Consider the following 230,686-nt stretch of genomic DNA (forward strand, 5'->3'; position numbering starts at 1 on the left):
GTTTACGCCTTGGTTCGCAAACAATGTGTTATATTATAGCTATGACTATTCGATCTTTACGAACGGTAGCGGTGACACCTCCTATGATTGGATAACGTTACTTATCCTTTTCCTATGGGCTGTCATCGGGACTATAATTTGGTCTATTGCAGACAGAAACCGAAAAAGTTACCATACTAGCTATTATTGGTTATCAACATTTATTCGGTATTACATCGCATTCATGTTGATAAACTATGGTGTCATTAAACTGGGTCATACGCAGATGCTTCCTCCCGGTCTAGATCGATTGATGCAACCTTTAGGCGAATTTTCTCCCATGGGATTAGCTTGGACTTACTTTGGATACTCGAAAGGATACAATATTTTTGTCGGAATTATGGAAATACTAGCGGGACTTCTCTTGTTCAGGAAAACTGTCGTATTGGGCGCTTTGATAACAATGGCGATTAGTATCAATATTATGACAGCCAATTATTTTTTTGATGTGCCCGTTAAAATGATTTCTACTGCGTTGTTTCTATTATCATTATTTTTACTACTGCCACATATCAAACCATTATTTAATTTCCTCATACTCGGAAAATCTGTTCAGCTAAAAGCCCTCGGAAAACCAAAGTTCACCAAGCCCTGGCAAAACAAAATGCTTTTTGTTCTCAAGATAGCTGTGGTTACTATTTTCTTGGTACAACAAATCTCCGGTCTTCTTAATAGACAGAAACTTATCGAACTTTACTCCAAAAAATCACCATTATATGGAATATACTTGATCGAGCGTAGTAATGATATACGCACAACCATACCGAAGGACTGGGCATCTATCGTTTTCGAATATGAAGGACATGCCACCATCAGAGATATGTATTACAAAAAGAAGCGGGTAAGTCCGGCAATCGATTCTACAAAGAACAAAATATCGTTAAATAACTATACGTTTGATTATTCTGTACTGGAAAATGGGGATGTACTTTTAACGAAAACGTTTAGCGATCGAACGGAGGAAGTCAAATTAATCAAACAGAACCCGGATGAGTTTGAATTGATGAAACGGGAGTTTAATTGGATACAGGAGTATCCGCACAACCGATAAGAGACTGAATTGACTTAATAATGCAAATGACCATAAAACCGATTCGCGGCGTCAATTTGCTATGTACTTACATTAGCGACTGTTCTTTTGACTTTCATAGGCCTTATCAATTTAAAAGCACCGTGCGGTGTCCAATATTATCTAAGGTGTTTGTTGGTCATCAATATACGATATTGCCTTTGTGAATAAGGGACTTCACTGGAGAAATACGGGATACGGCTTCTGCCGAACAGCTTGCATCGATAAGGACTACGTTTGCAGCATCACCTACTTTTGGCCATTGTTGGTTTCCTTTGTCATCTAGCGGCAAAATATTTCCGGTTGCCAATTTCAAACTTCTGGACAACAGGAATTCTGTCCCATAGCCGTAAAGTTGAGCCATTACGTTAGTTTTTTGTAATACACTACCACTTCCCCAGGTATTCCAATGATCAATGATACTGTCGTTACCTGTCATTACCGTCACATTGTGTTTGTACAATGTAGGAATTGGCATAATCAATCTGCCAAATGGGATCGTTGATACGACACCAATACCTGCATCGCCTAATTTCTCCGCGATTTCTTCTTCTTTCGATGAATCCAATCTTCCCAATACGAAGGCGTGACTCAAGTAGGTTTTGTTTTTTAAAACCGGATTTTCATTTACTTTTTTGATTAGGTACTCTATTGTTTTCAGTCCGGATTCACCCGATTCATGCAGATGAATATCGATACCCTTATTGTTATCTAAAGCAAGCTGCACGGTAAAGTCCATTGTTTTTTCAATAGCGCCATCTATCGAATAAGGATCAACACCACCAATAAAATCAATATCCATTTTTGCAGCTTCTTTTAGATATGGAACTGAGTCAGTGTAGAAAACGCCATGTTGTGGAAATGCAACCAACTCCGCACCAAAACCTTTCTTCTTGTTCTCTAATGCTTTTTGAAGATTTTTAAGCGACTGCAATTTTGATGTGGGATCGATATTGACATGACTTCTTGCATAAGAAGTACCTTTTGATTGCAGCAATTCAATCAACTTTTCTGCACGATAGGTAGAAGTCTTTAACATTTCCGGCAAGATCTGTTTCTCTAATTCAATCATTCCTTTAACCCCACCTGTTCTGCTTCGGACGGCTTGCCAATCGCCACCATAAAAAGTTTTGTCTAAATGGATGTGCATATCTTTAAATGCCGGCAACATCAATAATCCTTTTGCGTCAATAGCATTCGGATCGTTTGGCTTATTAGGTGTTATACTTTTGATTTTTCCTTCATGAATGACAATATAAAACAACCCTGTTTTAGTACGGACGATTTCGTCACCGTCATATTCAAACCCTGTTTCTAATAAAACGTTCTTTAAAATGCAATCACTCATTGTTGATATTTTTTTCTCATTAACCATCTCCTGCGCTAAAATACGCTCTACTCCTAATAGCTCTGGAATCAAGATTGTTCCCACAAGCCCTAACCCTGATTTTTTAAAAAAATCTTTACGTGATATCGCTGACCTTTTCATAGCCCAAAATTACATAATACAAAATTATTCTACACCTAGCTTTATGGAGTGCCTTCTCCTTGATGGCCTATCTGTAATTGACTAATGCGAAATTCGACAGTTACGCAAGGCACTTTTATGTTTTCCTCAAAACTGTTTTGGCTTCTTTTTCTCTCCTGCGAGTTCGGCAATTTCGTCTATACGTTTTTGCCGGGTTTCGGATTTTTTCGCAAGAACGAGTGATGTCAACATCATTTTCCGAACCGTTTTGCTCAAGCTTAAAAAATAGTCTTTTGAACCTTTGTGTTTTTTGAACGCTTTCTCTAAATCGTTCGGGATGATCAGCTCTTCTACTTCGTCCAAAATCGTCCATGAACCATTTTGTTTGGCGGCTTCAATAACGTCCAAACCCGCTTGTGTCATTAACCCTTCGTCAATGAGTTTCCTTATTTTTTCTTTGTTAATTTTACTCCAGGTGCTTTGCAGTTTTCGTTTGCTGAAAAACTGATGCGCTGTTTCATTGTCTATTCTAATTTTTTTGCTGTCTATCCAACCAAAGCAAAGCGCCACATCAACGGATTCGCTCCACGTGATAGACGGTTTGCCTGATGACTTAGCATAAAAAACAAGCCAAACAGATTGTTTCGACAAATGGTTTTTTTCTAACCATTGCCGCCAAGCTGCTTGGCTTGCGGGATAAAATATCTCTGTTTCGTTCATGGTTACATTATCATCGTAGCTTAATTTTTACCCAACTCCCAACATCTTTTTAGCACCTTGGATATGAAGATCACTCTTAGTTTCCACCGCAAAAAATCCATAGGCTAAGGCAGCGGCAGCTGCTCTTTCTACAGTTTGTTCGAAAATTCTTTCCCAAATCTGTCCGCCTCGCTTCTCATATTCTTCAATCAATTGTTTCAGGCTTTCTTCTCCAAATACATTGAGATGGCCAGCAAAATCCATTGCTGGATCACCAATGTGCGCAGTGGTCCAGTCAATAATTCCTGAAACTTCATTGTTGTTATCGGTCAAAATATGACCAGCATAGAGATCAGCATGGATAAACTTTGTAAACTTAGGCCAAAGGGAATCATTATCCAACCAAGTTTTATACCTAGCTTCCAATTCTTTCGAAATACCAATTTCTGATTTCACCAATCTTAGTTGATTTTCTATTTCTTTTTTCAAATCCATGGTGGTCTTTATTTTTAGATTCTTTGCGCTGACCTCAGACGCTGAGATATGATGAAGTTCCACCAGTACTTTTGCCAAGGAAGGAACATAATTGGGACTATCCTTATCCATATTCCAGGTGACTTCATAGGTGATGCCGTCGTAGGTTAACGCCGGCTTATCCTTAAGTAGCGGATATGCTATTAAGCTATGGCTTGCAATTTTCCAGTCTGGAACCTCAACCGAAAGGTGCTTCTTGACTAAATTCAATATCTGTTTTTCTTCTTCGATTTGATCTATCATATTATCTCGTCTGGGAATTCGAAGTACCCATTGCTGTCCGTTGATATCTAATACGATACCGACCCTAAAATCAATACCCATATCATTGAATTTTATATCGTCAGTTATCGTAAGCCCGTGGGCCTCAGTAAGATTTTGAATGTCTTTGGTAGTCATCTTAATAGATTTAATCGTTCGTAAATAGCTTTTTGAGGAAATTTAATATAAACAATAGCTGAATACTTTCCCAGAAAGATTGATAAAAAAATTCTTTAAAAGGCGGATATGCTACAATTGCATGGGATTAAATAGTCCAAGGTTTTGCAATTGTATGGTCTTTAGTGTATAACATATGGCAAAAATAAAAATTCGATTTAATTCAACAAAAAAATCATGCGTGTGCCAAAGTAAAGTATCTTCCTATCAGCTAGGGCAATGAGACCGATTTGTTTTATCATTTCCAAAGATTGTGACCGCTAAATATTCTCTCTATATTAATATTCAGTTAACACTACATACCTAGATTTGTCATGTTTTAACGCTGTCACTCCAAAGAGGGCATACGAGTTTAGAGATCAATAACAGAAAAAATGCATCACTCCGATCCTAAAATTGACTGCTTCAACCATATATACAAGCTGTACTGGAAAGAGCTCTACTATTTTGCCTTGAAAAAAGTAAAGGATCATGCGCTTGCTGAGGATCTACTTCACGATGTATTTCTTAAATTGCTAAAATCCCAAGACTTAGACAATCGCCTGGACACACTCAAAGGTTATCTTTACACGGCTCTACGCAATCGGATTACGGACCACTACCGCAAGAACAAACTTCAGCTAGACCTAGAACAAAATATCCCTACTTGGTACAGTCAGCATGACAACAGAATACCGGAGGTCACCATCAAGCGGGAACTCGACGATTTTTTGGAATTGCAAGTCAATAGGCTACCTGATCAAATGCGTCGTGTAGTGCAGCTCAATACCAAGGAAGGTTTCAGTACACCAGAGATTGCACAAAAGTTACTCATCTCGGACAAGACCGTTCGCAACCAGCTTTCTTTGGCCAATCAGAAATTACGATCTGCTATTGAAAAATTCCTTCGTTAGCAGGAAAGAGAGCACTTCTGTTAAGTCTGTGTAAACGTCATATAATTTTATAATTAAATCGAAAAAACGATCGGGATTTGCTAAGCGGGTGTGCGTATACCTCACATGAAAGCACCAAAGCGGGAGTCATCAGATCCGAAAGCAGCAGAAAGCACTTTGGAGGGAGTTCGCTCTCTCGACAGTCAAGCCGAACGTCTACTGGAACAACGTTTATATGAGCGCGTACTTAACAGTTACAGCAACCATCTTGAAAAACGTAAACGACGTGTCCGGATGTGGCGGGTGGCAGCTATATGGATAGGCACCCTGATGTTAATCGGCGGCGGTATCTGGAGTACGGTGTCAATGCACAACAAAGCGAGCAATGAAAAGCCCGTGTTACAAGTATTTAGCAGCACGAATAATACCAAGAGAATATGTTTGGCAGATAGCACAGTAATCATACTCCGTCCACACAGCACCTTACAGATTGGTGCCGACTACAACCTTATAGAACGCAATGTCATGTTGGAGGGGAATGCTTTCTTCGAGGTCAAAAAAAATAAAGAAAAGCCTTTCATCGTGCGCAGCAAGCACTTGGAGACAACGGTATTAGGCACCCGATTTTCGGTTAACAGTCCGATAGACGGCGGAGAGCACAGTGTCTTTCTCGAAGAGGGAAAGGTCCGTATCCGGATCGACGACGAGCAGCACCTCCTTGCTCCCCACGAAAGGATCGTGTACCACGAAGCTATTAAAAAATGGGAAATTAACAAATTGAGCGATGTCAATCTCGATATGCAGACCGGAGCTTTGACTTTAGACGGCGTAGACTTCGCTACCTTACGTCAATGTCTCGATGACTACTATGGTATTTCCTTAACACATCTAAGTGGCAGAGCAACCAGGGTACGATATAAGATTACACTGAAACCACAGATGTCAATCAAGGATGTCGCGGCGTTGATTAGTACGATCAGCGCTCGAGGTACCATTATTAACCAAAAAACAATTACCATAAAATAAAAGAGTGCCAGCCTCTCGCCAAAGTCGCCGACACTCAAAATCCAAATTACAGTTTTAATTTAAAATCAAAAGTATGAAAAAAAAGGTAAAGACGGTTCGCAAGTTAGTACTTGCTGCGACTGTCTTCAATGTCAGTATGCTACCGCTTACTCCTGCCCTAGCGCAGACATCTGAAATGCTACTCGAAAAACAAATTTACTGGGCTGGAAGTCATGGGAGTCTAGAGAAAGGATTGAATCAGCTTGAAAAACAATTACATTTCCCCATTTCCTACGATAAAAACCTTGTCCAGGGTAAAAATGCCAATACCCCCAAGCAATCTAGCACAACGGCAAGTGGTGTGTTGAATCAACTTTTGGCGGACAACGAACTTAGCTACCGTATCGTTCAAAACAATATTGTAGTGGTAGCTGCGCCAAAACCTGCTACTGAAAATCCGGCACAAAAGAATATCATCGCCGGGTACGTCAAAGATGCTACATCAGGCCGTGTATTGCCACACTCCACGCTTGTCAGGCTTTCGGACAATCGTAAGACCATGACAGATGCCAATGGCTACTTTATCCTACAGGGTCTGAAACCAGGGAAAATCGAGATACTTGTCTCTTACATTGGTTATCAAAACCAGATTGTAGAACTCACTTATCCTAACGAAGGGATCCCAATCAATATTCTGTTGGAACCAAAGGACAATAATCTAGAAGGTATCACCATCAATGGAATTCGTCGCGGCGAGGCATTGGCATTGAGCAACATGAAAAATGCAGACAATGTACGCTATGTACTATCGCAGGAACAGATCGAACGCTTTCCAGATGCAACCGTAGCCGAGGCACTACAGCGCGTACCCGGCATAGCGATGGATTATAGCTATGGTTTACCGCGCAATGTTGTTATGCGCGGTCTCAGCCAAAACATGGGGTCGGTAACCTTAAACGGGACTCGGTTACCCTCCACGCAGACCAATAGCCGCGAGATCGATCTAAATGGTATCCTTTCGTCAACAGTCGAAGCCATTGAAGTCAACAAGACTTTTACGCCGGATATGGATGCTGATGCGACAGCTGGTTCGGTAAACATCGTTTCCAAAACACCAAAAGCAGGCGAGGAACTCTTCCGCGTAAACGTCGGTGGAGGTTACAATCAGTTGCTGTCTAGAGCAAATTACAATATAGGCGCCGTTTTAGGAAAGCGTTACGAAAAATGGGGCTTTCTCGCCGATGTCAATTACAGCCAGACCTATCGCGGCGAGGATCGCATACAGGTGGACTATGACACCTACGAGATCGACGGTGTCGAGCGTATATTGATGTCTAATCTCGAGCTGGAAGGCAGCGATCTGGAACGTAAAAACACAGGCTTACAGTTCGAGCTGAACTACTACCCGACCAATGCGACCAAGCTTTATGCACGTAGCTCATACAATAAATATTTCGAGCTACAGACCCGAGGAACTAAATCCTACAATATCGGCGAATACAGCAGTTTCGGTCAAGCTACCGACATCAGTATCGGCTCTTCGGGAACACCTCGCGATTACAACAGGGATATCATCACATTCTCGCTAGGTGGAAAGACAGCCTTCAATCATTATGAGTTGGACGCCGATGCAACGTACGCGAAAGGACGCTATGACCAACCACTCTACTATGATGGATACTTCCAACAAGGGGGACTTAGCGCAGCGATCGAAAATTCCGACCCCAGTGCACCTCAGTTTTTATTTTCCGGAACAGACCACAACGATCCCGCAAAATACACGGCAAACAGCTACAACCGCCGTCATCAGTTTGCACACGACCAGGATATACAATTGTCTGGAAATATTAAGCGATCGCTTTCTTTTGGTAGTGGACATACATTAGATCTTAAAGCAGGTGCACGTTTTCGTTACAAAGAGGATGCACACACGCGTAACTACTTCCAATACCGATTAAAAACAGGCTCATTGACCATGAATGATTTTACGTCAAACTATAGCCGTACTTCATATTTTGGCGGCAAATACAACCTCTCTGGGGCCATCGCCAATGGATACCTTATGGAACAATATTATCAGCAAAACATGGATCTCTTTCAACCCAACGATAACTATATCCGTCAAAATACCGACCCTGATTCTTATGAAGGGAGTGAAAATCTAGCTGCTGGTTATTTTATGGGGAAACTAACTACGGGTAAACTCGAGACCGTACTGGGTATGCGTTATGAACGCACAGGATTTCAGTACACGGGTAATATCGTATCCTTCGATGATCAGGGTAATTACCAATCTACACAGCCTGTAGACACCAAAGCTGCCTTCGCTGGATTCTTCCCGAGTTTGAATCTAAAGTACAAACTGACTGAGCAGACCAATATTCGGGGTGCACTTACACGTACGTTATCACGTCCGTCCTACTACGACCTTGTCCCTTGGGAAGAGATTGAAGTACGCCGCAAACGGATGAAGAAAGGAAATCCGCAGCTTGATCAGAGTACATCGACCAACGTCGACTTATTGTTCGAGCATTACTTAAACCCTATCGGTCTACTTTCTGGTGGTGTATTCTACAAAAAAATCAACGATTATATCTATGAATCCATTTATACCCAATCCGGCGGTCCTTACGACGGTTATGCGATTACGCAGACTGTTAATGGAGCTGCAGCAGATGTATACGGTTTAGAAATCGCTTGGCAACAGCAATTCACGTTCCTGCCGGGTTTTGCCAATGGGTTCGGCGTATTCGCCAACTACACATATGTTAAATCATCTTTTGAGGTTCCAGGAGTAGAGTCCGTACGTAGAGTAGCGCTACCCGAGATGCGCCCAAGTGTGGGTAACTTTGCTCTTTCGTACGAGAAATATGGTTTCTCGGGGCGTCTCGCACTCAATTTTTATGAGACTTTCATCAGCGAACTGGCAGAGGATGAAGCCAATGACCTGATGGAAAAAGGTCGTACACAACTTGATTTTTCTGCTTCACAAAAGATCAACAAGAATTTTACCGTATTCGTCGGTTTGAGCAATATTACGAATTCGCAGGTACGATTTGACTTCGGAGACGGACGTCCAAACGATTACAAATACTATGCACGTTGGGGTAATATCGGTATCAAATACACGATTAAATAATAATTTACAAGTATTTAAAGGCGTGTCTCCGGACACTCCTTACTTTTTTTTCTCACCCAAATTTAAAATAGCTATAATAACATACATATTATGAAAAAATTGATCAGCAGACTTACGTTAGGCCTAACTTTAATTTCGGTAGCCCAGGGTCAGAGCTATCTCGCGGAGAACCAGCCAGACCGCGTGATCTTAAATCTGACCAACGACGCTCCGCATACGCAAGCAGTCAATTGGCGCACGAATGTCATCCAAGGAAGTGGACAGGTTGCCCAGTTACGTTTAGAGAATAATAGTCCTGAATTCGCTGACAGTACCGTTCGGGTATATCAGGCCGAAAGCAAACTATTCACCGACCGGGAGAATAACGGCTCAATGTATCATAGTGTACAATTTAACGAATTACAACCCGACCGTATCTACAACTACCGCGTAGGCAAAGACGGTGCATGGAGCGAATGGTTTCAATTTCGAACAGCAGGGCAAACCGATAATGTATCTTTCATCTACTTGGGTGACGCGCAGAATGACCTACGCTCACGCTGGACACGTGTGTACCGCAAAGCCATACAGACTTGCCCTGAGGCCGACTTTATACTGCATGCCGGCGATCTAATCAACCGCAGCAATTCGGACAACGAATGGGGTGAATGGTTTTACGCCGGTACAGGCATAAACAGCAGCTATCCACAGCTAATGGTACCTGGCAACCACGAGTACTTTCGTGATGAACAAAAAGTACTCACACTCGATCCGCACTGGCAGCAGCAGTTCAGGTTACCTGAAAACGGTGTCGCAGGATTGGAAGAATCCAACTACTATGTAGACTATGGACCTCTTCGCATCATCGCACTCAACACACAGATGATCATGTTGGACAGTACCTACCGTACTGCACAGGCGCAATGGCTAGAGCAAATATTGAAGAGCAACACCGCGAAATGGACAGTGGTCATATGCCACCATCCCGTTTATTCAACGGCCAAGTCGCGGGACAACTATCAGTTCGCCGATTTGTTTAGACCTCTATTTGAGAAATATGGCGTTCATTTGTTATTGCAAGGACATGATCATACCTATGCCCGAAGTGCGCTGCCATCAAATAAGGAAAAGAAACCCGTCTACATCGTATCTGTAGCTGGACCAAAGATGTATCAGATCGATCCACAAAAAGAATGGATAGAAAAGTCTGCGGAACGGACGCAATTGTATCAGGTGATCGATATTAAAGGAAATACATTGCAGTATAAGGCCTATACTGCGGATGGTGCACTCTACGACCAGTTTGAGTTGAAGAAATGACACCGACTAGAAACACCGAGATCGTAACACAACGGACTATGCGGGCGTTAGCGCCCGTCTATACCCCTTCAAACTCGCTCCTTTATGTCTTTTGAAAAATTTATTGATATGGCTCTCGTCGGCAAACCCAAATTCATCGGCTATTTCATGAATCCTTTTGTCACTGAAACGCAGTCGGTGTTCAATTAATCGAATCCTATAGGAGGATATATAGTGTTGTATCGATTCATTGCATTGCTTGCGGAAATAACTACCAAGGTAGGTTGGAGCTAACCCAAATTTTTCGGCTATCACGGCAACTCTCAAAAGTTCGGGCTGGCGTATATGTTCCTGTATATAATCCAATATTTGCAATAAACGATTGTCTTCATGGGGAGTAATGTTCTGGGGTTTAATTATGGCTAAATTTCTAGCTGCAATAACGATTATGGCATTTACCAAATGCCGAACGAGGTCTTCCGAATACACCGATTCATGTTTAATAGCCTGTCGTAAACTCGCCATCAATGAACCTGCCATACGTTTGTCGTCGTTATTTACGAGTACAGAACCTGACAAATCGGAAGCATAATATAATAGACATTCTATATGGTCTATGCTTTGCCATTGATATTCCCGCACATATCCTTCACCGAAACGTATTACCATAAATTCACATATACCCTCCAAGTCAAATTCGTGGCAGTCTTTTGGCGTTATAAGGAACAAATCTCCTGCAAAATAAGCAAACTTATTTCCATTGACAGCATGGTGACCAGTACCGGAAATCACGTAAACCAATTCAAAAAAATTGAACTGTCTGTCACGTAGAGGGCATTCGTTTACCTTTTCGTAGAACACTTCAAGTGATTGATGGATGTTTTCCCTTGCCATGCGGCAAAGATACCTAAACATGCTTTAAATGTACCTGTTTTTAATCTTGTTTTCGGTCTATTTTTGTCAAATCAAATGAACAAAATGAAAGCAATCGTATTGAAAAATTTTGGAGGTGTTGAAAATCTTCTTTACACAGAAATCGAAAAACCTGTAATAAAGGCAAATGAGGTACTGGTCAAACTGAAAGCAATTAGTATTAATCCCATCGACGTCAAAGTTCGCAATCGACAGGCTCCATTGGCTGAAGACTTGGCGAAATACAGTCCGCTAGTCTTAGGATGGGATATTTCCGGCGAAGTAACGGAAATCGGTGATGAAGTTACGCAATTCAACATGGGAGACGAAGTGTTTGGAATGATCAATTTCGTCGGACATGGTAAGGCCTATGCCGAGTACGTAGCTGCTCCCGCTGAACAGCTCGCCCTGAAACCCAAAAACATCAGTCATGTGGAAGCTGCCGCTAGCACATTAGCAGCATTGACTGCATGGCAAGCGTTCGATAGTTACGGCAAACTGCGACCTACAGACAAGGTGTTAATCCACGCGGCTTCGGGTGGCGTAGGGCATTTTGCTGTACAGATAGCCAAAAATATAGGAGCATACGTCGTAGCTACTTCCTCAGCGTCTAACAGAGATTTCGTATTGGGATTAGGAGCAGACGAATTTATTGATTACAGAAGTGTCCGTTTTGAAGATGTCGTACAACCTGTCGACTTTGTACTGGAAGCTATTGGAGGCGCCAATTTTCAGAAATCGATACAGGCGCTAAAACCTTTCGGAACCATCGTTGCACTGCCTTCTGGACATACGAAGGAAGATGAGTTCAAAGCACAACAGAAACAACTTCATGCCTGTTATTTCATGTCTGTTTATTTTAGCGGACAGGATATGCGGCATATTGCATCTCTATTGGAAAAGGAAGTGTTAAAACCTCACGTATCCTATGTATTTGGGTTTGACGAAATGGCAAAAGCTCATCTGCAAATCGAAACTGGACGTACGGTGGGAAAAATCGTGGTTAAATTGTGAAACAAGCAATTATGCAAAATATCATTGAAAAGATAGATATGGAACTGTGGAGAGCTATCTCGAGCAGTCCGTTCAGTGCCATTGATTACGAAAATTTGTTAGCAAATAACCCTGTAAAAATCAGAGAGGAAGAAACGGCTTTATCCTTAAATGAAAAATCCTTGGATATTCCGAAACAGCTTGATGTTGAAAATATTGATATCCCGTCTTTTGATAAGTCAAGAGAAATCAGGTTAAGAATATACAGGCCTAAAGGAAAACAGGGCTTGCCTATATTACTATATTTCCACGGAGGGGCGTTTATATTTGGTACGCCTGAGCAATACGATTTTATATTCTTCCGATTAGCCTTAGACGTAGATATACTGATTGTTTCCGTCGGTTATCGATTGGCACCCGAAAATCCATTTCCGGCGGGGATGGAAGATGGTTATGATGCGCTACGATGGTTATCCGAATATGGCAATCATATAGGTGGAAATAAATGCAACATACTTATAGGAGGAAGCAGTGCCGGAGCGACCATTGCTGCATCTATTACGCATATGGCGAGGGATAGAATGGAAGTAGATATCCAGCACCAGTACTTAATGTATCCTCCGACGAGCCATCTTTTGACGTCTGTGTCTATGAATGAATTAGCGAATGCTCCTATGCAGACCCGAACTTCGGCAAAATGGATGTGGAAGCACTATTTAGGAGATAAAATAGCGCAGCCACCGCAATATGCCGTTCCGCTGCTAGAAGACAATTTCAAAGACTTGCCAAATACGACCATTATCGTGTGTGAACTTGATCCGCTCAAAGATGAGGGGAAATTGTATGCTAAAAGATTAAAGGGAGCAAATGTATCGGTCAGTTTATTGGAAATACCAGGAGCTGTACACGCTTTTGATTTTTTCGAATGTCCAATATCAGACAATTTTTATAATCAACAAATGGCAATATTTAAACAGATATTAAAGCAAGAGAAATGAAGAAAATAGTTGTTATCAATGGGCATCCCAATAAAGAAAGTTTTAACAGTGCGATTGCACATTCTTATATAGCCTCCGCTTTGGCTGCTGGTGCAGAAGTACGATACATTGCCATTGGAGAGTTAGATTTCAACCCAAACTTAAAGTATGGTTATCGGCAACGAATGGAGCTTGAACCAGATCTGGAAAAATCATTGGAAGATATACAATGGAGCGAGCACCAGGTTTGGATACATCCATTATGGTGGCTTGGTATGCCTGCCATTATGAAAGGTTTTTTTGATAGGGCTTTTCTTCCAGGAATCACTTTCAAAAGTAATGAAGGAGGAATTAGTGAGGGTTTATTGAAAGGAAGAACAGCCAGGATAATCACAACGGCAGGAGATTTGTCAATTAAGACTTATGGAGAAGTCTATCAGTCGAGCGGACTGGTCCAGTTACAAAAAGGTATTTTGGAATATTGTGGAGTATCTTCTGTTCGGAGTGATTTTATTGGACCACTTTATGAGTTGAATGAAAAAGATAGAAAAGAATGGATTCTGCAAATAAAGCGCCTAGCCGCATTGGACTCCATGCGGGAAAACACGTGAACCTCAAAATAGCAGTAAAACGCAACGAGATTGTTGCTTTTGATCTAACTTTTTTTACTTTTATACAGTTAACGGGCTACGAAGTATCGTGTATTGCATCATTATCTAGCTAGGAAGACGAGTTTCTTCTTCGCATCAAACTGGAACATAATAGAACTATGGAATTCGATATTCAACCTATATTAGAAAACGAAAAAATTGTACTTTACCCTTTACAGGAAGAAGATTTTGAAGCGTTGTACACCACCGCTTCCGACCCCAAAATATGGGAACAACATCCCAATAAAAACCGCTGGAGGAAGGATGTATTCAGCATGTTCTTTGACGGAGCAATCCAAAGTAAAGGGGCATTCAAAATTGTAGACAAAGCTACGGGAAACATCATTGGAAGCACGCGGTTTTATGATTACAACAAACAACAAGACAGCCTGTTTATTGGCTACACATTCTATGCTATAGACTATTGGGGCAAGGGAATCAACCAATCGGTAAAAACTATGATGTTGGAGTACATTTTTCAGTTTGTCTCCAAAGTGAAGTTTCATATAGGGGCAGAAAATATCCGTTCACAAATTGCCATTAGCCGCATCGGTGCACAGAAAATCGCAGAACAGGAAGTAACGTATTTCGGTGAGGCACCGCGGTTTAATTTCGTTTATGAAATTGCTAAAGAAGAATTTTATGGGTGATGAATAAAAGCTAATCTAAATCCTTTATCAAAAATTTATGAAACATCAGTTTACATTACCCCACTTCCAGAGTTCAACTTTCGAAATCGAAACTTCTATCTGGACAGGGCGTCCCACGCTTTTCAAAGACGGAATAGCGATTTCCCGTTCCGATGAAAAGGGCAAACCTTTTTTGATTCCTGACGATTCGGGCGAAATCGTAAGGGCGTATCCTAAACCGAGATATACCGACATAGCCCCTGCTTTAGAAATCGATGGGATACGATACGACACCGTAGATAAACTGGCTTGGCATCAATATACACTATGTCTAATACCACTGCTATTGCTATTTATCGGCGGTGGAATAGGCGGAATCATTGGGGGAGTTGCATCAGCCTTCAATCTGCAAACCATCAGAGCAACAAAATCCGTAACGACGAATTATCTTAAAGTGATAGGTATAACGCTTCTGGCTTTTGCACTGTACTTCTTTGTAGTTTACTTAATTTTGAGTTGATAATACACGATGATCACTTCTGCTGTCCAACGACTGAGCAACATTATCTGAAATTCCTTCTTGCCTGAGGCTTTTGGATGAAGCGGATTTAGTGTTTAAATGTACAGTTCGGAACTGTATACAAAAAATTTTATCCAATGGAAAAAATCAAAGAATTTTTCAGTGAGTTTGTTACAATAGGTACTCCTGACTGGGATATCTTTTCTTCAAAGCTTGAACAGGCTGCCTTTCCTAAAAAATCTGTTATACTCGAGCAAGGCAAAAAAGAGCGGTTTCTATCCTTTCTAGAAAAGGGTATTATTCGTTTTAATATACCGAAGGTCGATTACGATTTCACGTTTGCCTTTGCTTTTGAGAATACTTTTTTTAGCGCTTACGATTCCTTCCTCACCCAGACGGGTTCACTGTATAACATCGAATGCATTACCGATTGCGTATTGCATCGGATTTCCTACGAAGATTTGGAATTTGTATATGCCAACACATCAGTTGGTGACCGCATTGGAAGAAAAGTGGCGGAAAATCTATACGTCAAAAAGATGAAACGGGAACGCTCCTTGCTAGAAGATACAGCCAAGAAAAGATATATGGACCTTCTATCAGAACAGCCTCACCTCATCAAACATATACCTCAAAAATATCTGGCATCTTATATCGGAATACGACCACAATCTCTGAGTAGGATAAGAAAGATTATTAGTTAACATATGTTCATTGATTGGGCCGAGATTAGGATTTACATTTGCAAGAAAAAATGAAACCCTTATTTGTATTGATCGGTGTCTGGCTAATTTCCATATTGGTGATCAAGCTATGGAAATCAGAGCTCGACTATAAATTATCTGGAAAAATTGCGTTATCGGTTATGCTCTTGTTTACCGCTTTGGGACATTTTATATATGCGGAGGGCATGTCAAAGATGTTACCGCATTTTATACCGTTTAGCATGCAAATAATTTATGCTACGGCATTTATAGAAATTATAGCTGCTATCTGCATATTCATACCACCGTTACGGTATATCACGGGCGTGCTTCTCGTTTTCTTCTTTCTTGCCGTTCTACCTGCCAATATCTTTGCAGCGGTTACACATCTTAACTATGAAACAGGAAAGTACGACGGTCCAGGTGTAGACTACTTGTGGTTTCGGATTCCGTTCCAGCTCTTGCTGATATGCTGGACGTATCTATCGGTGATCAAATAGTGTTTAATCGGTCTTGCCATGCAATCTATTTCTATAGAAGACACCCCAATTTGCGATTTCATCTATGATCGGTTCCATTGTTTTTCCATATTCCGTGACTTCGTATTCGACGGTTATTGGCTTTGTGTCGACGACTGTCCTCGTTATAAGCTGGTTCATTTCTAAATCTTGCAGTTCTTTGGAAAGCATTTTTGCAGCGATACCATCAATCTCTCGTAAAAGATCCATAAACCGCATTTTCCCACCTTGCAAAAGCGCTCCGAGGATATGAATTTTCCATTTACCGGACAGAACTTGCATGGTGTCCGTAATCGCCGTTATTCTAACTTTACATGCCAAAGATTTGGTAGCTGTTTTCCGCGTTCTCATATTGGAATTTGATTTCGCCAAAAATACACAAACGGGCATTAGTTACCAATTGGAAACTAGTTTCCAATTGGTAACTAATGCATTTTTTAAACCGAGCTTATATTACCTTTGCAGCTATTTAAACATCAATAACAGTTAAATACAAAATGAGAAAACTATCAGCTTTAACAGTCGTTGCCGCCTTGGCATTGGCGGCTTGTGGAGGTAATTCCAACGCAGACAAAGTACAGACATCAACTGCTCAAGAGGTTGCAACGGAAACAGGCACCGTACTTCAGCTTGATCCTGCGAGCAGTTCCATAAAATGGAAAGCCTACCATAAGGGTGGTTTCGATCCACGATTTGGAACACTCGAGAGCGAAGGGAATCTTACGCTGGAAAATGATGCAATTTCGAGCGGTAAATTCACCATCGATATGACCTCTTTGCGTACGGATGACAATGCTGTAGATATAGCGAAGACAGGCGGAAAGACGGCTGCGGATTTAGATGGGCATTTGAAAAACGAAGATTTTTTCGATGTTGAAAAATACCCTACATCTAAATTGGAAATCACATCTGTAAGATCTTTTGATCCTGCAAAAGATAAAAGTGTGTTAGCGGATGCGACACACGTTATCAGTGGTAACCTAACGATCAAGGAAAAAACGGTGAATATAGCCTTCCCGGCTAAGGTATCCATCCAAGAAAACGAAGTGAACGTACAATCAAAATTCAGCATCAATAGACAGGATTGGGGTCTTACTTACGGAACGGACGGTGATCCAAAAGACTGGATGATTTCACAAGAGGTTGACTTGGAATTTGATATAACCGCTAAAAAGTAAACATCGCCCCCGCTAGGGGTTCGAAGTAAAATTCATATAAGGGAAAGCAGAGGCAGGCATTTTAGAATGTCTACCTCTTTGTTATTCTATATACTAACCGACGACAGCAGCCAAAAATCCTAATTACCGATATCCTCTGTGCTTTATTGACGACTGAAAAAAAAGACAATACGCCTGTCACATATTTAACGCGAAATGTGTCTTCCATAAAAACAATAGAAATCCAAAAGATGCGACGGGAAAATCAAAGACAATAATGCCGTTGATTTTTGTTTATTTTATCTAAGAATCTAATACTAAAACTTAATAGCAGGTAATCATTACCGAATTCAAAATAATATGCAGGAAAATTATAAAAAACTCTTGACCTATGCCTACAACATCGTTGGTTCTTATGAAGACGCCAGAGATTTAGTACAGGATGTATTGGAAAAGTATATCGCACTTGACAAGACGAGCATCCGTCACGAATCGAACTTTTTGATTAAAAGTACGATTAACCATGCTATCAATTTTAAAACTCGTCAAAGTAAAAAAGAAGTCTTTGGTGAGTGGCTGCCCGAACCTGTCTCCTTTGAAAATGCAGACACCAGGCTTATTAAAGACGAAACTGCCAGTTATACGATGCTTGTATTGTTCGAGCATCTGAATCCCAAAGAAAGAGCAACATTCATCTTAAAGGAGGGATTTAATTATTCACATGCAGAAATAGCCGAATTGCTTGAAATAAGTACAGAAAACTCCCGACAGTTATTAAGCAGGGCGAATAAACAATTAAAGGGTGGTAAATTCTTACCGCAAAAACAACATTCCAGCATTCATACAGAAACATTAGGCAAATATCAAGCGGCATTAGCTCAGGGCAATATCCGGGAGTTAGAGCATCTACTGGTCAGCGACATCAAACTGAATGCAGACGGTGGAACCAAAGTGCAGGTAGTTAAGGGGACAGAAATGGGAAAAACCGCTACCGCTACATTATTGGTTTACGTACAACAGCAATTTTTACTTGATAAAGAATTTACTTTTCAATTCTTTAATCATCAGCCCGCAATCTGTTTCTGGGAAAACAACAAGTTACATAATTGTCATATCCTTCAATTAGATAACGACGGCTTAATCCAAGAAATTTATTCTGTTGTAGATCCTGAAAAACTAAAAAATATCACCAAGCTGTCACGTATGTAGGACGGAAAGTGTCTTATATAAAAAATTATCAACTAAATGAAGACACTATTGAGAATTGACAGCAGCTTGCGGATAGAAAACTCCTATTCTCGAAGAGCGGGAGACACTTTTGTACAGGAATGGAAAATACGGAACCCGAGTGGGAAAGTCAAAAACCGGGAAGTAGGTACGCGCTTCATTCCGCATCTCGATCAAGCATTATTTGAGGAATTTCATACTGTGCGAAATCCGTCGAAGAAATTAAGACTATCCGATGAATTAATAGCAGAACTATTTGCATGTGATGAAATTCTTATTACGGTTCCTATGTATAACTTTGGCATACCCTCATCACTGAAAGCATATTTTGACCTGGTGGTGCGAAACGGCAAAACTTTTCGGTACGAAGAAAAATCCGTCGGCTTACTCCAGAACAAAAAGGCGTACATCCTATCATCAATGGGCGGTATCAAATCCGATGCTCCAAGCCTTGTGGAAATGCATCTACAACAAATTTTAAACTATATAGGTATCAGGGATATTGTTTATTACGCATTAGATGGTACCGCTGATGAAGGCTATGCTAGGCAACAATTTAACAATCAAAATACGTCATTTAGTAACATTTTAAATAAATAACATGGAACAAATAAAGAAAGCCATCGAGGCATTTGTACAGGCCGGTGATAACCGTGATATAGCAGTATTGGAGAATATTTTGCATTCCGATTTCCAAAACATCCAAGACGGTTTTTTTGACGAGAAGGGAATTTTTGTATTCTCAAAATCAGACTATATCGAACTAATCAGAACGAAGAAATTTGGAGGAAGCCCCAGAAGTATTACTTACCATTCTATCGAACAAACCGGTAATATTGCTACTGTACAGGTAAAATTGGAAAGCCCATATTTAATCTTTCAGTCTTTGATAGTTTGTGTTCAGGATCATGGGGATTGGAAGATAATAAACAATCTTCCAACGATAGAGGTAAAATAAGGTTTTGTGTTTTTTAACTTAAAACAGAAAGATATCAAAAGAGAGATCATCCACTTTCCTGAAAATATGACCTTATTTGCAGCTGGGATGGATCCTCCCAAAAAACGATACAGGATGGCGCATGTTGCCCACTGAAATTTAATATGTTATTTTAGACACCAGTAAACCTTCAGTAAATCTAATTGCATGCGTACATTGGTCAAAACTTTATTTATCTCGGTCCTATTATCGCTTATACTCAAAATGGGTAAAAGCCAAACCGATACTGCTTCTAAAGGATATCTGCCTATTACAAACGATGTATTTTGGGATACCAAAGATGGACAGCCTATCTACAGCCAAGGTGGCGGTATATTCAGGTTTGAAGATCCTGAAAGCGGAATCGAGAAATACTACTGGTATGGGGCGCAATATAAAGAATCTGCTCAATACAGAAATGATCCATCTGTTACACCGCCTCGCGATAATTTTGTTTCCGTAACCTGTTATACCTCCACCGACTTAGTAAACTGGGAATCAAATGGAGATGTCCTTACGCGCGACGAAATGGACAAGCACCAACATACTCGATGGGCGGGGCGGTTGGGTGTAGCATACATCAAAGAGATTAATAAATATGCGCTGTTTATACAGCACAATGCTGAGGTATTGGTGACAGTTGCAGATAGCCCTAACGGCCCCTTTACATGGCACCAACGCATCAATATGGAAAGTATGATCGGAACATCCAATACGGGAGATCAGACGGTGTTTACCGATGAAGATACCGGTATCTCTTATCTCGTTTATTCTTATGGGAAAGGGCGCCATAAAATTTACATATCGGAAATAGGTGTGAAAGACGGAAAAGTTGGCTTGCTCGACTGCACGCAAGTTTATAAGGGCGCCGGTCGTGAAGGGAACTGTATGTTTAAGTATAATGGCAAATATTATCTGTTTGCGTCCAATCTGTACGGCTGGGATTCCTCCTATGCCTATTATCTCGTGGCGGATAATATTAGGGGGCCTTATACGCCAACGGATGAGATGTTGATCGTACGCGGCTCGGAAGCGGATTACGCTCATGTGACGCAGACTGGATTCTTTGTCAAGGTCAAAGGCAGTAAACAGGAGACGGTCATTTATTGCGGTGACCGATGGGCTAATTTTGCCGGCAATGGGCTCGGTTACAACCAGTGGTGCCCTTTATCGTTCGATGGCGATACCCCGCATTTTAATTCGCTCAGCGCCTGGAATCTGAATCCGATCACCGGCGAATGGCAGGTAGGGAAAGGAAATAATTATATAAAAAATGGAAGTTTCGAGGCCGACCGTCGCCGGATCCCGAGCCCGGTCAAACCCGTACAGGAACAACTACTGGGATGGGCGACTACGATCATCGAGGGCACGGAGCTATCAGTCAGCGACTCCACCTCCCCCAGCCTAAACTATTTTAACACACAGCAGGATCGACAAACCGTCATCGGTGAGAAAAGCCTCCAAATTAGTGATATCGTCAACTTTAAACGCAAAATTGTGCAAACCGTTGAATCCAGTCCATACGTTGCCTTGGAAGACGGATACTACAGTTTAACTGCAAAAATTAGAAACAGCGACGGATTCCCGAGGCTTGAAATGTATGCCGAAAGTGACGGTAATATCGTGAAGAAATCAATATCTAAGTCGAATGAGGTATGGATTACGGTTGAAATCGAAAAGATACCCGTTAGAAACGGACGTGTTGAAATTGGATTTGTGGCCGAAGGAAATGCCGGGGCATTTTGCTACGTAGATGATATATCGCTGGTTAAAAATTAAGTTCTTGCACGGAACGGAACATCTTTACTTAGCATCCTCTTCTATCGCAACGACAGCATAAACTAAATTCAGCTTCAGCGTTGGTGGCAAGAAAAGCAAATCAGATTTTCTTAAACTAAAATTACCATCATTATGTTATGTTAGTGAGCCGCAGCGAGGCGTGGTAATAAAAATTTTGTTAATCGTTGCGCTGTTCGAGCTGCATGGTTAGTGTATAATTTTTAGAGAACACATGGAAAACATATTTTTTAGCAACTGGGAAAGTGTCCTACGAACCTTTTTAGTGGGGCTGCTCGCGTACGTTGCATTAATAATCATGCTCCGGATATCTGGGAAAAGAACACTGTCCCAAATGAAGGAGTTCGATTTTATTGTAACGGTAGCTTTAGGCTCTACGCTGGCCTCAGTTTTGTTAAGCAAGGATGTTTCCTTGGCGGACGGAGTTGTTGCCCTTGGCATTCTAATTTCATTACAGTACATTCTGGCATACGTTTCGGCAAGATCAAATAAATTTTCAAAGTTAATTAGTTCTGAGCCAACGCTGATATTTTATAGGGGAGATTTTCTGCGGACTGCATTAAAAAAGGAACGTGTTACGGAAGCAGAGGTGAGATCTGTTCTCAGGAGCAATGGAGTAGCCTCAATAGAAGAGGTTGAAGCCGTAGTAATGGAATCGAACGGACAATTTACCGTGGTGAAAGAAGGAAATTTATCAAATGAGGATTCACCTTTATCCAACGTAAAAAGAATCGATAACTGAGGACTATTTACAAGGCGTAAACGAACGTTAGATACACTGTAAAACAAAACAACAATACCGGTTTAAGTGTTACACGTTAAAACGTAATTAGCATGAAAGATAACGAAATAACAGCAGGTCAGCCCAAGCGATTTTCAAACCGGAACATCATGATGCCCCTTATTTGGAGCAATATCGTCGTTTCGGCGTTAATGTTGTTGTACCACCTTATCCATATCTTTTTTCCGGGGAGCATATTGGCAAATGTGTTGGGAGGTATAGGGGAAGTTTTCTCTTTTTTCGTGTTCATCTTTGTTGCAGTATCGTTGTTAATCCTCGTTTCCAAATTGCTAACCAAGAGTGGGGAATATCTCTATCCATATATGTTCGCGGTGCTAGTGACCGTAGTTATGGTTTTTGTGCTACCGTATTTGATTGATTAACACCATTTAGTCTTTCCATACAGCGTATTTCTGCGAATAGGCGGCGCACTTAAGATCAACTGGATGATAGACTCGCTAATTCGGGTATTGATAGCACCACCCGTATATTGGGCAGTTACTACTTTAGTACATCCCTGATGTCATCCAATTTTTCGAACATCTTTGCCGCAAACGGACACAGAGGAATGATCTTGATACTTTTCTCCCGAGCCATTTCTACAATTTTGTAGAGCATCTGCTTACCTATGCCTCTACCATTATATGCCGGCTCAACCTCGGTGTGGTCTATGATAATCAAATTCGGTCCTGCGATGGAATAGGACATCGTCCCGGCGCGTCTATCATTTTCCTGCGCGACGGCAGATCCTTTAGCGCCGCTAACTTTTAATAATACTTCCATAATCTTTTGCTTTAAAATTTCGTTATTTCTCCGTAAGCCTTTGCGTTATTGACTCTTGGAATAACCTTTGTACCAATTATTTCTATGGAACGCAACAACTGTTCATGACTCAGCCCTGCATTATCCATTTGGAAAGTAAAGCGATCAACACCTCCTAATGCTTCGCTGTGTCGCAGTAATTTTGCTGCTACCTGCGCAGGGCCTCCAACGACCAACACTCCCTTAGGACCCGCCGCCGCGTCGAAACTAGCTCTGGTTACCGGTGGCCATCCTCGTTCCCTACCCGCCTTAGTCCACAATTCGGCATAGCCGGGATAGTAGTCTGCAACGGCTTCTTCATCAGTAGCAGCGACATAGCCGGGTGAATGGAGTCCTACGGAAAGCTGCTCCGGGGAGAAACCAGCCTGCTGTCCTGCCTCTCTGTATAAATCAATCAGTGGTCGAAAGCGGGCAGTTTCTCCGCCAATAACCGCAACCATTAACGGTAGCCCCAGTGTTCCGGCTCTCACGAAAGACGCTGGCGTACCGCCCACCCCTAGCCAAACTGGGAGTTTCTCCTGACTCGATCTCGGATAAATAGGTTGATTTTGTAATGCCGGACGAAACTTTCCGGACCACGTAATAAATTCCTGTTCACGAATTTTTAAAAGGAGTTCCAATTTCTCTTTGAATAACTCGTCATAGTGATGCAGGTTATATCCAAACAACGGAAAGGCTTCTGTCGCGGAGCCTCGTCCGACGACCAGCTCCGCTCGCCCCTTGGATATCAAATCTAAAGTCGCAAAGCTCTGGTAAACCCTGACTGGATCCGATGTACTAAGCACGGAAACAGCACTGGTCAAGCGTATATTTTTCGTTCTTGCCGCAGCTGCAGCCAGGATTACCGCTGGTGCGGAGTCCAAAAACTCTTTCTTATGGTGTTCACCGATACCGTAGATAGCAAGTCCTGCTTGATCTGCCTGCACAATCCTGTCAAGCAGCTGCTCCATCGCATCAACACTGCTAAGGGTTTTACTCCCGTACATGGCGGACGCGAAACTATCAATTCCTATTTCCATTATTATGCTGATTAATAAATATTGTTTTCTGTACTTTATATGCCTCAAGAAAGAGCATTGGGCGGAGGGCCGCCGGCGGGCTTGGTTTTGTCATCAGGCAAGGGTACATACTCTTTATTATCCATCGGAGGCAGGTTAATTCGGCCTTGTTTCCAATCTTCTTTCGCTTGTTCAATCCTGTCTTTTCGGCTAGAAACAAAATTCCACCAAATGTACCGCTCTCCGAGATGTTCTCCACCCAACATCATTAGGGTAGTCTGTTCTTTTGCAATAATCAGCGGATCCACTCCTTTGGTAAACACCAATAACTGTCCTTCGTGGTAGGTAACGCCATTGACTTCAACACGACCTCTGACAATGTAGGCGCCTCTTTCGCTATGTCCACTCGGTAAACCAAATCGAGCGTCTTGCTGCAATACGACATGCACATAGAATAGGGGCGAATGTGTCTTGACATTACTTTTCAAGCCATAAGCATCTCCCGCAATTAATCGCATCCAAACACCAGTATCCGTAAAAGCGGGCAATTCTTCTGGCTTATAATTCTCGAAGGATGGATCACTTTCTTCGTCCTTTTCGGGAAGTGCCACCCATGTTTGCAGCATTTCGAGTTCGCCTCCCGCAAGCATCGCCGGATCTTCAAATCGCTCACTGTGTGTTATACCTTTGCCGGCTGTCATCCAATTTACCTCTCCCGGTGTTATCAACTGTTCTACCCCCAAACTATCTCTGTGGGTCACGTTTCCGCTAAATAAATAGCTTACGGTAGATAAACCAATATGGGGGTGGGGCAAAACATCAAAATTATTTATGGATCCGGTCGGTGCATTTAATGGTCCGCCATGATCGACAAAAATAAACGGTCCAACCATTCTGCGAAGTCGAAACGGGAGTATACGTTTAACGGTAAAACCGGGGGAAAGTTCAGCCTGTCGGGCTTCTATAACTATATCAAGCATAATAAATATTTAAATTACCATTTGCCTATAATTGGAAAGCTTTTACTTGACTATGCTTTCATTTTTAATTAATTCTGTTGAAATGTTGATATTTCCTTTTAGTAACTTCGATATAGGACAGTTTTCCGCTACCCTCAATAATCGTTCTTCTATACCTTGATCGAGTAGTTCTCGAAATATGATCTTTCGCTCCATGTATGCAACTGATGCTTTATTTTCTATTTTATAGAACATATTCGCCTGGACTTCTATCTCCGAAACGGCTAATTCTTTGTGGTCGATATACATTCTAAGAGTGGCTAATGTACACCCCACTAAAGAAGACAGCAACAATGTATAAGGATCTGGCCCTAAATCTTTTCCTCCTAATTTTTCAGGTTCATCTGTGATGAACACCCCGTTCCTCCAATGGATCTTTGTTTCGTATTTTTCGAGTCCAATCGTACCCTTTAACGGAGTTTCTAGTAGATATTTCATTTACGCTGTATTGTTTACGTCTCTTTTGTTGACCTAACATCTGCATATTCCTCTGGGTAGCGCTTGAACTGCGCAAAAACATACGGGCAAAGTGGTATAATTCTCAAATTACTCTCTCGGGCATAACTTACCAGCTGATTAAGTAACAGTTTTGCGAAACCTTTGCCTTCGTGTTCCACGTTTACTTCGGTATGATATACCCGCAGCTTTCCGTCGGCAACAGAAATATCCATCTTTCCTACTTTTTCATCATCTGAAAACAGTTGAACTTCACCGTAGATACCATCTTCTTTAAAAATTACCTGTGTATTTTCCATTATTCAATTTTCTTTTTGATACTTAAAGCTCCTGATGGGCATTTGGCAACCTGATCAATGAGTTCCTGTGATGTCGCATTCTCGACTTTTATCCACGGCCGTGCTTTCGGATTATAAACTTGTGGCAATGTCTTTACACAGGCTCCCGCGTGGGCGCATTTTGTCGGTTCCCAGAGAATAGTGATTTCCCCGTTTGGATATTCATGTACGTTCATAATAGCCTCTTTCAAATGGGTTATTTATTTAATATTTAGATGCCTAAACTGGAGACCAGTTCTGAGTTTTTCCATTATTACTTTTTTGATTTAAAAGTTTACAACTCAAAAGTAGCTCAAATAGAAAGAAAAAAAGTAGAGAAATGACGAAAAAAAACATCGACTAATGTCTACAATATATACAATGTAATGTATTCCCTTAGACTAACTTATTTTTTTACTGCTTTTTTTCGTACACGGCTCAGCGTGTCTTTTGTAACGCCAAGATAGGAAGCAATGATATGCTGAGGAAAACGGTAAACAAAATAGGGATGGCGTTCCATGAAGTCTTCATAGCGTTTTTGCGAAGTAAGGCTAATAGCAGAGGTTATTCGTTTTTGGGTAGCAATATTATTACGCTCGTCAAGTTTCAGTACAAACTCATTAAACGCAGGACATTCGCTACATAATTTTATTACATCTGCTCGCGAGATGAGAAATACTTCACAATCTTCCCAGGCATCTATATTATATGTACTGGGCGTATACATAACAAAGCTTTCGCGGTCACCTGCCCACCAATTCTCTACATATAAATCGACGACGTGTTCAACACCCTTTGCATCTAGGAAATACTTACGCATAGCTCCCTTTGCAATAAAGGCCATATGCTTGCATAATTCCCCTTCCTGTAGCAGATATTGCTTTTTCCTTATCTTCTTCGGAATGAAATGGCTTAACACAAATTCAAAATCGTCGTGAGAAATTGCCGTTGAAATATAATTGTTAATGTAATTAAATAGTGGATGCATATTATGCGACTCAATAGTCAAATATAACACGTTTACCTCGTTTGGGCAAGTTTCTCTTTAGCGGAATTACCAGATCTTTTCTGAATTTGGGACGGCGACAGGCCTATTGAAAATACTTTATATTTCGGAAAAAGGAAACAGTCACTGTTTATGGAGGAGATAGAATGGATAGAAAAAGTTTTGGTAGATGAGTTTCAAAAGTTTGCAAGCGAGTACGTCATGTAAGTTGTCATTACTCATGGACTGTGTTGAATACACTAAGCTCTCGGTGATTTGATCTTTGTTTTCTCGACAATAAACCGCTGTCTTTCTAAAACCGAAACTTTCGGCACTTCAATGACATGATAACCGTATTCTAAATAAGTTTCTTTCATCTTATCAAAGGTGGATAAAGCCTCTTTCCAAGATTGCTTCCGTTCACTATCGGTTTCGTAAATCTCTCTCCAGGGAGGAAGAATAAAGACATTCCTGTTATACGCGCATTTATGAACCATCTCCACAGTTTCCTTGGATACAGGAATATTTTCCATATGCATATAACAAACCGCATCTAAAATGCCCCGGTCGAAATATACGGGCTCCTGGGAATCCACACTTTTGATTTCTTCATACGTCTTTACAGACGCATCGAACATCAATTGCGCATATAAGGCTTTGTTTTTCCAGGGCACACCGTCGCCACCGATAGACAACTGGTCCTTGATAATTCTTCTGGCTTCTTCTTCAACCGTAACAAAGCCTATTCGTCCAAGCTCATTTATAAGGGTGGTCTTCCCTACCCCGGGTCCACCGCTAACTATATAAAAATCGTTTTTTATCATTTTCTTTTTTGTTTATTACTGGAAATTATTACTTCAACTTAACAAGACCTGGTCAAGTTTGACTGGATACGGGAGTATCCGCACATTCGATAGGAGATGTAAACGAAAATATCCTCAATTCTTCCCGCGGTCAGGACAACCGACGACGAAGTTCAAAATTGCAAATTTGGACTACTGTTTAGCAGCCCAAATTTCAATTTCAATTTTTATGTCCGGTAGTCCCAGTGCGTTTATATATCCGATAGTCATTGAAGGATAGCTTTCTCCAAACAACTTATCCCACTCAGCATATAAAAAGTTCCAATCAATCTCTTCCGTAGCCCAAATATTGACTTTTATGATGTTTTCAGACGTCAAATTCTGAGAGGTTAAAAGCTGTCTAATATTTTTAAACGTATATCGTACTTGGTCATTCAGGTTTAGCGGAATATTTCCACTATCGTCAACGCCGATTTGCCCCGAAAAAGTATATAAATCTGAGTTTTTGGGGATTATTGTTACATGAGCGTATTTTCCGACGGGCGTGGGGAGATTTTCGGGATTTTGTCTTACTATTGTTTTTATATTCATATTTTAACTTTTTCTGTGCTGATAAACGTCTGTGCTAACCATATTCGACATATGGAGTATGGTCGCTAGCATCTAAGTCAAAAAGCCATCATAACTAGGGTTCCGATAGAATCAATTTTAGTATTTTGCAACCGTTCGGTTCAAATATATACAATTATTTAGCTCCATAAATAGGAATCTCAAAAAAGTGATTCCCTTTATGATTTCTCCTCCATTTTTTCTGAAACAAATACATGGTCTACAAAGAATGTATAATTATCAAACGTCCGAACATCGCCAGAGCCGCTTCTGAATAAGATAAATTCGGTTATTTGAGCAAGATTAATATTTGGGTCTTTTTGTTTAATATGACCCACCGGAATGGATACAAGGTGCCAGTTCCCATCCCGCTTAAATCCATATTCTTCGCCCGCAGCCGTGAACTCAAATATCGCATTTCCACCTCCAGAACTGCGGATACGAATTAATATCGGTGCTAACGATGTCGATTTTAGGCCAATATGATAATAACCATTTTCGAATGCAGAAATATCGATATACTGGCCTCGGCCATCTTCTAAAGCTCCCATTGCCCAATCAGATTCCCCTGTTGCTTCAAATTTATAGGCTTCGACACCTTCAAATGCGTCGGAAACCCTTATTCCCGGAAAATGGTTCATATTTACCGGTCTGACGAGTGGGATCCGAGACGTGATATCGGGATGTTCTGTATAGATACCGTATGTCGTACCATAGTCGTAGTCTGGAATTTGATTATCGGGATCTGGCTCAACTTCGATGTCGAAAGCATGCTGCCCGCGTTGGTTGTCAATAAAAACAACATTGAGAATCGCTTTAAAAGAGCCTCCTAAAGGATACTGGACAGTGACAACCGAATCTGTTGAGGTGCCGGGCGTTCCGCCTGGAAAAACCCAATTGCGGTTTTGTACTTTGGTGGATAAATCAGTGTATGTAATGTAATCTCCAAATTTGATATCGACACTGCTGGCTTCAGCTGCTACTTTGCCAGGTTCGAATAAGGTTACGGGGAACGTTTCCTCTTCTCCACATCCCGCTAAAAACAGTACAGTCAAACAGCCGAGGATATATCTTATTTTCAATCGAATAAGTTGCATATGTTTTGTATTTTAAACGCGTGCATACACGCTTTGTTATTCATATTTCTAGTTCAGTCCGGACAAAAATCCCTTGTACGCTTCTTTATGCTGGTAGCTTTGATCAAAAAGAAGGGGATATTCTTTAGGGTGCCATGACCCCGTAAGCCAAGTATGTTTATCGGTTACGCCCCACAACGAGATAGCAAACCTCTGCTGAGCCGGCAAGGCAGAATAACTTTCTGCGATATGTTTGTACATGTCGGATTGCTTTTTTGCCTCTGCTTCCGTGAAGACATAATTATCGGATTTATTCACATTCATCACGATATCGAGCTCGGAAATATGAACCAACAATCCGGTACTCGCCATATCATTCAGACCATTGCGCAACGTGCTTTTGTCGTTATTAATGCGATAGTGAAACTGATCGCCAATACCATGTATGGGAATACCTTCACTTTTAAATCGCTGCACCATATTTTTAATAGCGTTCCGCTTTCCGGGGGCAATCACAACACTATAATCATTATAGAACAACTTAGCGTCCGGGTCAGCTTCGTGTGCATATTGGAAACACCTACCATAAAACGCTATCGGGTCCTTGAATGTAGCATGCACAGGGCAGTCTGTTATGCGCAACGAACCATTATCATTAAAAATTTCGTTCGCAACATCCCAACTGATTACTTTACCTTTATATCGTTCTACAACGGTCTTAATATAGGTCTTCACATGGTCTTCAAAAGCAGTGGAGTCATATCCTGCATTTTTAAACCAACTGGGAAAGGACTTATACCATACGAGTGTATGACCATGCACATCTAAATCATTATCAATTGCAAAATCGACTAATTTGTCTGCTCCAGCCCATTGGTAATGGGTTGACGACGTCCATATGGCGTCCATTTTCATTTCCCATTCGGCCGTAATTTGGCTAAAATGCGTCGTCACGGTCTGCATATAACCGCTTTCGCCCATCAAAGACGTTTTTATCGCCGCACCGATACCAAACGATGCTTTTTCCTTCAGAACTCTCGTTTCGGGTTCGGGTTGTTCTATTGGCTCCTCGCGATCAGGAGTTAGATCTTCCTTGCTACTACAAGAAATATTGCTCATTCCAATCAGGAGCAATAGTGTACAACATAGGTATTGTTTGATTATAAGTTTCATCGTCTATTTCTTTATCTTTATTATCATTCTTATTAATAACCGTCGTTTTGTGGAAATGTACCCATTAGGTCAATTTGAGACTGTGGAATAGGTAATCTCACCATATGTGGCGCCATTGGATAGATGGCTTTGTTGCCAGAGTTCGATCCCATTTCATAGTACAGGTTAACGCGTTCTACCAAAATGCCAAGTCGCTTTAACAAAAACCATCTTTCGTTCTCTAAGGCTAGTTCGCGGGCAGATTCTTCCAAATAGCTCTCTAGGTCGAAAGAAGCGAAGCCATGGAGACCTGCCCTGTTTCTTACCTGATTTATATACCCTAGAGCTTTAGTTGTATTACCTGTCCGCCACGCTGCCTCGGCACCTAAAAGCAAGGTTTCGGCATACCGATAAAAGAGATGATCTTTGTAGCTGTTGAGTGTACCAACGCGCTTTTCTTCGTCGTGATACTTTTTTAGACTCCAATGATATCGCCTATAGTCATCATCGTAACGTTCTGGAGCCAATGGTTGTCCGAAATTTGGCGACTCGGGATTATTGACAATGAGCTGCAATGGATAATAGTAGGTGCGAAATCGTAAATCGTTTTCTTCGTCGTAGAGTGACCGGAGATAATCGTTTGGAAAAGACCAACCTAGCGACTCACCACCGTATTCGGTCGACCGGATCATTTCTCCTCCTGACAGTTCGTACACTCTCGAATTAAACACACTGCTGATCCAGGTTGGCCCGCCGCCCGCTAAATTGTCATTACCACCGGTAATCTCATCCCTGACGTATACTAACAAAGCTTCTTTATGGTTCAAATTCTGCCCAAAGACTTGCGCAAGTTGTTCACGTGGTAGTAAATCATGGGTCGGATCTAGGATTACTGCATCAAAATGTGTAGATGCTTCCTCCCATTTTTGTTGCCATAAAGCACTTTTGCCTCGGATATGATGCGCCACTCCTCTACCATACCTGCCGTAGTCAACGTTCCAAGCTAGGTGCTGTACAGCGAAATCGAGGTCTGCATCGATAAGTTTAAAAACTTCCTCGGGATCTGCAGGCGTATACTCTTTCGGATCAAAAGCATTTTCAGGCGTGGTCGCTATAGTGTCCAAGAGAATATTGTCGTACATGCGAATGAGATCTAGGTATAGTTCACCACGTACCATCCTTGCTTGCGCAATAATCTGATTGCGTCTTGTGTCGAGCATATCTACCTTGGGTGCATTCGTTATAATCGCGTTAGCCCGATCGATGATCTGGTAACCTCTTGTCCATTTGCGGGCAGGAAAAGCTACTGGCGTGTGATTGGGCCCGTAAGGTGTGTGCCAGGTGCGGTTGAGCCCTAAATCGGTTCCTACCAAAAAGAAGAGGCTAGAACGCAGCGCATCTCCCTCACCTTCGGGTATGTTATAATTCCGCATAAGGTTATACAACGCATTCACACCGCTTTCCAATCCTTCTGGAGTTGTGTATATAAAATCAATGGAGACTTCGGTAACAGGTTCCTCTGCCAGAAATTTTTCGCATGACAGGAGAGATAGCAATGTTACGCCGAATAGTAACTGCAGAAATATCCTTTTCATATATATATCGTTATTCATCATTGTTCTTTATCTATAATTTAATCCATACGCTTTTTAGAAACCTACTTGGATTCCGCCTACAATTGAAATTGCTTCAGGGTACTCGTTAGGGTTCTTTTCCGGGCTGTACGACTTGTATTTTGTCCACGTGGCCAGGTTGTGGGCTGTCGAATAAACCCGTAGGCTACCGATTTTCAGCTTTGAAGCAAGCCGAGACGATAATGTATATCCTAGCGTTAGCGTGTGTAAACGTACATAAGATGCATCCTGCAGTCCAAGTGTCCATATATAAGGACGATCGTTGGACTCCAATGGCCGCGGCCAGTTCCCCTCTGGATTCTCCGGCGTCCAATAATCTACTTTGACGCCGTTAAAAACGCCACGTAACGAGCCTCCTGAGGCATAATCGTATAAAAAGGCATTGTTGCGCATCACGCCTTGTACCGTTATAAAATCGGCTGCGAAATCTATACTTTTGTAATTCACCGCGAGATTGAATGATCCAAACCATTTTGGATCGCGAGGTACAATGACGCGGTCGGCATCGGTGAGCCTACCGTCACCATTATAATCTAGTAACTTGACATCACCGGGTTGTGCAGTTGGCATGTGGCTATTGACGATATCCTCTCCTTGTTGCCATATACCTGCCGGACGGAATTGATAGTATACATCTTTTGAATGCCCAATAAACCATTGGTTCGCGATATCATCCACTTCATTTCCGTACTCATCTAAATCGCCATACAAGCTGATAATTTTATTCCGGTTTCTGGATAGCGAAAATCCTAGGTTTACTTGCCAGTCTTTTTTGTCCATAACCAAGCCGTTCACATTTAGTTCGAATCCTTGGTTCTCCACTTCTCCGATATTCCGGAGCATTCTAGAATATCCGATATCCGCCTGTAACGACAATTCGGCTAAAAGATCCGTAGTCCGGGTGTTGTAGAATTCAAATGTACCCGTCAAACGGTTATTCCAAAAACCGAAATCAAGTGCGGTGTTTAGCGTGGTGGAGGTCTCCCATCTCAAATTGGGGTTGGGCAGAAAGTCTCCTGGAACATAACCTATTCGTTTCACGTTGTTAAAAAGATAATCCCGCTGCACGGCTGTGCTGAGACTACGATACGGGTTAATAGCTTCGTTTCCTACACTACCATAGCTTGCTCTTAGCTTCAGGTTGTTTACAACGGATTCAGCCATAAACGCTTCCCGGTGTATATTCCATCCCAAGGCTACTGCGGGAAAATAGGCCCACTTATTATTTGCGCCGAACACGGTGGAACCGTCTGCACGGGCAGACGCGGTTAGATAGTATTTCCCATCATAGTCGTACTGAACACGGCCAACAAACGAAACCAATCCTCTTTTATTGGCGCCAACTGCCGGTATGTTGCTTTCGGCACTCGGTAATCCCCAAATCCCCAAAAGATCATTTGGAATATTGCTGGCATTATTTCGAAAGTTACTATAACTCCGCTGGCTTATACTATGTACCAAGGTACCTGCAAGATTGTGCTTATCAAAGTTGGTGTTATAGTTTAAAATATTTTCTAGCTGCCACTCTACTTCGTCTTCAAATTGCATGGCTCCGTTACCTAATCCTCCCCTACGGAATCCTTGTAACGATTCGGCGGTTGCATAATGTGAGGTCTTTCGGTTCCAAGAGCGCCTGCTTGCGTTCACACGGTAATGGAGACCTTGGAATGGTGTAAAGTCGGCGAAAATATTCATGATGTCGTTGCGATCATTCCGCGTGTTTGAAACTTCCGCTAAATCCAGTAATGGATTGACGCTTTCTTGTACGCCTGAAGGATAAATCCGATAGGTTCCGTCGTCGTTATAAATTTTGCCCAAGGGGGAAGTGGTGACAGTGCGCAACAGGGTCTCGCCCGTACCGGGATTGTTGTTCTTGGAAAGCTGCCAAGATGTATTAGCACCCAGTTTTAACCAGTCTGTAATCGTTTGGTCAACGTTGATCCGAATCGTTCCACGTTGAAAATCAGTACCGGGAATTACCCCTTGTCTCTTAGAATAATTAAAGCCCGAATATATGCGCGTTTTTGCTGTTCCGGTTGAAACGCTTAGGTTATGATTCTGTGTGCTTGCAATGCGTAGCAATTCTTTTTCCCAATCGATAAATTCGCCCGTAGCCAGTATTTCGCGCTCGATATCTGTAAAGATAGCTTCATCGGGAAGGTATTGGTTGTTATTATCGGCCCGATAGGCCTCCCGTTTTAATTGCGCGAACTCCTCTGCACTGTACACATCGAAATTGCGTTTCACTGTCTGTCCGCCATAAAAGGTATTGAAATCGACAATCGTCCGGTCTTCTTTAGCGCGCTTGGTCGTAATCAGGATAACGCCATTTGATGCTCTAGCGCCGTAAATAGCCTGTGCAGCCGCGTCTTTCAGAATCTCGATGGACGCTATGTCGTTCGGATTGACATCATTGATTCCTCCTACTGGTACGCCGTCCGCGATGACAATGGGTGCATTTCCTGCCGTTAATGAACGGCTTCCACGAATGAGAATATTGGATGAACTTCCTGGCGCGGCATCGTTTACTGTAACGTATACACCGGCAGCTTTCCCTCTTAACATCTCACCTAAATCGTTAGATGGCACTCTATTCACATCGGCTGTATTTACAGAAACAACAGAACTGATTACATCGCTTTTCTTTTGAGTGCCATATCCTACCACTACAACTTCATCCAGATCGTCCATGTAGGTCGTCAGCACAGCATCCACTATTGTCTTTTCGCCTATCGTCTGTTCTCTAGGAACATAACCGATCATTGAAAAAATTATAACAGACTGTCCATCAGGCGCTGTAATTCGATATTGTCCGTCGGCATTTGTATGCGTTCCAAGCGATGTGCCTTTGATCAATACGGATACTCCCGACAGCGGTGCTCCAAGCGAATCTCGTACGGTTCCGCTTATGGCCCGCTGCAGCGATCTTACATTCGCGGCGTTAACAGCATTTCTGTTCGCACTCGGGGCTTCTTTGCTTGGGAACTGCTCCTTTTGGTTTACGACGACTACTTGACCCTGTATGTCATAGCCATAAGGTAGATTTTTAAAAAGCAATGCCAACACCCGGTTTAAAGGTTCTTCTCGTAAAACAATAGTAACGAGATCCTGCTGAATATCTCTTTTATTGTAAAAGAAAGTGACGCCAGATTGTTTTTCTATCTTTTTAAGCACTTCCCATAAAGAGACATCTCGTTCATTCAGCGAAATCTTCTGGCCAAATACATTAGCCGAAAGCTGAAGGCAAAAGACGGTCATGATAATGATAGTTAACTTCACACGCATAATGATTTTTTGGGTATACGCCGGTAAAGGATACATTAATAGCTTTAATTGCATACTTTTGTATGATTTGGGTTTATAATACAGTGTTAATTCCAGATTACTTGTTATTCATGGACCCGATCAATAGCCGGGAATGCTCGCAACATTTCCGGTTTTTTATTCGAAGTCTACTTATCACCGAGGTTATGGAACCCCTGACGCTGCCCATCTACTTATCATCGCTTTATTTATTTTTTTTTATGGTTAATTGCCGTCCATTCTTTAATTCGAAATGTACGCCAGCTGTTTTTAGAATATGTAGCGCTTTGTCTAATGTCACGTTTTTCGGCAGCTTACCGTAAAACAGATCATCTGAACGCACTTTTTCATAATTTACATCAATATCGTACCACCGCTCGAACGCTTGGAGAACCGTATAGATATTTGCATCATTAAAATAAAAATAGCCATCTTTCCATGCTACAAATTGCTCTGGATCGACCTGATATTTTGTAATTCCTTTTTCATTGACAATTGTTTGCATGCCAATGGCAAGGACGATGCGTTCGTGGTTGTTAGGCTTATTGTTAGATTTGACGGCGACAGATCCTTCGGTAACGGTAGTAACAATTCCTAGCTTTTTGTCATACGCGTTAATGTTGAACTGCGTTCCCAATACCTCTACCAATTGTTCATTATTCTTTACAAAAAATGGAATTTTCTTACCACCCATCGAATTTGTAGCTACATCGAAGAAGGCTTCTCCTGCCAATAGCTCTACCTCTCTCCTATTTTCACTAAACTTTCTTGGAAAACGAATGGATGATGACGCATTCAGCCAAACTTGTGTACCATCGGGTAGTTTCAGCTGGTATTCTCCTCCTCTAGGAGTGGACAAAGTCACTAGACTGCTTTCGCTATCTATCTTTTTAAATAAAGCGGATTCAAGTACGCTACCGTCCATATAGTGCAGTTGCTCGCCTACGATTAACCCTTGTCCATCTTCCTGTAAGTCAATGACTGAACCGTCGTCTAATGATAGAAGTGCTTTGTTCTTTCCGGGATTCACATCCTCCAGGCCTATATGCATGACCTCTTCTCCCCGACCGGTGAAATAATAGTATCCCAAACCTAATACAGCTAACGCAATGATGGATGCGGCTACCGCACGCGTTTTCGTTGTTAGTGAGCGTACTTTACTGGCTTGTGGTCTATCTGGCTGTCGTATAGCCGATTTCACGTTGGACAAAATCCGTTGCTTTAGCTCCATCTCGTCTTTTGCAAAATAAGCAGGGATCTCTACCTCCTCATCTACATGTGCTTTATACCAAGCAAGAAACTCTTCTTTTTCGACTTCGGTAATACTTCCATTTAGCCATTTCGACGCCAATTCACGGTATTTGTTTATATCATTCATAACTGGAGCTTTAATATATGTCCTTGTTCTAGAACAAATCCCTTACATTATTTTTATTTTTTTTTTGTACTCTTTACCGATGCTACTGGTATAAGGGTGTTGTACAACTAATAGAATAAAATCTCTATATTTGACACGTCGCAGTGCGGCCAACCAAAATAAATCGCTTTTAGTTATGATTATTTATAGGGATTTAACGGATAACGAGTTGTATTTACATCTTCATCAAGACGATGAAAGTGCATTTACAGAAATTTATAATCGCTTTTGGAAAAAACTATTTACGATAGCTGCCAATCGCATAGGGAATTTGGAGGAAGCAGAAGAAATTGTCCAGGATATTTTTACCTCGTTATGGAATAAGCGATCTGATATGGTACTTCGGTCCGATTTAGCGAGTTATCTAGCTGTGTCCGTAAAATATCGGGTGATCAAATCAATGGACAGACAGTATAATGAAAAGCGATATGTAGATAGCTTATTGGGTACCGGGCTGGTTGACGACTCTACGCAGCAGAAACTGGCCTTTGAAGAACTTCAAAACGAATTAGAAAAACATATTCAAATGCTACCCGAGAAATGTCAATTGGTTTTTAGATTAAGTCGTCAGGACGGTTATTCTCAAAAAAAGATAGCGGATGAGTTAGGTATTTCCGAAAAAACGGTAGAAGCTCATTTGGGAAAAGCTTTCAAAAGATTAAGAGCGCGGTTAGCCGGTTTCTTGACGACGCTACTTTAACCACTCTACAGTATGCAAAACGCCGCTTCAGTTTCGAAACATTTCGAGATATGCCTCATATGGGGGGCACGCCTCATATTGGGATGCTACATACGCGCCCTTCTTGATTCCCTCCAGCAAGCACTCTTCTATCGTCGAGGATTTGTCTAGCCGCTTACTTAAAAAACCGGCAAGAAAAGCATCGCCGCTACCCACTGTATTCGCGACCTGTATTTCCATTGCCGGTCTATGTAATTCATTTTCATCACTATAATAGCTGGCGCCTTCCTCACCTTTTGTTACAATCACTTCGTCAATATTAAACCGCTGCCTGATGGTTTCCACCTGTATCTTTTCCTCCTCCTCTTTATAATCATACCATTGACTTAGCAAAGCAAGTTCGGTATCATTCAGTTTTAAGATATGCGTTTTTTGGAGTAGTTCTTCCAATACGAGTTGATCAAAATAAGGAGGTCTGATATTAATATCAAAAACATTCAATGATGAATACTCCAAGCACGCTTTGAGCGTGTCATACGATCGGGTATTCCTTGAAGACAGCGATCCAAAAACAAAAGCGTTACTATTGGCAATAACGGATGTATATACCTCTTTCCAAGGGATATAATCCCACGCAGCGGGATATACGAGATCATATTCTGGCAGTCCATTTTCTCCCTTTTCTACAATCGCCTCACCGGTTTTATGGGAATCGCTTATCGCGATACCAGTTGTGTCCAATCCCCATCTCTTTACAATATCCAACAATTCTTTTCCATATGGGTCATTGCCCACGCAACTGATCAAAAAACTCGCTGTCCCGGCCTGCTTTAAATGGTAGGCAACATTGAAAGGGGCGCCACCAGGCTTCGAGCTATCATCGATAATATCAAACAGAATTTCTCCAAAACAAACGACTTGACTACTCATATGCTTATGTTTTTTACGAAGTCCCAACTGCCTTTGCAACCAACTGAATAAACTTTTATATTTTCTTTAACAATGACATACCAAAACCTGGCGTCGACGGGGGAATTAACTTACCGTCTTTGATGGTGTAACCGGAAAGATCGACTTCATCTGACGAACTGGTAACGCCTTCGATAGTAATAGTATTACCTAATCCTCCAGCCAAATGCGCAGTATAATTGGTCTTGAGGAGTGAGCCCCAAGCATGTGGCGAAGCTTGTGCACCCAATGCTTGGAGTTCTGGCATCAATCTTCGCCAATTGGTAAAACCAAGGCCTTCTATATCTGTTAGATGTACATCTAATAGATCCTGTTGAATAAGTTCTCTTAAAAAGAGCTGATCGGGATCGGCCTCGCCATCAGCCAATAAGGTTTGGATACCTTCACGTTTTATAAAATTGCGCAACTTTTGATAGTCGGCAACGGTTTCATGAAAAGGTTCTTCTATCCAAAACAACTTAACACCGGTAATACCTTTCAGATAATCAATAAACTGATCGGACGTAAACCCGTTATTACCGTCCACTAGAATCTCACAATCAGGAAAAGCCTGTTCCACCGCTTTGGTGACTTCAATATCGCGCTGCAATCCTTCTTTATAAGGCATCCATTTATGCCCACGACCTATTTTTAGCTTAAACTGCCTGTACCCTAAATTATAGTCGTAACGACACTCCTCCAATATACGATCGATCCCTGCTGGCTTGCTGGCGGGCTCTAGATCATCGAAATAAATCATACCACTGTAGTAGTCTGTGATAAATGGTTTGTCGTTCCCTAGTAAAGCGTAGACTGGCTTTTGTAGAATCACGCCTGCTAGGTCATGCAGAGCCATATCAAACGGTATATGCCGATCCTGCAATGTACCAACCTTAACAGCAAACAGTTCCGACACCTTTTGGCCCACGAGTTCCCCCATAACATTTTCAGCATCACGCTTCGACCCGCGTAGAGAAGCCCAACCTATGGCTCCCTTATCAGTCATCAAACAAACTATTTCTACGTTTGGCCCGTTACCATGTAGATCGAGACGGGCATTTTTCCCTACTAGACGCGGATAGTTTAGCTGGACGGTTGAAAACTTGATTTCCTGTATCCGGTGGTAGGCCAGCTCTTTGTCATCGGCTGTCCTGTCTAGGAGTGATGTTAAATACGTTGCATGGCTTTTGCCATTAAAAAGGGCGGCTGAGGCAATGCCTACATGGAGCGCGTTTAAAAATGTTCTTCTTCTCATATTGGGTTTATTTTGTTCATACGGTACTACGGACCTAATGTAAGCCATTGATGCTTGTGATCGTGTTGGCTTCTACAGCTTTTAACATTTAAAGATACAATAAAATTGAATATCACATATAACAAGATTGACGCAACTACACTTCAGAAGAAAAAAATAGTGGCCGGTTTGCTTAAACGATAGAAAATCAATACTTGAAGTTTGTTGTTTGTGAAACATAAAACTTATATTTACGGTATACCAAAAGTCAGACTGATGCAAGATCATAAACTCGCAGTTTTAATTGACGCGGATAATGTACCTTACGCTAATGTGAAAGAAATGTTGGAAGAGGTATCCAAAAGCGGAACACCTACTGTAAAGCGAATATATGGAGACTGGACAAAGCCCCACCTTTCTGGCTGGAAACATGTTTTGCTGGAGAATGCGATTACGCCAGTTCAACAATATAGTTATACTACCGGTAAAAACTCATCAGACAGCGCATTGATTATCGATGCAATGGATATTCTGTATTCAGACAAAGTTACCGGTTTCTGTATCGTGTCCAGCGACAGCGATTTTACGCGGTTAGCAACAAGACTACGCGAAGCGGGGATGGTAGTCATTGGTATCGGAGAAAAGAAAACACCGCAGCCATTTATTGCGGCATGCAACAAGTTTATTTATATTGAGATATTGCAGCCGGTTGAAAAGGAAGAAAGCACAAAGGTACTAGTGAAATCAATAACGAAAGAAAAGCCGAAACCTACTCAGAAAGCTATCGATAAAGTAGATAAGCAGACCATAAATCTCATTGTAAATAGTGTTGACGATCTGGCGGATGAAACAGGATGGACATTCCTAGCTTCTTTAGGAAACTTCATTTCTAAAAAGAAGCCTGATTTCGATCCTCGGAACTATGGATTCAATAAGCTGTATGATCTGATCAAGTACATCAATAAGTTCGAAATTGATGAAAGAGATTCGGGCGGGCATAAGCACGTGAAACACATTTATCTGAGGTTAAAATAGTTGCTGAAATATCGCTCACCCAACACGTTGTTTGGCGTGGTAATTTGTTGAAATAATTACTTAACTTGCTTCAGTTATAAACCTAAAGCATCGCATTGCTGGGTTAAATTGAAAATTATGTGGACATTTGCGATTAAACAAAAAATGACAGCAGCGATACTGTTGTTCACCGTGATTGGCTTGGTAATGCTAACCAATATGCGTGAACAACGAATCGCGACACGGATAAGTACCGCAGTCACCTCCATTTATGAAGATCGATTGGTAGTAGCACAATATATCCTCCGATTGTCAAAGCAGATGGATGGTATCATCGCCATCTTGGAAAAGGAGGAAACTGAAGTTACCGCACGGATAAACAGCCATCTAGCCGAAGTCGCCACGTTAACTGCATTGTACGGAAAGACGATACTCACAGAAATGGAAAGAGCTAATTTTGAAACTTTCAAACAGCTGTGTCAGACCATATCCGTAAACAACAAAAACGGCGATCATACGGCAGCGCTTTCAGCTGCGCGGAACGCCGGAGACACATTGCAAACTTTATCTTCGATACAGGTAGAAGAAGGAAAAAATCTACTAGATGAGGTACTCGATATGACTCGTTTCTCAAACATGATTTCCTACTTGGAATTAGCGATTCTGATCGTCATCGCCGTAATTATACAAGTGCTCGTATTTGCTTCGAAGACATTGATAGGCATTAAAAAGCCTACAAATGAAAATCTGAACTAAGTGGAGGTTTCATCGCTAGATAATGTACTTTTATATATAAACACCTCATCGTATTCTATAATGAAAAAAATCTTATTCTTGGCAGTCTGTTTAGTATTATGTGGCAACCGCTATGGAAAGAGCGCTCCAGCAAATAGCGAACCAATCCAACTAAAATGCGAGCATCTAATCAATCCGATAGGAATAGATATACAGAACCCCAGGCTAATGTGGATGTTAAAGGATGATAGACAGGGGGCGGTTCAGACGGCATACCAAGTGCTTGTAGATACAGACTCCATGGAAATAGTTCAGAATCAGGGCCGGGTCTGGGACAGTGGGAAGCAGTCTAAAACAGACATACTCGTTACCTATGCAGGGCAAAAGCTGGATCCGCAGACGCGTTACTTTTGGAAGGTAGTAGCTTGGGATAAAGATGGAAAACCAACTTCGTCGGCGGTGGCAGCTTTTGAAACCGGCATGATGGGAAGTAACAATTGGAGGGGAGCTTGGATTAGCGATCATCGAGACATCCACCATAAAGAAGCACCGTATTTCAGAAAGCAATTTGATATAAAAAAGACCGTCAAATCTGCTCGGGCATATATAGCAGTAGCGGGCCTGTATGAACTATCCCTGAATGGTGAACGCGTGAGTAACCATCGACTAGACCCAATGTACACACGGTTTGACCGACGCACGCTTTACGTAGCACATGATGTGACCTCCCTTCTTCAATCTGGAGCAAATGCGATTGGTGTGATTCTGGGCAATGGCTGGTACAACCACCAACCGATTGCTGTCTGGGATTTTCACAATGCACCGTGGAGAGCAAGACCAACATTTTGTTTAGATCTTCGCATAGTCTATACCGATGGAACTGAAGAAACTATTGTGTCAGGACTTAACTGGAAAACTTCGTCCGGACCGATTGTATCCAACAACATTTATACCGGTGAACATTATGATGCCCGTTTGGAACAGCCTGGCTGGGACACGCCTCATTTTGATGATGCTAAATGGAATAGCGTTCGATATCGAAGTGCTCCTTCCAATCATATCGTGTCACAATTGATTGCTCCTATACGGTTAACGAAAACGTACAATCCGATAGCTGTTAAGAAATTTGATGAGAAGACCTATGTTTTCGACATGGGACAGAATATGGCTGGCGTTACACGCATTAAAGTTAAAGGAACCGAAGGTACCATACTACGCATAGCGCATGGCGAACGTCTCGATGAAAATGGCCGTTTGGATATGTCTAATATCGATGTGTATTACCGAGGAGATAAAGAGAACGATCCCTTCCAAACGGATATTATTACACTTAGTGGTAAAAAGGAAGATGAATTTATGCCTAAATTCAACTATAAGGGGTTTCGTTATGTAGAGGTTACCAGCAGCGATCCCATAGTACTAGGTGAATCGAACTTAACAGCTTATTTCCTACATAGTGATGTTGTCCCAATGGGCAAGGTGAAGACTTCCTCAAAATTGATAAACGACTTATGGAAAATAACAAACAACGCTTATCTGTCTAACCTGATGGGTTATCCGACGGATTGTCCACAACGCGAAAAAAATGGTTGGACAGGTGACGGGCACCTAGCTATCGAGACGGCGTTATATAATTTCGACGGTGTCACTGTTTATGAAAAGTGGTTGGCAGATCACCGCGATGAACAACAGCCCAATGGCGTGTTGCCAGATATTATTCCGACGGGTGGATGGGGATATGGTACAGCAAATGGATTAGACTGGACGAGTACGATTGCAATTATCCCTTGGCAGATATATTTGTTCTATGGCGATAGCAGGCTTTTAGCAGATTGTTATGAGAATATAAAACGCTACGTCGATTATGTTGATCGCATCAGTCCGAATGGGCTGACTAGTTTTGGCCGCGGCGATTGGGTGCCGGTAAAATCGCGCTCGAACCTCGAACTTACTTCATCTGTTTACTTTTATGTCGATGCAAATATTTTGGCTTCCGCAGCTAAATTGTTTGGTAAAGAAGTAGACTATAAAAAATATGATGCACTACGCAAAAAAATCAAACAATCCATTAACGATAAATTCTTAAATCGCGAATCCGGAATATATGCGGATGGAACGCAGACCGAATTGAGCGTCCCGTTACATTGGGGTATCGTTCCAGAGGATATAAAAGCTAAGGTAGCTGCGAACCTGAATAATAAAGTAGCGGAAACTAATTTTCATCTTGACGTGGGCGTACTAGGTGCGAAAGCGCTATTGAATGCGCTTACCAATAATGGATATGGGGAGACCGCCTATAAGGTGGCCGTTCAGGATACGTATCCATCATGGGGATGGTGGGCTGTAAACGGAGCAACTACATTGCTCGAAAATTGGGATTTGAAAGCGGAAAGAGATATCTCCGATAATCATATGATGTTTGGGGAAATCGGAGGTTGGTTCTTTAAATCTATTGGCGGTATCATACCCGATCCAAATCAGCCCGGGTTTAAAAACATTTTACTTCGACCGATTTTTCCAACGGGCCTGAACCAATCAGAAGTCAGGCATCGATCACCGTACGGCGAAATTGTGTCAAGCTGGCAAAAGAAAAAAAATACAATTATTTATGATGTGCAGATTCCAACGAATTCTACGGCTACGTTTTATCCTCCTGACAATGTAGAAGGCGACGGGAAAGCAATGCATCTCGTGGCCGGTACGCACCAGTTAAAGCTAAAACTAAAACAATAGTCGGAAACGAATCAATCTAGTTCTGCCGATCTTGCCCAGATATTTATGTCACTGTCTGTTGCATACCGGTCGATTTCGGAAAGCTCCGTTGCTGTGAAGTCAAAATTCTTTATAGCACCGACGCAGTCCGTAACCTGCTGTGGCCTACTTGCCCCGATAAGGGCAGATGTAATTCGCCCTTTTTTTAGAACCCAAGCGATGGCCATTTGCGCAAGGGTTTGTTCACGACCTTCGGCAATAACGTTCAGTGCTTTTATCTTTTCAAGATTCTCATTACTAAGAAAATTTGGGTTTAATGACTTCCGTTGATCGGCCCGGCTACCTTCGGGGATATCGGCAAGATATTTTGTAGTGAGCATTCCTTGGGCAAGCGGAGAAAAGACGATAGACCCCACACCAAGTTCATCAAGTGTATCGATCAAGCCATCTTCTTCAACCCAACGATTAAGCATCGAATAGCTTGGTTGATGTATCAGGCATGGTGTTCCGAGATCATTCAAGATCGCCACAGCTTCTTTTGTCCGTTTACTATTATAAGAAGAAAGTCCCACATACAGTGCTTTACCAGATCGAACAATCTGGTCTAAGGCCTGCATCGTTTCTTCTAACGGCGTATTGGGGTCAAAACGGTGGGAATAGAATATATCAACATATTCGAGCCCCATACGTTTAAGGCTTTGATCGCAACTTGCTATAAGATATTTTTTGCTACCCCACTCTCCATACGGGCCTGGCCACATATCATAACCTGCCTTTGAAGAAATGATAAGTTCATCTCGCAAACCGGCAAAATCTTCCTTTAATATCCTGCCAAAAGCCAATTCTGCCGTTCCGGGGGGCGGACCATAATTATTGGCAAGGTCAAAGTGGGTAATACCATGATCAAATGCTGTCCGACATATCTGTTGTTTAATATGATGTGGTTTGTCGTCGCCGAAATTATGCCATAATCCCAACGATATTGCTGGTAATTTCAGGCCACTGTTACCGCATTTGTTATATACCATCTGTTGGTACCTATCTGGATTTGGAGTATAATGCATATCTTCGGTTCGTTCTTTTGTTTATCCGTTAATGTACGCTAATATACTATAATAGACGTTAATTTATATACACCATAATGAGAATTAAATATTTTATTAAAGCATTTAAAGAACTAGATACCACTGAACTTTATCATATATTGAAACTTCGAAATGAGGTGTTTGTTGTAGAACAGCGTTGTGTTTATCAGGACACCGACGATAAAGATCTAGTTAGTTATCATCTTATGTGTTTTGTAGATGATAATCTGGCAGGATATACAAGGCTCCTTCCAGCTGGGATATCTTATGACGAGGTTTCTATAGGGCGAGTCGTTGTCGGACCTAAGTTCAGAGGTTTAAAATTAGGATGGCAGCTTATGGAAAAATCAATAGCGTCTTGCAAAGAACTTTTTGGCAGTTCAACGATACGTATTGGAGCGCAAGTATATTTGATTAAATTCTATAACGGATTAGGTTTTGCAGAAATCGGAGAACCTTACGATGAAGACGGAATACCTCATATAGAAATGATTAGGGAGTAAATCTCCAATATACATTGCCTAACGACTAGACATAGCGTAGCTAGATTGATGATCCAACGACTTAGCAGCATTAAAAAAATGAGTAAAATCTTATTTCAACATATCAACGAATTCGTCTCTATGGAAGGTCAGGAGTTCGAAGAAATCATTTCATATTTTACGCGCAGAGACGTCGATAAAAAAGAGCTTTTAATGCATCCAGGGGACACTGTTCTTCACGATCATTTTGTATTATCTGGGTGTCTGCAAATGTACTTTATCGATATGGAAGGAGTGAAGCACACCGTTCAATTTGCCTTACAGGGCTGGTGGCTGGCTGACTACTTAGCCCTTCAAACGAAAAAGCCTACCGAATTTTTTATACAAGCTGTAAAAAAGACAGCGATATTGAGTATTTCCTCAACGAAGCGTGATGAGCTCTTTAAGGCTTTTCCGAAACTAGAATCTTATTTCAGAACGGTGTATCAGATTGCTTATGGTAGTTATCAAACAAGAATGAAGTATATCCTAAGTTATTCCAAAGAAGAAATCTACTTCAAATTCAGAGACGCATTTCCAGACTTTGTAAATAGTATCCCTCAATATCTTATTGCAAATTACTTGGGACTTTCACCAGAATATATCAGTAAATTGAGACGTAAGCGCATTTCTTGAACCCGTTCAATTTTTTCTTGCAGGACACACCGTATTTTTGCCATACGTTAAATAATTAAATATGGCACAGCGATTAAAATACAGTAAACATTTTCCCGAAGGGTATAATAAACTCCTGGAACTGGACACATTAGCAGGTAACTCCGGGTTAGAAAACCTGCTGGTCCATCTTGTAAGGTTGCGAGCATCGCAAATCAACGGCTGCTTGTTTTGCATAGATATCCATGCTAAACAAGCTATTCAGGACGGGGAGCGTCCTCTGCGATTACTTCATTTATCGAGTTGGCAAGAATCGTCGCTATTTTCGGCACGAGAAAAAGCGGCCTTGCTATGGACAGAGGCTTTAACGCAGTTGAGCCCGGAAAAAACAAAAAATGAAATTTATCAGTCCGTAAAATTGCAATTCGATGACGCCGAACTTACCAAACTTACGATGCTTATAGCCCTTATCAATGCGCTCAATCGTTTCGGCGTGGGTTTCCGTGCAGAACCTGGGTCGCTTGACAAATTTTTGGGATTAGACGAAAACACGATAGCTGGAACATAGCGTCCTGCCCTACTGGTTAGAACGTTAATGTCGGCTGCTTATAATCTCATATTGAATAGGCTTAAAAACGTAATTATTTGATTGTTCGGCCGAGCATGCAGTAAGACCGACAATCAAATCCATTTTAGCCTCAAAAACGACATAATCTCCCGCTTTACTTTTAGGCGGATCGACCGAAAGTTCTCCGTCTGCACTAAATTGCACATTCATAAAAATATTGAAAGCAGTTGGGATGTCATCCGGTTCTATTCCAAACGCTGAAAGATTGGTATAAAGGTTTTCAAAACAGCTCGGATGGTATTCAGGATTATTGTAGAGGATTTGAAATGTTTCCGGGCTGCAAGGCGCTAAAAGAAAATCATTACGCCCATTGGTATCCTCCAATATCTCCATCATCTTATGACTTCTATTACTCCATAAATGATGGCCTTTGGAGATTAAAATCGTATTCTCAAAATCTAGTGTTTTTCCTGACGAAATTCGCTCACGTTTATCATCAGCGTTAAACAGAACCATATCACTTACTTGTTCACCCTGAGGGTCAATCACTTTTAGTGTATCACCTTTTTTAAGCTGAAAGGCTGTACCCGTTTGTTTTTCTATTGTGTTAACCATATGGTATATGATTGATTTGTAAATATAATACAATTAACTTATTTAGCATGAAATGGACATTTCCAACTTTTATCTACTTTGCGTCCACTATATTGGGGCGCTTCAAGCCCTTCGCCGTGATCGCTGAGCATGGGGTTAATATCGCCGTCATAGTTTATTTCCCTGTCCCGAATAGTACTTTTCATTTTCTCGTATAGGTCGAGATCGCGTAACCGTTCAAACTGACTATGAAGATTAAATGCCATCGCGGGATACCTGAATCTTCTCGATTTTCTACTTGCATGCGGGTGTATACCTACCACGAAAAAAGCCTTGCCATGAAAACTAAAGCTGAAATCACGCTCATCAGGATTACTGCCCACGGTTGGATCCCATGGGTGTTCGTCCTTTTCGCTGTCGTGCAGTTTTTGTAATTGCAACCAAAGTTTTTCTTCGAAATCGAGCTCGGACTGTATTTGGTCTGTGAATACCGCAATCATGGACATATACTGACTATCGGCGGCAACTGTTTCTTCTATATATGTCTTTAAGTCGTTATTTAAAGCTCTCGTACTCTCTTCAGCACCCATTTTTTCGTATATTCCAACCCGATATTGATTGGTATGAATCGCCGATTTTGCTCCGACACACGGGTAATCCACGGCATTGATTTTCTGTATAAAGTCTTGGCTTATTTCTTGAATCCGCTGATTCGATGCTGCTGCTATATCGTCTGGTGTAAAATAGGTTTTTATTTCTGTTGCTCCCATAATGAATTGATGTGGAATATTAGTCCGTCATTTATGGTATAACGACACCGGGAAGCTTTTGTTTCGTAAAAACCGTATTGTTTCCCCTATCCTCCGAAGGGGAAACAAATAATATTAATATGTGATAGTACTGTTCTAAAGATTATTTCTTAGGTAGCCCTGAAAATTATCTTGAAACTGTAACCCTTTATCTACCCTGTATTTACTCAGTTTGTTGTGTAAGGTCAACCCCCAAAGCACAAATTCGCTAAGAAAATAAATATCTTCCTGCTTTGTCTCTGGTTGATACTGCTGTATTAGCGCGCCGATAGGCTCTATTTGTTCCAGCGTCCGCTGATAATCCATACTGGTCAGTTCGTCCAGCAACTCAATACCGTCTGAACTCAAGAACCAACGCATAATATCATCGTACGGATATTGTTCGTTTTCCTTTTCTAATTTTTCTATTTTGGGGAATAAGGTGGGGAATATAGTCTTCACCGCATTTTCGATCAACTGTATAGCAACTGCAGCGGCCCCCTCCTGCTCGCCCTCGTAAAGCAATTCTACCTTTCCGGTTATAGCAGGCACAATACCCATAAAATCACTTAGCCGTACCGCAGTCGAAGTTTCGCCGTTTCTCAGCATGCGCAGTTCCGCTGTACTCAGCAGGTTTTGGAATGCGGTAATGCTCATCCGCGCGCTGACACCGCTTTTCACGTCGATGTACTCACTTTCCCGAGCTTCAAAGCTGATTTGCTCCAGTATTTCGCGCGCCAGCTCAGGGACATAGATTTGTTCCTTCTGTCCAGTTTCTAAGCCGACTTCTTGTGCTGTAATTGTCTTGGCAACAGCCACGGACGTTGGGTAGTGTGTCAAAATCTGTGACCCTATACGGTCTTTCAACGGCGTCACGATGCTTCCTCTATTGGTGTAGTCTTCGGGATTGGCGGTAAATACAAATTGGACATCCAACGGTAGGCGTAACTTGAATCCCCGGATCTGTATATCTCCTTCCTGCAAAATATTGAAGAGCGCCACCTGAATTCTAGCCTGCAGGTCTGGCAATTCGTTAATGACGAATATAGAACGATTCGCCCGTGGAATCATCCCAAAATGGATCACGCGATCGTCGGCATAGCTTAGCCTTAAATTTGCTGCTTTTATTGGGTCTACATCACCGATCAAATCCGCTACGGTCACATCTGGCGTCGCCAGTTTCTCCGCAAAACGCTCGCTTCTATGAAGCCAACTAATAGGTGTTTCGTCCGCTTTCTCACGCAGCAATTCTACGGCATATCGGGAGATGGGACTAAATGGATCGTCATTGATTTCAGAACCTTCGACCATAGGTACGTATTCATCTAACAGATTAACCATCAACCTTGCCAATCGGGTCTTTGCTTGACCACGAAGTCCGAGTAGATTGATATTATGTTTAGAGAGAATAGCTCTTTCCAATTCTGGAATAACCGTTTCCTCATAACCATGTACCCCTTCAAAAACGGTTTGACCCTTCTGTATTTTTGTTATCAGATTATGACGCAGCTCTTCCTTTATCGTTTTGGGTGTGTATCCTGCATTTTTTAGTTCACCAAATGTCTTTATCTTCGTATAGTCCATATAATCTTATTCTTAATTAAAGACGCAAATGAATGCGTGTAAAATCGTTATGCTGTTGTTCCTAAATCAATGTTTAGCGGATTCTCTTTTTACGGTTTTCTTCGTAATCTTCAAAAATCATTTCGCCTAGGTCTCCCAGTCCTGTGTAGTAGGCTTTACCCTGATTTGATGCCGTAAATTCATCGACAAACTCCTGCAGATAGGGGTCAGCAGTAATCATAAATGTTGTGATCGTTATGCCCAATTTTCGTGCTTGTGCCGCTACACTGTAGCATTTGCTGGTGATAAAAGGATCCAAACCCATTGGGTTTTTATAGTATGTACCATCCGGCATATTCAAACAGCTCGGCTTCCCATCAGTAATCATGAATATTTGCTTATTCGCATGGCGTTTTCGCCTGAGTATGTCCATGGCTAGCTGTACGCCGGCAACGGTATTGGTGTGGAACGGCCCGACTTGTAGGTATGGGAGGTCTCTGATGGCTATAGGCCAAGCATCATTGCCAAAGACGATGATATCCAACGAATCTTTAGGATAGCGTGTGAGGATGAGCTCCGATAAGGCCATGGCCACTTTCTTCGCTGGTGTAATTCGGTCTTCCCCATACAGAATCATGCTGTGGCTGATATCAATCATCAGCACCGTACTCATCTGCGATTTAAATTGCGTGTCCTCGACAACCAGATCATTTTCCGACAAACTAAAATCTCCTATTCCGTGATTGATCTGCGCATTTTTTAAGCTCTCTGTCACCGATATTTTCTCCAGACTATCCCCATACTGGTAGTCTCTAAAATCCCCAGTATTCTCGTCGCTACGCCCTTGATAATTGGTTTTGTGATTTCCGGATTTGCCCTTGCGCATCTTACCAAAAATCTGATCCAAGGCATTTTGTCGGAGGGCTTTTTCCATCTTCGAGGTGATGTCCACCCCATCTCCACCACCAAAACCTAAACGTTCTACAATGTATCCCTTATTTTTCAGATCTTCTATAAAATCGTCTACGGTATATTCGGGCGTCGTCAGTTTGAACTCTTTGTCCAGTTCCCGCAACCAATCGATGGCTTCATCAAAATCACCAGAAGTATGGATGATGAGTTCCTTGAAAATTTCAAACAGCTTATCAAAAGGCGTCTGGAAGGGCTCCTGGTATTGCTTAAAGACAAACCCCTTATTTCTTTCCGCTTTCTTCATAGCATAAATTTACGATATAATAACCTTTATCGCGTCTGAAAAATGCAAGAATCGCAAGAAAGATTTCAGTGGCCCTAAATAAACTTCATTTCTGCCTTATGGATCAAAGGGAAGCGCAGACTACTCGGGAAGGAACGACATCCTCCGGAATTCATCTATAAAAAAGAAAAATAGGGATCCTCTTCCTTTTTCACTTTCGACGTGAATATCCGATCCATGATGTTGAAGTATTTCTGATACGAGAAAGAGTCCGATTCCGAATCCGGAAATATTATTACAAGCTTCATCATTAGCCCTATAAAAGCGTTGGAATAAATTTCTTTGCTCGGCCTTACTTATACCGATTCCCTGATCGCTAACAAAAATCTTTAATTTCCCGTTTTTTCGTTCACAGCCTATCGTTACTTCGCCCCCAGCAGGTGAGTACTTTAACGCGTTGCTGACCAAATTGGTCAATACCTGTCCGATTTTGTCTCGATCCGCGTATATTTTTACAGGGTTATCGCCTACAACTTTTATCCGGCGGCTTACGTTGAGCAAAGCAGCGTCCTCCACAATCTCGTTTATCAACGTAAAAAGTTGAAATGTATCAAAGCGGAGATGGATCTTTCCTTCTTCCAATCGTGTTAAACTCAAAAAGTCGCCTATCATAGTGATCATCTTCTTTGCTTGTATCTCAATTTTTTTCACCATTTCCGGCGCCACGATGTGTTGATTCTTTACAGATTTTTTATTTAGCACCTGGGCATATAAAAGAATGGAGGTTAACGGCGTCTTAAGCTCGTGGCTAACCATAGATATAAAATCGTTTTTACGACGCTCTTCCTGCTTTTTGTCAGTTATATCTCGGATAATTTTCGATATACCTATGATTTCTCCTCTGTTGTTTTTGATCGGGGAGATGGTTAACGATACATCTAAAAGATTACCGTTGCTCATGCGGCGTTTCGTTTCAAAATGTTCTACGGTTTCACCCTTTCGTAATCTGCTCAAGATATAGTTTTCCTCATCCGTTCTATCTTGGGGAATTATTTTCAATATCGAATGTCCGATCATTTCTGCTGCACTGTAACCAAACATCCGTTCTGCTGCAGCATTCCAGGTCATCACCTCACCGTCCAACGACTTACTGACGATCGCATCATAAGAGGTCCTGACGATTGCTGCTAATTCTGCTCCTTTCTTTTCCTCCGCTTTCGCATCGGTAATGTCTAGGATTGTGCCGACTGCTCGATCGGGTATGTTATCTTCATTGAGATAAATCGCTACCTGGAGTTTTATACATTTAAACTGATTACCTTCTACGTTGCGGATGGACCCAGTAAACTCGAAGCTGTGACCACGCGCGTTTTTGTAACACTGCTGTGTAAGCTGTCCAATATGCTTGATGTCTTGGGGACAACAACGCTCTAAAATATCTTCTATTTGAAAGCACTCTTCCTTAATTTCTAAGATCTTTCTAGCTTCCTCGGAAAGGTGGATATATTCTTCATCGAATCTCCAGTCCCATATACCAAGTTTTGTTGCGTTTATCGCCAACCTTAATCGCTCTTCACTTCTTTCTAAAAGCGACAACAAATCGTTCCGTTTCTTTTCCTGTTGGATAATTTCGGTAACATCTTTTGTGAAACATCTGGTATGGATGAACTTTCCTTCTTTTATCAGGACATTAGAGCTAATAAGCACATGCTTAATCGTTCCATCCTTACATCTAAGAGTAGCCGGATAATTATATAAGGTTTCATTATTAGTTAGCCGTGCTAGAATATCTTCTATCGTCTTCGTATCCGCATGGAAGTCGCGAATAGAAGCACCTATATATTCCTGCGGAGTGTACCCTAAAGCATCAAATTCACCTTGATTTGCCCAAATAATAATTCCTTCGGCATTGACCCAATGTAGTGGTATGGCCGCATTCTCGATAAAATCCGTCAATTCCGCTACTCTATTCCGAAGTGCTCGGTTCTCGTCTTCCACTTGTTGGATTCGTTGAAATGATCTATCTCCTTCCATGGATTTAAAACAAGGTTCCCACGCAAAAGTTCAAAATAATGCTCGGCTAGTTCGACATATATTTTAGGACTGATACATGTGATTTGAACGCTTGTCCGAACGATTTGAATTCGAAATACTTTATTTGGAATTCATGACATGTTTGTTGTACAATTTTGTTAATTTCGGGATAGTGTACATGACTTACCCTCGGAAATAAATGGTGCTCGATCTGAAAATTCAATCCACCGAGCAACCAGGTCAACACTTTGTTCTTCGTGGCAAAATTCGCTGTCGATTGAAGTTGATGGATCATCCATTCTTCTTCCACTTTATCGGCCTCTATAGTTTTAAATTCCGTTTCAGAAACGACGTGAGCAAGCTGGAATACCGTCGCCAAACAGATCCCACATACCATCCCTGCAATCATCAACCCTACCAAGGTAGGCAGCCACCCCACTAAAATGACCGGTACAACGACAAATATACCGAGGTGACCTATCTTACTTATCCAAAAGATAAATTTCTCTCTTAGCGGAAAAGGAAATCTATCGGATTTTCTACCAAGTCGCTGGCGGAAATACTTTTCATAGTCCTGAAAAAAGATCCATGCTAAATAAGACGCTCCGTAGAGGAACATAAAATAGAAACGTTGATACTTATGATGTTTCCTCAAGTTTTGGTCGTGGTGTACGCGCATAAACTTAATCTCAATATCGTGGTCCTCACCCTCGATATTGGTGTAGGTATGATGTGCGATATTATGCTTCAGTTTCCAGAAATAAATATTACCCCCCACCAAGTTCAAGCTATAGGAAAGAAATGTATTGACCCTTGTATTACGGGAAAACGAATTATGTCCCGCATCGTGCATGATGTTAAATCCTATCGCCGCAAAATTGACTCCCAAGACTATACACAGGAGGACACCAATCGCTACAGGTAGCTGCATGAACACCAATAATATATAGAGAGAGGCTAGCGAAGCCAAAAGAATAACCGCTTTGAGGATGATTCTCCAATCGCCCGTCCGCGGTTTTCCACTGGTATTAAAATAATTGTTTATTCTTGTTTTTAATGACTTTGAAAATAATGTATTTACATTGTTAAATTTAATTGTTGATTTCATGGTATTGTAACGATATTAAAAATGCTGAACGGCAATTCCGGTCAACTGATTATTTCTTCTTTTTGCTGAACACATTGACTATCGTATCCTTCGATGTCGTGTACTTGTCTTGTTGGTAAGAGGATTGTGTTTTTACGTGCTTTAAAGAGAAAGGATTACCGGTAAGCAACCGAAAATTTCAGGATAAAACAGTATGTTTTATTTTATTCAATCTGCTGCGTGGGTTAAGTAAAATTGCAGACCTTTTTTTAAAGATAAGAATAATAATTGGTATTCAGCATATTATATCGTTAAAATTGTAAAGCTTCGGCTTCCTAGAGTCACGGGATCAGGTTCGAAAAATCCACAAATTGGAACGCTTATAAAAAAAGCCGTCTCAATGAGAACGGCTTTTACAATATATGCAAGAATAACTTAGATTAACTTCACATTTACTGCACTTGGGCCTTTCTGCCCGTCTTGTACCTCGAACGATACATGATCACTCTCGCGGATATCTTCTGTAAGTCCCGACGAATGAACGAAGATCTCGCGACCTCCTTCACTTGGAGTGATAAATCCGAAACCCTTAGTTTCGTTAAAAAATTTTACTATGCCTTCTTTCATGGCGATTAAATAAATAAAAAAAATAATTAATTGATGTAAATGTACAATAAATTTTTTAACAAAAAATTATAAAAAAGATTATTACATCGAACTGACATTCATTCCACGTCAATCCATTATTTAGCTCATGCTATCCGTACTATACCAGTGACAAGATCGCGTTCATATCAAATGGTTTTGCAAGAAATACGTCAGCTCCAGCGTCCGTGGCTATTTTCTCACCCTCATAACTAGCAGATATGCATATAATATATGTTTCTTGCAGTTCAACGTGACTACGCACTTTATGTATCAGCTGTTCTCCACTCACTTCGGGCATCCACAGGTCAACAATCAAAACATCCGGTTTCTCTTTTATCAACCTTTCAAATGCGCGGGCGCTACGGGATTCAGCTATTATTTCCGCGTCAGTAGACTCGAGTATCAATTTTAATACATCTATAATTCCCGCATCATCATCACAAATAAAGATTTTTTTCCCATCCATTGTTCCTTCGTTACTAGCAAATATTTAATCCAATATTCTCCTTAAATCAACAATCGACAGATCAATAGATGTCGACTATAAACTTCATCAAGTGAACGGATGAAAAAACGAATAGTTGTATTGAACATTAAAGAAGCGTATTTAGCGCATAGAACAGGTATCTTTTCGTTCTCCTATCGCGCTATGACACCAAGCATTTCGGCACTACTATTGTAGAGGACATTGAACATGATTTTAAATAAAGAATGAAAAACTATTTCTTACTATGTGCTATCGCGCTAGGCTCGTGCGTAGGCGATGGCAGTCGAAACGACGAAGATATAAAAAGGATTGATGAAGATACCATCCGTACGGTGGCAAGTAGACCGCAACAGAACAAATCTTATTGTTTTATCCGAACAGAAGGTACTGACCAACAAGATACGACAAATGTTACGTTTACTATAAATGGTGATAAGGTGGAAGGCGAGATGAACTGGATACCAAAAGAAAAAGACAGTCGTAAAGGGATCTTACTGGGAACTATTTCTGACAATGAGATTACGGCCATGTGGAATTACATGCAGGAAGGCACGAGGGATTCGATGAGAGTGGCTTTTAAACTGGTTTCCAACCAACTAACTCAAAAGCCATTGACGATAAACGCCACGACTGGCATACAGGAGACTGATGAGGCAGCAGACTATACGGTGATATATATATCGGAAAATTGTAAGGATTAAGCAAATTTGGCAAGCTCCTAAACGGGAAACCTGGTCACGTATCCTTTTTTTCAAAAGTAAAGTCTTTTGCATGCTCGTCTTCAATCACTTGATCATCTTTATCTAATTGAAAAAGTTTATCCTCCCCTATTTTTAACTTCAAATCCGTGTCCGTACCTTTAAGATGAATAATGGACGCATTTTCAATTAATTTAAATGGACCATTGTCTTCTATTTTCTTGTTTTTCCCTAAGTATTCACTGCTGATTCGGAATGTATGATTGTTGTTAATAACGATTATCGTGTGTACCCCATCACAATCTCCACAAGGAAGTGTAGCTTCATAAGTGCCTTCGAACTCGGAAGGATTAACAGACACATCTGTTGTCGATTCATCGTCCTGCGCTGCGGAATTTCCCGAGTGTCCCTGACGCTCAGCAGGAGTGTCTGTAGCTGCTCCGTCTTCATCTCGGGGTTTTGATAAATCGACACATGCCGAGAACAAGAAAGATAAGAAAAGAAAAAATGTTAACCTATGCTTGATAATCGTCAGTGTTTTTGCTGTTATAATCATAATGGTAGTCTATTTACATGTATAAAAAAGAAATTTTCAATTACTTAGTGGCTTTTAGGCAAATCCTCTACTTGGCTTTCTTTTAGACAGCATAGCCGACAGAACGACTTGTGAAATAGAAGATAATAATGTTTGCACGGAGCAATACTTAGAAATCAAAAATTGCCGTAATTTAACACCTCGCTCCTCCTTACTTAGATTTTTTTCGCAATCGTCGCAAATAAGTAGGAAGGCACTTTCTGGGAAAAGGTTTTTCAGGTCTTCTAAACTAAAGGACGCTTGATTGCACCACCCCTCATAATCTATAAGAAGGACATCTGGCTGTTCGTAACGCGTTTGGCAGAGCCCCAAGTCTTCCCCTAATAGGGAGTCCCATAAAACTTCCATCTCGCCATCACCCTCCTCTTCGAGCAATAATCTATAGGCGATGCGCAATCGCTTATTATTGCTAACAATTCCTACTGTTATCCTTTTCATGTCAAATGTATAATCGTATCCTTATTTTTCCATTCGTATGCTTTTTTCCTCAGTATTTCGTCATCATCGGAATCGGATATTTCTGAACTATGCTGAATGCTAGTTAATCGTTTTAACTAGCTGCGCTTTCGTCAATTCCTTCTCTGTCACTACCTTTCGCAACCTATCACTTGTAAAACGGTGTTTGTGCTTTGTGTAATGAATCTCGATTCCTTCCTTTAAACAATAATCTTTTCCAGGAAAATGAGAAATGCTTCCTTCTACAAACCGAATATCGATGGGTAAGGACTGTAACATATCCAACAGCTCTTCGTCCGATCCGTAGGGAATAATTTCGTCTACGTATCGACAACCTTCCAGTTTTATGAAGCGCTCAACAATGGTTTGTGCTGGATGCAGCCTACTTTGATCCCTTTCTGCGGTATCCGTTTTTAATCCGATAATTAAATGGTCACAGTATCGCTTGGCCTCTTCCAACATAACGAGATGGCCTAGATGTAACAGATCAAATTCACCAAAAATAATTCCTACTTTCATTTTTTTCTATTAAGTCTTGTTATTCTTTTGCAAAATCCGCTAAGCATTCAGCCGTTGTAATGGTAACGTTACATTCTCTTTTAGATGTACGATGGAAACCGGTCCCTCGTGCTGTTTTTCTGCGATAATTTTACGTAATGATGAACTGGAAAATCGGTTCTCCCTACGATTGAAATAAAGCTCAATACCTTTTTCTTCACAGTACTTCCGTCCAGTAAAATTTTTGTCCTTATACTCATCTCCTAGAATTCTTACATGAATTTTATAGGAACGGAGTATATCTTCCAAGTCTTGCTCTGTCGCATATGGGATAACTTTGTCGACATGTTTACAGCCCCTTAACTGCATATAGCGTTCAAACACCGTTTGCGTGGGCTTATTTTTCTCCGGGCGGTCCAAAGTAGGGTCGGTCTGCACCCCGCAGATAAGGAAGTCGCACTGTTCCTTAGCGTCTTCAAGCATTTTAATATGTCCTGCGTGTAATAGATCAAAAGCAGAAAAAGTTATTCCTATTTTCATTGTAAAATTATTTTAGTTTCAATTTCATCTGTTCAATTATCGATGCTTTAAAGTTTGTCATAGGTATATATAGAACACGCTTAGTGGAATCTCGTTTTGAAAATTTTCTTTTTTGTTGCTTTTTATGACAGAAAGCTTACTTTTTTAGAAAATTCTATCAGAAGCAAAAAAAAGAGAACTAATTCGACCACTAGACGTTAATTCATGTGGGGGAAATGAATAATATCTCCCCCATCTCTAGATAACTTATTTTTAGCGAAACGGCAATGAACATATCGAGCGGCACGTACCGTATCCAATTTAATGAGAATTTCAATTTTCAGCATTTGGAGCGGGTTATAGACTATCTGAGTAGTCTTGGCATTGACACCATTTATGCGTCCCCTATTCTACACGCTGTCTCTGGCAGTCTACACGGCTATGACAGCACCGACGTTAACTCCATTAATCCCGAATTAGGCACATTAGACCAGTTAGAAAAACTTAAAACACGTCTTACTCAACTTAACATAAAATGGTTACAGGATATCGTTCCGAACCACATGGCCTACCATCATGAAAATAGTTGGCTAATGCATACGCTGGAATATGGCGAAATCTCTCACTACAGCAGCTACTTCGATACAACGTACAGCAGCGCGTTATTCAAAAAAGGTAAGCTCATGGTTCCCGTTCTTGACAAGGAAATTAACGAGGCCATCCTATCAGGCGAAATTGCAGTTGCTTTTGAAAATCACGCGTTATATATTACTTATTTCAATCATCGGCTTCCTGTCAATCCGGCCGCCTACGGTGATATACTGGGTGATTTATTATTATTAGTCCAGCCTGATTTCAATGAAATTGTTCATTATCTTGATACAAAACCAAATTATAACCACTCCGAGGAATGGTATCGGCATCGGGAAAAGATATTTGCTTCTATGCATTCATTGCCTCACCGAGAGCGCTTTGACCGGCACTTGTCCCATATTAATAACAATAAGGAAAAAATACGGAAGATACTGTCCAAGCAACATTATCGGCTCTGCCATTGGAAAGAAACAGATCAACGCATAAATTATCGACGTTTCTTTACCGTCAATGGATTGATTTGTATGAATGTACATCATGATGACGTATTCAAAGACATGCACCACTTTCTTGGAGAACTGCGCTCTAAACAGATCGTTGAGGGATTCCGTATCGATCATATTGATGGCCTCCACAACCCCGCAAAATACACTAGGGACTTACGGAAACTGTGTGGCCCGGACACCTATATCGTCGTGGAAAAAATATTAGAAAAGGAGGAGGAACTTCCCCGTGATTGGCCAGTCCAGGGCACAACGGGCTATGACTTTTTAGCTTTATGCAATAACCTACTCACCAATTCCAAAAGCGAGAACCTTCTTTCCAATTTATACGAAAAACAAGTTGGAAATAGTGGTTCAATAATGGAGCAACAAATAACAAAGAAACGATATATTCTATCACAACATATGCTGGGTGAAGTCGAAAACTTATGTGCGTTTTTTGTGACTCTGGATCTGAATTGCGATGATAATATGTTTGATATGGAAGAACTCGGGGAGGCCATCCGAGAATTTCTAGTCTACTTTCCGGTATATCGTGTTTACGAGGAGACCTTTCCATTTAGTCCAGACGTTTATGCAACGGTAATGAACGTTTTTGACATGATGCGGCAAAAAGGCGTCCGAGAAGCTGACAGACTGCGACATAGTATCGAACGGGCACAGCATGAGCCGAATCAGTCCTATCGAAAAAAAGCCATGGCTTTTTTCCATCGTTGCATGCAATTCACTGGTCCTGTCATGGCAAAGGGCGTTGAAGATACACTCATGTACACCTATAATCGATTCATTGTCCATAATGAGGTGGGTGATCACCCAGAAAATTTTGGTATATCTATTCCGACTTTCCATGAAGCCATGCGAAAACGACAAGCAAACTGGCCCTCTTCGCTCAATGCCACGGCTACCCACGACACTAAGCGCGGCGAAGATGTAAGAGCTCGTCTTCAGGTGCTGTCAGCCTGGCCAGAAGCATGGGAAGAACAAGTTAATGTCTGGCATAAAATTGTAACGGCACAATATAAGGCAGATCCCCCACACCCTAACGACGTTTATTTTATTTATCAAACGATGTTCGGATCGTATCCCATGCCGAATTCTCCCGACGATGATTTCGAGAATCGGTTTTTAAATTATCTAACAAAGTACTTACGGGAAGGGAAAGAACGTTCCGATTGGGCGGCACCAAATAAGACATACGAACAGAGCATACATCATTTCGTCCAATTTTTACTAGATAAGAAAGGATCTTTCTTTTCGGTCTTTCATGCCTATTTAAAACGCATGGTGGATTTTGGAATAATGAATTCGTTGATTCAGGTCTTACTAAAATACACATGCCCGGGCGTTCCAGACACTTATCAAGGAACGGAGCTCTGGGACTTAAGTTTTGTGGATCCCGATAACAGACGTCAGGTTGACTACATTACCAGAAACAACTATCTGCAGGAAATCGACGAGGTGGACACAAATCATATTCTTCCGGTGCTCTGGGAAGAACGATATACGGGCAAGATCAAACTTTGGCTGCTGAAAACTTTACTAGCACTTCGTAAACAATATAAACTATTATTCACCGAGGGAGAATATGTGCCTTTAGAGGTCACAGGAAAATACCGTCAGCATATACTGGCCTATGCCCGTAAGCATCAAAAAGACTGGCTAGTTGTTATCGTTCCTCTCCATCTTGCTGCTATCGACGAGCTAAGAAATGATACCGAAAACCATCTCGACTGGGAAGATACCTCGGTCGTGTTACCCAACCGACAACCTGTGCGCTGGCGCCATATACTATGTCCCATCACGGGAGAGGGCACGGCGTTAAAGTTATCTACCGTTTTTAGCGATATCCCTCTTGCCGTGGTTTGCTACAGCGAACAACCGAATCCCAGAAGCGCCGGTGTGTTGTTGCATATTACTTCCTTGCCTTCTCGTTTAGGTATCGGCGACCTCGGTCCAGCGGCATATGACTTCGTACAATTTCTCAAATCCAGCGGACAACGCTGGTGGCAAATATTGCCATTGGGACCTACTTCCAATCAACAAAATCATTCACCATATAGCACCCGCAGCGCTATGGCCGGAAATCCCCTATTAATCAGCTTAGAAGCATTAGCGGAAGACGACTTCCTAACACCGGAAGAATTAGAAAAGGCAATGATTGATAAGTGCGTACACGTTGATTTCGCAAGCGTTGAATCCATAAAAAGAGCATTGCTACATGCAGCCTTCGAACGGACAGATCTTGCTAACGATTCTTCTTTTATTTGTTTTTGTGAGAAAGAAGCTTACTGGTTAGATGATTACGCATTATTTGTCGTTTTGCAGAGCGCCTATTCGCAGGCTCCTTGGTATCTATGGCCAGAGTCGTATAAGTCTCGTAATCCAGAAGCGCTCGCTAATTTCGAAGCCCAATATCAAACGCAACTTCTGGAAGTAAAATGGACGCAATATGTTTTCTTCAGTCAATGGAAAAAATTAAAAAGATATTGTCGGGAACTTGGCGTTCGCATTTTAGGAGATGTGTCTATGTACGTGAGCCATGACTCCGCCGACGTTTGGGCACACCCTCATTTATTTTCGTTGAAATCAGATGGAAGCCTTCGGTCTGTAGCTGGGGTACCTCCAGATTATTTCAACGCGGATGGGCAACTTTGGGGTATGCCTTTATACGACTGGGAAGCACTTAAACAAGATGGTTACAAATGGTGGATGCGTCGATTATCACATAATTGCAAGCTTTTTGATAAGATTCGGCTTGATCATTTTAGAGCGTTTTCAGCATATTGGGAGGTTTCTGCCGGAAGCAAAACCGCCAAAAATGGTCAGTGGAAACCGGGTCCGGGAAAAGACTTTTTCACCAAGATAAAATCGAAATTGGGTAAGCTGCCCTTCGTTGTGGAAGATCTGGGCGATATTGACGACGCGGTGTACGAGTTACGAGATGCTTTTCAATTACCAGGAACTAAGGTTATTCAATTTGCATTCGGCGACGACATGGCATTGTCGCCTCATATTCCACACCATTACGACCGAAATTTCTTTGTGTATACCGGTACACACGATAATAATACCGTAATGGGTTGGTTCAATGAAGAGTTGGATGATGCGGCCAAGGAACGGATTTCGATGTATACATCCATTACTACCAACGAAACAAATATCGTTGATATGATGTTGAAAATGATATATGCTTCGGTAGCGGATACGGCAATCGTGCCTATGCAGGACCTTCTATCCCTTCCCGGAACACATCGCATGAATAATCCGGCAAGGGCTATAGGTAATTGGAACTGGATAGCACCGCACGATGCTTTTCATGACCGTGTCAAAACAAAACTACGTGACCTCATGAAATTATATGACCGGATATGAAGAACGATAGGTGAATAAGCTTGATAGCATCCCCATTGAAAGAGAAATTATACAAATGAAAAATATAAAAAAATGAATGTAAAAATACTTGTGGGGTCACCTTATCCCCTCGGAGCCAACTATGACGGTAACGGCGTAAACTTTGCTATTTATGCGGAAAATGCAGCGTCTGTAGAACTTTGTCTCTTTGAACAAGCAACGGATGAAAGAGAATCTTTGGTGATCGAAATCAAAGAACGGACGCATCAGGTATGGCACGTCTATATCCCGGATATCGGTCCTGGACAGTTATATGGTTATAGAGTACACGGACCTTACGAACCTGCACAGGGGCATCGCTTTAATCCCAACAAGCTCCTTATAGACCCCTATGCCAAAGCGATAGCGGGCACATTACGCTGGGATGATGCGTTATTCGGTTATGAGGTAGGCCATTCGGACGCGGATGTAAGCTTTAGCGAAAAAGACAGTGCAGCGTTTATTCCAAAGGGGGTCGTGATAGATAACACGTTTGATTGGGAAGGAGACACACCGCTTCGGATCCCTATGCATCGCAGTATCATTTATGAAACACACGTCAAGGGGTTTACTGCACAGCATCCTGAAATTCCAGAAGAAATAAGGGGCACTTATTCTGCATTGGCCCATCCTGTAACTATTTCTTATCTCCAATCGCTGGGGATAACGGCGATAGAACTCTTACCCATACATCATTTTATTACTGACCGGCATCTCCACGAAAAGGGTTTGACAAATTATTGGGGTTATAATACGATCGGATTTTTTGCACCGGACATTCGTTATGGATCAATCGGTAGTCAAGGAGAGCAAGTTATCGAATTCAAAAATATGGTGAAGGAGCTCCATCGCGCCGGAATAGAAGTGATATTAGATGTAGTGTATAATCATACAGGTGAAGGCAACGAGATGGGACCAACTCTTTCTTTCCGAGGCATTGACAATGCTTCATATTATCGTCTCACCGAAGATCCTCGCTACTATATGGATTTTACCGGCACAGGAAATACGCTCAATGCGCGTTTACCCAATGTACTACGCCTGATTATGGATAGTCTACGCTATTGGATTCTAGAGATGCATATCGACGGTTTTAGATTTGACCTTGCGTCCGCTCTTGCCCGCGAGCTGTATGATGTAGATAAACTAAGTTCGTTCTTTGACGTCATCTATCAAGATCCCGTTATTTCTCAGGTAAAACTCATCGCCGAACCATGGGATATCGGAGAAGGTGGCTATCAAGTAGGTGAATTTCCTCCGGGCTGGGCGGAATGGAATGGGAAGTACCGTGATTGTATGCGTGATTATTGGATCGGAGCAGACAGCATGCTGGGGGAGTTTGCAGATAGATTGACAGGTTCATCCGATCTTTATCAAGGGGATTACCGCAGGCCGACAGCAAGCATTAATTTCATAACGGCACATGATGGGTTTACTTTGCACGATCTTGTCTCCTATAACGAGAAGCATAATGAGGCGAATGGAGAAGATAATCTGGATGGAGACAATCACAACCGCTCTTGGAATTGTGGCGTCGAAGGTCCGACAGAAGACGAAGAAGTCAATAAGCTCCGTGTAAAACAGAAACGAAACCTGCTGACGACATTGTTCTTGTCACAAGGTGTTCCGATGATTGTGGCGGGCGATGAGTTTGGACGCACCCAACATGGCAATAATAACGCGTACTGCCAAGACAATGATATATCGTGGCTCGACTGGAACGGGCAGGATGAAAAATTGCTGCAGTTTACCCGCCAATTAATTGCATTTCGAAAAGAACATCCCACATTCTGTCGAAGAAAATGGTTTCAAGGTATCCCTATAAAAGGTATTGGCCTAGAAGATATAGCCTGGTTTAATCCCGAAGGACAGGAAATGCAAGAATCACATTGGCAAAATGATTTCGCTAGATCCTTAGCCGTTTTTCTAAATGGCAATGGTATACGGACCTCAGACGATGATGGAACTAAAATCGTAGACAATAGTTTCTATATCATGTTCAACGCTTATTGGGAAGACATCAGCTATAAATTACCAAATGCTAAATACTGCAAAGAATGGATAATGGTTTTAGACACCAATATAGAGACTATCGGCGCCCATAACACATATGCCGCTGATAATAACATTACCGTGCCTGCACGTTCCATTATTGTTTTAATGTCGACCGAAATATAAACATGATACGCTCTTAAAAATAGCATACATTAAATTGCTCATGAATACAGGGAGAATAACACCACTAGGCGTTACGCTTACGAAAAATAAAGTCCAAATTACAGTATGGGCTCCCAAAGCAAAAAGCGTAATATGCCGAACCTATCAGCCTAATAAAGATATCGTCCTGTCACCGCAGGCCTATGGTTACTGGTATGGGGAAAGCAAGGAGATAGCAGCCGGACAGCGGTATCATTTCGTCGTGAACGGCGAAGCGTTACCTGATCCAGTATCACGATCCCAACCGGAAGGCGTGCATGGGCCATCGGCTGTTGTAGATCTTCATTTCGATTGGACTGATCAGGACTATCAATGTCAACCTTTGGCTGATTTCATTATCTACGAGCTACATGTCGGAACATTTTCTCCTACACACGATTTCGAGGGTGTTATCGAACGCCTACCTTATCTCAAAGATCTAGGGATAACCGCAATAGAAATCATGCCTGTAGCACAGTTTCCGGGAGAGCGAAATTGGGGATACGATGGCACATTTTTATTTGCTGCGCAGCATTCCTACGGTGGCGCCCGGGGACTGCAGCGGCTGGTAGATGCTTGTCATCGAGACGGTATTGCCGTCATTCTCGATGTAGTATATAACCACTTCGGTCCAGAAGGCAATCACCTAGAGAAATACGGTCCATATCTGACGGAAAAATACCATACACCTTGGGGAAAAGCCGTCAATTATGATGACTCATGGAGTCATGGTGTGCGCGACTTCGTTTGTGAAAATGTATTGATGTGGTTCCGTGATTTTCATGTAGACGCTCTTCGTCTTGACGCCGTCCACGCTATAAAGGATTTTAGTCCATCGCATATACTTCAAGATATTAGACGTACAACAGATGGTTTAATGCGTGAAACGGGACAAAGACATTATGTAATGGCGGAATGTGACCTGAATGACAAACGTTTTTTAGAACCCTTGGAACAAAACGGTTTTGCCATCGACGCCCAGTGGCTAGATGAATTCCATCATGCATTACGTGTTGCCGCTGGCGAAGAAAAAAAAGGATATTATAAGGAGTTTAATGGCGTCGAACATCTAGCGAAAGCTTACGAACAGGCTTATGTATTTACTGGTCAGTATTCTACACATCGGCACAAGTTTTTCGGCAGCAGTGCTAACGGGATTCCAGGAGAGAAATTTATTGTTTTTTCACAGAACCATGATCAGGTCGGCAACCGTATGCTCGGTGAACGAAGCAGTATGCTGTTTACGCCTGATTTACAGCGTTTGATGGCATTGGCTATCATGGTTTCGCCGTTCATCCCTTTATTGTTTATGGGCGAAGAATGGGCCTCACAAAAGCCTTTCTATTATTTTGTAAGCCATAGCGATCCCAAACTAATAACTGCCGTCCGCAGAGGCCGTCGTGAAGAGTTTTCTGATTTTCACGGCGAAGGAGAGATGCCTGATCCACAGGATGTAAAAACCTTTCATAACAGCGTGTTAGATTGGACGGAAACGGCTCTAGCAGAGCATCAACGCATGCTTCGATATTATCAAGGCATGATTGCTTTAAGGAAGTCGAATGTTGTACTTCGGAGTTTCAAAAGAGAAAATCTGCACGTGGGTCATGATCTGCAGAAAGATTCGCTGGTACTACGTTTTGAATGCACAAAAGAAATGTTGATATGCATTCTCAATTTTTCGTCGTCCACGCAGCGCTTTGCTATTCCGGAAGGTCAATCGTGGGAAAAAGTGTGGGATACCGCCGATAGCAAATGGGGCGGCCTTTCTTCAGCCATAATGACCGATGGCTTCGCACATCTCGCTGCTCGAACTGGCATTATAATACAAACGCGAATTTAGGAATTAATACACCATACTCCTGAGCTTACTCCTTCTGATGATCGTCAACCTTTCCGGAATCCATGTCACTCAACTCAAGCTCCAGGGCTTTATTGCTCAGCTGAATTTCCACGAAAGAAATAACTAACGATATAGTAAAAAACAAAAGGCTCATTGCAAAAGTGATTTCGGCTACCAATACATTGTCTAAGTAGATGCCATACATACACACGATGCAGCTTATAAAGCTCACTACGCCCGCACCTTGCATATGTCGCAATAATTTAAGTCGGTAGCGAAGATTTCCGATTTGACCTTGCAGTACACCTTTTTTATTGTGTTCGAGATATTTGGCATGTAAGCTCCGCACCAGAGCAGCCAAGGCCAAAAACCGATTGGTATATGCTAACATGATTAAACTGATAGCCGGAAAAAGCAAAGCTGCTGTGCTGTACGTTATCATAAACTAACCGATGTTTTTTTGTTATAAAGCCACAAAACAATTATCGAAGATAATCAATATTATGTGTACATGAAAACAACGCCGTATGCTTTTAATTTCAATAAACCGGCTTCACAACTATAACCATTAACACGAATCCTTTTTCCCCAACTCCATAACAAAGCGATTAAAGAAAGAAAACACGCCAACAAGGGCAATAATGCATCCTAAAGCAATAAAAATATTGTTTACACCAAAGAAATCTGCTACCCATCCTGTTCCAAGCAGTCCGATGACAGTGGGGATAATGGCCATACTGAAATAGAGGGAGAAGACACGCCCCATTACTTCCGCACGCACCTCCTCTTGCAGTACGGTCATAAAACTCGCGTTATAAATCGTTGCTACTATGCCGCCTATAGCTGTTAATCCTACCAAAATCCAGAACGTATGTGGTGGGATAACGCCTGATAACGCTAAGCTTATCCCTAAAATAATGGTAGTCATATTGATCATCACCACTTTCCGAATCGTGGGTTTAAAAATTCCCAACACACTCCCCCCAACCAACATGCCAATTCCCCAAGCCATTTCGACTATGCTCATTTCCCATTTGCCTCCGCCGAAATATTGCAAGGTTAGCAACGGAAACAACACGGCCACAGGCATAATACAAAAGGTGGCGATGGTAGAATAAGCAAAAAGCCAGGTCAGCCCTTTGTTGTCCAAAATTGCTTTAAATCCTAATTTTAGGTCATTCCAAGCCTGTTCGAAACTAGCTTTTGCCTTTTCAGGGATCTCCGGATTCGGGATATGTACAAACAGTAATGCCGTGATAGCGACAGTAGCACCAACGATATCCAATAGCAACACATTGCCTATCGACATCAAAGTGATCGCTAAAGTTCCTAATGCTGGACCTGCAATTGCGGATATTGACTGTATCATCTGGTTTACGCCCGCAATTCGTAACAGTTCACTCGCGGGTGCAATCATCGGGACAGATGCCTGCATAGCGGGCATATGGAAAGCCGATCCTACCGAACGTAGTGCCAGCATAGCGTATATTAGTATGAGGCTTTCATACCCAATGTAAAAACTAACCGACATTACTAATGTACATAATGCGACGAAGCCATCGGCAAACATCATCGTTTTCTTCCGGTTCCAACGATCAATGTAAATCCCTGCAAATGGACCGATAACCGCTGCAGGCAACATTCCTGCAATAGCACCATACGCAAGTATCTCAGCTGAGCCATGTTCGATGCTCAACCATATAATAATAGCAAAATTCACCGCTGAGCTGGTAATCAATGATATGAATTGCCCAATCCATATAATGAGGAATTTCCTTTTCCAGTTTTCTTTCTCTTGCATAAACTTTTCTGTATAAAACGTAACCTTTTGACGTTTTGTAATCAAAACTAAAAAAATGAGAATCTGAATAAAACAAGCGCTGAACGGCTTATTTTAACGGGTATCGAGGCATAGTGGATGCCTGGTGTTTACGCTATTCTGTCGCGCGCACTTAATACCCGATATAGAGAAGTAATTTTCATAATTCAGCAAAGATAAATGAAAATACAGAAAAGTCAGCACGATGACATAAAAAAAATACCAAAAAGAAAGCCCCTGCAAAAATCTGCAGAGGCTCTCCCTCACCTTAAACCACTACACTACTACAATTATTATTTCACTTCGATGAGCCTTTTTGCAACGATTGCATCTTCTTTCTTACCAACGGTCACTTGTAAAACACCGTGTATATATTCGGCTTCGATTTCATTGTAATTTACAGAATCGGGCAGTGAAAATGAGCGTGTAAAGGAAGTATAACTGAACTCCTTTTTACTGTAGAGTTTATCGCCTTCGCTCGTTTCTTCTTTTTTCTCTGCGGAAATGGTAATCATATTTTTATCCACATTGATTTTAAAATCTGATTTCTGTAGTCCCGGAGCCGCTAATTCTATTTTGAAGGACTTGTCAGTTTCCGCAATATTGACTGCTGGTACACGTGTAATAAGTCGATCACTAATAAATGAATCGCTCAAAAAGTTATCAAAAAAGCTGTTAACATAAGGGTTAACTGCGTCTGAATTAATAGTTCTGTTGGGAAATTTAATTAATGCCATTTTTATATCCTCCTATTTTTTAATTTCTTTTAATGTACTTATCCAAATCAAATCTTATACCGAATGAGAAAAAAATAGCAACAAAGACATTTTGTCGTTTAAAAAAGATGTTAGATGCCACATTGTCACCTAATGTAACACAGGGAAACCATAGCTTGCACGTGATCATGTCCGAACGGAGGAGTCGTTTTATGGACGGACACCCGCGCTTCGTCAACAAAGGAATAACGGTCTTGTATTTTAGAAAGAATCTCTTCGGCGGCAGACTCAAGAAGTGTACGTTCTTTTTTCATGACCTCATATAGCAGATCGTAAAGCTCTCCGTAGTTAATCGTATTCGATAAGTCTTCCGTGTTGGCATTGTCGAAAGGAAAGCGAACGACGACATCCACGAAAAACTCGTTACCCAAAATACGTTCTTCTTTGTAATAACCGATTGGAGAAAAAAAGCGTACCTTCTGAAGTGCTACTTCCTGTATGATAGAACCCATATACAAACATATGAAAAAATGAAAAATGTAAGAATTAATACATAATATTGCTTTATTAAACGTAAAAACAACATCTGATGAAGACTCAACTAGGAAGCACGCTGTTATTTCTAACATTATCTATTAGTAGTATGGCACAAACAAAATTTAAACCGGAAGATACCGAATTTTACTCACCTAAACCTCCTGTCGTAACAGTTTACAACCAAGTACCTAGCGATGCTATCGTTCTATTCGACGGAACAACGCTTGATCACTGGGTAAGTCGCCAAAACCCCACACAACCGGCTGAATGGACGCTAGAGAATAACACCTTGACTGTTAAACCCAAAACGGGCGACATCCAGACCAAACAAACGTTTGAGGATTTTCAGCTCCATCTAGAATGGAAAAGTCCAGCTGTTATCAAAGGTGAGGGCCAGGGACGTGGAAATAGCGGCATATTCCTTCAGGGACGTTACGAAATTCAAATATTAGACAACGATAATAACCCCACGTACGTAAATGGTCAGGCCGGAAGCCTATACAAGCAAAGACCTCCACTAGTGGAGGTACGGGCATCAGAAGACAGATGGCACCGCTATGACATCATTTACAAAGCCCCGAGATTCAATAAAGATGGTATGCTGATTAGTAAAGGCACATTTACGCTACTACATAATGGTGTTGTTGTGCAAAACAACACCGTTATCGAAGGAACAACAGAATATATAGGTTTACCCAAGATGCAAGCTCATGGTGCGGGGCCTATTATCTTGCAGGATCATGGCGATTTGGTCCATTTCCGAAACATCTGGATTAGACCATTATAGCGTAGACGAGAAGGTAGAGATGTGCTACCCCACATCTCTACAAAAACAAATTAAAAGAGCTTTAATAGTCTTTAGATTAGCGACTGGGACGTCTTTTCATAACTATCATTGTGCACATGGGCTACCGCTCTTCCTGAGGGATCGTTCATATTCTGAAAAGACGCATCCCACGCTAACGCCTCTGGCGTGCTACACGCCACCGATTTCACAGACGGCACCGTTTTGGCCGCAGCTTCCGACGGGAAATGCGACTCAAAAATGGAACGATACAGAAACTCTTCTTTATTTTTAGGTGGATTAACGGGAAAGCGTGCTGCCGCTATCTCGAATTCAACATCTGACACCTTGCTTTCTGCCAATTCCTTTAATGTATCAATCCAGCTATATCCCACGCCATCAGAGAATTGTTCCTTTTGTCGCCATGCTATGCTTTCTGGCAGATAATCCTCAAATGCTTTCCGCACCACCCATTTTTCCATTCGTCCATCTTTGATCATCTTATCCGCTGGATTAAGCGTCATGGCAACATCCATAAACTCTTTGTCCAAAAACGGCACACGGCCCTCCACACCCCACGCTGCCAACGATTTATTCGCACGCAAACAATCGTATAAGTACAATTTATTCAACTTTCGGACGGTTTCTTCATGAAATTCTTGAGCGTTAGGTGCTTTATGAAAATATAGATACCCCCCAAAGAGTTCATCTGAACCTTCGCCAGATAACACCATTTTAATTCCCATGGACTTGATAACCCGTGATAGAAGATACATCGGCGTTGAGGCACGAATAGTCGTTACATCGTAGGTCTCTAGGTGATAAATAACGTCTCGAATCGCATCTAAGCCCTCTTGAATCGTAAAGTTAATCTCATGATGGATTGTACCAATGTGATCAGCTGCTTTTTTTGCAGCAACTAAATCGGGCGCACCTTTTAGACCAACCGCAAAAGAATGCAGTTGTGGATACCAAGCTTCTTCCTTCCCTTCTGTTTCAATGCGCTTGGACGCAAATTTCTTCGTAACAGCTGCGATAACAGAAGAATCAAGCCCACCAGATAATAGAACGCCGTAGGGAACGTCCGACATCAGCTGTCGTTGTACCGCATCTTCAAGCGCTTGACGTAATTTAGCTATATCTGTCTCGTTATTTTTTACTACATCATAAGACTCCCAGTCGCGTATATACCACTTCTTGGGTTCATTGCCCTCTTTGCTCGACAGATAGTGCCCTGGAGGAAATTGTGCTATCTCCACACAAAACCCTTCCAATGATTTCAGTTCTGACGCCACGAAGAGCTGTCCCTGTTCATCTTTACCATAATACAAAGGAATGATACCCATATGATCACGCGCCACCAACCAAGAGTTGTCGCGCGAATCATATAGCGCAAAGCCAAATATGCCGTTCAAGTCTTCTATAAACGAAGGACCTTTAGCCAGATACAGCGCCAAAATAACTTCCGAATCCGATTGTGTGGTAAATTCGTAATTAGGCAATGTATTTCGGAGTTGTTGATGATTGTATATTTCGCCGTTCACAGCAAGGACAACGCTCTTATCTGGACTAAACAACGGCTGACTTCCCGATTTAGGATCAACAATAGCTAAGCGCTCATGCGCTAAAATAGCTTTTTCGCTGGTAAAGATACCTGACCAGTCGGGTCCACGGTGACGAATGCGCTTCGACATTTCCAACACCTGCGGCCTCAACTTCTCCGAGGAGAAAGGCTTTAATTCAAAAGCACCAACAATTCCACACATAAATTTTAATTTTAATACTGTTCACTAATATGTATTAGAGTAATAACACAAAGAAACATATAAAAAATCAAATCAACAATTTTTTTTATATTTTATTGAAAAAAAAATAAAAAAACAATTATTTGGTTAGCAAAATGACATCAAAACAAGCATTTGATTAACACACAACTTATCCATAAAAGTCTAAACTTCCAAAATACGTCGTTCTATATGATTCCATACAAAGACCCACCTTTTGCCCCTAAACGATCTACCTTTCGCTCCACCGTCTCATCTTTGATCAAATCCGGCGCATGATGAGGCTTACTTCGTGCGTCGATGATCACGGGCCCTTTACATCCCCAATGTTTAAAGGAGGTAAAACTATCAATACCATAAATATCATAAGCGGGATTACTACGTGTGAAAGTTACCCACACAAAGTTATTAACGGTATCCGCCGTAAAGCCAGCATCGTCTGCCAGCACAATTAGCTGAATACCGGCCCAATCCTTCGATTGTACTTCCTTGCACCACGCATCGATAACATTCCCTTCATCAGTATATGTTGTAAACGGCCTTCCGTCGACCACGACAACACCCGGTAGAGGCATTTTAGCCTGGTTAAACGGTCTAGGAAAATCTAGAGCGGTCGGAATTTCTTTCAGCAGTTCCCGTTTTTTGTTTCCTACAGCTGCAAATGTGACTTTCGAGCCGGCATTCAGCCCATCGCCGGAATAATCCAACGTATCAATGGTCGTATTCGTTAAAAAATGTAAATCACGAGATAGATCTATGCGCTCGAAGACATGTATAAAAAACCGGGAGATATCGTGAATATCCAACTGCGGATTATCGTTACGCGCCGTGATAAACAGATATTTTGCTAAACTAAGCTGATTTGTTCCCAGTATCTGATTGGCAATCGTCAAGACTTCTTGTGGACGATTCACTTCTTGATACGGTGTATAACGCTCACTTCCTATTGCAAATAATAACGGGTGTACCCCCGCAGCATCAACCGCATGAACAGCATGCAGACCGCTTATCTGTTGAGGAATTGCATTCCCTGTGATTTCATGAATCAGCGCACCAAAACTTGTATCTTCTTGTGGCGGCCTGCCTACAACCGTAAATGACCAGATGGGGTTCCGGCGGTGGTAAACCTTATGCACTTTCATAAGTGGAAAGGGATGCGTCAAACTGTAATAACCTATATGATCCCCAAAGGGACCTTCGGGCTTTGTTTCATCAGGATACACCGTGCCGGTTATGACAAAATCAGCGTCAGCTGAAATACAGAACCCTTCTTCGTCATAGAAATAGCGAAAACGTCGGTTACCTAATGCTCCGGCAAAAATCATTTCGGAAAGTCCTTCGGGCAATGGCATCACTGCTGAAAGTGCGTGCGACGGTGGGCCGCCGACAAAAATACTGACCTTTAAGGGCACACCAAGTTGGTTTGCCTTTGTCTGATGTACGCCAATACCGCGGTGCAATTGATAGTGGAGACCAACCTCTTTATCTTCAACATACTCGTTACCAGACAATTGTATTCTATACATTCCCAGATTAGCCCGCATAATGCCAGGACGCGAAATATCTTCTGTATACACTTGCGGCATTGTCACAAATGCACCACCATCCATTGGCCAGTTGACGATTTGGGGTAAAGCAGATATTTGCGTTTGTCCGTACAATATAGAAGCCCCTCTTTTTTTCTTCCACGGAAGTGCGCCAAATGCCACCATGGACGAACCGACATAATTAAAAGGACTTTTCAGCACTGACGAGGGATCCATCTTTACATCAACCAATTTTTTTATGTGATCTAATGTATCACGGAACATGAATTTTGAACGCTCTAACGTCCCGAAGAGGTTGGAAACCGCAGGAAATGTTGATCCTTTTATATTCTCAAAGAAAAGCGCGGGTCCAGCAACATCAAATACCCGCATATGGATGGCTGCCATTTCCAGGTGGGGATCTACCTCTTCTCTGATGCGTACCAAATGTCCGTGTTGTTCCAAATCAGCGACACACGCTGCCAAACTGTTATATCCCATGCCTTTCGAAATATAGTAAACAACAAAAATAGTAGAATAACCGGAAAACGGGCAATGAACAAGGAAATTACTCTGCTAGAAGGATTTCTTCGATGGAAGAGAAGGTAAAGGAAAGATGCTTTTTCCAAGTATTAGTCACTACACTTTCCTCCTGGATACCGCGGAGAAAATCAGCCATTTCGGTATCGCTCTCCAAGCTTTTTTTGGATATTAGGTTAAGCAGCCAATGCGGTAAATAAACAACGGTTTGGGAAACTAACTTCAATTTTAGGTCACGAAACACGCCATATAAATCTACTGCTGTTATCGTTTCTGCCCCACCAACTTCCAATACAGTATAACGAAAAGCAGGAACATCCAAAACGGCTTTTAGCCAGCGTACAAAGTCATATACACCTATCGGTTGTAACAAATTCCCACCATATTGCTTCGAATAAAAAATAAATCTTTTTTTCGCAATACTACGATATACGTTATAAAGTAGACAATCCTTTCCTAAAACAACAGTTTTTAAGATTACCGTGTAATCTAATGCAAATTCCTTTAGCAAATTCAAAATGGGCTCTAACGCGCGCTTATCCATTAAACGTGCTACGTAAACCATGCGATTACAGCCCATACGCTTAACCAGATGGATAAAATTGCGCAGAGATAACAATTCCACCCGTAAGTTAACTATATCATCGAGCGTATGAACCTGCGTAAAGTAAAACGATGCTTCTAAATTTGGCACGTTTATTTGGCTATCTACCTCTCCTTTGAGTAAATCATACTCAAACACTTCAGCATGCAGGGGCTCCGATAAACGCTTTTCGAACAGCGCTCTGTTTCTCGTGATAGCGAACACGTGAAAGTTTTCATCAGCCATTAGGTTTGTACATCGCCGTCCCACGTAATTATTGAGTCCGCTGATCAATATATTCATAAAAATTTAGTTATATAATCATTTGACTTCATAACACAATAAAACGGTGAATGTTCACAGCAAAATCCATTTGTTACAAAAAAGTATGCCACGGACCTTTCTTCTTCATTTGTCTCTTCTTTGTAAAAAGACCTCGTACAACTAAATAGCACCGTATTTTTACGCTATCTTTGTGTCAATCGTTAACATTTCCGCTTGGCATTTTCTTGTATGACAAAAAAGGTAATTTTAGTATGGTTTAGGAATGATCTGCGTGTCCACGATAATGAAATTTTGTATGAAGCAGTGCAGAAGGGTGACATTGTCATACCGGTTTATTTTTTTGACCCTCGCTATTTCAAAACAAACGAGCTAGGATTTCAAAATACAGGTGTTATTCGTGCCAAATTTCTTTTAGACTCGGTTGCTCATCTTAAATCTACACTACAGGGAATAGGCGCCGATTTGTTGGTTTTTAATGGGAAACCAGAAGATGAAATAGGTATACTTTGTGCCAAATACGAAGTAACCGAAGTGTATCACCACAGGGAGGTTGCCCAACGGGAAACAAACATTTCAGAACGCGTCGAGGAAGTGCTTTGGAAAGAAAAGATTAATCTAAAGCATTTTATAGGGCATACGTTATATCATAAAGAGGACCTACCTATCCCTATTAGAGACATTCCGGATTCTTTCAACTCTTTCAAGAAAAAAGTAGAAAAAGAGAGCTTCGTGCGACCTGCCTTGCCCCCCGTCCCCCATATAACTACGCATCCCCATTTGGAGACGACCCTCATCCCGACATTAGACGAGCTAGGCTTTTCGCAGGAAGTCATAGCTTCATTAAACAATATAGAAGCACCGTTACATGGGGGGGAAGGAAAAGCATTGGAAATGATCGAAATGACGCTTTCGGCAGATTATGATGATGTAGATGATTATAATCTTATATCTCCGTATATAGCAAATGGCGCCGTTTCATCAGCTTTTTACTATCATAAAATCAAAACCTATTACCATCCGTCGAAAAAAAAGAAGTATGATAGATTACTGACACGACTGTTGTGGCGGGATTATTTTCGATTTATGTTAAAAAAATATCCTAATATATTTTTCAAGCTAAACAGTTCGAACACGAGCGCTCCGGTTACCTCTGGAGATGTTTTAAAAGCATGCATACGTGACAGTAGCCCTCCCCCGCTTATTAGTGAATTTATCCATAGGCTGCAAACAACAGGCAATCTGCCTTATGAATATAGAGAAATCTTGGCCGCTTATATGCTCCAAGAATGGAACGTCAATCATTTGATTGGAGCAAGCTTTTTTGAAGAATACTTATTGGATTACGCGCCTGCAACAACATACGGCTACTGGCTTCACTTTGCTGGACACGGCACTAGTTCTAAAGATAATTTAAAAGCATCTTGGGAAGAGCTCCTAAAGAAAAACTACCACCCCAAAAAGACAATAAAATAGCGCAATATAACACACGTTCTCCCCGCAGGCACAGTGTATTGTCATATTATTTCTATGTATAACGCTATTCGTGGTTTAAACTTGTGTTTTATTGCATTTATCCATGACATAATACCTAATATTTGTTAACTTTGGGCAATATTTTTATACGTAAGATTTCCTCATGGATAAATTAACATATTTGAGTAACGCAGATTCCGGATATATTGACTCGTTATATCAAGCATACAAGGAAGACCCAAATTCAGTAGACGCCAGTTGGCAAAAGTTTTTTGAAGGATTCGATTTCGGACAAACTTACGGGGGAGAAACCATTGCCGAACAAACTCCCGACCACACCATTAAAGAAATCAAAGTATTAAACATGATTCATGGCTATCGTGACCGTGGACACTTGTTTACAGAAACCAATCCTGTACGTGAGCGCCGTAAGTACTTTCCCGGAAAAGAACTGGAAACGTTCGGCTTATCCGAAGCGGATATGGAAACGGTTTTCAACGCTGGTGTGGAAATAGGCCTCGGCCCTGCTAAACTCAAAGACATCCGTCAATTTATCGAGGACACTTATTGTCGTTCTATCGGCGCAGAATTTCGCTATATCCGCCATCCGGAAAAAATTAAGTTTCTACAAGATCGGATGGAAGCGGATAGAAACACGCCAAACTTCCCGATAGAAAGCAAAAAACGTATTTTAAAGAAACTAAACGAAGCTGTTATTTTTGAGAGCTTTTTGGGTACAAAATTTTTAGGACAAAAACGATTTTCGCTAGAAGGTGCCGAATCCTTGATACCGGCATTAGATTCTGTTATTCAGAAGGGATCATCGCTTGGTATTGAAGAATTTGTTGTTGGAATGGCACATCGTGGTCGTTTGAATGTATTGTCCAATATTATGGGCAAACCTTATAAAACCATATTCTCTGAATTTGAAGGGAAAATGTACGAAGCGGATCCAGAGACACAGTTTGGTGGCGACGTGAAATATCACCTAGGTTTTTCTTCGGATATCACAAGCCAAGATGGCAAAAATATTCATCTTAGCCTTGCGCCGAATCCTTCCCATCTAGAAACCGTGGATGGTGTTGCAGAAGGTATGGTACGTTCCAAAATCGACATGAAATATGGTGGCGATTCTTCAAAAATAGCACCGATTCTTATCCACGGCGACGCTGCTGTGGCTGCTCAAGGCATCGTTTACGAAACCATACAGATGTCAAAACTAGATGGTTACAAAACAGGCGGCACCATCCATATCGTGATCAACAACCAGGTAGGTTTTACCACCAACTATAAAGATGGCAGGTCATCAACTTATTGTACAGACATCGCGAAAGTTACGTTATCTCCTGTTTTCCACGTTAATGGAGACGACGTAGAGGCGTTGGTGTATGCTATTAACCTGGCGGTAGAATATCGTCAGAAATACAAAACTGATGTGTTCATCGACCTTTTGGGCTACAGGCGTTTTGGTCATAACGAAGCAGATGAACCGAAATTTACACAACCTTCGTTATATAAGCTTATCGAAAAGCACCCCAATACGCTGGCTATTTATGTAGATAAACTTATTAAGCAAGGCTCTATCGATGCTGAATACGCTAAAACTCTAGAAAAAGATTTTCGCGCCATTTTACAAGACCGATTGGATGCGGCGAAAGCAGTAGAGGAGATTAGTGACGAACGTCCTATGTTTGCCGGGGCATGGAAAGGTCTACGGCCAGCAAGACAATCTGATATTGGCAAACCTGTAATCACTAAAGTTACCGAAACGTTATTTTTGGAATTGGCAAAGGAAATGAACACCTTGCCAAAAGATAAAAAATTTTTCCGCAAGATCACCAAAGTCTATGAGGACCGGTTAAAGATGATCGGAACAGACAAATATGACTGGGCAATGGGTGAGCTGATGGCTTATGCTACGTTATTAAACGAAGATTATCGCGTGCGAATCTCTGGACAAGATGTACAACGCGGGACCTTTTCTCATCGTCATGCTGTCGTAACGTTAGAAGATTCAGACGAAACATACACACCGTTAGGTAAACTCAAAGGGGGCGATAAATTCAATATTTATAATTCTCTTCTTTCCGAATATGCCGTACTCGCTTTTGAATATGGTTATGCATCGGTTAATCCAAACGCCCTGACGATATGGGAAGCTCAATTTGGTGACTTCGCTAATGGTGCACAGATTGTATTTGACCAATACATCTCTTCGGGAGAAACAAAATGGAAACGCTCCAATGGACTTGTTATGCTCCTTCCGCACGGAATGGAGGGGCAAGGACCTGAACACTCATCTTGCCGCATCGAACGTTATTTGGAATTAAGTGCCAACGACAATATTATTGTGGCAAATTGTACAACACCTGCAAACTATTTCCATCTATTACGTCGTCAGCTTCATCGTGACTTCCGCAAACCATTGGTTGTAGCAACACCGAAAAGCCTTTTACGACATCCGAAGGCTGTTTCTTCCATTGCCGATTTTACACAGAAAGCTTTTCAAGAAATAATAGACGACGAAAATGTAACAGCTAGATCAGTAAAGCGTGTCGTATTATGTTCGGGCAAGATTTATTATGACTTGCTAGAAAAACAAGAAGCTGATAACCGTAAGGATATTGCATTGGTACGTGTAGAACAATTATTCCCTATTGCATACGATCAACTGGAGGCACTTCGCAAAAAGTATGCGAAAGCGGAGTTCGTGTGGGCACAAGAAGAGAATGAAAACATGGGGGCGTGGCCTTTCTACTGCCGCAAACTCAGGGATTCATCGCTAAATCTGCGCGTTATTGCCCGTCCGGAAAGCGGATCACCTGCCACAGGATATATGAAACGTCATTTGGCACAACAAACGGAGATAATTAATAAAGTATTTCTTTTATAAGATAGCCTTTGATGGCTGAAGAGAGCAAAATAAAATTTTATATGGTGAGTGATTATATTGCATATAAAAATGAATTTATTTAGGTTTGAAATATAAAACATATCAATAAGTATCCTTGTTGTTGATATAATAGAAAACAAAAATATGAGCTTAGAAATAAAAGTACCTGCCGTAGGAGAATCAATCACAGAGGTGACCTTGGCACAATGGCTAAAACAAGATGGCGATTACGTGGAAATGGACGAAAACATCGCTGAATTGGAATCCGACAAAGCAACTTTTGAATTACCAGCAGAAAAAGCAGGTATTCTCAAGATTATTGCACAAGAGGGTGATACTTTAGAAATTGGTGCGGTAGTATGTAGCATCGAAGATGGGGATGCTCCGGCGGGAGATGCAGATAAAAAAGAAGAGGCTCCTACTGCAAAAGAAGAGACAACTGTGCCGGCAAAAGAGGAAGCTGAAAGCTCGGATTCTTATGCTGCGGGAACAGCATCTCCGGCTGCAGCAAAAATATTAAGAGAAAAAGGAATCGATCCGTCTACAATCAAAGGCACCGGCAAAGAAGGTCGTATTACCAAAGAAGATGCAGAGAAAGCGCAAGCAAAACCCACAGCGTCTAAGGCTGAAAGCAAACCTGCTGCTACACCAGCAACACCTGCTCCTGCTGCCGGCGCACGCAATGAACGTCGCGAGAAGATGACCTCGCTTCGTAAAACAATTGCGAAGCGTTTGGTAAGCGTGAAAAATGAAACTGCCATGTTAACGACTTTTAATGAAGTAAACATGCAGCCGATTATGGACCTCCGTGGAAAATATAAAGATGCTTTTAAAGAAAAATATGGTGTCGGTTTAGGTTTCATGTCATTCTTCACGAAAGCCGTGACCATGGCATTAAAAGAATGGCCGGCGGTTAACGCACGTATCGAAGAAAACGAAATTGTATATTCGGACTTCTGTGACATTTCTATTGCAGTTTCTGCTCCTAAAGGCTTGGTGGTTCCAGTTATCCGAAACGCTGAATCCATGAGCTTGTACCAGATTGAAAAAGAAGTTATTAACCTGGCAACAAAAGCACGTGATAACAAATTAACTATCGAGGAAATGACTGGCGGAACTTTTACGATTACCAACGGCGGTGTATTTGGTTCTATGATGTCGACGCCGATCATCAATGCACCTCAATCCGCTATCCTAGGTATGCACAACATCGTGCAACGTCCGGTAGCCGAAAATGGTCAAGTGGTTATCCGTCCGATGATGTATATCGCATTATCTTATGATCACCGCACCATTGATGGTCGCGAATCCGTGAGTTTTCTTGTTCGTGTAAAGCAATTACTGGAAGACCCCGCACGGCTACTATTAGAAGTGTAATATATACCCGATATTCTCTAAAAGGTCGTCTTCTCCCGTAGAGACGACCTTTTTTCTGAGACAAGTTTTCTTAGTCATACACCCCGTTCATGAAACAATTTCTACGCATCATAGCTTTTCTTACGTTCTTATGTTGTAAGAGCGCTTCTATATCCAATGCACAAGAAATCGGATTAGAAGTCGATTTTTTTGGCTACGCGGACAACAGGGAATACAAATCCATCTACACGGAGGACAAAACTTTCTTTGGCGTCATCTTATCCCCTAAACTTTATTTTGAATTGGACAGCAACCATCGTGTTTACGGCGGGCTTCATTACAACCAGGATTTCGGTATGCATAGCGAAAACAAAGAACGTGTGTCCCCTATTGCCTATTATAATTTCAAGAACAAAAATATTGATTTTGCTCTAGGTCTCATGCCGCGCCACGAACGGCTGGCTGACGTCCCCAGAATGATATTAGCGGATACGTTTATGTATGACCGTCCGAATATGGAAGGCATGTATTTTGCATTTCAGAACCAACATATCAAGCAAGCTATCTATATCGATTGGCTGAGCAAACAAAGCCCGCAACATCGTGAACGTTTTATTGTTGGACTTTCCGGGAAATATACTTTTGGGAATTTCTATGTGGCGGATGATGCACTCCTCTATCACAATGCATTGACTAGCAATGACGAAATAGAAGAGCATATTCAAGATAATGGAATAGTACTTTTAAGGGTGGGCGCCGACTTAAGTCATAAGACTTTTTTGGACTCCTTGACCATAGATGCCGGCGCCGCCGTTGGTTTTGACCGCGTACGCACAGAATACGACCTCCGCGTAGCCAAAGGCTTTATTTCAAATGTTCATCTGGGCTACAAACAATTTTTCTTAAGTAACACCGTATATCTGGGGGATCCACAGCATCTCCCCAATGGCGATTCGTTCTATCACCGAGACACCTACAATCGCCTTGATTTAGGCTGGACACCTTTCAGAAAGCGAAATCTGGAAGGAAAATTTACAGCTTCTTTCCATTTCGCTCCTGATCAAGTCAGTAACCAGCAAGCTTTTACCCTGCGATATAGGTTCGGCAAAATATTGCTTTAATATACAGGTTCTCTTAAGGTGCAACCAAATCATCATGGATCATACGGTTATTGTATTGCTGGATAAAACCCCTCAGGCGCCGTTCCAAGCGATCGACAGCTTGGGGGTTGGCTTGCAATAAATCGTGCTGCTCAAAACGGTCTTCTTTTAAATTGAACAGGGAAAGAGGCTTCTCTCCATCGTGCGTCATAAAATAATCGTCTTGAAAGAAGCAATAGGTACCATTAATGTTATTGACGAGAAAATTATTCCTATCATCGGAAAAAGCATCAAAACCGAAAGAAAAATACGGCTTATCATAACCGAGATAGTTCATGACAGTCGGCATAATATCAATCTGTTGTACCAATTTATCCGAGACTCCCCGCAAGTTTTTATCATCGGGATGATAGAAGATAATCGGAATAGCCACACTATTGGCTGATGTTTTGTATTCGGGCAAATGGCTTACCGTAGCATGGTCTGCACAGATTACAAACAATGTATTTTTAAACCACGACGTTCGCGAAGCGGTTTTAAAGAACTGCCGTAAAGCGTAGTCCGTATAACCCACGGGCTCTTGTACTGGAAGCGGCCCTTTCGGAAATTTACCTTCATATGGAGTGGGTACCTTAAAAGGATGGTGAGACGACAGAGAAAAAAAACCAGTAAAAAAGGGCTGCTGAAGGTTATTCAATTCTTTCGCCATAAATTGCATAAAAGGTTCATCCCAAATTCCCCACATCCCATCAAAATCCTTGTCATTATTGTATTCGCTCTTACCAAAATAGCGCTGAACCCCGGCTAGTTGCATATATGCCGAAAAGCCCATACTACCATTCGGTGCGCCATGGAAAAAAGCCGTTTCATATCCTTCATCGCCCAATAACTTAGCCATACTTGTTGTCTTATTTCCGGAATAGATGGACAATACGAAAGGCTCGCCTATCGATGGAATCCCGGTAATAATCGACGGTAGCGCATCAATGGACTTCCGTCCATTCGCAAAGGATCTGGAAAACGTATAGGATTCCGCAATCAGCGAATCCAAAAATGGTGTATACCCCTTGTAATTGCCGTTTTGTATATCTTTATTCAGCGCTCCGATATGCTCTTTCGCAAAGCTTTCCAAAATCAAGATCACCACATTCATTCTCTTAAAATCAGCGGTATCATTTGGTTGATGAATAACGGGGTAAATCTCCTTTAGTTCTTCTTCCGTATAATAATGAACTTCCTCAAACTGGACAGCTTTCAACGTTTTCAATATACTAAAAGGCGTATTCAGTACAATATTCATCTCTTCGGGGTTACGTACATAATCGCCGGCATTGCTCAATGTAATTGGACGTGTGCTATGTGCCCATCCCCCACGCACCCCTCCTACAAACAGAAAAGCCACCAACAGAAATAACGCGGCATGGGCAGTATAAAAACGAAAAGAAAGCTTCTCCGGGCGATACACAATAACAATACGTGCAATGGCCCGTACCACAAACACCAAGGCAATAAATAACAGCACCAGCCCCCAGTACCCCCACACGAAATCAAAAGCCAACTTGCCAAGATTCTCTTCGTTAGCAAATTGACTGAACACTGTCCCTGTTGTTCTTTTTAAGGTAAACGGATAATACGCATAATCAATTAGGTTTAATGCCACTCCGAAACTATTCGTAATGATAAATAGCCATTGGGCGATTTTTTGATAACCGCGCGCATACTTAAACGAGAATGGTATTGCCTGCATCAAAATATAGAGAACATTTAGATATAATAAAGCTACCACATCAAATTTAATCCCCCCCCATAGCATAAGAAAGAAATCGTCCGTCTTTACGTTGGAGAACAACGAACCGTTGTAGATATAGAATCCGACTCGCAACAACGCATATAAAAGTAACAACAGCAGAAATTGAATCGTCAATAACCAGAAGGTATTGACCAAGTTACGAGATAACCTATACTTCATATCAATAGCTTAAAAAGTCATTAAAAACAGTGTGGTAATACCCCTTGGCAATCTGCATCAAACTATCACGTAATCTTATGCTATCTTTAGGAAAAGTACTATAACCGATATCACGTCGCAGCATGTCGTAACTGACAGTTCCATCATTATTGATGATACCGAAGTTTCCATTTGCATTATAAAAAGCCATATGTTCTCGATTTTTCGAGAACAGGTCTTGCGAATATTTAAAACGTGTCGATGACACCCCCACAAAATGAGCCAACGTACCGGCTATATCCAACTGGCTTACCACATCTTCTACTTTCTTACCGCACCACTCCTTTCGTAAAGCTCCCCCAAAAAGAAAAAGTGGAATATGATAGCGTTCCGGTCTTTCTAAGCCATATTTCTCCAATGGATAAACATGCCCGTGATCGGAAGTCACGACGACGATCGTATTCTCATACCAAGGTTCAATTTTTATCTTTTCGATAAACGAACATAGCATGGTATCTGTATAATACGCCGTACTCCTATAGGCATTAGCCTTTGTGTTGTTTCCAAAATGATAAGCCGACGACAAATGAAAAGGCTCATGGTTCACCAACGTATAAAATATACTAAAAAAAGGTTTCCCGTCTTCTTTCAAATCTTCTAACATCCTCTCAGCTACCACATGGTCGTATGCACCCCATGAATTTCGTTGTACTGTTATCGGGAAATCTGTATTGTCCACTACCCGCTGGGTTCCGTGTGCGAACATATAGGATTTAAAGTTGTAGAACTCACTGTGCCCACCGTGATAAAAAGAGGTCGCATATCCCAATGAGTCAAAAATTTGCCCTATACCTGGCAATTTTTCATGTTTGGGTATATGTTGAATGATACTTTCTGGACCTTGGGCAGGAAAACCACTTAAAACCGCGATCATTCCCTTATCAGAACGATCGGCCGCGGCATACGCCCTACGAAAGGAGACACCTTCGTCCATAAGCCTTTTCAAGCCCTTAGTCACATCTTTTTCTCCTCCCAGATCTTCAAAAATTTGCGCAACCATACTTTCCAGTATAATCAGAATTACGTTCGGTCTGTTGGTGGTCAAAACCTGTTCTATACTATCAACATTGGGTCTTTGGGTAGATGGACATAGACGATATGCTTCTTCTGCATCCATAAACTGATAGGGGTTTTTCTTCGTGCTCTTCGTTAAGTCCTTAAAAAAAGACCAATATGTATTAACAGCCAAATGATTAGCCTTATTATCATCTGAAAAATAAACAGAGCTTTGGTTTAGTGTTTGACCAACATACCCTCCTCGTATAAATAAAAACAAAACCGCAGCTCCTGCCCAAAATAACAGAACTGTTCGTTTTAATGGTTGCTGGCTGTATTTCTGTCGCGGCAATACAACGGAACGATAAAAACAATAGGCACAGGCCAGAAAAATAAATGCTACAAATGCAGCTTGTCCTATCATCTCCAGATCCACTGAACTGGAAACGCCTCCAATAGTATCCAGTCCCAATAACAGTGCCCGCTTGCTAATTTTCTCTCCCCAAGCTTCGTATAACGGTAAATTTGCTACGGTAACGGCTACAAATAAAAAAGTAAGCAATATAACATATACACGCAAAATCCAAGGAGAAACAGGGTTTCGTAGCCATAAATGCTGCACGGTGAAGACCAAAAAAGGTAATACTGTTAAATAAGCTGCCAGCGAAAAGTCGAGCTTTAAACCATATAAAAAAGCATAACCTATATCCTTAATATCTTCTATCTTATAAAGAACGGCTACAGCAAATGCTATTCTGTCCAAGAACGAAAGCAATAGCCAATAACAAAACAAAGCAAGAAAAAAAGATGATGCAGACTGTTGAGCCAGCTTTTTTTGCATAGTGTTAAATATAAGCTAACAATAAATTAATATAAAATTAATCGCAAATTTACATTATTATTCGGAATACGCGTCGTCCGATATTCGCAATCTGCCCTTAATTCCGTATTTTTGCGTTTCGATTTTTGAACGATCTACAATCATGAGCATAGCAAAAACTTATAACCCAAAAGAAGCGGAAGAAAAGTGGTACTCCTATTGGATGGAGAATGGCTTTTTCCGTTCTACACCTGATGAACGTGAACCGTACACTATTGTGATGCCGCCACCGAATGTCACCGGTGTTTTGCATATGGGCCATATGTTGAATAATACCATCCAAGATGTATTGATTCGTCGTGCGCGCATGCAGGGTAAGAACGCTTGTTGGGTACCCGGTACGGACCATGCCTCTATCGCTACCGAAGCCAAAGTGGTTGCTATGCTTAAAGAGCGAGGCATCGATAAAAAATCGTTGAGCCGCGAGGACTTTCTGAGACACGCTTGGGAATGGACAGAAAAATATGGCGGTATTATCTTAAAACAATTAGAAAAATTAGGTGCATCTTGTGATTGGGAGCGTACTAAGTTTACCATGGATCCCGATTTATCCGAAGCGGTTATCGACACGTTTATTAAGTTTTACAAAGACGGTTATATTTACCGCGGTGTCCGAATGGTGAATTGGGATCCACAAGGAAAAACTGCGCTTTCAGATGAAGAGGTTATCCGTAAAGAAATCAACCAGAAATTATATTACATCCGCTATAAAATCAAAGATAGTGGAGATTATATTATCATCGCCACCACGCGTCCAGAAACAATTATGGCAGACACAGCCGTTTGTATCAATCCTCATGATGAACGCTATCAGCATCTCAAAGAAAAAACAATTCTTGTTCCTTTAGTGAATCGCGAAATCCCTATTATCCAAGACGAATACGTGGAGATGGAATTCGGTACTGGTTGTTTAAAAGTAACTCCTGCGCATGACCTTAACGATTACGAGTTAGGGCAGAAACATAACCTCCCTGTTATTGATATTTTGAACGATGACGGGACATTGAATGAAAAGGCACAAATCCTCGTTGGTGAAGACCGCTTTATAGCACGTAAGAAAATCGTAAAGTTGTTGGAAGAGGCTGGTCAGATTGAGAAAATCGAAGACTATAAATCGCAAGTAGGCTTCTCCGAACGTACCGATGCAGCTATAGAACCCAAGCTCTCTATGCAATGGTTCTGCAAAATGAATGAATTGGCAAAACCTGCATTAGAATATGTAGAGAACGGCACTATTAAATTAATCCCTGAAAAGTTCTTTGCTTCCTACAAGCACTGGATGGAAAACGTAAAAGACTGGTGTATTTCCCGTCAATTGTGGTGGGGGCAACGTATCCCAGCATGGTACAATGACAGTAATGAGTGGGTGGTAGCTAAGACAGAAGCGGAAGCTCAGGAAGCTTTTGAGGCAGACGGCAAGTCTACAAATGGTATCCGACAAGAAGACGACGTTTTGGATACATGGTTTTCATCGGGCTTGTGGCCGATGTCTGTATTCGACGGTGTACGTCATCCGGAAAATGAAGATTTCAAATATTACTACCCTACCAATGATTTGGTAACCGCGCCGGAAATTCTATTCTTTTGGGTAGCACGTATGATTATTATGGGGCACGACTACACGCAGACACCTCCATTCCGCAATGTATATCTTACCGGAATTGTTCGGGACAAATTAGGTCGGAAAATGTCCAAATCATTAGGTAATTCACCCGACCCCATTGAGCTGATGGAACAATATGGTACTGATGGGGTACGCGTAGGTATGCTTCTCTCCTCTCCTGCGGGCAATGATCTCATGTTTGACGTTGCTTATTGCGAACAAGGGCGGAACTTTGCTAATAAAATTTGGAACGCCTTCCGTTTGGTAAAAGGTTGGGAAAGTATAGATGCACCGGCTACTTCGGCACAAAAAACGGCTGCACTATGGTTTGAAAACCGTTTCAACCAAGCGATAGCCGAAATTGATGAACATTTTGCGAATTATCGTCTTTCCGATGCTTTAATGGCGACTTATAAATTGATTTGGGATGATTTCTGTGCTTGGTATCTTGAATTGGTGAAACCAGCGTATCAAACGCCGATTGAGAAAGAAACGCTGGAAAAGGTTAAAGTTCTTTTTCAAAATGTCTTGACACTCGCACACCCATTTATGCCCTTCCTGACAGAAGAATTGTGGCATGATGAATTATTTGGCTCACGTGATGCTCAAGATTGCGTTATCGTGGCACAATATCCTACCGTACAAGCTTACGATGAGCAAATAATCAAAGAATTTATCATTGTACAACAAATCATTTCGGAGGTACGCAATGTGCGAAACTCCAAGGGGATGTCACCGAAAACGTCTCTGCCCTTAGCCATTAACGGAACAGAGATTGATTTCAAGAAGTATCAAGATAGTATTATCAAATTAGCGAATATTTCGGAGCTGAATTTTGTACAAGAGAAGATAACGGGGGCTATAAGCTTCCTAGCCGGAAAGAATGAATGCTACGTAAAATTGGATACCGGAAATATAGACGTGGAAGCGGAACGTGAACGCATTACAAAAGAGATAGCTTATCTTCAAGGGTTCTTGGTTTCTGTAGATAAAAAGTTGTTGAATGAGCGTTTTGTACAGAATGCCAAACCCGAAATTGTGGAGAACGAACGTAACAAAAAAGCCGACGCCGAAGCAAAGATTACGATTTTAGAGGAAAGTTTGGCTGGGTTACGGTGATATTAACATTAAAGCATGTCAAAGCAATGAAATCAAGTAAATAGAAAACCAAATGGCCTCTCTGCTGTTCTTATAATAAAACACATTATTATGTCGCAGACTATTTTTAAACAGCTTCATCAGGAGAAATCGATATTAATATTAGGAAACGTATGGGATGCCCAAAGCGCGAAAGTAGCGCAAGACGCCGGCTTTACAGCGTTGGGAAGTTCTAGCCACGCCATTGCTAATCTTTTAGGATATGAAGACGGAGAACAGATATCGATAGACGAGATACTGTTTATGGTCGAACGTATCGTTAAGGCTGTCGATATTCCCGTGTCGGTAGATTTTGAAGCCGGTTACGCTGATGATCCGGATACCGTTGCAGAACATGTCCAACAGCTGGCAGACATAGGAGTCGTGGGAATCAACCTCGAAGACGGAAAAGTCATAAGTGGTAAACGAAAGCTATTAGATGCACCATTGTTGGCCGATAAGATACGTGCAATCAAAGCCGCTACCCCCGACATATTTATCAACGCCAGGGCTGACACATATACAACAGAACATCCCCAAGCTCTGGAAGAATCTATTAGGCGGGCTGCGTTATATCAAGAAGCGGGTGCGGACGGACTTTTTATTCCGCTTGTAGAAACAAAAGAAGATATCGAAAAATTAGTTGCGTCTACGCAACTCCCACTCAATGTTTTCTTAAGCGATAAATTACCTGATTTAGAAACGCTACATCAATGGGGAGTGAAACGACTAAGTCACGGAGCAAAAATCTATGAATGGTTGGTAGCAAAGAACGCAGAGGTATTTCGGTATTTTGTGAATGAGCCGAGGCTTCCCTCATCGTAAACAGCACTAATACAAATCAATAAATAGGGATTTTAGTTCCCTATTTTGATTTTTTCATCCTTTCTAATCTCCTGATGGTATATCAAGGTTTACAAAGTTTAAAGACAAACAATATAAAACCGACTATAAACATCAGGAACGATTCATTTGGTATCATCCCCTGTTGTATGCTTTCTTGGCTTCCCTGAGGTACGTCAAAATTCTCTTCCATAACCTAATTCATTTGATGTTTCTACATCTCGCTTTTCTAATAGGGAGACGAAGCTACCCCGCTTTTTGTAGCACTCATGTCCTCCTTAGAACAATCATCCCCGAAAAATGTTTTAAATTAAAATATTTTCGCCGAGTGGTAGACTACTTTTACCGAGAAATGCTGTTAGTATACCTATTCTATATCGTGTATCTCTACCAGGCAACTTATCTTTGGAGTACAAACAGAGATAAAAATAACAACATTAAAAAAACAGAATCATGGAAACAAAAAAAACATACACATTAAACAGCGGGAGCATCTCCGACGCATTTCAAAAAATTATTGACTGGTTTCAGGAAAACAAGGTCAGTGTTACTTCAAAAACTGGTAAAGAATATATTAAACTTCCATTCATCATCGCTTTTATTGTAGCTATACTTGTTCCATTCGCCCTCGTTATCGGTATTATTTTAGCTTTGGCTTTTGATATAAACATTACTTTCGAACGGATCAGCAAAAAAGAAAAATCTGTTCACGACCACAAGCGTTGTTAAATAATTAAAATACAAAACATTAAACAATACGTTATGATATTAATCGCAGTCTTGTTCCCTTGGTTATCCTTTTTTTTAAGAGGGAAAATATTAATTGGTTTTATCTGCCTTATTTTGCAGTTTACGTTAATCGGGTGGCTTCCAGCAGCGATTTGGGCGGTGGCTTCCCGTATTGACGGAAAAAATAAGAACCGCATCCGCCGGTTAGAAAGACAGATGCAGCGTCCGGGAGCATAACTTAGTCATCTATCCTTATAAATTTGCCTTCGTTTGTAAATTCCAAATCAAGTCCGTTTGAAATCTCAATTTCATACCCATTCCTATTCTTCACTATTCCTTTCACGAACGTATTCGGAAAGCTCTTATGGATATATTGAGTAATTGTCGCCGGTATAAGTATCGCTGGCACAGGACTTCCTTTCATTTCCACCTTTTTCCACGCTCCGTCGGCATCAAACTCGATGTTCGAGCCACTTCTTAAGGTGACTTCATATTCCTTCTTAAAAAGATATTCGGTGTCCATCGAAACCTTAACGACCTCTTTCTCTGAAAAATGCTTTTTCACAAACGCTTGCGCTTTAGCAGGCAACCTCGTAAACGATACGGCTTTGTCCTGAGCAGGAGCGGTTGTTATCGTAAACAACAATAATACAGATAAGGTTATTTTTAATAGCGATTTCATGCCAAATACGTTTTTAATAAAACAAAGATTTCAATTGATTTAGGAAACTTTTGGGAATGAGGCCATTTCACCTGTTCATCATGATTTTTCTAAAGAGAAAATGTGCCAATTTTCCTCAAAGCGATAATCAATTGACAACTCAGGATAGGTATCTACGATAGATTTCACAATGGCAAGCCCCAGACCAGTTGATTGACTGTCTTGCGTGCCTTTATGAAAGCGGCTGAAAATCTTCTTTTGTTCCAGCGGAATTTGATCCCCCGTATTAGCTAACGAAAGTTGATTCTTCCTTATGCGTATGGATATGATTCCACCTCTTATATTATATCGTAAAGCGTTCCGGAATAAGTTTGAGATTAATACAAGCGCCAAATCTTTGTTCATCGACACATCAAAAACTGCATGCTCTTCCACTTGCAACGTTATATCTTTAAAAGATAAAAAATCCTTATAGTCTTCGCTGATCTCCTTTACGAGCTGATTTAGCCCAATCCGATCAACATCCTTATACTGTTTATTCTCAATCCTCGATAACATCAACAATGCTTTATTCAAGTTTACAAGTCGCGTCAACGACGATTTCGAAGCCGCTAGCTGCGTCAGTTGGCTTTCAGACAGTAATTCATCCTCCATCAACATTTCCAATTTATTAATCGTAATAGCCAAGGGCGTTTGTAACTCATGGGCTGCATTCTCAATAAACCGCTTTTGTTCATCAAATACCTCTTCATTTCGACGCCACATCCGGTGTATTTCTTTATTTAATTGATTAAATTCCACAATATTCGTGGATAAAGCTTTCAAATCATCTTTTTTTCCAAAGCGGTAGAGATTTAGGTTTTCTAAAATGATATTAAATGGGCGCCAAGCTCGTCGAAGAACTAATTCATTTATTAAATATACTCCCAAAACAAGCACAAGATATAATACGATGAGCGCTGTGGTCAGATTAAGTATCAAATCATCTTCCTCTACCGTAGAGGTACGGATTTCCAGATGATATGGTTTTTGGTCTGGTGCATAAAATCCCGTTCGCAAGACCCTATAGGGCTCCATCTCGTCATCATAGGGCATATAGAAAAACTCATTGTTCAGTTGATTCTCTTCCGAAAAATTATCCTCCTCGCTAACTGGCGTAATTCGGAATTGGTTGATACCATAATTATCTGTTTCCAGCAATTGGGGATCCTCATAAACCGCTCTTAAAATTAATATCTTTTGGTTTTTCAGTCCATCGTCTACATTGTCGTATACCTCTTCCAAAATAAAAGCGTAGAACAAAGCTGCCCAAATGGTAATGATCATCAAGAAAGCAATACTCAAATAACGTAACGTATAATTCTTAAGAGAGACTTGCATCGTATTATACCATTTTATAGCCCACGCCGTAGACGGCTTGAAAATCGACTTCTGCTTGGTAGTTTTTTAGTTTTCTTCGTAAGTTCTTTATTTGGGAATAGATAAAATCAAGATTATCCGATTGATCGGCATCATCACCCCAAACGGCTTCAGCAAGCGATGTTTTCGTAATGAGTTTTTCCGGACGAATCATAAAATAATATAATAAGTCGTATTCTTTTCGGTTTAATTGTAATTCATCCGTTCGCACAAGAACTTTACGTTCTTCTGGGAATAATTTAATATCTTTAAACTGAATGGCCTGTTCACCGTGATGGTTTTTCCTTCGGATTATTGTTTTTATACGGGCCAGTAGTTCCGCCAGATGAAAAGGTTTTGCTAAATAGTCGTCTGCTCCCAATTCCAATCCCTCTACTTTGTCCTCAACGGAATCTCTAGCCGAAATGATGATGACCGAGCCATCTTTTCCTAATGCTCTCAGTTCAGTTAGCAGCTGCATTCCGGTGCCACCAGGCAGCATTATATCTAATAACACGCAGTCGTAGTCGTAGTTAACCAATTTAGCTAACCCGTTAGCGTAATCATTAGCGATTTCCACCATATATTTTTCGCCCTCGAGAAATGATTTTATCACGTCGCAGAGGTCGGCTTCATCTTCTATAATTAGTACTTTCATCGTTAAACTAATCTACGATATTACGGACATAATTAGGAAAGATTTTGGAAATTCATTCCATGACACCCTAAAAACAAATTTTTAACTTTATTTCTTGACGTTTTTTTTAACTCTTTTATCGTCAATAGTTCGCAAACCTTATCTTTGTTTGTAACTTATTATTAGCAATAATTATAAGCAGTAATAAACATTTCAACTCTTTTGGCGTTTGTTGATAAAGAGGAATACAGGATAGAGTCATAGAAAACTTAATAGAAAATCACTTTGAATCGGTTCGGACGAATAGCTTTAAAAACAATATTATGGGTTATTGGCAGTATTATTGCCCTTCTGCTATTGATTATTTTTCTTATACGAATGCCAGCTGTTCAAAATTATGTAGTTGGAAAAGTTACGAACTATCTGGAAAACAAGATTGGCACTCGGGTCGATATTGGCTATGTTAATATCACGTTTCCAAAGAAAATCGTATTGGAAAACGTCTATTTTGAAGACCAATCTAAGGACACGTTGATTGCTGGAGAAAAATTGTTGGTGGATATCAATATGTTTAAATTGTTGAAAAACACGGTGGAGGTCCAGCAGCTAGAATTAAAGGGTATCACAGCAAAAATTAATAGAACACTACCGGATAGTAGCTTTAACTTTGACTATATTATTGAAGCATTCATGTCAGAAGACGAAAGCACTGCCGACGTCGATACCACCTCGGCCCTCGTTTTCGATATCAATGACGTACTTTTTGAGCATATCCATTTCGTTTATCACGATGACATCATCGGAACGAGTGCAGACGTCCGGTTGCAGCATTTCGATACGAAAGTAAAAAGGTTTGACTTGACTAACAATATGGCATTTTCGATGCCAACAATCAGATTGGACGGGTTGACAGCGTTGGTTAAACAATGGGCCCCTATAGGTGAAGGGGAAGCTCCTTCAGCAGACGATTTCGGTATTACAGATGCCTCCGTCGCAGAATCTTCGCTACTTCCGGACCTCGAAATAAAGAACCTAAACCTGAGCAACATTCTCGTAGAATACCAAGATTCATCGACCGCCATGGATACCCGCTTTGACATCCGGCAGCTAACTGCGGACATCAAAGAAATAGATCTCAACAACGAAATTGTACGTTTAGGGGAAATTAATTTAGACGGGTCTGATTCCCAGGTATTATTTGGGAATTCAACGTCGAAACCCATCGTAGCGGCAGAAACAGATACCACATCTAACAACGATTCCATGAACTGGGTTGTTTCTGCCGACAGGTTGACTATCGATAAAACTAATGTTTGGTTTAAAGACGATAACGAACCACGCATGAACGGGTTCGATTATTTCAACATTAAAATCAGTGATCTTCTGGCGGAGCTTGATGACCTCTATTACTCCAGCGATTCTATTTCCGGTTCATTAAAAAACCTTTCGATGGCGGATCACTCTGGCTTTTCCATTAAACAGTTGCAGGGGGACTTTGTGTATCATAATTCGGGCGTAGAAATCCAAAATTTCATTGCCCAAACACCTAAGACTACTATCCGAGATTATATCAAACTGACCTATCCGTCACTTGATGCCGCAACAGAAGATCCGAGCCAAGTATTTGTGGAAGCTAACATCAAAAATTCCACACTCGATATGGGCGATATTCGCTATTTTGTACCGGATTTGGATACTATGGAGGCTATGAAGCCGCTTTTGACTCGTTCTTTTTATATCAACGGCAGTGTAAGAGGCCAGATGGATAATCTCACCATACCCAATATTGAAGTTAGAACATTAGACCGGACCCACCTCGTAGCCAGTGCACACATTAGAGGGTTACCTGATACTGAGAAACTCTATATCGACCTGAACCTTAAAAAATTTACAACCGGTAGAGCGGATATAGAACGCTTAGTTGCGAAATCTTTGATGCCCGACAGCTTACAGCTTCCAAATGCCATCAGCCTATCGGGAACACTCAAAGGAGGTATGTCTGGCTTCGATGCGAACATGAGTCTCGTAACGGAAAAAGGAAACGCCACCGTGAACGGTAACATGCAAATGGATGCAGATACGACATACAACGCATATGTATCCATTGACAATTTAAACATCGGAAATATCTTAGGCCAAGATTCTGTTTTGGGAATTATATCTGCAGAAGCAAATGTAGTGGGAACTGGACTGGATCCCAAAAACATGAACGCGGCCGTAGATGGTCGTTTGAATCACTTGGATGCTATGGGTTATACTTATCGTAATATACAATTGCAAGTAGATGCTAAAGACGGTGATATCATGGGTACGTTAAATAGTCCTGATCCAAATATACAGTTCAACATGGATTTTGTAGCAGATATGCGCAATAGGTACCCAAAAGTACAGGCAACACTCATGATCGATAGTGTGAACTTTCAAAACCTTAAATTGATGGAAGACGATTTTCGATATCATGGAAAAATTGTTGCTGATTTTGAAACAGCCGACCCAGATTTCCTAAACGGCTCGATTGTTATCTCCAATTCTTCTCTAGCATATAATGATGCTCGCTATACACTAGATAGTATATCTTTAGTCGCATCAGCGGACACCAGTAGAAATACATTGATTCTAAAATCTGAGTTTCTTCAGGCACATATGGTTGGGAAATATCAACTGACCGCGTTGAGTAGCGCAGTACAAGACGTCATACAAATATACTATAATCCAAATAGCACACCAAAAGACACCATTTCGTATGCCCCACAGCATTTTGAGTTTAGTGGTACGATTAATAATTCCCGCTTCATCCGGGATTTCTTTCCGGACTTAGAAGAGATGCGTGATATTACCTTAGATGGTACATTCAATAGTGCTACACAAAATTTTATGGCAAAATTGATCGCACCGAAAATTGTATACGGCGGCACAACTATAGAAGATGTTGGTGTCGATTTGACGACATTCGATAGCACGCTATATTATTCAGCACTCATCCACCTAATTAAGATGGGTGATATCGAATTGAATAATACTGTAGCAAGTGGTAGTGTCGTGGAAAACAATGTTGACCTTGGGTTGTGGATAAAAGATAAGGAAGATAAAGAGCAGTATCATTTAGGCGCCGGCTTACGCGCTGAAGAAAATAACTTTATTTTCAGTTTACATGAAGATGGATTAAAATTAAACTATGAAGATTGGCATATAGACACCACGAATACAATTAGTTTTGGTGAAAGCGGCGTACATGCACGCAATTTCCGTTTAATGAATAATGGACAGGAACTTCTTGTGCAATCACGAGATTCTATACCAAACGCACCTATCGATGTGACGTTTAACAATTTTAGAATCGAAACATTTACACAAATGTTGGAATCCGAAATACTCGATTTGGGAGGAGGCATTAACGGTACAGCTACGATATCTAGACTAGAGAGCAATCCCGTATTTGTCTCCGATCTGACCATTGACAGGTTTTTCTTCGGAAAAGACACCGTTGGTAATATACTAATCAAAGTAGATAATATTAAGGAAAACACGTTTTCTGCTGACGTGAAAATTGAAGGAAATGGTAACGACGTACAACTCATAGGTGATTTTATAAGTCCGCCAGATGGAAACGCTTCTCTCAACGCGACTTTATCGCTAAAACCGATGAAAATGACGACTATACAGGCATTTAGTCTAGGTTATTTAGAAGATTGTGCAGGCGATTTGGTAGGCGAATTAAAAATTACGGGTACCATCGATGCGCCGAAAATTAACGGTGGGCTCACGTTCCAAAACGGTAAATTGAATGTAGCGATGTTGAACGCAGATTTCCTAATGGACAACCAAACCGTCCACTTCAACAATCAAGGGATTCAGTTTAAAAAATTTGAAATCAAAGATTTACGTGGTAATTCCACATTATTAAATGGCTCTATTGCTACCACCACCTATACGGACTTTAGCTTCAATCTGAATTTGACCATGAACGACTTTGCCGCGGTTAATTCAACGAGGGAAGACAACGATTTATTTTTCGGCAAACTATATTTGACCTCGAATCTGCGTATACGTGGTAACTTGGACCAACCGCGTGTGGATGGCGACATTAAGGTTAATGAAAACACCGATTTTGTATTCATCGTACCAAATGACGACCCTGGTATTGCGCAGCGGGACGGCGTTGTCAAATTTGTCAATCGTTCTGATACGGCCCGTGCAAATGTATTTGCCCAATTAGACTCCATCACAACGGCTACACAATTGTCTGGCATGGACATCGCCCTCAATCTTTCTACCGACGCCGAAGCTAAATTTAAGGTTATATTAGACGAAGGCACACAAGATGCACTCAACATACAAGGTGTGGCAGAGTTGAACGCGACCATTGACGCAAGTGACAAAATCACGATGTCAGGCACCTATACCGTAGAAAAGGGAGATTATACATTCTCATTGGGACCGATTTCGAAACCATTTCTCTTCCAAAAAGGGAGCACTATTACTTGGAATGGCGATCCACTGGATGCCCGTATGGATATTACCGCCATATACCGAAACCGTTTTCCAACCTTGGAACTCGTACAATCTCAACTTGGTGGCGAAAGCCCAAATCTGTATAAACAACGAATTCCTTTCGACGTAAAGCTTATTCTCACCGGCGAGCTGTTCAAACCGGAAATTAACTTTGATATTGATCTGGACGAGAATAACGCTATCGTTTCACAAGATGTTGTAAGTAAAGTCAACATTGCTCTGGCCAATATACGGGACGATCCTGCGGAGTTGAATAAGCAAGTGTTCTCACTAATCGCGTTAGGGCGCTTCATGTCTGCCAATCCATTTGAGAGCCTTTCGGGTGGAGGCGGAGCTGAGGCAATGGCACGGAACACCGTCAGTTCGTTCCTGAGTAGCCAGTTGAATAATTTAGCGTCCGATCTTATTAAAGGGGTTGAACTTGATTTCAATCTGCAATCGGAAGAGGATTATCTAACTGGGAATGCGCAAACACGGACAGACTTAAACGTAGGCGTGTCCAAGATGTTATTTGATGATCGCTTAAAAATTACGATAGGTTCCAACTTCGAAGTCGAAGGAAATACACGCCCAGGAGAAAAAGCATCTAACATCGCGGGCGATATTTCACTGGATTACCAACTATCGAAAGATGGGCGATACTTCGCTCGTGTATACCGGAAAAATCAATATCAAGCAACGCTACAGGGACAGTTCGTCGAAACCGGCATCGGTTTTATCATTACGATGAGTTACGACAAATTCAAAGAACTTTTCATGAGTTCCAGCGCTTTAGACCAATACTACAACACAGATAGCCGGAGTTTTCGTCGTCGCTTTGATATAGAGCGGATGGAAACCGATTCCGCTTACCGAGATAGCGTACGCTTAGTGATTCGTGATAGCTTAATGAAGAATAGTCCAGAGTTCCGTAAACGCATCGAGGAACGTCAGAAAAACGAACGTTTGCAACGTCAAGAAAATAGGACCGACAGCTCTAGAACAGATAAACCGGTTGGTGCCGTCACGCCACCAACCGCCATCCGGGACGATGAGGAAGAAAGGAGATCATATGATGATTAATTCGCGCCAAGTCGCAATGGGCATAACGGCAATGATCTTCGTGATTAGCTGTAATCCCACCAAATACCTTACCGAGGATGAAAAGCTTTACAATAAAGGACACGTAGTCATCCATCCACAAGATAGTATTCCGAAAGAACGCAAAGAAGCGTTTGAAGCACATTTGGAAGAAATGCTTAGGCCCAAACCCAACAAAAAGTTCTTGGGTGTTCGATTCAAGTTAGGTCTATACAATATGGGAGGAGGGCCAGATTCGTCATCGGGCGCCATCAATAGATGGCTGAGAAACCAGGGAGAAGAGCCAGTGCTACTCAGTGACGTAAACCGAGAGTACAACGAAAATCTCTTGCGCAATCGGATGGAGAACTTCGGTTTCTTTAACGCCTACGTCACATCAGATACTACAATCGATGGCAAACTGGCAGAGGTCACGTATAATGCCTTTCCTGGAAAGATTTATCGTATCGCCAAAGTCGATTTCGAAGTCGATTCAACCAAGCAATTGGGGAAAGACATTTTGAGCACAAAACCTCATTCCTTGCTAAATGTAGGAAGCAACTACAATTTAGATGTTATTCTCAACGAGCGAGACCGCATTGACAATGACTTAAAAAACAAAGGATACTATTATTTTTCGCCGGACCATCTATTGGCAGAGGTGGATAGTAGCAAGGGAAACTTCCAAGTGGACATGTATTTGAAAGTTAAACCTGAAACACCGCAGAGAGCGAAAGAACCCCAAAAGATAGGAAATATTTTCATTTACCCAAATTATCGGCAGACAACGCAAGGCCTCCAAACAACCCGACCAAGGCCACAATATTTATATGATAACCAATATTATATTATAGATCCGCAAAATACCTATCGTAAAAAGGTATTAGCAAATCATATCTTCTTTAACAAAGGAGATACCTATACACGCTGGGAACACAACCGGACGATCAGTCATCTTGTTAATCTCAACGCGTTTAAATTTGTGAAAAACTCATTTGTTGACAGTCCTGATTCAGCCAACACGATGGATGTTTATTACCATTTAACTCCGATGCAGAGAAAGTCGATCCGTTTTGAGGTAATTGCGAAAACGGCTTCCGTGTATAATGGTACGGAAGCTAATGCCCATTGGACGCTTCGAAATGCATTCAAAGGATTCGAGACACTTACTGTAAGTGTGTTCGGCGGTTACGAAACCCAGACCGGGGGAAATGTAAATCTGAATTCCGCGTATATACGTTACGGAACTGAAGTGGGGATTGTATGGCCGCGTTTGTTATCACCCTACAAGTGGGCGCCATCGAGACGTTACATCCCCAAAACGTATGCGAAGGTTGGTTATGAGTTTTTGAATCGGCGAAACGCATATACCCTGAATTCGCTGACCATGAATTACGGCTATAATTGGAAGGAAAATGACCAAAAGCAACACGATTTGGCAGTTGCTGAAATTATCTATGTACAACCCCGTAATATTACGGATGAATATAGAGCACAAATGGACACCGTTCCTACCCTACGCCATATCGTCGATCCACAGTTTTCGTTCGGCCCGAACTATTCCTATACCTTTACCAATTCTATGGACGCTACACGTAAACATACTTTCTATGTAAAAACGGGTTTAAATACATCGGGGAATGTACTGGGATTAATTCAGGGAGCGAATTATGACGAAGGTGCCAAAGAAATCTTCGGAACGCCGTACGCCCAGTTTATCAAAGCCGAAGCAGATTTTCGTCATTATATGAAGTTGTCGTCTACGTCCCAACTCGCTTCTAGAGTTATGGTGGGCACCAGTCATTCTTATGGAAATTCACGCTCACTTCCCTATTTAAAGCAGTATTTCTCCGGTGGACCTAACGGATTACGTGCTTACCGCGCTCGGGCTGTAGGACCTGGAACCGCCTACCCTGAAAACTTGGGTGAAAATAATTTCTTCGCCGATCAGACTGGCGATTTCAAACTAGAGCTTAATACGGAATATCGGGCACAGTTGGCAGGTATGCTGCATTGGGCCGCTTTTATAGATGCGGGGAATATATGGTTGCAACGAGCGGATGAAAACAAACCTGGCGGAAAATTGACAAAAGACTTTTATAAAGAGCTGGCGGTGGGTGCAGGTTTAGGCTTACGTCTTGATCTAGATTTCTTGATTATCCGTACAGATTTTGCAATACCGGTTCGTGTGCCTTATCGAGATCCGGGAGACCGTTGGGTATTCAAATATATTGATTTTAGAGATCGCGAATGGCGTCGTAATAACTTGGTATTTAACTTAGCTATTGGGTATCCTTTTTAGTAGCGAACGTCTCTCGTATTTTTTTGTTCTCTCTTTTTTGGGGTAAAAAAGGTACTTCAAAGAATATTTCGTATATTTATCTAAACATCAATTCTTTACCAACAACAAAAAGATAGAAAAATATGCAGACAAAAGTAACGGTAATTGGAGCAGGAGCTGTAGGCTCAACTACAGCAGACAATCTTGTACGAAGAAATATCGCAGAAGAAATTGTGCTATTGGATATCAAAGAAGGGGTTGCGGAAGGCAAAGCACAGGATATGATGCAAACAGCAGCGCTTTTAGGCTTTGATTCTACCATAAAAGGGGTAACCAATGACTACGTTCAAACGGCGGGTTCTGCAGTTGCGGTGATCACTTCTGGTATGCCTAGAAAACCAGGAATGACACGCGAGGAACTTATAGGAACTAACGCTGGCATCGTCAAATCTGTTGTAGAGAATTTAGTAAAGTATTCTCCTGACATAGTTATCCTTATCGTGTCTAACCCAATGGATACCATGACGTATCTCGCGTTAAAATCGAGTGGTCTTCCTAAAAACAGAATAATAGGTATGGGCGGGGCGCTAGATTCCGCTCGTTTTAAATACCAAATTTCCCAAAAATTACAAGCTTCGGCGAATGACCTGAATGCAATTGTAATAGGCGGACATGGTGACACGACTATGATTCCCCTCATACAGCACGCCACGTGGAACAGTATCCCTGTCAGCAGTTTCTTAACACAGGAAGAACAAGACGACGTCGTTAAAAAAACAATGGTGGGTGGAGCTACACTAACGGCATTGATTGGTACTTCCGCTTGGTATGCGCCAGGAGCAGCAGCTGCAGCGATGGTAGAAAGTATTGTACGCAATCAAAACAGATTATTTACAGCATCCGTGTTCCTAGAAGGTGAATATGGCGAAGAAGATATCAATATTGGCGTACCTGTTATCATTAATAAAAAGGGTTGGGACCGTATCGTTCCTTTGGAGTTGTCAGAAGAAGAAGAAGCACTTTTTAAAAATAGTGCAAATGCTGTTAGGAATATGAACCAAGTGTTGAAAGATAGTAATATCATTTAAGGCTCTTTTTTGCATGGGTTTATTTTTATATTTAGCCCATGCAAAAAATTCCGTTTGAAATATTGGAACTACAAGGCGAAGGTTACCATATATTGATTGATGTTTGTTTATTTGATCAATCTTTTAAAATGGTACTAGATACCGGGGCATCAAAAACTGTTCTTGACAAAACCACACTTCTTCAGTCAGGTATTCCGGAGGAAAAAATTGAAAATACCAATATCGTTTCGACGGGATTAGGTACAAATTCCATGGAAAGTTTTATCTTAGAACTACCAACTTTCGAAATAGGTAGCTGGAAAGTAAGGAAATTCATAACAGCGGTACTAGATTTAAGTGCTGTTAATTATGCCTACCAACAGATGGACCTCCCCCCCGTGATCGGCGTGCTGGGAGGAGATATCCTAGTTACTTATGCTGCTCGAATTGATTATCAGAAACAGCTTTTAACCTTACGAGATCGTAAAGTAAGTTGAAATTAGCTTATGTTTTGGGGTGTAAAATCGTTATTTATTTATATATTATTCTCCAGCTGTTTTCTCATTATTTTCCCACGAAGCGTATTCTCGCGGGACACACTTTCGATTGATACGGCGCACAAGCTAAACGGTGCCGGACGATTTGTACACCATCTAGGCGTAGAACTTCGCCCCGGTTATGTATTGCCGACGGTCCCTTTTTACGCTGGATTTAACAATCAGCAAAAACCTATTCGAAACGCGTTATCCGGGCATATGAAATACGCCTTCCGGTTTCCGAATGGCTCACTGGGAGATCAAATTTATCCCCATACTTACCAGGGGATAGGTATGTCTTTTTACAGCTTCGGCAATCAACGGGAATTAGGTTCTCCTAAAACGATGTACCTTTTCCAACGTTCCAATATCACACAACTTAGTCCGAATGTAGCATTAGATTATGAATGGAATTTTGGTTTGTCCACCGGCTGGAAGCCACACGATTTTGAGTACAACACCTACAATGTCGCGATTGGCTCTAAGACCAATGCTTATTTAAATGCTGGACTATATTTGAGATGGAAGTTAACGCGGAATACAGATCTGGCAACGGGTATAGATTTCACCCATTTTTCAAATGGCAATACAAATTTCCCTAATGCGGGCCTTAACATGATCGGACTGAAGATAGGTGTTTTATATGATTTTCGAAAACGATATCCAGTCGCAGGGAAGCATCCCGAAATACCCGATTCGTTGTTTAGGCAATACCCAAAGCATATCCACTATGATTTGGTCTTTTTCGGTTCGTGGCGTCGAAAAGGAGTCGAAGTCACCGGACAACCGGTTCCTTCGCCACATCAATACCCTGTTTTGGGAATGTATTTTGGTCCGATGTATAATTTAAGCTATAGATTTCGAGCAGGCCTGTCGATAGATGCTGTATACGACGGAAGCGCGAATATTTACACAAAAAACTATTTTTCGGCGGTCCTTGAAGAAAAGTTTTTTAAACCATCCATAGACAAACAACTAGCCTTAGGCCTATCGGCGAGAGCTGAATATATCATGCCGATTTTCACTATCGGTATTGGCCTAGGAGGCAACGTGCTACATAAAGGCGTGGATCTCCGAGGTTCCTATCAAACATTCGCGCTTAAGATTGCAACCACCAAGAATTCGTTCTTGCATATTGGTTATAATTTAAAAGATTTTCACGAACCAAATTATTTGATGCTAGGTCTTGGCTACCGATTTAAAGATAAAGCACCGTCGCTGCTGTTTTAATAAGATCGATTATCTTTTCTTAAACAGTCTTCGATGAATGTGTAGTCGCAGATAGGTATAAAAGCTTAGCGCAACGATAACACCTACTGTTCCCATAAAGTATAGCGTATTCTTGATTCCGATATATTCAGCCATTGCACCCACTAATAGCGTTCCAATAGGAGCGACACCTTGAAAGGCCATTACATAATAACCTATCACCCTAGCACGATAACCTGGAACCACATGCGTCTGGATATATGTATTTATGGAAGAATTCTGCATCATCATGGCAAAAGCAACCATCATGGTAAACACCAACGCCAACGGTAGAAAGCGAGCAAATGCTAATAAACAAAGCGCTATACCCATTAAAAAGGCAGAAAACAATACACGGTACCGAAGATTTTCACCTGTTTTTAATCTTGCCATATTGATGGCACCGATCATCGCGCCAAAACCAGCAGCACTTTCAAACCAAGAGAAAGTGGATTCATCTCCCGAAAAAAGATCTTTAGCCACCGCCGGCAACAAAGACGTATAGGGGATGACGAATAAGCTCGAAAACACCAGTATAATAATCAATGATGCGATATGTGGAGAACGCCGTACATAGCTGAATCCTTCAATAAGCGCTCGCGAATGGCTTTCCTTTGTAAGTTTCGAGCGATCTTCCTTTACACGCATCAGCAGAAGGCATACGATGACTGGTAAAAAACTGATGAAGTTAATACCAAAGCAGACTAGCTCACCGTACCTGGTCAATAAAATCCCACCAATGGCAGGCCCTACCATTCTCGCAGCATTGAAAATAGACGAATTTAATGCGATGGCATTAGGCAAATCGCGCTTATTATCTACCAGCGATATCATTAATGACTGACGGCTAAGTACATCAAACGCATTGATGATTCCCTGTATAAAACCTAACACAGATAACAGAAGGACAGTTTGTAATTGTAATCCGACCACCAGTGTTAAAATACCGGCCTGTAGCATCAGTCCAATCTGCGTAAGAAACACCAGCTTATACTTCCTGTGCTTATCGACAAACGGGCCGACAAATGGGGAAAGGATCAGCGAAGGAAGCAAAGCAATAAATTGAACAAAACCTAGCCAAAATACGGAATTTGTCATTTCATAAACCATCCAACTGATGGCTATCCGCTGCATCCAAGTGCCCAAAAGTGATATCGCCTGACCTATGACATGTAACCGAAAATTGGGATAAGAAAGCGATCTAAATATGTCCATGAACGGCCAAAAAAATGTTTTGATTAAACTTAACCAGATTGAGAATAATATAATTACTTTTGTAACATACTTATGTATACTATGTTTTAAAATATTTTAAATCACTATAAAACAATCTAATAAACATGAAATTTTTTATCGATACCGCAAACTTAGCACAGATCAAAGAAGCACAGGATCTTGGCGTGTTGGATGGCGTAACGACTAACCCCAGCTTAATGGCAAAAGAAGGCATCAGCGGGGAAGAAAATGTAATTAATCATTATAAAGCTATCTGCGACATTGTAGATGGCGATGTAAGTGCCGAAGTTATCGCTACAGATTTTGACAATATCATCAAAGAAGGTGAAGCATTGGCTGCCTTAAATCCAAAAATTGTTGTGAAGGTTCCTATGATTAAAGATGGCGTTAAAGCTATCAAGTATTTTAGTCAGAAAGGCATCAAAACAAATTGTACGCTTGTATTTTCTGCTGGTCAAGCATTATTGGCCGCCAAGGCGGGAGCAACGTACGTATCTCCATTTATCGGTAGATTGGACGACATTTCTGTAGATGGTCTAGGCTTAATCGAAGAAATTCGTCATATATATGACAACTACGGTTTTAAAACAGAAATTTTAGCAGCTTCCGTACGTCATAGTGCACACTTATTAGGCTGTGCGAAGATTGGAGCTGATGTAATGACAGGACCATTATCCGTTATCCTGTCCTTGTTAAAGCATCCGTTAACCGATAGCGGTTTAGCGCAGTTCTTAGCTGACCACGCGAAGGCAGCGGGAAAGTAAAATAATATATTTCATGATGAAAGCCTCTCCCGTTTTATCTGGAGAGGCTTTTTTAATCAGTCTCCAATCCGGTTGATCTGCACTCTTTTTGAGGTAAAAAAGACTATAAAATTCGTAACTTTACGGCTATCATGACGAATGAAAAAAAAGAAAGAAACAAGGAATTTATGGAGCTTCTTCGGGAAAACGGCCTGAAAGTGACCTCCCAAAGATTGCGTGTTTTAGAAGAGATAACGCACAAAGACGCAGCTATATCACAGCCTGACCTAGAAAAAATCGTGGGAAAAGATATTGATAGAGTAACACTATATCGCATCTTATCAAGCTTTGAAGAGAAAGGAATTGTCCATAAAATATTCGATTTGAATGGTACAGCAACTTATGCTATGTGCACTTCTAACTGCACCGAAAATCATCATCACGATCAACATATCCACTTCATTTGTTCGGTATGTAATAGCGTATTTTGCTTGGACGAGGTGTCACTTCCAAAGATTACTTTACCTTCTCATTTCGCCCTCCATTCCCTCGCTATAAACGCTGTGGGATTATGTGCAAACTGCCAAAAAGAAGATTAAACACGAACATATATACACGCATACAAAAAAAGCTTTCTGAATTCAGGAAGCTTTTTTTATGTAAATTACCCGCTTGATAAAACAAAAAAATAAATACATAAAAAACAAAATAATAACACCATAATACACTTATAATAAATATATTATAAAAGATAAAATAAACACATACATAATTTAATAAGTTTATCAATTATATATTTGTTATCGCGTTTTTTCAGAAAAGTCGTTCTAATCATATCAAAAACAAGCTAAAGACAATATAATTTTTAGCATAAAGTAAATTTAAGTGATACATTATCAATAAATTATAACTGGTAAATTAAATAACAGAATAAGAAAAGGAAATTAGACAGGAAATGCTTTGATCCTAAATAAATATAAAGAACATTTTTTACGTATCTTAGTTTATATAAAGAGCATATCGCTATAATACGCTTGCGCATTTTCATACCATCCCTCTCCTATCGGTGGATGCTATATAAAGAGCGAAGCATCAAGTAATAATTTTAAACACATGAAACAGAAAAAAGAGAACGCCTACAGAGAAGTACTGACTCATCTTATCGTTGACATATTCGAAAAATCAAATAATACACCACTCAATTACAAACAGGTAGCTGCCAAACTTAACCTTAGCGAAAGCGACTCAAAAAATGCGATCGCCGAAATTCTTTCTGACGAATCGAAATCCGGCAAATTCCTGCAAGTGGAGCGCGGCAAATTTAAGTTGCGCCAGTTAAATGTCTACATCCAAGGAAAGGTCGACATGACAGCCGATGGTTCGGCTTATGTCGTCCCGGAGGATGAACTTGAAAATGACATTCATATCGCGCCTCGCAAACTGAGGCAGGCATTACACAATGATATCGTAAAGGTGCACGTCTACGAACGACGAAAAGGCCGGAAGCGAGAGGGCGAAGTAGTGGAGATTATCCAACGGGCAAAAACAGATTTTACTGGAACGATAGACATCTCCAAATCGTATGCATTTTTTCTACCAGACGACCGAAAGATGATCCACGATATATTCATTCCGCTGGACAATCTAAACGGCGCGCAACACGGAGAAAAAGTTGTTGTCTCGATTGTAGAATGGCCGAAGAATGCCAAAAATCCAATCGGAAAGGTAAAAAATATCCTAGGTAAAAAAGGCGAGAACGACACAGAGATGAATGCGATTCTCGCGGACTTTGGCTTTCCGCTGTCCTTTCCGCCTCAAGTTGAAGCCGAAGCAAACGCTATCTCAGAGCAATTACCTGCCGACGAAATAAAGAAAAGACGTGATTTTCGCGATATCCTCACGTTCACGATAGATCCTTTCGATGCAAAAGACTTTGACGACGCGATCTCTTTCCAAACACTGGATAATGGAAATTACGAAGTCGGCGTCCATATCGCTGACGTTTCTCACTACGTGCAACCAGATTCCCTTTTAGATAAAGAAGCTTTTGAACGGGGCACATCCGTATACCTGGTTGATCGGGTAATCCCGATGCTTCCCGAACGTCTGTCAAACGGTGTATGTTCGTTGCGCCCACATGAAGACAAATTATGTTTCTCCGCTGTATTCGAAATGGACGACAAAGCGAACGTATTAAACCAGTGGTTTGGACGCACCGTTATTAACTCTAATCGTCGTTTTAGCTACGAGGAAGCACAAGAGGTTATTGAGACCCAAAGCGGAGATCATGCAGCCGAAATCTTAAAACTAAATCAAATCGCCTATATTCTGCGAGAACGCAAATTTAAGAGCGGTGCAATCAGCTTCGAAAGTGAGGAGGTTAAATTCCACCTTGATGAAAAAGGAAAACCCTTGGGCGTCTATACAAAAGTGCGGAAAGACGCACATAAGCTTATCGAGGATTTCATGCTTCTAGCCAATCGAAAAGTTGCCGAATACATCGGTAAGCAAGGTAGAGGCAAAAATAAGCTAACGTTCGTCTATCGATTCCATGATACGCCCAACCTGGAAACATTGACCACTTTTTCCCAGTTTGCTTTACGGTTTGGACACAAGCTCACGATTAAAACGGATAAAGAGGCTGCGCGGTCGCTAAATGCACTTCTGACAAAGATCGAAGGCACAAAGGAGCAAAATATGTTAACGACACTCGCCATCCGATCGATGGCAAAAGCTATTTATACGACCAAAAGCACCAGCCACTATGGACTCGCTTTCGATTATTACACGCATTTCACCTCCCCTATCCGTCGTTATCCGGACGTGATGGTACATCGTTTGTTACAATTTTATCTGGATGGTGGAAAAAAAATCAACGCGGAGCATTACGAAAAGATGGCGGAGCATTCCTCCCAAATGGAAAAAAAGGCTGCTGAAGCAGAACGCGCATCTATTAAATACAAACAGGCCGAGTATCTGGAAGACCAAATCGGTGTAGAATATACGGGCATCGTATCGGGTGTCACCGAGTGGGGCATGTATGTGGAGATTCAAGAAAACAAATGTGAAGGCATGGTACGCTTACGCGATATCACAGACGATTTCTATACACTTGATGAGAAAAACTATGCCATCATCGGTCAACGGAAGAAAAAGAAATATCAGCTTGGTGACGAAGTACGCATCAAAGTTAAGAAAGTAGACTTGGAAAAGAGACAAATTGATTTTACGCTCATGTCGTAGTAAGCACTAGCAACGACATTTTACTATATATAGAGGGCGCACATTAAGTGGTGCGCCCTAAGAATTATTCGCTTAGCTTTTTGTTACAGCGGTAAATCAGCCATGAATTGTACATTTAACCGACCAAGATTGACCCCAACCATAACCCCCGGCATCGTGTGATCAAATATCCAAGCATTATTCCTACGATAAATATAGCCCCTACGGTAGGGATCGTAATAAGTGCGGTACTTCGGAAAATACACGTAGTCCGGGCGATGATGAAAACGCTCACCGTAATACCAACTATCATGATCGCGATATTGCTTGCGCTGATTCTTGACATATTTACGGTATTCCTTCTCCCGTTTCTCGTAATACTTATGATAAGCCTTATCTTGCTTCTTCGCATATTTACGAGCATCTTTCTGTCGTTTCTCGATGTACTTCACATACTCTTTCCGTTCCTTTCGCGAGTTTTTTCCGTTCCCGCGCCCCTGAGCAAAGATATCGGTCAAGGTTACTGTACTAAAAAATAGTACAAAGGCAATTATTGTAAACTTTTTCATGGTTTCTCCTTTCTTTTTGTTCAACCTGCTGTCACATATATCTATCTTTAGGACAGTCCAGAAGCGATCAGGGTTTAATTACCGGTCACTTTTTTGACTTGCTCCAAGTGTAGCGCTTGAAAATACCCAGAAGACCAATTTTATAGGGATCATGGCCATGGCCTAAAGACTATCTACGGAGGATAAGCTTTTCTGTAGAGACTCCGTCTTCTTCACCGATAAAATAACTTTCGAATCCAAATTTTTCTAAAAGTCGTCTTGACGCAATATTATCAGGATCTATAATCCCAATCACATCTTTACAGGGGGCTATCTCCCCAGCCTGTTCCAAAAGCGTTTCACAAATTTTCGTACCAAAACCCCTTTTCCAAAATATTTGCTGAAGCAGATATCCAATTTCTAATACAGCACGGTCATATTTATAACTTACCAGTTTGCAGTCTCCGATAAATCCAGCGGCGTCATCAAGAACCTTAAAATATCCCAGCAAATCATCTTCTTCATTAATCTGCATGATGGATGTAAATTTTTCTCTTGCTTGCTCTTCTGACATCCCCTTTCCGGTAATGTATTTCATGACATGATCGTCCGCGACTAGAGCGCAATAGTCGTGGAAATCTTCCCATTTATATTTCACAAGCTGAAGCATTAAGCAAAGTTATATAGAAATTACATTATTTGAACATAAAGTATCTGCATCCAAAAGACGAAATAATTAGTTTTGCTAAAAATAACAATTAATAACATTCCAAAGTATGCATTTTTTAGACATCGCTAAAAATAGGTATAGCACAAAGCAATACAACCCGAATGAGAAACTATCAGAAGACGCCGTTCAACAGCTAAAAGAAATCCTACGATTAAGCCCTTCCTCCATCAACAGCCAACCCTGGAAATTCACCATTATTGCCGACACGAAAGTCAAAAGCGAATTAGCGACAGTATCCTATCATAATCTGGAAAAAATCAATCAAGCAAGCCATTTAGTTGTATTCAATGTGATTGATTGCGTAGAAAAATTTGAGAATGAAAACCTATGTAAATTACCCGAAGGCGCCGTAAATTATTATAATCAACATGTAAGACCACTGGGCGAAGCGGGTATAAAAAACTGGATGCAGCATCAAGTTTATCTTTCATTAGGCTTTTTCCTCGCCGCGTGCGCCAGCATGGGTATTGATTCGACACCCATGGAGGGCATCCAACCGGACGAATACGACAAGGTGTTACGACACAATGGGTATACAGCACTATTTGCTGTGGCTATCGGCCGTAGAGACACCGCTGATTTCAACCAGCCTACTGTTAAACCCAAACTCCGTCGCCCGTTAGAAGATGTGGTAGATGCTATTTAATATATTTCTGAAATTTACATACGTAACTGTTTATTATTCAAAAGGGAATCACTATCTTTGCAGACTTAAAAATTAATTTTAAACGAATTAAAAAACAAAAACAGGTAAATGCCTACTATTCAACAATTAGTTAGAAAAGGTAGAGTAGCTCTGGTAGACAAGAGTAAGTCTCCAGCGTTGGACTCATGTCCACAGCGAAGAGGTGTGTGTACACGTGTATACACTACTACCCCTAAAAAACCAAACTCAGCAATGCGTAAAGTAGCTCGTGTACGTCTTACCAATGGTAAAGAGGTGAATGCCTATATCCCTGGTGAAGGACACAACTTACAAGAGCACTCTATCGTGTTAATCCGTGGAGGTCGTGTAAAAGACTTACCAGGTGTTCGTTACCACATCATTCGTGGTGCATTGGACACTTCTGGTGTTAATGGTCGTAACCAACGTCGTTCTAAATACGGAACTAAGCGTCCTAAACCAGGACAAGCTGCAGCTCCGGCAAAAGGTAAGAAATAATTAAACGGAGGGAAAGAAAATGAGAAAATCAAAACCAAAAAAGAGAATCATTTTACCTGATCCAAAGTTTAACGACGTTCAGGTAACACGTTTCGTAAACAACATGATGGTAGACGGTAAAAAATCTATCGCTTATTCCATCTTTTACGATGCAGTAGAAATAGTAGAACAAAAAACACAAGAGAACGGTCTAGAGACCTGGAAAAAAGCGTTGAATAACGTAATGCCTGCTGTAGAGGTTAAATCTCGCCGTGTTGGTGGCGCTAACTTCCAGGTTCCGATGGAAGTACGTCCAGAGCGTAAAATCGCTTTGGGTATGAAATGGTTAATCTCCTACTCTCGTAAACGCGGTGAAAAAACCATGCGCGAAAAACTAGCGGGAGAAATCATCTCTGCTTCTAAAGGTGAAGGTGCTGCTGTGAAGAAGAAAGAAGATACGCATAAAATGGCGGAAGCAAACAAAGCGTTCTCACACTTCAGATTTTAATATCATGAAATTGATTATACAGCTATAAAGGATTACACAGATGGATATGATTGAAATCTGTGTAATCCTTTTTTGATCTGTGTAATTTCATTTAAAAACAAAATGGCAAAAGATTTAAGTTTAGTAAGAAACATCGGTATCGCTGCTCACATTGATGCCGGTAAAACAACAACAACAGAGCGTATTCTATTCTACTCTGGTGTTAACCACAAAATCGGAGAAGTGCACGAAGGTGCCTCTACGATGGACTGGATGGCGCAAGAAGCTGAGCGTGGTATCACGATTACTTCTGCTGCAACTACGGTCTTCTGGAACTACCGCGACAAGAAGTACCAAGTAAACGTTATTGACACTCCTGGTCACGTAGACTTTACGGTCGAGGTAAACAGGTCATTACGTGTATTGGACGGGTTAGTATTTTTGTTTTCTGCAGTTGATGGCGTCGAGCCTCAGTCAGAAACAAACTGGCGTCTGGCTGATGGATACAAAGTACCTCGTATCGGCTTCGTTAATAAAATGGACCGTTCAGGCGCTGATTTCTTGAAAGTGGTAAAACAAGTAAAAGAAATGTTGGGTTCTGAAGCTGTTGCATTGCAATTGCCAATCGGTGCCGAAGACGATTTCAAAGGTGTCGTTGACTTGATTAACAACCGCGGTATTGTTTGGAACACAGAAGATAAAGGTATGACCTTTACCGAAGTACCTATTCCAGACGATATGGCAGACGAAGTAGCGGAGTATCGTGAAAAATTATTGGAAGCTGTTGCTTCTTATGACGAGTCGTTGATGGAGAAGTTCTTTGATGATCCGAATTCATTGACGGAGCGCGAAATCCTTAACGCTTTACGTAGTGCTGTACTAGACAATGCTATTGTACCAATGGTATGTGGCTCATCTTTCAAAAACAAGGGCGTACAGACAATGCTCAATTTGGTAATGGAATTATTGCCTTCGCCATTGGATGTGGAAGCCGTTAAAGGTACTGACCCACGTAACGGAGAGGAAATTTCCCGCAAACCTTCTGAAGCAGAACCTTTCGCCGCATTAGGATTTAAAATTGCTACCGATCCATTCGTAGGTCGCCTATGTTTTGTTCGTGCTTACTCCGGTACATTAGATGCTGGTTCTTATGTTTTGAACACCCGTTCTGGAAACAAAGAGCGTATCTCCCGTATCTTCCAAATGCACGCGAACAAACAAAATCCAATCGAGAAAATCGGCGCTGGTGATATCGGTGCAGTAGTTGGTTTTAAAGATATCAAAACAGGTGATACCCTTTGTGACGAAAAGAACCCTATCGTTTTAGAGTCTATGGTATTCCCTGAACCTGTTATCGGTTTGGCGATCGAACCTAAAACACAGGCTGATGTCGATAAATTAGGTATTGCATTGGGAAAACTAGCAGAAGAAGATCCTACATTCGTTGTTAAATCGGATGATGAGACAGGTCAAACCGTTATCTCTGGTATGGGTGAGCTTCACTTGGACATTTTGATCGACCGTTTAAAACGCGAATTCAAGGTTGAAGTTAACCAAGGTGCTCCACAAGTAGCTTACAAAGAGTCTATCAACGGAACGACAGAGCACCGCGAAGTGTACAAAAAACAATCTGGTGGTCGCGGTAAATTTGCAGACATAAAAGTGGTGGTTTCGCCCGCTGATGAAGATTTTGACCCGACTAAATCACCGCTTCAGTTCGTCAATGAAATCGTAGGCGGTTCTATTCCTAAAGAATACATCCCTTCGGTACAGAAAGGATTTGAAGTCTCCATGAACAATGGTGTATTAGCTGGTTACCCCCTTTCGGGCATGAAGGTTCGGTTGATCGATGGTTCGTTCCACGCGGTCGACTCTGATTCTTTATCATTCGAATTGGCTGCTAAGATGGCATACCGTAATGCACTACCTAAATGTTCTCCTGTATTGATGGAGCCTATCATGAAGGTAGAGGTATTGACTCCAGAAGAGAACATGGGTGACGTAATGGGTGATTTAAACCGTCGCCGTGGTCAAATGCAAGGTTTGGACTCACGTGGTAGCGCACAAGTTATTAAAGCACACGTTCCGCTTTCGGAGATGTTCGGTTATGTAACGCAATTGCGTACGATTACTTCTGGTCGTGCAACTTCTACTATGGAGTTTGATCACTATGCAGAAGCACCTCGTAACGTACAAGACGATGTAATCGCTAAGTCTAAAGGCAAAGTCAAAAGCATCGAAGACTAAAAATAATTTAATCCCGTCTCTGGTTGTTAATAGCTCTAACCAGAGACAATTCAAAACAATAAATTGAGTATGAGCCAAAGAATCAGAATTAAATTGAAATCTTACGATTACAACTTGGTAGACAAGTCGGCTGAGAAAATCGTAAAAACGGTAAAACCTACAGGTGCAGTAGTGAGTGGTCCTATTCCATTGCCTACAGAGAAAAAGATCTATACGGTTTTGCGTTCACCGCACGTTAACAAGAAAGCACGCGAGCAATTCCAATTGTGTGCCTATAAAAGACTATTGGACATCTACTCGTCCAACTCTAAAACTGTTGATGCGTTGATGAAACTTGAATTACCTTCGGGTGTTGAAGTGGAAATCAAAGTGTGATGCGATAGAGATTTCAAAGCAAAAAATAGGCTGCTCCCTTGGACAGCCTATTTTTATTTTCTGATCTCTTTTCTCTTAAAACTGAAAACCGACACCGAAGGACCAAACTCGATTCGACACATTATTATCTGCATTTGGCACTAATTGCGTCAGACCAAGGTTGTATCCAGCGTTAATAAGCAAGCCATTATAGAGCTTATACCCTAGCATAAAATTTGCACCCGCATCGATAACATTCATATCTTTATTATCACCGGAGAAATTCAAATCCCACTCCGTCTCGCCATTGTAATCGCCTAGGTTCCCTTTTAATTTTTCTTTTCCGCTAACATTGAATCCTATATACGGTCCAGCTCCCAAAAACACACTCCCTGTTCCAGCTGGAATCCAGTATACGGCATTTACAGGAACTTCTATTGACATAACATTTCGAGAGAACTCAGCGCCCGCAATACCATCATAATCTTCGTAAAACCTAGTTCCCTTACCTTGCAAGGATACTCCCGGTTGGATAGAAAAATTAGGTGCTACCGGTAGATCTGCAAAACCGGTAACATGAAATGACGTGTTGTTCTTTTGATCATCACCAAAGTTACTATATTTACCCAAGTTAACGCCGGCTTTCAAACCCCAAGATGTTTGGGCTTGTGCGCCTGCAGCCAATAAAAATGCTGCTCCTAATGATAGTAAAATCTTTTTCATACTCTTTTAAATTTATTATTACAGTGTAGCGTATACAATATTCAGACCAAAACATCGATTTCTTATTAAAATACAATTAAATAACACTTAATGGTATAAATGCATTAGGTACCATACAATCTATAAGAATAAATAGCTTTTATCACTTTTACTTTTTCAATTAGTTGGATATATCAAAAGTAAATTTTATTTTTGCATTCCCTTGAACGGGAAAAGGGTCGGATGGCCGAGTGGCTAGGCTGAGGTCTGCAAAACCTCCTACAGCGGTTCGAATCCGCTTCCGACCTCGCTTTTAAAGATAAAAAAAATTGAACCATGGGAGTTACACGTTTAAAAAGAAAAGATAGAAGAAATAAAACTACTTCACGTATGGAAGTACAGTTTTTGAAATTAGGTCGCAATGTGGAATTAGGCTCAAGAAGCCAAATGCCGAAAGATAGCCAAATCAAAAAGAACAACGCTGTTTTGGATAAATTAGCTGCAGAAGCGAAATAATAATCGTTTTGATTTATAACAAGAAAAGAAGGAAAATGCTACTGCGTTTTCCTTCTTTTCTTGTTATATAAGCCCTTCTTCTCGCATAACGCGCCAGAAATCAGCAGGAATTTCTTTTGTCGCCATTGCTGCATTGACACGAACTTTTTCTGCTTTCGTAGTATTCAGCGCGACACTGTGGACACCTGCGATATTAAAACCAAAGTTAAAACATGCTTCCGCAGGCAGTATATTAAATTTACTACACAACGCCCAAAACTTATCCCGCCAAGTATATAGCGCTTTCCCATCTTCGGTATCTTTATCAATAAGTTTATAGTTGTAATAATCACTTCCCACTAAAAAGCCCCCATTAAATACCGCAGAGTTAATGACAGCGATACCATTTCTTCCTAATTCTTCTATGAAATCAACAAGCTCTTTCGGATGATCACGTACCGTTAGGCTATTTGCTATCATCACCCAGTCTAACATAACATCCTTAGCGATACGTTGGATAACTTTCCAATTTTTAGCGCCTACCCCGATGCCGACAACTTTCCCTTCCGCTTTCAGATCCGCAAGCGCACGATAAGCCTCTAGAACGTCTCGATAAAGTTCCTCTTCTTCCTCGGGACACTGCGCTTTAGCTAAATATTCGTCCGGATCATGCACCGAAACCAACTGCGTTGTGTAGTCGCCCAGCAATGTATTGCCTTGATGAAAACAGGCTAAGATGCCGTCATAACTAATCTTCTGGACTGCATCATTTTTTATCCCTTTCCATACTCCGGGCTCGAATGTAGGTTCTTCCGTAGTCAGCGGCACTTGATACCAACCCAACTTATTACTAATCAGCACATCAGAAGGTGCTACGCCCAACCGGCTTAAACTCTTCCCTATTGATTCCAAGGAAAGGCCAGCACCGTATTTACCCGCTGTGTCAAAAATCACTCTCCCTGGAGCATATTTTATGCACTCTCTAACAATAGCTACCTTTTCTTCAAATGGCAGTTCTACGTATAAATTTCCTAATCCACTTGTTCCGAATATAACAGGAGGTAACCGATTACTTAAATTTAGACTTTTATTGCTATTTTCCATTTAATGCTCTTTCTTGATTGAATGGATGCAATAATATATATAATTGCTGTAAAATCAATTATTTTTTCGCCCTATGTTAAAAAGGAGATTTCTCTTTGAGTTTTCTTTCATCTGTTAAGTCCAAACGTAATGGCGTGATCGAAACCATATTATTTTCTATCGCCCAACGATCGGTGCCTTTTTCTGCCGGATCTAATGGAGTCACCGTAAACCAATAATGTTTTCTACCTAGGGGATCCGTTCCTGGAATGATCGTACCATCATATAGCCGGACGGATTGTCTGGTCCATACAATATCCGTGGGATCCGGAGGAAAATTAACATTATATAAAGCAAGCTCATTATTTGCCAATAAAAGTTCTAGTGTTTTGGCTACATAAGTTTCCAGGTGTTCAAAATTTGGCTCGTCCCGTCCGACCGGGGTGCTGAGAGCAATTCCCTTTACACCAAATAAGACAGCCTGTTTCGCCGCGGCCAGTGTCCCGGAATGCCACATGGAATTTCCCAGATTAGGTCCCATATTAATCCCAGATAGAACTACGTCCACGTTTTTCCAAAGATGCATTCCCATCGCTACGCAGTCGGCAGGCGTTCCATTTACACGATGGGCTTCTATATCCGGGAACTCAATAGGCGATTTTTTATAACCTAACGGTCTGGAATGTGTGACCGCATGCCCCATAGAAGACTGCTCTACATCCGGCGCAACGACCCGCACCTCTCCGAAGTTCTTTGCTACTTTCGCCAGGGCAGCAATTCCCGGGCTATATATACCATCATCATTCGTCACTAAAATTCTCATCATATTTCGCTGTTTATTTTCTTAGGTTAACAACAATTGAGTACCTCAAAATGTTCTCCTATTAAAATAGCATATATGACGCAAGTAATCTTATTACATAATCCTAAGGCCGGAGACGAAGATCACTTTAAGTCCGATCTTATGAGAGCCATCGAGAAGGAGGGCTATCGTTGCACCTATTATTTGATCAAAAAAGATGAGCGGTGGAAGGACCAAATTGACGAGGCAGATATTGTCGTCGTAGCTGGCGGCGACGGTACGGTGCGCAAAGTTGTTAAAGAGCTCTTCCAAAAGGGAATTGCGAGAAAGAAGGCGACCTTGGCGTTGCTACCAATGGGGACTGCAAACAATTTATCTAAAACGTTATTACTTAACAAAGAAACCAGTTTCGAGAATCATGTGAACGCTTGGAAGAACGGCAAGTATCAACGGTTTGATATGGGCACCATCGCATATGACGGAAATGCTGATTTTTTTCTTGAAGGTGCCGGGTACGGCATATTTCCGTCCCTCATCCAAACAATGGATAAAATCGACCTCAGTCACTTAGAAACGACGGACGATCAGTTAGCGTTAGCCTTGGAGAACTTGTATAAAATTATACAAACAACAGAGGCACATCTTTACACTATTCGCGCAGATGACAAAACTTATGAGGATAGGTACTTGCTATTGGAGGTGATGAATATCCCCTCCATCGGCCCCAACCTTACGCTGGCCCCTGCAGCGCAAATAGACGATGGCTATCTGGATCTGGTTACAATTTCCGAGAAAGAACGGGACACGTTCGCACTACATGTCAAAAAAATCACTAAGGGGGAAGCAACGTCTTTTGATTTTCAGACAATCCGGGCGAAAACCTTCGAGATTCGGTCGCCTAATAAAACTATCCATATCGACGACAAATGTATATCCACATCCAATGGTTCCCTCACTATAGAGGTGCGAGAGCATATACTTGATTTTCTTAGTTAAATTCGCGCACCTAATAAAAGAGATATGGAAACTATAATTGGAGTTGCGGCCGGAATACTAACCTCTATTTCCATGTTGCCCCAATTGATTAAAGTTATAAAGGAAAAAGACGTCGAAAACCTCTCCCCTTATATGATCGCTATTTTACTCACAGGCGTATCTTTATGGGTCGTTTACGGTGTTATGCTTCTTGAATGGCCTATTATTTTATCTAACGCCTTTTCTGTCCTCGTTAATGCTACTTTATTGACCTGCTATGTTCTATTTAGAGAAAGTAGATGAGACCTCTTGGGAGCGTCGGGTGCAATCTCCCTAAACATAAAGGCAAGTTGACTGTTCATTTGTAAATAAACAACGCGTGCGGGACATAGATAAAAATAAATAGATGAATAATCCGAAAGACACAGATGATGAGTTTGGCGACGCAGCAGGCCAAGAAATTAATAAAGACCCTATTATTGGGGGTGCGGACGATGTGTACCGCGAGAAACCCACGGATGACCTCCGGGATTCCGACCTAGTCGACGCAGAACCTATCCAAGAGGAAGTCGATCGTGTAGCGAATGACGGTGAAGAAGCAGACGGGAATTACGAAATAGAAGGATCGCGTTCGCCCGCTGATTCCGAAGAGGAAAACATAGATATCAGCAATCTGGAGGATAACGACGATATTACTACTGACAAGTAATAGCCAATGTTTTAAGACAGTATTTAAAATATAAGCCTATGGAAAAGAGTATTCCTAAACAAGTCGAGGGTAAATCCCTAGACTGTTTCAAAACCGTTGAGCTCCCTTCCCGAGAGGAAGCCACTAAATTTTTTGAGCGTATACGATCCAGGTTACTGGACGTGAATCGTTGGAACGAGATCACAAAGGCACCTTCGGCCACTTTTACGATTATGGATGAATCCGGTAATACGATCGAGCGCCCCGTCCAAAAAGCCGACTACATTCGAATAGACATTCCGGGTCCGGGGCTCCCTTCGGCAAAAGGCTATGACTGGGTACGCGTAGAAGATATTACGGAAACTGCAGATGTCGAAGGAGCTCGTATTCTTTTGACGTTAAGGCCCTGCCCCGACCCAACACAGGATAATACCGATACCGCACACTTCTTTACATTGTTGGCTACTTCCTCTTTTCTTGTGGAACAAAAAGGCGGTCATATTTCTTTACACTACGCCGGACGCAATGAAATAGTCAATACGGACAATACCTCTATACTGGACAACCTACGTAATTTTATGGTAGGCCTAGGAGCAAAAATGGGTGCGTCATTTCCTCAATGGAAAGCACTAACCGAGGGACTCGGCGACATTGACAATTACTAAACAATAGATCGGTCGAAGCATGGGGAAATCAATTTCTAGCGTATTACAATCGACGTTCACCTTAGTGTTAATCGTTATAATCTTGTATTATGGCAAGGGCATATTGGCTCCACTAGCCATCGCCTGCATCTTCGCTATGTTATTCGTTGGTCCTTCCACCAAAATGGAGAAGAAAGGTTTGCCGCGATGGGCAAGTGCACTGACCATGGTAAGTATCCTTGTACTATGTCTTGTGGGACTCGGTTTCCTTTTGAGTTGGCAATTCCAAAATTTCGCAGAGCAAATTAGTTCGCTGAAACAAAACCTGACACAAGTGCTTACAAACTTACAACACTGGATACAGGAAAGATTAGACATCGATCCGGCTAAACAGCAAGCCATCGCAGAAGAGCAGATGAAAGGAGAATCTACAAACGGTTCGACGGTCCAGCAGCTTGCATCTGGCATTTTCAGTCTGCTGGTTGACGTCATCCTGGTATTGGTTTATACCTACCTATTACTCTTTTACCGTACCCGACTGAAAAATTTTCTACTCCAAATAATCCCATCCAAAGATCGGGAGAAAGGCGTTGAAATTGTTGATTCGGTAAGCCAAGTGGCTGCTAATTACATGACAGGACTTGCGAAAATGATCGTGATATTATGGATCCTTTACGGAGTGGGATTCACGGTTGTCGGCGTAGAGAATGCATTGTTTTTTGCTGTGATATGCGGCATACTAGAGTTAGTTCCTTTCATAGGGAATTTAACTGGCACGGCGGTAACGGTATTGGGGGTGACTGCTCAAGGGGGCGAGACAGATATGATCTTAGGTGTTGTACTGATATATGGTTTCGTTCAATTTGTTCAAACGTATTTCTTGGAAACCCTTATCGTGGGAAATGAGGTTAATATCAATCCGCTGTTTACCATCTTGAGTTTGGTAGCAGCAGAAGCGGTATGGGGTATACCAGGTATGATCCTAGCAATCCCCATTACCGGTATGATAAGGATTATATGCGACCGGATCCCCCGTCTACAACCTTACGGCTACTTAATAGGTAGCGATAAAAAAGCTAAAAGATCACTTTGGAGGCGTAAGAAGTAGCTGGCTCAGCGGCGCTACTGAGGGACCGTTTAGCAAGCGTCCGTCTGGGGCATATCGTGCTCCGTGGCACGGACAGTCCCAGCTCCGTTCTGTGTTATTCCATTTTACGATACATGCCGCATGACGACATACCGGATCTACGGCAAACAGTTCACCCCGCTCATCTTTGAACAATCCAATTCTTTTCCCTTTATAATTCAAAATCTTTCCTTCACCGCGGCTTAACGTTGCCAGTTCGTCTATTTCTTCCAGAAAAAAGCGGTCTTTCACAAAATGCTTTGCTACATCGAGGTTCTCTACAAGCAGGTCACCAATCGCTGAAAACGGCCCCAGACGACCCGGCGAATAAATATCCTGAAAATCCGTTTTCCCGTGTACGACGAGCTCTGCCATCATGAAACCACCTAACGTCCCGAAAATAATTCCATTTCCGCCATAGCCCGTAGATAACAACTCTCTGTGGTGGCGCTTTCCCGGGTAATAGCCAATAAATGGTAGCTTATCCTGACTTTCGTAATATTGAGACGACCATTCATATGTCTTCTTATTTACGACATAAAGACTCCTGATATATGCCTCCAGCTGGCGAAAGTTGTTTGTCTCGTTATCGTGGTGTGCTGTTTTATGATCCTGTCCCCCAACTAGAAGGTAAGACTTGCTCTCCTGCTTCACGGTTCTGGAATAATGGAAAGGTTCCTGCATATCATAAACTAACGCTTCCGGGCAATCTATCTCGCGCTCCAACTCCCACACCTGTAGATAACTTCGATAAGGTGCCAGACGGAAGTTCATTACCTGTACACCAGGCGGCGTATGCGTAGCGTACAAAACAAAATCCGCAGAAAGAACATGGCCATTATCGGTTTTCACCTGAAGCACATCATTTTTCTTTTCTACATGCTGTACGACGGTTCTTTCTCTGATTATCCCGCCTATACCGGTGTATGCACTTACAAGTCCAGCAAGATATTTTGTGGGGTGGAACCTAGCCTGTTCCTCGAATTCGATAGCATACACGAACGAAGCCGGAACCGGGATGCTGTCCACTTCAGAACAGGGAATTCCAACCTTAGCCAATGCGTCTTTTATTGCTATGAGCATTTGTTTCTCTTCTTCATTCTGTGCATACATCACGCCCGAACAAGGAGCAAAATCACATTCAATCTTATAGCATTCTTTATTTTCCTTGATGACTGATATGGCCTTTCGTGTAGATTCAACAACAGTGCGTGCTGCTTCTAAACCATGTTGTTCAATAATAGCAGTATAGGGCGTATCAAGTACCGTATTAATGTGTGCGGATGTACCGCCCGTGGTACCGAATCCTACTGTATTTGCTTCCATGACTACACAACTCTTACCGGCTTCTCTGAGTTTTAATGCGGCGGTAAGTCCCGTAATCCCTGCGCCTACAACAATTACTTCAACGTGCTCCCTATCCGGCGATTTGGGCAGTTCAGGAAAGGTCGTCTCCTGCCAAATACTCTTGTTTATTCCATCTCTTTGCATATCATCTTATTCGTTTATTTTATGTACAAGGTGAGTTTATCCTTTTTGATAGAATGCGCAAAAGGGCTTCCTTGTTTCCAATGAGGCAGAAAACAGGTAGAATTACGTCTTCTTACGTAGTTTTCGTCTTTTAGAATGATGACGAGGTGTTGAGCGATAAAAGAGTCGAGTATTTTTAATTTTTTAGAACCAGATAATGCTTTGGTTGTTATCTGATTGAACAATGTCTTATTAAAATTAAAAGGGTAAATGCTATGGGAAAACTAAATGGAAAAAGAATCGCTATATTGACAGAAGATGGTTTTGAACAAATCGAGTTAACGAGTCCGAAAGACGCTTTGAAAAATGAGGGTGCACAAGTGGATATTGTATCTCCACGAGAAAAGGCTGTACGCTCGAAAAAAGGCGATGACTGGGCAGACGAATATCCGGTTGACATGCCACTAAACCAGGCAAGAGTCGATGACTATGATGGATTGCTGATTCCTGGAGGCGTAATCAATCCAGATAAATTGCGGACCAATAAAAGAGCGCTCTCTTTTGTCCGTGATTTCTTCCAAGCGGGAAAGCCCGTTGCTGCCATCTGCCACGGACCTCAGGTGCTAATCGACGCGGAGGTAGTAGAGGGTCGCAAACTCACTTCAGTTGCCGCAATAAAGAGGGATTTAATCAATGCAAAGGCACACTGGGAAGACAGCCAAGTAGTGACTGATCAAGGACTGGTAACCAGCCGTACACCGGATGACCTTCCTGCTTTTAACCAAAAGATTGTCGAAGAATACGCGGAGGGAAAACATGATGGACAGCAGGTTTAAAGCTAGTAAGTAACTATTTTTTAACTAAAATACAACAAAAAGGAGAACGTCAAATGTTCTCCTTTTTGCTTTTAATATTTAGCTTTGTCAAAAATTTGAACTGTATGAATCGTTCGCTATTATGGTGTGTTTTTTTATCTGTCGCGATATTGCTGTCTTCCTGCAAAACACAACTTTACCATCAAGTAAATAACGGTCGATATTATCAGATAGACACAACGATTGTTGCCGATAGCAGCATTTTGGCTTATTACGCGCCCTATAAAGAACAGCTAGAAATAGAGATGAATCGCGTCATCGGTTTCGCTGCAAAAGAACTCCCACGCGGAGGTGGCGCACAGAGTCTACTCGGCAACTTTTTCGCAGATGCATTATTGTGGAAAGGGCAACAACTCGATCCGGAGGTACAGGCAAGCTTCGCCACCAAAGGTGGTATCCGGGCAGATCTCCGTGCTGGCGATATCACGGTAGGCAACATCTTCGAGATTATGCCTTTTGAAAATGCGGTGACCATTCTCACTTTAAGTGGCGGCGATATGCTCCGCTGGGCGGAATATATGGCAACGACCGGAGGCCAGCCCGTGAGCGGCATCCAACTGGTCATAGAAGATAAAAAGGTGAAAGAGTTTTTGATCCAAGGGAAACCGGTCGACCTCGCGGCGACCTACAAACTGGCAACCTACGATTATCTGGCCAATGGCGGAGACTATGTCTCCTGCTTCGACAACCCGATCGCCCGGTCAGACCATCCACAACGCATTCGCGAAACGTTGATGGAATACGTTATATCTCGCACAACACAAGGAAAAAACATTCAAGCACAACTCGATGGAAGAGTCCAAATTATTAGATAGAAGACGTTTTATTAAGCATTCGCTGGCACTTAGCGCGCTAGCGACATTCGGTGCTTATCCCTTTGACACATTTGCTGATCTGAAAACGAAACGTTTGACGATTCTCCATACAAATGACGTACACAGCCGCATCGAGCCCTTTCCTATGGACGGCTCACGTAATCAAGGATTGGGTGGTGTGGCACGGCGAAGTGCACTCATTAATCAGATACGTCAGGAAGAAAGGAATGTGCTCTTATTGGATGCGGGCGATATGTTTCAGGGCACACCTTATTTCAATATGTTCGGGGGAAAGTTGGAACTGGAATTGATGTCCAAATTAGGCTATGATGCAGGCACTGTCGGGAATCATGAGTTTGACAACGGGATAGAAGGACTCGCCAAACATCTCGATAAAGCTAATTTCCCTCTTTTAGCAGCGAACTATGACTTTACCGGAACAGCGATGGAAGGCCGGACAAAAGACTACATCATCGTAAAAAAAGACGGTATTCGCATCGGACTTACCGGCGTAGGAATTAATGTAGCAGGCCTGGTAGATCCAAGCGCACATGCCGGCATGACATACTTAGATCCTATTTCGGTAGTGAATCATATTGCTAAAATGCTCAAAAAAGACAAAAAATGTGATTTGGTTATTTGTTTGTCCCACTTAGGCTATAAATATGAGGATGACAAAGTGGATGATATAAAACTTGCAGCTGCTTGTCGGAATGTGGATATTATCTTAGGTGGGCATACACACACATTTCTGAATGAACCTACCCGTGTGCGGGATCTGGATGGCAAAGAGGTTTGGATAAACCAAGTCGGTTTTGCAGGTATACGCCTAGGACGGCTCGATGTTATTTTCAATAAAGCCACCGGAGAAAAAAAGGTAGTCGCGCAACACTATCCAATCGATCAGAGACTGGATCTTCTTACTTCGTTTTCAGACCTTACTGCTTCAGATCGGATTTCGTAACGAAATAATTATCGCACGCGCAAACTCACGATAGTAGTCCAGTCCCCAACGCCGTGACGGTTTATCGCACGAACTTTTGCAAAGACTGTCGATCGGGATGGTACGCCTTTAATCAAGTTTTTCCGGGAACGGGTTTACTTTCACGTTTGAGTTCCCTATCCACACGTCCACGAGTCTAGTTTGCAGGAGCCAAGTTTGCTACATATTCATTGTAGGCATTTTCGACCTCTGCAAGCGGAGGCATGGGGTTAGGGAACTTAGGATTCCATTCATAAAAGTAGAGAGCCGCAACTAAAAAGTCGCGACTCTCTATATTTTATTGTTAGTGATGAAAATGAATTCGATACTATATTTATATTACCTAAAAGGCATAACGTAGTCCAAGCATAGCACTCCAAGTCGTACCTATGGTACTAGCTGGTCTGAATGGTGTGTTAACTAACGTCGGCTGGTTCTCGTTAACTTTAGCATCTTGTGTATACAACATTCTAAAAGTAGGAACGCCGTTTTCTACCCTGCGAGTCGTTAATACATTTCTTCCTGCGGACAAGATAGAAGATTGTACACCCCATGAGGAGTTTAACAAATTTGCAAAGTTAACTATATCAACCGTTAACTGTAATCTATCATTTTTCTTTGCTATATTGTTAAATAAGTTTTGTGTCCAACGAATATCAAAACGATTTAACCAAGGCATCAAGAACTTATTACGAGGAAGATACTGACCTCTGTATGATTCCAAACCATTTTCAGTAATAAACGCTTCAAGTCCCGCCTGTTGCTCAGCGACGGTAAATACTTTCTGACGCTCTTGGTCATTGTTATCTGTATAGTCCACGGTAAATTCTTCAAATGTTAACTCAGAGACCTCTTTAGGCAAATATATCAGATCCATAGCTTGTCCATCTCCGTTCAGGTCATTGGCATAAAAATAAGAGAATCGTCCTTGGTGTGCTCCATTATAATAAACACCAAACGTTGAATTTTTGATGGTATAACTAATGTTCGCCACCACACGATGAGGAATAGCATAATCAGAGATATTCAAAACATCGTCGTTCGGGGAACTAATTACTGGCGAACCACCCCAAGCAGAGGAAGCGTTAGATCCAGCATTCGCCGACACTTCCTTTGCGTCTGAATAAGTATAAAATACAGATCCTGACAAACCATGCCATGGCGCAACAGACGCACCAAACGTGGCAGAGAATGCATGACCTTTAGTTTTCGTATTCGTTAATACCGTTACGGCATTCGCTCCCATATCAGGATTATAACGATAAGCATCCTCGTTAGGGTAATATTCACGGTCGTCTCCCGAGTAGTTCATCCTGCTGTTAGATATTTTTCTATTAGCACCAAACTGATAAGCAGCATTAACATCCTTTGTATATAGAATATCCGTTGTTAGGGTGACTGGTGTATTCGGAATCCTATAATCGCCACCTATACTAGTTCTCCATACTGACGGCATCTTAAAGTTATCATCCACCAAAGAAAAAGAACTTGGTGCGCCTTCTTCTGGAGTATTGATAAATGGTGTAACACGGTTTCCATCAGCGTCCGTATAATAGACTGGATTTTTAACATAGTAATACATATCATCTGGATGGAAGCGAATTTGATCAATCCAAGGTCTAACTTGATCATAGTTACCTGGTTCCATATTATTTTGAAGTACACCGGAACCCGTCGGCATATTGGTCAACCATACGAATGGAACCCGTCCTGTAAAGATACCTGTTCCCCCGCGCAATGTCAACGAACGGTCGCCGTAAACATCATAGTTAAATCCCAGGCGCGGAGATAACATGACACGTGATTTTGGCCACTTTCCTGAAGAATAATGACGAGGGTTGCCATCAGTATCCAACAACTCTAACGCATCTATTGACGGATTTGCCGTCAACTTGTTCATATAAATGGGCATTTCCGCTCTCAAACCAACAGTGAAATTGAAACGGTCTGTTAGCGTGATACGATCTTGCGCATATAATGAAGCTAAACCAAAGTTAACCCGCGCGTAGGTATCTTGCCCTTCATAAGGATACGTTATACCGTACATGATAGGCGCAACTTCATTAGGAGTGCCTGTCTTAAGAAAATCTTCAACAGATGCATATCGATAATAACCGGTTCCCAAACGCACGTAGGAATTACCAAATTTCTGAACCTCAAAAGCAGCACCTCCGGTAATACTATGTTTCCCTACATTATAGGTTAGGTTATTCGTAAAAGAGAAATTATCATTGACAACATCGTTATTATAGGAGAAGAGCTCTGTACCAAAACTCATGTAGTTGTTTGTTCCAGTTGGTCCATTCGCACCTATATTTCCATCCCATATATCGACGAACGGAAACAAACTACTACTAGGTGTTCCTCTTTTATCCTGAATCTTTGAATACGTAAACAGAAACTTATTAGATAATTCTGCGCTAAAATTGGAATTTAATTCAGCGGTGAACGATCTTACAATATTTTCAATTGAATAATTGCCATTTTCAAAAGTCATTGAATTTTCACTAACTCTATTAAAATTCGATCGCGGTCGTGGACCAGAATTGCCGTTGGCTACCTGCATAGATTCGCCACGAAGCACATTATACCGAAACGCCGCTTTGTGTTTATCGTTAATGTTCCAGTCAATCCGTGCGAGAAACTTATTTCCTGATTGTTCAGCTTCGTTAGCGTAGCCTTCATACCGACCTGGTTCATATCCCCATACGTTTCTAAGGTGATCTCCTACTCGCTCTAAATCATCTCTACTTACCCGACTAATATTCTGGGAAGGAACAGCAACACCATTTTCAGAAGCACGCCACAAATTCGCTCCGGATGCGTTAGCTCCGGTACCAACCTCCCTTTCTCCACTCACAAAGAAGAACAATCTGTCCTTAATAATAGGCCCGCCAAGAGTAAATCCATAATTCTGTTTGGTTCCTCTATTGAAGTCTATGCTTTCTTTGTTGATCCTAACCCCATTAAGGTATTCATTGTTCAAATATCCATAAACGGATCCGTGGAATTCATTAGTTCCTGATTTGGTTACAGCGTTAATACCCGCTCCGGTAAAGCCAGATTGGGTAACATCAAACGGAGCGATATTAACGGAAATTTCTTCTATAGCATCCAATGAGATAGGCTGCGAGTTCCCTCCGGGGAGCGGGTTGCTGCTTAATCCGAAGCCATTATTAAAGTTAGCACCATCAATTTGCAAGTTGTTGTAACGTGCATCACGACCTGCAAAAGAGTTGCCATTGGCTTGAGGAGTCAATCGGGTAAATTCCGTGATACTCCGACTAGTTTGCGGTAGTTCTTGAATCTGCTTAAGACCTATATTTGTTGCAGCACCCGTTTTATTTACGCTTTGGCTTCGGATACCAGTGACAGTAACCGCGTCTAAAGCTGTAGACAAACTTTCAAACGTAGGATTTAAGACAAAAGGTTGTCCTAACTGCAAGTAAATATCCTCATAAACCACAGGATCTTGACCTACATAGGTCACTTCTACGCGGTAAGGACCACCAACACGCATATTGGCCAAATTAAATCGGCCCGCTTCATTAGCAGAACCCGTGTAAGCAGTTCCAGAAGGTACGTGGGTTGCCTTAATCGTTGCTCCCACGGTAGCGTTGCCTGTAGCTTGCGTCACTACTCCCTGCATACTACTCGTGGTAACTTGAGCATGGATTACCCCATAGCTTGACAGCGCCAAGGCGAAGATTAGTAAAGATTTCTTCATAGTCAACTTTTAGTTTGTTGTTTGTTTCAAAATTTAACACGACAAAGTTATATATATAATATGAGTACTTTTGCCACTTAACACAAACTTAATATTGAATTAAAGAAAAACAACCATTAATTATTCGCTTAACGATAAAAAAATATACGTTTTATTCTGTTTTAATATAGAGTTTTATTACGCGGGTTAGAGACACGAAAAGTCTACTTTATCTTTCAAGCAACTCCTTCGCGTGCTGTAAAGCCGACACTCCCGGGTTTGTGCCGCTGAGCATTTGCGCAACTTCTAGAACACGGTCTTCCTTATTCAACAGCGTGATATCGGTCTTGGTTTTCTCTCCCTGATCTTCTTTAAACACTTTAAAGTGGGCTTGTCCTCTTGACGCGATTTGGGGTAAGTGCGTGATGGCCAAGACTTGCATATCACTTGCTAAATGCTCCATAATCTCTCCTACTCGTAATGCAACTTCTCCTGAAATACCTGTATCGATTTCATCAAATATAATCGTCGGTAATGCAGATGTCTGTGCCACGAGCGATTTAACAGCAAGCATTACACGGGAAAGCTCTCCTCCTGACGCTACACGGTGTATCAGCTGCAAAGGTTGTCCCTTATTGGCAGAAAACAGAAATTGGACATCATCACTACCTGTAGTTTTGTATTTATCGACTTCTAATAAGGAAAGTTCTATCTTGAGCTGGGCATTGGGCATCCCTACTTCCGCCAAGACCTCCTGCACATATTGCTCCACACGTGTCACTGCTTGTTGCCTACTATCATGCAGCTGCTTCCCGGCTTTTTCCAGCACGTCCAAACACCTAGCAACCTCGTGCTCTAAAGCAACTAATTGTTCGCCTTGATTAGCCACGGCCACAATTTTTTGTTCCAATTCATTTCGTAGTGTAATGAGTTCCTCCACGGTGTCCACCCGGTGCTTCTTTTGCAAGCTATATAATAGGCTTAGTCGCTCATTGACTTCTACCAGTCGGCCTTCGTCCATCAATACATTCTGTTCCTTGGCACTGATCTCCTCCGCTATATCTTTCACTTCGATCCATACACTTTGCAAACGCATCGCTAGTTCTTCCGCCGGCGGCATGAAACGCTCGACGGATTGGAGCTGTTGTAACGATTCTTTTAAAGAAAAACTAGCCGAATGTTCACTTTGGCTCAGCAAATGACTAACACGCAACAGTGCTCTTTTTATTTCCTCTGCATTTTCCAATTGGCTCAACTCCGCTTCCAACTTTTCCTGTTCACCTTCTTCCAAATTGGCTTGATCTAATTCATCAAACTGAAACTGGTTAAAGTCCAGTGCGGCGTTTGCATCGGCGATATCTACACGTAGGCGGACTAAGGATTCCTGTTGTTGCCTATATTGCGATAAGTTTTGTTTATAGTCGTGCAGAATCTTTTGATTCTTTGCTACGTTATCCAATATCATCAGCTGAAAACGCTCGGTATTCAACTGTAAAGTAGCGTGCTGCGAATGAATATCGATCAACTGCTCACCCAATAACTTGAGGATATTTAGGGTCACAGGTGAATCGTTTACAAAAGCGCGGGACTTGCCGTCGACTGAAATTTCGCGACGGATAATGGTTTCGGCATCGTAGTCCAATTCATTGTCCTGGAAAAAATCTTGCAATCCATAAGCATCTATCTTGAAAAAACCTTCTATCACACATTTTTGATCTTCTCGAAAGAAATGCTTTCCCTCCGCACGATTACCCAATATGAGCCCCAGCGCCCCCATCATAATGGATTTACCTGCCCCCGTTTCTCCAGTAATTATGTTCAACCCAGCATCAAATTGGATATCCAAGTTTTCAATCAATGCGTAGTTCTTAATAAAAAGTCTATTTAGCATGGCTTCTGATTCGTACGATCAAAGATAACGATTTTGTTTTCTGTTTCTAAAAATGAAATTTTGTGATGTAAAATGAAGGTTTTCTTTATGCAACTTTTTTTAGAAAAAAGTTGCGCAAAAAAGCGTCGCTGCGGATGTTTTACATCTGGGATAGTACTAAGGATGAATTTGTACAGTTGTAAAACATCCGAAGGCGACCTTGAAGGGTAAGGAAGGGATTATGCAATAGCGTGATCAAAAACGGTCATAAATGACAACGATTAGGCGGCGTAAAACGGCCTTGTGCTTTTCTGCGCCCATTTTTATGAAGGCTATTCCGTATAGAACAGAATGTTGTCTGAATGAAGTGAGTTTCATTCTGTTCAGGAATAGACAAGTAAAAATAGCAGAAACACACTCAGCCTTGATTTTTTTGCTTCGTTTTTTCATCAAAGAAAAAATGAAGAAGAAAACCTTTAATTTTTTCCACAATCATAACCGCATCAACCTGACAAGGAAAAAGAAGAAAAATAATATTTTATAAAAAAATCAATATGTTTGCAACACATGCCAGATTTTTCTAAACAACTCAGTCAATATATGCCGGAGGTCGCTGCTCCAATTATCTCCGCATGGATTAATGATACGGGGTGCCAGTTTAGGATTTCGCGTAGCCGCAGAACAAAACTCGGCGACTACACCGCACCTTTCCGCGGCGCTCCGCATAAGATATCGGTCAATCACGACCTCAATCCCTATGCTTTTCTTATCACAACCATACATGAGTTTGCACACCTACAAACGTGGCAACAGCACAAACATCAGGTAAAACCACATGGTACTGAATGGAAAGGTCACTACAAACAGCTTATGGCTCCTTTTCTCCAATTGGATGTTTTCCCCTCGGACATTCGACAGGCTATCGTCCAATACATGGAAAATCCCGCAGCTTCCAGCTGTACCGATATATACCTCTATCGTACGCTAAGAAAATACGACCACAATACAGCTGAACAGTGGACCATAGAATCCATTCCTACAAACAGTATATTTGCATTAGAAAACGGACGTGTCTTCCAAAAGCGAGAAAAACTTAGAAAGCGGTACAAGTGTGTCGAACTTAGTACAGACCGCACATACCTGATTCACCCTATTGCTGTGGTCAGTTTAATTAAGGATGCAGACGTTATTAAAAAATAATCTCGTATTTTAGACACGCATAATCTTTCGATATATATGATGAAACAAAAATTACTATTGATTCCTGCCCTTGCAAGTGCATTGTTCTCTTGTCAAGAAACCTCAACAGATAGCCATAACACGGATGGACTTGATTCTGCAGCTTTGAACGCCATTACGGAAGACACCTACAAAGCACATGTAGTCAAACTTTCTTCTGATGAGTTTCTTGGTAGGAAGCCTTTTACGAAGGGCGATACGCTCACCGTTCAATATATCGAACAACAGTTTAAAGATATAGGGTTGCAACCAGGCAATGGTGAATCGTATTTCCAAGAAGTACCTTTAGTGGAAATTGCTTCAGAACCGAAGAATAAAGTGCTCACGTTCAAAGGTGAATCTGGCAGTCTTTTAGCAAACCATCTCGATGACTATGTTATCGGAAGCCGGCGTTTGCAAGACGATATTGATATAGCTGAATCTGAACTGGTTTTTGTAGGTTTCGGCATCGTCGCTCCGGAATTCGACTGGAACGATTACGAAGGGCTGGATGTCAAAGGTAAAACAGTCGTAGCCATGGTAAGTGACCCGGGTAGATACGACAAAAGCTTATTTAAAGCCGATACCATGACCTATTATGGCCGTTGGAAATATAAATATGAGGAAGCTGCCCGGCAGGGTGCGACTGGTATTCTATTGATTCACGAAACGGAGGCGGCGAGTTACGGTTGGAACGTTGTGCGATCAGGATGGTCTGGGCCTCAACTCGAATTAATATCAGAGGACGACGGTGCTTCATTTGCCGCGTTTGAAGGATGGATTTCCAATGAAACATCAAAAAAGCTTTTCCAGCTAGCTGGGGTTTCACCGAATATTATGGAAGAAGCTAAGAAACCAGGGTTTAAGGCTGTACCATTAAATGTCACGACGTCGGTGGGCATTCATAATACATTTAGAAAGTCAACTTCCAATAATGTTATTGCAAAGTTGGAAGGGTCAAAGAGACCCGACGAAGTCATTATATATACAGCACATTGGGACCATTTGGGTGTAGGTGAAACAATAGACGGTGATTCTATTTATAACGGTGCCATTGATAACGCAGCCGGTGTAGCAGCATTGTTTGAAATAGCAAAAGCCTTCCAAGCAGCGCAAGTGAAATCCGAACGTTCGATTGTTTTTCTAGCGGTAACAGCAGAAGAGGAAGGATTATTGGGATCAGCGTATTACGCACAACACCCTATTTTTCCTTTGAATAAAACTGTCGCGAACCTTAATATGGATGCTTTCAGTGCGTTAGGAGCAACCAAAGATGTTTCCGTGGTCGGCATCGGACAGACAGAAATTGAGGACTACGTAGAAAAATCTGCCGCCAAATTTGGCCGTGTGATGAAAGGTGAAAGTGATCCAACTTCTGGAGGCTTCTACCGCTCCGACCATTTTAACTTTGTCAAAGCGGGCGTTCCGGGACTTTTCATGGGCGCCGGAAGCGAACTTGTCTCGACTGATACCGCTGATATTGAACGTAAAAGAGAAGCGCTCGCAGGCAGGTACCATACGGTGTCGGATGAAGTGGACGAAAACTGGGATTTTAGCGGTATTATAGAAGATATACGTTTATTTTTCGATATCGGCTATACAATGAGTATGGAAAACACATTCCCTAACTTTAAGACAAAATCTGAATTTAAGGAAATAGGAGACAACCGCTTAGGATTATAAATTTATTAGAGAGAGAGAACAATTAAATATAAACAAACATGTTAACAGGAATGAAACATCTACATTCGACTTTAGCCGTTATCTTATTATTGGCTTTAGTTATTTCAATTGTAATTACAGCAGTCAATTATTTCAAGGCAAACCCGTACAACCGCAAAATAGCATTGATTGGACTAATCAGTGCACACCTTCAGCTTATTGTTGGGTTAGTTATCTATTTCGTTTCCCCTCTCGGGATACAGAGTTTCTCCGGAGAAAACATGAGCAACAGCTTATCCAGATTATATTTTTTAGAGCATCCGCTGATGATGCTTATTGGGATTGTACTGGTTACCATCGGTTATTCAAAAGCGAAAAGAGCAACGGAGGATTATGCCGCCAATAGGACGGTGTTCATTATGTACACTATTAGCTTAATTATATTTTTATCCCGTATCCCTTGGGGTACCTGGTCGATTTTAGTATAATAAAACAAAAGCCTGGACGAAAATGTCCAGGCTTTTGTTTTATTAATTGTTGAAATGGAAAATTAGTTTTTGTTTTTCCCAAATCCCAAAATCTCGAATACTACTTTAAATGCTATGATCGACGCTACCACCATCAATAAATTTGCTATTAGCGAAAATATAAAAGTCATCTGATCCAACGAAGGCAAAACATCAGGAACAAACCGGATGAATACACCTACCAAACCAATGACAATCGCAACCGTTAACTGTACATAATATTCCGTGCGATTAGCGTTATTGTCTGTCTTTTTTGCGGGTCTTTGAGACACAGTATTTTCCATATCAGTCTATATCTTTTTTATTTTCACAAAGGTAGGGAAGAAAGTTGATAATTGAAAATGGAGAATGGAGAGTTTTTCTTATTATTGCAAAAGATATTTTTATTTTCCAACGTGAAACATGTCACTCAAATTGTTGTATTCATTTTAGCATCTATATCGCTGATACAGGCGCAACCACAACGTATCGACGATTTTATCGTAAAGGAAAACCTCACCCAAAATAGCAAGCTTGCCATTATTGCCCTTGATAGTGCCGAACAGCCCTTGGAAAGCATCAATGGTACATTCGTTTTCAACCTCAATGGCTTTCAGCAAGATCTCCAATTTCACGATGGGATCGCTGTTGTGCAACACCCAATAGAATCTTCGACATTGGTTTTTTTTAAACACAAAAACCAGGATAAGACGGTTAACAAATTATACTATATCCACAAGAAAGACAGCGAGCTGAAGCCATTTCAAATAAACGGCTTACTCCTGCTATTCATTCCATTAGCTATATTATTAATAGCTTATTTATTTAAAAGATTTCTGGTAACTTTTGTTATTCTAGCGCTTGTCTACGCCTACTTTCATTTTTCCAAAGGACTCGATGTTTCCAATATTGCAGAAAGCATATTAGATGCGTTAAAGAATTTAATCTAAAACGGGAGTCCGACACTAAAATTGTATTGGATAAAATTATACCGGTCGGGGCGATGTGTTTCGTAATAATTTTGTTTGAATTCCCGACTGTTAAAGAACTCTTTTATCACCCACTGCTCGCCCTCAGCAAATTGCGGGTCTTTCAGTTTTAACCCCGCATCCAACCGGATAATAAAATAGTCCATATCTAGTCGTACGCCAAAACCTGTACCAAGAGCAATCTGCGAAAGAAACTCATTCGCTTTAAACGTACCGTTAGTCGTTATTTCGTTATCTCTTAGCAACCAGATATTTCCAGCATCAAGAAACGTGGCTCCATTCAACTTCGCGCCCAAAAAATTATTCAGCATCCGAAAGCGATATTCCGCGTTTGCTTCCAATTTGAGCTCACCCAACTGATCCAGATTTCGTAAATTCAGCCGTAAGCGTTCCGGTAAATCTGCCCGGTTATAATTACCAGGTCCTAATGTACGTGCTTGCCATGCCCGAATACCGTTCATCCCACCTCCAAAGAAACTCTTCTCAAATATCAATAAGCGGGAATTGTTGCCATATGGAACAGCGACACCACCGTTGAATCGCAACACAAATTGTTTGTTGCCTCCCAAATGGCGGTACCACCGGTAATCAATCTCTGTTTTAGCAAACTGCAAGTAAGGCACACCAAACAACAGGCGTTCGCCTTCGGTCGATGTTTTCAACTTCAACACATCACTTAACATTCCCAACACATTTCCGCTGCTTTCCAATCCCACACGGAAATAATTAAAATTTTCTTTCGTTAGAAGCTTGGCGGCGTTATAAGTGTAATTATACTGTGCACTTAAACCAAAATACTCTCGATTATTACTTCTAACGTATAGCAAATAACCTTCGTCCTCTAATTGCCGTTGAAATGCCTCATCTAGCCTCCCTACCCGGTACTCAACGGAAACCGGCGTTAAACTATGCTGTGAACGCGGACTGGTATACCATATATAATTTAGCGAATTGGTAAAGTACCTATTGGAATACGTTTGGTCTTGTTGAAAAAATTGCAGTGTACTGGAAAAGGTGGTTCGTGGCAAACCATAGGTCCCGGTACTGGAATTCTCAAACGGCGTCATCAAACGCGGAATAATAAGATTGACCCCTACTTGAAAATCATTGTTAAAAATCTTATTGGCCAGACTCCCTTCCAAACGGGGATCAAACAGCACACCATACCGCATCTTTACTTCTAGTTGTTCCGCACCACCAAATACATTGCGATGTGAAAAGGTATTCCCGACATTGAAACCACTCATACCCGAACTAAACGTAAACTCACCTTCCACTTGGTTCGCCATAACCGGACGGGGGGTCAGTTCGTAAAATGTATTCAAACGATTATTTCCGGTTTTTTGATGGTTAATCTTCACGTTCCTGAAACCGTTCATTTCGTAAAGGCGGTCATAAGATTGATTTTCTTTCTTGAGATCATAGCGCATGCCTGGCTGCAAATACATATATCTGGATAGAGGCTTTAGCCGAAAGCGTCCAGTTTCGTCATTATAAGTGATTCGTAGGTTTGTATCTACAACAGAATGAGGGTCTCTTGTACTGGTCTGTCCATAAGGCAATATTACTTTCACAAAGACGCTATCAATTTGGTAAATAGCATGTTGTGTGCTATCCGTTGGATCTTGTATTTCTACCTGGAGGTCCGCTTGTTTCGTAACCGTATTCGTGTCAATCCCTACCCGCATGTATTGCCGCACATAATCATAATACCCGCGTTCTTTCAATTTTTCATAAAGCTTCTCGCGCTCATCAAGTAAATCTGCGCTGTCGAACTGCTTTCCTGTTTTAGCCAGCGATTTCGGTCTTACTTCTCGTACGTATATCTCTTCAATCGCGGGATCGTCGGCACGATAGCGGATATGGCCAAACAGGAATGGCTTTCCCAATGAAACAAGAAAATCAATATGGGCTTTCTTTTTTTTAACGTCGATCTGAGGCGTTACAAATGCATTGAAATATCCCTTGGTCTGGAGATATCTATTAATTTGTTGTGCAGACAGTTCCACCAAGGATGAATCGAGTACATGCGGGGGTTCTCCAACATTCCGTCTGTTTTCCTGTTTGTACTTTCCCTTCCGTGTATTGAAAAAATTATATATCGTGAGATTTAGTCTCGAATTCGGCTTTATTTCATTCGATATATAAGCCGCCGCCCTTTCTTTGATATCCGGTGGAACGCCCGTGATATCCACATCCGTCACCAACGCTTGCCCCTCTTCTAAGTATCTCGCCGAACGACAGGATGCAAAAAATAGCAACAAAAGCATTATACTTGCACAAACAAAAAAACAGTATGTCTTAATCATTAAGCAATGTTATCAAAAGCGCAAATTAGTTTAATTACGTCATTGCAACATAAAAAGTTTCGCAAACAGCATGGACTTTTTATCGTCGAAGGTGTGAAATCGGTACTCGAATTCCTATCCTCTGAGTACCAAATCCACAGCTTATATACCACGGCGGAAGCTCGAACAAAAATGGGCAATTTACCGCAAAAATTAAAATGTATAACGATTACCACGAGCGAATTTCAAAAAATTTCCGGTTTGAGCAATCCGCAGGGGGTATTGGCACTCGTTCATTTACCAACCTCCGAAAACTTTGATTGGGCCAGCTTAAAGCAGCAGCACAACCTTCTTCTGGATGATATACAAGATCCGGGAAACCTAGGAACTATCATCCGAACAGCTGAATGGTTCGGCATACCCCACATTATCTGCTCTATGGGCACCGTCGACGCGTACAATCCCAAAGTTGTGCAAGCAACAATGGGCTCGTTAGCGCGCATTAAAATATACTATACGCCGTTAGCGGATTTCATAAATCGGGCCGAAATGCCTACTTATGGAGCCCTTCTAGATGGGAAATCCATATATGAAACAAATTTCGGAAATGCCGGACTCATCGTTATGGGTAACGAGGGAAACGGTATCAGCAAGGAAATCGAAGAAACAGTGGATCATGCAGTGACCATTCCTCGCGTTGGAAACGCCGAATCGCTCAATGTAGCTGTCGCTACTACCGTCTTCTGTTCTGAGATTGCAAGACAAAAAATGAAACCATCATAGTTTATGCAAACCGAACGTAGTGAGCTGATGAATGCCGCTTAAAACATATGCGCTATGCATAAACTTGATAGCTTCATTACCATTAAAAAGCAAATTATTCGAATGAAAAATGGATAATCAAGTAGTCGATACAAAGTCGATATACACTTTTCCTTTTATTTTATTGTGTCTGAGTTCGCTGCTGTTTTGTGCGAGCTTCAATATGATTATCCCCGAATTACCGAACCACCTTAGTCAAATGGGAGGTGCCGAACATAAGGGGCTAATTATTGCGCTTTTTACATTGACAGCGGGTATATCCCGCCCTTTCAGCGGCAAACTTACAGATCGTTGGGGCCGCGTCCCGGTAATGGCTATCGGCTCTATCGTATGTTTTGTCTGCGGCTTTCTCTATCCGATCCTCAGTTCTGTAGCCGGCTTTTTCTTCCTTCGGCTCGTCCATGGATTTTCGACAGGCTTTAAACCCACGGCGACAGCAGCCTATATTGCAGACATTATTCCACAAAACCGTTGGGGTGAAGCCCTAGGGATGCATGGCCTTGCGTTTGCAGTCGGTAGTGCCATCGGCCCCGCTATTGGTAGCTACATTGCTAAAGATTACGGTATCGATTTTATGTTCTACTGTTCATCGGCATTTGCATTGCTTTCTATACTCATCGTGATACGCATGGGAGAAACATTGGCTGACAAGCAAAAATTCTCCCTAAGCATGCTTCGGATTAATAAAGGTGAAATCATCGAATGGCGCGCCGTTCCGGCGGGTATCGTGACATTGCTCTCCTATTCGGGATACGGCGTAATTCTCACCTTAATCCCAGATTGGAGCGACTACTTAGGTATTAGCAATAAGGGGTTGTTTTTTACCGCCTATACGCTTGCTTCGATCAGCATTCGTTTTATCTCCGGAAAAGTATCGGATCGCTATGGTCGGATACGCGTCATGTATGTGGGGATTGTCATTATTTCCATTTCGTTACTGCTTTTAGGACTAGGCAACTCTATAGAAGGCTTAATTTTAGGTGCCGTCGTATACGGTATAGGTAGTGGTATTCTATCACCGGCCGTCAATGCCTGGACGATAGATCTCAGCTTACCACAGCATCGGGGGAAAGCGATGGCGACAATGTATATTGCTTTAGAAATAGGTATCGGTGGAGGTGCACTGCTGGCAGGATATATTTATCGTGATGAGATTAGCAAAATTCCTACTATATTTATCCTCAATAGCGTGATTATATTTTTAGCATTTTTTTATGTGCTCCGTTGGGACGTAAAAAACAAAAGAAGCCGTTAATCGTTTTGTATACAATTAAAAAACCGTAAGATGGATAACAATTCTAAAAAATACCCCTATTCGCTCGATCTAGCGTCAAGCCTCATCGCTATGGCACTTTTGCTAACGTTCATGTATGTTACACAAAGCGTTCTTGTCCCACTGCTGTTCTCGATTCTTATATCGATTTCTTTGTTTCCTCTTGCTCGCTTTCTGGAACGCATGCGTTTAGGCAAAGCGTTTGCAGCAATACTATCGGTCCTTATTGCCATTGCAATCATCTGGACACTTGGTTGGTTTATCGTCCACCAAAGCATCATCATCAGCAAAGATGCTTCTGCTATAACAGCCAAGGTAATGTCTTCGTTAGAACGGGCACAGGCCTGGGTTGAACAAAGTTTTGGTATCGAACGCACGGAGATAATGGACCAGCTACAGGACCAAGGCAATAAATTAGCATCTAACGCGGGTAGCGTTATAACGGCAACATTTGGTTCTATTGGTAATATGGTGGCGGGGGTTATTTTAGTACCACTCTTTAGTTTTTTCTTATTATACTATCGTGATTTCTTTCGGGAATTCTTTTTTAGAACGTTTAAAAGTGTTCCGCACACGAAAGTTGACGCGACCTTGAATAAAATATATGACGTGGTACAAAGTTATTTATTAGGATTGATCACGGTAATGGGAATTGTCGCGGTGCTGAATACCGTCGGTTTGATGGCTTTGGGCATCGACTATGCGTGGTTTTTTGGAACACTAGCTTCCTTATTGATGCTCCTTCCCTATATTGGGATTGCTATCGGTTCTATCTTACCAGCATTATTTGCACTAGCGGTAAAAGATAGCGCCTGGTACGCCATTGGTGTCGTCGCGTGGTTTCAGGTCGTACAATTTTTGGAAGGGAATATTATAACGCCAAATATCGTAGGCAGTAAAGTTAGTATTAATCCGCTGATGGCAATCATCGCCATACTATTAGGAGGTATGTTATTCGGACTTTCCGGTTTGATCCTAGCCTTGCCATTAACGGCGACTATTAAGGTTCTCTTTGACGCAATTCCTTCTATGGAAGCTTTTGGATTCTTAATCGGCGAGCCAGAAAAAGAACATCTAAAAAGAAATTCAACGCAAGTTCTGCTCATGAAATGGGGTGTTGTTAGAAAACCTAAAAGTTCAAAAAAGATTGAGGTCGAGATGGAAGTCGACACCGAGACCGTCCCCGAAACTGTCACGATGAAATATAAAGAAATTCACGAATCGGAAGAGCTACCGAAGGACGATGATGACGTTGATGCTAATTCAAAATCTTAAACACGAGCTCCCGGATCATTTCTCCACCTTCGGTAAATGGTCCTACGTTCAGTCCTTTGGTTTTTAAATCATAAGTACTCAAATGGTGGATGATTTCAAATGTCTTTTTCCGATTGAAATTTCGTGCAGCCATTTCGTATTCCTTTAAAAAAAAGGTATGCACACCGAGTTGTTTTGCGGCGACCTGCGGTGATTTGTCGGGCAGATAATGGTACTTTAATATCTTTGTAAAATAATTCCCCAAGTTTCCGATAACGACCGGCATTGGATTTGATTTAGGGTTTGCGGTAAAATAATTGACAATTTGCATTGCTTTTACCGTGTTTCTTTTGGCGAGCGCAGATTGAAGCTCGAAAACATTAAAATCCTTGCTAATGCCAATATTCTGTTCGATATGCAGTGGTTGAATTTCCTGCTCTTTAGGAACATTTAAAATCAGCTTACCGATTTCATTCGCGATTTTCGAGAGATCTGTCCCTAGATATTCCGCCATCATAGCGGCTGCTTGTGGGTGAATTTGCCGCTGTGCAACTCGAAACTGCTCTGCAACCCACTCCCCCACCTTATTTTCATAAAGCTTGGCGGACTCCAGAACAGTCCCAGCTTTTTCGATAGCTTTATAAACTTTCTTGCGTTTATCGAATTTACCGTGCTTATAGGCAAACACCAGTATCGTGGTGGGCGTTAGATTTTCCAGATACTTCAATAATAGATCTTCTTCCGTCTTCCATTTCAAGTCCTGCGCTTCCTTAATAATAATTAGCTGGTAGTCGCTCATCATCGGGTACCGTTTTGCCGCATTCACTACATTGACAACGCTCGTATCTTTTCCATACAATATGGTTTGGTCAAAACCTTTTTGTGCATCATTCAATACTTCCTCTTCCAATGCGTCACTTACCAAATCGATATAATAGGATTCGTCCCCATGAAGAAGATACACCGGGCTGAATTTTCTTTTCTTGATATCCGATACAACTGTATTTGCGTTCATACGTTACGAAAATACGTTTTTTTTAACTGGTTTGTTAATGTTCACACTGACGGTGGTAGAAGATTTTTCATTTTTCCCTTTTTATTTTTTATTTTTGTTTATGTTTGAGCCGATTCCGTTGAATTTACCCCCATATCTTTCTAGAATAACGCAAAAGCTTGACAAGCTGTTTATTTTTGATGAACTGCGGAAAAAGGATTTGGTGCTCACACCAGAGGAATGGGTAAGGCAGCATTGGGTCCATTACCTCCATAAACATAAGGGTTATCCGAAATCGTTGATGCATATTGAAGGAGGCCTCAAACTGAACGCGGTGCAAAAGCGAAGCGATTTAATAGTTTTTAACAATAACGGAGAAAAAATACTTTTGGCAGAATTCAAATCACCTACTGTCAAAATTACCGATAAGGCATTCCGTCAGATTGCTAACTACAACAGCATCTATAAAATACCGTTACTCGTTGTCAGCAACGGTATAGCGCATTTTTATTGCAGGATACATTTCGAGGAAAACAGATTTGAGTTTCTACCCGAACTGCCAAATTACAGTTCGGTGTTAAATTTGTAGAGCATATTGAAATTATAGTTTTATATTAGTCGTTGTAAAATAGAAAAACAGAACACCATGAATATAGATAAAAGCGAATTTAGAAAATATGCTATTAAGCATCATCGTATTGGAAGCCAACATGTAGATGGTTATATTTCGCGTGTGCAGAACATGCCGACAAACCTCACTCCTTACATTATTGAGGAACGTCAGTTAAATGTCGCACAGATGGATGTGTTTTCACGCTTAATGATGGATCGTATTATTTTTCTAGGCGACCCCATTAACGACCAAGTAGCCAATATCGTACAGGCACAGTTGTTATTTTTGCAGTCTACCGACGCCCAACGCGATATTCAGATCTATATTAACTCACCAGGAGGCAGTGTATACGCCGGATTGGGCATTTACGACACAATGCAGTACATAGCGCCTGACGTTGCTACTATCTGTACTGGAATGGCAGCTTCCATGGGAGCGGTATTGTTAGTGGCAGGTGCAAAAGGTAAACGTGCAGCCTTAAGGCATGCTCGTGTAATGATTCATCAACCATCTGGTGGAGCGCAGGGCGTGGCCGCGGATATGGAAATCAATCTGCGCGAAATGCTGAAGTTAAAAGAAGAATTGTACACCATCATTTCCGAACATTCGGGTCAACCATACGAGTGGGTTGAAAAGTCCTCTGATCGCGACTATTGGATGAAAGCGGCAGAAGCGAAAGAGTTTGGTATGATTGATGAGGTATTATTACCCAAAAAAGAAGTTAAATAACAATTAATCAATGAGTAAGATTAATAACAGGGACGTCCGTTGCTCCTTTTGTGGTGTCAGTAAGAACGACGCGCAGATGCTTATCGCGGGGGACGGAGCTCATATTTGTGATCGCTGTGTGACGCAGGCGGGTGAGATTTTAGCAGAAGAGCTGAAACAACGAAAAAGCAAATCTCTGCAGACCACCTTGAAGTTGGTTCGTCCCACAGAGATAAAACAACATCTTGACCAGTATGTAATCGGCCAAGACGACGCAAAAAAAGTAATTTCCGTTGCTGTATACAACCATTACAAGCGGTTGAACCAAAAGGTGGATAAAGATGAGATTGAAATCGAAAAATCAAATCTCATAATAGTAGGAGAAACTGGAACCGGAAAAACTTTATTGGCCAAAACAGTCGCGAAAATACTGAATGTTCCGTTCTGTATCGTTGACGCTACAGTTTTGACGGAAGCAGGCTACGTTGGCGAAGATGTAGAGAGCATCTTAACTCGCTTATTGCAAGCTGCAGACTATGACGTTGCCGCTGCCGAAAGGGGAATCATTTATATCGATGAAATTGACAAAATAGCACGTAAGAGCGACAATCCATCGATTACGCGAGATGTATCGGGAGAAGGTGTTCAGCAAGCATTATTGAAAATTCTAGAGGGCACGAATGTCAACGTCCCGCCTCAAGGAGGACGTAAACATCCCGACCAGAAAATGATTTCGGTTAATACCAGTAATATCCTCTTTCTTTGTGGGGGAGCATTTGACGGAATTCAGAAAAAAATAGCAAATCGTTTGCGGACGCAAACTGTGGGGTATAAAATGAAAGAGGAAGAGCAAGATGTAGATCTCAACAACCTATATAAATATATCACACCATTGGACTTAAAAAATTTCGGACTTATTCCCGAGTTAATTGGTCGCTTGCCTGTATTAACGTATTTGAATCCGTTAGATAAAGAGACTTTGTTAAGTATTTTGACAGAACCTAGAAATTCCTTAATAAAACAATATGTTAAACTGTTTCAGTATGAAGATATTGAATTGGTTTTCGATAAGGATGTGTATGATTTCATCGTAGATAAAGCATGGGATTTCAAATTAGGCGCCCGCGGGTTACGCAGTATTTGCGAAGCCATTATGCTTGACGCCATGTTTGAGTTGCCAACAAGTAAGGAGGAGGAAGATGCAAAAGTCCTACACATCACACTCGATTACGCGAAGCAGAAGTTTGCAAAATCAGATATCAAAAAATTACACGTCGCTTAAAACGCTGGCCTGCATGAGCTATTAAAAATCAGAAATTAGCTCACGCAAGCTTCATTGCCTTTGAAGGATAATTTATTTTAATGAAAATCCCTCCAACAATTTTGAGGGATTTTTTGTATATTATATAACGCACTAAACGTCTAGCATTTTGCGGTCGTTCACTAATCGAGAAACGCTTATGACAAAAAAGAAAAAAACAGTTGAAACGCCAGTCACCCCGGGACTAAAATCGAAAGAAGACATCGTTACAAACTGGTTACCTCGTTATACGGGGTGTCCGCTAGCGGAATTTGAGCCATATATATTGTTGACAAACTTTTCGAAATATGTCAAGATGTTTTCCGAGATGCACGACAATGCGCCTATTTATGGCGAAGACAAAGCGATGCAAGCTTGTACAGCTAGCGGTATCACCATGATCAATTTCGGAATGGGAAGTCCTATGGCCGCTACGGTGATGGATCTTTTATCTGCTATTGCTCCGAAAGCTGCGTTGTTCTTGGGAAAAACAGGCGGATTAAAAAAGAAAATTCCAGTTGGGGAACTTATATTACCTATCGCTGCCGTAAGAGGTGAAGGCACATCAAACGATTATTTCCCTCCTGAGGTTCCATCGCTGCCCGCATTCGCTTTGCAAAAAGCCATTTCTACAACAATCCGGGATTATTCGCTCGATTATTGGACAGGTACAGTTTATACGACCAATAGGCGTGTGTGGGAACACGACAAAGCATTTAAAAAATATTTAAAGAGTATACGCGCTATGGCCGTCGACATGGAAACAGCGACGATATTTAGTGTTGGTTTCGCCAATAAAATTCCAACGGGAGCTCTGCTATTAGTATCAGATCAGCCTATGGTACCAGATGGTGTTAAAACGGTGGAAAGCGATCTTTCGGTAACAGAAAAATACGTAGAAACTCATTTAAAAATTGGTATCGATGCGTTAAAGCAACTGATCAATAATGGGTTGACCGTTAAACACCTGAAGTTTTAAGATAGATCTAGATTCTTATTGTTTTGGTTCAACGTATTGGATGACGTAAACATCTTCGTTATCCTTTTTCATTTTGTAACGCTCTCTTGCTATGCGTTGAATTTCACCGGGATTGTATTGGGCATCTTTTATCGCCTTCTCTATCCGCGTAATTTCAGATTCGTAGAATTGCTTTTCATGTTCTAATGTATTCCTTTCTTGCTGATAGGAGAATTGGGTGCTGAAATCGTATCGATCGAAAAAGCACATCCAAATAAAAAAAGCAACACCCGCGATAAGGTATTTATTCTGAATCAATGCAAGGAACCGTTCCATAAAAATGCAAATTTAAAATTCAGTATAAAGGTAATATAAATTAAAATAAGCGGAGGCGTACCTCCGCTTATTTTAATTATTTAATCGCGTATTTGAAATTTTTGCCGATAAAGCGTGCATTATCGCCCAATTCTTCCTCAATGCGCAATAACTGATTATATTTCGCCATACGATCGGATCGCGAGGCTGATCCTGTTTTGATTTGCCCACAGTTTAATGCGACAGCCAAATCAGCAATCGTTGAATCTTCTGTCTCTCCTGAACGATGAGACATCACGGAAGTATAATCAGAATTTTGTGCCAACGAAACAGCATTAATTGTTTCTGTTAATGAGCCAATTTGATTTACCTTAACCAAAATAGAGTTTGCAGTATGGCTGTCAATACCTTGTTGTAAGCGTTTGGTATTTGTTACAAATAAATCGTCACCTACTAATTGTACGCGGTCACCGATTTTATCCGTCAAGATTTTCCAACCAGCCCAATCGTCTTCCTGCATACCATCTTCGATAGAAATAATCGGATATTTTTGTGTCAATTCTTCCAGATATGCTGCTTGCTCCGCAGACGTACGAACGGCACCATTCGAACCTTCAAACTTCGTATAATCGTATTTTCCGTCTACATAAAATTCCGAGGAAGCACAATCTAGTGCCAAACAAATATCAGTGCCTGGTTTATAACCTGCTGTTTCAATTGCCTTCAAAATCGTCTCTACAGCATCCTCCGTACCATCAAATGCTGGTGCAAAACCACCTTCATCTCCTACTGCGGTAGATAGATTACGATCGTGTAAAATTTTCTTCAAGTTATGGAAAACTTCTGTTCCCCACCGTAAAGCTTCTGAAAATGAAGGGGCGCCAACGGGCATAACCATAAATTCTTGAAAGGCAATCGGCGCATCGGAGTGTGAACCACCATTAACTATATTCATCATCGGAATAGGCAAAGTATTGGCGTTTACGCCTCCAATATAACGATAAAGTGGTTGATGAGACTCTTGAGCAGCGGCTTTGGCTACAGCCAATGAAACACCGAGTATAGCATTCGCACCTAAGCTTCCTTTGTTTTCCAGACCATCTAAATCAATCATGATCTTGTCAATTGTATTCTGTTCAAACACATCGACACCTTTAAGTGCTTCGGCAATTTTTGTATTTACGTTTTCTACTGCTTTCAAAACGCCTTTACCCAAGTATCTAGTTTTATCGCCATCACGTAATTCCACCGCTTCGTGTACACCGGTAGAAGCACCGGACGGTACAGCTGCACGACCAACAAAACCATTTTGCGTAGTTACATCTACTTCAACTGTCGGGTTTCCGCGCGAATCAAGAATCTGACGCGCATGAACATCAATTATTAAACTCATTTTTTTATTGTCTTATATTCTTTTTTTCAATCTTAGTGTATAACCGACACCAAGATAGCTTTTATAATTAGCATGACCAAATGTATGCATTTCTATAATCCTGCACAACATTACTTTTGCGTAATCCCCTATTTTTCCTACTACCCTTTAACCATGGCTATGAAATCGTCAAACAGGTAACGTGAGTCGTGAGGTCCTGGCGAAGATTCAGGGTGATATTGTACGGAGAAGGCTTTCTTTCCTTTTAACCGAATTCCCTCAATCGACTTATCGTTCAAATTGATATGGGTCACCTCTATTTTATCAGATTTCTCGAAGTCTTCCGCCACCACACCAAAACCGTGATTTTGTGAGGTAATCTCACAACGGTTAGCGATTATATTTTTTACCGGGTGATTTATACCTCGGTGTCCGTTATGCATTTTTTCCGTACGGATTCCGTGTGCTAATGCAAGCATCTGATGGCCTAAACATATACCAAACATCGGTTTATCCGCGGCCACTATTTCTTTGATGGTTTGTATCGCATAGTCTGTTGCTGCCGGATCGCCAGGACCGTTAGATATAAAATATCCATCAGGATTCCACTCTTCCATTTCTTTAAATGTCGTCTTTGCTGGAAATACTTTTGCATAGACTTGGCGCGCATCGAAGTTGCGTAAAATATTCTTTTTGATACCTAAATCCAAAACGGCAATACGCGTAGGTGCACCCTCTTCTCCGTAAAAATAAGGTTCTGTGGTCGATACGACAGAAGAAAGCTCTAATCCTTCCATAGACGGGACCTGCGCCAGCTGAGCCTTTAATTCCGCAACGTCAAGCGTTTCTGAAGATACGATGGCATTCATCGCGCCTTTGTCGCGTATGTGACGTACCAATGAACGCGTGTCAATATCTGAAATACCAACTAAGTTCTCTTCTTCGAAATAGGTTTGAATAGATTTATCAGCCATCTGACGGCTGTAATTGATATTATAATTTTTACAGACCAAACCGGCAATCTGAATTTTATTAGACTCTGTATCCTCCTCGTCTATTCCGTAGTTACCAATATGGGCGTTAGTCGTTACCATAATTTGCCCGTAATAAGATGGATCTGTAAAGATTTCCTGATAACCGGTCGTCCCTGTATTAAAACAGATCTCACCTGTTGTTGTACCGATTTTTCCGGCTGCCTTACCGTGATAAACCGTTCCATCTTCAAGCACCAAAATGGCTGGTAGTTTGCTGTAGTTGGTCATTCTTTATTTCTCTATTAAATGTTATGCTGTACTATTTCTCTCCCTTACGGATATAAAAAAAGCCCAAACGGGCTAAATAAAATTCAAATATGATAGGTTTCCATGTTACCACCGAAGCCTTGCGATATTATGACGAGATATGTTACCTCATTTTTCACGGGAGACAAAGGTAAAAAATAAAACGTAAAAATTCAAACTATTCCTCTTCTAAAATTTCCTGTACTCTACCAATCTGACCGTCTGCTAATCTGACTTTGATACCTCTATGATGAAAAGGCGCCGAAGTAAGTAAATCCTTTACAATACCCTCCGTCAATATACCTGTACGTTGATCTTTTTTCAACACAATATTCACCAGCATCCCCGGTTTTATATTTACTCTTGTTTTTCCGTCCATCGTTTATAGCTTACACCAGCCAATTACCATTTAATAATATCATTTCCAAGTGTAAATAGCATGAGGGCAATCAGAATAAAGAAACCCACCATTTGCGCTTTCTCAAGGAAATTGTCACTTAAAGGTTTACCTTGAATCATTTCCACCAGCAGGAATAGCACGTGTCCGCCATCCAAGGCAGGTATGGGTAGCAGATTCATAAAAGCTAGTGCCATTGAAAGCATTCCCACTAGTCCCCAAAACTTAAGCCAATTCACTTCTGTTCCGAACATTTTAGCAATCCCTACAGGTCCGGAAAGGGCTTTATCCGCACGTACATCACCTTTGAAAATCTTACCGAATCCTTTGATATTAACGGTAATAACTTCAAAAGCTCGTTTCGTACCAATAGGCAAGGATTCTAAGAAGCCGTATGTATGTGCAATGATAGGTAAATCTTCCGTGATCAGTGAAACACCTACTGTCGCCGTAGAGTCCACCCGACCTGCTAAGCTCAATTCTTGACCATCTCTCATAACACTAACGTTTATAGGTTTATGAACATTCTTTTTAATCTCCTCAGAAAATTGATCAAAAAATACTGTTGGCGTACCATTTACAGCGAGAATACTATCACCGACCTGAAACTGCATGCGTTCAGCCTCCGATCCTTTCTCTATTTTGCCGACGCTTTTCATTTTGCGACGAGGTTCCGCAAATTCCAATACTTTATGTTCTGCCACCTTGTTTAAAATATCGGAAGGTACGTTGATTTCTTTCCGATCGCCCTGTCTTTCTATTGTCAAAACCGCATCGCCCATCATAACGTCTGCTCCCAATACATCTGTACGGAAGGCTACCGCAGGTTTACCATTGACCATTAAAATTTTGTCGCCGGGTTGAATACCGATCTCCTTACCAATAATACCCGGAACCACGCCATAAGCCAATTTGCTATTATCGATATCGCTCTCTCCATAGCTAAACGCCAACATCCAGAAAACAACAATCCCAACAACAACGTTAACAATAATGCCTCCTAACATCACAATAAGGCGTTGCCATGCTGGTTTGGAGCGAAATTCCCATGGCTGGGGTTCCTGCTTTAGCTGCGCGGTATCCATTGACTCGTCGATCATACCAGCGATCTTTACGTACCCTCCTAACGGCAGCCAACCTATCCCATACTCACAACCTTTATAAGTAAACTTAAAAAGTTTGACACCCCATGCATCAAAGAAAAGATAGAATTTTTCTACTTTAATACCGAATGCTCTTGCTGCTAGAAAATGTCCCAGCTCGTGCAATATTATCAAAATAGACAGACCTAAAACAACCTGTCCAATCATTACCAATGTTCCCATTTATTAAACTAACGCTATCGGCCTTAAGCAGCATTACTGTCGGCCATATTTAAAATATTCGTTTTCTTATTTCACTAAACTTCGTGCCACAATCCGTGTCTCGTTATCTATTGCTAACAAATCCTCCAAAGAGGGCTTTCTGACTATCTTTTGCTGACACATTGTCGCTTCAATCAAATCGCTCATACCTAAAAAGGAAATCTCATCTGCCAAGAACGCTGCGACAGCAATCTCATTTGCAGCATTCAATACACAAGGCCGGTCCCCTCCGTCCTTAAGGGATTGATATGCGAGCTCCAAGTTACGAAAAGTATCTTTATCCACCTCTTCGAAAGTCAAAGAAGCATAATTCCTAAAATTAAAACGTTCAAATGCGTTAGGCTGGCGACGTGGATAGGTCAATGCATGCTGAATCGGAAGTTTCATATCTGGTAATCCCATCTGCGCTTTCATAGAACCGTCCTGAAACTGTACTACTGAATGGATAATAGATTGAGGGTGGACAATCACATCGATCTGTTCCACCTCCAAACCAAAAAGCCATTTTGCTTCGATAACCTCTAGCCCTTTATTCATTAACGACGCAGAATCGATCGTTATCTTTGCTCCCATCACCCAATTAGGATGCTTTAATGCTTGCTGCTTAGTAACAGCAGTCAAGAAATCACGATCTTTCCCTCGAAACGGCCCGCCGGAGGCAGTTAGATATATTTTCTCTATTGGATTATCTTGCTCTCCTACCAAACACTGAAATATAGCAGAATGTTCGGAATCTACTGGTAACATTGCGACGTCATATTGACGAACCAGATCCATGATCAATGCACCCGCCACCACCAATGTTTCTTTGTTCGCCAACGCAATATCTTTTTTCCGTTCTATTGCTTTAACCGTCGGTCGTAAACCTGCTGATCCTACAATGGCATTGAGAACCATATCTATTTCTTCGAGCTGCACTACTTCCTCCAGACCTTTGTCTCCGGCATATACAGCTATCCCTAGGTCTTCCAAGGCACTTTTAACCCGCGCGCACTTCGTCTCGCAACCAATTACCACGGCTTTAGGTTTAAACGCTCGTGCTTGGGCAATCAATAGATCAGCATTTACACTCGCAGTTAACACAGAAACTTCAAGCATCTCCGGAAATGCCCTTATTACGTCAAGCGCTTGCGTACCTATGCTTCCCGTAGAACCTAATATGGCGATATTCTTCTTCTTCAAAATGCGTGTTTAAATTATATTTTTTAATAATTGTGGATCATCTCCTCCCTTATAATCCTTCATCATATTATGATAGGCCACCGCCATAACCAAGCTGACGGATGGTATGATCACAAAAGTGTTGACCGCACTAAAGATTTTGGCTATAATAAAGTAACCCAGATATTCAAATGAGACTTGAAGTATGTAAGCGGTACCTACAACTAGCATTAATAACAATAAATTAATAACGTTTCCTTTGGTCAACGCGATACTTAAACGACAGGCCCGGAAAAGACCATGTTTTTTATCTACGATAAAATAAGGAAAAAAAGTGATTCGAAGCAATACGAACATCATAATCAAACCCGTGAGAAACGGGTTAACTTCCATACTTAATGTTTCCATATCCGCTCCTAAATACAGCAGAGGAAAGCTTAGCGTAGAGGAAAGCAAATAAACTATTCCCAATAGAAAAGAATATAGAATGAACCCCATCAAAAAGTTCACAAACTGTTTTGCCGATGGAATATAATCTTTAAAATCTGTATGTTCAACTCCTTGCGCAAGCAATAAGGCCCTTTTTATCAGGACCAGTTGCGTACCGAAAAACAACGTCACAAAGACGAAGCACAACACTCCTTTCACCACGCTCCCACTCGAGTCCCCCAATGTAAATGCTAAATAGGATGACAAACTGGATGTTATAAATAATAAAAAGCAAAGCCCCGCAATTGAAAAATAATGGCTTTTCAAGATACCTATTGCTTTCATAAGAACATCGTTTGCCTTAAACGTGCTTTGCTTCAAATGCTGTAACATGGTGAAAAATAATTATGCAAACCTAAATAAAATGCCATGCATTCACGAATACCGAAAAGAAAAAAAACGATGATGAGTAATATACTATTTAAATTCTTCTGGCACCGGTTTCTCCAACAAGTAATGATAATAAAAGCGTACCCGTTCTTTAAAATCATATGCTGATTTCGAACGTGCAAATCCATGACGACTACCAGGATAAATCATTAGCTCAAAGGGAACATCCCTGTCTGTCAATGCGTCCACCAATTGCATCGTATTTTGCATATGTACATTATCATCAATATCTCCGTGCATAATGCGCAGCCCTCCTTTGTATTTATCTACATACGTCAGTATCGAACCCGCTTGATATCCTAGTGAATTATCTTGAGGAGTGTCCATCCATCTCTCCGTATAATGCGTATCATACAGCTCCCAACTAGTCACGGGCGCGCCCGCAATCCCATAGTCAAAATAGTCGGCACCTTTTGTCAGCGCCAAACAGGTCATATAGCCACCATAACTATGCCCAGTAATCAACAGTTTATTATTGGCTACCCATGGCTTTGCTTTTAACCATTTTGCAATGGTAATGTAGTCTATCATTTCCCATTTGCCCAGGTTTCTGTGCATCAAAGCCACACCTTGTTTGCCGAAATGACCGGAGGCCCGGTGATCACAGACAATTTGGATGATTCCTTCTTTCGCCCAATACTGATTAGATGTGCCTTTCCAGGTGTTTCGCACGGTTCCAGCATCAGGTCCGCCGTAAATGCTCATAATTACTGGATAAACTTTACTTTCGTCAAAATCTACAGGATACGTTATGATAATCGGTAAATCAAATTTTCCGTCTTCTGAGGGAATAGTAAAATATTCCGTTTTCCCGATATTATAATCGCCAAAATGACTTCCTTTACTATCCGCCAATTCTTTTATGAGTTTACCTTTATTATCGACTAATACTACTTTATTTGGAGTGGAGACATTAGAATAGTTAGTTATAAAGTGTTTTCCATCTGGTGAAACTTTCACTTGATGCGTATAGTCTCCGAATGTCAGGCGTTTTAATCGCTTTCCGGTATAATCTACACGATATAGATCTACAGTAGCAGAGTTTTCCTTACGTGCTGTAAAATACACGACTTTATTTTTTTCGTCTATCAACTCCAACGACATTACTTGCCAATTACCAAACGTCAATGGATTAACTAACTTGCCTTCCAATGTATATAGATAATAATGAGCCCATCCCGTACGATCAGACTTTAAAATATAATGCTTGTTGTCCGCCAAGTAGGTTATGCGTTCGCTGTGATCAAGATTAATCCAGGTGGGTTGTTTTTCATCATATATCTCGATTTTACTGCCATCCGTAGGTTTGACGGAATAGAATTTCAGGTTCGTTTGGTCGCGATTCATCCACTGTACCATGATGGATTGACTATCAAAGCTCCAATAAGGCTCTCCAAAATATTGGTCATCTTTCTCGTTAAAATCTGCCCAAACAATTGGAGACCCTTCCACCTTGACAAAACCTACTTTTACTTCAGGATTAGGATCCCCCGCTTTTGGATAGCGTGTTTCCTCCAAATATCCGTGCTGCCCTTTCGAAACATAAATAGGGAACATTGGCACCTGCGTATCATCAAAGCGCATAAAAGCCAATTGTTTACTATCTGGTGACCACCAAAATGCTTTATAATTTGTTGGACGACCCAAAATTTCTTCATAATACACCCAAGAGGACCAACCGTTATAGATAACATCTGTACCGTCTGACGTGTAGCGAATTTCACTTCCATCGTCTACTTTCACACTATATAAATCGTTATCCCGCGTAAATGCTACATATTTCCCATCTGGCGACAACGTTGGATTCTTTTCTTCTATGTCGGAGGATTGTGTTAAGCGTCTATCCGGATCATTTCCGTAACGGATATAGATATCTTTATCTTTAACAAACACCTCTGTATCCGACTTAACCGGCGGCGTATAAGATATGCGTTCACCTGTTTTTACATGCACTTGATAAAGTTTGCCGTCCGTAACATCACGTTCAATATAATGATCATTATCCGCCCAACCAGTATATTGGTTGATCGGTTTCGTGATCGAAGTTTCCTGCCCCCATGCTTGGGCAAAGCTCAATGTTTTCTTCTGAGCCTGTAACTGGGTAACAAATAGAAGCCCTATAAGTGATTTTACTAAAATCTTATTCATAATGGATGTTGATAACGCCACGAAATTAACAATAATATAATAAAAAAAGCCACTTAATAGTGGCTTCATATGTTTTACGTTCAAATGCGTTAGAAAGAATAATCGTCTTTCTGTGCATATTCGGCCGGGTCTTCTTGATTCGGTTCGTAACGCTTTTCGACAACTTCTTGGTTAGCCTTGATATAGTCCACAACCTCTGTCAACCCTTCAGCAAATTTTTCAAAATCTTCTTTGTACAAGAAAATCTTGTGCTTAATAAATTGTCCATCTTCAAAACGCTTTTTGCTTTCCGTGATGGTTACATAGTAATCGTTCGAACGAGTTGCTTTTACATCAAAAAAATAAGTACGTTTTCCCGCTCTCACCTTTTTTGAAAATACTTCTTCACGCTCTTTGTTTTCAAAATCTCCCATTAGTAGTGTATTGTAAGTATTTAAGTTTAAATCCTTTTTCGCTATAAATATATAATAATTAATTTCATGTTTCCAAATTTAATTAAAAAAACCTTTATAATCTGCTGTACGAATACCAACATGGATGAAAGCACCAAGAATTTTCTCGAGACTTTATTTACGTAATTGAAAGATTTCACCGAAAAAAAAAAGGCGTTTACCGAAAAAGTGCATTGTATTACCTATTTTGGTTAACGTATTATTAAGGATTGCATTACTTTTGACTTAAATATAAAAATACAAGTAGTGATGGAAAGAGAAAGAGATCATAAAACACCACCCCCTATTCCGCCCCGCGGCAATAACAAAAGTGCAAATATTGTCGGATTTGCCATCGTATTCTTGGGTATGGCTCTCTTGATGCGTAATCTGGACCTGGGTTTTCCGTTTCCGAGGAACATCTTTGGTTGGGAAATGATTTTGATCATCATTGGGATAGTGATTGGTATAAATTCAAAATTTGAAAAGAAATCTTCGATCATTTTGATTGCGATTGGTGGACTTTTCTTTCTCAAAAGGTTTTTAGATGTTCCTTTCTGGGGCACCATATTTCCTATGATGGCTATCATCCTCGGCATCTATTTTATTGTACGGAACCGTAATCAATCAACCCCGCCTATTCCTCCATACACGCCGTCGGACAAAGACAAAGATGAATTCGACTGGGACAAGCGCGTGGATGTTGCTAATGAACCTGCTGATGCGTATAAATCTTCATTTGAACGACCACGTGATGGATCCCTTGATGATCAACAACAAACAAAAAAGGCATACACATATGAAGGGGAAAACTACATCAAAGTAGAATCTATATTTGGTTACGCAAAAAAAATTATTTTCTCGAAAAATTTTCGCGGAGGCACTATGACGAATCTCTTTGGTAGTACCGAAATCAACTTACTGCAGGCTGATATACAGCAGCCGGTAGCGCTGGATGTATTTCAACTATTCGGAAGCACGAAGATTATTGTCCCTCCACACTGGATCGTTGCGACAACGGCTTCAAGCATATTGAGCGAGAACGACGACAGACGTGTAATATTGGCTAACGTAACAGATCAGAACAAATGCCTGTATATCACTGGTACATCTATCTTCGGAAACATCACCATAAAAAACAGTTAATGTATAATGACGTTTAAGTTAACGACAAAAAACCGTCTAATCCATGTTAGTGCATGGACGATCTGCATTTTATATTTTGCTGTTTCTTATTTCCTATTGTGGTGGGATTTGAGTCCGAAAGCGGTTGCACCTTATGAACCGATAGTGGGTTCGCTTTCTATAACCATCTGTTGTTATCTAATTTACACCACATTGCAATTTTATTTGCCGCGCAAGAATCAATATGTGAAAATTATATTAATTTGTTTAGTCCTGACCGTTATGAGTATCGGACTGTCTATATTTTTCCTAAATCAGTTTTTTGACGATTTCTCATTGTCGCGTTTTTACCAAGTCTTACCCTATCGCTTTATCATTAACTTTCTATTGTTATTGTGTGTAACGATTATCAATGTTTTCTGGAATATCCAGGAAGAGTATGAGGAAAATAAAAAAAGAAAAGAGGAATCAGAGCGCATACTACGAGATGCAGAATTGTATAATTTGCGCCAACAACTTCAACCCCACTTCCTATTTAATAGCCTTAACTCAATCATCGCTCTTATTGGTATTAAGCCTGATGAAGCGCGTAATATGACATTCCAGCTCTCTGATTTCTTACGTGGCACGATGCGGAAAGATGATAAGCAACTAATCCCGCTCACGGATGAAATCGCCCATTTACGACTATATCTTGATATTGAGAAAGTACGCTTCGGACATCGGTTAACGACAAAATTCCATTTACAGAAAGAAACAGATCACGCGAAAGTTCCCTCAATGATTATCCAGCCTCTATTAGAAAATGCTATTAAATTTGGCTTATATAACATGATTGGTGAGGTCGAAATCACGATTGATATCCGTATAGAAAACTACATGTTGTATATTAAGATTACAAATCCATTTGATTCCGATCAATTTGAAGGCAGAAAAGGCACCGGATTTGGGCTTTCCAGTATCCAACGTCGACTGTTCTTGCTGTATAGTCGTACAGATTTATTGGAAACCTCTATTCAAGACCATATATTTACATCAACCCTAAAAATTCCACAATATGATTAAGATTATCGTTATAGACGATGAGCCTTTAGCACGCATGGTTATCTCCGAATATTTACAACAACACCATGATGTCAAAATCGTTGCCGAATGCGGAGATGGCTTTGAAGGTGCAAAAATGATTCAACAGTTACATCCTGATCTTATCTTTTTGGATATTCAAATGCCAAAATTGACCGGATTCGAAATGTTAGAGATTCTAGACGAGATGCCCAACGTCATCTTTACGACAGCTTTTGACGAGTTTGCCATCAAAGCTTTTGAGAAAAACGCAATTGATTATCTGCTAAAGCCAATCAACAGAGATCGATTCGAACAGGCATTAACAAAATTCAAAAATAGGCATCTTAACCAAACTCCAAAGGAAACTTCTGCAAAAATAGACGCTGTTAGAGAGGAAGAAACATTGGAGCGTATCGTTGTAAAAAACGGTTCACAGATTAAGATAATCCCTGTGCAACAGGTCGTGTATTTGGAAGCATACGACGATTACGTCAAAATACACACGAAAGACGGTATGTTTTTAAAAAATAAGACAATGAGCTCTTTTGAGAAACAGTTAGACCCTAAGCAATTCGTACGGGTACATCGTTCGTTTATCGCGAAAGTAGATCAACTTGCGAAAATTGAGCCGATGGAGAAAGAAAGTTACATCGCCACATTGTTAACTGGGGAAAAAATCAATATCAGTAAGTCGGGATACGCACGTTTAAAACAAATAATTGGCTTATAAACGTTCGTTTCACATCTAAATATTTGTCTTTTAATGACCATCTAGAATATCCCTTTTATCATTACACGGATTAGTGTTTTATAAGAAGGGGATATTTCTGTAATTTTGCGGTATGATTCGCTATTTATTTTTCTTACTGTTGATGTGCTCTGCGCTGACGGGATTGGGACAAACGAGGACAGAAGATGCCAATCGAGCTGTTTTCAATAAAATAGAATTTTTCATCAACATGCAGATGACAGATTCTATTTACAATTTAGCCTCGGATGGTTTTAAAGAACAAGTTAGCAAGGACCAGCTCACCTTTATGCTACAGAATCTTTACCAATTAGGCAGAATAATCGATGTGGAAGTGGAAGATTTTAAAAGTCAGACAGCCACTTATCGGGTATATTTTACAGATGAGCGTCAACTGCTGGCCAAACTGGCTGTAGACAGTACATATCATTATACTGCTTTAGCTTTTACCCCAGCAGACAATAGTACGCAGAAAGTTGAAAAACCGGAAAAAGAAGAAGTGATTAGTCAGGTAGAAAAGGAAACCCCCTTAGATTTCTACATTGATTCAGTAGCCCATACGTATATCAAAAAAACGAACACACAGTCTTTGGCGGTGGCGGTTTTTCACAAAAATAAATACAAAACATTTCTGTACGGTGAAACCGAAAAAGGCAACAATACACTTCCCACAGAAAATACATTGTATGAAATAGGTTCGCTAACCAAGGTATTCACAGCGACATTGCTTGCTGATCTCGTCACAAAAGACATCGTCCAGTTGGATGACTCCATAGCACGTTTCCTCCCCGATTCAGTTTCTTCCAATTCGTCATTGAAAGGAATTACTTTTAAAACTTTAGCGAACCATACATCTGGGCTTCCGCGCATGGCAGATAACTGGAACCGGATTGCTGGATATAATGAAAAAGACCCCTATACAGCTTATGATCAGAAAGCGCTTTTTAGCTTTCTAAAACATTACCAACCGCTGCGTGAGCCGGGCGTGGAATATGAATATAGTAACGTTGGCTATGGGGTGTTGGGCGAGCTAATCGCTATTATCAGCAAAAAATCTTATATGGAATGCCTACAAGAGACTATTTTGGCACCTTTACTACTTAACAACACGACCGACAGGCCAGATACGAAAAAACAGCAAACGATTCTCCTTGGATTAGATAAAGACGGAAATACAACACCACTATGGAATTGGAAAACGATGGTAGGTGCTGGTGGCTTAAAATCTAACATAAGAGATCTTATGCTATTTGCTGTCGAACAATTCAAAATGCCAGAAAACGAGTTGCAAAACGCGATGGCCTTAACGAGACAATTCACTTTTTTTACGCCAGATAATATGGATATTGGCTTAGGCTGGCACATGAGCATGCTTGATGGTATAATATATTTCCATCACACGGGCGGAACGGCAGGCAGCAGTTCATTCATAGGCATCTCTCCAGATACCAAAACTGCGGTTGTCATTCTATCTAATGCCTCCGAAAGCGTGCATCCGATCAGTACCGAAATCGTGGAAAAATTGTTGGGAGAATAGGCTAAAGCCATATTAGAAAGATAAACTCGCACTCGAAAGTATCCGAAAAATTACCTAAGTTTGGGTAAAAATCAACTTAATAAATAAAAGACACATTATCGTGAAAAAACGCATTGCTATTTTTGCTTCCGGCTCAGGTTCTAATGCACAGAAAATTATGGAACATTTTAAGTATTCCAATCTGGCCGAGGTAGCTTTGGTGTTGAGCAATAATCCTGAAGCCTACGTTCTACAACGTGCCGATAACTTCGAGATCCCGTCGCATATTTTTGACAAGAAAGCTCTTTATGAAACAGATGAAATCATTGATATTTTAAAACGTTTGGAGATAGACCTCATTGTTCTAGCTGGTTTTTTATGGTTAGTTCCCCAACATCTTTTGAAAGCTTTCCCAAATAAAATCATCAATATCCATCCTGCTTTACTACCTAAATATGGAGGAAAGGGAATGTACGGCGATCGCGTTCATAAGACTGTTCTTGCGGCGGGAGATGAAGAACATGGCATCACAATCCATTTCGTTAATGAAAACTTTGATGAAGGAGAGGTAATCCACCAAGCTAAATTCAAGATTGAACCGGAGGATACATTGGAAGTTATCAAGTTTAAAGGGCAGCAATTAGAACATCAATATTTTCCGAAAGTCATCGAGAATCTATTAAAGAAATATAATTAATCGGGATATTAATTCGCGGTTGCTTTAGACGAATAATACGGACGGCTTATTTCTTCTTCATCGTAATCGTTGTAAACGTCCTATCCACCGTTTCCCCAGTTTTACTTTTAACAGTTTCTGTTTGCGTCTCTATCCCTCTAGGATGGAAAGCCGTATTATCGAAAATTTTTTTAATTTTTTCGTCGTCATATAGGGTAAAACCGAATTCAACAAAAGGCAGTTGTTTCATAAAATCACCTTGAGCGTAAGTAATATTTAATACCCCGCCCGGCTTTATTACCCGATAAAGCTCAGCTAGCAGTGCCCTTGGGTCATCCCAAAAGTAAACGGTATTTACTGTAAAAACTTTATCAAAAAAATTGTCTTCGAATGGAATATGCACGCCATCATACAAATAAAAGCTAGCCTGCTCATTATCCAGAAATTGCGAATTTAAGCGTTGTGCTTCTTCTTGCATGAGCACAGACATTTCCAAACCGTAATAGCTTAGGTTCTTTTTTTGTTCGAGCAGTTGTGCAAGATGACCGCAATTGCCATGGCCAAGCTCCAATATCAGCTCCCCATCTTGTAGATCCAGCCGTTTTATGGAATGAAGCGTCATGTTGATATTCGTTTCATTCATCATTTCAGCAACTTTAACGCCGTTGTCACCTTGCGGTTGTCGTAATTGCGAGGCTAATTCTTGTAGTTCTTTATTATGGGCCATCTCTTTTAAAATTTATGAATGAAAATCATTGAAATAACAACGGCAAAAACTCCGTTAAATATAATCGCCAATTTGACCAAGTATGTCCACCTTCGCTTTCCCGATACGTATATTTCATATCTATTTTACAGCGGTCTTATCTTAATATTTCGGAAAGAAACTCCCCGCGACCAGTCTTGCAAGGCGATACGTCCTTTGTCGTGTTTTCCGAACTCCGGATAATCTTTAAATGCACTTCTGGAAACTAAATTCTTCCATGTTGTGGAGTTGAAATCTACTTGAGCCGTCATGTTGCCGTTAAGATAGAATTCCGTTTTTCCATTTTCTTGTATAATTCGCGAATGGTTCCATTGCCCTACCTTTTTTGTGTTGACGAAGTTCTTCTGCGGGAAAAAAGTATATAGGCAACCCGACCGTTTCAATGGTTTGTCAAAATCGGCATGTGAATCTTCTAGAAGCTGATATTCTGGTCCCGAATGGTAGGTAGCGTCGATATCTGGTTGCTCCTGAACATTCACAAAAACACCGCTGTTTCCCGCTTTCTCCAGTTGCCAATCAAATATCAGCTCATAGTTTTCGAATTCCCTATCCGTAACCAGATCTCCCTTTTTGAGATCGCTATTGGGATCACAATAAAGGACGCCTCCTTGTACTACCCAAGCAGACGGCGTATTCCCTCGATTATAAACATGCCAATTAGACAAAGATCGCCCATCGAAAAGCAATTCCCAGCCTTCCTTTTTCTCTTTTTCGCTGAGTGTATTCGGCACCGTATTGGCTACATCACCGCACGCGACAAAAAATAATAAAACCGAAACACAAAGGAGCTTAATTATTTTTTTAATATGCATATGGGTAAAATTATGAATATCTGAAAACATCTGATTTTTTATCGACTATGGCTAAATGTAGAAAATATCCGTGAAATTTAAAAGGCAATGTTTTTTCCACCACTTAAATTCTTATCTTTGTCACTCCAAAAATAGAGCGATGAAATATCCATGTTTGCTACTACACAAATGCGAATGAGTATAACCGAGCGTAGCGAGCTCTCCGTAGGAAATCTGGATATTCCATATGGCCCTTAATAAATAATGTTTACACATATGAATCATCCTGTTAAGATTAAAAATGCTCTGGTGTCGGTATACTACAAAGACAACTTAGCCCCCCTCATTAAACTACTGAATAAATACGGAGTTACTTTCTACTCTACAGGCGGTACGGAAGCATTTATCCGTGAGCAAGGAGTCGACGTTGTCGCGGTAGAAGATTTGACTAGCTACCCTTCTATCTTAGGTGGCCGCGTAAAAACACTACATCCGAAAATATTTGGCGGCATATTAGCACGTCGACCATTAGCAGGCGATCAAGAACAGTTAGCACAATACGAAATTCCGGAAATTGACCTCGTCATAGTAGATCTATACCCCTTCGAAGAAACAGTGGCTTCTGGCGCTTCAGAGCAAGATATTATTGAAAAGATTGATATAGGTGGTATCTCTTTAATCCGTGCTGCCGCGAAAAACTTCAACGACGTGGTTATTATCTCATCGAAAAGTGATTACCAAGAACTTGAAACTATCTTAGCTGCACAAGAGGGACAAACTACTTTGGAACAGCGCAGAGAATTTTCGAAACGAGCTTTTAACACTTCGTCGCACTACGATACTGCAATTTTCAATTATTTCAATCAAGAAAATCCGCTTTCTGTTTTTAAGCAATCAGTTCAACGAGCACAAACACTGCGATACGGTGAAAACCCGCATCAAAAAGGAACTTTCTTCGGTGATTTGGACGCTATGTTCGACAAGCTAAACGGGAAAGAGCTTTCTTACAACAATTTAGTGGATGTAGACGCAGCCGTTGCCATTATCGATGAGTTTAACGACCCTACATTCGCCATTCTAAAACATACAAATGCCTGCGGGGTAGCTTCACGGCCTACTACAAAACAAGCGTGGATTGATGCTTTGGCATGTGACCCTGTTTCGGCATTTGGAGGTGTATTGATTACTAACGGAGAGATTGATAAAGAAACAGCGAACGAAATCAGTAACCTATTCTTTGAAGTACTTATTGCGCCTTCTTATACGGAGGATGCTCTAAGCGTATTGACATCAAAGAAAAACCGTATCATTTTAAAACGTAAAGATGTCCAGCTGCCTAAAGAACAGTTCAAAACGTTATTGAACGGCGTTATCGTACAGGACAAGGATCACACAGTAGAAGGTCCTGACGCGATGACAACAGTTACCGAAACCCAGCCAACAGCAGCGCAATTAAATGATCTGTATTTCGCGAATAAGATTGTAAAGCATACCAAATCGAATACGATTGTTTTTGCCAAGAACAACACCTTGGTTGCGTCAGGTGTCGGACAAACATCACGCGTGGATGCGTTAAAACAAGCTATCGAAAAGGCACAATCTTTTGGTTTCGATATTAAAGGGAGTGTAATGGCCTCTGATGCCTTTTTCCCATTCCCCGACTGCGTTGAAATAGCGGGCGATGCAGGAGTAGCAGCGGTGTTACAACCCGGCGGTTCCATTAAAGATCAGCTGTCTATTGACATGGCCAATGAAAAGGGTGTGGCGATGGTCACAACCGGTGTAAGACATTTTAAGCACTAGATAGATTATTTAGGGCGGTGCATGGCTATTGCACCGCCGATTTTACGTAGCCGATAGGATATCCCGGACAATAAGTTTTCCGTCGAAATGTTTTTTTAAATATTTCCCGTCCCCATGGATTGTCCATATCTGTTTCGGATGTACTTTGTCAATGAAATACAAAATATCCTTCCAGTCGACATGATCAGAAATATATAACTCAATGTCATTTTGCTTTTGCAACCGTTCCCAACCGGAGGCGAATGCCCTCAATACATTTTTTGCTTTAAAATAACTGTTGAACGTAAGCGGAGGCACCAAATATATTTTGTTGGTACTCCCGTCTTTCATCGCTTTGCGATTATATAAAGTATAGCGAAGTGCTTTGTAACCCAACTCATTATATAGTTTATGAACAGCATACATCTTATGGTGCACCAACACTTCTCTTTCCGGCAGCAAATCGTTAATCAACGCCGTTAGCCGTTGCGCTTTGCCTAATGCATAACATCCAAGCATAATATTGCTTGGTTTATCCTTTAACTTTAAAATCTCTTTTTTGACGTCCGGATGGAATACGGCGGGATTCGCAAAGGTCGACTCGGTGATTAGCACATCAGCTTTTGACAATACAACCGGTTCACAAGTGGCATCTTCCTGTAATTTATAGTCTCCAGTATACAAATACTTCACCCCTTGATATTCCATCAAAACCTGTGCAGAGCCTAATATATGCCCGGCAGGAAAAAAAGTAATATGTACATCCCCTAACGAAAAAGTACTTCCGAATGTTATCACTTCAAGACTATTTACCACCATTTTCGGGAACTTATTTTTCATAAATGCGAATGTGGCTGCCGTGGCGTACATTTTTTGATGCCCATTGGTGGCATGATCACCGTGTGCATGCGATATGATATTTTTTGCAACGGGGTGCATTGCATCTATATAAAAGTTTCCATATCGACAATAGTAGCCTATATCATCTCTTACTAAAAAATCATCCAAAATCTCATTCATACTTTTCGCCCTTCTAGAAACTGGCTGTGTAACGGTAATATCTGCGGGAGTAGGGGGATTGAGCCGTCATTTATAATTGTAAAATCAGCAAGTTTTTGCTTCTCTTCGTCAGGTAGTTGTTTATTTATACGGTCTAACACTTCTTCTCTAGTTACCGCATCCCGTTGCATAACACGCGCTATACGTATGGCTATTGGTGCAGTAATCAGAACAGTATAATCCAGCTTTTTATATGAGCCGCTTTCAAAAAGCAGGGCTGCTTCTTTCAATGAATACGGAAAAGTCTGCGATATTGTCCATTCTTCTCCGTGTTGAATCACAATAGGATGCACAATAGCATTCAGTTTATCCAATTTATCTTTATCTCGAAACACTTGTGAGGCCAAGTAACCACGGTTCAAACGGCCTTCTATATCATAAACCTCCTTACCGAATTCCGATATCAACGCGTCTATGATAGCTGGATTCGTATTCATCAATTCCTTCGCTTCGTTATCCGCATCGTAAAATGGTACTCCTAGCGCTTTGAAGACTTTCGCTATGTAGCTCTTTCCTGAACCTATTCCTCCAGTAATACCAATCTTCAACCCCATATTATCTCCTTACAAAAAAATCAACATTTTGCGGTTCAATACTAATCACCTTACAATGTTCAGGGATTTGCGTTAAAATTACAGGTAGATTCTGTACCTTATTTCTTTCCCAATTTTCCATATCTACGATAGCTTCAAAATTCCGTGACGACCATTTGTTATAATCTTTCAACGATACCAGAAACGTAACTTTAATCTTGCTTGGTAAGGTACGAACCGAAGTATACCGCGAAGCATTCTCCACTTTGAGTGGGAGCTCGATCACCTTTTCCGTGATTTCCCCTACCGGAATAGTAATCTCTGAAAACGTAGGATAAATCGTTATGTTGTTTTTTTGATGTTTATTTAAATAAGCAATCGTGCGAATATCTGTTGCTACCTCTGCACCTCGGATCGTGTCAGTTTCCAAATAATCTATATTGGCAACATCCTCCAATGGACCTGTGACCGTCACATACTCGGGATTAGCCCGCATGTCACCAATGATGCCGTACTGCTTTTTAAAGTGGATATCGTATAGTGGGCGGATGGGCACTTTTCTTTGCGTCTGTTTAGAAAAGTCAAAGTACAACGTATCTGGTATCACACCTATCACTTGATTATCTGCAGGAAATTGTCGGTTAATGTATCCTAATTGATTCGCAAACACAATATAGTTCCTCGTTCTCAATCCGCTTAAATCCACCTGCACATGTGGCGTATCAGGGCGCAGTCTTTTCATGAACATCTTCCAACCGCTCATTCTCATCCGGATGCTGACTGTATCTGATTGTAATGGATGAAATGCTTTGCTTTCCGGAATATTCACGTACGAAATACCCGCATCGATACGAAATGTTTGCTCGGTAGATACCGCAAATAATAACCACGCAATAAACGAAATACCCAAACACCGCAAAAATATTGCGATTTTTCGACGTTTTATCTTCGTGATGCGGGGTTGTATCATAACGACAAAAATAATGATTTTTTTATTGTCCTTTTTATCCATGAGTACCCATATTTATGGGAATGGATAAGCACCTGGTTTTAGAAAAAGGGGCAAAAAAAAGCGACCTGTGCTCAGATCGCTTTTTACTTAAGTTCCTACTGCCTTATTTCTTTACAGTTTCACCGTTAGCTGCTTTGGATGCATCTAATGCTACAGCAGATTTATCGAAACGGATTTTCACACCTGAACCAACATCTACAAGAAACGTCGTTTCACTAACCTCTACAATACGTCCGTGAATACCCGCTGTAGTCACAATTTTTGAATTCACGCCTAATTCCTCGATATATTTTTTATGGTCCTTTTGTTTCTTCATCTGTGGTCTGATCATGAAGAAATAAAATACTACAACAATTAGAATCATAGGTAGGAAGCTCATTAATCCACTGCCTCCGGGTGTCGCTTGCAATAACGTAGTTATCATATTATATATAAAATTAAAAGTTACAATATTATTTTTTCACTAAAAGCATATTTATTCTTATTTCGGTAAGACCTCACCCTTCAATTGAATGGTGGTGACACGATTGTCAGCATTGGAAACAATCGTCACGATTTTTTGCTGTTTACCTACTTGCCCGTTACTATCAAAACTTACTTTTACCTCGCCAGATTTCCCAGGAAGAACAGGCGTTTGCGTGTACGATGGTGTTGTACAACCGCACGATGCAGAAACTTGCGACAAGATGACGGGCGCTGTCCCCGTGTTCGTGTAAGTATATATCTTTTCTACTATTTCGCCTTCTTTCACTTCTCCAAAATCAAAAACAGATTCATCGAATTCAACTTTGCCTCCTTTAGCAGATTCATTAACTGTCGTATCTACCGTTTCTGCATCTTTGTTAGCAGAATTTCCGCAAGAAACCATAGTAGTTAATGCGGCACAAATAAAAAAAGAATTAATTATATTCATCATATTAACCTTTAAGTCCTCTACCTGTTTTTTGGATACGCCCTTGCTGTGTTAGCTCCGCGAATATTTTATCTAAAATTCCGTTGATAAATGTATTACTCTTTGACGTGCTAAATGCCTTTGAGAGCTCAATATATTCATTGATCGTAACTTTCACTGGAATCGTTGGAAAATTAATTAACTCACAAATCGCCATACGCATCAATAGCGTATCGACTAAAGCTATACGATCGGCTTCCCAATTCTTTGTTTTAACAGATATCAACTGCTGATATTCAGCCCCATATCGAATAGTCTGCTTTAAGAGCTCCACGATAAATTCCCGATCCTCATCCCAACTAGGCGTTAAATCCGCCAATTTGTTTTGTCCCGGATTTTCACTACTGAAGTTTTTGAACGTTTTAGCTATCATAGCTTGTAACACTTCTTTGTCCACAGGCCAGTTGATAAATTTTGTTTCGAAAGCTTGCTCAATTTCAGGCGACTTCAAGATCACTTTTTTAAAGATAAACTTGATAATATCTTTCTCTGCCGCAATAGATCTATCTTCTTGCTGCAGGTAAGCCATATATTCTGGTGATCCTTTCAATTGCGCGAAGATAGAACGTACTATTTCGGGATCGAACGTCCAAGAAACCTTATATTTCTTTACGTTTTCCAGGTAACTTCTGTTTTGCCGAAGAGACTCTATAAAACTATTACTATTTAATTTCGTCGTATAGATCTTATCCGTTTCGGTTGGTAAAAATTTATTGGCTCTCCCCTCCGCATCGATTAGTACGTATTCCGCAACTTCGTCAAGCAGATTCAATGTCCAAATATACATCTGGTTAACTTCGTCAACACTTGTTAAGAGTATCTTTTCGAAATCTTTCACTTGTTTATCCTGAGATAAACTAAACGCATATAGCGTCTGCATAACTTTCACCCTAAGGTGCCTTCTATTAAGCATAATTTAATTTAAAGAACGATTGTATATAAATAAGAACGTATTATACTTTTCCACGCTTTACGCTATTTAATTTTCTTGATGTCAAATATACGCTTTTCCGCCAATTGTTTTGCAGCTTCGTGTGTGGTAATATCATCTTCAATGGATTTTTGAATGACATGACGGGTTGCATTATAGATATTTTTAATCAATGCTTCTGTACGTTCATTCCCATATCCCTCTAGCTCAGAATAACAACTAATTAACGCACCTGCGTTAATCAAAAAATCGGGTGTATATAAAATATCCCGTTCTTTAAGCAACCTATTCGTTTCCCCCACTTCTTTCAGCTGATTATTGGCAGACCCGGCGATAATGCGACAACGCATACGGGGCACTGTTTCGGGGTTCACGGTGCCTCCCAATGCGCACGGCGCATAAACATCGGCATCAAGCTCGAAACTAGTCGAATAGGTAATTGGCTCCGCTTTATATTTTGCTGCTATTTTCATCTTGCGCTCTTCGGTCATGTCCGACACGTAAACACGTGCGTTTTCTGCGCGTAACATAGCCACCAATTGCTCTCCAACGCCCCCTACACCCTGTACCGCAATTTTTCGTCCCGCCAGTCCGTCATCTCCATATAACTCCTTGATCGCTGCTTTGATACCATAAAAAACTCCTCGCGCCGCAAAAATTGTAGTGTCTCCTCCTCCATTTAAAGAGGCCGGCAAACCAACTACATAGTCTGTCTCGGACAACATATATTCCAAGTCTTTCTGCGTCGTACCAATATCCGTCGAAGCGATAAAATTTCCATTAAGTCCTTCTATGAACTTTCCGAATCGACGCATTAAAACTTCTGTTTTTTCTGTTCTATGATTACCAATAATAATCGCACTCCCCCCTCCCAGATTAAGCCCAGCTAACGAAGCTTTATAGGTAATTGCTTCTGATAGACGTAATGCGTCATCAACAGCATCTGTTAAAGACTCATAAGGCAACATGCGAACACCTCCAATCGCAGGACCTAATGTTGTATCGTGAATGGCTACAATCGCTTGCAAGCTTACCGCTTTATCTTGGCAGAAAAATAAGTTTTGATGACCAGAAATGGCCATCTTTTCGAAAACAGAAGAATCGTTTACCTCCATAATATTGCTTAAACGCTGTATATTAATTCTTTTTGCTTCTGCAAAAGTAGGGAATATTTTTTCAAATTTTAGCCTTACATTTGTTCTCAATGAAGGAGTTGGCTTATCTCAATAAATACTTTTATAAATACCGTTGGAAACTCATTCCTGGCGTATTATTTGTCATTATATCCAACTATTTTGGTATCCTACCTGCTGTTGTTATCCGAGAAGCGTTTGACCTTGTCAAGGAAAATATCGATCTCTATCGTCTATATGATGGTTTTGACAGACAAGAATTAGTATACCAAGTATTCGGCAGCAGCCTACTATTTTTTGGTATTGTAGTGCTAGTACTCTCCTTATTACGGGGTATCTTCTTGTTCTTTATGCGTCAGACAATCATTCTCACATCCCGCCATATCGAGTACGATCTCAAAAATGAAATTTACAATCATTATCAGGAACTGGATTTTTCCTTTTTTAGAAAAAACAACACCGGTGATATGATGAATCGTGCGACGGAAGACGTCAATCAGGTCAGAAACTACCTAGGACCAGCCATCATGTACGCAATCAACACGGTGGTATTGTCTATTATGATTATCTATGCGATGTATAATGTGAATCCGAAGCTTGCCACGTACTCCTTGCTACCAATCCCCATTTTATCGGCACTTATACTATTTATAAATAGGATTATTAATCAGCGAAGCGAAAGAATACAACGGCAGCTATCTACACTTTCTTCCTTCGTGCAGGAGACATTTTCGGGAATACGCGTCATCAAAACTTATTCGCGCGAAGGTCAGAAAATGGACATATTTAGGAACGAAAGTAACGTATATAATAAGGTTTCACTCGACCTCGTCCGTGTACAAGCCATTTTTTTTCCATTAATTATCTTCCTCATCGGTTTCAGCACTATTATCACCGTATATGTTGGCGGTATCGAGGTCACTAACGGAACGATTACTGCCGGAAACATAGCCGAGTTTATCATGTATGTCAATCAGCTCACTTTCCCTGCAATGTCTTTAGCGTGGGTAACCTCCTTATTCCAACGGGCTGCAGCATCACAAAAGAGAATCAATGAATTTCTGAAAACAAAACCCGAAATAAAAGATGGTAATACAAGCCCTATACTTCAGGGGAATATAAGTGTAGAAAATCTTTCGTTCACCTATCCAGAAACCGGCATTAAAGCAATAGACAATTTATCGTTCACCATAAAACGCGGACAAACACTCGCCATTATTGGGAAAACAGGGTCCGGAAAATCAACGTTGGCGAACTTACTATTACGTATGTATGATGCTGATCGAGGCAATATTTATTATGACGACATACCATTACAACAAATAAAAATAAAAGCATTACGTTCTCAGATCGGCTTTGTACCACAACAGGTATTCCTCTTTTCAGATACCATCGCAAATAACATTGCTTTTGGTCTGGACACCTTAGAGATGGATAAAGTGGAGCAGGCAGCAAGAGACGCCGCCGTATACGAAAATATCATGAATTTCGATAATGGTTTTCAGACCTCAATCGGCGAACGTGGTCTTACATTATCCGGTGGTCAGAAGCAACGGGTTTCTATTGCGCGGGCGCTTGTTAAAGACCCACAGCTACTCGTTTTCGATGACTGTCTTTCGGCGGTCGACACCAAAACCGAAGAAGAAATCCTCCATAATCTTAGTCGTATTATGCGGAATAAAACGACTATTTTCATCGCCCACCGCATTTCTACTATCAAAAACGCCAACCATATCCTGGTGTTGGATGAAGGGCGTATTGTCGAGCAAGGTACGCACGAGGAATTGATGGCTTTAGAAGGGGAATACTTCGAATTACATGAAAAACAACTTTTAGAAGCCGAATAAAACATTATAAATCAAAAAAGTATAACGAATATTTTTATTTTTGTGAGATGTGTAAACAGTGGGTTTTTCTATGCTACCTCTTTACTTATTGTTCTGGACTATTTGGACAACAGGTAGTGTTGAAAGACACACTCAGTACACAAGAAACAAAAGACACCACAACACAGACTTTTGACCACCTGTACGATATTGGGGACGGCATAAAGGATATTATTAGGTTTGTCCGCCATGATACGACGACCCGGGTTTCGAAAAAACGTTCCGGAATTTCCATTCTTCCGAATATAAACTATAACCCCAGCATTGGCTTTCAAATTGGAGCAAAAGTTTTCGGAGGTGTGTACGTAGGAAATCCAGAAAACACGACCATGTCGACATTTGCTACAGCACTAAGCTATACTACTAGAGGCATCGTCTACGGTTACTTGATGCACGATGTTTACACTCCCAGAAATAAATGGAATTTAAAGGGGGGAATTATTATTGCTAAAAGTGTGGGATTGGATTACGGTATGGGCATGGGGAATGTGGTACAAACCGATATCCCAGAAGAAAAAACGCTCAATAATCCAGACCGTACGCGCTTTGTTAACCAATTTATGGTTTATGGTCTTAATGAACGAATTTACAAAAGGTTGTCACCAAATATGTTTATCGGTGCAGGAATATTTTTTGAACTAAAACGTAATGTATATACGCTAGGCAATCATGAAGTTACTCCTTTAGAGGTATATAGCAACTTGACAGGGTATAATGCGGAGAAATATAACAATAATGGATTGATGTTTAATTGGCAATACATGACGCGTGACAACCCGAACAATGCTTATAAGGGCATTTACGCGGATGTTGTTCTGCGAATGAGCCAAAAATGGATGGCAAGCGCCCAAAATGCCTACCAGCTGCAAACCGATTTCAGAAAGTACTGGCAGTTATCACGCAATCGTCCTAATCACGTATTGGCATTTTGGCATTGGGGATCGTATAACGTCGGGGGTAGTCAGGCTTATCTAGATCTTCCCGGCACGGGGAAAGATCCATTTGCACGTACCGGCCGTGGATACACCAATGGCTATTTCAAAGGAAATTCCTTTTTCTACTCCGAAGTGGAATACCGATTTCCTATTTTGCGCAATCAGTTCTTAAGCGGAGTTGTCTTCGCTAATGTTCAAACGGCCGACGATCGGCTCGGCACAAAGCTGTTCCAGCAATGGCAGCCAGCGGGTGGCACAGGACTACGTGTGCTATTCAACAAAGCTACCCGAACAAATCTATGTATTGATTACGCCATTGGTCGATTCGGCCAGCGTGGTTTATTCCTTGGATTAAACGAAGCTTTTTAAATTGAACACATATGTTTTCTAAATTTAAGTTTTTTCTCTTTCCTATAATATTATGCATCCCTTATGCGGTTTGGAGCCAAACGATCGACAGCGTATCGGCTCAGCAAGAAATTAATCCCGTGGATATCAATGCGTATTTTAGCAAACAACCTATTCTGGAACTAACGTCAACAGCACAAACGATAAGCTCAGGGCTTATAGAAGCACAACAAACTACAACTTTACTTCCTGCCCTCAACACCGTAGCAGGTGTGCGGATGGAAGAACGCTCGCCAGGAAGCTATCGTCTGGCGATGCGTGGAAGTCTAATCCGATCTGCTTTCGGGATTCGAAATGCAAAAATATATATAGATGATTTTCCCCTGACCGACGCGGGAGGGAATACCTATTTAAACCTTCTCGATCCAGCGGCTATAGATGCTATATATGTCATTAAAGGCCCCGATGGTTCTTTGTATGGTGCTAATTCCGGTGGTGTTATTAACATAGCCCCAAACGGTTTCGACGTGCGCAAAAATCGTAGTTCTGTATTATTAAGTAGCGGATCGTTTGGCTTGTTTCAAGAGCAGCTTTCTATACAGCGGAAAGTAAGGGATAATTACAGTTTCTCTTTCGATCAATCGTTCACACGATCGGATGGATACCGTGATAATACGGCATTGAATAAGAAAACATTTCAAACGGCTCATCAGTGGAAATATAAGCCCCAAAATGAAATTCGACTTTTTGCACTGTATAGTGATTTGAGCTATCGTACACCTGGTGGTCTAACACAGGCGCAAATGGCCGAAAACCCCCGTATGTCTCGTCCGGCGGCTGGTCCTAATCCAGGAGCTAAAGAACAGCAAGCCGGTATTTTTAATAAAACATTTTATGGCGGCATCGCGCACCATGCTCAAGTATCGGACAAGCTCTCTCACGTAATTAGCTTTTTCGGTTCGAACACCGATTTCGAAAATCCATTTATTACCAATTATGAGTACCGGAAAGAGAACAACCTTGGTCTCCGCACCTACCTTTCATATAGAAATATAGATAAATCGCAGTTTCAATGGCAGATGCAGGTCGGTTTTGAAGGACAAAAGGGATGGAATAAGATTGAGAACTACGGCAATGAACAAGGAGTTCCCACTGCCTCGCAGGCAAAAGATGACTTAAACAACGCACAAAGTAGCTTCTTCTACCGGGTCATGGCAAAACTACATCAACGATGGACGCTCGAAGGTTCAATTGGGTTAAACCAGTCGAAAATAAGCTATCGTCAACACTATCCGGAGATAACAAATCCAAGCGGTGCTATTAATTTGGGGAGTATATGGATGCCAAGGATAGCAACTTCCTATCTCCTAACGGATAGACTGGCGTTTCGAAGCTCTATTTCCAAAGGATATTCTCCACCAACCATCGCGGAGGTGCGGTCTTCGGACAATGTTATCAATACTGACCTGGATCCAGAAAAAGGCACTAGTTATGAAATCGGCGCGCGTTTGGAAACTAAAAGTAGACGATTTATCGCTGACCTTAGTTTTTATTACTATTATATGCAAAATGGTATTGTTCGACAATTGCGCGAAAATGGTGCGGAATATTTTATCAACGCGGGAGAAATGAAACAGAAAGGTATCGAAGCCACCGTTTGGGCATATATACTGGCACCCCAAACGGAAAGATTTATTCAGGCCCTAAACCTACATTCTAGTGCTTCCTATAATCATTATCGTTTCGGGAAATACAGGATAGACGACAACGATTTTTCTCGCAATAAGGTCACAGCAGTACCAGACTGGGTTTGGACAAATACGTTAATTTTGGCTTTCCCGAAAAAACTTGGATTGAATATTTCGCATAATTTCACCTCTGCCATGCCCTTAAATGACGCGAATAGTGTATTTTCCGATAAGTTTCATTTGATACAAGCTAAAGGAACGTGGGATTGGCGATTAAAAAACAAGCAGCAATTACAAATTTTTGCCGGTGTAGATAATCTCTTGAACGAAAGCTATAGTTTAGGCAACGATATTAATGCTTTTGGCGATCGATTTTTCAACCCCGCTCCTACTCGGAGTTATTATGCCGGTGTAAAGGTTACCTTATAGACTTCGTTTCAACATTACAATCCCATCAACTGTTCTAGGTAGTGATAATCTATACCAAAATAGGTTTTCGTAGATTTTATTTTTTCCAAAATCTCTTGTCGCTTCTGTTCGGTAGCGAATTTCTTTTCGCCTACTACCAGCACATTTTTAGCTGTATGGGCATCCGATACAAATTGAAAGACTTTGGTTTGATAGCCGAAGTACTCCATAATCAACGCCCGTATACCATCGGTCACCATTTCCGCCTGACGTTCCATAAAAATCCCGTGTTTAAGCAGAAAATCAAGCTCGTTCTTCGTTTTATTCTTTTCCATTTCCCGACGGATTTGTTTATGGCAACAGGGTGCGACCACAATCAGGTCTGCGCCATGTTTAATCCCTTTAGCAATAGCATCGTCGGTCGCTGTATCACAAGCATGCAAAGCTATCAAGATATCTAGGTCACTTTGGGGTTGGTAGTCCTCTATCGCCCCCCGCATGAAAAGCAAGTCCTTGAAATTCGACTTCACGGCAATCTGATTACACAAGTCTACTAAATCTTTGCGGTATTCCACTCCCACTAGGGAAGTCCGCCTTTGAAGCGTATGGACTAAATAATCATACAAAGCAAAAGTCAGATAACCTTTTCCCGCGCCCATATCGACAACATTTAACGTATCTTTCTGCGGTAGTCGCTGTAATATGGCACTTAATATTTCTATATAGTGATTAATTTGCTTCCATTTGTCTTGTGCATTTTTATACACATCCCCCCTTGCGTCTGCCAGTTTTAACTCGCGTAAATAAACTTTGTTCGTGCTATCCAACTTCCGTACTTTCTGTTTATCGTGGGCAAGAATAACCGGTTTCTTAGCGGTTGGGTTCTCCCTTCTGAGAGACCATATTCCCTTTTTAGTAAATTGACATAATAGGTTCTCCGTTTCTGTGAACAAAGTTGCCACCCGAAATCCTTCTACTTTCAAAAGCCCTTGTATTTCCACGATACCTGTGTCGATCTCAAAGTTTTGAGTGATGTCTTGTGTCTTATAACGAAAAACAAAGGATAACTTCCTTTCTCGCTTTATAATAACCGGTTTGATATATACATTTTTCAAGTACAATTCTGTGCCATTATAATCTCCTAAAGAAATCTTAATAAATTCTTCCTGTTGAATCGACTCTCTAATTTTATCAAAAAAAGCGGCATAATTATCCATAGCGCAAAGATAGGGAATATAAAGAAATCGTACCTTTGTATTATGCAATATCCTAAAATCAAAGCTGTCTTTTTCGATATAGACGGTACCCTTTTAAGTTTCAAGACACACCAAGTTCCCCCCTCTACCCGAAAGGCAATTGAACAATTGCAAAAACTTGGAATTAAGGTCATTTTATCAACCGGTCGGTCTATTAATAGCATTGACCATGTTAAGTTTCTAGATTTCGACGGGTTCATTACTTTTAATGGCGGGTATTGCGTCACGAAACAAGGAGACCTCCTGTTCAAAAGAGCCATCGAGGCAAATGATATCGAGTCCATGCTAGCATACAGCCGTGATCATGCCTTGAGTTTTTCGTTGATGTCTGAAAAAGAAATCTCCATTCACGATGTCACGCAGGAAGTGGCAGGGATGTACGCACACCTAAACTTACCTGTGCCCCCACCAGTTGAACTACAGAACATAGACGTATCGAGCATTTTGCAAACCAATATTTTTTTGGGACCGGAAGACGAGGAGCTATTTATGAAAAACGTCATGCCTAATTCAGTAGCGTCTAGATGGACTCCTCTTTTCGCCGATGTGAATGCGAAAGGTCAAAGTAAACAAGTGGGGATCGATGTTTTCTGTAAACATTTCGGCCTGGATGTTTCGCAGACCATGGCGTTTGGGGATGGAGGGAATGATATTACCATGCTAAAACATGTCGCTATCGGTGTGGCTATGGGGAACGCAAACCCAGAGGTAAAAGAAATCGCAGATTACATTACAACGGATGTAGACGATAATGGTATTTGGAATGCTTTACAGTATTTTAAGGTGATATAGAAAGTAGTGGTGCAAGTGTCACACCACTACCTGTTCGTTATTCTTCTACAAAACTTTCTTTAGCTGCCAAATAACGTTCGGCCTCTAATGCCGCCATACAGCCTGTACCTGCTGCCGTAACAGCTTGACGGTATATATGATCCTGTACATCGCCACAAGCGAATACGCCCGGTATATTAGTCGCGGTACTATTGGATTTTGTAATCAGATAACCGGTTTCGTCCATATCCAATATATCTGCAAATAATTCTGTATTAGGTTTGTGCCCAATTGCGACGAAGAAACCCGTGATATCCAAATGACGCTCTGCCTGTGTCTGATTATTAATAACACGCACACCGGTCACGCCTGTTTCATTACCCAGTATTTCCTGAGTCTCGGTATTGTACAATACCTCGATATTCGGCGTATTCATTACACGATGTATCATCGCTTTCGACGCCCTAAATTCATCTCGGCGCACCAGCATATAAACTTTCCTACACAACTTCGCTAAGTATGTAGCCTCCTCCGCCGCTGTGTCTCCTGCGCCTACAATCGCCACATCTTGACCCTTGAAGAAAAAGCCGTCACAAACCGCACAGGCAGATACACCAAATCCATTGTATTTTTCCTCTGATGGCAACCCTAACCATTTTGCGGTAGCGCCGGTCGCGATAATAACCGTGTCCGCAGAAACCCAAGTCGAACCGTCAATTTCAACTTTGTGTACACCGCCACTTTCCGAGAACTCCACCTTCGTCGCATAGCCAAAACGCACTTCTGTTCCGAAGCGTTCCGCTTGAGTCTTTAAATCTTCCATTAAAACAGGACCGGTGATGCCTTGGGGATACCCTGGGAAATTATCTACTTCCGTCGTTTGTGTCAATTGCCCTCCAGGGACGATACCCGTGTATACTACGGGATTCAGATCAGCTCTAGCTGCATATATAGCCGCTGTGTAACCCGCAGGTCCCGATCCGACAATCAGGCACTGTAAGTGTTCCATTTCTTCCGTATTTGTCATTTTTTTAATTCGTTGTTCGTAACTCGGCTTCGTGATTGGTTGATTTGCCTATTATGAGCATCTTATCACGCGTCATTTTTAACTTATCGCTTATAAAACCTATTTTCCAAACTTCCCCTGAAGCTGCTTAAGCATATCATTCGTAATGGGTTTAGCAGGGGCTTGATCCTTACGCGGACGTTCCTTGTTAGGTTCTACCCGGCTTGGTTGGGTCTTTTGTTGCTGCTCTTTCCTTTTATCACGATGTTCACTCCATAGCTTTTCCAGTACTTTCTTTGTATATCGTGGAAAATCACCTTGCTGCATCCATGCATAGTAGCTAGGTTCAGCGTCAAACACATCAACAACTTTTCTACCTTTGTGTTTACCAAAATTGATACACGGGTCGCCTTCCTCGTCATATACTAAGCGTCCTGCAAAATCTACCGGTTTGCTCAGATTTGTAAATCGATGTAATGCCTCCACATCATTCACGACAGGAGTCGTAACCGTTCCGTGTTTATCTTCAAAAGCCGCGCCTTCGTATTTTGACAATTGGGCCTTTAATACCTCATATGTGGCTCGCACGTCGGCTTCTGCTGTGTGTGCATTTTCTAATGATGCATCACAATAAAACCTGTAGGCCGCTTTCAAAGTACGTTGTTCCATTTGATGAAAAATATTCTGCACGTCGACGAACGCTCTTCCCTCTAACGAGAAATCTACGCCAGCACGTAAAAACTCCTCCATCAGCATAGGTACGTCGAATTTATTCGAGTTATAACCTGCTAAATCAGCATCTCCTAAAAAGCTCTTGATTTCTTCTGCACGTTCTTTAAACGGAGGAAAATCCTTCACATCATCATCGTAAATTCCGTGAAACATAGAAGATTCAGCAGGTATTGGCATTTCGGGGTTAACCTTAATCGTCAATACCTCTTCTTTGCCTTCCGGTGATATTTTTAATATGGATAGCTCAACAATACGATCTACGGCAATATTAACACCCGTAGTTTCCAAATCAAAAAAGGCCAAGGGGCGTTTTAATTGTAATTCCATCTAATAGCTATTGATTATAAACTCTCGTACAGCAAATGTACAAAACTCTTTGGTCTTGTTAAACACATCGCCGATTAATGACATAATTATCACCGTAATAAAAAATCCCCGGCGTTCGTCGGGGATTCATTTCGTGTACTAATGAATATATTATCCAAGTATATTTTTCAATGTATCTACCTGATGATCGGCCAGCTTTTGAAGCGGACTGGAAGCCATCATCTTCATCATCATATTGAGCTCAGCCTCGATCACAAACGTTGCATTCGTAGTTTCTACACCTTTATCATCCAACTTCCACCGTAAAGTAAGCGCAAACGGTGCTTCATCGATTGGGATGCAAACGATTTCCTTATTTGCTACCCGTTGGCTGATTTTCAACGCTAACTTTGCCATATTCTTGATCGTAAAACGAGCCTCGTCTTCCGTCGACGACCAATTGTCGATATTGTCCGGCATCAACTGCTCATGATTGTTCATGTCAGCCAAAAATGCGTAGACCGCTTCTATCGGCTTATGAATATCAACATTGTTTTGAAAAATGGTCATGTGCTTCGTTTATTTAATACGTTATTGTCCCGTCCATGTTGAAGGATCTTTACGCCATTCTTCCAACAACGCTACATCAGATTCCAAAATATAACCGTTGTTGACCGCTACATTAATAAGCGCTTCATAGTTGCACAAGCTAAAGAACGGACATTTAGCTTCCGCGAAATTTTTAGCTGCTTGATCAAATCCATAGGTAAAGATGGAAACTAATCCTACCACATTACATCCCGCTTCGCGTAATGCTTCAACAGCCAACAAACTACTCTTACCGGTAGATATTAAATCTTCTATGATAACCACGCGTTGTCCGCTAACAACTTCTCCTTCAATAAGATTTTGACGACCATGGTCTTTCGCGCTACTGCGAACATACGTAAAGGGTAAACCTAGGTCCTGAGCGACCAATACGCCTTGAGGTATTCCCGCTGTTGCCACACCCGATATCATTTCTACGGTTCCAAACTCCTCTTGAATTAACTGGGATAGCTGTTGGCGAATATAAGTTCGGATTGCCGGATGTGATAATGCAATACGATTATCACAATAAATTGGAGACTTCCAACCTGACGCCCAAACAAAAGGGTTTTTAGGTTGTAATTTTATTGCTTTAATTTGCAATAAGGATTCAGCAATTTTTTGTTCAACCTCATTTAACTTATTCATGGCGCAAATTTATAAAATTTATATGAACGAATGTCAGCTTATTTTAGCTGATTTTCTTCCAAAGAAACTATCCAATGTTCAAACAATTGGTTTACAAGACATTGATCTCGAAAAACTTTTTCAAGCATCCAAACAGAAAGCAACAAAGAACATAACTTATTTATATATACATCCTGATATTGAGAAGGTTTTTAAATCCATCTCGCAAAAAGTAGAAATTATTAAAGCTGCAGGAGGGCTCGTTAAAAATGGAGAAGGCGAATACTTGTTTATACACCGACTTGGAAAATGGGATTTACCCAAAGGTAAAGTAGAGAACAATGAAAAGATGAAAGAAGCTGCTGTCCGCGAAGTAGAAGAAGAGTGCGGCATTCGTATAAATTACTTAGGTCCAAAGCTTCAAACGACCTATCACATCTACATCATGCGCGGAAAATTTGTATTGAAACAAACTAATTGGTACGAGATGGGGGTGAACAAATCACCAAAGTTGATTCCACAAAGTGAAGAAGACATTACGGATGCCCGCTGGATTGATAAAAGCGGTTTCGGAACTGTATTAGAAAATACATATCCATTAATTATGCAAATTATAGAGAAGATATGACTCAACGGAACAAGGGGGCTGTTACCGCCCCCTTGTTCGCTAACACAAACTAAACTACATACAAACATTTATACCGTTAACTTTCAACATTTTCCGCGTCCGTCATTTTCTTTTCTATCATTCCTCTTTTCCTAAAATCCCTTTTTGTTCTCTTAAAGTTTCCTTTATGCCGTTGTGCATAACTTTTCTTTAAAAGCTCTTTTTGCTCAGTCGTCAAAATTTCACTCATTTTCTCTCGGGAATCCTTTATGTCTTCACGTTTTTTGTCGTGCAAATTTTTCATTTCTTCGCGGTGAGCTACCGCTTGTATTGCTTGCTCCAATTGTATAGCATATACTTCTGATCGTTGGGCATCAGTAAATTTTAAATATTTATCCAAATGCTCCATTTTCAGTTTGGCGATCTCTTCCGGTGTACGTTGTATCTTTTTCTCCATTCGCGGTTTCCGGTCTTTAGTAATCGGACGCCTCGTACCTTTTTCTTCCTGTGCAAATGTTGCTAAACTAATCCCTGCAAATAACACTGCTAATGATAATGCCTTTTTCATAAATTTCGTGTTTTTGGTGAACTCTTATTTTTCTTCTTTAAAGAATAGATACTAAATCCACACAAACGTTTAATTGATACGCGTTAAATAATGTTAACGACAAACGTCCTGTCAAAAAATAAGCAGGTCAAAATCAGTTCGTTTATGAAAACCTAAAAATATTTTTTTGGAAAACCTAAAACATCTCCTATATTTGCATCGTCAAACAAGGACACAGCAAGCCCAGCTGGCGGAATTGGTAGACGCGTTGGTCTCAAACACCAATATCTTCGGATGTGCCGGTTCGACTCCGGCGCTGGGTACAGGAAATCCCTTCTATCAATGATAGAAGGGATTTCTTATGTTAACCAATTTAAAATAAAAGACTATTTATTTTATAAGAATGAATAGATTTTTCCAAAACAATTCCTTTTTTCAAAGGTTATTCTTATGACTTCTTGTTAGTTTTTAGAGGTTTTCCCAATATTATCATGAAAAACTTTCACATGTATAAAAAAAGAACAATAATTGTATCAAATCGATTGCCAATACGGATAGAAAAAACCGATGGGGAGCTTAAATTTATTCAAAGTGAAGGAGGCTTAGCCACCGGGTTAGGTTCTATTTACAAACGAGACAATAATATTTGGATCGGCTGGCCGGGATATATCCCCGAATGCGAAGAAGAAAAAAAAATTATCCGCGAACAGCTAGCGGAACTTAACCTTATTCCTGTCTTTCTCACTCCAGAACAAATAGAAGGGTATTATGAAGGGTTTTCCAATGAAGTTTTATGGCCCATCTTTCATTATCGGCTATCTTACGCCATTTACAAGCAAGAAAACTGGCAGTACTACAAAGAAGTAAACCAAGCCTTTTGCGATGCTGTATGGGCAGAACAGCCTAATGACAAAGATGAAATATGGATTCATGATTACCAGTTAATGTTGCTTCCAAAATTAATTCGTCAGGGCGACGCCAATATATCCATAGGTTATTTTCAACATATCCCCTTCCCTCCTGACGAGATTTTTCGATGCATTCCATGGCGGAATGAATTATTGGAAGGTGTGTTAGGAGCCGATCTTATCGCTTTTCATACTTACAACGATACACAACATTTCTTAAATGCGGGCACCCATATATTGGGACTTACTATAAAAAACAACTGTTTGCAGATAGGCGACCGAAGTGTGTACGTTGAAGTTTATCCTATGGGCATAGACTACGACAAATTTAGCGCATTGGCAGAAAGCCCAGACGTGCAAACACGTGCCAGGTGTATAAAAGAGCACTATCAAAATCGCAAAATCATTCTTTCTATTGACCGGCTAGACTACAGCAAAGGCATACTCGAGCGCCTGTACGCGTTCGAAAACTTTTTGATTAAATATCCACAATATAGCAATCAAGTCGTCCTTTATATGCTGGTTGTTCCATCTCGCGATACCGTCCCGCAATACAAACGACTTCGCGATGAAATCGATCGGCTCGTCGGCCACATCAACGCCGTATATGGAACAAACGAGTGGACCCCTATTGCTTACTACTACAACACTTATCCAGTGGAGGAGCTATCGGCGTTGTATGCCGCCGCAGACGTTTGTTTAGTCACTTCTCTTCGCGACGGAATGAATCTCGTCTGCAAAGAATACGTGGCCAGTAAGGAGAACGAGCAAGGCGTGCTTATCCTGAGCGAGCTAGCCGGTGCATCCAAGGAACTACTAGATGCTATTCAAGTAAACCCCAACGCGATCGACGAAATCAGCAATGCCATTGTTCAAGCCATAAAGATGCCGGAAGAGGAACAGCGGAAACGCATGGATGCCAATATCGCCATCGTCAAAAAATTCAACATCAACCACTGGGTCAGGTTGTTTTTTAATCGCTTGCGTGAAATTAAACATATCCAGAAGAATGAAATGTCGCGCAAGGTGCGCGAAGGGGTTAGGGAAATGATTTTCAATCAGTACCAAAATAGCCAAAAGCGGTTGTTCTTTTTAGACTATGATGGTACGCTAATCGGATTTCACAAAGACGCCGACGACGCTGCCCCGACCACTTCGCTCTATCGTATTTTGGAAAAGTTACAATCGGATAATGAAAATCAAATAGTCATTATTAGTGGTCGCCCTCGCGAAACATTGACACGATGGTTTGGTGATAAAGATTACTACCTAGTAGCGGAGCACGGCGCATGGACGAATTATCCCGCACACACGTGGACGCATCGCCCGCAACTTTCCAATCGGTGGAAAATTCCCGTAAAACATATTATGACCAAATTTGCCAACATCACAGCAGGTGCTTCCGTCGAAGAAAAAAGTTATTCGCTGGCTTGGCATTACCGGAAGGCACAACAAGGGCTAGGACAGCTTCGCTCGCAGGAACTAGTAGACTCCCTTCGCTATCTAATTCCGCAACACGGACTGCAGCTGCTTCAAGGCGACAAAGTCATCGAAGTAAAAAACGGTGAAGTCAACAAAGGTTTGGCAGCCCTCGAAATTGTGAACCATTATAAACCCGACTTTATTTTTGCGATGGGTGATGATGTAACCGATGAAGATATGTTTATCGAACTTCCTTCTTCGGCGCTTACCGTTAAAGTGGGAAATAAAAAATCAGAAGCACATTTTTATGTGGAAAACCAGGAAGACGCCGTAAATCTTGTTCACTATTTCGTTGAAAAAATTGAATCCACACAGCGCATCAAATCAAGCCCTCAAACAATACGAATATGAATCAAAAAACAAGGCACAAATATAACTCGGGCATCATAGGCAACTGTGCTTATATTGCGCATATTGAACAGGACACCAATGTAAACTGGTTGTGCTGGCCTTCCTTTCAAGATTCTTTTGTCTTTGGCAGTTTGCTGGATAAAAAACTTGGAGGAACTTTCTGTATTCTACCTACCGGCGAACCGACCAATAACAAACAATTCTATTTAGAGAATACAAATATATTATGTACCGAAATAGAAGCCAAAGATGGTGCCTACCGGGTTACGGATTTTGCTCCTCGTTTTGAGCAATATGAACGCTACTATAAGCCGCTAACGCTGATCAGAAAAGTGGAGCCAATGAGAGGCAATCCAAAAATCCGTGTTATATGTGAGCCAACCTACGAATATGGTGGCAAGTCGTTCCATCGGTACAGAGGCAGTAACCATGTGCAGTTCGAAATGGAACATATTAAGATGCGTCTTGCTACAAATATGCCGGTTAGTCATTTTTTTGACGATAGTACACATGTATTGAGCCAACCCGTTTATTTGATATTAACTTACGGCAGTCCCTTTGAGGCCCCTATTGCCCGCACTGCAGAAGATTTTCTTTTACGCACAAAAGAATATTGGCATAAGTGGGTGAAAAACGCTTCTATTCCTGCATTTTATCAAAAAGAAGTCATTCGATCGGCCCTTACGCTTAAAATGCACCAATATGAAGACACAGGAGCAATCATCGCTGCTAGTACGACCAGCTTACCGGAATACCCGGGATCCGGCCGAAATTGGGATTATAGATTTTGCTGGTTGCGCGATAGTTATTATGTGCTAACGGCACTGAGTCATTTAGGGCAGTTCGAGGAAATGGAGAGGTATGCTTCCTATATTGCCAACATTAGCCAAAATGACACAGGCAGACTACAGCCGCTATACGGCATTATGGGGCAATCGGATTTAGAAGAATATACCATTCCATATCTGGACGGTTATCTTGGAAACAAACCTATTCGAATTGGTAATCAAGCTTCCGAACACATCCAAAACGACGTATACGGACAAGCGCTTATTGCGTTGCTTCCGTTGTTTTCTGACCATCGCTTTCGCCATCAAAACTTACATACGGCAAAAGCATGGACACATCTTATCCTTCAGAAAATGGCACAGACCATCGATGAGAAAGATGCTGGAATATGGGAGTTCAGGAATTTTCAAAATCGTCATTGTTATTCCAACTTATTCCAATGGGCTGGGGCTACGGCAGCACTCAAAATCGCCAAACAATATGGTTTTAAAGACATCGAACAACAGGCGAGTACCATTCGCGCGCAAGCGGAAAAGCATATTGAAAGCTGCTATGATTTAGAAAGAGAAGTATATACCAATGCTTTTGAAAGCCAAAGCCTGGACGCATCCACGCTACAGCTTATTATGATGAACTATTTAGATCCCTCATCAGAAAAAGCAAAAAAACACCTTAAACAGTTAGAACAGGAGCTAAAAGGCAAGCATGGCTTATTTTACCGATATATGCACAAAGACGACTTTGGAAAGCCAAAATCGACATTTCTGGTATGCGCATTCTGGTATGTAGAAGCATTAGCCTGTGTTGGTCGTTTAGACGAAGCCCAAGAAGTATTTAAACAGCTTTTATCCTTTGCGAATCATCTCATGCTTTTCAGTGAGGATGTTCACGAAGATGACGGTTCCCAATGGGGCAATTTCCCACAAGCCTATAGCCATGTGGGATTAATAAATGCCGCTTATCGTATAGCGGTCAAATTGGATAAACCTACTTTTTTCGATAGTTTATATGAATAGTTAGGAAATTCGATCCGTTAGCGGACGGATCGAATTTATTAGGATACTTCAAACTTATAGCCCACACCCTTGACGGTTGAAACGTAATGATCTCCGATTTTTTCCCTTAGCTTGCGGATATGTACGTCGATGGTTCGATTCGTAACCACCACGGAGTCTTCCCAAATGGCTTTTAGTATCTGTTCCCTCGTAAAAACCTTATTTGGCTTTGAAGCCAAAAGATAAAGTAACTCAAATTCCTTCTTTGCCAAAACAATCTTTTCTCCATCGCGATATACTAAAAAGGAATCCCTATCGATAACCAGATCCAAGATTTCTAGTTTATCTGCGTGATCAATTCCCGATTCCGTATTATTACGCCGCAATATAGCATTGATACGGCTCATTAAAGCACGTGGTTTGATCGGTTTCGCTATGTAGTCGTCAGCACCCACATTAAAACCAGCGATTTCAGAATACTCTTCGCTCCTGGCAGTAAGAAAAACCATGAAAGTATGTTTAAACTCCGGCATAGAGCGCATTAGACGACAAGCTTCGATTCCATCCATTTCTGGCATCATAACGTCTAAGATAATTAAGTCAGGATTAGCCTGTTTCGCTACTTCTATCCCCTCTTTACCATTGTACGCTTGATAAACTTGATAGCCTTCTTTTGTAAGACTATAGGATATTAAATCGACGATATCTCGTTCATCATCTACCACTAGTATTTTTTGATTGGCGTTCATTATTGTTTTTTTGCTAAATTATGTACTAAATGGTAAGACAACGTTAAAAAGATGTTATCAAATTGTTAACCACTTAACAGTTGTTAAATGTTTTTTTAATTTAAAGTTTGCTTCAAAAATGCTTCAAGTTCCTTACCTCGCAAATTTTTAGCTAATATTTTGCCGGCTGGGTCTACTATATAAGAAGTAGGAATAGCTTTGATTCGATAGTTTATAACCAAATCAGAGCTCCATGCCTGTAAATCTGAAACCTGTGTCCATTCTAATCGATCTGCCTCGATGGCACGCATCCAGCTGCCTGGATTATTATCCAACGATACGCCCAATACGGTGAATCCTTTGTCTTTAAAAGCGTGATATTGTTTCACGATATTCGGATTTTCTTGTCTACATGGAGCGCACCAGGAAGCCCAAAAATCAACCAGCACATAATTCCCCCTGAAATCAGAAAGCTTCACTGTCCTGTTATTCGGTGTAAACGACTCAATTTCGGGCGCAGGCTGCCCTACAGCCAATCTTTTTAGTTTCTTTGCTTCCTCTTTAAATTGAGAAACATAACGATTATCCGTAAATTTATCTTCGATTTCATCGGCATACGCGATAATCTCCGACTCCGCAATATCTGGATCTAGGGTGCTGATAGCATAAAACCCCGCTAGATTTTTATTTTGCTCCGCAAATGTTATTACCTGCTGCGTATATAACGACAACTTCGATTTAAACTCCATTAAATAGTCAAAGCGTAAACTTTCGATCTCTTCCGCTGATTTATTTAAAGTAGCCTTAGCAAAAGCACCTTGCAAGGAATCTTGCACGAATTCTTTACGACGCTGATAAGGAGCAAACTCTTTTAATGCAGACGTCAATTCAGAGCCTTCTATTTGATAGTCCTCTGGATTATGCATATCGGCTACAAACTTCAATGGCTCTCCGGGGGTTAAAATAACTGGATACTTATTGTTTCCTATTTGAATAGAAAGCAAGCGAGACTGCGTCGCCTGCCGTTCAAATTTAAATTTATTCCCGTTTGCAAGATAGACAGAGTCCAGCTTTCTATCACCTTCGTAAAAAGCAATGACCTTTACATTTCCAGGGTTGTCAATGTGTCCATATATATGAATCACATCCGTCCGCGAACACGCACAAAACAATGCGATCAATAAAACAAGTAAACCAATAGTTTTCTTCATTTCTATTCATTTTGTGCTATTTCACAAACTCCTTAGCCCTCGCGATTGCTTTCGGAAGACCTTCAACTAATTTTCCTCCGGCCGTGGCAAAAAAAGGCTGTCCTCCTCCGCCGCCTTGAATATCTTTTGCCAGATCCTTAACAATCGCACCCGCATTCCATCCACGCTCCTTCGCTAACCTATCTGAAATCGAAACAGTCAGGCTTGGTTTTCCATCAATATTTGCCCCCAAAACTACAAACACATTATCCATCGCGCCTTTCAAAGCAAAAGCCAGTGTTTTCACTGCGTCCGGATTAGGAAGATCCACGATCATCGATAAAAAATTGACGCCATTGATTTTTTCCATTTTGTCTTCCAGTTCCTGCTTCATCTGTAATGATTTTTCACGGATGTGCTTTTCGATCGCCTTCTTCAGCTCGCTGTTCTCATTCAACACCCTTTCGAGTGTCGACAGAAAGTCCTTGGGACTGTTCATCAGTTCCCGCATACTATCGATCAGCTCAAACTGTTCGCGGATTACCGCTGATGCCTTCGATCCGGTAATTGCCTCAATCCGTCGTACCCCTGCGGCAACGGCGGATTCCGAAACTATTTTAAAAAACCCGATCTGGCCGGTGGCACGGACATGTGTACCTCCACAGAGCTCTTTAGAAAAGCTGCTGTCGAAGGTAACCACACGTACAGAATCTCCATACTTTTCGCCGAACAGGGCGGTCACCCCCGATTCAATAGCTTGCTGGTAAGGTATATCACGTTCTTCCTTCAACTGTATATTCTCGCGGATCTTACCATTAACGATATCTTCGACCAACTTCAGTTCTTCTGTAGTAATTTTCGCAAAGTGCGAAACGTCGAAACGTAGGATATCAGGAGACACCAACGAGCCTTTTTGGTTCACGTGGTCGCCCAGCACCTGCTTCAACGCAGCATGCAATAAATGAGTAGCGGAATGATTGCTCTCCGTATCAATACGTTTGTCACGATCGACTGTTGCAGTGAAGTTTCCTGCCAGCACCGGCGGCAGTTCCTTTACAAAATGTACGACAAGCCCGTTCTCCTTTTTGGTATCCGTAACATAAATCTTTTCCTGGGCCTCGGATATCAGTAGTCCCGTATCTCCGACCTGCCCTCCCCCTTCGGCATAAAATGGTGTAACGGACAGGATGAGCTGATACTGTTGTTTGCCCTTTATAGTTACCTTGCGGTATTTTAAGATCTGCGTGGTCGCTTCCAGATAATCATATCCCACAAAATCTGTTTCATCCCCGTCCGATACCGTAACCCAGTCGCCGGTATCGATAACCGTTGCGGCACGCGAACGTTCCTTTTGCTGCTGTAGGGCGCCTTGAAAGCCGTCCATATCCACATGCAGCCCCTTCTCCCGCGCCAATAGCCCAGTGAGGTCTACCGGGAAGCCATAGGTATCAAACAGTTCGAAGGCAAAATCGCCGTCAATGGCTTTATGCTCTGCGATATAATTCTCAAATCGCTGTATGCCTGTGGTAAGGGTACGTAAAAAAGAAACTTCCTCTTCCAGCACCACCTTCTGTACAAAACCCTGTTGTTGTATAAGTTCGTCGAATACGCCTTCAAACTGCTTTGCCAAAAGTGGCACCAATTCATTGATAAACGGCGTTTTGAAACCCAGGAAAGTATAGGCATAGCGTACCGCTCTCCGCAGTATACGTCTGATAACATAACCTGCCTTATTATTGGAAGGAAGCTGCCCATCCGCGATAGCGAAACTTACGGCACGTATATGGTCGGACAGTACACGCATGGCGATGTCCTTTTTTTCGTCCACTCCATAGTTTGTCCCCGCCTTCTCGGCGATAAACTGTATAATAGGCTGAAAAACGTCGGTATCATAATTCGACGTCTTACCTTGGATAGAGCGGACCAAACGCTCAAAGCCCATGCCCGTATCTACATGCTTGGCAGGCAGCGGTTCCAGTTTCCCGCTCTTCAGACGGTTGAACTGTATAAATACCAGATTCCATATCTCGATAACCTGCGGATCGTCGGCGTTGACCAAATCCTGTCCCTTTACTGCATCACGCTGTTCATCCGGACGCATATCGTAATGGATTTCTGAACACGGGCCGCACGGTCCCGTCTCTCCCATTTCCCAAAAATTATCTTTCTTGTTCCCCAATAAGATCCGGTCTTCTGCTACATGGTTTTTCCACAGATCGTATGCCTCTAAGTCCCGCTCCAGTCCTTCTTTCTCATCGCCCTCAAAAATCGTCACATACAAGCGGTCCTTGTCCAACTTGTACACTTCCGTCAACAATTCCCAAGACCACGCGATGGCCTCTTTCTTAAAATAATCACCAAAAGACCAGTTGCCGAGCATTTCAAACAGGGTATGGTGATAGGTATCGATACCGACCTCTTCCAGATCATTGTGTTTCCCCGATACGCGTAAACATCGCTGTGTATCCGTAACACGGGAATATTTTACCGGCACCTCTCCTAAAAAAATCTCTTTAAACTGGTTCATCCCTGCGTTGGTAAACATTAACGTCGGATCGTTTTTAACAACTACCGGAGCTGATGGCACAACGTGATGGGACCTGTCCCTAAAAAAACTTAAAAAAGCTTCGCGTATTTCTTTACTGGTCATGGAATCCTATATATACTTATTTTGAGGTACAAAAATAGCTAAAAATGCTTGCTCTCACAATGCATAGTATTCCGCTTATAGAATCACAAAGTTTTAAATTCTTAAAACCACTTATTATTTGTACTTTTATACAGTAACATCAACTTATAATGAGGAAATCTGCATGACCTATCACTCCGAAAAAAGGTATGGATAAGTTAGTTCTTGCAAACTTCATTACCAATAACAATTTATTCTGATGAAAATTTTAGTACCAACGGACTTTTCGGAAAACGCATTCTTAGCTGCTCGGTATGCTGCAGAAATTGCAAAAAAGCATCACTACAGCTTGCATGTTGTTCATTTCTATACGGCAATTTCATCGGGTTTTGACGAGCATGAATTAGAAGGAGACCGGGAGGAATCTGATTTATTAAAGGCCGATTTTACTATTAAGGAGTGGACAAGCAGGCTTCAAACCCAATATCCTGACATAGCTATATCCTATCACAATGATCGGGGGCTTTTAGAGGAGGCACTCCTCAAAGAGGCAAAAAGAGGAGATTATGTCGCTATCGCGATGGGTACCACAGGAGCATCGGCAAACAAAAATATATTCTGGGGAAGCAATACGGCGTTAATTGTAGCAAAATCACCTATTCCAGTCATTGTCATACCTAATGTCCATATCACGACAGCGATAAAAAAGGTGGGGCTGCTAACCAATTTTAAGCAAGAAGAATTGACGACGCTTCAAGAGTTCGTCCATACTTTTAAACAAGAGATCGACGTGGCACTCATACATGTTTATAAGGAAGGTGAAAGTGTATCCTCGGTGAACAACCGATTAGATTCTTGGGGATTTAATGTGGATGAGTTTTCCGCGGTGAGGCGTACGACCAAAATAACAGCTCCGACTTTAAAAGAAGACAAGGATCAAGATACTATACCGGAGGTTATCGGTAAATTGATTGATGTGCAAGACATTGATATTATTTTGGTTTCAAAAACCAGAAAAACCTTTTTTGAAAGATTGTTTACGTCATCGGTTTCTAAAGCCATGACATTGCGACTGCAAAAGCCTGCTTTTTTTGGAAAAACAATATAAACAATTATATCATGAACAAAATATTAATACCCGTTGATTTTTCCGAGGACTCACTAACCGCTATTCAATATGCTTGTGCGTTCATTTCACAAAATGAGCGAAAACAGGAGGTGGACCTCATCCATGTTTTCACGCATCATTCCAATTCGTATGTAAACCGACAAGCCTATCCTATTGAAGATCCACAGGTAAAAATTTCGGAAAAGGAGATGGAAAGACTCTTAGCGAATCTCCATCGTGAATATCCCGACATTAAATTCAACAAGGTATTTAAAGAGGGTAACCTGTTTGAAGAGATCAGCAAAGTAACTGCCACATTTAATTACGATGCCGTTGTGATGGGAACAAAAGGTTCTTCCGGATTGGAAGCGATCTTTCTGGGCAGTAATACATACGATGTCATTTTGAATACGAAAACGCCCGTACTTGGGGTTCCGCAAAAGACGAAAGGCCTCAAGAAAGACAGGGTTGGTTTACTCTGTAATTTTAAAGAGGGTGAAATCGAGGTACTCCAACACGCCATTAAACTTATTGGCAACGATTTCGAGCTCGTATTGATTTACGTGAACAAAGATGACCGACGTATCAGCGATATCGATACCCAATTCAAAAGCTGGATTGAAGAAATAATCAACCGAACAGATATCCGAAACATCTCCTATACTATAAAACCACAAGTGCTTTACAATCGAGCCGTGGAAAATGTATCACATGCTATTTCCAACGTATTAATTGACGAGCAGATAGATTTCCTCCTTATCACCCGTAGCCGTAAGAGTATTTTCCGAAAATTGATCGAAGAAAATATTGTACGTAAGATGGCTTATAATATGACCATACCGACTTTATTTGCTCCTGTACGCACTTATTAAAACACCTCGTATGACGTCTTTCTCTTCTCTTGTAGCCGCTATGCTACAAGAGTTTTTTTTCTCCATGCTTTCCGCGCAACATTCTTTTTTCCGCCCTACTTTTGGCAAACAATTGCATCGAACGCATGTTGATACAAATATTATTAATAGTTTATATATGAAGAACTTTAACTTAAAAAATGTAGCCATCGTAGGTATGGCCAGTTTCTTGGGCACCATTTCCGTTGCTCAGGCTCAAAAACAAGGTAGCATTGAGGGTACAACACCCCTTGGCTCTGAAACTCAATACAGAACGTGGTCAGTGGGACTGAATGCTGGCGTATTGAATCAGTCTAATATCTTCGGTTTCAACCAAGACGGTTTCGATAAATTGGAACACAACCTTGGATATAGCGCTTATATTAAAAAACAAATTTCCCCGTCTTTCGGCCTAAAAGCCCAATATATGGGTGGAAAAGTCGCTGGTAAAAATGAAGATGCTACCGGAACAGGTATCGCCGCATTTGAAACAAAAACACCTTGGTCGGCTGCGTTATCTGGAGAGTGGACAATGGCCAATACCAATTGGCGCTTCCTCAACAGCTTTATCAAACCCTATTTCGCGGTAGGTATCGGTGCATTGAATTTTGAAACAACAGTAACAGATGCAGATGGCGCAACAGCAACACATGATGCGACAACTAAGCTGTATGTACCTGCAGATTTCGGATTCAAGTTTGCTGTTGCAAGAGGCATCAACATTGACTTAGGTTACCAGCTGAATTGGGCAAATCAGCATTTTGATGGAAAAACCGGTGGTACGTTTAAAAACGACCTGTTCTCTTATGCACATGCCGGACTTGAAATTGCGTTGGGCAATAGTTTTAAACCTGCGCTTAATAATTCCAACCCTGTTGCCACATTGGTGAACGACTATACTGTGAAGTATGATGACCTGAAAGCACAAAACGATGCGTTAAAACAAGCGAATGAAGCCTTGTCTTCACAGCTTGCGGATTTAAACAACGACCTGCAAGACGATGATGGCGATGGTGTAGCAAATAAATTCGACAAATGTCCAAATACGCCTGCCGGTGTTAAGGTAGATGGATCTGGTTGTCCACTTCCAGAAATGAAAAATGAAACAAAAGTAATTGAAAAGATTGTTGTGACGGAAGAAGACAGAAAAGTCGTCGATGAAGCAATTAAAAACCTCGAATTTGATTTAGGAAAATCGACTATTCGCTCAAACTCCTATCCTTCATTGAATAGCGTAGCTGCGCTACTCATCGAAAAAAACTTTAGCTTGAAGCTTGCTGGACACACGGACAACACCGGTTCTATGCAAACCAATATGCGCTTGTCAAAAGAGCGTGCTGAAGCCGTAAAATCATATTTAGTTTCTAAAGGAGCTAATGCTTCCCGAATTGAAGCTACAGGCTATGGCCCAACACAACCAATTGCGACGAACGCTAGTGCCGATGGTCGGCAACAAAACCGCCGGGTAGAGTTCACCTTATACTAGGATTGTTAAATAGCAAAATAAAAATGGTTGTCTATGATAGAGGGCAGCCATTTTTTTTATAATACTTCTAAAAAAGAGAACATAATTTTATATTCCCAAATATTATCCCTATATTTGCACCGCCTTAGGCAATAGAGCCTATTGTATAATTTATTTCATGAACCCATTTTTAGACTTGGGGATCCGTCATGAAGTTGTTAATGCCATCACTGAGATGGGTTTCGAGAAACCATCTCCTATTCAGGAAAAAGCCATTCCTGTTTTATTGACTGGCAACGACGATTTTGTCGGATTAGCCCAAACCGGCACAGGAAAGACAGCGGCATTTGGTCTTCCACTTTTAGAGTTAATCGACTTTACTCAAAAGCACCCGCAGGCTTTAGTATTATGTCCTACACGTGAGCTATGCTTACAAATCGCAAAAGATCTAGAGAAATACGCCAAACACGTGGACAACGTACACGTTGTTGCCGTTTACGGTGGCGCCAATATCTCTGACCAATTACGTCAGATTCGTCGCGGTGTACAGATCGTAGTAGCCACTCCTGGACGTATGTTGGACATCATCGGCAGAAAAGCAATCGACTTCTCCAATGTGAAGTATGTTGTTTTAGACGAAGCGGATGAAATGTTAAACATGGGATTCCAAGAGGATATCAACAACATCCTTTCGGAAACGCCCGACACAAAGAAAACATGGTTGTTTTCAGCAACTATGCCAAAAGAGGTACGTCGTATAGCACAAAACTACATGACCGACCCTCATGAACTTACCGTTGGCACGAAAAACACCGGTAATGTAAACATTGAACACCAGTATTATGTTGTAAAGGCTAGAGACAAATATGCGGCGTTCAAACGTATTGTAGACTATTATCCAGAAATTTTCGGTATCGTGTTCTGTCGTACAAAGATTGAAACACAAGAAATTGCGGAAGCTTTGGTAAGAGACGGCTACAACGCAGATTCGTTGCACGGAGATTTGTCTCAACAACAACGCGACAAGGTCATGAAACGTTACCGCGACCGTAGTTTGCAGCTGTTGATTGCAACAGATGTAGCTGCTCGTGGTATTGATGTGAACGACGTAACACACGTTATTAACTTCTCTCTACCAGATGAAGTTGAAAACTACACACACCGCTCAGGTCGTACGGCTCGAGCCGGAAAAACTGGTGTTTCTCTTTCTTTAATTAACGTTAAAGAATTAGGCAAGATTCGACGCATCGAAAAGATCATAGGCAAACAGTTTGAAAAGAAACAAGTTCCTGAAGCTAGCGAAGTGGTTGAAAAACAACTTCTTGCCATGACAGATAAAATACGTAACGTAGACATCAACGAGGAGCGGATTGCACCATACCTTCCAAGTATTATGGAAAGTATGCAAGATTTGTCCAAAGAGGACATTATCAAACGTTTCGCTTCGTTAGAGTTTAACCGTTTCTTGGACTATTATCAAAATGCACCAGACTTGAACGTTGATGCCCGTGAAAGAGACGGGGATCGCGAAGAACGGGGAGACCGTAGAAGCAGAACAGCTTCCAAAGGATACACGCGTTTGTTTATAAATCTTGGTTCTGTAGATGAGTTTTCACGTGGTGATATGCTGGGTCTTATTTGCGACGCAGCGAATATTTCGGGAAAATCGGTTGGGAAAATCGATATGAAAGGTGTATTTACTTTCTTCGAGGTACAAGATGCTGATGTAAACAAAGTTTTTGAAGGATTCCAGGGTACAGAGTACAATGGTCGTGCAGTTCGCGTCGAAGTATCAGGCGAAGAAAGCCGTGGAGGTGGTCGCTCTAGAGGCGGCGACAGCGGTGGAAGACGCAGAGATAGAAAAAGTGGAGGAAGTGGCTCTTCTTACAGAGGAGACAGACGGGATTCCGGAAGTTTCAGAGGAGAACGCAAACGCGCTGCTTCACGTTCTAAATATTAGTCATTACAATTTTTTATCATGTTAAAAGCCAGATTTTCATTCAGAAAATCTGGCTTTTCATTTATATCTATTTAAAAGCTTATTAATATCTTTTTCCCAGCCGTTTGGCCTTTAAATGTCTTCTTCGAGACCGCCGTAATCGCGAGTATCGAACAGGGTAATGCCGTTTAGCCGTGATATTATTAAATACAAGCGCTGTGCAAAGTAAAATCAATGTTCCTGATAACACCGGGCTGACAATATACCCATATCCTAATGAACTAATTTTCGTTCCAGAGGCCACGGCAATGAGCGCTGTTGCACCTCCGGGAGGATGAAGCGTACGGGTTATTTGCATAAAAACAATGGAGGAAGCTACCGCCAAGGGAGCAGTAAGCCAAATAATATCAGGTAACAAGCGAGCAATGGTTACACCAACAAATGCCGACACAACATGGCCACCAACGAGGCTCCGGGGTTGCGCTAGTGGACTTTGTATGGCGCCGTACACTAAAACTGAAGACGCCCCAAACGATCCGATTAAAAAGACGTTCTCCAATATCGGCAAGTGCTGAGACTGGATAAATGCAATAATAAAAATACCAACAAAAGCACCGATAAAAGACCAAAAATGTTCACGAGGATCAACCAGCGTCTCTCGATAAAAGACATATCTATATACTCGGAGCTGTCTATAAATTTGTTTTTTCAATTATAACCGACTATTTATGCCGTTGACGTATAGCCTCATAGATAACAACACCTGCTGAAACCGATACGTTCAAGGATTTGATTTCACCAAACATCGGGATTTTCGCCAATTTATCTGAAATCCGGAGCAAATCGTCAGACACGCCAACATCTTCGGCACCTAAGATGACACAGGTTGGAACCGTATAATCCACATCATAAACAGAATCTTGTGTTTTCTCAGTTCCTACAACCAACTGAACACCCGATTCAATAAGGAAACGTCCAGTACGACCCAAAGCATCTTCCCGACAAACCGGAATCTTATACAGTGCTCCTGCTGAAGTTTTAATCGCGTCCGGGTTGATTTCTGCAGATCCTTTCCGCGGAACGATTATCGCATGCACTCCAGCACATTCCGCCGTACGCGCGATAGCCCCCATGTTGCGGACGTCCGTTACACCATCTAACATTAACAATAGTGGAATTTCCCCTTTTTCGTAGATGACAGGCAATAAATCTTCGATGCGCTGATATGTAATGGGTGAGATTACGGCTATAACCCCCTGGTGATTTTTTCGCGTAATACGGTTTAATTTTTCAATAGGTACCTGCTGGTAACCAATATTGTGTTCTTTCAATAAAGACTTCAATTCCAAGAAGAGGCTGCCACTCAATCCTCGCTGTACAAACAGCGACTCAATTTCCTTTCCACTGTCTATTGCTTCAATAACCGCTCGGATACCAAATACCATCTGGTTTGATTCCCGTTTCTCTCCTCTTTCCCTATGTTGAAAGTTCCGCATGTTTATTTATTCTACGCTTAAAAAAAATGTTCCGCAAAGATAAGAAAAGAAAGACGTATTAACTCAGTCCGAGGTTAAATGCTTTACGAAGTGTTTCCAACGCAGGGTTTTTCGAAACCATTGCTTGGTATTTTTCAGCCGAAGTATACGGTTTTCTGACTTTCGTAACCTCCACTTGGGTACCCGTTAGATCAAGCGAAAAGTTTTGAAGTTTAACCCGCAAATAATTTAAGATATCTATTTTACCTAATTTAAGTTCGTCCATCTGCACGGCGTTCTCTACATCCACCTCGATCATTGTCCCATTTAAACGCGGGGGGTTCGCAGTCATAATCGTATATAACGTGATGCGATTCGTTTGCCTCAAACTGTCTGCAAATGCATTCCACTGGGTAATAAACGCATTAAGAGTAACCTCTCGGAACTCATTTCCTTGAACGAGGTCCGGCTCCTCGGCGTCAGCTTCAGCTTTATCTTCAAATATAGTATTTAAGTTAGGGACGTTTACGGAGGTAGAAATTTTGCCCCATCCTTTTTTAATAGTAGTACTTTCAGTCGTTACAGACGATCTTTCTACGGTCGGTGTAGAAACCGTTGTGGGGATCTGTGGGGGGAAAGCTTCTTTAGGAACTGACGATATGGTTTTGGGAGCAGAAACACCGTTAGCTACTGCCGTTGGACGGCTCACGGTTGGATCAGGGAGTTTTTTTTTTAACTCTGTCGTAACAGAGGGTGTAAAACTTCCGTGCTTACTCAGCAAAATAGCTGATGCTATATGACACATTTTTAGTAGTGCCAATTCTACTTGTAAACGTTGATTTTTGCTATTTTTATAGTTTATTTCACATTGGTTGGCAATATTTAACGCGGAAAGTAAAAGCCCCGAACTAAGCACCTGCGATTGGTCAAGATACTTTCGTTTAATATTTTCACTTACATCAAGCAACTTCAGTGTTGCGGGCTCTTTAGAGACCAATAAATTACGAATATGTGTTGCGAGACCGCTGATGAAATGCCCTCCATCAAAACCATTATTTAATACCTTATCAAAAATCAACAGGGCCTGTGCAGCGTTCTCTGTCGAGACGCTGTCCAGCAGTTGGAAATAATAATCGTAATCTAGAATATTGAGATTATCGATAACGGTTTGATAGGTGATGTTCTTATTGGAGAAACTGACAATCTGGTCGAACATGGACAGCGCATCCCGAAGCCCTCCATCAGCTTTTTGGGCAATAATATGCAGTCCATCTGGCTCAAAAGCTATTTGCTCTTTTTGCGCAATGGAAGCGAGATGATTCGCCATATCTTCCACTTTGATCCGGTTAAAGTCGAATATCTGACAACGAGAAAGGATAGTCGGGAGTATCTTATGTTTCTCGGTTGTTGCCAAAATAAAAATAGCATACGAAGGGGGTTCCTCCAATGTTTTCAGAAAGGCATTGAACGCTGCCTGGGAAAGCATGTGTACCTCGTCGATGATATAAATCTTGTATTTACCGGCTTGCGGCGGGATTCGAACCTGCTCGATCAAGCTACGGATATCATCCACAGAGTTATTAGACGCGGCATCCAATTCGTGGATACTAAAAGAGTTTCCTAGTTGAAAAGAATTACAGCTCTCGCAATTGCCACAGGCCTCTACCTGTTCTACAATATGTTCACAATTTATTGTTTTCGCCAAAATACGGGCACAGGTTGTTTTCCCTACACCGCGCGGTCCACAAAACAAAAAGGCTTGCGCCAATTGATTGTTATGAATAGCATTTTTGAGCGTACTGGTAATATGTTGCTGACCAACAACAGAGTCGAAGGTAATGGGACGATATTTCCGTGCTGAAACAATAAAATTATCCATTGCACGAAGATAAGGATTTTAAGAAGTAAAATCTAAAAATTAAACTGTAAAAAAACCGCTCCCAAAACTAAAATTTATAAGGAGCGGTTTACACATAAAATCGTTAGGCTATACGTTCGCTTCACCTTTTGGCTCCAATATTTTCCAGACACCAGCGGCCACCGCAGCCCCCACTAAAGGCGCGACAACAAATAGCCATAATTGCGATAATGCCTGTCCGCCAGCCAAGATTGCAGGACCGAATGATCGTGCCGGATTAACAGATGTACCTGTAATAGGAATGGCAACCAGGTGAATCAATAAGAGTGTAAAACCGATTGCCAACCCCGCCATGGTACTGTTTCCAACCCTAGAGGTTGTCGCCAGAATAACGAAAAGAAAAATAAATGTCAAAACAGCTTCTGTTAAGAACGCCGCTGTTGTGCCATACTCGTTTTGATATCCTTTTCCCCAACCATTAGCACCATATGCCCATTCGCCGGCCAAAAAGCCCACTAATTGTCCGCTCAATATCTGCTGCAAAACGAAAGCTCCTAAAAGGGCTCCTAAGCATTGTGCAATAATGTATACGACCGCATCTTTAGCCGACATCCTACCTGCTAAAAGTACACCAACTGTAACCGCTGGATTGATATGACAGCCGGAAACACTACCAATGGCATAAGCAAAAACAACCACAGAGAGACCAAAAGCCATGGATATACCTAGTAATCCCAAACCAGATAAACCTGCCATGGTATCCACTCCTGCAATAGCTGCAGCACCACAGCCAAAAAGAACCAAGCCAAAAGTACCAATTAACTCGGCAACAAATTTCGAAGACATCTTAACTTCCATAATACTATAGTTTAAATTTAAATTAGTAATGCACTAATTTAATACTTCGAAAGGATAAAATACCATTTAAAAAAAACTTGTAACATTTCTACGACGTGTTTTAGCCCCTCAATCTGTCCTCAAATCATTATATTCCCTAAGTTAGTCGATTTTACGCGTGTTCTTTTTGTAGATTAATTTCTATAGAGCCTTAGCTGATACGATTACTTATATCCTTTCAAGAGTTTCTTAAAATTTCTTTTAATTTTATTAATAATTTTATAGGGTTTTATAGGGATTTTATTCGGACTTCATTCGGACATTATTCGGATTAACACGAATAAATATCGATTAACTTCCTTATCATCTAAATTTAATATATTTTCTAATTATAAATTTGATATTTGGTTTATATCTTCATATTTCCTATCTTAATCCCTTAGTATAATTATTGGGCTATGGCGCGAGTTAAAAATGGTGTAAATGGAACTGTTTCAGGTAAAGTTGGACCGTCCGTTTTTTGTAAATGGAAAGACATTTATTATGTTAGAAGTCTTCCCCGGATAAAGAAAAATCGAAAACCTACCTCAGGGCAGCGAAAGAACCAGAGTAAATTTGCTTTTATGCAAGAGTGCCTGTCATCCATCGTTCCTTTTGTTCGTCTGGGTTTTATGCAGTATGCTCCCAATCGCACCGGACATAACTCTGCAATGTCTTACAATCTACGTGAAAGCGTCGTTTTTGAAGGCGAACATTACCGTCTAGATTACGAAAAGTTTGCCATAAGCCGCGGACTACCTTCTCCGGTTTCCAGCGCTGAAGTCAATCAGGAGGACGGACATGTAATCATACGTTGGAAAGTAGACACTGTCTTCAGACAGAAGCACGGCGAAAGAATGTTCCGGTGCATAGCGCTGCTCTACCCCGATAACAGCGTAAACCCGGTAAATAAGGTCGGCGTATTGCAAGATAGTTATCTAGAAGATTGTGAACAGATTATTTCTTTAGAACAGGTCCCTGACGGCACAACCTATCACGTTTACCTTGCATTTCTTGCTTCCGACGGAAGTAATATCAGCACGGATAGTGTATATTTAGGTGAGATCATAAAAGCGTCTATACTAAGCGAGCATCTTCGATAGATGGTTCACGCCCCAAGAGCAGTTCCTCGATATTCCGAAGCGTGGTGGTCGCTATCTGTGTCAAAGCCTCTTCTGTAAAGAATGCTTGATGGGCTGTGATCAATACGTTCGGAAAACTCATCAGGCGTTGAATCGTATCATCTTCAATGATGGTATCACTTAAATCTTTAAAGAACAATTTCTCTTCCTGCTCATACACATCAAGAGCAAGCCCACCGATTTTGTGTTGCTTCAAACCTTCAATAACCGCTGCAGTATGGATTAATGCTCCGCGGCTAGTATTCAGCAAAACAACGCCATCTTTCATTTTTTGTATGGATTCCCTGCTAATCATGTGTTTATTCTCCAACGTTAATGGGCAATGGAGCGAAATAATATCGGAGGATTTGTATATTGAATCTATATCAACATACGACACCCCCATTTGCTTTACCTGTGCATCTTCGTAAATGTCAAAAGCGAGTAATTTGCAACCAAACCCTTTGCTTACGCGACAAAAAGCTTTGCCAATCTTTCCTGTCCCAACAACACCGATTGTCTTTCCGTGAAGATTAAAGCCCAACAAACCATTCAGCGAAAAATTCTGTTCCCGCACACGGTTATAGGCTTTATGCGTTTTTCGATTCAATGTCAACAGCATGGCCATAGCATGTTCCGCCACCGCTTCCGGAGAATAGGCCGGAACACGACATACGGATATGCCGAATTCCCGCGCTGCATCCAAATCTACGTTATTGAACCCTGCACAGCGCAGTGCTATTATTTTCACTCCCCGCAACGCCAGCGTTTCAATCACTTCACGGTTGACATGATCGTTTACAAAAACACATACCGCCTCCACATCGTTTATAGCCCGCACGATATGAGGGCCCAAATGTGTTTCATAAAATTGATATACAAAACGTTTATCTTGATTTTCACGATCGAAAAACAAACGATCGTAAGGTTGGGTTGAAAAGAAAGCTATTTTCATCAGTGTTTGTTTATTATGTATTCAAGAGCTCCCAAACTTGGTGTATCCATCCTCGTGTGTGGTTGAATAAACCATGATGGTCTCATAAGGCTAAATATAGGAATAACGCGTTAATATCTTGTGACTATTAGCTAAAATAGACGTACAGAAATACAGCATGTCTTATTAGTTTTATAAAGAAATTATCAAACAATAAAACTATGCAATATGAATGTATCGGTTAATCATAATTTAAACATGAAAATGCAGACGGTACTCGTGCGTTTCATCCTGTTTCTCGGTGCCTTTTCCCTGGGAAATAACATCACAAAGGCGCAAGGTGGAGATCAGATATTGGATGGAATCGGGGAAACCGACATGGTTGCGCGCTACCTGTTTGACGGAGATATCAGAGATTGGTCCCGAAACAATTTACACGCTAAATTTCACGGAAAGGAAATCGAATTTGTCAAAGACGATCGGTTTGGAAAAGTGTTGTCGCTCCCGGGTGACAATGCACATTTTATTACATTACCAGTCGAAACCTTGATAGATCTAGAATCGCTAAGTATATCAGGTTGGGTATATTTGCGTTCCGATCAACGCGGTCAACACTTTTTCGACTTTGGACAGGATGCCAATAAACATTTTTTTGTGGCTCCTGTCGGGACACACACACATGACGGATTTCAGGCATCTGTAACAGCAAACAAAAGCGATAAAAAGGGAATCGTTTCCGCTTCAATACCGACCAATAAATGGACGCATTTGGCCGTCGTGATTGATATTCCTTCCAAATCAATGTCGACTTATGTCGATGGTAAGCCTACAGGTGAGACGAAAGATATTTCATCCGAGTTAGCAGACGTATTCAGTACCCAATCCATAGAAAAAAATCAACTTTACATTGGAAAATCATGGCAAAGTGACGCTCCCTACTTAAACGCCTTATTACATGATTTCCGTATTTACCGCGTTCCGTTGAGTAGAAACCAGGTTGCAGGAATCTATAACAATTCGTGGGGAGTCGCCGTTGATGTTTCGGTGAACGTCAAGGAAGCGAAAGATGATCTTCCACAATTTACACTTACGCACGCACAGCTTTATAATGCTTATTTAATCGATGTAGCGGATATAGAGGTAGAAACCGAACTGGGGCATTTACCTCGACTGCCCGCTTATGTAAAAGGCGTCTACAGAGATGAAATGGCTGGTCCTAAAGTACGCGTTCTATGGCCCTCTCCTATTGACAATAGCGCTGTTCTTAGTGCGGGTCGCTATTCTATTACAGGACGCGTACCTGGGACAGATTTAAAACCAAAGGCGATCGTCATCATAAAAGGCGATGGTCAAACAACTACACCAAACAGCACGTTAACGACCTTTAGTTTAGATCAGATTTCACTGGAAACAGATACACACGATGACGAAACAAAATTCATGGAGAATCGTGATAAATTTATCACAACGTTAGCCAAAACAGACCCGAACTCCTTTCTCTACATGTTTCGTAATGCTTTTGGCCAAGAGCAACCCGAGGGAGCAAAGCCATTGGGCGTCTGGGATAGTCAAGACACAAAGTTGAGGGGACACGCTACGGGACATTACCTTACAGCAATTGCACAGGCGTATGCCAGCACCGGGTACGACAACGAACTGCAAGACAGTTTCGCTGAAAAAATGACCTATATGGTGAATATACTCTATGATTTAGCACAGTTGTCCGGCAAACCGAAAACGCCAGGCAGTGCATATGTCTCCGATCCTACGGCTGTACCGCATGGTCCGGACAAATCCGATTACGATTCAGATTTGAGTGAGAAGGGCATCCGCACCGACTATTGGAACTGGGGAGAAGGGTTTATTAGTGCCTATCCTCCTGATCAATTTATTATGTTAGAAAAAGGTGCTACTTATGGAGGTCAGCTGAACCAGGTTTGGGCTCCATATTATACGTTACATAAGATCTTGGCCGGCTTAATCGATATCTATGAAGTAAGTGGTAATCAAAAGGCACTTGATGTAGCTGTGGGTATGAGCGACTGGGTGTATGCTCGTTTGGCGCAATTACCTTCGGATACCCTTATTAAGGTTTGGAATACCTACATCGCGGGTGAATTTGGCGGAATGAACGAAACAATGGCGCATTTGTATCGCATTACCGGTGAATCGAACTATCTAAAAGCAGCACAGTTATTTGATAATATTGATATGTTTTTCGGTGACGCTGATCGCACACATGGATTAGCTAAAAATGTAGATACTTTCCGAGGCCTGCATGCCAACCAGCATATACCTCAAATTGTAGGAAGTATAGAAATGTACCATGTGTCCAACCTACCGGAGTACTATAAAGTTGCCGATAACTTTTGGTATAAAGCGGTCCATGATTATATGTATAGTATTGGAGGAGTCGCTGGAGCTCGTACCCCCGCAAATGCAGAGTGTTTTATCAGTCAGCCGGCCACATTATATGAAAACGGTTTCTCCGCTGGCGGACAAAATGAAACCTGCGCCACATATAACATGTTAAAACTCACCAGCAATCTTTTTCTCTTCGACCAACGCGCCGAGTTAATGGACTATTACGAGCGTGGTTTATACAATCACATTTTGGCATCTGTAGCGGAAGATAGCCCAGCCAATACCTATCATGTTCCGCTTAGACCCGGATCGAGCAAACAGTTTAGCAATCCGAATATGACCGGTTTTACGTGTTGCAATGGGACAGCGATAGAGAGCAGCACCAAACTTCAAAACTCCATTTACTTTAAGAGCAAAGACGACCAGGCTCTTTACGTCAATCTCTATGTTCCATCTACCCTAAACTGGACGGAGCGTCAGGTAACCGTAGAGCAGGCTACGAGCTTTCCGAAAGAAGATCATACGCGCCTAACCATCAAAGGAAGCGGCAAGTTTGACCTTAACGTACGTGTACCGGGATGGGCTACCAAAGGTTTCTTTGTCATGATCAACGGTAAAGAACAAAAGCTGGTTAGCACACCGGGCAGCTATCTTAAAATAAGCCGAGAATGGAAAGATGGAGATATTATTGAACTAAAAATGCCTTTCCAATTTCATTTAGATCCGGTAATGGATCAACAAAACCTAGCCAGTCTGTTTTACGGCCCGATACTATTAGCTGCTCAAGAATCCGAAGCCAGAAAAGAATGGCGGAAAGTAATCTTGGATGCTAACGACATAAGTAAATCGATCAAAGGTAATCCGAAGAAGCTACACTTCACCATCGGCGATGCTGTTTTTAAACCCTTCTATGATACATACGGACGGCATTCGGTTTACCTAGACGTTACTTTAAAATAAATCTCGAAGGTTCCATAAAAAAAGCCATCGTTTGTGGGAAACGATGGCTTTTTTTTTAGCTTACTTCACCGAAAGTACTATTCGTATCCGGGATTTTGGTCAAGCTTAGGGTTTTTATTAATCTCATCATTCGGGATAGGGAATAGTGTTCGGCTTTGTGCCCTTGCATGCGGACGATGGTTGAACCAAGATTTTGTTTGAAACACGCCGAAACGGATAATATCCTGACGTCTGCGTGCTTCTCCCGCAAATTCCCACCCAAGTTCGTCTAAAAATCGACCGAATTCTATATCTGCTCCACCATTATTTCCATTAACCGTCCCGTCTTTTTCTTGCCAACCATAATTGTACATACTACCTTTTAAAAGTTCTGCGCCCGTTACCAGTGCCTTATCTGGTACCGGTTTAAACGCCCGCTCTCTAACTTCCGAAACCAGTAATGCTGCTTCATTTTCTCTTCCTGTACGGAGCAACGCTTCGGCCTTCATCATTAATATATCGGCATAGCGGAACATCGGATAGTCATTGTCTAAATTGTTTGTTGCGCCATTTTTAATCGCATATTTACCTAGCCTATATCCTGCATTATCTGCCGCTACCGTTCCATCTCCTCCAATACCGGGAACTTCTTTGACATACGTAATAGCGACATCTCCTGTTGTCGCATTATATTGCGCACCCTGCAGCCAGCTATCAAAAAGCCTTTGATCATCCTGATCATAGGTATCAATAAACTGAGGTACAGCACAATTCCCTCCCCATGGACCGGCTGCCATGTTATACACCAAACGGCTCAACGGAGATAAGGTTTTCATGTGGAGCTGATTGCCGTGTCCATAAACTTCATCATAAGGAACCGCAAATATAATTTCGGGAGAACTCTCATTTGTAGAAGAAAAAACATCCTTATACGCTATATCCAGGCGAAACGCTCCAGATTGGATAATATCCTCCGTTTCGGCAATGACTTTTTCCCATTGTTGTTCGCCAATATACACTTGAGCATTTAGGTATATTTTTGCTAGCAATGCTTTGGCTGCCCATACATTCATGCGTCCATACATAGAAGCAACCTCTTCTGATAAGAACGGTACAACTTCTGTCAGCTCATTGACCACGAATCTGTAAACTTCTTCTCTCGTTTTTTGTTCTGGCAGTTCAACATCCCGATAATCGGTCACGATCGGCACATTTCCGTGGTTATCCAGCAATAGGTAATAGGCTAACGCTCGTGCGGCGCGCAATTCAGCAATAGCCGCAGAAGCAACATCTGCTGGTAGCGGAAGCGTGTCTTCCTCAATTTGCATGATGATCATATTGGCCTTCGTGATACTCGAATAAGCTTGCTGCCAAGTATTATAGGGTTGCCATTGAATCGTCGTCCAATTGTGCTGATGCATTCGGCGATAGGTTCCGGCATCGTCCCATCCGTTTGGTCGTACCGGAGTAATAATATGATCGGCCGATTCTTCCTGCAAGTCAAAATATCCTTGCCACCCGAACATCAAAGATCGGAAAGAAGCATAAACTGGCGCGACGATAGAGGGCAAATCACGCTCTCCGGGCTTAAAATCCTTCGATAAAACTTCGGAAAACACCTCTTCATCCAGATTAGTACAGGAATTGACCGACAAAAAACCGCACAACCCCACGCCAACCAATATAGTACTATATATAGATTTATAGATTCTTTTCATGATATACGTAATTTAAAATGTAACATTCAATCCTACAGTGAACATCCGCGTAGTCGGATAACGATCCCTATGCTCTATACCCGGAGCAAACGTAAAATCGCCTTGATAACTGGCTGCCTCTGGATCCAATCCCTTATAGCCGGTAATCGTCATCAGGTTAAAGCCCGATGCATACATCCGTAAATTCTGCACTCCTTTGATAGCATTGGGTTTAAAAGTATAGCCTAACGTCACATTATCCAGTTTCAGGAAATCAGCATCTTCGATGTAATGCGACACATAGACTAAATCATTTGTCAACGTTTGACCATACACCGGATCGTAAGCTGTTTTCAATGCATTATAAGCCTTATTGATAGGGTTCTCATAATATAGCCTTGTCATATTTAGTACCTGATGACCAAAAGAACCTCGAAAATTAAAACTAAAATCAATGTTTTTATAGTGGAAACTGTTGTTCCAACCCAAGTTGACATCCGGTATCCCGTTCCCATAATATTGTCTATCATCAGGAGAGGAATCGCTGATCGGTATGGTTTCTCCTTCTTTGTTTTCGATAAGCCATTTACCATCATCGTCTACCCCAACCGTTTTCAGCACATAAAAATCACCCACTGCTCTGCCGACCTCTACACGATGTGTTGCGATTTGTATGGGCTCGCCTGTATAACCAGCCTCGAAGAAAGGAACAGTTACGTTAAACTGATCGTTGGAAAGGTTGATGAGTTTATTTTTATTTGTTGCTACGGTGATACCTGTCTTCCATTTAAAATTGCTTTCGCGGAAAGCATCTACATTTACCAATGCTTCAAAACCCGCATTACTCATCTCACCCGCATTTAACATCATGTTCGGGTACAGATAGGGTGGAGAAGGTACATTGAACTGATATAGCAGGTCTTTTACCTGACGTGTATAATAATCGAAAGATCCGTAGACCCTATTATCAAATAGGCTGAAATCTAATCCGACATTATACTCATGTTTCCGCTCCCAACGCAAATCTGGGTTAAAGTTCCGTGTCGGCACAAAACCGGGCACCCATTTACCATTGATGTAAGCTCCTTGTGCACGTTCAAAATTATAACTTGTCTGCGACATGTAGGAAGCCGACGCAATCGTGCCGGTCACCCCAAACCCCGTCCTTAATTTTAACTGATTAATTTCTCCGATAGCAGCCAAAAAATCTTCTTTAGCGATATCCCAGCCAAGGGAGATTGCCGGGAAACTTCCCCATTTATTATTCTCACCAAAGGTTGAAGAACCTTCCCGACGGATACTCGCCATCGCCATATACTTCTCTTTGTAATTGTAAGCTACCCGGGCAAAGAATCCGATCAGTTTACGGTTCTCTTTATAGCTCGTCATTTCTCCCAATCCCCGCTGGATGGCCGCTCCGGCCTCCAATTTATTATAGGTATAATTGTCGGTCGGAAAATCAAAGTTATAAGCATAGAATTGTTCGAAGGTATCATCCTGCCAGCTATATCCCCCTAGCATGTCGATTTTGTGTCCGTCAAAACTTTTCGTGTAATTCGCGGTAAGCTCCATCAAGTTTTCTGTAGCTGCCCGTGTGTCCCTAGATGCAGTACCATTTAAGTTGTTCTTGGTCGTATTTACATGATTAAAGGTAGTGGCGTTTCCGCTTAAATTATTATTCTGGACGCGAGACAACAACATTTTTAAGCTTAAGCCCTCAACAGGTCGGTAATCCAGCGATCCGCTCAAACGGGTTTCCCTAAATATCCTGTCGTCGATGGTCTCGTGGATCATGCCCAAGGGATTATCATAAAAATAAGCATCGCGTTCCTGCCATTTTCCATGCTCGTTATAAAGCTGATCTGTCGGATTTCGGATAATCGCCTGTCGCCACATATACGGAGATGATCCTCCGTTATTGCTTTTGGCACTACGGCTAATCAGCTGCATGTTTGTTTTCAGCTTGCCTTCAAACATCTCATGATGCAGATTGGTTCGGACGTTTAAACGTTCTTGTCCACTCTTCAAAAATACGCCTTCCCAATCCCGATAGTTGATCGCCCCTGTAAAATTGGTTCGGGAATTCCCACCAAATAGGGTTACGTTATGGTTATGGCTTAACGGATTACGGGTCACTTCATCGATCCAATTGGTTTCGGTACCCAAATCGTCGTAGGACACGCCGTCAGCAATTAATCTCCGATAATCACTTGCATCCATCATTTCTGGTTTCCGAAACAAAGTCTGCAAACTCGTGTAACCGTTATACTCTATCGTGGTTCGGTTATCGGTAGCTGTATTGCGCCTCGTTGTCACCAGAATCACACCGGCTGTTGCTCTCGTCCCATAAATGGCTGCGGCCGACCCGTCTTTTAAGACATCAATGGACTCGATATCTTCTGGGGCTACCGTATTCAAATCCCCCGGAATACCATCGATAATCACTAACGGATTCTGTGATCCATTAATGGAATTTAATCCTCTAAGATTGACTTGAGATGACTCCCCGGGATCTCCACTCGGAGTGCTGATACGTAATCCCGCAACTTTTCCCTGAATCAACTGCCCGGCATCTTTCACGGCACCTTTTGTAAAATCTTCTGACTTCACACTCGCAATAGAACTAGTGATTTCCCCTCTTGTTTGGGTGCCGTAGCCGATTACCACAACCTCATCCAGTGCTTCGGCAGAAGCCTGTAATTGTACATGCAAGGTTGACTGCCCATCCAACACCACGCTAAACGGTAAGTACCCCACAGAAGAAACCAGAAGCTTATCCCCTTTGTCGTATTCGAAGGAAAAGGTACCGCCGACTGTAGAAGAATACTGTTCGTTGTGTCCTTCAATAGATAATGTTGCGCCGACTATCGGCTCACCGGTGGAATCAGTAACCTTCCCGTTTAAGCGCAACCGTTGTTGAGCATAAATAGAAAAGCACACATTCCACAGCAATAAAAGCAGTATGATGATTCTTTTCATAACTAAATGTTATTATAATGTTTAATAACATCTAAGTTACAATCGAATACATGTCAATTAAACAGCTATCTTACCAAAAGTTAACCGAATTTTAACCCAAACGTCATTCTATAATCTTCGATTTCTTCCGCCGTTTTGATTAATTCAGGACCAAGAAGACGATACCGATCGGTAGTAATCAGAAAGTCATCTTCTATACGAACACCTCCAAAGTCTCGATATTGTTCCAGCTTAGTATAGTTAATAAAATTTTCATGTTTTTTTTCTGCTTTCCATTGATCAATTAAATCTGGAATAATATATATACCCGGTTCTATAGTGACCACATAACCGGGATGCAGTACCTTCCCCAACCGTAAGGATTTTAATCCAAAGGTTTCTGTATCTTTAGGCTCATCATCTGTATAGCCTACATATTGCTCTCCTAAGTCTTCCATATCATGCACATCCAGCCCCATCATGTGTCCCAAACCACATTGGAAAAACAGCGTATGCGCATGGTTTTGAACCGCTTCGTCTGGATCACCACGCATAAGCCCCAATTCGGTCAAACCTTCGACTAATGCCTTCGCCGCGTGCAAATGCACGTCTTTGAATTTTATTTCCGGTTGCAACATATCGCGGGCGCTTGTAAAAGCCTTCAACACGACATTGTATATATCTCTTTGCTGCATGCTGAATGTTCCATTCACCGGGAAAGTGCGTGTTAAGTCTCCCGCATAGCCCATGGGTGTTTCGGCGCCCGAGTCGTTCAAAATCATATCACCGTTTTTAATCGTGTGTTGTCGGTAATGATTATGCAATATTTCTCCATGTGTCGTTACGATAGGCGGGTAGGCCAATGAACAGGATCGGTCTGCAGCCAATTTTTGAATAGCATTGACAACTTCATATTCTTTCATGCCCGGCTTTGTGATTTGCATAGCGAGTAAATGCATATCGACAGACGTTCCGACAGCTTGTTCGATTTGTTCAATTTCCTGATCTTCCTTGATGGATCGTTGTTTTACCACCGCCTTTATCAAGTTTACCGACGGATGAATTTCCGATAGCGGAATCTCCAATAACTGACTTAGTAAAATGCGGTTATGAGATTGATATGGCGGAAGATAGTGCACCTTTCTTTTGCGTGCAAGCACTGTACGCATATAATCGGCCAGCAGACGAAATGGTCGTACTTCGGTTATACCAGATTTCAAACATTTATCTTTTAGTGTTTCTTGCCGTCCCATCCATACTAGATCATCTAAACTCAATTCGTCACCAAAAATAATATTTGTACTCTCCTCAATATCGAAAACAGCGGCCAGTCGAGGTGTTTGTACGCCTACGTAGTATAAAAAAGAACTATCTTGCCGGAAAGGATAAGTATTGTGCTCAAAATTAATAGGGTTTTCGATATTACCTAATAAAAGGATTACCCCACTGGATACATTTTTCTTTAATGCGTCCCGTCTTTTTTGGTATGTTTCTGCTGAAAACATCTTTTATTTTTAATTATGTTATTTCTTATTGATGATTATCGCTTATGCTCTGGTATACTAGCAATGCTGCGGCTAAATCTTCGATGGCGAGACCAGCCGATTTGAACAAGGTGATTTCATTTTCGTTTCTTCTACCCACATGTGCTTTTTTACATAGTTCGACGATATCGGCTTTTATGGTTTGGGGATCTAACACTCCATTAGCAATAGGAATAGCCATTTCTCCGGTCTCATGAAGTGCTCCTTCACGAGAATCTACAAAAATACTACTCTTTTTTATAGCATCATCATCGACCTCTCGACTTTTGGGGGTATGTGCGCCTATCAGGTCCAAATGCGTTCCCGGTTGTACCCATTCCCCCCTAATCAGCGGAGTTCGTGATAAGGTAGCTGTCGAAATTACGTCTGCCTGCCGAACCGCCGCTTCCAAATCCTGCACAAGATCTACCTTCACACCATGTTTCACCTGCTCTTGCACAAACTGCACTCCTTTCTCTTTATTTCTCATCCAGATCATCACCCGGTCGTAATTTCGCACAGCGGCATGGGCGTGGATAAGGTGCTCTGCAACCTTTCCACCGCCGACAACGAGTAAGCTACGTGTATCTTCTCGCGCTAAAAAAGAAGCTGCCAGTGCAGATGCACAAGCTGTGCGTCGGGCGGTTAGTCCGGAGGCATCCATCTGTGCCAGCGGGACACCCGTCAATGCATCAATCAGGGTGTATGTGGCATAGATAGCCGGTAATCCTTTAGTATGATTGTTTGGTGCTACAATAACCTGTTTAATCCCCATGTACTCCCTGTTCCACGCAGGCATAAGAATTAACGTATTCTCCTGTTCTTCACTATTCTCATAAAAATGATGATGTCGTACGGGCATGGTATAAGGAACGATCAACATCTTATGCAGTGCTGCGATCAACCCGCTATATGGTAGTTGTTTTTCGATTGTTTCTTTGTCTATAAAAATCATTAGATATATGTTTTATATATATTACAAATCTAATTCACATTCCATGCCGGTGGATCAATTCCAATTAAATGTTTCACGAAGAAGTCACGGCGTTTCCGCTCCCCATATTCTCCTCCCGAAGAATGTCCCATTCCAGGCACCACAATCAATTCATGGTCTTTATTAGCCTTGATCAAGGCATTGGTCAGTTGATAAGTAGACGATGGATCCACGTTATCATCCAGTTCGCCAACGATCAACATCAATTTACCTTCCAGCTTGCTAGCGTTCTCTATATTCGAACAAGCCACATATGCTGGCCCGACAGGCCAGCCCATCCACTGCTCATTCCACCATATTTTATCCATTCGGTTGTCATGGCATCCACAGGAGGAGACCGCCACTTTATAGAATTCCGGATGGAAGAGTAGGGCTGCTGTCGAACTCTGTCCGCCGGCAGATGTCCCATAGATACCGACGTGATCCAGATCCATATAGGGATATTTTTTGGCTGCCTCTTTTATCCAGACAATCCGATCCGGAAAGCCAGCATCTTTGAGATTTTTCCAGCATACATCATGGAAAGCTTTCGAACGATTAGACGTTCCCATACCGTCAATCTGCACGACGATAAATCCTAATTCTGCTAACTCCTGCATGCCGCTTGGATTGGGTACAAATGTTTTCGGAACAAAAGAACTGTGTGGTCCCGCATAGATATATTCGATAACCGGATATTGTTTATTAGAGTCGAAGTTTGTAGGGCGAATAATGATACCCCATATATCGTGCGCACCATCCCGGCTTTTGGAAACGAATACTTCTGGAGCCTTCCAGCCTGTCGCTTTGAGTGCGCCATCATCCGATTGCTCTAGTTCCATCAGTACATCGCCGTCCCGATCTCGCAATACCGTAGTCGGCGCTTGGTCTACTCGCGAATAGACATCCACAAAATAATGATGATCAGCATTAAAATAAGCCCTATGACTAGCATCTTCATTAGTCAACGCACGAAGATTTTTCCCATCAAAGTCTATTCTATAGTAATGGATAAAATAGGGATCCTGTTTCGTGTTTTTTCCGCTTGCCTCAAAAATAATCTCCCGTTTTTCTTCGTCGACATGAATCACCCGGCGCACCACCCAATTGCCTTTCGTGATCTGGTTTATAACCTGTCCTGTTTGCCCATTATATAAATATAGATGATTCCAACCATCTCGCTCAGAAGCCCAAACCACTTCCTTACCGTCGTTGATGTCATACCGATAGCGTTTACCACTGTAGTCGATAAATGTTTTGTTTGTTTCGTTGATGATATACCGTGTATTACCGCTTACGGCATCTAATGCTACAACCGCATACTGCTGGTGCCCACGTTTATTAAATTCGAACGTTATGGCGCGACTGTCTTTTTGCCAGTCGAATCGGCTTAACGAAAACTGGTTGTCCACCATACTTTTGTCAACTTCGATCAGTTGGTTTGATTCCAAATTGTAGATCACCGGATAATATTGCGGGAGCGCGTCACCCGGTTTCACATAATCTCTCGTCTGCAACTTCGGTTGCAATTGATCTGTGGGTGACGACTCCAATAACGTTAGTTGGCGCACCACTGCCTTCCGTACTTTCATGCCTGCCACTTTTTTACCGTCAGGCGACCATTGTGTGTTCGCAGCGTAATATTCACCCGGACTACCATCATAGGTAAGCTGTTGTTCCGTCTCCGGCTTTCCTTTTTCTGCGATATAAATATTATTGTTTTTCAAATAAGCCACTTTGGTTGTATCGGGCGACACGACTGGATCGCCCTGACTATCGTCAAACCGACGTCCCCAATACCGCTCTAGTCCGTCTTTCCTTTCGACGCTATCTTTTTTTATCAATTGCTTGGACACTCGATTCCACGACCACATCACACGATTATATTCAAACTCAAATAACGTATGGTCGATTAATTTCATGCGATTGTGTGGAGCCGCGTTGAAATTGGCTGTCCTACCCAATTGCTCACTCAATGCTTTCTCCAACAGCTTAACGTCAAACAGTGTTGTCTTCGATTTGTCAACAGCATCAACGAGTATATATACCTTACCTTCTGTCGTGTTTTTTTCGTACCAAAACAAGTTTCCTGCTTCATTCCACTGTAGATGTACAGGTACATCCCACACTTTGTTACTCACTTTATTCCGAAATTCTTTTGCACGCGTATAATCGGTTACCGTACCTTGTGCAAATCCTGCATAGCAAACAAGCAGACAAACGCCTATATTCAATATTTTTTTAAGCATATTTCTTTCGTTTATTATTTATAATATAAAAAATAGGAATCCCCAATAACGCAATTAAAATACCAGGCAAGGTATAATTGGGTTTATAAATCAACATCAGCAGCACAAATGAAATTCCCATTATAATATAGATAATAGGTAAATAAGGATACCCAAAAGCTCTATAAGGCCTCTCTAACGCCGGACGTGTGTAGCGAAGGCGGATAACACCTGCAACGGCCAATACATAGAAGATAACCACAACGCTGGTGATCATATCCAGCAAATCGCCATATTTGCCACTTAGGCACCAAATGGAAGCCACTATGCATTGTATCCAGAGCGCATAAGCCGGTACGGCGTTTTTGTTTAAGGTGCCTACCCTTTTAAAAAACAAACCATCTAGTGCCATGGAATAATAAACACGCGCACCAGCCAGAATGATGCCATTGTTACAGCCAAAGGTACTGATCATGATCATGATAGCTATAATTGTAATCCCGAAGGGTCCAAAAATTTCTTGTGCGGCGCTCATGGCAATGCGGTCTTGGGGTGCACTCACCATAGCATGTAGATCGAGCACACTGGTGTACATGATGTTGGTCAGGATATAAACCACCGTGACAATCGTCGTCCCCAGGGCCAGACTAAGCCCAATATTACGTTGTGGATTTTTGATCTCATCTGCCACAGCCGATGAAGAGTGCCAGGAATCACTACTGAACAGTGCTCCTACCAAAGCTGCTGAGAGCGCTCCAAAAGCGCCGAAGGTCGTATAATTCTCAAAAGTTCCGTCTATATGCAAACGTCTCAGGTTCCACATCGCTGCCGTATTCCAGTTGAGGTTCCATACCTCGTGTTTAAAAGCTAAAAATCCGAACAGAATAAGGAGCAACAAGCTAAAAATCTTAATCAATGTAAGGGTCGTCTGTACCCGCTTGCCACTGTTGATCCCGCTTGAGTTAATAAAAGTCAATAAGACGATAACTCCGATAGATACCAATTGGGCAGACGATACGTTGTAGTTCCCTAGGGTAACCACATATACATCTTCGTCCAGTACCGGGAAAAGATAGGCTGTAAATTTTGCAAATGCTACACCTACCGCTGCTATGGTAGCGGTTTGTATCACGGCAAAAAAAGTCCATCCGAAGACAAAGCTTACCAAAGGATTGTATGCTTCGCGCAGGTATACATATTGTCCGCCTGCTTTTGGAAACATCGCACTGAGTTCGCCATACGTTAATGCGGCGGTCAACGTCATAAAGCCACAGATCACCCATACCAACGTCATCCATCCAACCGATCCTGTATTACGGGCGATATCTGCCGATACGATGAAGATACCGGATCCAATCATACTTCCGGCCACTAGCATGGTCGCATCGAGCAATCCCATGGATTTCTGGAAGGATTGTTTCGCTTGTTCCATGTGGGTGGTTATTTGAAGTTATAGAATTTCCATTTTGCTTCATGGTTTGGGGATAAGTCCTGTTTAATTAGGATGGCTCTCAACAGCTCCATGGGCATGTAGTTTTCCTTAATGACACGATCATGAAATACTTTATATGACATTCCTCCTTCATCTACCAATTCGTTCTTGATCGCCATCAACTGCAGGCCACCTACCAAATAGGCTAACTGATAAAGCTCACCATAATTTGCTTCGAAAGAACGCTTTACCTCACCATGTGCGTTGGCCACTTCGAAGCCTACGTTATCGACTAAATAATCAATGCACTGCTGTGGGGTCCATTCACCTAAGTGAAACTTGATACTAAAGGTGATCCGTGCACAACGATGCATGCGCCAGAATAGCATACCTATACGCTCTTCCGGTGTTTTCGCATAGCCCAAATCATACAACAGCAATTCCCAATACAACGTCCAGCCTTCCGTCCAAAACGGTGTATTAAAAGCTCGCTCCCGGTAGGGTTTATGCCGTCTGTTCATAAAATACTGTAAATGGTGCCCCGGGTTAAGCTCATGTTGCACGGTAGGGTAAGAGAAATAAGGGTTATTCCCGCGCATGCTCATCCGTTTTTGTTCATGCGTCATCCCATCTGTAGGGTAAGAAATACTAATCTCCCGCCCCCCTGTAAAAAACGGATTTACCAATTGCCGTTCGGGTGTCATCATAATCATTCCCCATGTTTCATCTGCCAGCGTTGGAATATCCATCAAATCGTGCTCTTTGATAAATTCCTGCGCTGTATTGTATAGCTTTAATATCAATTCGGGTTGTTTTCCCGCAGGCACATAAGCATTTTTCACTTTCTCTTGAGCGGCTTTCCAATCATCACCAAACCCCATATCCCGAGAGGCTTTTAAAAGTTCGGCCTGACACCAAGCAAATTCTTGATCTGCTAAACGTAACAATTCGTCAGCCGTATAGGCCACCATTTCATCTTTTAGTTGTTTATTCAGGGCGTCGCGCCCGATAGGGTTACCGCCAATCTGGCTACCGTCGTCGAAAACTCTATGTTCTCCCAACCCCTCGAGTGCGGTAATGTATTGATCAAGCCGCGCAGACAAGTGCTGGTAGGGTTCCGGAACCCACCAAGTAAACATGGGATCGTAACCATTATAAAAATCGTATACACTGCTCAGTCTGAGTTTCAGTGATTCCACCACCTCCTTCAAAAAAAGGATATCTTCAAATATTAACGAGGTATCCTCTGCCAGCGCCTTTTCCGCCTGCTGTACCTTTTGGGATAGAGCATTTAGATCTTCCGCTATCTTTTCTCCTTCGATTGTCGTTCCTCTTCTTCGCTGCTTTTCCAGTGCGTAGATCTCTTCCGCAAACGAAAGATAGTTGCCCAATCGCTCATGTTGCTTTTTCTTATCCAGTAGGTGCTCTATATGCTGTTTTACTTTTCTGTTCAATAAAATATAATCTACTTGGCCATTCGTTTCAAGCGCATTATATGGAAATGCCTTTAACTTATCGAGATACGATTGATCTATTTCCAATAAACGCTGCACTTGCTCGGGAGAAGCTGCTGCCTGCTGAAAGCCCCAGCCTTTTGGCATAGGACCATAGAAATAATTTATTGCTTGTACATCATGCCCGTACTGTATAATAAGTGGTTCAATAGGTGTCGTGTGATCATATAAGTTTTCTTCTTGTGCATTGACCATGGTTGAAAAAAATAATAACAATAGGCAGATCGTTGTTTTTGTAGTGATCGGGTGTTTCGATATTATCATATTTTAGTTGTTTACCTCCTGTCAATAATCAAATCTATCTGGTTTAAATGTCTTGATTTCCACTTCCGATGGCTGATTCGCCAATGTATCGGCCACGATCTTTCCGAATGCAGGCCCCAAGCTTATTCCCATCATTCCTGTCCCTCCGGCTACCGTGACATTGGAAACTTTGTCGAGTCGCCCCAGATAGGGTATTCCATCTGGCGAGCATGGCCGATATCCGAACCAGATTTTATCCTCGGGATATTGCACGTCTAGGTCGGGAAAATATTTGGGAACAGATTCCACAATTCCTTGTACCCTGTTTCTATATATTCTATCGTTTGCCGATCCTAACTCCATCGTTCCGCTGAATCGGATTTGGCCATCCATAGGTGTTACGGCAACACGAGCTTCCAACAATAAGGCCGCATGTTGAAGACGGTGACTTTCCGATGGCCTGTACATAAAAGAATATCCTTTTCCCGGCATAATCGGCATTTTCACACCAAGTTTCGCTGCCATTTTGGACAAAGACGCCCCAGTTGCGAGTACAACCTCGTCGGCAGCAAAATGCCCTTTGGTGGTAATAACCTCCTTGACCTTCTTACCGCTAAGCAAGAACTTCGTAACGGCGGTCTGTTCATGAAATGTTACACCGGCATCTTTCAGATAAGCAATCAGCTGCTTCATCAGTTTTGGCGGATACAACTTTCCGTCACATTTATAAAATGTTCCACCTAACACATCCAATTTTATATGCGGTTCCAGCCCTTGTATCGCTTCAGCGTCCAGAATGTCTACGTCCAGCTGTAGATCCTGTGCACGTTTCGCGAGCTCGATCTCTTCATGACGTACCGCTTCCGTCTTATAGAGTAAGATAATTCCATTTTGTTTCAATTCAAAATCGAATCCCGGCATCTTTGCCCATTCATTATACAGACCACTGCTATACTGATTTGCATCGCGCAAAACCTCTGCATGTCTATCCACATGTCGCTTGTTCGCGTGCTTTAGAAAATTCATTCCCCAATTCAACAGGTTCCAACTTAAACTTGGACGCACATAAAACGGACTTTTTTTATCAAACATCCATCGAATCCCCTGCGCTACGACACCTGGTGCGGCCAACGGAGTAAAATGACTTGGCACAAGCATTCCGGCATTGCCATAAGAACAATTATTCTCGAGCGTATATTGTTCCAAAACGCTTACTTTCCAACCGTCTTGTACCAAATAAAAAGCTGAAGATAAACCGGCTATCCCACCTCCGATAATAATGACTGTCCCTTTATTTTCTGCTTTCACATTTAACGTTTATATCTTCTGTAAATATTATATAACTTGAAACCCTTCTTTATAAGGATCGTCATCATCTATAAAAATCGTGTTATAGCCCGTAATCTTTGCCCAACCTTCGATGGAAGGTACGATTGCAGGTTTGGAGGCCACTTCTGTCTGTTCTTCTATTTTTCCTATGAACTGCGAACCGATATAACTCTCGTGTATAAATTCCTCTCCCTGCCGAAGCTTTCCTTTAGCGTACCATTGCGCCATCCGGGCAGAAGTACCCGTCCCGCAAGGCGATCTGTCCAGCGCATTTTCACCCACCAATACAGCATTTCTTCCGGAAGAATCTGATTTCGTCGGCTTACCTGTCCATTGTATGTGGCTGAGGCCCTGTATGCGGCTATCCTCGGGATGTATGAACTCATATTTCTCATTCAATAAATGGCGGATAATCTTGCCGTAATAAATCAGCTGACTGGCAGAAAAAGCGCTGATATCTGCAAAGTTTTCCTGCGGATCGATAATTCCATAAAAGTTGCCCCCATAAGCGACGTCAACCTGTATCTTCCCCAGATCAGGGCAATCCACCTCCAACGCTTCACGGTATAAGAAAGACTTAACGTTCGTCAACTTGACTGACACTACCTTTTCACCAACTTGCTTGTAATCAATGAGAATAAGACCCGCAGGAGTTTCTAAGCGTAACTTCCCATGTACTTTTGGCGTCACTAAACCTTCTTCGATAGCGATCGTCACGGTACCGATCGTCCCATGTCCGCACATCGGCAAGCAGCCACTTGTTTCGATATAGAGCACACCAATATCATTTTTGGGGTCAATCGGCGGGTACAGCATGCTCCCGCTCATCATGTCATGTCCACGCGGCTCAAACATAAGCCCTTTCCGTATCCAATCATATTCCCTCATAAAATGCAGACGCTTGTCCATCATGGACTTTCCGTTTAGCAGCGGTGTGCCGCCGGTAATCAGTCTAACAGGGCAACCACATGTATGCGCGTCTATACAAAAAAAAGTCTTCTTCATTGATCATTCACCTAATGTGCCTCTGTTGTGCAGTGATTGTCTACCACTCTTTCTATTTGCAAGGGATTTTCGTCTCTTAGCTCCAGCGGTAAAAATTCATTGGGCCAGTTTTGGTAACTCACCGGACGCAAAAATCGTTTCACAGCGTCTGGGCCAACAGAAGTGAAACGGCTATCAGAAGTAGACGGAAACGGTCCGCCATGATGCATCGCATAGACAACCTCAACTCCCGTGGGCATACCACCAAATAACAGACGTCCACATTTTTCCTGCGCGATATCAAATAACGGTATATGTTGCCTTATATCATCTTCGGTTGCCGCAAATGTCATGGTCAATTGGCCGGGTAAAGCTTTTAATACTGCTTCCATTTCTGCTGCATCCTCACACTCAACCAATAGCCCAGTAGGGCCAAAAACTTCTTCTGAAAGAACATCATTTTCCAAGAATTTGCCAGCAGAAACACTATAAACAGCAGCCACTGCACAATTTTCCTGCGCAGCTCCCTCACCCACACGTATCACTCCTATTTGATCCGCCAATTTCGACTTAGCTTCGGTGTAGTTTTTTGCAATACCGTCATGTAGCATCTTTGCACCTCCAACCTGCCCAATCGCGGCGGATAATTCCTGTTTAAAATCTGCTAACGTCTCGTCTTTAATGACTAATAACAGGCCTGGATTGGTACAAAATTGCCCTACGCCTAAGGTCACAGAGCTCACATACTGCGCTGCGAATTCTGCCGTATTAGCCTTTAAATAAGCAGGTAAGGCAAAAACTGGATTAATACTTCCCATTTCTGCAAATACGGGAATTGGCTCTTCCCGACGTGCACCGATATCATATAGCGCTTTTCCACCTTGGAAAGAACCTGTAAAAGCAACGGCTTTAATTGCCGGATGCTTTACTAACACTTCACCGACCGCATGGGATCCGCCTTGTACGTAACCAAACACCGCTTCCGGCGCTCCGAATTTCGTCAGACCACTGACAATTGCTTTTGCCATCAATTGAGATGTTTTAGGGTGTCCCGGATGTTCTTTAAACACCACTGAGCATCCCGCGCCTATTGCGCTGGCGGTGTCTCCTCCTGCAGTAGAAAAAGCAAAAGGGAAGTTACTGGCGCCAAAAACAGCGACAGGTCCTATTCCTTTATTACATTTGCGAATATCCGCTTTTGCGGCACCAGCACCGTTGTCGATGCGGGCCTCGGCATAAATTCCGATTTTCACCGCATTCGCGTAGGAACGCCATTGATTTACAGTACGCGCTTTTTCGCCGGTTAAACGAACTACAGGCAATGCAGATTCTTCGTGAGCAGTTTGAATAAGTTCATCATCTAAAGCATCTATTTCATCTGCAATGGCGTGCATCAAAGCCGCACGCTCTGTTAAAGAAATACGCTGTAGATATTGGTACCCAGCTAATGAATCGTTTCCAATAGCTTGGATATGTTCACTGGACGTTTCAATATGCATAAAAATCAAATTTGAGGTCTTGATGCCAAAGCATCATCAATTATTTTGTTTATTCTCTCTTGTTCTTTGCCGACCAATGGTAAACGTGGTGCCCGCGTATAGGGTGTGGATAATCCTACCTTGGTTGCAGATAGCTTAATGTATTGCACCAATTTCGGTTGAATATCAAGTTCCAGCAATGGCATAAACCATTGATAGATTTCCACCGCCATTTGCAAGTCTCCTCTTTTAACCGCATCGTAAATCGCGTATGTTTCTTTTGGAAAAGCATCAACAAGCCCTCCCACGACACCATCAGCGCCAACCACCAATGATTCTAGAAAAATCGTATCAACACCTGCCAAAATCTTCAGACGATCTCCAAAACGGTTCCGCAGTCTAGTGATGTTTGTTAGATCACGAGTCGATTCCTTCACGGCTTCAATATTAGGCTCTTGAAGCAATTCTTCAAACATGTCTATTGTTATATAGGTACCGTAATCAACTGGATTATTGTAAATCAAAATAGGCAACTTGGTGCTTTGCGCTATCGTGCGAAACCAAGCTACCACTTCTCTGTCGTCAGCACGGTATCGCATGGGCGGCAGCACCATCAAGCCATCTGCACCTAATTCTTCTGCACGCTTCGCAAATTCAACTGCATTTTTTGTTGTGTTCTCTGTAAGGTTGAGAAGAACCGAGCATCTTCCTTGTACCATTTTCAGTGCATAGGTAAGCAGTTCAAATTTTTCTTCGGTGGTTAACACGCTTGCTTCCCCCAGAGATCCCGCCAAGATTAAACCCTCTATGTTGGCCTCCAGTTGAGCTTCGATATTAACAGAAAGCATTTCAAAATTTAGTTCACCATTTTCATGAAACGGTGTTAACATAGCAGGAAAAATTCCACTCCAATTTAAATTAGCCATATCATTTTTTTGTTTCCATCAAAACTATAACCAATTGAAGTAAAATGCTACCCGTGTTTTAATCAACTCTTGCCAAATTTTAACACAATTGTTAGTGAACGTTCTTTTTGTATCGTCCATAATATTCCTTGGGAGAAAAACCGGTTACGGAACGAAAGACACGATTAAAATTAGTAATACTATTGAAACCCGCATTATAGGCCACCAAACTCACACTCTCATATCGTTCGGATGTGATCAGCTGGCAGGCTTCCTGGATGCGAAGCTCATTGATATAACTTACGAAGGTCAATCCGGTATGCTTCTTAAAATAACGACAAAACGCTTGTGGCGTTAGATTGGCGTGATCGGCCACTTCTTCAAGCGTAACGGCTCGTCGGAAATTGTCTTTAACATATCGGCATATTTCATTTATCCGAAGTGTTCCATCTCCTTTATCCGGGACACTGGACACGGAAAGTGGTTTAAGTTCTTCAGAAACCGCACTTAATTCCTTTAATAAAAGAAAAAAGCTTATTAAGCGTTCCATCATATTCGATTTCCTCAACACGGAAATTCTTCTTTTCACCCTTGCTTTATATTCTTCTGGCACTTGAAAACCATTTGCACTCCGCAAGACAAATGCTAATAATCCACCGAGCTCCGGCATATTAGACAAACTAGAAAGTACACCTTTTAAATTAAAGAAAACCGAAACGCACTCCACATCGCGAGTTCCTGCCATCTCGTCGCTTTTGAAAACATGGGGTTGATTTGAGCCAAGAAGAAAAATATCATCTTCCTTAAAGGAATGGAAGCTATCCGAAACAAACAACGTACCTCTACCTCTAATAACCCACATAAACTGATATTCCTCATGTTGGTGAAAATAAGGATAAAAATCCTGAAGTTTGTCCTCTTGGACGTAAAGCGATTTATCCTTAGGAAAAGGTACATTAAACTGGATCATTCTCATGACAAATTAGGTTTATCGTTCAATACTCTTTAATTATACCGATTTGACTTAACTACGAATGAAAGTTACAATATTAACTTAATATTACCAAGACGGCGGAAGCATGTGGTGAAAATATGGATTGTTTTGGTTAAAATTCACTAATTTTTTTGTCATTAACTACTTTATCTTTAACCCATCGTATCTATCAAGATTTTTTTTGCAATTATACATCTTATCAAATGACACGTATAAAAAAAGTTTTAAGGTTAAACGTATTATTCCTTTCCTTGTTTACCTGTACACAACAATTCGTAAATGCACAAAATCCATTTTGGGAAAAAGTTAAGGAAACATCGCCAACCCTTGGTGTAGAGCAGGGCACCACCAGCTTTATATTACCCCAGTTAAAGGTTGGTATATTGCACGCATCTCAAACCATAGCGTCTTTGAAACTGAAAGACGACCAGCTTTTTGATTACACACCGGACGAGCTATTGACCAAACGGGACCGTGATAAGTTTTTTCATTTAGGAGATATCAATCTTTCCATACGTCCTGTCGGCGAGCTTAGCTGGCAGCATTATTCTTCAGCAGAAAAACGCCGTCCGGTCGTTCCGCTGAAGGGCACTCAGAATACGCTTGCAGCGGCCGACATCACCCCTACATTGAATAATATCCCGTTAAAAGTATACCGCTATTGGGACAACATCAACGGTAATCTGAGTTTACGTTTCGTTATAGAGAACAATACCAATCAATCCTTTGAAATGGGAAGTCTCGGCATCCCCATGATTTTCAACAACAATTTAGATTGGAAAACGCTGGATAGCGCTCATGCTGATAATGTTTTTTTCGATCCTTATATAGGTATGGGGGCTGGTTACTTACAAGTGAACAGATTACATGGTGACGGCCCAAGTCTCTTAGTTCTTCCGCAAGAGAATGCATCATTTGAGGCATACAATCCGTTAAATAGCGATCCTACCCCTCGTAGCATTACATTCGAAGGTTTCCATGAATGGATGGTGCATAGCAAAGCTCACGCAGAAACTGAATGGAAAGGTGTCGAACAATGGAATAACCCGACATCAGCTGTCCTAAAGCCCGGTCAATCCAAAACGTATGCGCTTCGTTTTATTTTGGCGCCCAGCATCAAACAAATTGAAGAAGAGCTTGTGCGCCAACAACGTCCAGTAGCAGTGGGCGCACCGGGCTATGTGCTGCCACAAAACAATCAAGCGAAATTGTTTCTAAAATACCACCGGAAGGTAAAGCATATGGAGGTTTACCCATCGGGTGCTTTGTCTATACGGCCAGCAGCTACTACGTCCAACAAATGGGCCAGCTACAACATAGTCGGTCAGACATGGGGTAGAGCGCGTCTTACCGTGACTTACACGGATGGCCTGGTTCAAACTATACATTATAAGGTGATCAAACCGGAGCAACAAGTAGTCAGCGATTTGGGCCACTTCCTAACCACTAAGCAATGGTATGAAAACCCCAACGACCCTTTCAAACGATCCCCCTCCATTATCAGTTATGATTATGAAACCCAGTCACAGATCACACAAGAGCAACGAGCTTGGTACGCAGGACTAAGTGACGAGGCAGGGGCTGCGAGCTGGCTCGCTGCCATTATGAAGCAGATATTGATACCAAATCCTGTCGAAATTAATAAAATCCAGCGCTTCGCGAACGAAACCATGTTTGGCAGAATACAACACAAAGAAGGTAAAGACAAATATGGTGTTGTAAAGAGTCTATTTTATTATGAACCTGATTCTATGCCGGAAGGGACATACAGTGATAGTATCAATTGGAACACCTGGTCGGCTTGGCCCAAAAAAGAAGCGAATAACATAGGGCGATCATACAACTACCCCCACGTAGCTGCCGCCCATTGGGTACTGTATCGTTTAGCGAGGAACTATAACAAACTCGTGTCGGACGAAAACTGGGAAACCTATCTCGACCGTGCTTATCACACCGCGTTGGCAATGGTGGAAAAAGCACCTCACTATGCCCAATTCGGACAAATGGAGGGAAGTATCTTTTTGATTATCTTGACAGACTTGAAAAAAGAAGGTCTGCACGAATCTGCGGAGAGGCTTGAAGAAATCATGAAAGAACGCGCCTTACATTGGAAATCCTTGAACTATCCATTCGGTAGTGAAATGCCATGGGATTCTACAGGTCAGGAAGAAGTCTACTTATGGTCACGTTATTTCGGGTTCGACGATAAAGCGCAGACGACACTGCATGCTATTTTAGCCTATATGCCTACCGTCCCGCATTGGGGGTATAACGGCAGTGCCAAACGGTATTGGGATTTTGTATATGGCGGCAAACTTTCCCGCATCGAACGGCAGTTACACCATTATGGTTCGGCACTAAATGCTATTCCCGTGTTGACTGCATACAGAAGTAACCCCGAGGATTTCTATTTACTACGTGTCGGACACGCAGGAACGATGGGCGCTTTAGCCAATGTTACGGAAGACGGATTCGGCCCGGCAGCGTTTCACTCGTACCCATCGACATTAGCAAACGATGGGATAAGTGGCGATTATGGCACCGGCTTTTACGGCTACGCAGTTAATTCGGGCACTTATATTATCAAACACCCTGAATTTGGATGGCTTTCTTTCAGCGGAAACCTCACGGAAACAAAAAATACTGTTCAAGTGACACTCACATCTGCATCCAGGGCACGTTTATTTCTCGCCGAAGAAAAACTCTGGCTGACAACGGACGCCGGAGAAATTTCATCATTAACCTATTATCCCAGTACGAAAGAGATCGAACTAACAATAAGCGGCGATTCCGTTGATATTGTCCCTCATGTGTTGTTAAACATCGAAGGTGAAAATGCGTATATAGTAGATGGTGTTCAAAAAGATAAACAGGGCCGGTACCCTATACCTAACACTTCCCGGAAAATTAAATTAATTCAAAAAAGATAATCGGCTATTCCGGCTTCTGATTATTGACGCAGATAGATTACTAAAAGTAAATATCTGCGTTTTGCATTTATTACTCCCAATAAAAAAAGCTCCATATAAAAATTAAGGCAAGATAATTGCTTTCGTTATCCGGTTTTTAATGTAATGCGTTAATAATTTAATACACAAATATGAAAAAAGGTATATTTTCCGCTTTTATTTTATTCGTTTTTTTCTCGACACAGGACGTCTTCGCTCAATTTTCGCGTCCCATAAGTGTCGGTGCAGGAGCAGGTGGTACAATGGTTTGGGCTGATTTAGGAAATACGGATACGCGATTTGCGGGATACGTAGAAGCAGAAGGATTAATAACCCCTTTTATTTCCATTGGGGTTAAAGGAGAAAAAGGGGTGTTAAGCGCTTATGGATGGAACAGTGATTTTGAGAACCGTTATCACGCCATTAATGCCAATGCGAAAGTTAGACTTGGCCAGTTTTTATCCCTTCCACCTAACTACAGTTATTATACACTAGGGGCCAGTACATTCAGCAAGATACTTGCCAACATCTATATAGGCGCCGGTGTGGGAGTCATGAAAAATAGTATTGACCACCGCATAGATCCTAGTTACCGGACATCTATCGAAAATGTCGGTGGAGAAATTTCAGAAGATTTAAACTCCCATCAATTGGCTATCCCGCTCAACATAGGACTAGACATACCTATCGGACGCACACTATACGGTCCGCGTTGGGCAATAAACATCAATTATCAGCAATCTCTGCTTCCCAAAGATAACGTTGATGGTGTTATTAATAGCAAGATGGATCAGTATTCCTATCTTTCTGTAGGTGTAAAATTAGCCTTGTTTAACCGTAATTAATATCGAACATCCATAGCTTATAAATAATGAATAAGAAGAATTTGAGACACAGATTATCCCAGCCTCGAACTATTGTTATCGCTTTGTTAACATCCCTAATAGTTGTAGCAGCTTGTAAATCGAACAATTTTTATAGCGCGCCAAAAGTATCCGCTTTTAGAGGCGGTAAACTTCCCGCTCCTCCTGGCATGGTTTATGTTCCATCAGGAACCATTCTCTACAAGAGTTCATTGGACAGTGGAAATGTAGGCAAGAACATTAGTCTGAGCGCATTTTTCATAGACGAAACGGAAGTAACCAACAAGCAGTACCGTCAGTTTGTAAACTGGGTAGCGGATTCTGTCGCCGTGACAGATTATCTAAACGATGACCAATACTTTTTAGATATTGTCGGTGAAGACGGTCAACGCCGAATTGATTGGAAACGGGTAAAACGTGTTTCTCCTTTATGGAAAAGCAATGATCCCTCCATCCAAGAACGATTGGCGCCGATGGTGATTATGAAGGGAGCACGTAGAGCGTTAAACGAAGAAATTGTTAAATATCGCTTTTCGTATTTAAAATCAAATGGGCGCGAAGAAACGGAGTATGTTACCGATACCGTTCCAGTGATGCCTATAGAGGATATTTGGTCAAAAGATTTCCCGAATGCACAGCTAGCCTCTATGGATGCCAATTACTTTACCCATGAGTCGTTTGATTATTACCCTGTGGTTGGCGTCACCTGGAAACAGGCGCGTGCCTATACCGACTGGCGGGGAAAAGAATTGATGGCAAGCATTATGAAAAATTCTTATCTGAGCGGCTATCACCTTACATTCAGTTTACCGACCGAAGCGCAGTGGCAATATGCCGCGGAGGGGAAGTTGGATCCGCGTGATACCATATCAGGAACTCGATTGACGATTGACGGAAAAGAAGGTAAAAAGAAACTAGCCGTCAACTACAAACAGGGAGAAGGAACGTATTCGCAAGATGGAGCAACCTTTACGGTACCGGCTAAGTCGTATACACCGAATGCATTCGGCATTTACAATATGGCTGGAAACGTTGCCGAATGGACACTCGACGCCTATAGCCCTTCTGCTATCGCTTTCGTCAATGACTTGAATCCAGTTCTGTTATATGATGCTAATGAAAGTGACAGTGACGCTCTTAAAAGAAAAGTGGTAAGAGGTGGTTCGTGGAAAGATAACGGTGAACAGTTAAATAGCGAAACACGTAATTATGTCGTCGAATATGAACCTCATTCCTATATCGGGTTCCGCTGTGTAATGTCCGCTTTTGAAATGCCAACAGATCAAAGTAAAACAAGGAGATATTAAAAGATGGAGTGTAGAATTATAAGAAATTTAGCAGAAATGAAAGCACTAATCACAATCGTGTTAATATGCGGGTTTAACTATGCGATAGCACAACAAGAAGTTGATATTTCGCCGCAGCGGGACACCACGACATTGGATACGCTCACACAGGATGTCTTCTTAGGAAACGGACAACAGACTCCCTTATATGATACGGCGAATCAGGATATATTAATGGATACCATTCCAGTAACGGACGGTTTCTATCAAGCAAGTAATCTGGAAGACGCGGTTCCGTTTTCCTATCCGAAAGTGAACATGAAAAATATCCGCTTTTACAAACGGGTATGGAGAGATATCGATTTATCTAACGAGGAGAATTATATTTATGCTATCCCGGGTGCGTCCTTAATTGAAGCGATCATGAAAGGAATGAATGAGGGAAAATTAACACCTTACAGTCCAGAAGACGATTCCTTCAAAACAAAAATGACCGCCAGCGAGGGTGTCGCACGTTTCGCCGATAGTGTGTTGGTTCCGATTTTTGACGAGGAGGGAAATCAGATCGATGCACAGATGGCCTTGAATGAGTTTAACCCTGAGCGTGTTACTAAATTTAGAATTAAAGAGGATATTTTCTTCGATAAGCAGCGCGGTCGTCTAGAAACGCGTATTATCGGTGTGGCACCGTTAATGGATATTTCTTCTTCTGCAGAGCTTGCAGAATCGGTGGGATCAACACCCGCATTCTGGCTATACTTCCCGCAATTGCGCTATACGCTTGTTAAGGTGGATGTCTCCGACCCAGATAGAGGTCTTTATGATATGAGCATGGACGACTTGTTTGTTCAACGCAAGTTTGCCAGCACCATTATCCGTGAATCATCGCCTAGCGCTATGCGCCAAGATGCACAATATGCGGAAAACGCACTACAGCAGTTGCAAGAAGCCCAACAGATCGAAGACAAATTGGAAGCGTATAAAGAAAAACTTTGGTCCACTCCAAAAGGCGTTAACGCCGAAGAACTTGAAAATTACCAACCGCCGGTGCAGCGACAAAATAACACACCGTCTACCAGCAATTCCTCTGGCACAACAACCACAACATCTCAAGAAGCCATGGAAGCAAATGGAACGGAAACCGAAGTGCAAGAAGAAAATCAAAGTACAGAACAACAACCAATAGAAGAAACGGAAGAACTAGAGTAAGCGTTAGTATTATACTAATATAACGAAAAAAAAATGCCACTCATGTTCGAGTGGCATTTTTTATTAACTGTAATTCCCTACTAGTTCGCTGTTAATGCAACAGCATTCAATTGTCTTGGCGATCCGTCAGGTCCCACCGCGATAATATTATCAAATATCACTCTGGTGCCTGGAACAATTCCGTTGAGCGCTGTTTTCATACTGGAGCTTAACGTTCCCCCATTCGTAGAAAGGACGATAGCATCTGCCCTTGGTTTGGCGATGATCATACTGAATTTAGTGACCTTAAATTTAGCATCAAAATCAAAGTTATCCAACGTTGCAAACACAGCGTTTTGAGCCTTCAGCGCCACCGTTGCCATATTTCCTCCGGTTTTTCCTCCGAACTTAGCAATCGGGTCTGGTATTCTTTTTACTCTAAATTCCGTAGTGCTCAACGTTTGCACTTTGCCTGGCGCTACTTCCGCCGAAACAGAAACCGTTGCTGTACCAGGCGAACTAACCGTAGCATTATATTTGCCACCAGAACCGGAAAGCCTACCACCGCCACCATTCAGGCTTACCCGAATTTTATCCGTCGGTGTACCAGGAGCAGAGACAGACAGCGGGTTGTTGACACCGATATAAAGCACATTCATTTTATCCGGTGAGACAACAGCTGAAGGTCTGGCAACTTGATAGGTTTGTTCGGGTGTGTGATATTCTTTTACGGTTCCGTCCGTCTGTTTAACGTTAATCACCCCAGACCACTTAAAAACACCTTCCCGATTCGTCGGAACAGTATACACGCCCTTTCCGTCCACGACGTTCAATGGTGCTCCATTGACCGTAATGGTTGGTTGTGATTTGGAATCAGACGCCGTTAGAAAAACCTCCGCAGTGTAAGGCTGTCCTTGAATCAAATAGGATGTTGGTGCAACCGCTACTGCTGCGAACTTGTCTAAATTCACAACCGCTTGATCCATTTTGCCCAAAATAAGCTTCACGACGTCCGATTCCGCATTCTGCGCATCAACTTGTATTTTGGTTAGTGTGGTCATGGCAGCTGTCAAGGGTGTTCCACTTCCAAAGTTAACTTCTTCCCATTTCCTTTTGCCATTCACAGCCTTTTCTGGATCTTGTGCTTCCAAAGAAAACGAAACAGATTTTCGGTCATCTTCATTCAATAGCGACAATAGTTTTTCACGGGTACTATTTATCTTCTCCTTTAACGCTGCCCCTCTTTTACCATTAATCATGAGATGAGGTGCTATATCGGCGTTTTCGCGACGAACTAGGTCACCTGTATCGTCGTCGTATCCGCCACCTTGTTTCTCGAACTCATGTTTCAATTCATAAATGTATTGATCCAGTTCATCGACAACAGCACGAGCCTGTTTAGCTTGTTCATAGATCGGTTTCGCCCGTTCCGGTTCTTCTTTTAGTTTTGTACTCTCAAATGCAGCAAACAGCTGTTCGACAGAATTGTCGACATTCGTTTTAGAAGCTTCCAGACTGTCGTTGATGTTCTTAAAAGCATCTAATATCGAGTTTGGTACATTTAATGCGAGTAAGGCTAGCAATACCAAATATAAAATATTGATCATGCGTTGCCTTGGAGTCTCTCTTCCGTAAGCCATTCTTTTCCTTTTTTGTTATAAAATGATTACCCTAC

At 41.5% G+C, this 230,686-nt stretch carries 199 protein-coding genes and 2 tRNA genes (2 of these 201 only partly in view); 97 read left to right on the top strand and 104 right to left on the bottom strand.

Going from position 1 to position 230,686, the window contains the following annotated elements:
* Positions 1-1,090, top strand: the 3' portion of a protein-coding gene (locus C5749_RS07950) for a DoxX family protein (RefSeq protein ID WP_105724623.1). 146 nt of this gene lie to the left of the window's left edge; the window shows 1,090 of its 1,236 coding nt (coding positions 147-1,236); its start codon lies beyond the left edge, outside the window; the stop codon is at positions 1,088-1,090.
* A 160-nt stretch (positions 1,091-1,250) separates the two neighbouring features.
* Here the strand turns inward: C5749_RS07950 and C5749_RS07955 are convergent, their stop codons facing one another.
* From C5749_RS07955 to mph, 3 genes are all read right to left on the bottom strand, one after another.
* Positions 1,251-2,597: an amidohydrolase gene (locus C5749_RS07955; protein ID WP_105724625.1), complete on the bottom strand. Its 1,347-nt coding sequence runs from the start codon at positions 2,595-2,597 to the stop codon at positions 1,251-1,253.
* A gap of 126 nt (positions 2,598-2,723) precedes the next feature.
* Complete coding sequence (locus tag C5749_RS07960; RefSeq protein ID WP_105724627.1) at positions 2,724-3,296, bottom strand: YdeI/OmpD-associated family protein; 573 nt, start codon at positions 3,294-3,296, stop codon at positions 2,724-2,726.
* 27 nt (positions 3,297-3,323) lie between these two features.
* Entirely contained in the window at positions 3,324-4,208 is an 885-nt protein-coding gene (gene mph, locus C5749_RS07965; RefSeq protein ID WP_105724629.1) for an Mph(E)/Mph(G) family macrolide 2'-phosphotransferase, read from the bottom strand.
* 413 nt (positions 4,209-4,621) lie between these two features.
* Between mph and C5749_RS07970 the strand changes: the two genes are divergently transcribed.
* From C5749_RS07970 to C5749_RS07985, 4 genes are all read left to right on the top strand, one after another.
* Positions 4,622-5,140: an RNA polymerase sigma factor gene (locus C5749_RS07970; RefSeq protein WP_105724631.1), complete on the top strand. Its 519-nt coding sequence runs from the start codon at positions 4,622-4,624 to the stop codon at positions 5,138-5,140.
* Between the two features lie 105 nt (positions 5,141-5,245).
* Positions 5,246-6,145, top strand: a complete 900-nt coding sequence (locus C5749_RS07975) for a FecR family protein (RefSeq protein WP_105724633.1) — start codon at positions 5,246-5,248, stop codon at positions 6,143-6,145.
* Positions 6,146-6,218: 73 nt separating this feature from the next.
* Complete coding sequence (locus C5749_RS07980; RefSeq protein ID WP_105724635.1) at positions 6,219-9,263, top strand: TonB-dependent receptor; 3,045 nt, start codon at positions 6,219-6,221, stop codon at positions 9,261-9,263.
* Between the two features lie 90 nt (positions 9,264-9,353).
* Positions 9,354-10,562, top strand: a complete 1,209-nt coding sequence (locus C5749_RS07985; protein ID WP_105724637.1) for a purple acid phosphatase family protein — start codon at positions 9,354-9,356, stop codon at positions 10,560-10,562.
* A gap of 36 nt (positions 10,563-10,598) precedes the next feature.
* Here C5749_RS07985 and C5749_RS07990 read toward each other — a convergent pair whose 3' ends face one another.
* Complete coding sequence (locus tag C5749_RS07990) at positions 10,599-11,435, bottom strand: AraC family transcriptional regulator (RefSeq protein ID WP_181151313.1); 837 nt, start codon at positions 11,433-11,435, stop codon at positions 10,599-10,601.
* Between the two features lie 84 nt (positions 11,436-11,519).
* Here C5749_RS07990 and C5749_RS07995 point away from each other — a divergent pair, with 84 nt between their 5' ends.
* The 7 genes from C5749_RS07995 (at position 11,520) to C5749_RS08025 (ending at position 16,426) form a co-directional block, all read left to right on the top strand.
* On the top strand, positions 11,520-12,467 hold the full coding sequence (locus C5749_RS07995; protein WP_105725324.1) for an NADP-dependent oxidoreductase: 948 nt from the start codon (positions 11,520-11,522) through the stop codon (positions 12,465-12,467).
* An 11-nt stretch (positions 12,468-12,478) separates the two neighbouring features.
* Complete coding sequence (locus C5749_RS08000) at positions 12,479-13,444, top strand: alpha/beta hydrolase fold domain-containing protein (RefSeq protein WP_105724639.1); 966 nt, start codon at positions 12,479-12,481, stop codon at positions 13,442-13,444.
* Positions 13,441-14,034 (top strand): NAD(P)H-dependent oxidoreductase, encoded by a 594-nt coding sequence (locus C5749_RS08005; RefSeq protein WP_105724641.1) that lies wholly within the window; start codon positions 13,441-13,443, stop codon positions 14,032-14,034. Before C5749_RS08000 ends, C5749_RS08005 begins: the two co-directional genes overlap by 4 nt.
* Before the next feature lie 158 nt (positions 14,035-14,192).
* Positions 14,193-14,723: a GNAT family N-acetyltransferase gene (locus C5749_RS08010; protein WP_105724643.1), complete on the top strand. Its 531-nt coding sequence runs from the start codon at positions 14,193-14,195 to the stop codon at positions 14,721-14,723.
* Between the two features lie 37 nt (positions 14,724-14,760).
* On the top strand, positions 14,761-15,222 hold the full coding sequence (locus C5749_RS08015) for a hypothetical protein (protein WP_105724645.1): 462 nt from the start codon (positions 14,761-14,763) through the stop codon (positions 15,220-15,222).
* Between the two features lie 137 nt (positions 15,223-15,359).
* The gene (locus tag C5749_RS08020; protein ID WP_105724649.1) at positions 15,360-15,926 is read left to right on the top strand and encodes a Crp/Fnr family transcriptional regulator; all 567 of its coding nucleotides are present in this window, start codon (positions 15,360-15,362) and stop codon (positions 15,924-15,926) included.
* A gap of 50 nt (positions 15,927-15,976) precedes the next feature.
* Complete coding sequence (locus tag C5749_RS08025) at positions 15,977-16,426, top strand: DoxX family protein (protein ID WP_105724650.1); 450 nt, start codon at positions 15,977-15,979, stop codon at positions 16,424-16,426.
* A 3-nt stretch (positions 16,427-16,429) separates the two neighbouring features.
* Here C5749_RS08025 and C5749_RS08030 read toward each other — a convergent pair whose 3' ends face one another.
* A complete protein-coding gene (locus tag C5749_RS08030) occupies positions 16,430-16,795 on the bottom strand; it encodes a winged helix-turn-helix transcriptional regulator (RefSeq protein ID WP_219847930.1) in 366 nt (121 codons plus the stop codon).
* 146 nt (positions 16,796-16,941) lie between these two features.
* Between C5749_RS08030 and C5749_RS08035 the strand changes: the two genes are divergently transcribed.
* The 7 genes from C5749_RS08035 to C5749_RS08065 all read left to right on the top strand — a co-directional run bounded on the left by C5749_RS08035 (position 16,942) and on the right by C5749_RS08065 (position 22,765).
* A complete protein-coding gene (locus C5749_RS08035; RefSeq protein ID WP_105724652.1) occupies positions 16,942-17,622 on the top strand; it encodes a YceI family protein in 681 nt (226 codons plus the stop codon).
* 339 nt (positions 17,623-17,961) lie between these two features.
* Positions 17,962-18,810, top strand: a complete 849-nt coding sequence (locus C5749_RS08040; RefSeq protein WP_105724654.1) for a sigma-70 family RNA polymerase sigma factor — start codon at positions 17,962-17,964, stop codon at positions 18,808-18,810.
* 36 nt (positions 18,811-18,846) lie between these two features.
* Positions 18,847-19,428 (top strand): FMN-dependent NADH-azoreductase, encoded by a 582-nt coding sequence (locus C5749_RS08045; RefSeq protein ID WP_105724656.1) that lies wholly within the window; start codon positions 18,847-18,849, stop codon positions 19,426-19,428.
* Position 19,429: 1 nt separating this feature from the next.
* Positions 19,430-19,786: a nuclear transport factor 2 family protein gene (locus C5749_RS08050; protein ID WP_105724658.1), complete on the top strand. Its 357-nt coding sequence runs from the start codon at positions 19,430-19,432 to the stop codon at positions 19,784-19,786.
* Positions 19,787-20,029: 243 nt separating this feature from the next.
* On the top strand, positions 20,030-21,583 hold the full coding sequence (locus tag C5749_RS08055) for a family 43 glycosylhydrolase (RefSeq protein WP_105724660.1): 1,554 nt from the start codon (positions 20,030-20,032) through the stop codon (positions 21,581-21,583).
* Between the two features lie 232 nt (positions 21,584-21,815).
* The gene (locus C5749_RS08060) at positions 21,816-22,343 is read left to right on the top strand and encodes a DUF421 domain-containing protein (protein ID WP_105724662.1); all 528 of its coding nucleotides are present in this window, start codon (positions 21,816-21,818) and stop codon (positions 22,341-22,343) included.
* Between the two features lie 92 nt (positions 22,344-22,435).
* A complete protein-coding gene (locus C5749_RS08065; protein WP_105724664.1) occupies positions 22,436-22,765 on the top strand; it encodes a hypothetical protein in 330 nt (109 codons plus the stop codon).
* Positions 22,766-22,883: 118 nt separating this feature from the next.
* On the opposite strand, the gene C5749_RS08070 is transcribed toward C5749_RS08065, so the two are convergent.
* The 14 genes from C5749_RS08070 to C5749_RS08135 all read right to left on the bottom strand — a co-directional run bounded on the left by C5749_RS08070 (position 22,884) and on the right by C5749_RS08135 (position 36,934).
* Positions 22,884-23,165 (bottom strand): GNAT family N-acetyltransferase, encoded by a 282-nt coding sequence (locus tag C5749_RS08070; RefSeq protein ID WP_105724665.1) that lies wholly within the window; start codon positions 23,163-23,165, stop codon positions 22,884-22,886.
* Between the two features lie 11 nt (positions 23,166-23,176).
* Entirely contained in the window at positions 23,177-24,223 is a 1,047-nt protein-coding gene (locus C5749_RS08075; RefSeq protein ID WP_105724667.1) for an Atu2307/SP_0267 family LLM class monooxygenase, read from the bottom strand.
* A 44-nt stretch (positions 24,224-24,267) separates the two neighbouring features.
* Positions 24,268-25,182, bottom strand: a complete 915-nt coding sequence (locus C5749_RS08080) for a pirin family protein (RefSeq protein ID WP_105724669.1) — start codon at positions 25,180-25,182, stop codon at positions 24,268-24,270.
* A 42-nt stretch (positions 25,183-25,224) separates the two neighbouring features.
* Positions 25,225-25,659, bottom strand: coding sequence for an OsmC family protein (locus tag C5749_RS08085; protein WP_105724671.1), 435 nt, complete (start codon positions 25,657-25,659; stop codon positions 25,225-25,227).
* A gap of 14 nt (positions 25,660-25,673) precedes the next feature.
* Entirely contained in the window at positions 25,674-25,976 is a 303-nt protein-coding gene (locus tag C5749_RS08090; RefSeq protein ID WP_105724673.1) for a GNAT family N-acetyltransferase, read from the bottom strand.
* The gene (locus tag C5749_RS08095) at positions 25,976-26,191 is read right to left on the bottom strand and encodes a (4Fe-4S)-binding protein (RefSeq protein WP_105724675.1); all 216 of its coding nucleotides are present in this window, start codon (positions 26,189-26,191) and stop codon (positions 25,976-25,978) included. The genes C5749_RS08090 and C5749_RS08095 overlap by 1 nt, the downstream gene beginning before the upstream one ends.
* Before the next feature lie 209 nt (positions 26,192-26,400).
* Complete coding sequence (locus C5749_RS08100; RefSeq protein ID WP_105724677.1) at positions 26,401-26,982, bottom strand: Crp/Fnr family transcriptional regulator; 582 nt, start codon at positions 26,980-26,982, stop codon at positions 26,401-26,403.
* Between the two features lie 257 nt (positions 26,983-27,239).
* Complete coding sequence (locus C5749_RS08105; protein ID WP_105724679.1) at positions 27,240-27,803, bottom strand: AAA family ATPase; 564 nt, start codon at positions 27,801-27,803, stop codon at positions 27,240-27,242.
* Positions 27,804-27,974: 171 nt separating this feature from the next.
* A complete protein-coding gene (locus C5749_RS08110) occupies positions 27,975-28,373 on the bottom strand; it encodes a RidA family protein (protein WP_105724681.1) in 399 nt (132 codons plus the stop codon).
* A 197-nt stretch (positions 28,374-28,570) separates the two neighbouring features.
* The gene (locus tag C5749_RS08115; RefSeq protein WP_105724683.1) at positions 28,571-29,488 is read right to left on the bottom strand and encodes a hypothetical protein; all 918 of its coding nucleotides are present in this window, start codon (positions 29,486-29,488) and stop codon (positions 28,571-28,573) included.
* A 48-nt stretch (positions 29,489-29,536) separates the two neighbouring features.
* Positions 29,537-30,640 (bottom strand): endo-1,4-beta-xylanase, encoded by a 1,104-nt coding sequence (locus C5749_RS08120; RefSeq protein ID WP_219847931.1) that lies wholly within the window; start codon positions 30,638-30,640, stop codon positions 29,537-29,539.
* A 32-nt stretch (positions 30,641-30,672) separates the two neighbouring features.
* On the bottom strand, positions 30,673-32,214 hold the full coding sequence (locus tag C5749_RS08125) for a RagB/SusD family nutrient uptake outer membrane protein (protein WP_219847932.1): 1,542 nt from the start codon (positions 32,212-32,214) through the stop codon (positions 30,673-30,675).
* A gap of 54 nt (positions 32,215-32,268) precedes the next feature.
* On the bottom strand, positions 32,269-35,592 hold the full coding sequence (locus C5749_RS08130) for a SusC/RagA family TonB-linked outer membrane protein (protein ID WP_219847933.1): 3,324 nt from the start codon (positions 35,590-35,592) through the stop codon (positions 32,269-32,271).
* Between the two features lie 169 nt (positions 35,593-35,761).
* The gene (locus C5749_RS08135) at positions 35,762-36,934 is read right to left on the bottom strand and encodes a FecR family protein (protein WP_105724688.1); all 1,173 of its coding nucleotides are present in this window, start codon (positions 36,932-36,934) and stop codon (positions 35,762-35,764) included.
* 175 nt (positions 36,935-37,109) lie between these two features.
* Here C5749_RS08135 and C5749_RS08140 point away from each other — a divergent pair, with 175 nt between their 5' ends.
* Complete coding sequence (locus C5749_RS08140; RefSeq protein ID WP_105724690.1) at positions 37,110-37,673, top strand: RNA polymerase sigma-70 factor; 564 nt, start codon at positions 37,110-37,112, stop codon at positions 37,671-37,673.
* A 27-nt stretch (positions 37,674-37,700) separates the two neighbouring features.
* Here the strand turns inward: C5749_RS08140 and C5749_RS08145 are convergent, their stop codons facing one another.
* Together C5749_RS08145 and C5749_RS08150 are read right to left on the bottom strand one after the other, a co-directional pair.
* Positions 37,701-38,582, bottom strand: coding sequence for a carbohydrate kinase family protein (locus tag C5749_RS08145; RefSeq protein ID WP_105724692.1), 882 nt, complete (start codon positions 38,580-38,582; stop codon positions 37,701-37,703).
* 55 nt (positions 38,583-38,637) lie between these two features.
* Entirely contained in the window at positions 38,638-39,855 is a 1,218-nt protein-coding gene (locus C5749_RS08150) for an enolase C-terminal domain-like protein (RefSeq protein ID WP_105725330.1), read from the bottom strand.
* Between the two features lie 255 nt (positions 39,856-40,110).
* Here C5749_RS08150 and C5749_RS08155 point away from each other — a divergent pair, with 255 nt between their 5' ends.
* The 3 genes from C5749_RS08155 (at position 40,111) to C5749_RS08165 (ending at position 44,316) form a co-directional block, all read left to right on the top strand.
* Positions 40,111-40,869 (top strand): NYN domain-containing protein, encoded by a 759-nt coding sequence (locus C5749_RS08155; RefSeq protein WP_105724693.1) that lies wholly within the window; start codon positions 40,111-40,113, stop codon positions 40,867-40,869.
* Between the two features lie 144 nt (positions 40,870-41,013).
* Entirely contained in the window at positions 41,014-41,604 is a 591-nt protein-coding gene (locus C5749_RS08160) for an MCP four helix bundle domain-containing protein (RefSeq protein WP_181151314.1), read from the top strand.
* Positions 41,605-41,664: 60 nt separating this feature from the next.
* On the top strand, positions 41,665-44,316 hold the full coding sequence (locus C5749_RS08165) for an alpha-L-rhamnosidase (protein ID WP_105724697.1): 2,652 nt from the start codon (positions 41,665-41,667) through the stop codon (positions 44,314-44,316).
* Between the two features lie 11 nt (positions 44,317-44,327).
* Here C5749_RS08165 and mgrA read toward each other — a convergent pair whose 3' ends face one another.
* A complete protein-coding gene (mgrA, locus tag C5749_RS08170; RefSeq protein ID WP_105724699.1) occupies positions 44,328-45,359 on the bottom strand; it encodes an L-glyceraldehyde 3-phosphate reductase in 1,032 nt (343 codons plus the stop codon).
* A gap of 77 nt (positions 45,360-45,436) precedes the next feature.
* Here mgrA and C5749_RS08175 point away from each other — a divergent pair, with 77 nt between their 5' ends.
* From C5749_RS08175 to C5749_RS08185, 3 genes are all read left to right on the top strand, one after another.
* Complete coding sequence (locus C5749_RS08175; RefSeq protein ID WP_105724701.1) at positions 45,437-45,883, top strand: GNAT family N-acetyltransferase; 447 nt, start codon at positions 45,437-45,439, stop codon at positions 45,881-45,883.
* 78 nt (positions 45,884-45,961) lie between these two features.
* Positions 45,962-46,537, top strand: coding sequence for a Crp/Fnr family transcriptional regulator (locus C5749_RS08180; protein ID WP_105725332.1), 576 nt, complete (start codon positions 45,962-45,964; stop codon positions 46,535-46,537).
* 61 nt (positions 46,538-46,598) lie between these two features.
* The gene (locus tag C5749_RS08185; RefSeq protein WP_105724703.1) at positions 46,599-47,084 is read left to right on the top strand and encodes a carboxymuconolactone decarboxylase family protein; all 486 of its coding nucleotides are present in this window, start codon (positions 46,599-46,601) and stop codon (positions 47,082-47,084) included.
* Positions 47,085-47,108: 24 nt separating this feature from the next.
* Here C5749_RS08185 and C5749_RS08190 read toward each other — a convergent pair whose 3' ends face one another.
* The 8 genes from C5749_RS08190 to C5749_RS08225 form a co-directional block, all read right to left on the bottom strand.
* Positions 47,109-47,699: a DUF1989 domain-containing protein gene (locus tag C5749_RS08190; RefSeq protein ID WP_105724705.1), complete on the bottom strand. Its 591-nt coding sequence runs from the start codon at positions 47,697-47,699 to the stop codon at positions 47,109-47,111.
* A gap of 38 nt (positions 47,700-47,737) precedes the next feature.
* A complete protein-coding gene (gntA, locus tag C5749_RS08195) occupies positions 47,738-48,448 on the bottom strand; it encodes a guanitoxin biosynthesis heme-dependent pre-guanitoxin N-hydroxylase GntA (protein ID WP_105724707.1) in 711 nt (236 codons plus the stop codon).
* A 135-nt stretch (positions 48,449-48,583) separates the two neighbouring features.
* The gene (locus C5749_RS08200) at positions 48,584-50,050 is read right to left on the bottom strand and encodes a sigma 54-interacting transcriptional regulator (protein WP_105724709.1); all 1,467 of its coding nucleotides are present in this window, start codon (positions 50,048-50,050) and stop codon (positions 48,584-48,586) included.
* Positions 50,051-50,123: 73 nt separating this feature from the next.
* Positions 50,124-51,245, bottom strand: a complete 1,122-nt coding sequence (locus C5749_RS08205) for a vWA domain-containing protein (RefSeq protein ID WP_105724711.1) — start codon at positions 51,243-51,245, stop codon at positions 50,124-50,126.
* Positions 51,246-51,365: 120 nt separating this feature from the next.
* Positions 51,366-53,258, bottom strand: a complete 1,893-nt coding sequence (locus C5749_RS08210; protein WP_105724712.1) for a PAS domain-containing sensor histidine kinase — start codon at positions 53,256-53,258, stop codon at positions 51,366-51,368.
* Between the two features lie 46 nt (positions 53,259-53,304).
* A complete protein-coding gene (locus C5749_RS08215) occupies positions 53,305-54,366 on the bottom strand; it encodes a fatty acid desaturase family protein (RefSeq protein WP_105724713.1) in 1,062 nt (353 codons plus the stop codon).
* Positions 54,367-54,780: 414 nt separating this feature from the next.
* On the bottom strand, positions 54,781-54,972 hold the full coding sequence (locus C5749_RS08220; RefSeq protein WP_105715747.1) for a cold-shock protein: 192 nt from the start codon (positions 54,970-54,972) through the stop codon (positions 54,781-54,783).
* Between the two features lie 139 nt (positions 54,973-55,111).
* Entirely contained in the window at positions 55,112-55,459 is a 348-nt protein-coding gene (locus C5749_RS08225; RefSeq protein ID WP_105724715.1) for a response regulator, read from the bottom strand.
* Positions 55,460-55,704: 245 nt separating this feature from the next.
* Here C5749_RS08225 and C5749_RS08230 point away from each other — a divergent pair, with 245 nt between their 5' ends.
* Complete coding sequence (locus tag C5749_RS08230; RefSeq protein ID WP_105724717.1) at positions 55,705-56,181, top strand: hypothetical protein; 477 nt, start codon at positions 55,705-55,707, stop codon at positions 56,179-56,181.
* Between the two features lie 34 nt (positions 56,182-56,215).
* Here the strand turns inward: C5749_RS08230 and C5749_RS08235 are convergent, their stop codons facing one another.
* From C5749_RS08235 to C5749_RS08250, 4 genes are all read right to left on the bottom strand, one after another.
* Entirely contained in the window at positions 56,216-56,734 is a 519-nt protein-coding gene (locus C5749_RS08235; protein WP_105724718.1) for a copper resistance protein NlpE, read from the bottom strand.
* 54 nt (positions 56,735-56,788) lie between these two features.
* On the bottom strand, positions 56,789-57,211 hold the full coding sequence (locus C5749_RS08240; protein ID WP_105724720.1) for a hypothetical protein: 423 nt from the start codon (positions 57,209-57,211) through the stop codon (positions 56,789-56,791).
* Between the two features lie 99 nt (positions 57,212-57,310).
* Complete coding sequence (locus tag C5749_RS08245) at positions 57,311-57,748, bottom strand: adenylyltransferase/cytidyltransferase family protein (RefSeq protein ID WP_105724722.1); 438 nt, start codon at positions 57,746-57,748, stop codon at positions 57,311-57,313.
* 39 nt (positions 57,749-57,787) lie between these two features.
* Positions 57,788-58,267 carry an adenylyltransferase/cytidyltransferase family protein gene (locus tag C5749_RS08250; protein WP_105724723.1) on the bottom strand — a complete coding sequence of 160 codons (480 nt, stop codon included), beginning with the start codon at positions 58,265-58,267 and terminating at the stop codon, positions 57,788-57,790.
* Between the two features lie 266 nt (positions 58,268-58,533).
* On the opposite strand from C5749_RS08250, the gene treY reads away from it, so the two are divergent.
* From treY to treZ, 3 genes are all read left to right on the top strand, one after another.
* On the top strand, positions 58,534-62,715 hold the full coding sequence (gene treY / locus C5749_RS08255) for a malto-oligosyltrehalose synthase (RefSeq protein WP_105724725.1): 4,182 nt from the start codon (positions 58,534-58,536) through the stop codon (positions 62,713-62,715).
* Between the two features lie 72 nt (positions 62,716-62,787).
* On the top strand, positions 62,788-64,911 hold the full coding sequence (gene glgX, locus C5749_RS08260; protein ID WP_105724727.1) for a glycogen debranching protein GlgX: 2,124 nt from the start codon (positions 62,788-62,790) through the stop codon (positions 64,909-64,911).
* A gap of 40 nt (positions 64,912-64,951) precedes the next feature.
* Positions 64,952-66,769, top strand: a complete 1,818-nt coding sequence (gene treZ, locus C5749_RS08265) for a malto-oligosyltrehalose trehalohydrolase (protein ID WP_105724729.1) — start codon at positions 64,952-64,954, stop codon at positions 66,767-66,769.
* Positions 66,770-66,794: 25 nt separating this feature from the next.
* On the opposite strand, the gene C5749_RS08270 is transcribed toward treZ, so the two are convergent.
* The 4 genes from C5749_RS08270 to folB form a co-directional block, all read right to left on the bottom strand.
* Entirely contained in the window at positions 66,795-67,211 is a 417-nt protein-coding gene (locus C5749_RS08270; RefSeq protein ID WP_105724731.1) for a DUF2721 domain-containing protein, read from the bottom strand.
* 126 nt (positions 67,212-67,337) lie between these two features.
* Positions 67,338-68,570, bottom strand: coding sequence for an MFS transporter (locus C5749_RS08275; RefSeq protein ID WP_105725334.1), 1,233 nt, complete (start codon positions 68,568-68,570; stop codon positions 67,338-67,340).
* 311 nt (positions 68,571-68,881) lie between these two features.
* Positions 68,882-69,325 (bottom strand): Hsp20/alpha crystallin family protein, encoded by a 444-nt coding sequence (locus tag C5749_RS08280; RefSeq protein WP_105724733.1) that lies wholly within the window; start codon positions 69,323-69,325, stop codon positions 68,882-68,884.
* Positions 69,326-69,450: 125 nt separating this feature from the next.
* A complete protein-coding gene (folB, locus tag C5749_RS08285) occupies positions 69,451-69,816 on the bottom strand; it encodes a dihydroneopterin aldolase (RefSeq protein ID WP_181151315.1) in 366 nt (121 codons plus the stop codon).
* A gap of 77 nt (positions 69,817-69,893) precedes the next feature.
* On the opposite strand from folB, the gene C5749_RS08290 reads away from it, so the two are divergent.
* On the top strand, positions 69,894-70,628 hold the full coding sequence (locus C5749_RS08290) for a 3-keto-disaccharide hydrolase (RefSeq protein WP_105724735.1): 735 nt from the start codon (positions 69,894-69,896) through the stop codon (positions 70,626-70,628).
* A 71-nt stretch (positions 70,629-70,699) separates the two neighbouring features.
* On the opposite strand, the gene asnB is transcribed toward C5749_RS08290, so the two are convergent.
* From asnB to C5749_RS08305, 3 genes are all read right to left on the bottom strand, one after another.
* Positions 70,700-72,391: an asparagine synthase B gene (asnB, locus tag C5749_RS08295; protein ID WP_105724737.1), complete on the bottom strand. Its 1,692-nt coding sequence runs from the start codon at positions 72,389-72,391 to the stop codon at positions 70,700-70,702.
* A gap of 206 nt (positions 72,392-72,597) precedes the next feature.
* Complete coding sequence (locus C5749_RS08300; protein ID WP_105724739.1) at positions 72,598-74,436, bottom strand: UbiD family decarboxylase; 1,839 nt, start codon at positions 74,434-74,436, stop codon at positions 72,598-72,600.
* 67 nt (positions 74,437-74,503) lie between these two features.
* Positions 74,504-75,361 carry an SDR family oxidoreductase gene (locus C5749_RS08305; protein WP_105724740.1) on the bottom strand — a complete coding sequence of 286 codons (858 nt, stop codon included), beginning with the start codon at positions 75,359-75,361 and terminating at the stop codon, positions 74,504-74,506.
* Between the two features lie 210 nt (positions 75,362-75,571).
* Between C5749_RS08305 and C5749_RS08310 the strand changes: the two genes are divergently transcribed.
* The 4 genes from C5749_RS08310 (at position 75,572) to C5749_RS08325 (ending at position 82,186) form a co-directional block, all read left to right on the top strand.
* A complete protein-coding gene (locus tag C5749_RS08310) occupies positions 75,572-76,816 on the top strand; it encodes a deoxyribodipyrimidine photo-lyase (protein ID WP_105724742.1) in 1,245 nt (414 codons plus the stop codon).
* Between the two features lie 163 nt (positions 76,817-76,979).
* On the top strand, positions 76,980-79,709 hold the full coding sequence (locus tag C5749_RS08315; protein WP_105724744.1) for a 2-oxoglutarate dehydrogenase E1 component: 2,730 nt from the start codon (positions 76,980-76,982) through the stop codon (positions 79,707-79,709).
* A 144-nt stretch (positions 79,710-79,853) separates the two neighbouring features.
* Positions 79,854-81,086, top strand: coding sequence for a 2-oxoglutarate dehydrogenase complex dihydrolipoyllysine-residue succinyltransferase (gene odhB, locus C5749_RS08320; protein ID WP_105724746.1), 1,233 nt, complete (start codon positions 79,854-79,856; stop codon positions 81,084-81,086).
* Between the two features lie 89 nt (positions 81,087-81,175).
* Positions 81,176-82,186, top strand: a complete 1,011-nt coding sequence (locus C5749_RS08325) for a hypothetical protein (protein ID WP_245893660.1) — start codon at positions 81,176-81,178, stop codon at positions 82,184-82,186.
* 13 nt (positions 82,187-82,199) lie between these two features.
* On the opposite strand, the gene C5749_RS08330 is transcribed toward C5749_RS08325, so the two are convergent.
* Positions 82,200-84,134: an LTA synthase family protein gene (locus C5749_RS08330; RefSeq protein WP_105724748.1), complete on the bottom strand. Its 1,935-nt coding sequence runs from the start codon at positions 84,132-84,134 to the stop codon at positions 82,200-82,202.
* Between the two features lies 1 nt (position 84,135).
* Positions 84,136-86,010: an LTA synthase family protein gene (locus tag C5749_RS08335; protein WP_105724749.1), complete on the bottom strand. Its 1,875-nt coding sequence runs from the start codon at positions 86,008-86,010 to the stop codon at positions 84,136-84,138.
* Between the two features lie 142 nt (positions 86,011-86,152).
* Here C5749_RS08335 and C5749_RS08340 point away from each other — a divergent pair, with 142 nt between their 5' ends.
* From C5749_RS08340 to C5749_RS08355, 4 genes are all read left to right on the top strand, one after another.
* On the top strand, positions 86,153-88,771 hold the full coding sequence (locus C5749_RS08340; RefSeq protein ID WP_105724751.1) for a valine--tRNA ligase: 2,619 nt from the start codon (positions 86,153-86,155) through the stop codon (positions 88,769-88,771).
* A 90-nt stretch (positions 88,772-88,861) separates the two neighbouring features.
* Positions 88,862-89,614, top strand: a complete 753-nt coding sequence (locus C5749_RS08345; protein WP_105724753.1) for an isocitrate lyase/PEP mutase family protein — start codon at positions 88,862-88,864, stop codon at positions 89,612-89,614.
* A gap of 471 nt (positions 89,615-90,085) precedes the next feature.
* On the top strand, positions 90,086-90,361 hold the full coding sequence (locus C5749_RS08350; protein ID WP_105724755.1) for a hypothetical protein: 276 nt from the start codon (positions 90,086-90,088) through the stop codon (positions 90,359-90,361).
* Positions 90,362-90,394: 33 nt separating this feature from the next.
* Positions 90,395-90,598 carry a YqaE/Pmp3 family membrane protein gene (locus C5749_RS08355; RefSeq protein WP_105724757.1) on the top strand — a complete coding sequence of 68 codons (204 nt, stop codon included), beginning with the start codon at positions 90,395-90,397 and terminating at the stop codon, positions 90,596-90,598.
* Position 90,599: 1 nt separating this feature from the next.
* Here C5749_RS08355 and C5749_RS08360 read toward each other — a convergent pair whose 3' ends face one another.
* From C5749_RS08360 to C5749_RS08370, 3 genes are all read right to left on the bottom strand, one after another.
* On the bottom strand, positions 90,600-91,043 hold the full coding sequence (locus tag C5749_RS08360) for a PepSY-like domain-containing protein (RefSeq protein WP_105724759.1): 444 nt from the start codon (positions 91,041-91,043) through the stop codon (positions 90,600-90,602).
* 78 nt (positions 91,044-91,121) lie between these two features.
* Entirely contained in the window at positions 91,122-92,402 is a 1,281-nt protein-coding gene (locus C5749_RS08365) for a sensor histidine kinase (RefSeq protein WP_105724760.1), read from the bottom strand.
* Positions 92,403-92,406: 4 nt separating this feature from the next.
* Entirely contained in the window at positions 92,407-93,078 is a 672-nt protein-coding gene (locus tag C5749_RS08370) for a response regulator transcription factor (protein WP_105724762.1), read from the bottom strand.
* 357 nt (positions 93,079-93,435) lie between these two features.
* Here C5749_RS08370 and C5749_RS08375 point away from each other — a divergent pair, with 357 nt between their 5' ends.
* From C5749_RS08375 to C5749_RS08395, 5 genes are all read left to right on the top strand, one after another.
* Positions 93,436-98,631 carry a translocation/assembly module TamB domain-containing protein gene (locus C5749_RS08375; RefSeq protein WP_245893661.1) on the top strand — a complete coding sequence of 1,732 codons (5,196 nt, stop codon included), beginning with the start codon at positions 93,436-93,438 and terminating at the stop codon, positions 98,629-98,631.
* A complete protein-coding gene (tamL, locus tag C5749_RS08380; protein ID WP_245893662.1) occupies positions 98,621-100,930 on the top strand; it encodes a translocation and assembly module lipoprotein TamL in 2,310 nt (769 codons plus the stop codon). Before C5749_RS08375 ends, tamL (C5749_RS08380) begins: the two co-directional genes overlap by 11 nt.
* 122 nt (positions 100,931-101,052) lie before the next feature.
* Positions 101,053-101,997, top strand: coding sequence for a malate dehydrogenase (locus tag C5749_RS08385; RefSeq protein ID WP_105724768.1), 945 nt, complete (start codon positions 101,053-101,055; stop codon positions 101,995-101,997).
* 38 nt (positions 101,998-102,035) lie between these two features.
* Entirely contained in the window at positions 102,036-102,473 is a 438-nt protein-coding gene (locus C5749_RS08390; RefSeq protein WP_105724770.1) for a retropepsin-like aspartic protease, read from the top strand.
* A 9-nt stretch (positions 102,474-102,482) separates the two neighbouring features.
* Positions 102,483-103,742 (top strand): acyloxyacyl hydrolase, encoded by a 1,260-nt coding sequence (locus C5749_RS08395; protein WP_105724772.1) that lies wholly within the window; start codon positions 102,483-102,485, stop codon positions 103,740-103,742.
* Positions 103,743-103,751: 9 nt separating this feature from the next.
* On the opposite strand, the gene C5749_RS08400 is transcribed toward C5749_RS08395, so the two are convergent.
* Positions 103,752-104,975, bottom strand: a complete 1,224-nt coding sequence (locus C5749_RS08400; protein WP_105724774.1) for an MFS transporter — start codon at positions 104,973-104,975, stop codon at positions 103,752-103,754.
* Positions 104,976-105,100: 125 nt separating this feature from the next.
* On the opposite strand from C5749_RS08400, the gene fsa reads away from it, so the two are divergent.
* From fsa to rnr, 3 genes are all read left to right on the top strand, one after another.
* The gene (gene fsa / locus C5749_RS08405) at positions 105,101-105,760 is read left to right on the top strand and encodes a fructose-6-phosphate aldolase (RefSeq protein ID WP_105724776.1); all 660 of its coding nucleotides are present in this window, start codon (positions 105,101-105,103) and stop codon (positions 105,758-105,760) included.
* A gap of 131 nt (positions 105,761-105,891) precedes the next feature.
* Positions 105,892-106,338, top strand: a complete 447-nt coding sequence (locus C5749_RS08410; RefSeq protein ID WP_105724778.1) for a Fur family transcriptional regulator — start codon at positions 105,892-105,894, stop codon at positions 106,336-106,338.
* A gap of 514 nt (positions 106,339-106,852) precedes the next feature.
* Complete coding sequence (gene rnr / locus C5749_RS08415) at positions 106,853-108,982, top strand: ribonuclease R (RefSeq protein ID WP_105724779.1); 2,130 nt, start codon at positions 106,853-106,855, stop codon at positions 108,980-108,982.
* Positions 108,983-109,065: 83 nt separating this feature from the next.
* Here the strand turns inward: rnr and C5749_RS08420 are convergent, their stop codons facing one another.
* Together C5749_RS08420 and C5749_RS08425 are read right to left on the bottom strand one after the other, a co-directional pair.
* Positions 109,066-109,530 (bottom strand): hypothetical protein, encoded by a 465-nt coding sequence (locus C5749_RS08420; RefSeq protein WP_146113719.1) that lies wholly within the window; start codon positions 109,528-109,530, stop codon positions 109,066-109,068.
* Between the two features lie 169 nt (positions 109,531-109,699).
* Positions 109,700-110,179, bottom strand: coding sequence for a GNAT family N-acetyltransferase (locus C5749_RS08425; protein WP_105724783.1), 480 nt, complete (start codon positions 110,177-110,179; stop codon positions 109,700-109,702).
* Positions 110,180-110,285: 106 nt separating this feature from the next.
* On the opposite strand from C5749_RS08425, the gene C5749_RS08430 reads away from it, so the two are divergent.
* From C5749_RS08430 to rpsJ, 5 genes are all read left to right on the top strand, one after another.
* Positions 110,286-110,885: an NAD(P)H-dependent oxidoreductase gene (locus C5749_RS08430; protein ID WP_105724785.1), complete on the top strand. Its 600-nt coding sequence runs from the start codon at positions 110,286-110,288 to the stop codon at positions 110,883-110,885.
* A 108-nt stretch (positions 110,886-110,993) separates the two neighbouring features.
* Positions 110,994-111,401 carry a 30S ribosomal protein S12 gene (gene rpsL, locus C5749_RS08435; RefSeq protein ID WP_105715705.1) on the top strand — a complete coding sequence of 136 codons (408 nt, stop codon included), beginning with the start codon at positions 110,994-110,996 and terminating at the stop codon, positions 111,399-111,401.
* Positions 111,402-111,420: 19 nt separating this feature from the next.
* Positions 111,421-111,888, top strand: coding sequence for a 30S ribosomal protein S7 (rpsG, locus tag C5749_RS08440; protein WP_105724787.1), 468 nt, complete (start codon positions 111,421-111,423; stop codon positions 111,886-111,888).
* Positions 111,889-111,990: 102 nt separating this feature from the next.
* Positions 111,991-114,114, top strand: a complete 2,124-nt coding sequence (gene fusA, locus C5749_RS08445) for an elongation factor G (RefSeq protein WP_105724789.1) — start codon at positions 111,991-111,993, stop codon at positions 114,112-114,114.
* A gap of 69 nt (positions 114,115-114,183) precedes the next feature.
* Positions 114,184-114,489: a 30S ribosomal protein S10 gene (gene rpsJ, locus C5749_RS08450; RefSeq protein ID WP_002993539.1), complete on the top strand. Its 306-nt coding sequence runs from the start codon at positions 114,184-114,186 to the stop codon at positions 114,487-114,489.
* Positions 114,490-114,564: 75 nt separating this feature from the next.
* Here rpsJ and C5749_RS08455 read toward each other — a convergent pair whose 3' ends face one another.
* On the bottom strand, positions 114,565-115,191 hold the full coding sequence (locus tag C5749_RS08455; RefSeq protein WP_105724791.1) for a porin family protein: 627 nt from the start codon (positions 115,189-115,191) through the stop codon (positions 114,565-114,567).
* 216 nt (positions 115,192-115,407) lie between these two features.
* On the opposite strand from C5749_RS08455, the gene C5749_RS08460 reads away from it, so the two are divergent.
* Positions 115,408-115,478 (top strand) — tRNA-Cys (locus tag C5749_RS08460).
* A 28-nt stretch (positions 115,479-115,506) separates the two neighbouring features.
* Entirely contained in the window at positions 115,507-115,686 is a 180-nt protein-coding gene (locus tag C5749_RS08465; protein WP_105724793.1) for a spore protein, read from the top strand.
* A gap of 63 nt (positions 115,687-115,749) precedes the next feature.
* Here C5749_RS08465 and C5749_RS08470 read toward each other — a convergent pair whose 3' ends face one another.
* Both C5749_RS08470 and surE read right to left on the bottom strand, forming a co-directional pair.
* Positions 115,750-116,769, bottom strand: coding sequence for an aldo/keto reductase (locus C5749_RS08470; RefSeq protein ID WP_105724795.1), 1,020 nt, complete (start codon positions 116,767-116,769; stop codon positions 115,750-115,752).
* A 76-nt stretch (positions 116,770-116,845) separates the two neighbouring features.
* Positions 116,846-117,571, bottom strand: a complete 726-nt coding sequence (gene surE / locus C5749_RS08475; RefSeq protein ID WP_105724797.1) for a 5'/3'-nucleotidase SurE — start codon at positions 117,569-117,571, stop codon at positions 116,846-116,848.
* Positions 117,572-117,646: 75 nt separating this feature from the next.
* Here surE and C5749_RS08480 point away from each other — a divergent pair, with 75 nt between their 5' ends.
* The 5 genes from C5749_RS08480 to C5749_RS08500 all read left to right on the top strand — a co-directional run bounded on the left by C5749_RS08480 (position 117,647) and on the right by C5749_RS08500 (position 120,965).
* Positions 117,647-118,546 (top strand): diacylglycerol/lipid kinase family protein, encoded by a 900-nt coding sequence (locus C5749_RS08480; RefSeq protein WP_105724799.1) that lies wholly within the window; start codon positions 117,647-117,649, stop codon positions 118,544-118,546.
* Between the two features lie 24 nt (positions 118,547-118,570).
* The gene (locus tag C5749_RS19960; RefSeq protein WP_105724801.1) at positions 118,571-118,828 is read left to right on the top strand and encodes a SemiSWEET transporter; all 258 of its coding nucleotides are present in this window, start codon (positions 118,571-118,573) and stop codon (positions 118,826-118,828) included.
* Between the two features lie 103 nt (positions 118,829-118,931).
* Positions 118,932-119,234, top strand: coding sequence for a hypothetical protein (locus C5749_RS08490; protein ID WP_105724803.1), 303 nt, complete (start codon positions 118,932-118,934; stop codon positions 119,232-119,234).
* A 38-nt stretch (positions 119,235-119,272) separates the two neighbouring features.
* The gene (locus tag C5749_RS08495; protein ID WP_105724805.1) at positions 119,273-119,878 is read left to right on the top strand and encodes a hypothetical protein; all 606 of its coding nucleotides are present in this window, start codon (positions 119,273-119,275) and stop codon (positions 119,876-119,878) included.
* Positions 119,879-119,897: 19 nt separating this feature from the next.
* Complete coding sequence (locus C5749_RS08500) at positions 119,898-120,965, top strand: AI-2E family transporter (protein WP_105724807.1); 1,068 nt, start codon at positions 119,898-119,900, stop codon at positions 120,963-120,965.
* Here the strand turns inward: C5749_RS08500 and C5749_RS08505 are convergent.
* Entirely contained in the window at positions 120,942-122,474 is a 1,533-nt protein-coding gene (locus C5749_RS08505) for an FAD-dependent oxidoreductase (protein WP_105724809.1), read from the bottom strand. The genes C5749_RS08500 and C5749_RS08505 overlap by 24 nt on opposite strands.
* Positions 122,475-122,728: 254 nt before the next feature.
* Here C5749_RS08505 and C5749_RS08510 point away from each other — a divergent pair, with 254 nt between their 5' ends.
* The 3 genes from C5749_RS08510 to C5749_RS08520 all read left to right on the top strand — a co-directional run bounded on the left by C5749_RS08510 (position 122,729) and on the right by C5749_RS08520 (position 125,107).
* Positions 122,729-123,289 carry a type 1 glutamine amidotransferase domain-containing protein gene (locus tag C5749_RS08510; RefSeq protein WP_105724811.1) on the top strand — a complete coding sequence of 187 codons (561 nt, stop codon included), beginning with the start codon at positions 122,729-122,731 and terminating at the stop codon, positions 123,287-123,289.
* A 104-nt stretch (positions 123,290-123,393) separates the two neighbouring features.
* On the top strand, positions 123,394-124,143 hold the full coding sequence (locus C5749_RS08515; protein WP_245893663.1) for a 5'-nucleotidase C-terminal domain-containing protein: 750 nt from the start codon (positions 123,394-123,396) through the stop codon (positions 124,141-124,143).
* Positions 124,118-125,107 (top strand): bifunctional metallophosphatase/5'-nucleotidase, encoded by a 990-nt coding sequence (locus C5749_RS08520; protein WP_105724812.1) that lies wholly within the window; start codon positions 124,118-124,120, stop codon positions 125,105-125,107. The genes C5749_RS08515 and C5749_RS08520 overlap by 26 nt, the downstream gene beginning before the upstream one ends.
* Before the next feature lie 361 nt (positions 125,108-125,468).
* Here C5749_RS08520 and C5749_RS08525 read toward each other — a convergent pair whose 3' ends face one another.
* The gene (locus tag C5749_RS08525; RefSeq protein WP_105724814.1) at positions 125,469-128,852 is read right to left on the bottom strand and encodes a TonB-dependent receptor; all 3,384 of its coding nucleotides are present in this window, start codon (positions 128,850-128,852) and stop codon (positions 125,469-125,471) included.
* 208 nt (positions 128,853-129,060) lie between these two features.
* Positions 129,061-130,722, bottom strand: a complete 1,662-nt coding sequence (gene recN / locus C5749_RS08530; RefSeq protein WP_105724815.1) for a DNA repair protein RecN — start codon at positions 130,720-130,722, stop codon at positions 129,061-129,063.
* Positions 130,723-131,268: 546 nt separating this feature from the next.
* Between recN and C5749_RS08540 the strand changes: the two genes are divergently transcribed.
* From C5749_RS08540 to C5749_RS08550, 3 genes are read left to right on the top strand one after another with little or no spacing between them, the layout of a single operon-like run.
* The gene (locus C5749_RS08540; protein WP_105724819.1) at positions 131,269-131,901 is read left to right on the top strand and encodes a SprT-like domain-containing protein; all 633 of its coding nucleotides are present in this window, start codon (positions 131,269-131,271) and stop codon (positions 131,899-131,901) included.
* A 36-nt stretch (positions 131,902-131,937) separates the two neighbouring features.
* Positions 131,938-133,602, top strand: a complete 1,665-nt coding sequence (locus C5749_RS08545) for a M28 family metallopeptidase (protein ID WP_245893664.1) — start codon at positions 131,938-131,940, stop codon at positions 133,600-133,602.
* Positions 133,603-133,652: 50 nt separating this feature from the next.
* Entirely contained in the window at positions 133,653-134,069 is a 417-nt protein-coding gene (locus C5749_RS08550; RefSeq protein ID WP_105725344.1) for a hypothetical protein, read from the top strand.
* Between the two features lie 62 nt (positions 134,070-134,131).
* On the opposite strand, the gene C5749_RS08555 is transcribed toward C5749_RS08550, so the two are convergent.
* The gene (locus C5749_RS08555; RefSeq protein ID WP_105724821.1) at positions 134,132-134,392 is read right to left on the bottom strand and encodes a hypothetical protein; all 261 of its coding nucleotides are present in this window, start codon (positions 134,390-134,392) and stop codon (positions 134,132-134,134) included.
* A 57-nt stretch (positions 134,393-134,449) separates the two neighbouring features.
* Here C5749_RS08555 and C5749_RS08560 point away from each other — a divergent pair, with 57 nt between their 5' ends.
* Entirely contained in the window at positions 134,450-135,037 is a 588-nt protein-coding gene (locus C5749_RS08560) for a hypothetical protein (RefSeq protein WP_105724823.1), read from the top strand.
* Here C5749_RS08560 and tamL (C5749_RS08565) read toward each other — a convergent pair.
* Complete coding sequence (tamL, locus tag C5749_RS08565; RefSeq protein ID WP_245893677.1) at positions 135,034-137,346, bottom strand: translocation and assembly module lipoprotein TamL; 2,313 nt, start codon at positions 137,344-137,346, stop codon at positions 135,034-135,036. The genes C5749_RS08560 and tamL (C5749_RS08565) overlap by 4 nt on opposite strands.
* Before the next feature lie 45 nt (positions 137,347-137,391).
* Between tamL (C5749_RS08565) and C5749_RS08570 the strand changes: the two genes are divergently transcribed.
* The 3 genes from C5749_RS08570 (at position 137,392) to C5749_RS08580 (ending at position 140,734) form a co-directional block, all read left to right on the top strand.
* On the top strand, positions 137,392-138,147 hold the full coding sequence (locus C5749_RS08570; RefSeq protein WP_105724827.1) for a TrmH family RNA methyltransferase: 756 nt from the start codon (positions 137,392-137,394) through the stop codon (positions 138,145-138,147).
* A 109-nt stretch (positions 138,148-138,256) separates the two neighbouring features.
* Complete coding sequence (locus C5749_RS08575; RefSeq protein ID WP_105724829.1) at positions 138,257-139,441, top strand: MFS transporter; 1,185 nt, start codon at positions 138,257-138,259, stop codon at positions 139,439-139,441.
* 30 nt (positions 139,442-139,471) lie between these two features.
* Complete coding sequence (locus C5749_RS08580) at positions 139,472-140,734, top strand: AI-2E family transporter (protein WP_105724830.1); 1,263 nt, start codon at positions 139,472-139,474, stop codon at positions 140,732-140,734.
* On the opposite strand, the gene holA is transcribed toward C5749_RS08580, so the two are convergent.
* Positions 140,718-141,728, bottom strand: a complete 1,011-nt coding sequence (holA, locus tag C5749_RS08585) for a DNA polymerase III subunit delta (RefSeq protein WP_105724832.1) — start codon at positions 141,726-141,728, stop codon at positions 140,718-140,720. The two genes, C5749_RS08580 and holA, sit on opposite strands and share 17 nt — an antisense overlap.
* A gap of 37 nt (positions 141,729-141,765) precedes the next feature.
* Here holA and C5749_RS08590 point away from each other — a divergent pair, with 37 nt between their 5' ends.
* The 4 genes from C5749_RS08590 to C5749_RS08605 all read left to right on the top strand — a co-directional run bounded on the left by C5749_RS08590 (position 141,766) and on the right by C5749_RS08605 (position 145,307).
* On the top strand, positions 141,766-142,296 hold the full coding sequence (locus C5749_RS08590) for a type I restriction enzyme HsdR N-terminal domain-containing protein (protein WP_425443440.1): 531 nt from the start codon (positions 141,766-141,768) through the stop codon (positions 142,294-142,296).
* A gap of 57 nt (positions 142,297-142,353) precedes the next feature.
* Positions 142,354-143,049, top strand: a complete 696-nt coding sequence (gene clpP / locus C5749_RS08595; RefSeq protein WP_105724834.1) for an ATP-dependent Clp endopeptidase proteolytic subunit ClpP — start codon at positions 142,354-142,356, stop codon at positions 143,047-143,049.
* Positions 143,050-143,059: 10 nt separating this feature from the next.
* Positions 143,060-144,310, top strand: a complete 1,251-nt coding sequence (gene clpX, locus C5749_RS08600) for an ATP-dependent Clp protease ATP-binding subunit ClpX (RefSeq protein ID WP_105724836.1) — start codon at positions 143,060-143,062, stop codon at positions 144,308-144,310.
* A 178-nt stretch (positions 144,311-144,488) separates the two neighbouring features.
* Entirely contained in the window at positions 144,489-145,307 is an 819-nt protein-coding gene (locus C5749_RS08605; RefSeq protein ID WP_105724838.1) for an AMP nucleosidase, read from the top strand.
* 15 nt (positions 145,308-145,322) lie between these two features.
* Here C5749_RS08605 and C5749_RS08610 read toward each other — a convergent pair whose 3' ends face one another.
* The 9 genes from C5749_RS08610 to C5749_RS08650 all read right to left on the bottom strand — a co-directional run bounded on the left by C5749_RS08610 (position 145,323) and on the right by C5749_RS08650 (position 154,615).
* Positions 145,323-145,622 carry an FtsB family cell division protein gene (locus C5749_RS08610; protein WP_105724840.1) on the bottom strand — a complete coding sequence of 100 codons (300 nt, stop codon included), beginning with the start codon at positions 145,620-145,622 and terminating at the stop codon, positions 145,323-145,325.
* Between the two features lie 76 nt (positions 145,623-145,698).
* Positions 145,699-146,994: a phosphopyruvate hydratase gene (eno, locus tag C5749_RS08615; protein WP_105724842.1), complete on the bottom strand. Its 1,296-nt coding sequence runs from the start codon at positions 146,992-146,994 to the stop codon at positions 145,699-145,701.
* Positions 146,995-147,134: 140 nt separating this feature from the next.
* Positions 147,135-148,235 (bottom strand): glutamine-hydrolyzing carbamoyl-phosphate synthase small subunit, encoded by a 1,101-nt coding sequence (carA, locus tag C5749_RS08620; protein WP_105724844.1) that lies wholly within the window; start codon positions 148,233-148,235, stop codon positions 147,135-147,137.
* A gap of 196 nt (positions 148,236-148,431) precedes the next feature.
* Positions 148,432-148,632: a YwbE family protein gene (locus tag C5749_RS08625; protein WP_105724846.1), complete on the bottom strand. Its 201-nt coding sequence runs from the start codon at positions 148,630-148,632 to the stop codon at positions 148,432-148,434.
* Between the two features lie 23 nt (positions 148,633-148,655).
* Positions 148,656-149,975: an RIP metalloprotease RseP gene (rseP, locus tag C5749_RS08630; RefSeq protein ID WP_105724848.1), complete on the bottom strand. Its 1,320-nt coding sequence runs from the start codon at positions 149,973-149,975 to the stop codon at positions 148,656-148,658.
* 66 nt (positions 149,976-150,041) lie between these two features.
* Positions 150,042-151,196, bottom strand: coding sequence for a 1-deoxy-D-xylulose-5-phosphate reductoisomerase (locus C5749_RS08635; RefSeq protein WP_105724850.1), 1,155 nt, complete (start codon positions 151,194-151,196; stop codon positions 150,042-150,044).
* Between the two features lie 9 nt (positions 151,197-151,205).
* Positions 151,206-151,949: a hypothetical protein gene (locus C5749_RS08640; protein WP_146113720.1), complete on the bottom strand. Its 744-nt coding sequence runs from the start codon at positions 151,947-151,949 to the stop codon at positions 151,206-151,208.
* 132 nt (positions 151,950-152,081) lie between these two features.
* Positions 152,082-154,271, bottom strand: a complete 2,190-nt coding sequence (locus tag C5749_RS08645; protein ID WP_245893665.1) for a S9 family peptidase — start codon at positions 154,269-154,271, stop codon at positions 152,082-152,084.
* Between the two features lie 20 nt (positions 154,272-154,291).
* Positions 154,292-154,615 (bottom strand): DUF3276 family protein, encoded by a 324-nt coding sequence (locus tag C5749_RS08650; protein WP_105724854.1) that lies wholly within the window; start codon positions 154,613-154,615, stop codon positions 154,292-154,294.
* A 288-nt stretch (positions 154,616-154,903) separates the two neighbouring features.
* Between C5749_RS08650 and C5749_RS08655 the strand changes: the two genes are divergently transcribed.
* From C5749_RS08655 to purN, 5 genes are all read left to right on the top strand, one after another.
* Complete coding sequence (locus tag C5749_RS08655; RefSeq protein WP_105724856.1) at positions 154,904-155,779, top strand: LiaF transmembrane domain-containing protein; 876 nt, start codon at positions 154,904-154,906, stop codon at positions 155,777-155,779.
* Between the two features lie 6 nt (positions 155,780-155,785).
* Positions 155,786-156,823, top strand: coding sequence for a sensor histidine kinase (locus C5749_RS08660; protein WP_245893666.1), 1,038 nt, complete (start codon positions 155,786-155,788; stop codon positions 156,821-156,823).
* Positions 156,816-157,553, top strand: coding sequence for a LytR/AlgR family response regulator transcription factor (locus tag C5749_RS08665; RefSeq protein ID WP_105724860.1), 738 nt, complete (start codon positions 156,816-156,818; stop codon positions 157,551-157,553). The genes C5749_RS08660 and C5749_RS08665 overlap by 8 nt, the downstream gene beginning before the upstream one ends.
* A gap of 112 nt (positions 157,554-157,665) precedes the next feature.
* Complete coding sequence (locus C5749_RS08670; RefSeq protein WP_105724862.1) at positions 157,666-159,108, top strand: serine hydrolase domain-containing protein; 1,443 nt, start codon at positions 157,666-157,668, stop codon at positions 159,106-159,108.
* Positions 159,109-159,208: 100 nt separating this feature from the next.
* Positions 159,209-159,784: a phosphoribosylglycinamide formyltransferase gene (gene purN / locus C5749_RS08675; RefSeq protein ID WP_105724864.1), complete on the top strand. Its 576-nt coding sequence runs from the start codon at positions 159,209-159,211 to the stop codon at positions 159,782-159,784.
* A 46-nt stretch (positions 159,785-159,830) separates the two neighbouring features.
* Here the strand turns inward: purN and C5749_RS08680 are convergent, their stop codons facing one another.
* Positions 159,831-160,490 (bottom strand): class I SAM-dependent methyltransferase, encoded by a 660-nt coding sequence (locus tag C5749_RS08680; RefSeq protein ID WP_105724866.1) that lies wholly within the window; start codon positions 160,488-160,490, stop codon positions 159,831-159,833.
* A 125-nt stretch (positions 160,491-160,615) separates the two neighbouring features.
* Positions 160,616-161,341 carry a 3-keto-disaccharide hydrolase gene (locus C5749_RS08685; protein WP_105725349.1) on the bottom strand — a complete coding sequence of 242 codons (726 nt, stop codon included), beginning with the start codon at positions 161,339-161,341 and terminating at the stop codon, positions 160,616-160,618.
* 255 nt (positions 161,342-161,596) lie between these two features.
* Here C5749_RS08685 and purH point away from each other — a divergent pair, with 255 nt between their 5' ends.
* Positions 161,597-163,123: a bifunctional phosphoribosylaminoimidazolecarboxamide formyltransferase/IMP cyclohydrolase gene (purH, locus tag C5749_RS08690; RefSeq protein ID WP_105724868.1), complete on the top strand. Its 1,527-nt coding sequence runs from the start codon at positions 161,597-161,599 to the stop codon at positions 163,121-163,123.
* 42 nt (positions 163,124-163,165) lie between these two features.
* Here the strand turns inward: purH and C5749_RS08695 are convergent, their stop codons facing one another.
* From C5749_RS08695 to C5749_RS08725, 7 genes are all read right to left on the bottom strand, one after another.
* The gene (locus C5749_RS08695) at positions 163,166-164,122 is read right to left on the bottom strand and encodes an MBL fold metallo-hydrolase (RefSeq protein WP_105724870.1); all 957 of its coding nucleotides are present in this window, start codon (positions 164,120-164,122) and stop codon (positions 163,166-163,168) included.
* Positions 164,119-164,715 carry a dephospho-CoA kinase gene (gene coaE / locus C5749_RS08700; protein ID WP_105724872.1) on the bottom strand — a complete coding sequence of 199 codons (597 nt, stop codon included), beginning with the start codon at positions 164,713-164,715 and terminating at the stop codon, positions 164,119-164,121. The genes C5749_RS08695 and coaE overlap by 4 nt, the downstream gene beginning before the upstream one ends.
* Position 164,716: 1 nt before the next feature.
* A complete protein-coding gene (locus tag C5749_RS08705) occupies positions 164,717-165,706 on the bottom strand; it encodes a CdaR family protein (RefSeq protein ID WP_245893667.1) in 990 nt (329 codons plus the stop codon).
* 103 nt (positions 165,707-165,809) lie between these two features.
* Positions 165,810-166,130 (bottom strand): preprotein translocase subunit YajC, encoded by a 321-nt coding sequence (gene yajC, locus C5749_RS08710; RefSeq protein WP_105724874.1) that lies wholly within the window; start codon positions 166,128-166,130, stop codon positions 165,810-165,812.
* 57 nt (positions 166,131-166,187) lie between these two features.
* Positions 166,188-166,622 (bottom strand): DUF1573 domain-containing protein, encoded by a 435-nt coding sequence (locus C5749_RS08715; RefSeq protein ID WP_105724876.1) that lies wholly within the window; start codon positions 166,620-166,622, stop codon positions 166,188-166,190.
* A 1-nt stretch (position 166,623) separates the two neighbouring features.
* A complete protein-coding gene (gene nusB / locus C5749_RS08720) occupies positions 166,624-167,571 on the bottom strand; it encodes a transcription antitermination factor NusB (RefSeq protein WP_181151317.1) in 948 nt (315 codons plus the stop codon).
* A gap of 62 nt (positions 167,572-167,633) precedes the next feature.
* Positions 167,634-168,704, bottom strand: a complete 1,071-nt coding sequence (locus tag C5749_RS08725) for a Leu/Phe/Val dehydrogenase (protein ID WP_105725353.1) — start codon at positions 168,702-168,704, stop codon at positions 167,634-167,636.
* Between the two features lie 89 nt (positions 168,705-168,793).
* On the opposite strand from C5749_RS08725, the gene C5749_RS08730 reads away from it, so the two are divergent.
* The 3 genes from C5749_RS08730 to C5749_RS08740 are packed head-to-tail and all read left to right on the top strand — an operon-like array spanning position 168,794 to position 174,008.
* The gene (locus C5749_RS08730) at positions 168,794-170,569 is read left to right on the top strand and encodes an ABC transporter ATP-binding protein (RefSeq protein WP_105724880.1); all 1,776 of its coding nucleotides are present in this window, start codon (positions 168,794-168,796) and stop codon (positions 170,567-170,569) included.
* A gap of 47 nt (positions 170,570-170,616) precedes the next feature.
* Entirely contained in the window at positions 170,617-171,912 is a 1,296-nt protein-coding gene (locus C5749_RS08735; protein ID WP_105724882.1) for a BamA/TamA family outer membrane protein, read from the top strand.
* A gap of 11 nt (positions 171,913-171,923) precedes the next feature.
* A complete protein-coding gene (locus tag C5749_RS08740) occupies positions 171,924-174,008 on the top strand; it encodes a TonB-dependent receptor (RefSeq protein ID WP_105724884.1) in 2,085 nt (694 codons plus the stop codon).
* 14 nt (positions 174,009-174,022) lie between these two features.
* Here C5749_RS08740 and C5749_RS08745 read toward each other — a convergent pair whose 3' ends face one another.
* Complete coding sequence (locus C5749_RS08745; RefSeq protein WP_105724887.1) at positions 174,023-175,204, bottom strand: class I SAM-dependent methyltransferase; 1,182 nt, start codon at positions 175,202-175,204, stop codon at positions 174,023-174,025.
* Between the two features lie 42 nt (positions 175,205-175,246).
* On the opposite strand from C5749_RS08745, the gene C5749_RS08750 reads away from it, so the two are divergent.
* Positions 175,247-176,035 carry a Cof-type HAD-IIB family hydrolase gene (locus C5749_RS08750; protein ID WP_105724889.1) on the top strand — a complete coding sequence of 263 codons (789 nt, stop codon included), beginning with the start codon at positions 175,247-175,249 and terminating at the stop codon, positions 176,033-176,035.
* Positions 176,036-176,072: 37 nt separating this feature from the next.
* On the opposite strand, the gene trxB is transcribed toward C5749_RS08750, so the two are convergent.
* The 4 genes from trxB to pyrE all read right to left on the bottom strand — a co-directional run bounded on the left by trxB (position 176,073) and on the right by pyrE (position 179,294).
* On the bottom strand, positions 176,073-177,041 hold the full coding sequence (gene trxB / locus C5749_RS08755; protein WP_105724891.1) for a thioredoxin-disulfide reductase: 969 nt from the start codon (positions 177,039-177,041) through the stop codon (positions 176,073-176,075).
* 99 nt (positions 177,042-177,140) lie between these two features.
* The gene (locus C5749_RS08760) at positions 177,141-178,079 is read right to left on the bottom strand and encodes a 3'-5' exonuclease (RefSeq protein ID WP_105724893.1); all 939 of its coding nucleotides are present in this window, start codon (positions 178,077-178,079) and stop codon (positions 177,141-177,143) included.
* A 150-nt stretch (positions 178,080-178,229) separates the two neighbouring features.
* Complete coding sequence (locus C5749_RS08765; RefSeq protein WP_105724895.1) at positions 178,230-178,628, bottom strand: SRPBCC family protein; 399 nt, start codon at positions 178,626-178,628, stop codon at positions 178,230-178,232.
* A gap of 21 nt (positions 178,629-178,649) precedes the next feature.
* A complete protein-coding gene (pyrE, locus tag C5749_RS08770) occupies positions 178,650-179,294 on the bottom strand; it encodes an orotate phosphoribosyltransferase (protein ID WP_105724897.1) in 645 nt (214 codons plus the stop codon).
* Here pyrE and C5749_RS08775 point away from each other — a divergent pair.
* A complete protein-coding gene (locus C5749_RS08775; RefSeq protein WP_105724899.1) occupies positions 179,293-179,901 on the top strand; it encodes an NUDIX hydrolase in 609 nt (202 codons plus the stop codon). The two genes, pyrE and C5749_RS08775, sit on opposite strands and share 2 nt — an antisense overlap.
* Positions 179,902-179,977: 76 nt before the next feature.
* On the opposite strand, the gene C5749_RS08780 is transcribed toward C5749_RS08775, so the two are convergent.
* Complete coding sequence (locus C5749_RS08780) at positions 179,978-180,448, bottom strand: hypothetical protein (RefSeq protein ID WP_105724901.1); 471 nt, start codon at positions 180,446-180,448, stop codon at positions 179,978-179,980.
* Positions 180,449-180,668: 220 nt separating this feature from the next.
* On the opposite strand from C5749_RS08780, the gene C5749_RS08785 reads away from it, so the two are divergent.
* The 3 genes from C5749_RS08785 to C5749_RS08795 all read left to right on the top strand — a co-directional run bounded on the left by C5749_RS08785 (position 180,669) and on the right by C5749_RS08795 (position 184,973).
* Positions 180,669-180,750: transfer RNA gene (locus C5749_RS08785), tRNA-Leu, on the top strand.
* A 183-nt stretch (positions 180,751-180,933) separates the two neighbouring features.
* The gene (locus C5749_RS08790; protein ID WP_105725355.1) at positions 180,934-183,168 is read left to right on the top strand and encodes a bifunctional alpha,alpha-trehalose-phosphate synthase (UDP-forming)/trehalose-phosphatase; all 2,235 of its coding nucleotides are present in this window, start codon (positions 180,934-180,936) and stop codon (positions 183,166-183,168) included.
* Entirely contained in the window at positions 183,165-184,973 is a 1,809-nt protein-coding gene (locus C5749_RS08795; RefSeq protein WP_105724903.1) for a glycoside hydrolase family 15 protein, read from the top strand. The genes C5749_RS08790 and C5749_RS08795 overlap by 4 nt, the downstream gene beginning before the upstream one ends.
* Positions 184,974-185,011: 38 nt before the next feature.
* Here C5749_RS08795 and C5749_RS08800 read toward each other — a convergent pair whose 3' ends face one another.
* The 3 genes from C5749_RS08800 to alaS form a co-directional block, all read right to left on the bottom strand.
* Entirely contained in the window at positions 185,012-185,701 is a 690-nt protein-coding gene (locus tag C5749_RS08800; RefSeq protein WP_105724905.1) for a response regulator transcription factor, read from the bottom strand.
* 95 nt (positions 185,702-185,796) lie between these two features.
* Entirely contained in the window at positions 185,797-186,891 is a 1,095-nt protein-coding gene (locus tag C5749_RS08805) for a TlpA family protein disulfide reductase (RefSeq protein WP_105724907.1), read from the bottom strand.
* A 16-nt stretch (positions 186,892-186,907) separates the two neighbouring features.
* Entirely contained in the window at positions 186,908-189,520 is a 2,613-nt protein-coding gene (gene alaS, locus C5749_RS08810; RefSeq protein ID WP_105724909.1) for an alanine--tRNA ligase, read from the bottom strand.
* A gap of 238 nt (positions 189,521-189,758) precedes the next feature.
* Here alaS and C5749_RS08815 point away from each other — a divergent pair, with 238 nt between their 5' ends.
* From C5749_RS08815 to C5749_RS08830, 4 genes are all read left to right on the top strand, one after another.
* The gene (locus C5749_RS08815) at positions 189,759-190,607 is read left to right on the top strand and encodes a universal stress protein (RefSeq protein ID WP_105724911.1); all 849 of its coding nucleotides are present in this window, start codon (positions 189,759-189,761) and stop codon (positions 190,605-190,607) included.
* 11 nt (positions 190,608-190,618) lie between these two features.
* A complete protein-coding gene (locus tag C5749_RS08820) occupies positions 190,619-191,479 on the top strand; it encodes a universal stress protein (protein ID WP_105724913.1) in 861 nt (286 codons plus the stop codon).
* 157 nt (positions 191,480-191,636) lie between these two features.
* Positions 191,637-192,983 (top strand): OmpA family protein, encoded by a 1,347-nt coding sequence (locus C5749_RS08825; protein WP_105725357.1) that lies wholly within the window; start codon positions 191,637-191,639, stop codon positions 192,981-192,983.
* Positions 192,984-193,140: 157 nt separating this feature from the next.
* Positions 193,141-194,922: a DEAD/DEAH box helicase gene (locus C5749_RS08830; RefSeq protein WP_105724914.1), complete on the top strand. Its 1,782-nt coding sequence runs from the start codon at positions 193,141-193,143 to the stop codon at positions 194,920-194,922.
* A gap of 82 nt (positions 194,923-195,004) precedes the next feature.
* Here the strand turns inward: C5749_RS08830 and C5749_RS08835 are convergent, their stop codons facing one another.
* The 4 genes from C5749_RS08835 to C5749_RS08850 all read right to left on the bottom strand — a co-directional run bounded on the left by C5749_RS08835 (position 195,005) and on the right by C5749_RS08850 (position 199,092).
* On the bottom strand, positions 195,005-195,613 hold the full coding sequence (locus C5749_RS08835) for an HPP family protein (protein ID WP_105724916.1): 609 nt from the start codon (positions 195,611-195,613) through the stop codon (positions 195,005-195,007).
* Positions 195,614-195,623: 10 nt separating this feature from the next.
* The gene (gene rlmB, locus C5749_RS08840; RefSeq protein WP_105724918.1) at positions 195,624-196,397 is read right to left on the bottom strand and encodes a 23S rRNA (guanosine(2251)-2'-O)-methyltransferase RlmB; all 774 of its coding nucleotides are present in this window, start codon (positions 196,395-196,397) and stop codon (positions 195,624-195,626) included.
* Between the two features lie 58 nt (positions 196,398-196,455).
* A complete protein-coding gene (locus C5749_RS08845) occupies positions 196,456-198,255 on the bottom strand; it encodes a DNA polymerase III subunit gamma/tau (RefSeq protein WP_105724920.1) in 1,800 nt (599 codons plus the stop codon).
* 108 nt (positions 198,256-198,363) lie between these two features.
* Positions 198,364-199,092, bottom strand: coding sequence for an MIP family channel protein (locus C5749_RS08850; RefSeq protein ID WP_105724922.1), 729 nt, complete (start codon positions 199,090-199,092; stop codon positions 198,364-198,366).
* 437 nt (positions 199,093-199,529) lie between these two features.
* On the opposite strand from C5749_RS08850, the gene C5749_RS08855 reads away from it, so the two are divergent.
* On the top strand, positions 199,530-200,213 hold the full coding sequence (locus C5749_RS08855) for a DUF6266 family protein (RefSeq protein ID WP_105724924.1): 684 nt from the start codon (positions 199,530-199,532) through the stop codon (positions 200,211-200,213).
* Here C5749_RS08855 and C5749_RS08860 read toward each other — a convergent pair.
* Positions 200,188-201,186: a 2-hydroxyacid dehydrogenase gene (locus C5749_RS08860; RefSeq protein WP_105724926.1), complete on the bottom strand. Its 999-nt coding sequence runs from the start codon at positions 201,184-201,186 to the stop codon at positions 200,188-200,190. The two genes, C5749_RS08855 and C5749_RS08860, sit on opposite strands and share 26 nt — an antisense overlap.
* Positions 201,187-201,393: 207 nt before the next feature.
* Here C5749_RS08860 and C5749_RS08865 point away from each other — a divergent pair, with 207 nt between their 5' ends.
* On the top strand, positions 201,394-204,489 hold the full coding sequence (locus C5749_RS08865) for a beta-L-arabinofuranosidase domain-containing protein (protein ID WP_219847934.1): 3,096 nt from the start codon (positions 201,394-201,396) through the stop codon (positions 204,487-204,489).
* Between the two features lie 77 nt (positions 204,490-204,566).
* Here the strand turns inward: C5749_RS08865 and C5749_RS08870 are convergent, their stop codons facing one another.
* From C5749_RS08870 to C5749_RS08925, 12 genes are all read right to left on the bottom strand, one after another.
* Positions 204,567-206,186: a RagB/SusD family nutrient uptake outer membrane protein gene (locus C5749_RS08870; protein WP_105724928.1), complete on the bottom strand. Its 1,620-nt coding sequence runs from the start codon at positions 206,184-206,186 to the stop codon at positions 204,567-204,569.
* Between the two features lie 12 nt (positions 206,187-206,198).
* Positions 206,199-209,144 carry a SusC/RagA family TonB-linked outer membrane protein gene (locus C5749_RS08875; protein WP_105724930.1) on the bottom strand — a complete coding sequence of 982 codons (2,946 nt, stop codon included), beginning with the start codon at positions 209,142-209,144 and terminating at the stop codon, positions 206,199-206,201.
* 80 nt (positions 209,145-209,224) lie between these two features.
* Positions 209,225-210,628, bottom strand: a complete 1,404-nt coding sequence (locus tag C5749_RS08880) for an aminopeptidase P family protein (protein ID WP_105724932.1) — start codon at positions 210,626-210,628, stop codon at positions 209,225-209,227.
* Positions 210,629-210,653: 25 nt separating this feature from the next.
* A complete protein-coding gene (gene lhpI, locus C5749_RS08885) occupies positions 210,654-211,601 on the bottom strand; it encodes a bifunctional Delta(1)-pyrroline-2-carboxylate/Delta(1)-piperideine-2-carboxylate reductase (protein ID WP_105724934.1) in 948 nt (315 codons plus the stop codon).
* Between the two features lie 29 nt (positions 211,602-211,630).
* On the bottom strand, positions 211,631-213,868 hold the full coding sequence (locus C5749_RS08890; protein ID WP_105724936.1) for a S9 family peptidase: 2,238 nt from the start codon (positions 213,866-213,868) through the stop codon (positions 211,631-211,633).
* Positions 213,861-215,279, bottom strand: a complete 1,419-nt coding sequence (locus tag C5749_RS08895; RefSeq protein WP_105724938.1) for an APC family permease — start codon at positions 215,277-215,279, stop codon at positions 213,861-213,863. The genes C5749_RS08890 and C5749_RS08895 overlap by 8 nt, the downstream gene beginning before the upstream one ends.
* Before the next feature lie 8 nt (positions 215,280-215,287).
* A complete protein-coding gene (locus tag C5749_RS08900; protein WP_105724941.1) occupies positions 215,288-217,057 on the bottom strand; it encodes a DUF885 family protein in 1,770 nt (589 codons plus the stop codon).
* 21 nt (positions 217,058-217,078) lie between these two features.
* The gene (locus C5749_RS08905; RefSeq protein ID WP_105724943.1) at positions 217,079-218,344 is read right to left on the bottom strand and encodes an NAD(P)/FAD-dependent oxidoreductase; all 1,266 of its coding nucleotides are present in this window, start codon (positions 218,342-218,344) and stop codon (positions 217,079-217,081) included.
* A 27-nt stretch (positions 218,345-218,371) separates the two neighbouring features.
* Complete coding sequence (locus C5749_RS08910; RefSeq protein WP_105724945.1) at positions 218,372-219,370, bottom strand: 4-hydroxyproline epimerase; 999 nt, start codon at positions 219,368-219,370, stop codon at positions 218,372-218,374.
* Positions 219,371-219,381: 11 nt separating this feature from the next.
* On the bottom strand, positions 219,382-220,848 hold the full coding sequence (locus C5749_RS08915; RefSeq protein ID WP_105724947.1) for an aldehyde dehydrogenase (NADP(+)): 1,467 nt from the start codon (positions 220,846-220,848) through the stop codon (positions 219,382-219,384).
* Between the two features lie 5 nt (positions 220,849-220,853).
* Positions 220,854-221,753, bottom strand: coding sequence for a dihydrodipicolinate synthase family protein (locus tag C5749_RS08920; protein WP_105724949.1), 900 nt, complete (start codon positions 221,751-221,753; stop codon positions 220,854-220,856).
* Positions 221,754-221,844: 91 nt separating this feature from the next.
* Positions 221,845-222,708, bottom strand: a complete 864-nt coding sequence (locus tag C5749_RS08925) for an AraC family transcriptional regulator (protein WP_105724951.1) — start codon at positions 222,706-222,708, stop codon at positions 221,845-221,847.
* Positions 222,709-222,929: 221 nt separating this feature from the next.
* On the opposite strand from C5749_RS08925, the gene C5749_RS08930 reads away from it, so the two are divergent.
* The 4 genes from C5749_RS08930 to porN all read left to right on the top strand — a co-directional run bounded on the left by C5749_RS08930 (position 222,930) and on the right by porN (position 229,032).
* Positions 222,930-225,656 carry a DUF5695 domain-containing protein gene (locus tag C5749_RS08930; protein WP_219847935.1) on the top strand — a complete coding sequence of 909 codons (2,727 nt, stop codon included), beginning with the start codon at positions 222,930-222,932 and terminating at the stop codon, positions 225,654-225,656.
* 170 nt (positions 225,657-225,826) lie between these two features.
* Complete coding sequence (locus C5749_RS08935; protein WP_105724953.1) at positions 225,827-226,519, top strand: hypothetical protein; 693 nt, start codon at positions 225,827-225,829, stop codon at positions 226,517-226,519.
* Between the two features lie 26 nt (positions 226,520-226,545).
* On the top strand, positions 226,546-227,844 hold the full coding sequence (gene porK / locus C5749_RS08940) for a T9SS ring complex lipoprotein PorK/GldK (RefSeq protein ID WP_105724955.1): 1,299 nt from the start codon (positions 226,546-226,548) through the stop codon (positions 227,842-227,844).
* A gap of 36 nt (positions 227,845-227,880) precedes the next feature.
* Positions 227,881-229,032: a type IX secretion system ring subunit PorN/GldN gene (porN, locus tag C5749_RS08945; protein ID WP_181151318.1), complete on the top strand. Its 1,152-nt coding sequence runs from the start codon at positions 227,881-227,883 to the stop codon at positions 229,030-229,032.
* Between the two features lie 80 nt (positions 229,033-229,112).
* Here the strand turns inward: porN and porM are convergent, their stop codons facing one another.
* A complete protein-coding gene (gene porM / locus C5749_RS08950) occupies positions 229,113-230,651 on the bottom strand; it encodes a type IX secretion system motor protein PorM/GldM (RefSeq protein WP_105724959.1) in 1,539 nt (512 codons plus the stop codon).
* Between the two features lie 31 nt (positions 230,652-230,682).
* A protein-coding gene (gene porL / locus C5749_RS08955; protein ID WP_105725363.1) for a type IX secretion system motor protein PorL/GldL crosses the window boundary here: on the bottom strand, positions 230,683-230,686 show its 3' end. It continues 812 nt past the right edge of the window; 4 of the gene's 816 nt are visible here — the last part of the coding sequence; the start codon falls outside the window, past its right edge; the stop codon is at positions 230,683-230,685.

The sequence above is a fragment of the Sphingobacterium gobiense genome, assembly GCF_002980575.1.
Taxonomy (GTDB): Bacteria; Bacteroidota; Bacteroidia; order Sphingobacteriales; family Sphingobacteriaceae; genus Sphingobacterium; species Sphingobacterium gobiense.

Excerpts from the sequence above, each read along its gene's own strand:
- C5749_RS07955 (WP_105724625.1), bottom strand. The coding sequence starts at position 2,597 with ATGAAAAGGTCAGCGATATCACGTAAAGATTTTTTTAAAAAATCAGGG.
- C5749_RS07960 (WP_105724627.1), bottom strand. The coding sequence starts at position 3,296 with ATGAACGAAACAGAGATATTTTATCCCGCAAGCCAAGCAGCTTGGCGG.
- mph (WP_105724629.1), bottom strand. The coding sequence starts at position 4,208 with ATGACTACCAAAGACATTCAAAATCTTACTGAGGCCCACGGGCTTACG.
- C5749_RS07970 (WP_105724631.1), top strand. The coding sequence starts at position 4,622 with ATGCATCACTCCGATCCTAAAATTGACTGCTTCAACCATATATACAAG.
- C5749_RS07975 (WP_105724633.1), top strand. The coding sequence starts at position 5,246 with ATGAAAGCACCAAAGCGGGAGTCATCAGATCCGAAAGCAGCAGAAAGC.
- C5749_RS07980 (WP_105724635.1), top strand. The coding sequence starts at position 6,219 with ATGAAAAAAAAGGTAAAGACGGTTCGCAAGTTAGTACTTGCTGCGACT.
- C5749_RS07985 (WP_105724637.1), top strand. The coding sequence starts at position 9,354 with ATGAAAAAATTGATCAGCAGACTTACGTTAGGCCTAACTTTAATTTCG.
- C5749_RS07990 (WP_181151313.1), bottom strand. The coding sequence starts at position 11,435 with ATGGCAAGGGAAAACATCCATCAATCACTTGAAGTGTTCTACGAAAAG.
- C5749_RS07995 (WP_105725324.1), top strand. The coding sequence starts at position 11,520 with ATGAAAGCAATCGTATTGAAAAATTTTGGAGGTGTTGAAAATCTTCTT.
- C5749_RS08000 (WP_105724639.1), top strand. The coding sequence starts at position 12,479 with ATGCAAAATATCATTGAAAAGATAGATATGGAACTGTGGAGAGCTATC.
- C5749_RS08005 (WP_105724641.1), top strand. The coding sequence starts at position 13,441 with ATGAAGAAAATAGTTGTTATCAATGGGCATCCCAATAAAGAAAGTTTT.
- C5749_RS08010 (WP_105724643.1), top strand. The coding sequence starts at position 14,193 with ATGGAATTCGATATTCAACCTATATTAGAAAACGAAAAAATTGTACTT.
- C5749_RS08015 (WP_105724645.1), top strand. The coding sequence starts at position 14,761 with ATGAAACATCAGTTTACATTACCCCACTTCCAGAGTTCAACTTTCGAA.
- C5749_RS08020 (WP_105724649.1), top strand. The coding sequence starts at position 15,360 with ATGGAAAAAATCAAAGAATTTTTCAGTGAGTTTGTTACAATAGGTACT.
- C5749_RS08025 (WP_105724650.1), top strand. The coding sequence starts at position 15,977 with ATGAAACCCTTATTTGTATTGATCGGTGTCTGGCTAATTTCCATATTG.
- C5749_RS08030 (WP_219847930.1), bottom strand. The coding sequence starts at position 16,795 with ATGAGAACGCGGAAAACAGCTACCAAATCTTTGGCATGTAAAGTTAGA.
- C5749_RS08035 (WP_105724652.1), top strand. The coding sequence starts at position 16,942 with ATGAGAAAACTATCAGCTTTAACAGTCGTTGCCGCCTTGGCATTGGCG.
- C5749_RS08040 (WP_105724654.1), top strand. The coding sequence starts at position 17,962 with ATGCAGGAAAATTATAAAAAACTCTTGACCTATGCCTACAACATCGTT.
- C5749_RS08045 (WP_105724656.1), top strand. The coding sequence starts at position 18,847 with ATGAAGACACTATTGAGAATTGACAGCAGCTTGCGGATAGAAAACTCC.
- C5749_RS08050 (WP_105724658.1), top strand. The coding sequence starts at position 19,430 with ATGGAACAAATAAAGAAAGCCATCGAGGCATTTGTACAGGCCGGTGAT.
- C5749_RS08055 (WP_105724660.1), top strand. The coding sequence starts at position 20,030 with ATGGGTAAAAGCCAAACCGATACTGCTTCTAAAGGATATCTGCCTATT.
- C5749_RS08060 (WP_105724662.1), top strand. The coding sequence starts at position 21,816 with ATGGAAAACATATTTTTTAGCAACTGGGAAAGTGTCCTACGAACCTTT.
- C5749_RS08065 (WP_105724664.1), top strand. The coding sequence starts at position 22,436 with ATGAAAGATAACGAAATAACAGCAGGTCAGCCCAAGCGATTTTCAAAC.
- C5749_RS08070 (WP_105724665.1), bottom strand. The coding sequence starts at position 23,165 with ATGGAAGTATTATTAAAAGTTAGCGGCGCTAAAGGATCTGCCGTCGCG.
- C5749_RS08075 (WP_105724667.1), bottom strand. The coding sequence starts at position 24,223 with ATGGAAATAGGAATTGATAGTTTCGCGTCCGCCATGTACGGGAGTAAA.
- C5749_RS08080 (WP_105724669.1), bottom strand. The coding sequence starts at position 25,182 with ATGCTTGATATAGTTATAGAAGCCCGACAGGCTGAACTTTCCCCCGGT.
- C5749_RS08085 (WP_105724671.1), bottom strand. The coding sequence starts at position 25,659 with ATGAAATATCTACTAGAAACTCCGTTAAAGGGTACGATTGGACTCGAA.
- C5749_RS08090 (WP_105724673.1), bottom strand. The coding sequence starts at position 25,976 with ATGGAAAATACACAGGTAATTTTTAAAGAAGATGGTATCTACGGTGAA.
- C5749_RS08095 (WP_105724675.1), bottom strand. The coding sequence starts at position 26,191 with ATGAACGTACATGAATATCCAAACGGGGAAATCACTATTCTCTGGGAA.
- C5749_RS08100 (WP_105724677.1), bottom strand. The coding sequence starts at position 26,982 with ATGCATCCACTATTTAATTACATTAACAATTATATTTCAACGGCAATT.
- C5749_RS08105 (WP_105724679.1), bottom strand. The coding sequence starts at position 27,803 with ATGATAAAAAACGATTTTTATATAGTTAGCGGTGGACCCGGGGTAGGG.
- C5749_RS08110 (WP_105724681.1), bottom strand. The coding sequence starts at position 28,373 with ATGAATATAAAAACAATAGTAAGACAAAATCCCGAAAATCTCCCCACG.
- C5749_RS08115 (WP_105724683.1), bottom strand. The coding sequence starts at position 29,488 with ATGCAACTTATTCGATTGAAAATAAGATATATCCTCGGCTGTTTGACT.
- C5749_RS08120 (WP_219847931.1), bottom strand. The coding sequence starts at position 30,640 with ATGAAACTTATAATCAAACAATACCTATGTTGTACACTATTGCTCCTG.
- C5749_RS08125 (WP_219847932.1), bottom strand. The coding sequence starts at position 32,214 with ATGAAAAGGATATTTCTGCAGTTACTATTCGGCGTAACATTGCTATCT.
- C5749_RS08130 (WP_219847933.1), bottom strand. The coding sequence starts at position 35,592 with ATGCAATTAAAGCTATTAATGTATCCTTTACCGGCGTATACCCAAAAA.
- C5749_RS08135 (WP_105724688.1), bottom strand. The coding sequence starts at position 36,934 with ATGAATGATATAAACAAATACCGTGAATTGGCGTCGAAATGGCTAAAT.
- C5749_RS08140 (WP_105724690.1), top strand. The coding sequence starts at position 37,110 with ATGATTATTTATAGGGATTTAACGGATAACGAGTTGTATTTACATCTT.
- C5749_RS08145 (WP_105724692.1), bottom strand. The coding sequence starts at position 38,582 with ATGAGTAGTCAAGTCGTTTGTTTTGGAGAAATTCTGTTTGATATTATC.
- C5749_RS08150 (WP_105725330.1), bottom strand. The coding sequence starts at position 39,855 with ATGAGAAGAAGAACATTTTTAAACGCGCTCCATGTAGGCATTGCCTCA.
- C5749_RS08155 (WP_105724693.1), top strand. The coding sequence starts at position 40,111 with ATGCAAGATCATAAACTCGCAGTTTTAATTGACGCGGATAATGTACCT.
- C5749_RS08160 (WP_181151314.1), top strand. The coding sequence starts at position 41,014 with ATGACAGCAGCGATACTGTTGTTCACCGTGATTGGCTTGGTAATGCTA.
- C5749_RS08165 (WP_105724697.1), top strand. The coding sequence starts at position 41,665 with ATGAAAAAAATCTTATTCTTGGCAGTCTGTTTAGTATTATGTGGCAAC.
- mgrA (WP_105724699.1), bottom strand. The coding sequence starts at position 45,359 with ATGCATTATACTCCAAATCCAGATAGGTACCAACAGATGGTATATAAC.
- C5749_RS08175 (WP_105724701.1), top strand. The coding sequence starts at position 45,437 with ATGAGAATTAAATATTTTATTAAAGCATTTAAAGAACTAGATACCACT.
- C5749_RS08180 (WP_105725332.1), top strand. The coding sequence starts at position 45,962 with ATGAGTAAAATCTTATTTCAACATATCAACGAATTCGTCTCTATGGAA.
- C5749_RS08185 (WP_105724703.1), top strand. The coding sequence starts at position 46,599 with ATGGCACAGCGATTAAAATACAGTAAACATTTTCCCGAAGGGTATAAT.
- C5749_RS08190 (WP_105724705.1), bottom strand. The coding sequence starts at position 47,699 with ATGGTTAACACAATAGAAAAACAAACGGGTACAGCCTTTCAGCTTAAA.
- gntA (WP_105724707.1), bottom strand. The coding sequence starts at position 48,448 with ATGGGAGCAACAGAAATAAAAACCTATTTTACACCAGACGATATAGCA.
- C5749_RS08200 (WP_105724709.1), bottom strand. The coding sequence starts at position 50,050 with ATGGACTATACGAAGATAAAGACATTTGGTGAACTAAAAAATGCAGGA.
- C5749_RS08205 (WP_105724711.1), bottom strand. The coding sequence starts at position 51,245 with ATGAAGAAAGCGGAAAGAAATAAGGGGTTTGTCTTTAAGCAATACCAG.
- C5749_RS08210 (WP_105724712.1), bottom strand. The coding sequence starts at position 53,258 with ATGGAAGGAGATAGATCATTTCAACGAATCCAACAAGTGGAAGACGAG.
- C5749_RS08215 (WP_105724713.1), bottom strand. The coding sequence starts at position 54,366 with ATGAAATCAACAATTAAATTTAACAATGTAAATACATTATTTTCAAAG.
- C5749_RS08220 (WP_105715747.1), bottom strand. The coding sequence starts at position 54,972 with ATGAAAGAAGGCATAGTAAAATTTTTTAACGAAACTAAGGGTTTCGGA.
- C5749_RS08225 (WP_105724715.1), bottom strand. The coding sequence starts at position 55,459 with ATGGATGGGAAAAAAATCTTTATTTGTGATGATGATGCGGGAATTATA.
- C5749_RS08230 (WP_105724717.1), top strand. The coding sequence starts at position 55,705 with ATGAAAAACTATTTCTTACTATGTGCTATCGCGCTAGGCTCGTGCGTA.
- C5749_RS08235 (WP_105724718.1), bottom strand. The coding sequence starts at position 56,734 with ATGATTATAACAGCAAAAACACTGACGATTATCAAGCATAGGTTAACA.
- C5749_RS08240 (WP_105724720.1), bottom strand. The coding sequence starts at position 57,211 with ATGAAAAGGATAACAGTAGGAATTGTTAGCAATAATAAGCGATTGCGC.
- C5749_RS08245 (WP_105724722.1), bottom strand. The coding sequence starts at position 57,748 with ATGAAAGTAGGAATTATTTTTGGTGAATTTGATCTGTTACATCTAGGC.
- C5749_RS08250 (WP_105724723.1), bottom strand. The coding sequence starts at position 58,267 with ATGAAAATAGGAATAACTTTTTCTGCTTTTGATCTATTACACGCAGGA.
- treY (WP_105724725.1), top strand. The coding sequence starts at position 58,534 with ATGAACATATCGAGCGGCACGTACCGTATCCAATTTAATGAGAATTTC.
- glgX (WP_105724727.1), top strand. The coding sequence starts at position 62,788 with ATGAATGTAAAAATACTTGTGGGGTCACCTTATCCCCTCGGAGCCAAC.
- treZ (WP_105724729.1), top strand. The coding sequence starts at position 64,952 with ATGAATACAGGGAGAATAACACCACTAGGCGTTACGCTTACGAAAAAT.
- C5749_RS08270 (WP_105724731.1), bottom strand. The coding sequence starts at position 67,211 with ATGATAACGTACAGCACAGCAGCTTTGCTTTTTCCGGCTATCAGTTTA.
- C5749_RS08275 (WP_105725334.1), bottom strand. The coding sequence starts at position 68,570 with ATGCAAGAGAAAGAAAACTGGAAAAGGAAATTCCTCATTATATGGATT.
- C5749_RS08280 (WP_105724733.1), bottom strand. The coding sequence starts at position 69,325 with ATGGCATTAATTAAATTTCCCAACAGAACTATTAATTCAGACGCAGTT.
- folB (WP_181151315.1), bottom strand. The coding sequence starts at position 69,816 with ATGGGTTCTATCATACAGGAAGTAGCACTTCAGAAGGTACGCTTTTTT.
- C5749_RS08290 (WP_105724735.1), top strand. The coding sequence starts at position 69,894 with ATGAAGACTCAACTAGGAAGCACGCTGTTATTTCTAACATTATCTATT.
- asnB (WP_105724737.1), bottom strand. The coding sequence starts at position 72,391 with ATGTGTGGAATTGTTGGTGCTTTTGAATTAAAGCCTTTCTCCTCGGAG.
- C5749_RS08300 (WP_105724739.1), bottom strand. The coding sequence starts at position 74,436 with ATGGGATATAACAGTTTGGCAGCGTGTGTCGCTGATTTGGAACAACAC.
- C5749_RS08305 (WP_105724740.1), bottom strand. The coding sequence starts at position 75,361 with ATGAATATATTGATCAGCGGACTCAATAATTACGTGGGACGGCGATGT.
- C5749_RS08310 (WP_105724742.1), top strand. The coding sequence starts at position 75,572 with ATGACAAAAAAGGTAATTTTAGTATGGTTTAGGAATGATCTGCGTGTC.
- C5749_RS08315 (WP_105724744.1), top strand. The coding sequence starts at position 76,980 with ATGGATAAATTAACATATTTGAGTAACGCAGATTCCGGATATATTGAC.
- odhB (WP_105724746.1), top strand. The coding sequence starts at position 79,854 with ATGAGCTTAGAAATAAAAGTACCTGCCGTAGGAGAATCAATCACAGAG.
- C5749_RS08325 (WP_245893660.1), top strand. The coding sequence starts at position 81,176 with ATGAAACAATTTCTACGCATCATAGCTTTTCTTACGTTCTTATGTTGT.
- C5749_RS08330 (WP_105724748.1), bottom strand. The coding sequence starts at position 84,134 with ATGAAGTATAGGTTATCTCGTAACTTGGTCAATACCTTCTGGTTATTG.
- C5749_RS08335 (WP_105724749.1), bottom strand. The coding sequence starts at position 86,010 with ATGCAAAAAAAGCTGGCTCAACAGTCTGCATCATCTTTTTTTCTTGCT.
- C5749_RS08340 (WP_105724751.1), top strand. The coding sequence starts at position 86,153 with ATGAGCATAGCAAAAACTTATAACCCAAAAGAAGCGGAAGAAAAGTGG.
- C5749_RS08345 (WP_105724753.1), top strand. The coding sequence starts at position 88,862 with ATGTCGCAGACTATTTTTAAACAGCTTCATCAGGAGAAATCGATATTA.
- C5749_RS08350 (WP_105724755.1), top strand. The coding sequence starts at position 90,086 with ATGGAAACAAAAAAAACATACACATTAAACAGCGGGAGCATCTCCGAC.
- C5749_RS08355 (WP_105724757.1), top strand. The coding sequence starts at position 90,395 with ATGATATTAATCGCAGTCTTGTTCCCTTGGTTATCCTTTTTTTTAAGA.
- C5749_RS08360 (WP_105724759.1), bottom strand. The coding sequence starts at position 91,043 with ATGAAATCGCTATTAAAAATAACCTTATCTGTATTATTGTTGTTTACG.
- C5749_RS08365 (WP_105724760.1), bottom strand. The coding sequence starts at position 92,402 with ATGCAAGTCTCTCTTAAGAATTATACGTTACGTTATTTGAGTATTGCT.
- C5749_RS08370 (WP_105724762.1), bottom strand. The coding sequence starts at position 93,078 with ATGAAAGTACTAATTATAGAAGATGAAGCCGACCTCTGCGACGTGATA.
- C5749_RS08375 (WP_245893661.1), top strand. The coding sequence starts at position 93,436 with ATGCCAGCTGTTCAAAATTATGTAGTTGGAAAAGTTACGAACTATCTG.
- tamL (WP_245893662.1), top strand. The coding sequence starts at position 98,621 with ATGATGATTAATTCGCGCCAAGTCGCAATGGGCATAACGGCAATGATC.
- C5749_RS08385 (WP_105724768.1), top strand. The coding sequence starts at position 101,053 with ATGCAGACAAAAGTAACGGTAATTGGAGCAGGAGCTGTAGGCTCAACT.
- C5749_RS08390 (WP_105724770.1), top strand. The coding sequence starts at position 102,036 with ATGCAAAAAATTCCGTTTGAAATATTGGAACTACAAGGCGAAGGTTAC.
- C5749_RS08395 (WP_105724772.1), top strand. The coding sequence starts at position 102,483 with ATGTTTTGGGGTGTAAAATCGTTATTTATTTATATATTATTCTCCAGC.
- C5749_RS08400 (WP_105724774.1), bottom strand. The coding sequence starts at position 104,975 with ATGGACATATTTAGATCGCTTTCTTATCCCAATTTTCGGTTACATGTC.
- fsa (WP_105724776.1), top strand. The coding sequence starts at position 105,101 with ATGAAATTTTTTATCGATACCGCAAACTTAGCACAGATCAAAGAAGCA.
- C5749_RS08410 (WP_105724778.1), top strand. The coding sequence starts at position 105,892 with ATGACGAATGAAAAAAAAGAAAGAAACAAGGAATTTATGGAGCTTCTT.
- rnr (WP_105724779.1), top strand. The coding sequence starts at position 106,853 with ATGAAACAGAAAAAAGAGAACGCCTACAGAGAAGTACTGACTCATCTT.
- C5749_RS08420 (WP_146113719.1), bottom strand. The coding sequence starts at position 109,530 with ATGAAAAAGTTTACAATAATTGCCTTTGTACTATTTTTTAGTACAGTA.
- C5749_RS08425 (WP_105724783.1), bottom strand. The coding sequence starts at position 110,179 with ATGCTTCAGCTTGTGAAATATAAATGGGAAGATTTCCACGACTATTGC.
- C5749_RS08430 (WP_105724785.1), top strand. The coding sequence starts at position 110,286 with ATGCATTTTTTAGACATCGCTAAAAATAGGTATAGCACAAAGCAATAC.
- rpsL (WP_105715705.1), top strand. The coding sequence starts at position 110,994 with ATGCCTACTATTCAACAATTAGTTAGAAAAGGTAGAGTAGCTCTGGTA.
- rpsG (WP_105724787.1), top strand. The coding sequence starts at position 111,421 with ATGAGAAAATCAAAACCAAAAAAGAGAATCATTTTACCTGATCCAAAG.
- fusA (WP_105724789.1), top strand. The coding sequence starts at position 111,991 with ATGGCAAAAGATTTAAGTTTAGTAAGAAACATCGGTATCGCTGCTCAC.
- rpsJ (WP_002993539.1), top strand. The coding sequence starts at position 114,184 with ATGAGCCAAAGAATCAGAATTAAATTGAAATCTTACGATTACAACTTG.
- C5749_RS08455 (WP_105724791.1), bottom strand. The coding sequence starts at position 115,191 with ATGAAAAAGATTTTACTATCATTAGGAGCAGCATTTTTATTGGCTGCA.
- C5749_RS08465 (WP_105724793.1), top strand. The coding sequence starts at position 115,507 with ATGGGAGTTACACGTTTAAAAAGAAAAGATAGAAGAAATAAAACTACT.
- C5749_RS08470 (WP_105724795.1), bottom strand. The coding sequence starts at position 116,769 with ATGGAAAATAGCAATAAAAGTCTAAATTTAAGTAATCGGTTACCTCCT.
- surE (WP_105724797.1), bottom strand. The coding sequence starts at position 117,571 with ATGAGAATTTTAGTGACGAATGATGATGGTATATATAGCCCGGGAATT.
- C5749_RS08480 (WP_105724799.1), top strand. The coding sequence starts at position 117,647 with ATGACGCAAGTAATCTTATTACATAATCCTAAGGCCGGAGACGAAGAT.
- C5749_RS19960 (WP_105724801.1), top strand. The coding sequence starts at position 118,571 with ATGGAAACTATAATTGGAGTTGCGGCCGGAATACTAACCTCTATTTCC.
- C5749_RS08490 (WP_105724803.1), top strand. The coding sequence starts at position 118,932 with ATGAATAATCCGAAAGACACAGATGATGAGTTTGGCGACGCAGCAGGC.
- C5749_RS08495 (WP_105724805.1), top strand. The coding sequence starts at position 119,273 with ATGGAAAAGAGTATTCCTAAACAAGTCGAGGGTAAATCCCTAGACTGT.
- C5749_RS08500 (WP_105724807.1), top strand. The coding sequence starts at position 119,898 with ATGGGGAAATCAATTTCTAGCGTATTACAATCGACGTTCACCTTAGTG.
- C5749_RS08505 (WP_105724809.1), bottom strand. The coding sequence starts at position 122,474 with ATGCAAAGAGATGGAATAAACAAGAGTATTTGGCAGGAGACGACCTTT.
- C5749_RS08510 (WP_105724811.1), top strand. The coding sequence starts at position 122,729 with ATGGGAAAACTAAATGGAAAAAGAATCGCTATATTGACAGAAGATGGT.
- C5749_RS08515 (WP_245893663.1), top strand. The coding sequence starts at position 123,394 with ATGAATCGTTCGCTATTATGGTGTGTTTTTTTATCTGTCGCGATATTG.
- C5749_RS08520 (WP_105724812.1), top strand. The coding sequence starts at position 124,118 with ATGGAAGAGTCCAAATTATTAGATAGAAGACGTTTTATTAAGCATTCG.
- C5749_RS08525 (WP_105724814.1), bottom strand. The coding sequence starts at position 128,852 with ATGAAGAAATCTTTACTAATCTTCGCCTTGGCGCTGTCAAGCTATGGG.
- recN (WP_105724815.1), bottom strand. The coding sequence starts at position 130,722 with ATGCTAAATAGACTTTTTATTAAGAACTACGCATTGATTGAAAACTTG.
- C5749_RS08540 (WP_105724819.1), top strand. The coding sequence starts at position 131,269 with ATGCCAGATTTTTCTAAACAACTCAGTCAATATATGCCGGAGGTCGCT.
- C5749_RS08545 (WP_245893664.1), top strand. The coding sequence starts at position 131,938 with ATGATGAAACAAAAATTACTATTGATTCCTGCCCTTGCAAGTGCATTG.
- C5749_RS08550 (WP_105725344.1), top strand. The coding sequence starts at position 133,653 with ATGAAACATCTACATTCGACTTTAGCCGTTATCTTATTATTGGCTTTA.
- C5749_RS08555 (WP_105724821.1), bottom strand. The coding sequence starts at position 134,392 with ATGGAAAATACTGTGTCTCAAAGACCCGCAAAAAAGACAGACAATAAC.
- C5749_RS08560 (WP_105724823.1), top strand. The coding sequence starts at position 134,450 with ATGGAGAATGGAGAGTTTTTCTTATTATTGCAAAAGATATTTTTATTT.
- tamL (WP_245893677.1), bottom strand. The coding sequence starts at position 137,346 with ATGCTTTTGTTGCTATTTTTTGCATCCTGTCGTTCGGCGAGATACTTA.
- C5749_RS08570 (WP_105724827.1), top strand. The coding sequence starts at position 137,392 with ATGTTATCAAAAGCGCAAATTAGTTTAATTACGTCATTGCAACATAAA.
- C5749_RS08575 (WP_105724829.1), top strand. The coding sequence starts at position 138,257 with ATGGATAATCAAGTAGTCGATACAAAGTCGATATACACTTTTCCTTTT.
- C5749_RS08580 (WP_105724830.1), top strand. The coding sequence starts at position 139,472 with ATGGATAACAATTCTAAAAAATACCCCTATTCGCTCGATCTAGCGTCA.
- holA (WP_105724832.1), bottom strand. The coding sequence starts at position 141,728 with ATGAACGCAAATACAGTTGTATCGGATATCAAGAAAAGAAAATTCAGC.
- C5749_RS08590 (WP_425443440.1), top strand. The coding sequence starts at position 141,766 with ATGTTCACACTGACGGTGGTAGAAGATTTTTCATTTTTCCCTTTTTAT.
- clpP (WP_105724834.1), top strand. The coding sequence starts at position 142,354 with ATGAATATAGATAAAAGCGAATTTAGAAAATATGCTATTAAGCATCAT.
- clpX (WP_105724836.1), top strand. The coding sequence starts at position 143,060 with ATGAGTAAGATTAATAACAGGGACGTCCGTTGCTCCTTTTGTGGTGTC.
- C5749_RS08605 (WP_105724838.1), top strand. The coding sequence starts at position 144,489 with ATGACAAAAAAGAAAAAAACAGTTGAAACGCCAGTCACCCCGGGACTA.
- C5749_RS08610 (WP_105724840.1), bottom strand. The coding sequence starts at position 145,622 with ATGGAACGGTTCCTTGCATTGATTCAGAATAAATACCTTATCGCGGGT.
- eno (WP_105724842.1), bottom strand. The coding sequence starts at position 146,994 with ATGAGTTTAATAATTGATGTTCATGCGCGTCAGATTCTTGATTCGCGC.
- carA (WP_105724844.1), bottom strand. The coding sequence starts at position 148,235 with ATGACCAACTACAGCAAACTACCAGCCATTTTGGTGCTTGAAGATGGA.
- C5749_RS08625 (WP_105724846.1), bottom strand. The coding sequence starts at position 148,632 with ATGGACGGAAAAACAAGAGTAAATATAAAACCGGGGATGCTGGTGAAT.
- rseP (WP_105724848.1), bottom strand. The coding sequence starts at position 149,975 with ATGGGAACATTGGTAATGATTGGACAGGTTGTTTTAGGTCTGTCTATT.
- C5749_RS08640 (WP_146113720.1), bottom strand. The coding sequence starts at position 151,949 with ATGAAAGCAATAGGTATCTTGAAAAGCCATTATTTTTCAATTGCGGGG.
- C5749_RS08645 (WP_245893665.1), bottom strand. The coding sequence starts at position 154,271 with ATGAAGCCACTATTAAGTGGCTTTTTTTATTATATTATTGTTAATTTC.
- C5749_RS08650 (WP_105724854.1), bottom strand. The coding sequence starts at position 154,615 with ATGGGAGATTTTGAAAACAAAGAGCGTGAAGAAGTATTTTCAAAAAAG.
- C5749_RS08655 (WP_105724856.1), top strand. The coding sequence starts at position 154,904 with ATGGAAAGAGAAAGAGATCATAAAACACCACCCCCTATTCCGCCCCGC.
- C5749_RS08660 (WP_245893666.1), top strand. The coding sequence starts at position 155,786 with ATGACGTTTAAGTTAACGACAAAAAACCGTCTAATCCATGTTAGTGCA.
- C5749_RS08665 (WP_105724860.1), top strand. The coding sequence starts at position 156,816 with ATGATTAAGATTATCGTTATAGACGATGAGCCTTTAGCACGCATGGTT.
- C5749_RS08670 (WP_105724862.1), top strand. The coding sequence starts at position 157,666 with ATGATTCGCTATTTATTTTTCTTACTGTTGATGTGCTCTGCGCTGACG.
- C5749_RS08680 (WP_105724866.1), bottom strand. The coding sequence starts at position 160,490 with ATGGCCCATAATAAAGAACTACAAGAATTAGCCTCGCAATTACGACAA.
- C5749_RS08685 (WP_105725349.1), bottom strand. The coding sequence starts at position 161,341 with ATGCATATTAAAAAAATAATTAAGCTCCTTTGTGTTTCGGTTTTATTA.
- purH (WP_105724868.1), top strand. The coding sequence starts at position 161,597 with ATGAATCATCCTGTTAAGATTAAAAATGCTCTGGTGTCGGTATACTAC.
- C5749_RS08695 (WP_105724870.1), bottom strand. The coding sequence starts at position 164,122 with ATGAATGAGATTTTGGATGATTTTTTAGTAAGAGATGATATAGGCTAC.
- coaE (WP_105724872.1), bottom strand. The coding sequence starts at position 164,715 with ATGGGGTTGAAGATTGGTATTACTGGAGGAATAGGTTCAGGAAAGAGC.
- C5749_RS08705 (WP_245893667.1), bottom strand. The coding sequence starts at position 165,706 with ATGGATAAAAAGGACAATAAAAAAATCATTATTTTTGTCGTTATGATA.
- yajC (WP_105724874.1), bottom strand. The coding sequence starts at position 166,130 with ATGATAACTACGTTATTGCAAGCGACACCCGGAGGCAGTGGATTAATG.
- C5749_RS08715 (WP_105724876.1), bottom strand. The coding sequence starts at position 166,622 with ATGATGAATATAATTAATTCTTTTTTTATTTGTGCCGCATTAACTACT.
- nusB (WP_181151317.1), bottom strand. The coding sequence starts at position 167,571 with ATGCTTAATAGAAGGCACCTTAGGGTGAAAGTTATGCAGACGCTATAT.
- C5749_RS08725 (WP_105725353.1), bottom strand. The coding sequence starts at position 168,704 with ATGGAGGTAAACGATTCTTCTGTTTTCGAAAAGATGGCCATTTCTGGT.
- C5749_RS08730 (WP_105724880.1), top strand. The coding sequence starts at position 168,794 with ATGAAGGAGTTGGCTTATCTCAATAAATACTTTTATAAATACCGTTGG.
- C5749_RS08735 (WP_105724882.1), top strand. The coding sequence starts at position 170,617 with ATGTGTAAACAGTGGGTTTTTCTATGCTACCTCTTTACTTATTGTTCT.
- C5749_RS08740 (WP_105724884.1), top strand. The coding sequence starts at position 171,924 with ATGTTTTCTAAATTTAAGTTTTTTCTCTTTCCTATAATATTATGCATC.
- C5749_RS08745 (WP_105724887.1), bottom strand. The coding sequence starts at position 175,204 with ATGGATAATTATGCCGCTTTTTTTGATAAAATTAGAGAGTCGATTCAA.
- C5749_RS08750 (WP_105724889.1), top strand. The coding sequence starts at position 175,247 with ATGCAATATCCTAAAATCAAAGCTGTCTTTTTCGATATAGACGGTACC.
- trxB (WP_105724891.1), bottom strand. The coding sequence starts at position 177,041 with ATGACAAATACGGAAGAAATGGAACACTTACAGTGCCTGATTGTCGGA.
- C5749_RS08760 (WP_105724893.1), bottom strand. The coding sequence starts at position 178,079 with ATGGAATTACAATTAAAACGCCCCTTGGCCTTTTTTGATTTGGAAACT.
- C5749_RS08765 (WP_105724895.1), bottom strand. The coding sequence starts at position 178,628 with ATGACCATTTTTCAAAACAATGTTGATATTCATAAGCCGATAGAAGCG.
- C5749_RS08775 (WP_105724899.1), top strand. The coding sequence starts at position 179,293 with ATGGCGCAAATTTATAAAATTTATATGAACGAATGTCAGCTTATTTTA.
- pyrE (WP_105724897.1), bottom strand. The coding sequence starts at position 179,294 with ATGAATAAGTTAAATGAGGTTGAACAAAAAATTGCTGAATCCTTATTG.
- C5749_RS08780 (WP_105724901.1), bottom strand. The coding sequence starts at position 180,448 with ATGAAAAAGGCATTATCATTAGCAGTGTTATTTGCAGGGATTAGTTTA.
- C5749_RS08790 (WP_105725355.1), top strand. The coding sequence starts at position 180,934 with ATGTATAAAAAAAGAACAATAATTGTATCAAATCGATTGCCAATACGG.
- C5749_RS08795 (WP_105724903.1), top strand. The coding sequence starts at position 183,165 with ATGAATCAAAAAACAAGGCACAAATATAACTCGGGCATCATAGGCAAC.
- C5749_RS08800 (WP_105724905.1), bottom strand. The coding sequence starts at position 185,701 with ATGAACGCCAATCAAAAAATACTAGTGGTAGATGATGAACGAGATATC.
- C5749_RS08805 (WP_105724907.1), bottom strand. The coding sequence starts at position 186,891 with ATGAAGAAAACTATTGGTTTACTTGTTTTATTGATCGCATTGTTTTGT.
- alaS (WP_105724909.1), bottom strand. The coding sequence starts at position 189,520 with ATGACCAGTAAAGAAATACGCGAAGCTTTTTTAAGTTTTTTTAGGGAC.
- C5749_RS08815 (WP_105724911.1), top strand. The coding sequence starts at position 189,759 with ATGAAAATTTTAGTACCAACGGACTTTTCGGAAAACGCATTCTTAGCT.
- C5749_RS08820 (WP_105724913.1), top strand. The coding sequence starts at position 190,619 with ATGAACAAAATATTAATACCCGTTGATTTTTCCGAGGACTCACTAACC.
- C5749_RS08825 (WP_105725357.1), top strand. The coding sequence starts at position 191,637 with ATGAAGAACTTTAACTTAAAAAATGTAGCCATCGTAGGTATGGCCAGT.
- C5749_RS08830 (WP_105724914.1), top strand. The coding sequence starts at position 193,141 with ATGAACCCATTTTTAGACTTGGGGATCCGTCATGAAGTTGTTAATGCC.
- rlmB (WP_105724918.1), bottom strand. The coding sequence starts at position 196,397 with ATGCGGAACTTTCAACATAGGGAAAGAGGAGAGAAACGGGAATCAAAC.
- C5749_RS08845 (WP_105724920.1), bottom strand. The coding sequence starts at position 198,255 with ATGGATAATTTTATTGTTTCAGCACGGAAATATCGTCCCATTACCTTC.
- C5749_RS08850 (WP_105724922.1), bottom strand. The coding sequence starts at position 199,092 with ATGGAAGTTAAGATGTCTTCGAAATTTGTTGCCGAGTTAATTGGTACT.
- C5749_RS08855 (WP_105724924.1), top strand. The coding sequence starts at position 199,530 with ATGGCGCGAGTTAAAAATGGTGTAAATGGAACTGTTTCAGGTAAAGTT.
- C5749_RS08860 (WP_105724926.1), bottom strand. The coding sequence starts at position 201,186 with ATGAAAATAGCTTTCTTTTCAACCCAACCTTACGATCGTTTGTTTTTC.
- C5749_RS08865 (WP_219847934.1), top strand. The coding sequence starts at position 201,394 with ATGAATGTATCGGTTAATCATAATTTAAACATGAAAATGCAGACGGTA.
- C5749_RS08870 (WP_105724928.1), bottom strand. The coding sequence starts at position 206,186 with ATGAAAAGAATCTATAAATCTATATATAGTACTATATTGGTTGGCGTG.
- C5749_RS08875 (WP_105724930.1), bottom strand. The coding sequence starts at position 209,144 with ATGAAAAGAATCATCATACTGCTTTTATTGCTGTGGAATGTGTGCTTT.
- C5749_RS08880 (WP_105724932.1), bottom strand. The coding sequence starts at position 210,628 with ATGTTTTCAGCAGAAACATACCAAAAAAGACGGGACGCATTAAAGAAA.
- lhpI (WP_105724934.1), bottom strand. The coding sequence starts at position 211,601 with ATGATTTTTATAGACAAAGAAACAATCGAAAAACAACTACCATATAGC.
- C5749_RS08890 (WP_105724936.1), bottom strand. The coding sequence starts at position 213,868 with ATGCTTAAAAAAATATTGAATATAGGCGTTTGTCTGCTTGTTTGCTAT.
- C5749_RS08895 (WP_105724938.1), bottom strand. The coding sequence starts at position 215,279 with ATGGAACAAGCGAAACAATCCTTCCAGAAATCCATGGGATTGCTCGAT.
- C5749_RS08900 (WP_105724941.1), bottom strand. The coding sequence starts at position 217,057 with ATGATAATATCGAAACACCCGATCACTACAAAAACAACGATCTGCCTA.
- C5749_RS08910 (WP_105724945.1), bottom strand. The coding sequence starts at position 219,370 with ATGAAGAAGACTTTTTTTTGTATAGACGCGCATACATGTGGTTGCCCT.
- C5749_RS08915 (WP_105724947.1), bottom strand. The coding sequence starts at position 220,848 with ATGCATATTGAAACGTCCAGTGAACATATCCAAGCTATTGGAAACGAT.
- C5749_RS08920 (WP_105724949.1), bottom strand. The coding sequence starts at position 221,753 with ATGGCTAATTTAAATTGGAGTGGAATTTTTCCTGCTATGTTAACACCG.
- C5749_RS08925 (WP_105724951.1), bottom strand. The coding sequence starts at position 222,708 with ATGAGAATGATCCAGTTTAATGTACCTTTTCCTAAGGATAAATCGCTT.
- C5749_RS08930 (WP_219847935.1), top strand. The coding sequence starts at position 222,930 with ATGACACGTATAAAAAAAGTTTTAAGGTTAAACGTATTATTCCTTTCC.
- C5749_RS08935 (WP_105724953.1), top strand. The coding sequence starts at position 225,827 with ATGAAAAAAGGTATATTTTCCGCTTTTATTTTATTCGTTTTTTTCTCG.
- porK (WP_105724955.1), top strand. The coding sequence starts at position 226,546 with ATGAATAAGAAGAATTTGAGACACAGATTATCCCAGCCTCGAACTATT.
- porN (WP_181151318.1), top strand. The coding sequence starts at position 227,881 with ATGAAAGCACTAATCACAATCGTGTTAATATGCGGGTTTAACTATGCG.
- porM (WP_105724959.1), bottom strand. The coding sequence starts at position 230,651 with ATGGCTTACGGAAGAGAGACTCCAAGGCAACGCATGATCAATATTTTA.